Genomic DNA, 204,297 nt, shown 5'->3' with positions numbered 1-204,297 from the left:
CAGGCGGGCGCCGCGGCCGTGGCCGTGGCGCCCGCCCCATACGAACCCGTCAGTCCCAGCGGCGCCCGTGGCCGTAGCCGTCATTGTGACCATGACGGTGTGCCCATTCGCGCTCGCGCCAGTCGCGGCGGTGGTCTCGATAGCCTTCGCGGTAGCCTTCCCGGTAGTAGCCCCGGTGGTAGTCGCTGCGATAGCCGCGGTCATAGTCATAGCGTACCGGGACCGGTGCCACCACGACGGGGCGCGGTGCCACCACTACCGGGCCGGGCGCATAGGCAACCGGAGCCGGCGCATACACCGGCGCAGGGGCATAGACCGGGGCTGGACGATAGACTGGCGCCGGCTGGGCCACCACCACGCCCGGCACGCCGATGCCGATATCGATATTCACACCGGCGTACGCCCCGGCGCTGGCCACCAGCATTGCACCACCTGCTACCGCCATTGCGATGATTCGTTTCATGGTTGCCTCCCAAGGGGCGTTGGACATGGGCTCACTGTAGGGGGCGGGCCTGTAATATGGGACGCGCGAAGTGTTGCAAGTGTGACGTGGTGTAACCCCGCTGCAGGGCCGGGACGTCCTGGCTACGCCTGTATCATGCAACCCCGTTGCCGAAGCCCTTTCCTTCCCTAGCTGCTCCATGCGCCGTACCGCCTTTGTCCTGCTGGCCCTGGCCGCCTTCACCGCCATCCCCACTGCAGCCACTGCCGCCGATATCCAGGCCGGCAAGGCACTCTTCGCCACGCGCTGCGCCTCGTGCCATCACGTCGGCCGCAACGCGCGCGCAGGCTTTGGCCCGCAGCTGAACGGCATCTTCGGCCGCGCCGCGGGCGGCACCAGCGATTTCCAGTATTCGGAGGCGATGCGCGCTTCAAAGGTGGTGTGGTCGCATGACACGCTGCGTGCCTTCATCCATTCGCCCGGCAAGGTCGTGCCTGGCACCAAGATGCGCTTCTGGGGGCTCAGTGACGACAAGCAGATCAGCGATCTGCTGGCTTACCTGCAGACATTGCAGTAGGCGGGAAATGCGGCCCCGGCCCTTCCCCGGCCAGCGCGTCATGCGGGTTCCGCAACGGGCACGCCTTCAACGACAGACACCCGCACCCGATACACCCATCCAGCTGGTCACGCAATTGCGTGAGCGTCCGGATCCGTTCATCCAGGTCATCGCGCCAGCTCGCCGACAGCCGGCGCCAGTCGGCCGCGGTGGGCGCACGCCCGTCCGGCAGCTTCTGCATGGCATCGGCGATCACCGCCAGTGGCAACCCCATGCGCTGCGCCACGCGGATCACGGCCAGGCGCCGCAGCACGGCACGCGCATAGCGGCGCTGGTTGCCGCCGCTGCGGGTGCTGGCGATCAGGCCACGCGATTCATAGAAATGCAGGGCGGATACGGCAATGCCCGTGCGCGCGGCGACTTCGCCGACGGAGAGTAGTTCTTCGGAAGGCGCGGCACGGCGCCGGCGCGGTGAGGGGGGCTTGTTCGCGGAGGCCATCGGCAGTGGAAGACACCAGTGGAACGGAGGAATGCCCATGCTAACACCAAGGCTGCGCTTGACCTCAATCTAGGTTGAGGTTTGATACTTGCGACTCCATTGTTCGCCACGCCTCAAATACAGAGCTGATGACCATGTTCCCGTTCTCGCCCTCATCCTTGCGTTCTCCTTCTATGCCCGCGCTGCCTTCAATGCCCACCATGCCGGTTGCCCGCCCCAATCCCTCGCTGAGCCTCATCAATCCCGAGGGCCTGTACGACCCGCGGCCCAACGGCTATTCGCATGTGGCCATGGTGGAAGGCCCGGCCCGCATCGTCTATATCGCGGGGCAGGGCGGTGAGGACGCGGCCGGCTGCCTGCCGCTCGATTTCCCGCGCCAGGTGGCACGCGCCATGCAGAACCTGCGCATCGCGCTGCAAGCGGCAGGCGCCGACGTGGGCGATGTGGCCAAGCTCACGGTGCTGGTGGTCGACCACTCGCACGACCGCCTGCGCACCTTCGGTGCGGCGCTGCGCGAGATGTGGGGCGACAAGCCAACGCCGGCCTGCACGCTGATCCCGGTGCCGCGGCTGGCGCTGGACAACATGCTGTTCGAGATCGAAGCGACGGCGGTGCTGCCGGGCTGAACGCAACTCAACGACTGCGTGATCGCCGAAGTGGCGCGCGTGGTCGGGCGCGAGCGGATGAAGGGCAGGATTGCCTGCTGCCGCAAAGCAGGGCCTGGGCTGCACCGCTGCGGCGCTTTGCCGCAGCGGCTGTCCCATCTTCAGCGCGGTGCGGCGCTGAAAGTCTTGTTGACGATCTTCCAGACGCCGTCGATCTCCAGCAGCGTCATGTAGTCGGTGAAGGTCACGCCCGGGTATTCCAGCACCACCTTGGCCACACCGGCATTGCCCACCACATCGAACTGCGTGATAAAACGCTTGCGCTGCGCCTCGTCCGCCGCGGGATGGCCGGGGCAGCGCGCCGAGGCGAATTCCTCGACCGTCAGCGAATGCAGCTTGCCATCACGGAACGAGACGATGCGCGCGTCGGCGGCAAACGCCTTGTACATGAACTCGGCCTTGCCGGTGATATGGCCCTGCAGGTAATCCTCGATCGGCGCGAGCGCGGCCACGTGGCGGGAAGTCAGGCCCGTTTCTGAATACGTCATGGTCTCCTCCAAAACTGGTGGCGGCATCGGGTGCCACCCCATGCCGCAGCGTTGAAAGCGCTGATTGTATTCCAGTTTTGTATGCAAACGTGCGAGGCAGCGCCGCTCAGACCGATGTGACGATGAGTTCACGCAGCCAACTATGCGCCGGATCGCGATGCACGCGCTCTGGCCACAACATCGACATCTCATAGCCCGGCACTTCGACTGGTGGTTCCACCACCTTCAGTCCCGGCACGCCGCGCACCAGCCGCTCGGGCAGCATCGCCACCAGATCGGTGCTGGCAACGGCCGACGTGACAAACAGGAAGTGGGGCACTGACAGCACCACACGCCGCTGCATGCCGGCCAGTACCAGCGCCTCGTCGGTGACGCCGTAGAAGCCGCCACCGTCCGGCGACACAATCACATGGTCGAGCGCGCAGAACTGCGCCAGCGTGGGCCGCCGCTTCAGCCGCGGATGGCCGGCGCGGCCCACCAGCACATAGCGCTCGGTAAACAGCGCACGCCGGTGCAGGCCCGGCGGCGAGCCATCGGTGGTATGGAAGGCCAGGTCCAGTTCGGCACGCTCGGCCTGCCGGGCGATGCGCGGCGGCACCATCTCGACCACGGCCAGGCGCGCGCCGGGCGCCGCCATGCGCAGCGCCTGCAGCGCCGGCAGCACGATGGTCGATTCGCCGTAGTCGGTCGCAGCCACGCGCCAGGTGTGGGTCGAGGCGGCGGGATCGAACGGCGTATCGGACGAGACCGCATGCTCCAGCGCGGCCAGCGCTTCGCGCAACGGTTCGCGCAGCGATTCCGCCTTGGCGGTGGGACGCATGCCGCGCGGGCCCGGCAACAGCAGCGGGTCACCGAAGTAATCGCGCAGCCTCGACAAGTGGACGCTGACCGAAGGCTGCGACAGGTGCAGCCGCTGCGCCGCGCGGGTCACGTTGTGCTCGGACAGCAGCACATCCAGCGTCACCAGCAGGTTCAGGTCCAGCCGTCTGAGATTATTCATGACAATACCTGGGATATTGGATATTCATTTCTAATATAGCTGACGACGGCCTATGCTGGGTTCACTCAATCATTGGAAGCCGCTGTCATGAACGTATTGCTTGTGTATGCCCACCCGGAACCGAGGTCGCTTAACGGCGCGATCCGCGACTTTGCCGTGCAGCGCTTGCGCGATGCCGGGCACCAGGTCCAGGTCTCGGACCTGTATGCGATGCAGTGGAAGGCCCAGCTCGACGGCGCCGATACCAAGGCGCGGCCGGGCGATGCGCCCTTCCACCCGTCACTGGATTCCAAGCACGCGTTCGAAAACGGGCTGCAGAGCGATGACATTGCGCATGAGCAGGAAAAGCTGCGCTGGGCCGACACGGTTATCCTGCAGTTCCCGCTGTGGTGGTTCTCGATGCCGGCCATCCTGAAAGGCTGGGTCGAGCGCGTCTACGCCTATGGTTTTGCCTACGGCGTCGGCGAGCACTCTGACGAACGCTGGGGCGACCGCTATGGCGAGGGCAGCCTCGCCGGCAAGCGTGCCATGCTGGTCGTTACCACCGGCGGCTGGGAATCGCACTACAGCCCGCGCGGGATCAATGGCCCGATCGACGACATCTTGTTCCCGATCCACCACGGCATCCTGTACTACCCCGGGTTTGACGTGCTGCCGCCGTACCTGGTGTATCGGACCAGCAAGGTTGATGAGGCGCGCTTTGCTCGGATTCGCGAGGAGTTGGGCGAGCGGCTGGATGCGCTGGGGACGACCGCTCCGATTCCGTTCCGGCGGCAGAACGCGGGGGACTACCGGATTCCGCAGCTGACGCTTCGCGAGGAGGTTGCGCCGGGAACGGTGGGGTTCGCGGCGCATGTGGAATAGGGACGGCAACCGACGGCCGCCCTGGTGGACTTACTCCGCCCGAATATCCGCCCGCGCCGCCACCGCCCGCATCTCCGGCAATTCCTTCTCCACCCGCGCCTTCACCGCCGCGCCATTGCCATAAGCCGGCGTCAGCGCCAGTTCGACCATGCGTGCCTTGGTAGCCGGCGAGTTGGCGACGTCTGCCAGGGCCTTCTCCAGTTTCTGCTGTACTGGCGCGGGCAGGCCCGCGGGTGCCAGCAGCGCGAACCACGTGCCCATCTGGAAGCCGGGATACCCGCTCTCCGCGACAGTCGGCACTTGCGGCAACGCCGGCAGTCGCTGCGGCGACAGCACCGCCACCGGCCGGATCTTGCCGCCCTTGATCAGCGGCAGGGTGGCCACGACGGTATCGACGGCGACCTGTACCTGGCCGCCGGCCAGCGCGGTCAGGCTGGGGGCGCTGCCGTTGAAGGGCACGTGGACCATGCGGATGCCGGTGGCGGACTTGAGCATCTCCGCGCCGAAATGCACCGAGGAGCCGGCGCCGAACGAGCCGTAGGAGAACTTGTCGGGGTGGGCCTTGGCCTGCGTCACCAGATCCTTGAGCGTGGTGATCTGCGTGTCCGGGTTGGCTACCAGCACCAGGCTCATGTCGGCGACCAGGCCCAGCGGGGTGAAGCTCTTGATGGGGTCGTAGCCCAGGTGTTGGCGGATGGCCGGGTTCAGCGTCAGCGTGGTGCTGGCCGCCAGCAGCAGCGTGTAGCCGTCGGGCGCGGCCTTGGATACCTGGGTGGCGCCGATCACGGTGCTGGCGCCGGGCTTGTTCTCGACCACTACCGACTGGCCGAGCTTTTCGCCGAGGCCGACTGCCAGCAGGCGGCCCAGCACGTCAGTGGCGCCGCCCGCGGCGAAGGGCACCACCAGCCGGATCGGTCGGTCCGGCCAGGATTGGGCCTGCGCGGCGGCGGGCGTTGCGGACAGCACCGCGGTCAGGGCGGCGGCGCAGGCGAGAAACGGCTTCGGGGGCATTGCGGTCATCGTTGGCACTCCTGCCGGCAGTTGTAGGAATAGAAGGCAATTGGAAGCAATACGAAGCGGGGCCGGGACCAGCCGAAGGCTCAATCGAGCCAGGGGCTGCGCACGCGCGAGAAGCCGCCGGCCTGGTCATAGGCATGGCCGAGCTGCAGCACGGCGGCGTCGGCCTGCGCGGGGCCGATGATCTGGATGCCGGCCGGCAGGCCCTGGCGGCCGAAGCCGGCGGGTGCGGCCAGGGCGGGCAGCCCGGCCATGGTGGCCGGCACCACGACCTGCATCCAGCGGTGGTAGGTGTCCATGTCGCGGCCGTCGATGGTGTGCGGCCAGTCCCAGTCGGCATCGAACGGAAACACCTGCGCGGCCGGCAGCACCAGGTAGTCGAAGCGCTCGAACAGCGAGCGCAGTGCCTGGTACCACGCGCTGCGCTCGCACAGGGCTTCGTACACGCGCGTGCCCGGCAGGGCCAGCCCGCGCTCGATCTCCCATGCGGCCTCGGGCTTGAGCAGCGCGCGCCTGGCCGGGTCGTGGTACAGCGCCGCGTTGGCGCCAGCCACCGAGAAGCTGCGCAGGTCGATCCACGCGTGCCACAGCCGCTCCAGGTCGAACTCGGGCAGCGCGGTGTCCACAGTGCAGCCGAGCGTGCGCAGGTGCGTGAGCGCCTGCTCGCAAGTATCTAGCACGCCGGCTTCGGTCGGCAGGTGGCCGCCCAGGTTGCCCAGCCAGCCGATGCGCACGCCGGCCCAGTCGCGTTCGGGCGGCAGCGTGAAGGTGCCGGGCGCTTCGGCGCGGTGCGTCAGCGGCAGACGCGTGTCGAAGCCGGCCTGCACCGACAGCAGCAGGGCCAGGTCCGGCACGTTGCGCGCCATCGGGCCGGCCACGCTGAACTGCTGGAAGAAGACCTCGTCGCCCGGGCCGTGCGGCACGCAGCCGACCGAGGTGCGCAGGCCATACACGTGGTTGAACGCCGCGGGCGTGCGCAGCGACCCCATCATGTCAGAGCCATCCGCCACCGGCAGCATGTGCAGCGCCACGGCCACCGCGGCGCCGCCGCTGCTGCCGCCGGCGGAACGCGCCGGGTCGAAGGCGTTGCGGGTGGTGCCGTAGACCGGGTTGTAGGTATGGCCGCCCAGGCCGAACTCCGGCGAGTTGGTGCGCCCGACGAAGACCGCGCCGCCGGCGCGCATGCGCTCGAAGATCACGGCGTCGTACTCGCTGACCTGCCCGGCGAAGATCGGCGAGCCCTTGGTGGTGACCATGCCCGCGGCCGGGCTGATGTCCTTGGGCGCCTGCGGGAAGCCGTGCAGCGGGCCGCGGCTGGCGCCGCGTGCCAGTTCGGCGTCGAGCCCGGCGGCCTGCGCGCGCAGGGTGTCGCGCTCCACCGGAGCCACGATGGCATTGACGCGCGGGTTGTGGCGGTCGATCTGGCCAAGGAAGGCATCGAGCACTTCCACGCACGAGACCTCGCGCGCATGGATGGCGCGCGACAGGGCGACGGCATCGAGTTCGGTGATGGGATCGGGGGTCCGGGTGGGCGCCATGGCTCGGGGGTCTCCTGTGGTGTCGGGAAAAAGCATACGGGCGGCGCACGGTTTCCCGCAATCGATGATTTTTTCAAATATCCTTGCGTAAAACGCAAACCAGCCCCCGGAGCCGCCCATGCTGTCGCATCGCCTGCAGGAAACCTCGCTGCGCTATTTCCTGGAGGTGATACGCAGCGGCTCGCTGACCGAGGCGGCGCAGCGGCTGAATGTCACCGTGTCGGCCGTGAGCCGCCAGGTCGGCGCGCTCGAAGCGTTGCTCGGCGTGCCGCTGTTCGACCGCCGGCCGCGTGGTATGGTGGCGAGTGCCGCCGGGGAGTTGCTGGCAGCTTATGCGCTGCGCGGCGCGCTGGAAGCCGATCGGGTGGTGTCAGAGATTGCCGCGCTGCAGGGCCTGCGCCGGGGCCGGGTGCGGGTGGCCAGCTCGGCGGGGTTTGCGATCGAGTTCCTGCCGCGCATCATTGCCGAATTCCGCCAGCGCTATCCGGGCCTGCAGTTCCATGTGCGCGTGGCGTCGCCGGCCGAGGTCACCGGCATCGTGCTGCATGGCGATGCGGACATCGGCATCACCTACAGCCGCGCCGCGGAGCAGGGCATCCGCGTGGAGCACCGGCAGCCCGCGCCGGTGATCGCCATCATGCGGCCGGACCATCCGCTGGCGCGCTTTCGCAGCGTCACGCTGGCGCAGATGCAGCCTTATCCCCTGGCGCTGCCGGAGGGCGACAACACCGTGCGCCAGCTGTTCGACATCGCTTGCGGCGAACGCGGGGTGGTGTTCGAGCCGGTGCTGGTGACCAACCACTTCGAGACCCTGACCAGCTTCGTGCTGCACGGTGGCGGGCTGTCGATCTCCGGCGCCGTCACCGTGGGCGACAGGTTGCGCCGCGGTGAACTGCACGCCGCCTCGATCCGGGAGCGCGGCATGCGCAGCCGCGCGGTCGAACTGCAGACGCTGGCCGGCCGCACATTGCCTGAGGGTGTGCGTGCGTTCCTGGGGTTTATCCGCGAACGGCTGGCGGCGGAGGTTGGCGTGGCGGGCGCCTAGGCCGCTCTCGGCCTGGAGCGCCCGCCACCGTTGGCGTTATCCGCGCCAGGTGCTGCCGGTCACATCGCTGGTGCTGCGGGCTTCGGGGGCCTCGCGGCGCACGCGGATGTCGTTGTTGACTTCCTTGACGCCGTAGGTGCCGTCGGCCAGGTCTTCGATATAGAACTTCTGGCCGCGGTCGCGCACGGTGCCGGTCAATGACACCACGCCTTCGCTGACGTCGACGCTGACGTCGCTGACGTCAACGCCGCGCGCGTAGCTGAGCTGCTCGCAGATCTGGTCGCGGATGCGCTCGTCGCTGCGCTGGTAGCCGCGCGGGCCGGTGCGGCGTTCGGAGCTGCCGAACCAGTCGCCCACGGCTTCGCCGATGCGGCGGCCCAGGTTGTAGAGCACGCCATGCGAGCCTTCGCGCTCGTTATCGGGGCTGTCGGTTTCCCAGCCGCGGCGCTGCGCATATTCCCGGTAGCCCGGGCTGTGGCGCCGGATTTCATAGCGCTGCTTCTCTTCCCAGTCCTCGTGCGGGTCGACCCAGTAGCGGGTGTCACTGCGCAGGTCGCCGAAGTGGGTGTCATGGCCGCGCGTGCGCGGCGATTCACGCGGATCCCGTGCGCGTTCGGCGCTGCGGCGCCACTGGCGCTCGGCGTTGTCGTCGTCGCGTTGCCACGCCTGCGGGTCGCGCCATTCGCTGGCACGCTCCCAGCCATAGCCGCCGTTCAGGCCGTAGCGCAGGTTGCTGCCGTAACGCTCGCCGGACGGGTGTGCCGGGTACCTGCGGGCGCCGTACGCTTCGTTGAAATCCCGGTCCGGGCGGGCGGGGCCGCCGTAGCTGGTCTGTCCCGGGGCCATTTGCTGGCGCCGACGCCGCGCTTGCCAGCGCTCCTGTTCGGATTCAGGTTGCCAGTCATCGTCCTGCCATGCCTGGCGGCGTTGGCGCGCGTTGCGCTCATCGTAGTAGTAGCCCATGCTGTTTTCCTGACAGTGTGCGTGTGGCGCCATGTGCGGGCGCACATGCCGTGCGCGAACCGCTGGCGGGTAATCAGGAAGGGGCAAGATTCGTACCGTGTGGAGGGGGGTGCCCCGCGGACGGGGATTTGCGGCACTTTGGCGTGCGCTACCGTGCAACGGTTTCAGAGCTTGTAAGGGATGCAGGGCCGGACGGGCGTGCCGTGCCGCAGGATCCACATGGTGCGAGGCAGGGACGCCAGACGCGCAGCCTGGGGCGAGGCGGCCATACTGCCGCCCGTCGCCGCCTTTGGCTGGTTTACTTCGTGCTGCTGGTCTTGGTCGACTTTGTCGATTTGGTCGACTTGGTGGTCGTGGCTGCCTTGGCGGGAGCGGCCGCGCTGCCGGCAGCTGCCGTGGTATTGGCCGCTGATTCGATCTTCGACTTGCTGAACGCGAAATAGCATTCGGTATTGCTGCTGTTGGCCATTTCCGAATCGCGCGTCGCCAGCACGCCGGTGACGTTGACCTTGTCCCCGGTCTGCAGGTTGCTGATCTTCTTCTGGTTGACCATCAGCGCGTCGCGCATCAGCGCCTTGCCGGTGCACTGCGGATTGACCGAGTCCTTGAAGTAGACGGCGATGGTGTCGTCCGACTTGCCCAGGCCATCCACCTTGGTGATGCGGGAGACCGTACCCGATACCAGGATTGCCTGCGAATCCCACTTCTTCTTCGCGGTGATTTCGTTCTTCTTCCAGTCCGACCAGATATCGCCCAGCGAAGCCGGCTTCGGATCCGCCAGCATGCGGAAGTCGCCGCTCAGCACGTCGCCGGTGCCGTCGAGCACGCCGCTGATGGAGGACATTGCGCCGTCCATCGATTCACAGCCCGCCAGCAACCCGGCCAGCGCCAGCCCTACCACCAGTTTTCCCGTCTTCATTCTGTTTTTCTCCAGATCCGCCAGCCCCGTCGGCTGACGACGAGGCATTGTAGCGTACAGGTTGCAAAATTCGACAGAACTGGCAAAAGCGCTCTAATTTCGTGGAAAAGTGGGAAATATCCCCCAAACGGGGGCTGTGCTACTGGCCGAACGGCAGGGCCAGCAGTTCGGTGCGCAGGACCGCGTTGGCGCGCTCGCGCCCGGACTCGACCGGCTCGGCCGGCCAGGGCGAGGGATTGGCCACGCCGCCATGCTCGGCATCGAAGGCGGAATATTCACGGCCCCAGGCCAGCGAGCATTCGCCATGGCGGCTTTGCAGCAGGGCAGAGCGCGGCTTGCCGCCGCCGCCAGGGGTGAACTGCACGGCCGGCGATGCCAGCGGCGCAGCCAGGCCTTGCAGGTAGACGATTTTGGGCAGCGATGCCCAGTAGCGGGTATCGGCCTCGGCATTGGCCGCCCTGGACATCGCCCCCGCGGCAAGGCTGATCAGCGAGCCGGCAGCCCCGGCTGCGCCCAGTCCCTGCGCCAGGCCGGCATTGCCACTGTTGGCTCCCGACAACGCAGCATTCACCAGGCCCGAGGACAGCGCTCCCGCGGCATCGGCAATGGTCGCGGTGTTTTCCTTGAAGACGGCTTTGCCATCCAGGATGCCCTGGATTGGCCGCCCGCCCCGGGTCAGCGCGACGCGGTCGAGGTCGGCGGCAGTGCCTGAGGCCATCGGCTTCACCGCCGATGCATAGGCGATGCGCGGCGTGCTTCCTGCCGCGCCTTGCGGCAGGAAGCCGAGGATGCTCCTGGTGTCGCCCAGCGTGACTTTCTCCGGGCCGATGCCAAGCTCGAACACGCTCAGGTGCCGCGGCAGCGTGCCGCGCGGCTGGGCGTAGAACGGCTCCGGTGCGTGCCTGGCCGCGCGCGCCGCCAGCTCAGCCGCGCGCGCGCTGTCGCCGGCGCATTGCGAGGCCCAGGCCGCCAGCCAGGCCATCAGCGCAAAGCCGCCCTGATCACCGTCATAGCGCTCGTATTGCCCGAACGCGTTCTGGATGTCGGCCTGCAGGAAGGCTGCGCGGGCGTTCTGGTAGTCGCCGGCGCTGGCATAGAGCAGGCCGCGGTAGTAGAAGGTCATGGCCCGTTCGTACGGTTCGCCCTTCCAGTCCTTGACGCTTTCGGCGGACCACAGCGACTTGGCTTGCTGTGCGTTGGGGTCGTCGGCATAGATGCGCAGGATGCGCGCCGCGGCCATGTCGAAGGCGTGCCCGGCCAGGCGCGGCTGGCCGGCCTCGATCGCGGCCAGGCCCAGCAGGTTCAAGTTGAGCACGGCATTCCACTCGCCTTCCATGTACAGCGTATGCAGGATGCGCTGGAGTTCGGCGGCTTTGTCGGCAACGAAGCGGTCGGCTTCGGCCGCCAGCCGCTTCTCTTCGCCGTCGAACCAGGCTGCCGCCCCCGGCAGGGGCGCGGCCAGCGCCAGCGCGGCCAGTGCGGCGGCGGTGCGCCGCATCCCCCGGGCAGTCTTGCGGATCCGCATTGCCGGCCTCAGCGGTGCTGTGCCAGCGGCGCGGCGGTTTCACGCAGATCGGCCAGCTCCTGTTCGCCGGGCAGTTGGTAGCGCACGTTCATGGTGAAGCCGATCGCCTGGCCCGGCTCCAGCACCACCCGCTGGAACGTGAACTTCTGCACCTGGTCCAGCCGCTCGTGCCGCATCGCCACCTGCTCATCGGATTTCGAATAGTTGTCCATCGCCAGCGTCACCAGCGACAGGAACGGCAGCCCGCTCAGTACGCCCTTGACCATGGTCTGGTCGGTGTACTTGTTGGCGCTGCCCAGCTTGACCAGTTCCAGCTCGGCGGGCAGCAGGTCATAGACCGTCAGGTCGCCGCGGAAGGCCTTGTCGCCGCGGTTGAAGGCCAGGAAGTGGATGGTGCGGTTGAACTCGTCGGGGTCCTTGCTGTGCAGGTCCAGCAGGATCTCGCGGCGGATGAAGTCGCCGCGGTGCAGTTCGCCCTTGATGAATTCGATCCTGGGCACGTCCTTGCGGTTGACCGCCAGCTGCCGCTTGACTTCGGCCTGGGTCACCATGCCGTCTTCATACAGGGTGTAGACCAGCGGGGTCGAGGCCACCACGACCTTGCTGTTGCCGGGGGACACGGCCACGGTATCGCCCACGTTCAGGCTGGACAGGTCGGCCTTGCCGGCCATATCGGCGCGCACCTGGGGCGAGCTGTCGCCGCCGGTGCGGGTGGATTTCAGCGCCATCTGCGGGGCGGCGCAGCCGGCAAGGAGGACGGCGGCGAGGGTGGCCGCCAGCAAGGAAGGACGTGGCATGGAACAAGCTCCGGTCATGGCTGCAGAACGGGATGGATGTCAGGGGTGCCGGCAGGACCGGGCATAACGCATCGTCATGGGCGTGCTGGCCCGGGCAGCGCGGGGTAGAGCTGGCCCGGGCGGTAGGGCTGCTGCGCCCGCTGCGCGTCCAGGATTTCGAGCGCACCCGGCAATGAGCCGGCCATGACGGCGTGCTCGGCGTAGTCGAGCTGCGTGCGCGGCGGCAGCACCAGCGTGCGCCAGGCGCTGGGCGGCTCGGGGGCGGTGCCGCCTTGCTGCGGGCGGAAGCGGGTGCGTACCAGCAGCGCGACGTCGAATTCGGCGCAGTTGTAGAGGCCCGCACTGACGGAGCCAAGCCCGCTGGCGGTGCGTGCGATGCCAAGCTCGCGCACGCCGACCATGTCGGCCAGCTCCGGCGAGAGGAACGAGACGGGCAGGGCGGGGCGCTCATGCTGCTGCCGCCACGGCGTGCAGCCGCGATGGGCGGGGGGCGTGGTGGAGCAGCCAGCCAGCGCCAGCAGGCAGGCCGCCAGCGCGCCGGCGCGCCTACCGATAGACCACATCGTCGGCCGCGGCGCGCTGGAATTCATAGATGTTGCTCCAGACCAGCTCGCCCGATTCGACCTCGACCAGCTCGAAGGAGATCTGCATGTAGCGCTGCACCATGCCGGTGGCGGCGCTGCGGCTGTCGAGCGAGCCGATGCGCCCGGACAGGCTGTAGTCGGCACCGATGCGCGCGCGGGTCAGGCCCAGCGTGCCGGCATCGGTGGCGCCGCTGCGCTTGGCCTGGCGCTCGCGTTCGACCAGGGCAGTCTGCGCGCTGACGAACTGGATGCGGGATTGCGCGGCGCGGTTCAGGCTGACCCGCAGCCGGTCCACGATCAGTTGCCGGTCCAGCGGCTGTGAGCTGTCGTTGATGAAGTTGGCGCTGTCCAGGGCGATGCGCGGGCGCTTGCCATCCTTGCCCGGCGCAAAACGCGGCTGCGCCAGGATGTCGCGCATCATCTGGTCAGCCATGGCCACGATGTCGTGACCGTCCAGGCCGACGCCGGACACCGGGCCCTTGCGGCTGACGTCCAGCTCCATGGCGGCCACGCCGGCCGTGTTCGGTGCGGTGGCCAGGCAACCGGCCAGCAACGCCGCCAGCCCGCACGCGGCCATCCCGGCAGCCAGCCGCACCGCGGCCGTTGCCGGGATGGTGCCTGCGGGCTCCCCCCTTGCATGCCCGATTTCCCGTGCGGCCGGTGTGCCGGCTGTCTTATGTGTCACGGTGGTCTTCCCCGTATTCCCGCTTGTTTGCCTGTCTTGTTGCCCGCACTGCCGGCTGCGGCCGATTGGGCTGTTTTGCCGGATCATAGGGGCAGGTGGATTCAGGCGCCTCCCCAGAATATGGGATGGGAAACCGCGGCAGACTGTGCGATGGGTGGGGGCGGCGGCGTTTACCCTGAGGGAGGCCGCGCGGCCGTCCCTGGTGCGGACGGATATGTCAGAATCCGCCGTCGTGCCCGGCGCAACGGGCGGCACAACGGCATGGCTCGGGAAGAGACAGGCATGGCAAGCACAACTAGTGTCCTGATCGTGGAGGATGACCCGGCGGCGCTGAGCCGCCTGGTGCAGGCCGTCGAGATGCATGCGCCGGCCACCGTGGTGGCAGGCTGCACCGCCAGCGCGGCGGAGGCCCTGGCCTGGCTGGCGCAGCACCAGCCCGACGTGCTGCTGTGCGACCTCGGCCTGCCGGACGGCAGCGGCATCGACGTGATCCGCGCCGCGCGCGAACGTTATCCCGCCTGCGACTGCATGGTGGTCACGGTGTTCGGCGACGACCAGCACGTGCTGGCCAGCATCGAGGCGGGCGCCATCGGCTACCTGCTCAAGGACGAAACCACGGACCGCATCGCCGCCTCCATCGGCGAACTGCGCGCGGGCGGCTCGCCGATGAGCCCGCTGATCGCGCGGCAGGTGGTGAACCGGCTGCGCGGCGCGCCGGCAGAGGCGGTTGCGCGCGATGCCGCGGCCACCGGCGCCGTGGTGCTGTCGGTGCGCGAGAACGAGATCCTGGACCTGATCTCGCGCGGCTATACCTATGCCGAGACTGCCCGCTATCTGGGGCTGAGCGTGCATACCGTGCAATCGCACATCAAGAACATCTACGGCAAGCTGGCAGTGCGCTCGCGCGGCGAGGCCGTGTTCGAGGCGGCCAAGCTGGGCCTGCTCAAGTCCTTGTGACCCCACCCCATGCTGCATCGGCCGCGCCACCTCCGGATCGTGCTTGCCGTGCTGCTGGCATGGGCCTGCCTGATGCTGTCCGGCGTGGCGGCAGCCGCGGGCACGATGGAACTGGCCGCGGCCACGCGCTCGGCCACGCTGACCGACGGCACGGTGCTGCCGGCGCGCCCGCTGACGCTGCCTGACTACTGGGACCGGGAGCAGCCGGGCAAGTCCGGCACGCTGGCCTACGAACTGCGCTTTGACCGCAACTGGCCCGCGGCTGACCCCGGGGGGCTGTTCGTGCCATGGGCCGGCGGCAGCTACGAGGTACGCGTCAATGGCGTGCTGATCGCCGCCGGCGGGCGCCTGGACGCACCCTCGTCGGCGCTGGCCAAGCGCCCCTACTACGTGGCCGTGCCGCCCGAGCTGGCGCGCGCGCACGGCAACCTGCTGCGCATCACCGTGGCGGCGCGCGCCTATGCGCGCTCGGGCCTGCTGCCGGTGACGGTGGGTCCGGCCGCTGAAGTGCGCGCGCAGTTCGAGCAGGCCTTCCGCCTGCGCGTGGTCGGCCCGCTGATTGCGGCGGTGCTCAGTGTCGTGCTGGGCGGCCTCGCGCTGCTGATCTGGTGGCGCCAGCGCGATCCGCTGTTCGGCCTGTACGGGCTGGCCGAGGTCGCCTGGAGCGTGCGCCTGCTCGACTACTTTGTCGATGACCTGGCGATTCCCGCGGAGCTGCGCAGCTATATCGTCGCCGCCGCGCGCGAGGTATTCCTGGGCGCCATCGCCCGCTTCTGCCTGCTGGTGATCCGCGTGCCGTGGCGCTGGCTGCACCGCACCCTCAACGCCTACCTGTGGCTGGCGCTGCCGGTGGTCGCGCCGCTGGCCGCGATGTCGAGCCACCCGATGGTCTTTCCGCTGAGCTGGCTGGTCAAGGTGGGCATCATCCTGACCGTGGCCGGCGCGATGGTATGGGGCGCATTGCGCCGGCCCAGCCGCGAGGCGACGCTGCTGGCCGCCACCGTGGGCGTGTCGGCGCTGCTGTTCCTGGCGGACTGGATCAAGGTCTGGCTGACCGGCGACTACTACTGGGTCCATTCCATGACCCGCTATGTGTCGGTGCCGTTCAGCGTGGTGATGGCGTGGATGCTGGTGGAGCGCTACACCAGCGCGGTGCAGAGCCTGCAGGACGCCAACCAGGTGCTGACCGAGCGCGTCGCGCAGCGCGAGGCGCAGCTGCGCGCGGCCTTCGCGCGCACGCAGAAGATCGCCGCCGAGGAGACCGCGCTGCGCGAGCGCGGCCGCATCCTGCGCGACATGCACGATGGCCTGGGCAGCCAGCTTGTCACCACGATCTCGATGCTGGAATCCGGCAAGGCCAGCTCCCCGGAAATCGCCGTGCAGGTCCGGCACGCCCTGGATTCGCTGAAGCTTTCCATCGACGCCATGCAGGACACCGGCGGCGACCTGGCGGCAGTGCTGGGCAACCTGCGCTACCGCCTGGGTCCGCGCATCGCCGATGGGGGTCTCGACATCCACTGGGAGGTCGAGCGCCTGCCCGCGCTGGCGCATTTCACCGCGCGCAAGGTGCAGGAGCTGCAATACCTGCTGCTCGAAGGCATCACCAACGTGCTGCAGCACGCGCGGGCAACCGCCCTTACCGTGACCGCCCACGCGGACATGGACGCGCAGGTGATCCGGATCACGCTGGCCGACAACGGCCGCGGCTTCGACACCGGGGCCACGCGCGGCGGGCGCGGGCTGCGCAACATGCGGGTGCGCGCGGCGGCCATCGGCGGGCGCTTGCAGATCCGGTCGGCGCCGGGCAGTACGGCGCTGACGGTGGAGGTTCCGCTGGCGCCGGGAGACGGCGAGGAGGCCGGCACGGACGGGGAGGGGCTCGCGCCCGTCGCGTAGAGGTCCGGGCGGCCTGGGCGCGAAGGCTCTGCATGCCAGGCCGGGAGCTGGCGCTCAGCGCGCGCCACGCCGCGGCGTCAGCCGCACGGCCAGCGCAGCCAGCGCGGCGGCGCTCGCCAGCGCGGCCACGCCGGTCCAGCCGAAACGCGCCAGTGCCAGGCTGCCGAGCGCGGCGCCGACGGCCATGCCGGTGAACATGCAGACGAACAGCACGGCATTCAGGCGGCTGCGCGCGCCCGGATCGATGCCATAGACGATGGTCTGGTGCGCGACCAGGGCGATCTGGACACCGAGGTCGAACCCGATGGCGCTGGCGCCGATCAGCCACAACTGCGCATGCGGCGATACCAGCGGGGTCAGCAGCATGGCGGCAAACGACAGCGCCGCCAGTGCCGCGCCCAGCCGGGTCACCCGCTCCGGCCCGCGGCGGTCGGCAAGGCGCCCGGCAAGCGGCGCGCCCAGCGCGCCGGCGGCGCCGGCCAGGCCGAACGCCCCCGCGGCCTCGCTGCCGAGATGGAATGGTGCGCCATGCAGCATCACTGCCAGCGTGGACCAGAACGCGCTGAAGCCCACCGACAGCAGCCCCTGCGCCAGGGCCGCGCGGCGCAAGGCGCCATGCTCGCGCCACAGGGCCGCCAGCGAGGCCAGCAGCGCACCATACGGCAGCATCGTGGTGGGCGTGAAGCGCGGCAACTGGCGCCGGGCAACCAGCGCGACCGCCGCGATGCTGGCCGCCGCAATCATGAACATGGTGCGCCAGCCGAAGTGCGCGGCGACGAAGCCGCTCACCACCCGCGACAGCAGGATGCCCAGCAGCAATCCGGTCATGACTGTCCCGACCACCTTGCCGCGCTGCGCCGCGGGCGCCAGCGCCGCTGCAGCGGGCACGATGTCCTGGGCCATGGTGGCGGCCAGGCCCACCACCAGGCTGGATACCAGCAAGGCGCCAATGCCGGGCGCCAGGCCCGCCAGCAGCAAGGCGCCGACCAGCGCCACTGCCTTGGCCACGATGATGCGGCGGCGGTCATAGCGGTCGCCCAGCGGCGCCAGCAGCAGGATGCCCAGCGCATAGCCGAGCTGCGTCAGGGTCGGGATGGCGCCGGTTGCCGAATCGGAGGCATGCAGGTCGGGTGCCATCACCCCGAGCATGGGCTGGCTGTAGTACAGCGAGGCGACTGACAGGCCCGCGCCGACGGCAAGCAGCAGCACCAGGCGTCCCGGCAGGGGCGGGCTGGCAATGGTGGCGGCGGATGGGGTGGCGGGAACAGAGGACATATCGAGGTTGCGAGATCCGCAGGCAGGTTTGGATGGCTCGAAGTGTTGTCCACGCGGGCCGATTCTGGTAGACGTGCGGGATGAACAATGGTTATACGAGATGCGTATGAAACGCCAGCCAGCATCGCAGCGAACCACCGCCATGCAGGGCAGGGCAGCCGCCCGCGGCGCCACCAGCGCCGACCGCATCGAGCTGTTGCAGACCTTTGAGCGCATCGTCGAGGCCGGCAGCCTTTCGATGGCGGCAGCGCAGCTGCAGACGACCCAGCCCACCGTCAGCCGGCGCCTGCAGACGCTGGAGCGGCTGCTCGGCGTGCGCCTGCTGCAGCGCTCCACGCATGCGATGAAGCTGACCGAGGACGGCGAGCGCTGCTATGAGCGTGCCAAGGAACTGGTGGCCGACTGGACCATGTTCGAGGCCGACGTGCGCGGGGTCGGGCATGCGCCGGCCGGCACGTTGCGCGTGGTGGTGCCGCACGCTTTCGGGCAGGAGCTGCTGGTCGGCCCGCTGGCCGGCTACCTGCAGCAGTACCCCGAAGTCTCGGTGGAATGGCTGCTGCATGACCGCACCCCGGATTTCATCGCCGAGGCCATCGATTGCGCGATCCATGTGGGCGAAGTGCATGAACCCGGCGTGGTGGCGGTGCGGCTCGCCGACGTGCCGCGCGCGGTCATTGCCGCACCGTCGCTGTTTGAGGGTAAGCCGCTGCCACGCCGGCCGGAAGACCTGGAGGACCTGCCATGGCTGGCGCTGCGCACCTTCTATCGCAATGAGGTCGTGCTGCAGAACACGCAGACGCTGGCGCGACAAGGCATCGCATTCCAGCCGCGCATGAGCACGGACAGCCTCTATGCGCTGCATTCGGCGACCCGGCTGGGGCTGGGCGTTGCCGTCGGCTCGGCCTGGATCTTTGCTGACGACATTGCCAGCGGCAGGCTGCTGCACCTGCTGCCGCAGTGGCAGGCCGATCCCTTGCCGATCTACCTGGTCTACCCCCATGCGCGCTTCTATCCGGCGAAGCTCAGGTTGTTTGTCGAAGCCATGCGGCAAGCCATTCCCACGCCGGGCATGGTCGGGAGCCCGGGCCCGCGCCGGCGCGAGCGCGGCGAGCGGACCCGTCGCGCATGAGCTTGCTCAGGGAGGCGCCGAAGACGACGCCGTCAAGGGCACAAGGCCGGACAGGCCGCCGTCACCCCTTGCCCGATGCCCCACACGTCTTCGGTGCACGCGGGCAGGCAGCGGTGCCGACGCTGCCCGCAACCCGTGCTTTATGCCCCACTTCAGCGCGTTTTCTGCACTGGATTTGCGCATCATCAAGACCTTCGAAATTCGTGCTTCAGGCCTGCAAATCAAGGCCGATAGGAGGAAAACCAAGCCAAGTTCCGCGACCGCCATGACTCCTATTTTCCTTCCCGCCGAGCGCCTGATGGCGCGCCTGAATATCAACCGCAAGCTCGCGCTGATCGCCGTGCTGTTCCTGGTGCCGCTATGCGGCGCGATGTATGTGGTGCTGAGCGATGCGGCGCGATCGATCCGCACCACCGGCGATGAAGTGCGGGGGCTCACCGTGGTCGGGCATGCGCTCGACTTCATGCGCGAGACCCAGGTCCGGCGCGGCGCCGCCAATGCGGTGTTGTCGGGCAATGCGGCCTTTCGCGCCACCTTCGATGGGGCCGACAACAAGGCCGCGGCCAGCCTGGCGGGGCTGACGCGCAGCATCGCGGAGAATCCTGCTTTCGAACTCGGGGCCGGGGCGCGCAAGCTGGAGCAGGACTGGCAGCATCTGCGCGGGCTTGGCCTGGACACCATGGCCGGGCCGCTGTTCGAGCGCCACAGCGCACTGGTGCGGCAGACGCAGGCGTTTATCGGCGACGTGGCTGAGCGCTCGCAACTGGCGCTGGACAGCGAAGCGGGCTCCTACTACCTGATCAACCTGCTGGTGGGCCCGATGCCGCGCCTGGCCGAACTGAGCGCGCTGGCGCGCGGCCGCGGTGCTGGCATCATCGCGCAGGGCGGCTATGCCGATGCCGCGCAGCAGGCGGGTCTGGGCGCGCTCGCCGAGCAGATCCACGAGGGGCTGGAAACGGTGCGGCGCGACATCGCGCGCGTCGGGAACGCGGCACCGGCGTACCGGCCGCGCATCGGCGCCGCGCTGGCGCGACTCGCCGCGATGGACAATTTCCATCGCACGCTCAAGGTCCGGATGCTGGGCGCGACCGGCATCGACATCGATGCCAAGGCTTACTTCGACGAGGCCACCGCCGCCATCGAAGGCGTGGCGGCCGCCAACAAGGCGTTTGCCGAGGTCGCGGGCGCCATGCTGGCACAGCGTGTGGCGAAGCAGGAAAGGCAGTTCGTGTTACTGGCGGGCATTGCGCTGGTGACCGTGGCCGCCGCGTTCTACCTGTTCATCGGCTTCAGCCGCGGCACGCGCGGCGACGTGCGGCAGGTGGCGGAGATGGTCGAACGCATCAACGCGGGCGACCTGACCCTGCGCATCGCGGTGCGCGGGCGCGATGAACTGAGCGAGATCAAGCGGCACCTGCTGTCGCTGGTGGACAGCTGGCGCGCGCTGATCGGCGACACCAAGGCCGGCGCACACAACGTGCTGGCGGCGGCGGGCGATATCGCGCAGGGCAATATCGACCTGTCGCAGCGCACCGAGGAGCAGGCCTCGTCGCTGGAGCAGACCGCGGCCAGCATGGAGCAGCTGACGGCCACCGTGCAGCAGAACGCCAGCAATGCCGGCCAGGCCAGCGAGCTGGCGCGCGAGGCGTCTGACGTGGCGCGCGCCGGCGGCGACGCGGTCGGGCGCATGCAGCAGACCATGCAGGAGATCGAGGCCGATTCGCGGCGCATCGTCGACATCATCGCGGTGATCGACGGCATTGCCTTCCAGACCAATATCCTGGCGCTGAATGCGGCGGTGGAGGCCGCGCGCGCGGGCGAGGCCGGCCGCGGCTTTGCGGTGGTGGCGACCGAAGTGCGCGGGCTGGCGCAGCGCGCCGGCAGCTCGGCCAAGGAGATCCGCACGCTGATCTCGCAATCGGCGCAGCGCGTGGCGTCGGGCAACACGCTGGCGCTGGACGTTGCCGCGACCATGGAGAACACCGTTGCCGCCATCGGCCGCGTGACGGCGATGATGGATGAGATCAGCCATGCCTCGCGCGAGCAGAGCAGCGGCATCGCCCAGGTCAACCAGGCGGTGACGCAGATGGACCAGGTCACGCAGCAGAACGCCGCGCTGGTGGAGGAGGCCGCCGCGGCGGCGCAGTCGCTGCAGGAGCAGGCGCTGCATATGCAGCGGGCGGTGGCGGTGTTCCGGACCGAGGCGCAAGCCTAGTCCGCCTGCCAGTGCTCAGCGCCGGAAGATCCAGATCACGACCGACACCAGCACCGACACCAGGATGCAGGTCGTGATCGGAAAGTAGAAGCTGAACCCGTCCCGGACGATATGGATATCGCCGGGCAGCCGCCCGAGTGGCAGCTTCGACAGCCAGGGCCAGGCAGCGGCGGCTGCGATCAGCAGGCAGCCAAGGATGAGAAGCAGGCGTTGCATGATCGGATGGATTTGTTCGGGCCGGCGAATTGTGGCGCCGCGTGTCCTGAGACATTGGACAGGCACGGCACCGCAGGATTGCATCGGCTCGGCGCACCGGGGCCAAGGACTATAGGTCGCGGGTTTCGGAATGTAAATTGAGAGTTGGCGCTGTTTGCATGAAATTTGGTTATACCGCCGAAATACCGCAAGGCTAGTCTGATAGTAGATTTCACGAACAGTTGGTTTTCTGATAGAAAGCACTGTTCCCTGATCCAGATGTTCAATCTGGTTCCAAAAAAATGGCGCGTTCCGGTGAAATCCACATGCTGGACGGCCAATTTCCCGCCGGGTTAACGCTAATTCTGAGTCGCAATGCCCGTTGCCTAAGATTCCGTTCAATTGGAGAACAGCAGTTCGCCATTAGAACAAAATCGCATGTCCGGCCTGCAGGATGGCTAGTGCGATTTCCAGGAAAACGGAGACAGCAGTGCAACATCCCACCCAAACGAAGGGCGGCGTCACGGACGTCCAGGCCCTGATCGACGGACAGCGATTCACTGGGTACCAGTGGCTCATTCTTGTGCTGTGCTTCCTGATCGTTGCCATTGACGGTTTCGATACCGCCGCAATCGGATATATCGCGCCGGCGCTGGTGCAGGACTGGGGGATCGAGAAAGCCGCCCTCGGGCCCGTCATGAGCGCGGCCCTGTTCGGTCTTGCTTTCGGTGCGATCTTCGCCGGTCCGCTGGCTGATCGGGTCGGCCGCAAGAAGGTGCTGGTGCTGTCCGTCTTCTTCTTTGGCGCCTGCAGTCTCGCCACCGCGTTTGCGCCCACGCTGGGCTGGCTCACGGTCTGGCGCTTCCTGACCGGCCTTGGCCTGGGCGCCGCCATGCCCAATGCCGTGACGCTGACATCAGAGTTCGCGCCGCAACGCCGCCGTGCCGTGCTCGTGAACACCATGTTCTGCGGCTTTCCGCTTGGTTCCGCGGCTGGCGGCTTTGTCGCCGCCGCGATGATCCCGCACTTCGGCTGGCACAGCGTGCTGCTGCTTGGCGGCATCGTGCCGCTTGCGATCGCGCTGTTGCTGGTGGCGCTGCTGCCGGAGTCGGTGCGCTACATGGTCCTGCGCAACTATCCTGCCACCCAGATCCGCAACGTGCTGCGACGCGTGACTGGCGCAGACCTGTCCAGGGCCAACAACTTCATCATCGGCGAGCAGGCCCCTGCGACCCGATCCGCCATCGGCACCGTGCTGGCGCCCGGCTATCGCCTGGGCTCGGCGATGCTATGGTCCACCTACTTCATGGGCCTCGTCATCTTCTACCTGCTGACGAGCTGGATGCCGACGCTGATGAAGGACGCCGGTTTCTCGATCCAGCACGCGTCATTCCTGACGGCGCTGTTTCCGCTCGGTGGCGGCATCGGCACCATCGCGGCCGGCTGGTTCATGGACCGCTTCAATCCGAACAAGGTCATCGCCATCACCTATGCTGCAACCGGCGTACTGATCTACGCAGTGGGCCACGGCACCGGCAGCCAGGTGCTGCTGGGCGTACTGATCTTCCTCGCCGGTACGGCCATGAACGGCGCCCAGTCTTCGATGCCTTCGCTGGCCGCGGCCTTTTACCCGACGCAGGGCCGTGCTACCGGCGTTGCCTGGATGCTTGGCATCGGCCGCTTCGGCGGCATCACCGGCGCGCTGCTCGGTGCTGAACTGCTGCGCCTGCACCTGGGCTTCGACACGATTTTTACGCTGCTTACCGTGCCGGCATTCCTTGCCGCCGGTGCACTGCTGGTGAAGCATTTCAGCAGCCGGCCTGCGGGTGCCGCCGACTCAGTCAATGGCGGCGCAAGCGTCGCAAGTCACTGAGCGGAAGCAGGCTGGGCCGCGGCGCGAATGCAGTTTGCCAACGCCTCGGCCATCGGCGTGAGCGTGCGGTCGCCGTGCCGCAGCAGGCCGATCGGTTCCTCGGTGCCCTGCGTATCGATTGGCAGGAGTACCAGATCTCCCTCGGACACCGCGCGCCTGGTTGCGGAGAGCGGCGCTGCCCACACGCTGTCACTCTGCCGGGCCAGCAGGCGTCCGAGATAGGCATCCGAGGTTTCCACGCATCCGCCCGGCAGGGGCAGGCCGTGCCGGGCGAGCAGGCTTTCCGTGTTGTGGCGGGGAATCGAGCCCGCGGCCGGAATCACCAGCGGCCATGCCAGCGCGTCCACCAGCGTTGGCCGCGATACGGCGGCGAGGGGATGCCCGGGGCGAACCGCCAGAGCCAGCGAGTCCTGGCCCAGGGACTCGAACCACAGGCTCTCCATGGCCACCGGGTCATCCATGCGGCCAATGACCAGGTCGAGCACATCCGCCTTGAGTTGATCGATGAGGTTGCGGTTCATGCCGGTCTGCACGGCAAGGCCGACCTCGGGATGCGCGGCGCGGAAACGCAGCAGGGCGTCGGTCAGCACGGCCGGCACCACGCTCGGCAGCGCACCCAGCCGGATGCGCTCCTGCGGCAGCGCATCCGCGCCGGCCATGCTGTCCGCCGCGGCATCGATATCCGCGAGGATGCGCAGGGCGTGGCGCAGGAAGCGCGTGCCGGCGGTGGTCAGTTCGGTGCCGGCCCGCTGCCGCACCAGCAGGCGGGTGCCGGCCAGTTCCTCGAGCTCGCTCAGTGTCTTGGAGACGGCCGGCTGGGTCAGGCCCAGGCGTTCGGCCGCACGGCCCAGGTGCTGGGTCTGCGACACCGCCACGAAACAATAGAGGTGCCGCAGCCGCACGCGATTGCGGAAGATTTCGAGTGCGGGAGAAGCTTGGGTTTTCATGCAGAAAAGTTATCGTATTTCTCCGTAATCTTAATTTACATGACTTTATGTGTTCTTTAAAGTCAAGCCATTCCAACGACAAGGAGACTGCCCGATGACCCGTCTTGCCCAGTACCGCCGTCCCTACTGGGACACCCAGCCCGAATACCGCTTCGACCCCTATGCCTCGACGCAGAAGCGCTCGCCGGGCGAGCCGCTGATTGCGCTGCCGCAGTCGCTGTCTGAAGTGACCGGTCCCACCTTTGGCGCCGAGTTCGTCCGCGAAGGCGATAACGACCTCACCGTCGGCAACGGCGGCGAGCCCATCGGCGAGCGCATCCTCGTGACCGGCCGTGTGCTGGACGAGAATGGCAGGCCGGTGCCGAACGCGCTGATCGAGGTGTGGCAGGCCAATGCGGCCGGCCGCTACGTGCACAAGCGCGACCAGCATGATGCGCCGCTCGACCCGCATTTCTCGGGCGAGGGCCGCACCGTCACCGATGCCAGCGGGCGCTACCAGTTCAAGACCATCAAGCCCGGCGCCTATCCCTGGCGCAACCACCACAATGCCTGGCGGCCGCAGCATATCCACTTCTCGCTGTTCGGCAACGCCTACGCCACGCGGCTGGTGACGCAGATGTATTTCCCCGGCGATCCGCTGTTGCCGTTCGATCCGATTTTCAACTGCGTGCCGGACGAAAAGGCGCGCGACCGGCTTGTGGCCAGCCTCGACTGGGAGACGACCCAGCCCGAATACGCGCTCGGCTACCATTTCGATATCGTGCTGCGTGGCCGCGATGCCACGCCGATGGAGTAAGACCATGCTCTACGCCACCGCATCCCAGACCGTCGGCCCTTATCTCCATATCGGCCTGAGCGGCCTGAACTGCGCCGACCTGACCGCCAGCGCGCCGGAACTGGCTGGCCAGCGCATCGTGATCGAAGGCCGCGTGACCGACGCCGACGGCGAGCCCGTGCCGGACGGCATGGTCGAGATCTGGCAGGCCAACCCCGCCGGCCGCTACCGCCACCCCGACGATGCGCGCGAGCTGCCGCTGGTGCCCGGCTTTACCGGCTTCGGCCGCGTGCCGACCGAGGCCGACGGCTCGTTCCGCTTTGTCACCGTCAAGCCCGGCACCGTGCCCGGCCCGGACGGCCGGCCGCAGGCGCCGCACATCATGGTGTCGGTGTTCATGCGCGGGCTGGTCAAGCATGTCGCCACGCGCATGTACTTCCCGGACGAAGCGGCCGCCAATGCCGCCGATGCCGTGCTGGCGCTGATCCCCGCCGAGCGCCGCGGCACGCTGATTGCCAGCGATGCCGGCAACGGCACGCTGCGCTGGGATGTGGCGCTGCAGGGGCAGGGCGAGACGGTGTTCTTCGATATCTGAGGCACTCGCTGCCGGCAACAGACGCATAATCGGGTGGCCGTCGATGTCACGGCCACTCACGCTGCCCATCGCCCCCAATGCCAACCGCTACGCGTCTTACCGATCCCATGTCCGGCAGCCCGGCCGTGCTGGACATTTTCTCCGACGCCGGCACGGTGCAGCGCATGCTTGCCGTGGAGGCCGCGCTCGCGCGCGCCGAAGCGGACAGCGGCGTGATCCCTGCCGCGGCCGCGGCCGTGATCTCCGACGTCTGCCGCGATCCCGGCATCATTGACCGCGACGCGCTTGCGCAAGCCGCAGTCGCTGCCGGCAATCTCGCGATTCCCTTCGTCAGGCAACTGACCGCCGCCGTGGCCGCGCGCGATGCCGAGGCGGCGCGCTTTGTCCACTGGGGCGCCACCAGCCAGGACATCATCGACACCGCACTGGTGCTCCAGGCCGGCGACGCGCTGCGCGCGCTGGATGCCGACCTGGTGCGCCTGGGCGAAGCCTGCGCCGCGCTGGCTTCGGCGCATCGGGCCACGCCGATGGTCGCCCGCACCTGGCTTCAGCATGCACTGCCAGCCAGCTTCGGCCTCAAGGCCGCGGGCTGGCTTGATGCGCTGCGCCGCGATCTCGGCCGTCTCGATGCTACCCGCGCCCAGGCCCGCGCGCTGCAGTTCGGCGGCGCCGCCGGCACGCTCGCCAGCCTTGGCCAGGCCGCGCCCGCGGTGACCGCCGCGCTGGCCCGCGAACTGGACCTGGCCGCGCCCGTGCTGCCGTGGCACGCGCATCGCGACCGCATGGCCGAGGTTGCCACCACGCTGGGCATGCTGACCGGCACGCTCGGCAAGATGGCGCGCGATATCTCGCTGATGATGCAGACCGAGGTGGCGGAAGTGGCCGAGCCGTCTGGCCCCGGCCGCGGCGGCTCCAGCACCATGCCGCACAAGCGCAACCCGGTCGGCTGCGCGGCGGTGCTGACGGCCGCGGTGCGCGTGCCCCCGCTGGTGGCGACGATGCTGGCGGGCATGGTGCAGGAACATGAACGCGCCCTGGGCGGCTGGCAGGCAGAGTGGGACACGCTGCCGCAGATCGTGACGCTGGCCGCCGGCGCGCTGCGCCAGATGGGCGAGGTCGTGGCGGGGCTGCAGGTCGATGCGGCGCGCATGCGTGCCAACCTCGGCCTGACCCATGGCCTGATCCTCGGCGAGGCGGCGATGCTTGAACTTGGCAGCAGGATCGGCAGGCTGCCGGCGCACCATCTGGTGGAACGCGCCTCGCAGCGTGCCGTCGCCGACGGCACCAGCCTGCGTGACGCGCTGGCCCGCACGCTGCAATCCGATCCGGCGCATGCCCGCCTGCTCGATGACGCCGCGCTGGATCGCCTTGCCGACCCCGCCAACTACGCGGGCCAGTCAGCGGCCTTTGCGGACGCTGCCGTGCAGGCCTGGCAATCCGCACTGGTGGCGCGCCAGTCCTGAGACTGCCCTGAGCCCGGAACTACCGCGATGCGCCGGCCACGCCGCCGGCCGCGCACCCAAGGAGACTGCATTGCCCTACCTCGACCACGCCGGCGCCCGGCTCTTCTACACCGTTGACGGCCCCGAGTCCGCGCCGGCCATCCTCTTCTCGAACTCGCTCGGCACCGACCACACCATGTGGGAGCCGCAGGCTGCCGCGCTGGCCGGTCGCTATCGCGTGGTGCGCTACGACACCCGCGGCCACGGCCGCTCGACCGCGCCGGGCGATGCCTTTACCGTGGCGCAGCTCGGGCAGGACGTCATCGCCATCCTGGATGCGCTGGGGATCGGGCAGGCGGTGTTCTGTGGCCTGTCGATGGGCGGGCTCACCGGGATGTGGCTGGGCATCCATGCGCCGCAGCGGTTCTCGCATATCGTGCTGGCCAATACCGCCGCGAAGATCGGCAATGCCGACGGCTGGAATACCCGCATCGAGACCGTACGGCGCGAAGGCATGGCCGTGATGGTCGCGCCTTCGGTCGAGCGCTGGTTCACGCCGGAGTTTGCCGCCACGGCCGAGCGCGCGCTGGACGGCCTGCGCGATGTGCTGGCCGGGCTCGCTCCGCGCGGCTATGCGGCCAGTTGCGCGGCCGTGCGCGACGCCGATTTCCGCGAGTCGGTCGCATCGATCCAGGTGCCGGTGCTGGTCATCGCCGGCAGCCAGGACCCGTCGACCCCTGCGCAGGAAGGCCGCGCGCTGGCCGACGCGATTCCCGGCGCCCGCTTTGTCGAACTGCCCGCCGCGCATATTTCCAGCTTCGAGCAGCCCGGCCGCTTCACGGCGGCGCTGCTCGATTTCGTGCGCGGCCGGCTGCCGGTGACCGACGACCATGGGCGCTACGACGCCGGCCTTGCCGTGCGGCGCGAGGTGCTGGGCAGCGCGCACGTGGACCGTTCGCTCGCGCGGCTGACCCCGCTCAACGAGGAATTCCAGCACCTCATCACGCGCTATGCCTGGGGTGAGATCTGGACGCGCGAAGGCCTGCCGCGGCATACGCGCAGCCTGCTGACGATCGCCATGATGGTGGCGCTGAACCGCGCCGAGGAGCTGAAGCTCCATCTGCGCGCCGCCGCCAACAACGGCGTGACGCGCGACGAGATCAAGGAGGTCTTGCTGCAGGCCGCGATCTATTGCGGCGTGCCGGCGGCGAACTCGGCATTTCATCTGGCCGAGGAGGTGTTAGCCGAAATCGACCAGGCAGGCTGAGCGGTCAGCCCGCCGCATCCGCGGGCGGTGGCATCGCAAATGCCGGCAGCCGCGCACGCCCCGACTGCCGGAACTCAGTCGGCGCCTGTCCTACCAGCCGTGCAAAGAAGCGCGAGAAGTAGGCCGCGTCAGCGAACCCGAGCGACAGGGCGATGTGCTTGACCTCCAGGTCGCTGAACAGCAGGTCGCGCTGCGCCTCGGCCAGTACGCGCGCGTGGATCATCTGCAGGGCCGACTGCCCGCAAGCCTGGCGGCACACGCGGTTGAGCTGCGTGGGTGTGATGCCGATGGCGCCTGCATAGTGCGTGATGTCCTTGTGCTCACGATAGTCGGATTCGAGCAACTGCTGGAATAGCCGGAAATGGCGCGCGGGCCGGCTGTCGCTGCGCGCCGCGGCCGGCGCGGCGGCATTGGCCAGCCGCGCGATGCCGATCAGCAGCAGCGTCAGCAATGCCGACAGCGACGCTCCGCGCCAGGCGGACACGGTTTCCATCTCGCCGCGAACCAGTGCCAGCGTATCGGCCAGCGCGTGGCCCCGGCGCACGCGGTCGTGGCGCGGATCGGCGAACAGCGGTAGCGCATCCGGCACACCTGCCAGCAGTGTGCGCAGGTGGCTGTCGGTCATGGTCACGACCATGCCGTCGGTGTCCGGCGTGAAGACAAAGCCGTGGATGTGCCGTGGCGGCATCGTCACCAGCGAGCCGCTGCGCAGCCGTTCGCGCCGCTCCTCCAGCAGGGCTTCGCCGGCGCCTGAGTGAATGTACAGAATTTGCAGGAAACGATCATGCCGATGGGGCTTGATCTCCCATCCGTGCAGGCGGCTGCGTGCGGCAATGGATTCGAAATGGAGCTGGTTTTCCAGCAGTTCCGAGGGATTGATGCCATACAGCGAGTACGTCGGGACAGGTTTCACGGTGGCTTAGGTGTTTACCATCGATGTTCCGATTGTCCTGCCATTGGTTCGATCTGTCCATTCCTTGGCGGGTCTGCGCCGACTATCTTTAGCGGCAGAAGACCGATACCCACAAGGAGACAAGACATGCGCACCCAGGTTGCCATCATCGGCGCCGGCCCGGCCGGCCTGCTGCTCGGCCAGTTGCTGACACGCGCCGGCATCGACAACATCATCATCGAACAACGCAGCCCCGAATACGTGCTTGGCCGCATCCGCGCGGGCATCCTGGAGAGCGTCACCGTCGACGCGCTGGAACGCGCCGGCGTGGCCGGGCGGCTGCATGCGGAAGGCCTGGTCCACCACGGCATCGCCCTGTCGTACGGCGGGCAGCGTCACCATATCGACCTGCATGCGCTGATCGGGCGCAGCGTCACGGTGTACGGGCAGACCGAGGTCACGCGCGACCTGATGGATGCGCGCCGCGCCGATGACACCCCCACCGTCTATGAAGCGCAGGAGGTGAGCGTGCACGGTTTCGACGGCAGCACGCCGTCCGTGCGCTATCGCAAGGATGGGGCCATGCACGAGGTGGCCTGCGACTACATCGCCGGCTGCGACGGTTTTCACGGCATCTGCCGCGAGAGCGTGCCGGCCGCGGCGCGGCAGGTGTTCGAGCGGGTCTATCCGTTCGGCTGGCTGGGGCTGTTGTCGGAGACGCCCCCCGTTGCCGATGAGCTGGTCTATGCCAGCCATGAGCGCGGCTTCGCGCTGTGCAGCATGCGTTCGCGCCACCGCAGCCGCTTTTACGTGCAGGTGGCGGCTAGCGAGCGCGTGGAAGACTGGTCAGACGAGCGCTTCTGGCAGGAGCTGCGCAGCCGGCTCGATCCGCAGACGGCAAGCGCGCTGGTGACCGGGCCCAGCATCGAGAAGAGCATTGCGCCGCTGCGCAGCTTTGTGTCCGAGCCGATGCGTTTTGGCCGGCTGTTCCTGGCGGGCGACGCGGCGCATATCGTGCCGCCTACCGGGGCCAAGGGGTTGAACCTGGCGGCCAGTGATGTGCTGGCGTTGTCCGAAGGCTTTGAAGCCCGTTACCGCCGTGCCGATGCCAGCGGCCTCGATGGCTATTCCGCGCGTTGCCTGCAGCGCGTGTGGAAGGCCGAGCGCTTCTCGTGGTGGATGACTTCGCTGTTGCACCGGTTCCCGGATGCGGATGCGTTCTCGTTGCGGATGCAGCGGGCGGAGCTGGATTATGTGGTGGGGTCGGAGGCTGCGTCGCGGGTGCTGGCGGAGAATTATGTGGGGTTGCCGTATTGAGGTGAGTGCACTGCGCGATTGCTGACGGCATCCGCATGCTGCGGGTTTGCTCCCCCTCCCGCAAGCGGGAGAGGGAGCACACAATCGGGTCGCCGGAACTCGGTAGAACTTGCTGGCAGCCGACGCTATGCGGCCAGCGAGCCAGCGTCCGGCACGATCGCGTGCACCGCTTGCAGCGTGTCTGCAACCACCCCACCCACCAGCATCACGGCCGGGCTGGCCAGCCCCGCCGCGAGCGCTTCGGCGAGCGTGCCGAGCGTGCCGGTCCAGCTGCGTGCCTGCTCGCTGCCGGCATGCATCACCACCGCCGCCGGCATGTCGCTGCGCATGCCCGCCGCCAGCAAGCCGTCGCGGATCGCCGCGAGCCGGCTCATGCCCATATAGATCACGAGCGTGGTGCCGCCACGCACCAGCGCCTGCCAGTCGGGCGAGCCGTGCGCGCTGGTATGGCCGGTTACGAAGGTCACGCCGTGGCAGTGCGCGCGGTGCGTCAGCGCAATCCCCAGTGCCTGCGCGGCGGCGATGCCGCTGCTGATGCCATTGACGATCTCGACGGCCACGCCGTGGCCGCGCAGGAAGGCGGCTTCTTCGCCGCCGCGCCCGAACAGCAGCGGATCGCCACCCTTGACGCGCGCCACGCTGCGGCCGGCCAGCGCGTGCTGCAGCGTCAACTTCTGGATGCGTTCCTGGCTGACCGAGCAGCGCCCGCCGCGCTTGCCGACCCACTCAACATGGGTGCCGGGGCTGGCATAGCAGGACATCTCCGGCGCGATCAGGTCATCGACCAGCCAGACCTCGGCCGCGGCCAGCGCGCGCATGGCGCGTACCGTGACCAGGTCCGGGCTGCCCGGGCCGACGCCGACCAGCCAGACCTTGCCGGATTTCAGGGGTGGATTCATCTCGGGCTCCTGCGATCGGGCATCACCACGCCGGCTCAGTGGCTGGTGCCGGCCGAGCGCGTGGTCTTGTTGAAGACGTTGTACTTGCCGATGGGCTTGTCCATCGGCAGGCGCCTGACCTCCTGCAAGGTGGCCGCGTCGTACACCACGATGGCGCCGTCGCGCTCCATCAGGCTGACCAGCGCGTAGCGCCCGTCGCGCGTGAATTCGACGTGGGCAGCGGTGCGCTCCGCGCTCGGCGTAACGCTGCCGACCACCCGCAGGCTTTGCTTGTCGATCACCTGCAGCGTGTCGCGCCTCGGGCTCATCATGGCGTCGGCCCAGGCGTAGGGGGTGTTTTCATGGCTGCGCAGGAAGAAGCCCGGACCGTTGGTCGGTATGGTGGAGACCGTGTGCCAGTCCTGCATGTCGATCACCGTGATGCGCCCTTGGCCGAGGTCGGGCGAGGCCATCACTTCACGTCCGTCGCGCTGCCAGGTGATGCCGCTGCCCAGGTGCGGCATGCCGCCAAGCGATAGCGCCGCGACCTTTCGACCCTGCTGCAGGTCGATCACCTGGCCGCCACCCTTGCGCGAGGCGCCCAGGATATGGCGATAGGGTTGGTCGAAGAAGAAGTCGTCGAGCACATCGTCCAGCACCACCACGCGAGGTGCCAGCGCCGGCAGCGGCGCACCGGCCGCATCGGCGTACGGAATCTCCCAGACCTCGGCGATATCCTTCAGCGCGGCAATAAAGCTGTGGCGCGGCGCGGCGTCGTAGACGGCGGAGACGCGCGAGGCCTCGTCATTGCGCCCCTTCACGTCGATCACCCGCGCCAGCGACAGGTCTTCGGCATTGAGCAGCACCAGCGTGCGCGGCAGCGTATTGCCGGCCAGCACCCAGCGGCCATCATCGCTGACGGCGATGTTGCGCGTGTTCACGCCGACCCGGATCTCCGCCACATAGGCCAGGTTCCACAGGTCGTACTTGCTGACCCAGCCATCGCGGCTGGCCAGGTAGACATAGCGGCCGTCGCGGCTGAACTTGGGGCCGCCGTGCAGCGCAAAACGGGTGGCAAAGCGATGGACCGGTGCCAGCCGGTCCCCGTCGAGCACGGTCATATGATGGCTGCCGGCCTCCACCACCACGAACAGGTTCTGCGGATCGGCGCCGAACAGCGGCCGCGCCGGCAGGCTGCCGGGGGCGTGGTGGACGATATGGCTGGCGCGGATGGCCTGCGCGTTCCATTGCGGCGTGGCTGCGGGTGCCGTGCGCAGCCAGCGCGCCAGGGCCTGCAAGTCGGGCTCGGCCAGCGTGCCGGCGAATGCCGGCATCTGCGTGGCGGCGCGGCCAGCGTGCAGCACCTGGTCAAGTTCGCTGGCGCGCAGGCGTTCCAGGCTTTCCGGCAGCAGCGCGGGGCCCATGGCGCCGAGGCGGTCCGCGCCATGGCAGGCGGCGCAGTGCTGGCTGTAGAGCGCCGCGGGGTCGGCGGCCATGGCGGCTTGCGTGGCGCAGGCAAAGGCCAGGCCGACCAGCCATCGGAGTACGGTCTTCATGCCGCCACCTCCGTGCCCGGCGCATGCGCGATCTCGGCATCGCTCAGGTAGCAGCCCGGGTCTTCCGCCCAGGCGTTGCCTGTCAGCGCAAAGGCGCGCACCCGGGTATTGCCGTTGCAGATGGCGCGATATGCGCAGCCTGCGCAACGCCCCTGCAGCGGACGCGGCGTGCTGGCCAGGCCCGCCATCAGCGGATCGGCGCGGCTGGCCCAGATCTCGCCGAACGGCCGCTCGCGCACATTGCCCACGGTCACGTGCCACCACATCGTGTCGGGATGGACATTGCCGAGGTTGTCGATATTGGCCACGCCGACCCCGGTGGCGTTGCCGCCCCAGTGTTCCAGTCGCTGGCGCATATCCACCAGGCGATGCGGCAAGCGCCTGGCGATCCAGTACAGCAGGTACACGCCATCCGCATCGTTGTTGCCGGTGACGAAGTCGCCCGCATGGCCCTGCTGCGTGCGCTGCCAGACGTGGTCGAACAGCCAGTCGAGCGCGGCGCGGGTGCGCGCATGGTGCGCGTCTTCGGCGCGATGGCTGCGTGCACGGCCAGCATAGTTGAAGTGCGACAGGTAGAACTTGTCGATGCCCTCATGCTCGGTCAGCGCCACCAGGTCGGGCAGTTGCGCCGCGTTGGCTTCGGTCAGCGTCATGCGCACGCCCACGCGCAGGCCGGCCGCACGCGCGGCGCGCAGGCCCGCCAGCGCCTGCGCAAAGGCGCCGTCGCTGCGGCGGAAGCGGTCGTGCGTGGCGGGCAGGCCGTCCAGGCTGACGCCGACGTAGTCGAAGCCCGCTGCCGCTAGCCGCGCGGCATGCCCCGCATCGAGCAGCGTGCCGTTGGACGACAGCGACAGGTGGAAGCCGAGTGCGCGCGCCCGTGCGGCAATCTCGTAGAGGTCCGGCCGCAGCAGCGGTTCGCCCCCGGACAGGATCAGCGCGGGCACGCGCGCATCGCGCAACTGGTCGAGCACGCGCAGCGCCTCGGCGGTATCCAGCTCGCCCTTGAAGTCCGTGTCGGCGGAGGTGGCATAGCAGTGCCGGCAGTTGAGGTTGCAGCGGCGGATCAGGTTCCAGATCACCACCGGGCCGGCGGGCTTGCGCGGCGGCGGCACCGGGCCGGCATCGCGCAGGGCTTCCATGAAGCGGGACAGGCGGAACATGGGCGGGGTTTCCTATTGGTCTGGGCCGGGCGGCGGCAGGCGCAGCCCGGTTTTCTTGAGGATGCGGGTGGACCACAGCACGTCGTGCGCGCGGCAGGCGTCGCCAAGCAGTGCCGCGATCGCGGCAACCTGCGGCGCGGCGTCCTGGCGGGAGCGCGCATGGACCATCGCGAACAGGTTGTAGGGCCAATGCGGCAAGTGGCGCGGACGGCGATAGCAATGGCTGACGAAGGGCAGGGCGCCGATGCGCTCGCCGAGCATGTCGATGAACGCATCGTCCACGTCCCACACGGTCATGCCGTTGGCGCGCCAGCCCAGCCGGTAGTGGTTGGGAACGGCGCCGATACGGCGCAGCACGCCGCGCGCATGCATCGCGGCGAGCCGCGCCATCACTTCCTGTTCGGTCAGGCCGAGTGCGCCGGCCACTGCCGCGTAGGGCGCCGGCACCAGCGGCAGTCCTGCTTGCGTGGCGCGGATCAGCGCCAGGTCGACGGGATCGACAGGCTCGGGCATCAGGCGGGCAGGTAGAGGTTGACGAAGAACTCGCGTTCCTTCGGGAACGGCAGGATCTCGACGCCGGCCGCCGCCGCAATGCGCGCGAGTACCGGCGCGACATCTTCCTGCCTCGCCACCGCCAGCACGAACCACAGATTCAGGTGATGCGTGCGCGCGTAGTGGTGGGCGACCTCGGGGTGCGCGTTGATGGCAGCGATCACGGCGTCCATCCGCTCGGCGGGTGCATGGCAGGCGCACAGCACGAAGCTGCCGCCCGCGCGCTCGATCTGGTACAGCGGGCCGAAGCGTGTCAGCACGCCTGCGGCAAGCAGTGCGCGCAGCCGCTCCAGCAGTTCGGCCTCGGTGATGCCGAGCGCCGCCGCCGCTTCGGCATACGGATGCGGCACCAGGGGCAGGCCGCGCTGCAGCGCGTTGATGATGCGGCGGTCGAGCGGGTCGAGTGCGGCGATGGCACGGGTCATGCCGACACCTGCATGGCATAGCGTGTGCCGCGCTGCTTGTAGCAGCGCGTGCCGACCAGCACGGTCCCGGGCGCATGTTCCAGCCCGGCGGTGGCATGGATGCGCGCCAGCGCGGGCAGCAAGTCTTGCGCATTGCGCGCATGGACCATCGCAAACAGGTTGTAGGGCCAGTCGGGCAGCCGGCGCGCGCGGCGGTAGCACAGGGTCACGCGCGCCTGCCGCGCCAGCCGCATGCCGATGGCGTCCACGTGCGCGTCGGGCACATCCCACACGCACATGGCGTTGTGGCCGAAGCCGAAGCGCCCATGCTGCAGCACCACGCCCAGGCGCCGGATCACGCCCTGCGCGGACCAGCGCGTCAGCCGCTCCAGGACCTGAGGCATCGCCATCCGCGCTTGCGCTGCCAGTGCGTGGAACGGGCGTGGCGTCAGCGGCAGGCCGGCTTCCAGTGCGGCCACCAGGCGCCAGTCGTCATCGTCCAGGGCGACAGGCGCGGCGGGAGCGGCCGCGCTGGCAGCGCGGCGGGCGCGTGCGCTGCCCGGGCGCGCGAGCGGGAAGCCGAGGTCGATGTGATACTCGCGGGCCATGGGCAGGTCCAGCGGCGCCAGGCCGGTCATTTCCCCGATCGACGCCAGCGTGACATCGAGCATGCGGCGCTCGCGCGCGCCCGCGACGAACCACAGGTTGTACGGATGGCCGCTGCGCGCATAGTTGTGGCTGACCGCCGCGCAGGCACTGACGCGCGCCGCCACGCGGTCCAGCTGGGCCGGCGGCACGGACAGCGCCGCCAGCGTGCTGACGCCGATCACGTTGGGCGCGAACACCGCGCCGACGCGGCTGATGCGCCCGTTGCCCAGGTCGCGCGCCAGCAGGCTCAGCAGCGTGTGCTCACACAGGCCGAGCTTGCCGGCCAGCGCCTGGTAGGGCCGCGGCTGCAGCGGGAAATCGCGCTGCAGGGTGTCGTAGACGCTCAGTTCATCGTACATGGTGTCCCTTTACATGCCGAACCGTTGCGCGCGCACGGTGAAGAAGATGCCGCTGGGGCTGTCGGCGGGCAGCGTGGCAATTCGCGCCAGGCTGGCGGTGTCGTAGATCTCGACACGGTTGTCGTCGCGGCAGGACAGCCACAGGGACTCGCCCTTGGGCGTGAACTCCATGTGCAGCACGCCGCGGCAGGGATGCAGCGTGCGCACCACCTGGCGCGTGGCGGTGTCGATCACCTGCACCGTGTCGTTGTGGGGGAAGGCGAAGTTGACCCAGACCTGGCGCCCGTCGGGGCGTGCCATCACAAAGACCGGCTGGCCGGCCAGCGCCACGCGCGCGGCCTGCTGCCAGCCGTTGGCGGGATCGGCCACCAGCACCTCATGACGGCCGATCGCCGGCAGCCAGGCCAAGCCCTGGGCCATGGCCCAGCCGCGCAGGTGCGGCATCTTGTAGACCGGCAGCGGCGCGCTGCCGCGGCCGTAGCCGGACAGCACGCGGCGCGACTGCAGCGGCGCCTGCCACAGGTCGACCAGCGCCAGGCCGTCCTCACCGAACAGGCCGGCCAGGTACCAGCGGCCATCGGGCGTGACCAGTCCGTCGTACGGCTCGCGGCCGGCGGGCAGGCGTGTCACCTGCGGCTGACGCGGATCGCCGGCATCGATGATCCAGATTTCGCCGGATTCGAACAGGCTGGCGGCAAAGCGGCGGCCGGGCAGGTCGGCCAGGCCCACCACCTTGGAGCGGCGGCCGTCATTGCCGATGGCCGGCAGGTCAGCCAGCGGCTCAAGCGTCTGGGCATCGAACAGGCGGATGCCGCCGGGCGCGTAGTTCTGCGTGGCCACCACGCGGCCGTCCTGCGAGATCGCGCCGCCGATGCTGTTGCCCGCCTGCAGCACGCGGTGGGTGATGCGGGCGCTGAGCAGGTCCACGCGCGTCAGGCCGCCGTCGCGGCCGAAGACATAGGCGTAGCGTGTGTTGCGCGAGAACACCACGCTGGCATGGGACAAATCACCGAGTCCTTCCACGGTTGCCAGCCGGGTCATGCCGGTGGTCTCGACGATCTGCAGCCGTCCGGCGGCGCGCTCCACCACCACGCCCAGGTCGCCGGTGCCGCGCGCGGCGCTGGCACAACCGGCCACCAGCGCGGCGGCAACGGTGGCGCACAAGGCCGCGGCCAGGCCGCGGATCAGTTGCCTTGCGGCGAGGCGGCCGGTGGCTTGCCGGCCTGCAGTCGATCGATCAGCCATTGGGCTTCATCCTGCGTCATGAAGGGTTGCCAGGGCGGCATCGCGGTGCCGGGGCGGCCGTACAGCACGGTGGCGACCAGGCCCTCGGGCGGCTTGCCGGACAGTGCCTCGCGCGTCAGCGGCGGGCCCAGCCCGCCGCCAAGCGTCATGCCGTGGCAGGCGCCGCAGTCATCGCGCAGCCAGTGCGCAAGCTGCGCCTGCCGGGCAGCGGTGGGCTGGGCCGCCGCGCCGGGCGCTGCGCCCAGCAAGGCCGCTGCCAGCCCCGCCAGCGCAGCGCGCCGCCAGGCGATGTGATTACGCATGGTGGCGCCGGCTCAGTACACGTCGTGCTGCGTGTTATAGGCGTTGAACTTGCCGGTCGGGGTGATCAGGCGCTTGTCCTTGATCACGGTCTCGAGCGTGCGGGTCTTGTCGTCGACCACCACCAGCGCGGACTCGCCGTCCTTGGTGCCCCAGACCGAGAACCAGACCTCGTCGCCGGCCTTGTTGTACTCGGCCTGCACCACGCGCCTGGCGCCCGCGCCCTTCAGGCCGGCCCAGTCGGCGATCGGCAGCACCTTGTAGCCGGCTTCCAGGTTGCGCGTGTCGAACACCGCCACCGACTGGTTGAGCTTGGCGTCAGGGTTCAGCGGCGTGTCGACCCACAGGTTGGACGACTTCGGGTGGGTCTTGATGAAGAGTGAGCCGCCGCCCTGGCCCTTGATGGTCTGCACCACCTTCCACGCCTGCGCCGGGTGTCCGGCCGGGTCGGTGCCGATCAGGCTGATGGTCTCGTCGCCAAGGTGGCTGGTGGCCCAGACCGGGCCCAACTTCGGATGCATGAAGTTGGCGCCGCGCCCCGGATGCGGGGTCTTGCCCACGTCGATCAGCGCGGCCAGCTTGTCTTCCTTGGTGTCGACCACGGCAATCTTGTCGGACGCATTGGCGGCCACCAGGAAGTAGCGGCCGGTGGCGTCGAAGCCGCCGTCATGCAGGAACTTGGCCGAATCGATGGTGGTGGTCTTCAGGTTGGACAAGTCCGAGTAGTTGACCATCAGGATCTTGCCGGTCTCCTTGGCGTTGATCACGAACTCCGGATGGAAATGGCTGGCGACGATGGCCGCCACGCGCGGCTCGGGGTGGTATTCGTTGTCCACGGTCATGCCGCGCGTGGAGACCACCTTGAGCGGCTTGAGCGTGTCGCCTTCCATGATCACGTACTGCGGCGGCCAGTAGGAGCCGGCCACGGCGTACTTGTCTTCATAGCCCTTGTACTTGGAGGTCTCGACCGAGCGCGCCTCCATGCCGACCTTCACTTCCGCGACGATATCGGGCTTGGGCAGCCACAGGTCGATCAGGTCCAGCCGCGCGTCGCGGCCGATCACGTACAGGTAGCGCCCGGACGCCGACATGCGCGAGATATGCACCGCGTAGCCGGTCTTGACGATATTGATGATCTGCTTGCTGTCGCCGTCGATCAGCGCGACCTCGCCGGCATCGCGCAGCGTCACCGAGAAGAGGTTGTCCAGGTTGTACTGGTTCATCTTCTTTGTCGGACGCTGGGCCACCGGCAGGATGTCCTTGCGGCTTTTCTCGATATCGGCCAGCGAGTATTCGGGCGGGGTCGGCGGGTCGAGCTGGATATAGCGCGCCATCAGGTCGACTTCCGGGTCAGTAAGATCGCCCGAGGTGCCCCAGTTCGGCATGCCGGCGGGGCTGCCGTACTTGATGAAGGTCTTCAGGTACTCGGTGCCGCGTGCGCGGGTGATGTCCGGCGTCAGCGCCTTGCCGGTCGCGCCCTTGCGCAGCACGCCGTGACAGCCGGCGCAGCGCTCGAAGTAGATCTGCCGGGCGTGGTCGAACTCAGCGGCAGTGAGGGTGGGGATGGCGGCTTTCGGTTCCGCCTTCGGTTCTGCCTTGGTGGCTGCATGTGGCAGCCCGAGCCAGAGTGAGAGCGGCAATGCCGCGATTGCCGGGTACAGCCAGTTTTTTGCTTTCATGGGTGCCGTGGATCAGCGGTGAGGAAAGCTGTTTCGCGGTGCCCATGCCTGCGTGGCGGGCACCTGTCGTCGTGTGGAAATCATGCGGACACACTGACGACATGGAATTGACTGGCATCAAACGGTGGCGGCGGTGCGGGAACGAAGTGTGGGGTGGTGTTGATCCTTGTCGTTTGCAGCGGGGCAAGCGCGCCGCGGAGGCGACGCGCTTGCAGGGCAGGCTTCAGGTCGCGCTCAGGCGGTCGCGCGTGCGCCTGGCCACGTTCGTTGTCCACGGGAACGCGCTCCGGTATTGCTGGATGAACTGCTCGATCTCGCCGCGCTGCCGCAGCGACAGGCCGATCATGTCCAGCCCTTCGATAAACATGCGGCGGTGCCGTGCCGACAGCTCGAAGGCGTAGTCGCCGGAGGGCGTGCGCACGCGCATCGCCTCGACATCGATGCTGATGGTGTTGGCCGCGTCCGCATCCACGTCGTTCATCAACGGCCCGATCACCTCGCGTGGCAGCATCACCAGCAGCAGCCGGTTGTTCATCGCGTTCGAATAGAAGATCTCGCCGAAGCTCGGCGCAATCACGGCGCGGATGCCGAATTGCTGCAGGCCCCAGACGGCGTGCTCGCGGCTGGAGCCGCAGCCGAAGTTGGCGCCGCTCACCAGGATGCTGGCGCCGGCGTACTCGGGCCGGTTCAGCACGAAGCCAGGGCGCGGCGCGCCGCTGGCGTCGAAGCGGTGGTCGTAGAGAATGCCCTCGGCCAGCCCCGACTTGTCGATCCCGCGCAGGAACTGCTTGGGGATGATCTGGTCGGTATCGAGGTTCTCGAAGCGGATGGCGGCGCCTTTGCCGGCGATGCAGGTGGGTTCAGGCATGGGTGATCTCCAGCTTGCGGACGTCGGTGATGACGCCGGTGACGGCGGCCGCAGCGGCCATGGCCGGGCTCATCAGGTGGGTGATGGCACCGCGCCCCTGCCGGCCCTCGAAATTGCGGTTGGTGGTGGAAGCGCAGCGCACGCCGTCGGCGAGCACGTCGTCGTTCATGGCCAGGCACATCGAGCAGCCCGGTTGTCGCCATTCAAAGCCGGCGGCGGTGAGGACTTCGGCCAGGCCCTCGCGCTCGGCCTGGGCCTTGACCGCGCCCGACCCGGGCACCACCATGGCCCTGACCCCCGCGGCCACCTTGCGGCCGCGCACCACGCTGGCCACCGCGCGCAGGTCCTCGATGCGGCCGTTGGTGCAGGAGCCGATGAAGACGTGCTGGATCGGCGTGCCTGCCAGCGCGGCGCCCGGTTGCAGGTGCGTGTACGCCAGCGCGCGCTCGACCGAGCGCTGCTCGGCCTCGTCGAGCTGGTCTTCCGGGAACGGGATCTGGCCGGAAACCGGCAGTACCTGGTCCGGGCTGGTGCCCCAGGTGACGTAGGGCTCGATCTCGCTTGCGTCGAACACGAAGTCCATGTCGAACACGGCGTCCGCATCGCTTTGGAGAGTCGCCCAGTAGCTGAGCGCGGCGTCGCGCTGCGGGCCTTCGATATCCACGGCGCGGCGCAGCACATAGTCCGTGGCGACCGCGTCCGGCGCGATCAGCGCGCCGCGCGCCGCGGCCTCCACAGTCATATTGCACAGCGTGAAGCGGGCCTCGATGCTCAGGTCGCGGATCGCCGATCCGCAGTACTCCACCACATAGCCGCGTGCACCTTGCGCGCCGATCGCGCCGATGATCCTGAGGATCAGGTCCTTGGCGGTGGTCCCGGCGGGCAGCTTGCCGTCCACGCGGATGCGCATGGTCCTGGCCATCCGGTAGACCAGCGTCTGGGTGGCCAGCACATGCTCGACCTCGGAGGTGCCGATGCCGAAGCCGAGCGCGCCGAGCGCACCGTAGGTGGTGGTATGGCTGTCGCCGCAGATCACCACCATGCCCGGCCGGATCATGCCGTGCTCGGGCGCGATCACATGCTCGATGCCCTGCAGCGTGTCGTTGGTGTCGAACAGCGGGATCGCGTGCCGCTCGCAGTTGGCACGCAGGTTGGTGGCCTGCAGCGCCGAGGCCGGATCCGCGATCACGCGGATCGCGGTGGGGTGCGTCGGGATGATATGGCTGACCACCGAGACGTTCTGTCCGGGCACCAGCACGCCGCGGTCCTGTTCATGCAGCCCGGCGAAGGCCTGCGGGCTGGTGTACTCGTTCATCAGGTGCAGGTCGCAGTACAACAGCACATTGTCGTCGTCGAGCCTGGCCACGGTATGGGAGTCGACCAGCTTCTGGTATAGCGTCTTGGGGGTCATGGCAACTGCCTTGTCTGTCGTTATTCCGCGGTGATGCCGCGCTGCCTGATCAGGTTGGCCCACACGAGCATCTCCTTTTCCAGGCGCTGGCGCGCGGCCTCGGGCGTGGTCGGGGTGGGCTCGAAGCCTTCCTTGAGCATGCGCTCACGGGTTGCCTGCGCGGCCAGCGCGGTGTTCAGCGCCGCGTTCAGCTTGTCGATCACGGGCCTGGGCGTGCCGGCCGGGGCAAACACCATGAACCAGGTCTCGAAGGCATAGCCGGGCAGGCCCGCCTCGGCCGCGGTCGGCACATTGGGCAACTGCGGCGCGCGCTTGCTGCCGGTGACGGCGAGCGCCTTGAGCTTGCCGCCCTGCACATGCTGCTGCGCGGCCGAGATCACCGGGAAGCTCATGTCGACCTGGCCCGCGATGGTGTCGACCAGGGCCGGGCCGCCGCCGCGGTACGGCACGTGGACGATGGAGACGTTGGCCACCGACTTGAACAGCTCGGCCGACATATGGAAGGTGCTGCCGTTGCCCGCGGACCCGTAGGTCAGCTTGCCCGGCGTGGCCCTGGCAGCGGCGATCAGTTCCTGCAGGTTCCTGGCGGGCACGTTGTTGTTGACCACCAGCACGTGCTGCGAACTGGCGACCATGCCGATCGGGGCCAGGTCCTTCAGCGTGTCATACGGCATGCGCGGGAACAGACCCGGGTTGATGGCCAGGGACACCGTCTGCAGGCCGATGGTGTAGCCGTCGGCGGCGGCCTTGGCCACGGCATCGACGCCGATATTGCCGCCGGCGCCGGCACGGTTCTCGACCACGATGGTGCCGCCCAGGCTCTTCGACCAGGCATCCGAGACCAGGCGGGCGGCGATGTCGGCACTGCCGCCCGGGGCGTACGGCACGACCAGACGCACCGGGCGCTGGGGATAGGACTGCGCCGCGGCCGTGCCGATCGACGCGGCACACAGCAGCAAGGCCGTGAGGTGGGCAACTTTCATGGGTGTCTCCTGGTTTAGGAATCGTTATGGAAACCATCGTATCATTCACCTATGGGCACATAATTCAAACTCAGTTACTTCTTTGTTTCCTGGTATTCACCAATGGATAACCTCTCGGACGTCGCGTTCTTTGCGTGCATCAACAAGCAGGGCAGCCTGACCGGCGCCGCGCAGGAGCTTGGCGTGACGCCGCCCGCCGTCAGCAAGCGGCTGGCGGGGCTGGAGGCACGGCTGCGCGTCCGGTTGCTGCACCGGACCACGCGCCGCATCAGCCTGACGCCGGAAGGGGAGAGCTATCTGGTGGAGGGAGCGCGGATCCTCGCGGAGATGGAGGCGCTGGAGCGATCGATCGCGGGCACCGGCAGCACCCCGCACGGCTTGCTGAAGATCGGCGCCACGCTCGGCTTCGGACGGCGGCATATCGCGCCGGCGCTGTCGGGGTTCTCGCGCCGCTGTCCGAATATCGAGGTCCAGCTCTACCTGACCGACCGGCCCCTGAACCTGGTCGAGCAGGGCCTGGACGCCATGATCCACTTTGGCGAGATGCCGGACGTGCGCCTGACGGCGCGCCTGCTGGCCAACAACCGCCGCCTGCTCTGTGCCGCGCCGTCCTACCTGGAAGCGCGGGGCGAGCCATCGAGCCCGCGCGAGCTGGCGCGGCACAACTGCATCTTCATCCGCGAAGCCGACGAGACCTTCGGCACCTGGCACCTGCGCCATGGCGCGCAGCAGGAGACCATCAAGGTCCGCGGCACCATGAGCACCAATGACGGGGAATCGGCGCTGGCCTGGGCGCTCGATGGCCAGGGCCTGATCGTGCGCTCCGAGTGGGATGTTGCGGAGCCCCTGCGCAGCGGCGCCCTGCGCCGGGTGCTGCCCCAATGGCAGTTCGCGCCCGCGGATATCCACCTGGTGTTCCCGGCGCGCAACCATCGCCCGGACAAGGTGCGGGCGCTGGTGGACTTCCTGCTGGAACACTTTGCCAGCCACCGTGCCTCCGGCGCGGGCAGCTCGGACAGCAGCTGGTAGCCATCTGGCGGCGATCCTGCGCGGCACCGGAGCCGCGCCACCCGATACTGGGGGGCGATTCCGGCGCCGCTAGCGTCCATCATGACCGGCAATACCAGAAGCCCGACGGAAACACGCATGGAAACAGCCCCCACGCCCCAACCCGGACGCACGCTGCGTCACACCCGCCAGATCGAATGCCGCGGCTATCTGCGCGACGATGGCCTCTATGACATCGAGGTCGATATGGATGATATTTCCGCCGACGCCACCGAACTGCCCTTTGTCAGCGTGCCCGACGGGGGCTTCATTCACCAGATGCGCCTGTGCATGACGATCGGCGCGGACCTGGTGATCCGGCGCTTCGAGGCCCGCACCGAGACCGGACCGACGCCATACTGCGCGGAGATCAACGCCGCCTATCGGCAGCTCGAGGGCCTGCGCATCGGCGGCGGCTTCCGGCAGCAGGCCAGGGCGCGCCTGGGGGGCGCCAAGGGCTGTACCCACCTGACCGAGCTGCTGGGGCCGCTGGCCACCACCGCGATGCAGACCATCATGTCGGTCCAGCGCGAACAGTCGCCGTGGCATGCCAAGCTGGCGGGAGACGAGCCCGTACCCCGGCCCTGGATACTGGACACCTGCCACGCCTACCGCAACGATGGCGAGGCCGTGAACGTCATCTGGCCGTTGCACCGTCGCGCGAGCGACTGAACGCGGCGGCCGCGCTCGCCGCCCCCGCCTCGTCCTTCATGGCGAGGATGAAGCCCCCCACCTGTGCAATGTCGTCAAGGGCCATGCAAGGCAGCACCGTATCCATGCGCGCGTCGGTGGCCAGTGCGACGATCGAAGGGTCGCCCGGGTAGTAGGGCGCGCGCCCGTGCGCCGGCCGGTAGACCTCGATGCGCGGAATCGCCTCGCGCCGGAAGCCTTCCACCAGCGTGATATCGGCCGGCCGCAGGCGCGCCACCTGCTCGGCCAGCGTCGGCTCGGCCTCGTCGGCCAGTTCGCGCACGATGGCGAAGCGATAGGGCGATGCCACCATCACCTCGGCCGCGCCGGCGCCGCGAAAGCGCGCGCTGTCCTTGCCCGGCGGCTCCAGTTCGAGCGGATGATGGCTGTGCTTGATCACGTTGACGGTCAGGCCCTGTGCGCGGAACCACGGCAGCAGTGCCGTGATCAGCGTGGTCTTGCCGCTGCCGGAGGTGCCGGTAATGCCAAGGATGAAGGGATGCATGGGGTCAGGGTTCGCAGGGTTCGCGGAGTTCAGTTTGGGCGGGCAGCGGGCACACCAGCGGCAGGAAGCTGTCGGCACGCTGCGAATAGGCCAGCAGCGCGCCGGCCTGCAGGTCGAAATACCAGCCGTGCAGCGTCAGCGTGCCGGCCTCCAGTGCGCGCCGCACGAACGGGAAAGTCTGCAGGTTGCGCAGCGACACCAGGATCGCCGCCTGTTCGCAGGCGCGCTGGCGCTCGGCGGCGCTGGCCGCGGCCAGGGCTTCCTCCACCTGCCTGCGCGCCGGTGCCGCGATGCGCACCCAGGCGCCGATGTAGTCGGGGTCTTCGCTTTCGTCGGGCGCATGGTCGCCGGCGTCGGCCGGCTGCGCCAGCAAGGCGCGGATGCCGCCGCAGCCGCCGTGGCCCATCACGATGATGCGGGCCACGCGCAGCTGCTGCACGGCAAACTGGATCGCCGCGCATACGCCGTGCAGGCTGCCTTCATGGCGGCCGGTGCACGGTGGCACCAGGTTGCCGATATTGCGCACGGTAAAGAGCTCGCCCGGATCGCAGCCCAGCAGCAGGCCAGGATCGACGCGTGAATCGCTGCAGCCGATCAGCAGCGTGGGCGGGCGCTGGCCGGTGCGCAGCGTGTCGAACAGCCCGGGCTCGTCGTCGAAATAGCGTTGCTGGAAGCGTTCGAAACCTTTGAGCAGTTGTTCGATGTGATGCATGGCGGCATCCAGGCGCTACTGCACCAGCGGGCTGTCGGCGCCCTCCAGCTCGATGCCTTCGATGCGCGCGCGCCCGATCAGCAGGCTGGCGTACTGCTTCCAGGCTCGGTCGCGCGCGGCACTGGCCAGGGCGCGGGCAATGTCGCCGCGTACCGCATCGAAGGGCAGGCGCGTGCCGGGGCAGCGTTCCAGTACGCGCACGATATGCAGGCCATAACGGGTTTCAAGCAAATGCGGCAGCACGCCGTCCTGCTGCGCCGCGAACAGCGCGCGCTCGAATTCCGGCGCGGTCTCGCCGCGGAACACGCGGCCAAGGCGGCCGCCGTTGGCGCCGCTCGGGCAGTTGGACAGCGCGCGGGCGTGCTCGGGAAAGGTGGAAGGATCGCCGCGCACCAGTGCCAGCGTCTGCGCGGCGATCTCGCGCAGCGCGTCCAGCGGCACGCGCGGCGTGACCTGGAACAGGATATGGTCGGCCTCGACCCATTCGCCGTCGCGAAAGCGCTCGGGGCGGCTGTCGTAGTGGCGGCGGCAGCTGGCTTCGTCGGGCTCGGGGATGCCGGCCTCGCGTTCCAGCAGGGCCAGCGCCAGGGCGTCGTCGTCCAGTCCTTCGGCGGCAAGGCCGATGCGGTCGGCTTCGGTGCGCACCAGTTGGCGCAGGATGGCCGAGATGGTGGCCAGCCGCGCCGGGTTGGCGGCATCGTGATGGTGGTCCAGCTCGCGTTCGATATCGGCGTCGCGCAGTTCCACGCCGTTGACGGTGACAGGCATGCTGTTTCTCCTTGTCGGGTGGCGGCGCTCAGCGGCTGCGCACCAGTTGCCAGGCGCGGCCGAGATAGCCGACCGAGGCGAAGCCGCTCCACACATGTACCAGCCGCGTGAACGGGAAGATCGCGAACAGCGTGATGCCCATGAACAGGTGCGCCTTGAACAGCAGCGGCGCATCGGCGATATAGCTGGCGGCGTCGCCGCGCAGCGTGACGAGGTGCTGGGCCCAGGTCATCAGTTGCACCATCATGTGGCCGTCCATGTGGCTGGCGGATTCGAAGATGGTGGACAGGCCCAGCAGCAGCGTCACCAGCAGCCACAGCAGCAGCACCTTGTCGCCGGTGCGGGTCACGGCCGACACGCGAGCGTTGGTCAGGCGGCGGTGCAGCAGGATCAGCAGTCCGGCCAGGCACATGGTGCCCATCACGCCGCCCGCGGCCATTGCCACGGCCTGCTTGAAGCCGTGCGCGACACCCAGCGCATCCCACACCGCCACCGGCGTCAGCAGGCCGACCAGGTGGCCGAAGAACAGGCCGAGGATGCCGACGTGGAACAGGATGTTGCCGGTGCGCAGGTTGCCGCGGTACAGCACCTGCGAGCTGTCGGTCTTCCAGGTGTATTGCTCGCGCTCGAAGCGGGCCAGGCTGCCGAACAGGAAGATGGCGGCAGCGATGTACGGATAGATGCCGTAGAGGAATTGGTGGAGGGTTGCCATGGTGTTTGTTCTGTAGCTGCCTTTGAGGCAGGTTCGGTCGTCTCAATTGCCAACTGTGTTCCCCTCTCCCCTCAGCGGGAGAGGGGTAGGGGAGAGGGGTGGTTTAAGCACCGGCGCTTCGTGGAAGCTCCTGCCCTCTCCCCCGCCCCTCTCCCGCAAGGGGGAGAGGGGAGAACACCGCGGGTCCGCATGAGGAGTCAGCAGGCAGCCGGCATAGGCGCCCTGACACGCGGATCGCGCGGATAGAACTTCACCGCCTGCGGCCCGCCTTGCGGCGCCAGCAACGGCTCCACGCCATCAGCCCCCGGCCCGAAGGTCTCCAGCGCTTCATCCATATCCCGCACCGGCGGCTCCTGCTGCGGTTGCGGCTGCACGTCGGTCAGCGTGCGCAGCACCGCGAACACGCCGGCGTACGGGCTTCCGTTGCGCGCCAGGCGCTCGCCGATCGCGGCCAGCACGTGGATCGCGTCGCCCAGCAATTGCTCGGCGCGAGCTTCCTTGCCGTCGGCCACCAGCGCGCCGAGGAACTCCAGGAACAGCGGCACGTAGTCGGGCAGCTCGGACGCGGCGGGTTCAAAGCCTTCGCGCCGGTATTCGTCGATCAGGTCGACCATGGCCTGGCCGCGGTCGCGGCTTTCGCCGTGCACGTGCTCGAACAGGTGCAGCGAGTGCGCCGGGTTGCGGTCGAAGGTGGCGACGTAGTTCTCCTGCAGCGCGATCAGCGACTCGCTGTGCAGCAGGCCGCTCACGGGGGCCAGCAGCGCGCGCGCCTGCGGCCATTCGGCCAGCGCGGCGTCGATCTCGGGCAGGGCGTCGAGCAGTTCCTGCTCGGGATAGCCGAGCAGGGCGCTGAGGATGGGATAGAGGGGCATGTTGTTCTCCGTGCGGTTCGTGGCAGGCATCAGCTCATCACTGCCTTCTTGCGCGACTTGGGCATGTCGGCGAAGTGGACGCTGCCCTGTGGCTTCTTGCCGAACAGCGAGCCGTCCGAGGCGCCGCCCGAGCAGCCGTTGCCGAAGGTGAAGCCGCAGCTGGCCTTGTCGTTGAAGCTGTCCTCGACCATCTCCTTGTGCGAGGACGGGATCACGAAGCGGTCCTCATAGTTGGCGATGGCCATGGTCTGGTACATGTCCTCGACCTGCGCGGGCGTCAGGCCCACCTGCTCCAGCACGCCCAGGTCCTGCACGCCGTCCACCACCTGCGAGCGCTTGTAGGCGCGCATCGCCAGCATGCGGTCCAGCGCGGACAGTACCGGCATCACGTCGCCCGCGGTCAGCAGGTTGGCCAGGTACTTCACCGGGATGCGCAGGCTCTTCACGTCCGGGATCACGCCGTTCATGCCCATGTGGCCGGCCTCGGCCGCGGACTGGATCGGCGACAGCGGCGGGACATACCAGACCATCGGCAGGGTGCGGTACTCCGGGTGCAGCGGGAAGGCGATCTTCCACTCGCATGCCATCTTGTAGACCGGCGACTTGCGCGCGGCATCGAGCCAGGTTTGCGGGATGCCCTGGCGCAGCGCCTCGGCCTGCACCGCCGGGTCGTGCGGATCGAGGAAGACGTCGAGCTGCGACTGGTACAGGTCGCGCTCATCGGCCACCGACGCCGCCTGCTCGATGCGGTCGGCGTCGTACAGCATCACGCCGAGGTAGCGGATGCGGCCGACGCAGGTCTCGGAGCAGACCGTGGGCTGGCCGGCCTCGATGCGCGGATAGCAGAACAGGCACTTCTCGGCCTTGCCGCTCTGCCAGTTGAAGTAGATCTTCTTGTACGGGCAGCCCGAGATGCACATGCGCCAGCCGCGGCACTTGTCCTGGTCGACCAGCACGATGCCGTCGTCCTCGCGCTTGTAGATCGAGCCCGACGGGCACGAGGCCACGCAGGCCGGGTTCAGGCAGTGCTCGCACAGGCGCGGCAGGTACATCATGAAGGTGTTCTCGAAGGTCGAGTACATCTCCTTCTGCACGTCGTCGAAGAGCTTGTCGCGACCGCGCGAGCTGAACTCGCCGCCGAGGTCGTCTTCCCAGTTCGGGCCCCACTCGATCTTCTCCATCTTGCGGCCCGTCAGCACCGAGACCGGGCGCGCGGTGGGCGGGGTCTGCACCAGCGGCGCCTTCTGCAGGTGCTCGTAGTCGTAGGTGAAGGGCTCGTAGTACTCGTCGATCTGCGGCAGGTTGGGGTTGGCGAACAGGTTCGCCAGGATCTTCAGCTTGCCGCCCTGGCGCGGCTCCAGCGTGCCGTCGGCGTTGCGCTTCCAGCCACCCTGCCACTTGTCCTGGTTCTCCCATTCCTTGGGGTAGCCGATGCCGGGCTTGGTCTCGACGTTGTTGAACCACGCGTACTCGACACCGTCGCGGCTGGTCCAGACGTTCTTGCAGGTCACGGAGCAGGTATGGCAGCCGATGCACTTGTCGAGGTTCAGCACCATGGCCACCTGGGCACGGATCTTCATTGCGAGGCTCCTTCCTTAGTCTTTTCCACGAGCGGCCCTTCCAGCCAGTCGACCCTCTTCATCTTGCGCAGGATCACGAACTCGTCGCGGTTGCTGCCCACGGTGCCGTAGTAGTTGAAGCCGTAGGCCAGCTGCGCGTAGCCGCCGATCATGTGAGTGGGCTTGGTCACGGCGCGCGTGACCGAGTTATGGATGCCGCCGCGCATGCCGCTGGTCTCGGCGCCGGGCACGTTCACGATTTTTTCCTGGGCGTGGTACATCAGACACATGCCCTTGGGCACGCGCTGCGACACCACCACGCGGGCGGTCAGCGTGCCGTTGACGTTGAACACTTCCACCCAATCGTTGTCGCGGATGCCGTTTGCCTTGGCCTCGGTTTCCGAGATCCACACGTGCGGGCCGCCGCGCGACAGCGTCAGCATGCGCAGGTTGTCCGAGTAGGTGGAGTGGATGCCCCACTTCTGGTGCGGCGTGATCCAGTTCAGCACCAGCTCCGGGTTGCCGTTGGGCTTCTTGCCCAGCATCGGCGCCACCGTCTTGGTGTCGATGGCCGGCTTGTACACGCACGCGCCTTCGCCGAAGTCCAGCATCCAGCGGTGGTCCTGCCAGAACTGCTGGCGGCCGGTCAGCGTGCGCCAGGGGATCAGCTCGTGCACGTTGGTGTAGCCGGCGTTGTAGCTGACCTCTTCCGATTCCAGGCCCGACCAGGTCGGCGCGGAGATGATCTTGCGCGGCTGCGCCTGCACGTCGCGGAAGCGGATCTTGTCGTGCTCGCGGCCTTCGGCCAGGTGGGTGTGGTCGCGGCCGGTGATCTTCGACAGCGCCTCCCATGCCTTGACGGCGACATGGCCGTTGGTCTCGGGCGCGAAGGTCAGGATCATCTCGGCGGCATCGATCGCGCTCTCCAGCCGCGGGCGGCCCTGGCTGACGCCGGGCTCCTTGACGGTGTGGCTGAGCTGGCCGATCTCCTTGACTTCATGCTGGGTGTTCCAGTTGATGCCCTTGCCGCCATTGCCGAGCTTGTCCAGCAGCGGCCCGATCGAGGTGAATTTCTTGTAGATGTCGGCGTAGTTGCGTTCGACCACGGTCATCGACGGCGCGGTCTTGCCGGGGACCAGGTCGCACTCGCCGGCCTTCCAGTCCTTCGGTTCGAACGGCTGGCCGAGTTCGCCCGGGGTGTCGTGCAGCAGCGGCGTGCACACCAGGTCCTTGCGCGTGCCGAGATAGGGCCCGGCGATCTCGCTGAATTTCTTCGCGATGGCCTTGTAGATCTCCCAGTCGGTCTTGCTTTCCCACAGCGGCTGCACGGCTTCGGACAGCGGGTGGATGAACGGGTGCATGTCGGAGGTGTTGAGGTCGTCCTTCTCGTACCAGGTGGCGGTGGGCAGCACGATGTCGCCGTACAGGCAGGTGGTGCTCATGCGGAAATCCAGCACGGTCAGCAGGTCCAGCTTGCCTTCGGCGGCCGGGCGCACGTTGACTTCGCTTGGCTTGATCGCGTCGTTCTCGTCGCCGAACACGGCGTTCTGCGTGCCCAGCAGGTACTTCAGGAAGTACTCATGCCCCTTGCCCGAGCTGCCCAGGATGTTGGAGCGCCACACGAACATATTGCGCGGGAAGTTGGCCGGGTTGTCGGGATCGTCGCAGGCGAACTGCAGCTTGCCGGACTTCAGTTGCTCGACCGTGTAGGCGACCGGGTCCTGTCCGGCGCGCTCGGCCGCATCGACCACGTCGAGCGGATTGGTGCCCAGTTGCGGGGCCGACGGCAGCCAGCCCATCCGTTCGGACTTCGCGTTCAGGTCCAGCAGCGACAGGCCGTCATAGCGCTTGCGGTCGGCAGTCGGCGACAGGATCTCGTCGACGGCCAGCTTCTCGTGGCGCCACTGGCTGGTGTGGTTGTAGAAGAACGAAGTACCGTTCATCTGGCGCGGCGGGCGCGACCAGTCCAGGCCGAAGGCGAGCGGGGCCCAGCCGAACTGCGGGCGCAGCTTTTCCTGGCCGACGTAGTGGGCCCAGCCGCCGCCGCTCTTGCCGATGCAGCCGCACATCATCAGCAGGTTGATGATGCCGCGGTAGATCATGTCGTTGTGGTACCAGTGGTTGAGCGCGGCACCAACGATGACCATGCTCTTGCCTTGCGTGCGGTCGGCGTTGTCGGCGAATTCGCGCGCAACCTGCGTCACCAGGCGGGCCGGGACGGAGGTGTGCTTTTCCTGCCAGGCGGGGGTGTAGGGCACGTCATCGTCGTACGAGGCGGCGACGTTCGGCCCGCCGAGTCCCTGATCCACGCCGTAGTTGGCCATCTGCAGGTCATACACGGTCGCCACCAGCGCAGTGCTGCCATCGGCCAGCGTCAGCCGGCGTGCCGGCACGCGGCGGCGCAGCAGTTCATCGCGTTCGCCGCCGAAGTAGGGGAAGCCCACTTCCACCACCTCGTCTTCCTTGCCGAGCAGCGACAGGCGCGGCTCGACCGGGCGGCCGCTGCCGCCGTCCTTCATCTCCAGGTTCCAGCGGCCGACCTTCTCGCCGCCGTTGTGGGCGCCTTCGCCCCAGCGGAAGCCGATCGAGCCGTTGGGCGCGACGATCTCGCCGGTGGCGTCGTCGACCAGCAGGGTCTTCCACTCGGGATGGTTGGCTTCGCCGAGGTTATCGGCCAGGTGCGAGGCGCGCAGGAAGTGGTCGGGCACCAGCGTGCCCTGGTTGTCACGCAGCAGCACCAGCATCGGCATGTCGGTGTACTGCTTCACGTAATCGCGGAAGTAGGCGGACTTGCCGCTGGCGTGGAATTCCTTCAGCACGACGTGGCCCATGGCCATCGCCAGTGCGGCGTCGGTGCCTTGCTTCGGCGCCAGCCAGATGTCGCCGAACTTGACCATCTCGCCGAAGTCGGATGACACCGCCACGGTCTTGGTGCCCTTGTAGCGGACCTCGGTGTAGAAGTGCGCGTCGGGCGTGCGGGTCTGCGGCACGTTCGAGCCCCACACCATCAGGTAGGTGGAGTTGTACCAGTCGGCCGATTCCGGCACGTCGGTCTGCTCCCCCCACACTTGCGGGCTGGCCGGCGGCAGGTCGCAGTACCAGTCGTAGAACGACAGGCAGGCGCCGCCGAGCAGGCTCAGGTAGCGTGCGCCGGCGGCATACGACACCATCGACATGGCCGGGATCGGCGAGAAGCCGATCACGCGGTCCGGGCCGAATTTCTTCACGGTAAAGGCGTTGGCCGCGGCGATGATCTCGGTGGCGGTGTTCCAGTCGGCGCGCACGAAGCCGCCCTGGCCGCGCACGCTCTTGTAGCGCGCGGCCTTCTTCGGATCCTGGCTGATCGATTCCCACGCGGCGATCGGGTCCATGGTCTTGCGGGCCTCGCGCCACATCTCCATCAGGCGGCCGCGGATCATCGGGTACTTGACGCGCTGCGCGGAGTAGACGTACCAGCTGTACGAGGCCCCGCGCGGGCAGCCGCGCGGCTCATGGTTGGGCAGGTCCGGGCGCGTGCGCGGGTAGTCGGTCTGCTGGGTTTCCCACGTGATCAGGCCATTCTTCACGTAGACCTTCCACGAGCAGGAGCCGGTGCAGTTCACGCCGTGGGTCGAGCGCACGATCTTGTCGTGCTGCCAGCGGCTGCGATAGCCGTCTTCCCACTTGCGGTCTTCGTTCACCACCGCGCCGTGGCCATCCGCATAGGTGGACTTGACGCGCGACATGAACTTCAGTCGATCCAGGAAATGACTCATTGCTTTGTTCTCCGCGAGTGCTTTGCTGCGGGCGCTCCGGTGGTTTCAGGAGCTTTGCAGGGACACTCTCAGCTTATGGGGGAGGCGGGCGGCAGCCAATTCGCTGGTGGAACAGCCGCCGCATGGCGATCGGGCTAGGCGCCGGGCACGGGACTAGTTCGGAAGAACTAGCCCGGCCGGCGGGACTGGTGACAGGGTCAGCAGGGCATGGGCGCGTTGCGGCGCGCGTAGTGCCACCAAGTCACCAGCACGCAGCTGAGGTAGAAGGCGATAAAGCAATACAGCGCGGCGTCGGCGGCGCCGGTCAACTCCAGCGAGGTGCCGAAGCTCTTGGGGATAAAGAAGCCGCCGTAGGCGCCGATCGCACCGGAGAAGCCCAGCACCGCGGCGGATTCCTTGCCGGCGTCCTGCAATGCCTGCTTCTGTGCCGCGTCGCCCTTGCCCGCGGCAGCGCGCTGGCGCTCGGTCAGGAAGATCACCGGAATCATGCGGAAGGTCGAACCGTTGCCGATGCCGGTCAGCGCGAACAACGCGATAAAGGCGGCCAGGAAGAATGTGAAGTTGCCGCCGGCGCCGTCATGCGGCAGCGCCGCCAGCACCGCGAACACCGCGGCGATCATGCCGACGAAGGTCCACAGCGTGACCCGCGCGCCGCCCAGCTTGTCGGAGATCCAGCCACCCACGGGACGCGTCAGCGCGCCTACCAGCGGCCCCAGGAAGGCATAAGCGGTGGGATTGACGCCGGGGAACTGCGACTTGGTCAGCAGCGCCAGCCCCGCCGAGAAGCCGATGAACGAACCGAAGGTGCCCACGTACAGCCAGCACATCAGCCAGTTGTGCTTGCGCTTGAAGATCACCGCCTGCTCGGCAAACGATGCCTTGGCATCCGCGATGTCATGCATGCCGAACCACGCCGCCAGTGCCGACACGATGATGAACGGCACCCAGACAAAGCCCGCGTTCTGCAGCCACAGGTCATGCGTGGCGCCGTTGGCCGTGTACTGCTGCGGCTCGCCGCCGAGCGCGCCGAACACTGCGATCGACACCACCAGCGGCGTGACGAACTGCACCACCGACACGCCGAGGTTGCCGATGCCCGCGTTCAGCCCGGTGGCCAGCCCCTTCTTCGCCTTGGGGAAGAAGAAGCTGATATTGGCCATTGAGGAGCTGAAGTTGGCGCCGCCCAGCCCGCACAGCAGCGCCAGCACCAGCAACGTCGGATAGCCGGTGGACGGGTCGCGCAGCGCGAAGCCCATGCCCAGCGCCGGGATCAGCAGCAGTGCGGTGGAGATCGCGGTGAAGCGCCGCCCGCCGAACACCGGCACCAGGAACGAATAGAAGATGCGCAGCGTGGCGCCGGACAGCGCCGGCAGCGCGGTCAGCCAGAACAGCTGGTTCTTGGTGAACTGGAAGCCGGCGCGGTCGAGGTTGACCGCGACCACGCTCCACAGCATCCAGACCACGAAGGCCAGCATCAGCGCCGGGATCGAGATCCACAGGTTGCGGTAGGCGATGCGCTCGCCCTGGCTTTTCCAGAAGACCTTATTCTCGGGCTCCCAGCGGGTCAGTACGGAAGAGGACATGACAGTGTGCCTTGGTTGTTGTGCGTAACAGGGGCCGTCGCTCAGGCGGCCTGCGTGAGGCCGACGGCCTGTGCCTTGCGCTGGCGTTCAGCGCGCTGGCTGTAGTGCATCCACACCAGGCTCACGCACACGGTGCCGTACATCAGCATGAAGCAGCTGCTGCGCACGCCGGTCAGGTCGGCCAGCATGCCGAACAGCACCGGCAGCACGAAGCCGCCCAGCCCGCCAGCCAGGCCGACCACACCGGAAACCGCGCCGATGTTGTGCGTGAAGTCGTTGGAGATGAACTTAAATACCGAGGCCTTGCCGATGGCAAAGGCGATGCCGACCACGAACAGCAGGAAGGTGAAGACCGTGGGCGTCAGCGCGATGCGAAAACCCTGCGGGCCGCTGGTGGTCTGGACGATGAAATCGGTCTGCGGGTAGCTCAGCAGGAAGAAGCCGACCCAGCTCACCCACATCACCCACCAGGTGGTGCGGTGCGCGCCGTAGCGGTCGGAGATCCAGCCGCCGATGGCGCGCAGCACGCCGCCGGGCAGCGAGAAGCACGCGGCCAGGAAGGCGGCGGTCTTGATGTCGAAGCCGTATTCGCCGATGTAGTACTTGGTCATCCACAGCGACAGGCCGACATAGCCGCCGAACACCACCGAGTAGTACTGCGAGTAGCGCCACACGCGCGGGTCGCGCATCACGGCGAGCTGCTCGCGCCAGCCGACGCTGGACTTGACCAGGTGCGCCGGGTTGCTGCGCGAGAACACCCAGAACAGCAGCGCTGTGACCAGCATCGCCACCGAATACACGCGCGGCACCACGGTCCAGGTGCCGGCGGCCAGGATCATCGCCGGCGCGACGAACTTGGTCAGCGCCGCGCCCGAGTTGCCGGCGCCGAAGATGCCCATCGCCAGGCCCTGGCGCGAGCGCGGGAACCAGCGCGCCACATACGGCGTGCCGACCGAGAACGAGCCGCCCGCCAGGCCGACGAACAAGCCCAGCACCAGCAGCTGCCACAGCGTGTGCGCATACGAGATCAGCCAGATCGGGATCACGGTGGCCAGCATCAGCACGAAGAAGACGATGCGCCCGCCGTAGCGGTCGGTCCAGATGCCCAGCGGCACCCGGATCAGCGAGCCGCTGAGGACCGGCGTGGCGGCCAGCAGGCCGAATTCAGTGTCGCTCAGGCCAAGCTCCTGCTTGAGCGGGATGCCGAGGACCGCGAACAGCATCCAGACGGCAAAGCAGATGGTGAAGGCGAAAGTGCTGGACGCCAGCGTGATTGCGGCGCCGGGCGCAATGGGCTCCGGCGCGCGTGGGTGGGTGGCCATGGCCATGCTCCTGTGTCAACTTTGGCGGGGGTGATGCCAGAGTAGGGGCCGCCACTGGTGCTGCCTATTCGCCGGCCGTACAGCGCACGCGGGCGCGCAGCCTGCCTTTGGAGGTAGTTCTACCGGCGGAGGTCGCCGGCGCGGCGGCGGTGCTATCGTGCAGTCAGCGTGAATGGCATCCGTTTGCGCACCTGCGGCAGACCGTGCGCCGGATCAAGAAGCCGGCGCGCGCCGCACCACCCGATTCCCGTAGCCAGCCATGGACACCATTCCCATTCTTCCCGCGCGGCGCTCGCCACCGCCTGGCAAGGCGCCCGCCGGACCGCCGCCGCGCGGCTTTGCCTTGTTTGCACTGGGCTTCCGGCCGTTCTACCTGGGCGGGGCGGTGTTCGCCGCGCTGGCCATCGCGGCGTGGTCGGCGATGCTGGCGGGCGCCGCCGCAGTCGGCCCGGCGCCGGTGATGCCGGCGATGTTCTGGCACGCGCACGAGATGGTGTTCGGCTTTGCCGCGGCCATCGTGGTGGGCTTCCTGTTCACCGCGGGGCGGGCCTGGACCGGCCAGCCGACGCCCACTGGCGCCGCGCTTGCCGCGCTGTTCCTGCTGTGGCTGGCCGGGCGCGTGGGCATGTGGGTGGCGCCGGGAACGGCGGCCTTCGTGATCGAGGGCGCGTTCCTGCCGCTGGCCGCGCTGGCCTTCACGCGCACGCTGGCCCGCGCCGGCAACCGCCGCAACTATCCGCTGGCCCTGGCGCTGTGGCTGCTGGGCGCGGCCGATGTCGCCAGCCTGTGGCTGCAGGCGCGCGGCCATGACGCCGGTGCGATGCTGGCCTGCCGCGCTGGCGTGGCGCTGGTCACGCTGTTCGTGGTGGTGATCGGCGGGCGCGTCATCCCGATGTTCACGACCAACGCGATCCCGGGGTTCCGCCTGCGGCAATACCGGCAGGTGGAGCGCATGGTGGTGCCGGCCGCGGTGCTGGGACTGGCTGCGGGGGTGCTGCCCTTGCCGGTCTGGCTGGCGGCGGCGCTGTCATTGCTGGCCGCGGCGGTGCTGGCCGTGCGCGTGGCTGGCTGGCGCAGCCATGCGGTAGGCAACCGGCCGATCCTGTGGGTGCTGCACCTGGCCTATGCGTGGCTGCCGGTGGCGCTGCTGCTGCAGGCGCTGGGTGCGCTGGGGCTGGTGATGGCGGGGCTGGCGACGCATGCCTTCACTGTCGGCGTGCTTGGCGTGGCGATCATCGCCATGATCACGCGCACCGCACTGGGTCACACCGGCCGCATGCTGGTGGCCGGCCGTGCGGAAACCGCGGCGTACTGGCTGGTGGCCACGGCGGCGGTGTTGCGGGTGTTCGGGCCGATGGCCTGGCCGGGTGGCTACCTGCACTGGGTGTGGGGAGCCGGGGCGTGCTGGGTGACCGGGTTCGGCCTCTATGCGCTGGCGTATGCGCCGCGCCTGATTCGGCGGCGGGTCGATGGCAAGCCTGGCTGAGTGAGTGGAGTAGTCTGATTTCTGCGTCTTGCCCTACAGGCCGCTGTGGCGCCATGAAAGAATGGCCGCCATGTCGAAACGTCTCGCATCGCAGCGCAATGCCATGCCCGGCGCTGCCGAATATGCTGCTTGGCTGGGCCGTCTCAAGGAAGAAGTCCACCGTACTCGCCTTGCCGCGTCGCTTTCAGTAAACCGCGAACTGATCCTGCTCTACTGGAGGCTTGGGCGTTCGATTCTCCCGCAGCAGACAGCAGCAGGCTGGGGGACAAAGGTGATCGACAGGCTTGCGGGCGATTTGCGTCAATCGTTCCCCGAGATGGCTGGTTTTTCATCGCGAAGCCTGAAATACATTCGGACGTTCGCTGCAGCTTGGCCAGACGAGGCAATAGTGCAACAGGTTGTTGCACTATTGCCACGACTACATTGTGCGAATGACGGAAACGCTGCCCGAAGATTTGCACGGGGCGCTGCCAACGTTAGAACAGCTGGAATCCTCGCCGGAGGATGAATGAGCATTACCGCGCGGGCGCCAACCAACGGGCCGATGACATGACGCTGCGACTTGTGGTCTAAGTTCCGCGAAACGTCAAATCGATTCCGGAATCGGCGTTACTTTCGCTGACCCCAGTTCCAGCCGCACACTGAATAGCGCCACCCCCAGCGCAGCCATCGGCGCCAGTGCCGCAACCCACGGCAATGCCGCCAGACCCGGTCCGTGATCGACCACCACGCCGCCCATCCACGCACCCAGGCCGTTGCCCAGGTTGAATGCCGCGATATTGAAGCTCGAGGCCAGGTTCTGTCCCGCGCCCTGGGCGTGGCGCAGCACGCGCAGCTGCAGCGGCGAGACCGTGGCAAAGGCTGCGATGCCAAGGATGCCGACGAAGGCCACCACCAGCACCTGGCTGTGGATGGCCAGCGTCATCGCCGCCAGCACCAGCGTCAGCGTGGTCAGCGTGGCCAGCACCGCGCGCGTCGGGGTGCGGTCGGCAAAGCGGCCGCCGAGCACGTTGCCAAGGATCATGCCGGCGCCGAACAGCAGCAGGATCGGTGACACCGCCGCCTCGCCAAAGCCGGACACGCGCGTCAGCAGCGGCTGCACGTAGGTGATCACGGCAAAGATGCCCATCGACTGCAGCACCGTCATCAACAGGCCCAGCAGCACCTGCGGGCGGCCGATGGTGGCCAGTTCGTCGCGCAGGGCCACGGGGGCGCCGTGGTCCTGGCTCTTCTGCACCAGCAGCGCGATCACCGCCAGCGACAGCAGCCCGATCACGGTCATCGCCCAGAAGGTCGAGCGCCAGCCCAGGTGCAGGCCCAGCCAGGCGCCGGCGGGCATGCCCAGCAGCGTGGCCAGCGTCAGGCCGGAGAACATCACCGAGATCGCGGAGGCGCGGCGGTCCTCCGGCACCAGCCCGGTGGCCACCACCGCGCCGACGCCGAAGAAGGTGCCATGCGTGAGCGAGGTCAGCACGCGCGCGATCATCAGCGTGGTGTAGTCGGGCGCCAGCGCGCAGGCGGCATTGCCGACGGTGTAGATCACCATCAGCGCCAGCAGCACGGCCTTGCGCGGCATGCGCCGCGTCAGCAGGGTCAGCACCGGCGCGCCGGCGAAGACGCCCAGCGCGTAGCCGGACACCAGCATGCCGGCGGCGGCGATGGTCACCCGCAGGTCGGCGGCAACCTGAAGCAGCAGGCCCATGATCACGAATTCGGCGCAGCCGATGCCGAAGGAACCGGCGGTGAGCGCGTAGAGCGCAACCGGCAGCCGGCCGCGGGCGGATGCAGCGCCGGGTGTGGAGTTGGTGGAGACTGGGGGGGCCATGTTCGGGGGATGCGTCGGCAAAAGGAAGGAAGCCCGCAGTCTGTGCCTTTCCGTCTTCAGTAAAAACCGGCATGATCCATAATCAGTTTCAATGGAATCTTGAAAATCATGGACCGGATCGGCGATATCGGCCTGTTCCTGCGCGTGCTCGACCTGGGTTCGATCAGCGCCGCGGCACGCAGCCTGGACCTGTCGGTGGCGGTGGCCAGCCAGCGGCTGCAGCGGCTGGAGCGTGAACTGGGCGTGCGCCTGCTGCATCGCACCACGCGGCGGCTGCACGCCACCCCGGAAGGCGTGGTGCTGGCCGAGCAGGGGCGTGCGCTGGTGGACGACCTGGAAGCGCTGGGCACCTCGTTGCGGCAGGCCGGCACCGGGGTATCGGGCACGCTGCGGGTGACCACGTCGTCCTCGTTCGGGCGGCTCTATATCTCGCCGCTGTTGCCGGAATTCCTGGCGCTGCATCCCGGCCTGACGCTCAGCGTCAACCTGACCGACAACGTGCTGGACCTGGTCAGCGCGGGTTTCGACCTGGCCATCCGCATCGGTGCGCTGGACGATTCGACGCTGGTCGCGCGGCGGCTGGCCAATAACCGGCGGCTGCTGTGTGCCGCGCCGGACTACCTGCGCCGGCGCGGCACGCCGCGCACCCCGCAGGACCTGGCGCGGCACGATTGCCTGGTGCTGGTGGGCAGCCAGGGCCGGCAGGATGTCTGGCGCCTGGGCGATGGCGCCGGCGGGGAGATTGCCGTGCGCGTGCGCGGCCGGATCGAGGCCAATACCGGCGAGCTGTTGTCCGATGCGGCGCTGGCGGGCTTTGGCATCGCCCTGCATTCCACCTGGCATGTCTGCGCCGACCTGCGCGCCGGGCGGCTGGTGCAGGTGCTGCCCGATTACCCGCTCGCCGACACCGGCATCTACGCCGTGATGCCGCAGCGGCGGCTGGTGCCCCCGCGCGTGCGCGCCTTTGTCGATTTCCTGGCCGGGCGCTTCGGCGACACCCCGCCGTGGGAGCAACCCCACGGCGGGTGAGCCGGCCTGCCCTACGCGGGTGGAGGCGCCGCCGCGCGCCGGTAGTCGCCCGGGGTCATGCCGGTCCAGCGGCGGAAGGCGCGGAAGAACGAGTTGGCATCGTCAAAGCCGAGCCGGAACGCGATTTCTCCGAGCGACATCGCGCCTCCGGCCAGGTAGCCGCCAGCCAGCTCGCGGCGCGCCTCTTCACACAGCGTGCGGAAACTCGTGCCCGCCGCCATCAGCCGGCGCTGCAGCGTGCGCTCGCTGATGTCCAGGTGGCGTGCCACCGCGGCCAGGCTGAGGGCGCGGTCGCCGGCCAGCGCCTGCAGGGCCGCGCGCACGTCGTCCAGCGACGCGGACGCCGGCCGCGCTTCGCGCGCGGCATGGCCCGCGCCCGCGCCGGCCGGTCCGCTGCGCACGCGGGCAGCCAGGCGCAAGGCCAGGTCGCGGCGGCCGAACACGATGGCGTCTTCGGGCTCGCCAAAGCGCACCGGGCAGTCGAATGCCTCGGTATAGCGCAGGTGCCAGTCCGGCTGGCCGATGCGCAGCGACACCCGCAGCGGATGCAGCGGCTTGCGCGTGAACTGGCGCCCGAAGGCCAGCAGCGAGCACAGCTCCATGTCGATGCGCGGTCGGGTGTCGGGCGCCTCGGGATCGCTCGGGCGGATACAGACCCAGGCTTCGTCGCCCTGGCGGCGCAGTTCGATGCGGTCGCCGGCGAGCAGCTTCTGGTAGCGCGCGATGCGCCGCAGCGCGGTGCCCAGCGACGGCCCGGCCATGGCCGTCAGGCCCGCCAGCCCGAGCAGGTCGGTCTGCATCCGGCTGCCCAGCCACAGGCCGATGGTTGGATCGCCGGTGGCACGGTAGACCGCGCAGAGCACGTGGCAGGCCTGTTGCGGGCCGGCCGCCGGCATGGCGGGCCTGAGGTCGCTGGGGTCGGAGTCGGTATCGGATTCCGGGGCAGGCGCGAGTCCCGATACGTCGTAGCCGCCGTCACGCAGTGCGTGCAGCAGGTCACGAGGCAACGGCCCGGCCTGGATAGGCTCTTGTTGTGTCATTGTCATTATCTGGCTGGCAAGTTGGCGCAAGTGCGCCAGTGCAGCCCCCGGTAACACTGAGATTACGCGGTGCCGGTGCCCCCTTCAAGGGAGTGCGGGGGGATGAAGTGTGGCCTGGGCAGCGCAACGGCGTGCTGGCGGCGGGGGTGCCGCACCGTTGCCGGGTTCCGGGGCGCCTGCAACCCGTTGCCTAAAATTTGGGCGCTCCGGTGGGTTGCCGCACAGACCGGGGCTTTCGGGGAATGTAGGGCCAGGATATCCACAGATTCTGTGGATATCACACGCAGGTTTTCAACATGGGTTTATGCGGCTGCCGCCAAGCGCCGGATGCAGGTATGCTGGTTGGTTTGAGGGCGCGGCGTGTTGCCTGGCCGCGCCGTCATCGTGTGGCATCCCTGTCGGATTTGCCGCCATCGTGCCGCCAACGTCCGCTGTTGGCCTAATCGTTCTACCTGCCCGCCGCCATGCGCCATGACCGGTCGTCCGCAGTCCTGCCTCGTCTTGCCTTGTTGCCGATGCTTGCCGCCGCCGTGGCGCTGTCCGGCTGCGTGGCGCAATACCGGGTGCCTGCCGGCGCCCCGGCCGCCAGCGTGCGGCTGCTGACCAGCACCGACGACAACACTTCGTTCACCGTGGTCGATCCGGCCAAATGCCCGGTGCCCGCGCGGCCGCTGGTGCTGGCGGGAACCGGCAGGCAGTTGTCTGCGATGGGACGGGACCGGAGCCTGGACATGGCCGGGCGCTCGCCCGAGCCGCCGGCGCGCACGCGCGAGCGGCTGGTGGAGGCGGGCCGGCGCATCTACGTGGCGGTGACCTCGGCCGCGGCGCCGCCGCTGCCCGAGCTGCGTTGCGCGGCGGGCGTGTCATTCGTGCCGGTTGCCGGCGGCCAGTATGAGATCCGCTACCAGCGGGACGAAACCGCGAGCCAGTGCTCGGCGCAGGTATTGCGCATGCAGCCGCTGGCCGGTGGCGGCGCGCGCCTGACGGCGGAGCCGACCCAGCAGGGCTTCAGGGCGCTGCGCAAGGAGTATGTCTGCCAGGCGCAGTGACGCGCCCGGCAGGCCGATGGCACCATCGATTGAAGCGGGCGCGTGAGACAGGCGCGCGCTGGCCGCGCTGGCGGCTTACTGCTCGATCAGGAAACGCTCCGGGCGCTTGCCCAGCCATGCCGGCGCGCGGCCGCGGCCCGACCAGGTCTTGCCGGTCTTGGGGTCCATGTACTTCGGCGGCAAGGCGGATGCGGGCTTCTTGGCACTCGAACCAGCCGGGCGGCCACGCTTGCGGCGCGGCAGGATGTCTTCGGCGGTCAGGCCGTATTCAGTCATCAGGTCCCGGATTTTGTCGATCACGCCGGCGACTTCCGTCGCACGCACTTCATTCAGCTTGGCTTCCAGCGCTTCCTTCTCAGCCAGGAGTTGCTTGTATGTCGCCATTTATATCCCCTTTCTGCAAATAGGCCGCTGCATGGTACTAGAAGTGTGGTGTCGGTTCACCTAAAAAAATTTTACAAAAAATAACGGAGATTGCACGGACTGATTGTTTGCCGGCCTGAATTGACGGTCGCACAGCCCACGATGCAGCCGGCATTGGGCTGGGCATCGCCCGTTTTGCCCGCATTTAAGGACAATGAAAATACGCACGCCCCAGGCCTTTAGCGCCTAGACTGCTTGTCTGCGCCCGGCGCAGCCCCCTCTGACACGACTACCGGAGCCCCTGATGAGCCAGCAGATTTTTGTCAATTTGCCCGTCCGTGACCTGCAAAAGTCGATTGCCTTCTTTACGCAGTTGGGTTTTTCCTTCAATCCGCAATTTACCGACGACACTGCCACCTGCATGATCGTCGGCGAAAACATTTTCGTGATGCTGCTGACCGAAGCCAAGTTCCGCAGCTTCTCGCCCAATGAAATCTGCGATGCACGGAAATCGACTGAGGTGCTGGTTTGCCTGTCGATGGAAACCCGCGCGCGCGTGGATGAAATGGTCAATGCCGCGGTCGCGGCGGGTGGCAATACCTACAAGCCGCCGATGGATTTGGGATTCATGTACGGGCATGGATTCCAGGATCCCGATGGCCATGTCTGGGAACTGGTGTACATGGATGTGGCGGCAATGCAGGCCGGGCAATGAAGGCGATTTAGCGAAACGCCATTCGCCAAGCGCGGGACCTTTCAGGCAAGCCACCAAAAAAACAGCCCGGGAAAGCAGGAAGCCCGGGCTTGAAATCCACCTGGATCACGGTGGAGGAGACATCTGGTTGTCAGCGTCCCGGGCGTGGCGCCCGGGACGCGGCAGTAGCTTTCGGCAGGATCAGATGGCCCAGCCCCCGGCATAGAACGCAGCCAGCACGACCGCGATGGCCACCGTGCCGACATTGAGCTTGCGCCATTCGCCAGCCACCACGCGGCCCACCACCAGGGTGCAGAAGCCCAGCATGATGCCGGTCACGATATTGCAGGTCAGCACGATGAACACGGCGCAGACCAGGCCAGCCATCGCGTCGACCATGTCGTCCATGTGCAGGCGGCTCACGCTCGACAGCATCAGCAGGCCCACGTACATCAGCGCGGGCGCGGTGGCGTACGACGGCACCAGCCCGGCCAGCGGCGAGAAGAACATCACCGCAACGAACAGCAGGCCCACCACCACGGCGGTCAGGCCGGTCTTGGCGCCGGCCGCAACGCCGACGGTCGACTCGATGTAGGCTGCAGCCGGAGCGCCGCCGAACATCCCCGAGAAGATCGAGCTGACCGAATCCGCGGTCAGCGCGCGCCCGCCATTGTGGATATGGCCGGCAGCGTTGAGCTGGCCGGCTTGTCCGGCGACCGCGCGGATCGTGCCGGTGGCATCGAACACCGCGGTCATCACCAGGGCCAGCACGCTCGGCAGCACTGCTGCCGTCAGCGCGCCGCGCACGTCCATGGCGCCGATCAGCGATTCATGGCCGGGTGCGCTCAGCGACGGCAGCGCGAACACGCCGGTGAACTTCACCGCCGGGTCGAAGGCCAGGCCCAGCGCGGAGATCGCGATGATCACCAGCAGGATGCCGCCCGGCACCTTGCGGCGCTCCAGGCCGAAGATCGCGGCCAGGCCCAGCACCGACATCACCACCGGGAACGAGGTGATCTTGCCCAGTGACACCGGCAGGCCGGGGTGAGCGTTCTTGACCACCAGGCCGACTTCATTCGAGGCGATCAACAGCAGGAACAGGCCGATGCCGATGCCGGTGCCGTGCGCCACGCCGGCGGGCAGGTTGCGCAGGATCCAGGAGCGCACGCCGGTGACGGAGATCGCGGTGAAGATCACGCCCATCAGGAACACGGCGCCGAGCGCGACCGCCGGCGACAGGCCCTGCCCCAGCACCAGCCCGAAGGCCATGAATGCGGTCAGCGAGATGGCGCAGCCGATGGCGATCGGCAGCTTGGCCCACAGGCCCATCAGCAGGGAGCCGAAGGCGGTGGTCAGGCACACCGCGACAAAGACCGCGCTGGTGTCGAAGCCGGCCTTGCCCAGCATGCCGGGAACGACAAAGACGGCGTAGACCATCGCCATGAAGGTGGTCACCCCGGCGACCACTTCCTTGCGCTGGGTGCTGCCGCGCGCGGTGATCTCGAAAAACGCGTCGATCCGGCTCCGGACTTCGGGGACTTGGGGGCGTGCAGCATCGGCTTCCGTCGCGGACGACGGATAGGGCTGTTCGATCATGATGAGCTGTCTCCTTGCGGGCGCTGCAACGTCCGTCGTACGGACTGTCGTCAGGCGTGTCTCACGTGGTTCTGGTCTGGGCTGGAGGCGCAAACCTGGCCAACCCGCTGTTATCGGTGTGCCGCTTGTCGGTGCCTCTGCGGGCGCGATCCGGGCAAGGCTGAAGGCTAGGTGACCACGCGCCATGCATCATCACCGGCAGGCAATGCGCGGCATGTGCATCGAGGAATATCGAATGTGACGGTTGGGCACCTTGGATTGCCGGATTGGCATCAGGTGGCGCGTGCGGCAGGCGGCCATTATCACGCACCCCATATACGGCCTATAGGTACAGACCCGGATGATTCAGGCGCAACTTCTCTATACTAGGGATAACCCTGAGCTGCCTCCCGATCCGGGCCGAACCACGGCTGGATGTGCTTCGTGAGGCGCACCAACTTCCATCCAACCGGAAAGGATATTCGCCATGCAAGTACTCGCCGACACCCTCTATCGCCAGCCCGCCCAAGCCAAGGCATCGAAGCCCGCCGCCCAGCCGGCACGCGATGTTGCCTACTACGCCCGCGTGGGCGGCGGCCAATCGCTGGCCGCGCGGGTGCGCGCCTACTTTGCCCAGGGCTGGACCCTGTACGTAGCCAACGCACGCGAGGCCGCGCCGATCCGCTGGCTGTAAGCGGGCGCGCTGCCTCAGTACATGCCGGTGCGGGCCATGAACGTGTCCAGGGTCCAGCCGCGCCCGAGCAGCAGCATGCGCGTATGCAGGCCCTCACGCACTGGCGCGTCGACGGCCTGGCCCAGCCAGGTCAGCGTCTTGTGGCGCAAGTCCACATAGCCCATCGGGTAATCGGCGGCCAGCACCTGCCATAGGGCGTTGGCGCCGGCCGACTGGCGCGCCCCGCTCAGCAGGCACAGCCCGCCATCCAGCGCCCAGCGGTACAGCGCCCGAGCCAGGCCGCGGCGCTGGTAAGCGGGCGCAAACTTTGTGTGCGGCGCCCGTACCCATGGGTCGGCCCGGCGGCCGACCTCGATCAGCCGGTTGAAGACGGTATAACCGGCCAGCCGGCGCTGCATCACATCTTCCACATACACGTAGTACTCGCCGTCGGCCTCGCGATAGCGCAGGCGCAGGCCTGGCGCGCCCGCGGGCAGCGCCGGCATCGCATGCAGGCAGTCGCCGGGTTGGCCGATGCGGTCGTGCAGGGCACCCAGCTCGCGCTCGATATCGCCCGGCGCGAGCTCAACGTCGATGCGCAGTTCGAGCGCGCGCGGCAGGCCGGCGCCGGCAGGCGCAGGGCATGGAAATTCACCATGGCAAGACTCCACTGGGGCTCAGGGATTGAGGATCAGGTAGAGGGCGGCAAGCGCCACCATGGCGCAGAAGGTATGGCGGTAGAGCGGGGACATGTCTGGCTTTCTCCTGGCTGCATGATCAAGCGGGTGCCGGATGGCATCCGCGACATGGGCCGTGCGGGAAAGCTCAGGACTGGAGGGTGGCGCCCCGAGCTGCCCGCACGGCCAGGAAAAGCACGGCACGGCGGACCTGGGCGTACGCGTGGAAGCGGTCGGCCAGGTCGATGGCGGCGCCCGGGCGCTGCGCGGCGCGCACGCCTGCCGCCGGCAGGGCCGGGCGGTTCAGGGTGGCGAAGCGGACAGTGCGAAGCATGGGTGTCGGGGCGCGAAAGCATCGGGGGAACATTGCTTATGCCACACTTCGCGCGCAATGTCGAGGCAAGTTGCGGGCTTCCGCTTTTAACTCCGTGCTACTTCGTAATCATGGTGGCTATGGCCGGCCTGCCGGCCACAGCTCCGCCATCTTTAATTGTGAACACTGTCTACATGTACTAGACTCAGAAAGCATCGTTCACCGGCCTTCTTGCAGGAGCCAAGATGACGACTTCCCCCACACCCGAAACCGACACCGGCCCCGTCAGGCTGCTGGTGGCCACCACCAAGGGCGCCTGGTTCCTGACCAGCGACGCCGCGCGCCGCAGCTGGCAGATCGAGGGCCCGACGTTCCTCGGCCATACCATCCACCATATCGTGCAGGACCCGCGCGACCCGTCGCGCATGCTGATGGCGGCGCGCACCGGCCACCTGGGCCCGACCGTGTTCCGCTCCACCGACGGCGGCCGCAACTGGACCGAAGCCGCGCGCCCGCCCGCCTTCGACAAGGCCCCGGAGGGCGAGACCGGCCGCGTCGTCGACCACGTGTTCTGGCTCACGCCCGGCCATGCCAGCGAGCCCGGCACCTGGTATGCCGGCACCTCGCCGCAGGGCCTGTTCCGCAGCGCCGACCACGGCGTGACCTGGGAGCCGGTATCAGGCTTCAACGACCACCCGAACTGGCGCACCTGGACCGGCGGCGAGCAGGACGGCACGCCCGACGGCCCCAAGATGCATTCCGTGCTGGTCGATCCGCGCGACGCGCGCCACCTGTATATCGGCATGTCCAGCGGCGGCGTGTTCGAGAGCACCGACGGCGGCGCGGACTGGAAGCCGCTGAACCGCGGCAGCCTCGCCACCTTCCTGCCCGATCCCAATCCCGAGTACGGCCAGGATCCGCACTGCATGCTGCAGCATCCCGCCGACCCGGACATCCTGTACCAGCAGAACCATTGTGGCATCTACCGCATGGACCGCCGCGAAGGCGTGTGGAAACGCATCGGCGAAGCCATGCCGGCGGAAGTGGGCGATATCGGCTTCCCCATCGTCGCCCACCGCCGCGATCCGCGCACGGTCTGGGTGTTCCCGATGGATGGCAGCGACGTCTGGCCGCGCGTCAGCCCGGGCGGCCGCCCGGCAGCGTATGTCACGCGCGATGCCGGCGAAACCTGGCAGCGCCAGGACCGCGGCCTGCCCGCCGAACAAGGCTGGTTCACGGTCAAGCGCCAGGCCATGGCCACCGACGGCCACGCGCCGGTGGGCGTGTACTTCGGCACCACCGGCGGCGAGATCTGGGCCAGTGCCGATGAAGGCGAGGGCTGGCAATGCATCGCCCGCAACCTGCCGCAGGTCTACGCGGTTACCGTGGCGCGCCCTGCCTGAATGCCATCAGCCGACCGGAGAACTTCCATGCAGGTCCGTATCGCGACGCCGCTCTTCTCCTATACCGGACAGCGCGAATACGTCGAGGCCCGTGGCGCCAGCATCGCCGAGCTGCTCGACGACCTTGACCGCCAGTTCCCCGGCATGCGCTTTCGCATCGTCGATGAGCAGGGCAAGCTGCGGCCGTATATCCGCGTCTTCGTCAACCGCACGCAGCTGATGCGGCTGGACGCGCCATTGAAGGAAACCGACGAGGTGCATATCCTGCAGGCGCTGGCGGGCGGGTAAGCGCCCGGCTACAGCGCCTGCAGGTACGGCCACGGGTAGATGCCGCGGTCGTGCCCGTCGCTGAACACGATCTGCACACCATAGCCCATTTCGCCGAGGGCGACGATTTGCGTGTCGCCCGGCCCGGCCTCCGAGGGCTTGCCGCGGCAGGCGGCGCAACGGCAGGCTGCGCGCAAGCGGCCCGGGTCCAGCGACTGGCACTGGCCGTCTGGCCAGTAGACGCGCAGCGCGCCGTTGGCGCGGGAGAGCTCCAGGCGCGTGGGTACGACCATGCCGCCGCTCATGCATGAGCCTCCGGCGCGCCGATCTGCGCCAGCGCAATGCGTACGGCCTTGCGTACCTCCGGATCGGCATCGTCGGCGGCCGAGGCAAGGGCCGGCACGGCTGCCGCATCCCGCAGGCTCCCCAGCGACAGCGCGGCCTCTTTGCGCAGGTTGCTGATGGCGTGGGCCAGCTGCATCGTCAGCGGCACCAGCGCCGCGCGGTCACGCAGCTTGCCGAGAGCCCTGGCGGCCTGCAGGCGGACCTGCCAGTAGCGGTCTTCCAGCGCGTCGATCAACGGGCCCACGGCTTCAGGGAATTTCAGTTTTCCCAGCGTCTGCGCGGCTTCTTCCCGCACCTGCCAGGCGCCGTCGCGCAGGGCCGCCAGCAACGCATCGCGCGCCGACGGGTCGGCAGCCAGGCCGAGCGCGCCGGCGGCGGCGCGCCTGACGTCGGTATCGGCATCGCTGGTCGCAGCTTGTGCCAGCGCGGGCAGGGCTTCGCTGCGCCTGAGCCAGCCCAGCACGGCCACGGCTTCGCGGCGCACCGGGGCGGCCGCGTCGGACAGGGCCGCCATGGCCGCATCGAAGCCGGCCGCATAGCGCAGCTCGCGCAGGCCGCGCCACGCGGCCGCCCGGACAAAGGGATCGCCGTGCGTGACCCACGGCAGCAAGGCGGCACCGGAGGCGGGCGCCTTCAGTTCCGACAATCCCTGTGCTGCCGCTTCGGCCACTTCGCGGCTGGGGTCGGCCAGTGCCGCGGCCAGCGCCGGGACGACCGCTTCCTGCTCCCAGCTGGCCAGCGTGCGCGCGGCTTCCGCGCGGACGGATTCGGCAGGGTCCGATTGCAGGCGCTGCAGCAGCAGCGGCACGCCGTCTTCATCCTCCAGGTCGGCAAGTTGCAGCACGGCCACGCGTCGCACCGCGGGGTCGGGGTCGGCCAGGCGCAGCGTCAGCGCGCCGATGGAGGGATCGAGATCAAACAGGGATTCGTCAGGCAGGGTGGAAGCTTGCGGCATGGATGGCAGTCAGGTCGATAGCGGTCAGGCGGCGGTCGCGAGCGCGCTGGCCTGGGTGTGGTCGTGCAGCAGGTCGCGGCAGCGGCGCTTGAGCCGGATGAAATCGTCATCGGTCATCAACTCGGCGCGGCGGGGCCGCTCGAAGGGGATAGCGATATCTTCAAGGATGCGTCCGGGCCGTGGCGACATCACCAGCACGCGGTCGGCCAGGAACAGCGCCTCGTCGATGTCATGGGTGACGAAGACCACGGTGGTGCGCATCCGCGCCCAGACCTCGAGCAGCAGGGCTTGCATATGGGCGCGGGTCTGCGCGTCGAGCGCACCGAAGGGCTCGTCCATCAGCAGCACGCGCGGCCGGTTGATCAGCACGCGCGCAATCTCCGCGCGCTGCTGCATGCCGCCGGAAAGCTGGGCGGGGTAGCGCTGCGCGAAGCCGCCCAGGCCGACCAGGTCCAGCAGGGCCTGCGCCTCGCGCTTGCGCTCGGCGGTGGGCACGCCCTGCATCTTCAGGCCGAAGGCGACGTTGTCGAGCACGCGCTTCCACGGGAACAGCGAGTGCTGCTGGAACACCAGCCCGCGCACCGGCGCGGGGCCGCGCACCGGCGCCCCGTCGAGCAGGATCTCGCCCGCCGCCGCCGGCAGGTGTCCGGCGATGGCGCCCAGCAGCGTGGACTTGCCGCAGCCCGACGGCCCCAGGATGCAGACGAACTGCCCGGCGGGAATGTCGATGGATAGCTGGTGCACGGCGGTGAAGGCGGCATCGCCCTGGCCCAGCGCCACATCCAGGCCGCGCACCTGCAGGTGGCCCGCGCGGATCGGTTGGCTCGTCATGCGCGCACCTGCTGCAGGCGGGTCCACGGCATCAGCCACGCGCCGAGGCGCTTGATCAGCGCGCTGCTGCCCATGCCGAAGGCACCGATCAGGAGCATGCCGACGACGATGTCTGCATAGTTCTGCAGGTTGTAGGCCTCCCACGTGTAGTAGCCGATGCCGTACTGGCCGGCGATCATCTCGGCGGTGACCAGGCAGAACCAGGACGTGCCCATGCCGATCGCCAGCCCGGTGACGATACTCGGCAGCGCCGCGGGCAGCAGCACCTCGGGGAACACGGTCCAGCGGCGCGCGCCCAGGCTGCGCGCCGTGGCGACCAGGCGCGGGTCGGTGCGCTCCACGCCGTGGATGGTGTTGAGCAGGATCGGGAACAGCGCCCCGATGAAGGTGATGAAGATCATGCTCAGCTCCGAAGACGGGAACATCAGGATTGCCAGCGGAATCCACGCCACGCCGGGGATCGGGCGCAGCACCTCCAGCGGTGGCAGCAGCAGGTCTTCCAGCCAGCGCGAGCGGCCGATCGCCATGCCGAGCACGATGCCAGCCACGGCCGCCGCGCCAAAGCCGGCAAACACGCGGTACAGGCTGTTGCTCAGGTGCAGCACCAGCTTGGGTGACTGCAGCAGTTGCCAGGCCGCCGGAACCACGTCGCTGGGCGCGGGCACGTTGGCGAAGGTGACGAGGCCGAGGTGGGCCCGGTGGGACGAGGCCAGCTGCCACAGCACGATGCAGCTGGCCAGCGCGGCCAGGCGCACCAGCCAGCGTGCCAGCCGCACGCGTGCCGCGCCCGGCGCGGCCGGTGCCACCGGGGGCGCCCCCGCTTCAAGGCTGATCGAGGTCATGGGCGCGCTCCGCGTCAGTTGCTGGCCACGGCGACCGCGGCGCCGCTGACTGCGGCAAAGTCCCGCACATTGCCACCATTGGCCTTTGCCCAGCCATCCGCTGAGCCCTTGAGCAGGAAGGCGCTCGCCTGCCCCTTGCCGTCCTGCACGTACCACGCCTTGCTGGCCAGCAGCTTCAGGCCGGTATTGCGGTCATGCACATACAGCACGCGCGCCTGCTTGCCCTCTTTTGCAGCCTGCCTGAGCGCGGCGAATGCTGCAGCCGGCGAGGCATAGGCGCGCACCCTGGACTCGCCCCGCAGCCACAGCTGCGCGGCCAGCTTCGGCTCGGCGATGGGTTTGCCGCTGCCCGCGTCCTTCGCCGCGAGGGGCTGTTTGTCGTAGGACTTCAGGCGCGCTTCATAGTCCAGCCCCTCCAGCCTGAAGGCTTCGCGGATGTAGCGCTCGTCGATCACGGTGTCGGCGCTGAGGTCGGCATCGGTGCGCTTGAGCAGCTTCAGCGTCTCGATCGAGGTCTGCAGCGCCTGGCGGTACTCCGGCTTCCAGGTGTAGTCGCGGTTCTGCAGGCCGAGCGGGCCATGGAACAGGTAGTCCACCTCGGCGTCGATGCCGGTCACCCGGGCAATCAGCTCGCTGTATTTCTCGGGCTCCGCCGCCATCAGGCGGTCGGCCTCGATCGCGGCGCGCAGGTAGGCCACCACGATCTCCGGGTACTTCTGCGCGTATTCCGCGTTCACCAGCGCGCCGTGGAAGGTGGGGGCCTCGGCCTGGGCGCCGTCATAGATCTTGCGGGCAAAGCCGCGGAAGACAAAGAGCTCGGGGAAGGGCACGAAGTTGGCATGGCCGTCCACCTTGTGTGCCTGCAGCGCCGAGCCGCCGACCTCGGGCGACTGCGACACCAGGGTCACGTCCTTGTCCGGGTCCCAGCCCTGGCGCTTGATCGCGCGCAGCAGCATGCCGTGCGCGGTGGAGCCGAACGGCACCGAGATGGTCTTGCCCCTGAGCTCCGCCAGCGACTGGACCGGCGAATCCGCCGGCACCACGATGCCGTTGCCGGTGCCGATCGCGTTGCCCGACAGCGGCGCGATGAACAGGCTCTTCTTGCCGGCCTTCTGGAAGGCAGCGGCATTGAGCGAGCCGGGGAAATCCGCCATGGCGCCGATATCCAGCTTGTCGGCCACCATCTCGTTGGTCAGCGGCGGGCCGGAGGTGAAGTTCTTCCATTGCACGTCGTAGGTGACGTCCTTGTACTTGCCGGTGCGGGGCAGGTACTTGTCGAGCAGCTTCAGTTCGCGGATCAGCAGGCCGCCGGTGGCGCAGTTGATGGTGGTGTCCTGCGTGCCGATGGCAACGCGGATGGTTTCGGCACTGGCCGTGCCGGCCAGGCTGGCGGCGGCCAGTGCCAGCAGCAGGTGGATGCTGGTGGAGGCTTTCATGGGGTTATCTCTGTGGTGCTGTTGTCATGAAGCGGGGCAATCAACGCAGCAGGTACGGGATCTCGACCCTGACCGCGCCCGTCGGGCAATCCTTCTCGCAGGGCATGCAGTACCAGCACTCGTCGAACTGCATGAATGCCTTGCCTTTGGTCAGGTCGATGGCCAGCAGGTCCATCGGGCAGACATCGACGCAGACCGTGCAGCCCTTGTCGGCAATGCACTTGTCTTCATCGATGGTGACCGGCGCGCTGCTGCGCTGGGCGATCTCATGCGGGGTGTAGGCCATGGCGTGGGTTCCTTCAGGCGGCAGCCAGGGTGGCGGGTTCGGCAGTGGCGGCCGTGGCGGCGGCCTGGCCGCGGCTGACGCGCAGCCGCTGGTAGGCGGTGGCGTCGTCGCCTGCCACCGGGACGATATACGGCTCGATCGCGCGCTTGTGGCTGACCATGCGCCCGGCTTCATCCTTGCTCAGGTGCGTATGGCAGAACCAGTCCGCATCATTGCGCTGCGGATAGTCGACGCGATGGTGGTAGAGACCCCAGCGGCTCTCGGTGCGGAACAGGGAGGCGCGTGCCGCCATCTCGGCGCAGTCGCGGATCGCCATCACCTCGACCGCGCGCATCAGCTCGTGCGGATTGGCGGCGCGGATCTGGCCGATGTCCTCGGCGATGGCGTCAAAACGCTGCAGGCCGATTTCCATCTTGCGCGTGACCTTGGGCGGCTGCAGGTAGTCGTTGACCATGCGGCGCAGCTTGTATTCCACCTGGGCGGGCGGCAGCCCACTCTCGCGCGCCAGCGGTGCGAACACGCGCGCGCGCTCCGCCTCGACCTGGGCCGCATCGGCTTCAGGCAGGCCGCGGCCGGCGACGTAGTCGGCCGCGTTGTGCCCGGCAAACCAGCCATAGGTGAAGGCGCCCAGCATGTAGTTGTGCGGCACGGCGGCCATGTCTCCGGCCGCGTACAGGCCCGGCACGGTAGTCTCGGCGCGCTCGTTCACATGCACGCCGGAAGCGCTGTGGCCGCTGCAGAAGCCGATCTCCGAGATATGCATCTCCACCATCTGCCTGCGGTAGTCGGTGCCGCGCCCGGCGTGGAACTGGCCGCGGCTGGGCCGTTCGTTGGTGTGCAGGATCGTCTCGATGGTCTGGATGGTTTCTTCCGCCAGGTGGTCAAGCTTCAGGAACACCGGGCCGTTGCCGCCCTGGAGCTCCTGGTAGAACTCCCACATCATCTGGCCGCTCCAGTAGTCGCATTCGATAAAGCGCTCGCCCTTGCCGTTGGCGGTATAGCCGCCCAGCGGGCCGGTCACGTAGGCGCAGGCCGGGCCGTTGTAGTCCTTGATCAGCGGATTGATCTGGAAGCACTCCAGGTTGGCCAGCGCGGCGCCGGCGTGATAGGCCATGGCATAGCCGTCGCCGGCATTGGTCGGGTTCTCGTAGGTGCCCATCAGGTAGCCGGAAGCGGGCAGGCCCAGGCGGCCGGCCGCGCCGCAGCACAGGATCACGGCGCGCGCGCGGATCACGTGGAAGTCCGCGCTGCGGCAGTCGAAGCCCATCACGCCGCCGGCGGCGCCGCTGGCGTCGGTCAGCACGCGCGTGGCGACGATGCGGTTGGTGATCTCTACCCGCGCGCGCTTGAGCTGGCGGTACAGCACCTTCTTGACGTTGTGTCCTTCCGGCATCGGCAGCACATAGGAGCCCATGTGATGGACCTTCTTCACTGCGTAGTCGCCGGTCTCGTCCTTCTCGAACCTGACGCCCCAGCGATCCAGCTGCTCGATGGTGGCAAAGCTGTGGCGCGCGTAGGCATAAACGGTGGACTGGTCGACGATGCCGTCGTTGGCCACGGTGATCTCGCGGGTGTACTGCTCGGGCGTGGCGTGGCCGGGGATCACGGCATTGTTCAGCCCGTCCATGCCCATCGAGATGGCGCCGCTGCGCTTGACGTGCGCCTTGTCGAGCAGCAGCACGCGCAGCGCGGGGTTGCGTTCCTTGGCCTTGATCGCGGCCATCGGGCCGGCGGTGCCGCCGCCGACGACAACGATGTCGTATTCGTGAGTCAGGGTATTCATGCGGAGGGCTTCCCCTTGCTGGCTGGTTTGCGGGGCCGTGCATGGCCGGCTGGGCTGGTGACGCTGGCGGCTGGCGCGGTCTTGTGCCGGTCTGCGCGCAGCCGGTACTGGAACGCGTCGCCGCGGAAGTAGAGGAACTCGTAATCGATAGGCGTGCCTTGCGCGTCATGGGTCAGGCGTTCGATGCGCAGCACCGGCGCGCCTTCCTCGATGCGCAGGGCCTGGGTCAGCTCGTCGTCGGCGAGGATGGCGTCGACACTCAGGTCGGCATGGCCGAGCTTCACGCCACAGTCGTTTTCCAGGATCAGGAAGATGTCGCGCGTGGCCAGGTCGGCAGTGAGCAGGCGGCGGCCGACGGCCTCGGACACCCAGGTCAGCTCCAGCGACACCGGCTCGCGGTTGAGCAGGCGCACGCGCCGGATCTCCACCACCGGATCGCCTTCGCGCAGCCGCAGTTGCGTGGCAACGTGACGGCTGGCAGGTACGCATTTGCAGTTGCGTATCTGGTTCAGGATCTCGTAGCCCATGCTCGACATGGCCTCGGCAAAGCCTTGCAGCGAAGTCACGTTCTGGAAGGCGCGGGGCTTGGAGACGAAGGTGCCCTTGCCATGGATCTTGAAGATCAGCCCCTCCTTCTGCAGGTCGCCCAGCGCCTGGCGCACGGTGATGCGGCTGGCGCGAAAGCGCTCGCCCAGCTCGCTTTCCGACGGCATCTGGTGGTGCGGCGGATAGGTGCCGTCCAGGATGCTGGCGCGCAAGGCGTCCTTGATTTGCGTATAGAGCGGCAGCGGGATCGGTGCCGGCATGGCTGCGGCGGCGGGGACGGGTACCACGTTGGTCCGGGTCGTCATGGGGATCGACATAGCGTGTTATGACAAGTTGGGAACCACTATATGGACGACGCTGCGCCGGAGGAACGAAGCAATCCGGATATGCAAGGATGAAATCCGAACACGCGCTGCGTGCGCCTCTCAACTCCCGTTGCCCCGCGCCGATATCCAGTCATGAACCCTGCCGTCCGCCATCCGCCGCGGCCGCAGGCTGATGACAACGACGGCGGCAAAAACCACACGCACGGCACGGGAGCGCAGCATGAGCAGTTCCATGAGGGACATCGACGAACGGACCAACCTGACCAACAACAACCAGTTCGAGCTGCTGCTGTTCCGGCTTGGCGAAGCCGAGCATTCCGGCCAGACGGAGCTGTTCGGGATCAATGTCTTCAAGGTGCGCGAGATCCTGGTGATGCCGCACGTGACGACCGTGGTGGGGGCCGACCCGTCGATCCTGGGCATGGCGGATATCCGCGGCCAGGTGATCCCGGTGATCGACCTGCCCCGGCTGGTGGGCTGCAAGCCGCGCAGCGGCCTGGGCATCCTGCTGGTGACGGAATATGCACGTTCGACGCAGGGCTTCGCGGTGGAGGCAGTGGAGGAAATTGTGCGCCTGGAGTGGAACCAGGTGCATTCGGCCGAGGCCAGCGTGCGGACCGGCCACGTCACCAGCATCGCCAAGCTGGACGGGGACACCGCCGGGGGCGCGGGCCCGTCGCGGCTGGTGCAGGTGCTGGACGTCGAGCAGATCCTGCGCGATGTGCTGCCGACGCGGCAGCCAGACGTGGACCCGGGCACGGTCGGCCCGCAGTTGAGCCTGCGCCCCGGCGCCAAGGTCATTGCCGCCGACGATTCGGCACTGGCGCGCGGCCTGATCGAGCAGGGGCTGAAGGCGCTGGGCGCGCCGGTGGTGATGACCAAGTCCGGCAAGGAGGCGTGGGAGCTGCTCGACCGCATCGCCGGCGAGGCGGCCAGCCATGGCAGGTCAGTGCAGGACGAGGTGGCGCTGGTGCTGACCGACCTGGAGATGCCGGAGATGGACGGTTTCACCCTGACCCGCAAGATCAAGGCGGACAGCCGGCTGAAGTCGCTGCCGGTGGTGATTCACTCGTCACTGTCGGGAGAGGCCAGCGAGGAGCATGTGCGCAAGGTGGGCGCGGACGCTTATGTAGCGAAATTCGTGGCCAAGGAACTGGCCGACACCATCCGCGAGGTGCTGACGCGCTGAGCGCCCGGTGGCGGAAGAATCGCAACAGGCACAAAATTCGAACGCCCGCAACCATTCCCGTAGCCCGGAGGGTTGCCTATAAAACGGGCACTCCAGTGAATTCCAGCACCGGCGCGCCCTTTGCGGTTGTCAAGAGGGGGGATATCCACTGAAGCTGTGGATAGTTACTGTGGACAAGTCGGGCCTCCCGGCCGTGACTGCCCGGGAGGCCCGGCGGCGGCCGGCGTGACCCCCACGCCCGGCCGCACTCCCTGGTGCTGGCGCTTCTCGCTCCCCTTACTTGGGCTGCTCCACCGTGCGCAGGTAGGGCTTCAGGGTCTTGAAGCCCTGCGGGTACTTCTTCTTGGCCTCCTCGTCCGAGACCGATGTCGGGATGATGACGTCCTCGCCCGGCTTCCAGTTCACCGGCGTGGCCACGGTGTGCTTGGCATTGAGCTGCAGCGAATCCAGCAGGCGCAGCACCTCGTCGAAATTGCGCCCGGCGCTCATCGGGTACACCAGCATGGCCTTGACCTTCTTGTCCGGGCCGATGATGAACACCGAGCGGATGGTGGCGTTGTCTACCGCCGTGCGCGGGCCGCTGCCGCTGGCCTCGGGGTGGATCATGTCGTAGAGCTTGGCCACCTTCAGGTCTGCGTCGCCGATCATCGGATAGTTGATGGTGCAGTTCTGCGTTTCCTCGATGTCCTTGACCCAGCGCTGGTGGTCGCCGACCGGGTCGATGCTCAGGCCGATGATCTTGGTGTTGCGCTTGTCGAATTCGGGCTTGAGCCGGGCCATATAGCCCAGTTCGGTGGTGCACACCGGCGTGAAGTCCTTGGGATGCGAGAACAGGATGGCCCAGTTGTCGCCGATCCACTCATGGAAGCTGATCTTGCCTTCCGTGGTGTCGGCGGTGAAATCAGGGGCTTGCTCGCCCAGTCGAATCGCCATGGTTGCGCTCCTTGCAGTTGGCGTGGTTTGGAAACGCGCGTCGCCGCGCGCTGTTGCCCGCTATCGCGCTGTCTCGTTGTTCGCCCGGCCGCCTAGCGGAAGACCAGCACCGGGATCGTGCTGTGGGTCAGGACCTTGTGGGTTTCGCTGCCGATCAGCAGCGCCTGCAGCCCGCGCTTGCCATGCGACGACATCACGATCAGGTCGCAGTCGCGCTGCTGCGCGCACTGGATGATGGCCTGCCAGGGATGGTCGTCGGTGGCCGTAACGGTCTCGCAGGCCACGCCGGCCTGCGCCGCGGTGTGGCTGAGCGCGGCGAGGAAGGTATCCGCGTGGCGCGCTGCTTCTGCGGCAAAGGTGTCCTTGGTGTCCTGCAGGCTGGTCAGCCGGTAGGGCAGTACGTGGTACTCGGGAATCACATGCAGCCCGGTCACGCGGGCGCCGATGCGGCTGGCAAAGGCCATGGCGCGGGCCGCCATCGCGTCGGCGCGTGCGGAGCCGTCGGTAGGCACAAGGAGGTGCTTGAACATGATGGGCCTCCGATTGCAGAAGATTGCCGCGTCCGCCCTGGCCCATACCCCGTACGCCCGGGCGAGCCAATCCAGTATAGGAATTGAGTGGCATAAGCGACAGTGCAGGCGTGGCGAATATCACGGCGCGAGCCGCAAGCCGGCGGGCATTAACATGCTGTTATCATCCAATGCACCATCATCATCCTGCACGAACCCGAGGGATTGACGCATGATCGCGCTGCGCGAAGCTTGGCTGGCCGGACTGTTCCGACGCGGCAACTGGCTGCCGAACATCGTGTCGGGCGTGATCGTCGGGGTGGTGGCGCTGCCGCTGGCCACGGCGTTTGCGATCGCGTCAGGCGCCAAGCCGGAGCAGGGCCTGTACACGGCCATCGTCGCCGGGCTGGCGGTGTCGCTGTTCGGCGGCAGCCGGCTGCAAATCGCGGGGCCCACCGGCGCGTTTATCGTGGTGCTGTCCGCCGTGACCGCGCGCCATGGCATCGACGGCCTGCAGATCGCCACCCTGATGGCGGGGCTGATCCTGCTGGCGATGGGGCTGACGCGGCTGGGCAGCGTGATCCGGTTCGTTCCCGCGCCGGTGATCGTCGGCTTCACGGCTGGCATCGGCGTGATCATCTTTGTCGGCCAGTGGCGCGATTTCTTCGGTCTGCCGCCGGTCGCCGGCGAGCATTTCCACGAAAAACTCTGGCACCTGCTGCAGGCGCTGCCGCAATGGCACCCGGCCACCACCGCGCTGGCGCTGGGCAGCCTGGCGCTGGTAGTGGGCGCGCCGCGCGTGCGCTGGCTGCGGCGCATCCCCGGGCCGCTGGTGGCGCTGCTGGTTGCCACCGCGGTGCAGGCGCTGTTCCGCTTTGACGGCGTCGCCACCATCGGCACCGCCTTTGGCGGCCTGCCGCGCGGGCTGCCCGTGCCCGCGCTGCCGGACATCACGCTGGCACGCGTGCTGGAGCTGGCCGGGCCGGCCTTCACCATCGCCATGCTGGGCGCGATCGAGTCATTGCTGTCCGCGGTGGTGACCGACGGCATGGCGGGCACGCGGCACGATTCCAACCAGGAGCTGGTCGGCCAGGGCATCGCCAATATCCTGGCGCCGCTGTTCGGCGGGTTTGCCGCCACCGGCGCCATCGCCCGCACCGCCACCAATATCCGCAATGGCGGCAACAGCCCGCTGGCCGGCGTGGTGCATGCGCTCACGCTGGTGATGGTGCTGCTGTTCCTGGCGCCGCTCGCGGCCAGCGTGCCGCTGGCGACGCTGGCCGCGATCCTGTTCCTGGTGGCCTACAACATGAGCGAGGGGCGCCAGTTCGCGCGCATGGTCCGCCGCGCGCCGCGCGCCGACGTGGCCATCCTGCTGATCACCTTCACCCTGACCGTGCTGACCGACCTGGTGGTGGCGGTCAATATCGGGGTGATCCTGGCCATGCTGCAGTTCCTGCGGCGCATGTCGGCGTCAGTGGAGGTGGCGCGCCAGGATGTCGTGGACGTAGAGCGCGAACTGGGCGATACCGGCGCCGGCCTGCCCGCGCGGATGCCGCCGGGCGTGCTGGTCTATGCCATCGACGGACCGTTCTTCTTCGGTGCCGTGGAAGCGTGCGAGCGCGCACTGGTGCAGACCCATACCGAGCCGCGCGTGCTGCTGATCCGCCTGGGCCGCGTGCCCTTCATGGACATGACCGGACTGCAGACGCTGGAGGCCGTGATCGTGACGCTGCAGAAACGCGGCGTGGCGGTGGTGCTGGCTGAAGCCAACGAGCGGGTCAGGGAAAAGCTGGCGCGCGCGGGCGTGCTGGCGGCGCTGGGGGAGGGCAACTACGTGGATTCGCTGGCGCAGGTGGTGCAGCGCTGCGGCGAGCTGGCAAGCGAAGATGCAGGCGAGGGCGACGCCCCGCGCTGAGTCACTTCTTCTGCCGGGTGCTGCCCGCGGGCTTGGGCTTGGTGGCGTATTCCACGCCATGCTGGGCCAGGTATTCGCGGATCAGCTGGCGCACGACCTGCGACGGTGTCAGGTCCTGTGAGGCGCACAGGGTTTCAAAGGCCTTTTTCTTGACCGGATCGATCAGGATGGTAAGGCGGGCGGTCTTGGATTCCATGAGGGGTGTCCGGCTGTCCGGATAGGTCCGGCTTGACGGCAGCGGCGATCGGAAACGCATTATATACAGGGCCACCGCAGCGCCCGATTCCCGATCGGTGCCAGCACACCGGCGGTTTGCTCCCCTCTTCCGCTTGCGGGAGAGGGGAGCGTACACGAGGGGCGGCAGTATTCTCCGAGGCTATTTGCTCGTCGGCTCCCTGTTGTCTTCGACCGCTACACCGCCATCTCCAGATCCGCAATCACCGCCGCCAGAAACCGCGCCGCCTCCCCACCCGTCACCACGCGATGGTCAAAGGTCAGGCTCAGCGGCATCACCCGGTGCACCGCCGGCACGCCGCCGGCTGCTACCACTTCCTCGCGCACGCGCCCCGCACCCAGGATTGCCACGGTCGGCGGCACCACGATTGGCGCGGCATAGCGCCCCGCGATCATGCCGAAGTTGGACAGCGTGATGGTGTTGCCGCGCATCTCCTCCGGCGCGATGGTGCGCGCGCGGATGTCGGCGCGCATGCGGTCCAGGCCGTGGCGCAGGTCTGCGGCATCGCGGTTGCCGACGTCGCGCAGCACCGGCACGAACAGGCCTTCGGGCAGGTCGGCCGCGATGCCGACGTCGATCTTCTTCAGTACGTGGCGGCGGGCGGTCTGGCCTTCGTACCAGGCATTGAGGCCGGGTTCGGCGCGGCAGCCGGCCACCAGGGCGCGCACCAGCCGGATGGTGACATCGGCGCCGGGCTGCCAGGCGTGGATGTCGGCGTCGTCCATCACGGTGGCGGCGGCCACTTCGGCTTGTGCACGCGCCATGTTCTGCGCCATCGCCCGGCGCACGCCGCGCAGCTGTTCCGGCGCGCCCAGTTCGGCCAGCGTGCTGGCTACCCGCTCCACGTCGGCGGCGGTGACGACGCCCTCGGGGCCCGATGCCGTGGCCATTGCCAGGTCCACCCCGAGCCGGCGCGCCAGCGCGCGCACCGCCGGCGTGGCCTTGACGCGGGCGGCCATGGCCGCGGCGGGTGCCGCGGAGCCCGCGGGCGCGGCTTCATTGACCACGTGCGTGCCGACCTGGACCGAGCCCACCACGGTGCCGGCGTCGGCATCCTCGCCCGCACCCTCGACGCCGACCAGCGGCGCGCCCAGGTGGACGATATCGCCGGGCTGCGCAAACAGCTTGGCGATGGTGCCTGCATAGGGCGACGGGATTTCCACGATGGCCTTGGCCGTCTCCACCGACAGCAGCGGCTGGTCAGCGGCCACGGTGTCGCCGGTCTTGACGTGCCAGGTCACGATCTCGGCCTCCTGCAGGCCTTCGCCCAGGTCGGGCAGCTTGAAGACTCTCATCGGCACTCCTTGCCTATCGTCGGCAACTCTCGCATTACGCTGCCATCGCCTTGCGCGCCGCGTCGACGATGCGGGCGACGCCAGGCAGGTAGGTGTATTCCAGCCGCGCCAGCGGCACCACGGTGTCGAAGCCGGTCACGCGCTGCACCGGCGCGGCCAGTGAGTAGAGGCCCGCGTCGGCCAGCTGCGCCGCGATCTCGGCGCCGAAGCCGGCGGTGCGCGGGGCCTCGTGCACGATCACGCAGCGGCCCGTGCGCGTCACCGATTCCAGGATGGTCTGCATGTCCAGCGGCTTGAGCGTGGCCACGTCGATGACCGTGGCCGTCACGCCTTCGCCTGCCAGTGCGTCCGCGGCGGCGAGCGTCTCCTGCACCATCGCGCCCCAGCTCACCAGCGTGATGTCGCTGCCTTCGCGCAGCGTGAAGCAGGTGTCCAGCGGCAGCGCGGCGCCGTCGTCGGCCACTTCCTGGCGGAACAGGCGGTACAGCCGCGTGGGTTCGAGGAAGATGACCGGGTCCGGATCGGCGATGGCCGCCAGCAGCAGCCCGTACGCGCGCGCGGGCGATGAAGGCACCACCACGCGGATGCCGGGCATATGCGCGAACATCGCCTCCGGGCTTTCGGAATGATGCTCGGGTGCATGGATGCCGGCACCGCACGGCGAGCGCACCACCATCGGACATGACAAGCGCCCGCGCGTGCGATGCCGCATGCGTGCGGCGTGGTTGATGATGTGGTCGACCGCGGGGTAGATAAAGCCGGTGAACTGGATCTCGGCCACCGGCTTGAGCCCCATTGCCGCCATGCCGATCGCCGCGCCGACGATGCCGCCTTCGGCCAGCGGCGTATCCATGACGCGCGCCGCGCCAAAGCGCGCCTGCAGGCCCGCGGTGGCGCGGAACACGCCGCCATTGACGCCGATATCCTCGCCCAGCAGCAGCACATCGGGATCGTGCTCGAGCGCATGGGCCAGCGCCAGGTTGACTGCTTCGACCAGATTGATTTCCGCCATGGTTCGCTCGCTGTGGTCGCCAGGTGAAGGCGCAGGGTTTGCTGGTTATCCGTGCGGCGCCAGGAAGCGCCGGGCAATCTCCAGCTGCGCCTGCAATTCGGCCGGCATGGTTGCGTACAGGCAGTCGAACATCGCGGCCGGGTCCGGCTGCGGCACGGCCAGGTAGGTCTCCACGGCCTGCGCCACCTGCTGTGAGCAGGCCTTGACCAGCGCTTCCTCGCGCGCCGCGTCCCACGCGTGCAGCGCCAGCAGGTGCGTGCGCAGCCGCAGCAGCGGCTCTTCCTGCCAGTGCGCCTTGACGCTGGCCTCGTCGCGGTAGCGCGAGGCGTCGTCGGCGGTGGTGTGGTCGCCCAGGCGATAGGTGATGGCCTCGATCAGCGCCGGGCCGCCGCCGTCGCGCGCGCGCGCGATGGCCTCGCCGACGCGGTGCCGCACCGCGACCACATCGTTGCCGTCGACTTGCTCACCGGGGATGCCGGCGGCAATGGCCTTCTGCGCCAGCGTCTGCGCCGCGGTCTGGCCGCTGCGCGGCATCGAGATTGCCCACTGGTTGTTGTTGATCACGATCACCAGCGGAGCGTGCCACGCGCCGGCCATGTTCATGCCCTCATAGAAATCGCCCTTGGAGGTGCCGCCGTCGCCCAGCAGGCAGACCGCCACGCGCGGCTCGCCGCGCAGCTGGAACGCATAGGCGGCGCCGGCCGCGTGGCAGACCTGGGTGCCGATCGGCACGCAGTTGGCAAAGTCATGCGGCGCCGCCGCAAAGCCGCTGCCGCGTTCGTCGCCGCCCCAGTAGAGCAGGCTCTCGGCCATCGTGACGCCCCGCACAAACTGCGCCGCGTGGTCGCGGTACGAGGGCACCAGCACGTCTTCGGGCCGCATCGCAAAGGCCACGCCCACGCCGATGGCTTCCTGGCCGAGGGCCGAGGCAAAGGTGCCGATCTTGCCGGTGCGCTGCAGCGCAATCGCTTTCAGGTCGAACTGGCGCGTCAGCACCATCGCCTGGTACAGCGGCAGCAGCGCGTCGGGGTTGCTGGCAAGGGGTGGGGGAGGAGAAGTGGGGGAGGAGGTGTCGCCCGGCGGGGCAAGGTAGCGGGTGTAGCCGATCTCAAAGCGCGCAACCGTGGACATGGCAGGTCTCTCGATGCGGTTGTCTCGACAGGATCCGCTGGGACGGCCGCGAGGATCTTCGCAGCTATCCGCAGCAATGATCGCGTTGTGATCCCTGCCGTGCTTTTTGGGCGCGGGGGACTTGAGCTTGAGTGTAGGGCATTTGCGCGGCGCGCGCGGCGCAAAATTGTCTTGCTGCGCACAATGCGCGCGACAGCTGTCCCAAATGCAAGAAAGCGCCTGGCGGCGCTTTCTTGCTGGCGAGAGCGCGGTGGCTCAGCGCTGGTACGGCGGCTGCACGAAGCCCGCAAAGCGCTGCTGCGTCACGGCCTTGAACTCCGCCGACTCGTAGGCCTCTCGGATGTCCTTGACGAAGGGCTTGTTCAGGTCCGCCGTCTTCACCGCGACCAGGTTCATGTAATAGTCGGGAATCTTCTCCAGCGCCAGCGCCGAGGTCAGCTTCAGGCCGGAGGCCAGCGCATAGTTGCCGTTGACGAAGGCATAGTCCACGTCGTCGAGCGAGCGCGGCAGCTGGGCGGCTTCCAGCTGGATCAGCTTGAGCTTGTGCGGGTTGGCGTCGATGTCGCGCTCGCTGGCGCGGATCGGGTCGGTGCCCGGCTTGAGCGTGACCCAGCCGATCTGCTGCAGGATGGCGATGGCGCGCGCCAGGTTGGTGGGATCGTTCGGCAGCGACACGGTATTGCCGGGCTTCACCTCGGCCAGGCCCTTGTGCTTGCGGCTGTAGATGCCGATCGGCGCGGTCGGCACCTGGATCACGTCGGTCAGCGCCAGCTTGCGGTCGGCCGAGAACTTCTTCAGGTAGGCCACGTGCTGGAACGCATTGGCGTCGATGGCGCCGTCGGCCAGCGCCAGGTTGGGCTGCACGTAGTCGCTGAACTCAATGATGGTGACCTTGTAGCCGCGCTTTTCCAGCACCGGCTTCACGCCATAGCGGATCTGGTCGGCGTAGGGGCCGGCGGTGGCGCCGAAGCGGATTTCCTTCTTGTCCGGATCGGCCGCGCCGGCACCCTGCATCACGCCCAGTGCCAGCACCGCTGCCGCCAGCCGTGCGACGAAGCCGAATTTCCCGTATTGCATCTGATGCTCCCCGTTATGTTGTTGGAGGCCGGCAGCGTCCCGCCGCGGCGTCGCCTCATTGTATGGAAAGGCAGGCAATAGGCGAACGAGTTATTACGCATGGTCATATGCCGCTGGTGAATAAGGGCGCCGGCGCCTGGCTGCACTACGCTGAAGGACAGCGTCACCCGTATGGAGGCCGCCATGCCCGAACAACTTACCCGGCATCCCGAAGTCACGATCCAGGTCTTGCGCAGCGCCGGGGCCAGCTGCGGCGAGGGCGCTCCGCAGGCCATCCTCAAGGCCTGCCCGCGCGAGCGCTTCTGCAAGCTGCCGGGCGGGGAGATCTGCGTGTATGGCCTGGACGGGGCGCAGGCGATGACGCAGTTCACGGCTGCCGACTGGCAGTCGCTCGCGCCCCTTGCGCGGGGCCGTGCAGAGGTTGCGGCCGCGGCGGGCTGGGAGGGGACCACTGCCGCGGTGTTCATTGCCGGGCTTGCCGCTGGTGCGCTGGCGGCCGCAGCCCTGGCGCGCTGGCGGCGCAGCCGTGGCCGTGGTTGACGTGCCCGTGCTGGCACGGTGTTTGCGGCTTTCTCAGGTCATGACACCGATGCAGTCCGCCTCCAATCGTTTCCGCCGGCCAGGGCATGGCGCAGAGCGGCGCCTGTCGTGCGGGGCCGGCGCCATCCCGCGCGCGCGCGAAAGCGCACTGGCGGAAACTTTTATCCTGTTTGAAGCCGAGGCAGGCCAGAAATTGCATGCCGGGCTGGCGCGCGCAGGCTTGCATTCCTGCACATTCCTGACGCCGGTTTTGCGGTGCGCGGCGACGAGGGGAGGCGCGCAATGATGGGCGCGACGACCTTCTCGGCCATCCGCCAGCACGCGCACTGGCCCGCGTGGCGCCGTGCCATCGGCATCCTGTTCATTGCCGCGGTGCTGGCGCTGATCGCGCGCAAGCTGGGCACCATCGACTGGGACGCGGTGCTGGCCGCGCTGCGCGGCTTCAACGCCCGCACGCTGGCGCCGGCGGCGGCCTTCGTTGCGCTGAGCGGCTTGTTGTACAGCCAGTTCGACCGCCTCGGCTGCCACTATGCCGGACACCCGTTGCCGGCGCGGCGGGTGATGGCGATCTCTTATGTCAGCTACACGCTCAGCCTCAACCTCGGGGCCACGCTGGGCGGCGCGGGCGTGCGCTATCGCCTGTACACGCGCGCCGGGCTGACCCTGCCGCAGATCTGGAGCCTGTTCGTGGTGGTGGTGAGCAGCAACTGGCTCGGCTATGCCTTGCTGGCGGGGGGCATCCTGGTGGCGCAGCTGGTGGTGCTGCCGCCCGAGTGGGGCGTTCCCGCCGCGCTGACACGGGTGCTGGGCGCGCTGATGCTGGCGGTGCCGGCTGCCTACCTGGCTGCCTGTGCCACCTGGCACGGCCGGCACCGGACCGTGCGCGACCACGATATCTACGTTCCGTCGGTCGGCTTCGCGGCGCTGCAAATCCTCTTGTCGGCGGCGCACTGGATGGCAATGGCGGCAATCCTGTTTTCGCTACTGCATACGCATGCGGGGTACTTCACGGTGCTTGGGGTATTGCTCGCGTCGGGGCTGGCGGGCGTGGTGGTGCGGATCCCCGGGGGCCTCGGCGTGATCGAGACCGTGTTCCTGACGATGCTGGGCGGCCAGGTGCCGCACGGGCTGCTGCTGGCGGCGCTGATTGCGTATCGCGCGATGTATTACCTGATTCCGCTGATGATCGGGGCGATCGGCTACTTTGTGCTGGAGGCGCACGGCAAGCGTGGTGGGGGGTAGGTTGTGCTGGCGGTATGCGACCGCCTGCCCTCACCCCCTGCCCCTCTCCCGCGAGCGGGAGAGGGGAGCAAACCAGCGGGTCGCTCTGACGTCGGTAGCCTGCGGTCAGGCCGCCGCCAGCGCGCGATCCAGGTCCTCGATCAGGTCATCGATATGCTCGATGCCGACCGACAGCCGCACCATGTCCTCACTGACGCCCGCTGCCTTCAGTTCCTCCGCATTGAGTTGCCGATGCGTGGTCGACGCCGGATGCGTGGCCAGCGACTTGGCATCGCCGATGTTGACCAGCCGCGTGAACAGCTGCAGCGCGTCCAGGAAGCGCGCACCGCCTTCACGGCCGCCTTGCTTCAGGCCGAACGACAGAATGCCGGGACCGCGCCCACCCAGGTACTTCTGCACCAGCGCGTGGTCGGCATGGTCGGGCAGGCCGGCAAAGTTGACCCAGTCCACCTTGGCATGCTGCTGCAGGTGGCGGGCAATCGCCAGCGCGTTCTCGGTGATGCGGTCCAGCCGCAGCGCCAGGGTTTCGATGCCTTGCAGGATCAGGAAGGCATTGAACGGCGACAGCGCCGCGCCGGTATTGCGCAGCGGCACCACGCGCGCGCGGCCGATATAGGCGGCCGGGCCCAGCGCCTCGGTGTAGACCACGCCGTGATAGGAGACGTCGGGCTCGTTCAGGCGCTTGAAGCGTTCCTTGTGCTGGGCCCAGGGGAACTTGCCGCTGTCGATGATGGCGCCGCCGACGCTGTTGCCGTGGCCGCCCAGGTACTTGGTCAGCGAATGCACCACGATATCCGCGCCATGCTCGAACGGACGGCACAGGTAGGGCGACGGCACCGTGTTGTCGACGATCAGCGGCACGCCATGGTTGTGCGCCACGCGCGCGATGGCTTCGATATCGACCACGTTGCCGAGCGGGTTGCCCACCGACTCCACGAAGATCGCCTTGGTGCGCGCGTCGATCAGGTCGCCGAAGCTGGCCGGGTTGCGGCCATCGGCAAAGCGGGTCTCGATGCCGGACTGCGGCAGCGTGTGCGCCAGCAGGTTGTAGGTGCCGCCATAGAGCTGGCTCGACGAGACGATGTTGTCGCCGGCCTCGGCAATGGTCTGGATCGCATACGTGATTGCCGCCATGCCGGACGCCAGCGCCAGCGCGCCCACGCCGCCCTCGAGCGCGGCCAGGCGCTGCTCGAGCACGTCGTTGGTCGGGTTCATGATGCGGCTGTAGATATTGCCGGCCACCTTCAGGTCGAACAGGTCGGCGCCGTGCTGGGCGCTGTCGAAGGCGTAGGCCACCGTCTGGTAGATGGGCACGGCCACCGCGCGCGTGGTGGGATCGGGCGAATAGCCGCCATGGACGGCCAGGGTTTCGAGTCTCATCTTCTTCTCTCTTCGTCTCGCTGTTGGGTGCCGGACCGGCGCGACGGGGCAGTGCCTGCCATGGCGCCGGGCATGCCGAGCGGTGCGCCGCGCGGGCGCACCAGGCCGTGCGATGGTACCAGCCGGCCCGCGCACGCCCCTGCGGCGTGGCCGCTATGGTTGCCGACGGCGCTCGCGCGAGGCAAGGAAGCTTATTGCATTTGGATATGCGCGGCGCCGCAGCGCAGCGGTCATGCCCCGACCGCGAGCGGCGGTTCGACCTGCCGCCAGCGCTGGTTCTCGGGCCGGCGCAGCCCCAGGTGCTCGCGCAGCGTGGTGCCCGTATAGCGCTCGCGAAAGAGCCCGCGCCGGCGCAGTTCCGGCAGCACCAGTTCGATGAAGTCATCGAGCCCGCCCGGCAGCCAGGGCGGCATCACGTTGAAGCCGTCGGCGGCCTCACCCTCGAACCACGCCTGCAGCTGGTCGGCGATGGACTGCGGCGTGCCGTGGATCGACCAATGGCCGCGCGCGGTGGCCACGCGCAGGCACAGCTGGCGGATGGTGAGCCCGTCGCGACGGGCCAGGCCGGTAACCAGCTGGAAGCGGCTCTTGGCGCCGTTCGGTTCGGCCAGGTTGTCGGGCAGCGGGCCGTCCAGCGGATAGCCGCTCAGGTCGATCCCGCCCAGGTGCTGCGACAGCAGGGCCAGCCCCACCGATGGATGGATCAGGCTTTGCAGCGCTTCGAACTTCTCCTGCGCCTCGGCCTCGCTGCGGCCCACCACCGGGAACACGCCAGGCAGGATCTTGAGTTGATCAAACGTGCGGCCATAGCGCGCGAGCCGCGCTTTCAGGCCACGATAGAAGGCCTGCGCATCGGCCAGCGACTGCTGCGCGGTGAAGATGACCTCGGCGGTGCGGGCCGCCAGTTCCTGCCCGGCCTCCGACGAGCCAGCCTGCACGATCACCGGATGGCCCTGCGGCGGGCGCGCGACGTTGAGCGGTCCGCGCACCTGGAAGTGCGCGCCGCGATGGTCGAGCGTGTGCAGCTTGTCCGCATCGAAATGCCGGCCGCTGTCCTTGTCATACAGGAAGGCATGGTCCTCCCAGGTGTCCCACAGCCCGGTGACCACGTCGACAAACTCTTCGGCGCGGGCGTAGCGATCCGCGTGCGCGGGATGACGTTCGAGGCTGAAGTTGCGCGCTTCGGCATCCGACCACGACGTCACCACGTTCCAGCCCGCGCGGCCGCCGCTGAGGTGGTCGAGCGAGGCGAACTTTCGCGCCACATGAAAGGGCTCGTTGTAGGTGGTGGAGACGGTCGCCACCAGGCCGATGCGCTGCGTCACTGCCGCCAGTGCCGACAGCAGTGTCAGCGGCTCGAAGGTGGCGGCGCGCGCGGTGCGCGGCAGGGTGGCATCATCCATGCCGCGGATGGCAACGCCGTCCGCCAGGAACAGCGCATCGAACCCCGCGGCCTCGGCGCGCTGCGCCAGCGCGATGTAGTGCGCCAGGTTGCGCCCGGCATCGGCCTGCGCGCCCGGATGGCGCCACCCGGCGACATGGTGCCCGGTGGCCTGGAGAAAGGCGCCCAGATGCAGCTGGCGCGCCGGCTTTTGCTGTGACATGGATCGTGCTCCCCGGAAGCAACTGGCCAAATCAGGCCGCTTGCCGTTGCGCGGCACCGGCGGACTGGTTGGCCGGCGCCGCGCCTTCGTTGCGCACGCCCGCCTTCACCGCCTTGCTGCGGCGGCCATCCACGCCGACCGGGATGTCGCCGGCCACGGTGGCCCGGCGTACCACGCGGTGCGCGTCGCCATAGTCGTTGATGGCGTAGTGCTGGGTGGCGCGGTTGTCCCAGATGGCGACGTCGCCCGCGCGCCAGCGCCAGCGCACGGTGTTCTCCAGCCGGTGCACATGGCCCTGCAGCACGGCAATCAGGTGCGCCGAATCGGCCGACGAGTAGTCCAGCAGCTTCTTGACGAAGTGGCCCAGCACCAGCGTGCGTTCACCGGTTTCCGGATGCACGCGCACCACCGGGTGCTCGGTCTCGTAGAGCGCCGAGGTAAATAGCTCGCGGTAGCGCTTCAACCCTTCGTCGCTCGGATTGACGCGCGTGGCCGTGTAGTCGTAGTCGTTGGTGTGCAGTGCCCACAGCTTGTCGGCCAGTTCGCGCAGCGGCTCGGGCAGGTCCTGGTACGCGGCAGCGGTGTTGGCCCACACCGTGTCGCCGCCGGCGGCGGGAACGGTCACGGCGCGCAGCACCGAGACCGCGGGGTAGGCCAGGTCGAAGGTCACGTCGGTATGCCAGGAATTGGCGCGGCCGCCGTGCTGCGAGTCGAGCTCAAGCAGTTGCGTGCCGTCGCGCGAGGGCACGGTCGGGTGCGGCACGGTGTCGCCGAACAGGCGCGCAAAGCCCTGCTGCGCGGCATCGTCCAGATGGACCTGGTCGCGGAAGAACAGCACCTTGTGCCTGAGCAAGGCTGCGCGGATGGCGGCGAAGGTGGCGGGCGGCAGGTCGCCGTGCAGCGCGACGCCGCGGATCTCGGCGCCGATGCGGCCGGCAACCGGGTGGATGTCGAGCTGGACGGTCTGGTCTTGCGTGGCGTTGGCTTGGGTCATCACGAAGCTCCGGGGATGTAAGAGGGTTGGGTCAGGCGAGTTCAGGTTCGGGGGTCCGCTGCACGACAGGCTCCTGCCCGGCGAATTCGCGCAGCACGGCATCGCGCACGCGCGCGAAGGGAAGTCCGGCGCGTTCGCGCGGATGCGGCAGGTCCACCGGCAGGATGCGGCGGATGCGGCCGGGCCGGGGTTCCATCACCACCACGCGGTCGCCCAGGAAGACGGCTTCCTCGACGTCGTGGGTGACCAGGATCATGGTGATGCCCTCGGCCTGCCAGATGCGCTGCAGTTCCTGCTGCAGGTAGGCCCGCGTCATCGCGTCGAGCGCGCCGAAGGGCTCGTCGAGCAGCAGGATCTCGGGGCGCGTCACCAGTGCCCGCGCAATCGCCACGCGCTGCGACATGCCGCCAGAGAGCTGGTGCGGATAGGCCTGCTCGAAGCCGCGCAGGCCAACCAGCGCGATATGCTCGGCAACGTTGCGGTCTTTTTCCGCGTCGCTGCCCGGCGTGTTGAGCAGCGCCAGCCGGATGTTCTGTTCCACCGACAGCCATGGGAACAGGCGATGCTCCTGGAACACGATGCCGCGCTGCAGGCTGGTGCCCGATACGCGCTTGCCGTCCAGCAGGATCTTGCCGCGGTAGTCCTCTTCCAGGCCCACCACCAGCCGCAGCAGGGTGGACTTGCCGCAGCCGCTGGCGCCGACGATGCTGACGAACTCTCCCGGGGCGATGGTCAGGGTGATGTCCTCGAGCACGGGCAGCGCCCGGCCCTCGACTTCGTACTGCTTGTGCAGGTGCGCGATGCTTAGCGTGCCGGCATGTGGCATTTGCGGTCTCCGTTCAATAAGGTGCAGCGTGGCTCAGCCCGCTGCCACCGAGCGCCCGCGCCAGGCGAGCAGGCGCGATTCGATGCGGCTGGCAATCCAGTTCAGCGTGAAGCCGACCAGGCCGACCACGATCACGCCGAAGATCACCAGGTCCATCCAGAAGTTCTCGCGGCCGTCGGTCATGGTGTTGCCGATGCCCTTGCCGGATACCAGCAGGTACTCGGCGCCGAGCGTGGCCAGCCACGCATAGATCAGCCCCAGGTGGATGCCGGCGAAGATCGACGGCGCCGCCGACGGCAGCACCACGCGCCACAGCACCTGGGTGCGGTTGAATCGCAGGACGCGCGCAACCTCGAGCAGGTCCGCCGGCACGGCGCGGATGCCTTCGAAGGTGTTCAGCACCACCGGGAAGAATGCGGCCAGCGACAGGAACACCACCTTAGCGGCATCGCCCAGCCCGAACCAGACCGAGATCAGCGGGATCCATGCAAACAGCGAGATCTGCTTGACCGTGTGAAAGCTCGGACCGACCATGCGTTCGAACAGGCGCGACAGGCCCAGCGCCGTGCCGAACACCAGCCCGGCGCTGGCGCCGATGGCAAAGCCGGCCAGGTCGCGCCACAGGCTGGCGGCCAATGCCGTGGCCAGCGCGCCGCTCTGCACCTGGCGCACCGCGGTGTCCCAGACGCTGGATACCGGCACCAGCAGCGGCGAAGTGGTCCAGCCAAAGCGCACGGCGGCCCACCACAGCGCGAGCAGCGCGAGCGGCAGCACCCAGCCGCGCAAGGCGCGGTGCAGGCGAATACGGGGGCGGATAGCGGACGTGGTCATCGCGGCCTCGCCTCAGAAGCCCGGCTTGCGCCAGCGCAGCACCGCGCCTTCGGCCAGCGCCAGCGTCTTGTCCAGCGCAAAGCCCACCACGCCCACCACCACCACGGCGGCCAGCACCATGTCGAGCTGGAACAGCTGGCGCCCGTAGACGATCATGTAGCCCAGCCCCTCGGACGAGGCCAGCAGCTCCACCACCACCAGCGCCAGCCACGCGTGCGTGAGGCCGTAGCGCACGCCGTTCCACACCGGCGCGGCCGCGGCGGGCAGCACCACGCGCGACAGCGTCTGCCAGCGCGTGAGCTGCAGCACCCGCGCCACTTCCAGGTAGCGGGTCGGCACGCTGCCGATGCCCTTGTACGTGTTCAGCGCCACCGGCACGAAGGCGGCCTTGGCGATCAGGATCACCTTGAGCGCTTCGTCGATGCCGACCAGCAGCATCAGCAGCGGCAGCCAGCCCAGCACCGGCACCTGGCTGAACGCCTTGAAGGTCGGGTAGACGTAGTCGCGCAACGTCGGCGACAGGCCCATGGCCGCGCCCAGCGCCAGGCCGCCGGCCAGCCCCACGGCGAAGCCGCCGGCCACGCGCAGCGCGCTGATGGCCAGGTTGGCCTGCAGTTCCCCGCTTTGCCAGAGGTCGGCCAGCGTGCGTGCGACGTCTTCGGGTGCGGGCAGCACCTGCGGCGGAATCCAGGCATTGCGGGCGGCCACGTACCAGACCAGCAGCAGCGCCAGCGGCACCGGCCAGGCCAGCAGCCAGCGTGTGGCATCCTGCCAGCGCAGTGGCTTGCGTGAGGAAGGCGCGCGCGGTGCTGCTGCGGCGGGCAGTGAAAGCGATTCGGCGACGGACATGGTGTCAGGCTCCCAGGATCTTGCCGTTGGGCTGGTAGACGGGCCAGTAGCTCTGCAGGCTCAGGTCGTTGAGTGCGGCCTTCAGGAAGCGCTGGTCGATCCACTGGTCCACGTCAAAGCGCCTACGGCTCAGTTTGAAGCGATAGGCCTGCTCGACCGCATCCTTGTAGCGGCTGACCAGGAAGGGATCGAAATTCGGGTTCAGCCGCACCCGCAGCGGCTCGCCGTCGAAGTCCTCCTTCCAGTGGTCATAAGGCGTACCCGCGCGCGCCCAGGTGCGCAGCACCTCCTCGCGATGGCTCTCGTCCGAGGCCCACCGCGCCGCCTCGACCGCGGCCTTCACCAGGTGCTGCGTGGCTTCCGGATAGCGCCCGGCGAAATCGTCGCTCACCAGTACGTGGCTTTGCCGTGTGTAGATCGGCGACTGGTTCTTGCTGGAGTACAGGATGCGCACCGCGCCCTTGTCGCGCAGGCGCAGGATGTCCATGGCGCCGATGGCGGCGTCGATGTCGCGCGTGGACAGCGCTGCCAGGTAGCCGGCCGTGTCCAGGTTGAGCAGGCGCAGGTCCTTGTCCGACAGCCCGTTCGCTTCCAGCAGGCGCAGCGCCGGCAGATGCATGTTGGTGCCCTTGAACAGCGACACGCGCTTGCCGCGCAGGTCGCTGACCGTCTTCAGCGGCGAATCGGGCGGCACCCCCACGTAGATGTTGGCGCGCACTCCAGTGGCCAGCACCAGCCGCGTCTTCAGGCCCGCGGAGCGCGCCACGATGGACGGCAGGTCGCCCTGCAGCGCGAAGTCGAGCTGGCGGTTGGCCAGCGCCTCGTTGACGGCGGGGCCGGCGCCCTTGAAGAAGAACCACTCCACGCGCGTGCCGGTCGGCTTGAACGATTCCTCGAGCCAGCCGCGCGCATGGGCAATCGCCAGCGAACTGCCGGCAAAGCCGGGCGGGGTGCCGGTGGCGGGCTGGGCCACGCCGACGCGGATCACGTCGGGCCGCGCGGCCGGGCTGGCGCTGAACGCGGACAGCGGCGACAGCGACGCGGCCATGCCCAGCCCGGACCAGGCCGCGCAGCGCAGCAGCTCGCGGCGGGTCAGCGTGGGTGCAGCGGTGGCATCGGGGCGCGGGGTCATCATCATGCAGACCTTCTTGAAGTGGAGGACGGCTCCACGATAAGCGGCGCTGCGCGCGGACCTGAACGAATGATTCCGGCTTTGGTTATCGGCCCCGCGCATATGGCGCGCAGCGCGGCGTTGGCATATCGGCATGCATTCTTCTTCGTTGGCCGAGTGCCGGTGCTGTCCTACAGTCTGCGCATTTTGATCGCTACCAGACTGACCACGCCCTCACGATGAGCAATGACCTGACTTCCGGCCGCCGGCGCTTCCTGCAGCGCGGGGCGGTGCTGGGCGCCGCCGCGGCCGGCGCCGCCACTGCGGCGCGCGCTGAGCCCCTGACGGTTGCGCCGTGGACGCGCACGCCGGGCGAGCCCGTGCTGTGGCATGCCTACGGCCAGCCGTCCCCGTTCGAGAAAGACGTGGTGCGGCGCAGCCGCAGCGCGGCGCCGCTTCCCGGCGCCAACTCGTCGATGACGCCGCTGCAGGATCTGCGCGGCATCATCACGCCGACCGGGCTGGTGTTCGAGCGCCATCACGCCGGCATCCCGCTGATCGACCCGGCGCAGCACCGGCTGGCGGTGCACGGGCTGGTGGCGCGCCCGCGCATCTTCACCATGGACGACCTGGTGCGCCTGCCGTCGGTATCGCGCATCCATTTCCTGGAGTGCTCGGGCAACACCGGACGCGAGTGGAAGGCGCCCGGCGCCAAGTCCGTGCAGATCAGCCACGGTCTGCTGTCTTGCTGTGAGTGGACCGGCGTGCCGTTGTCCGTGGTGCTCGATGAAGTTGGCGTGGCGCCGGATGCGACCTGGGTGCTGGCCGAAGGCGCCGATGGCGCAGCCATGACGCGCAGCGTGCCGCTGGCCAAGGCGCTGGAAGATGCAATGCTGGTCTATGCGCAGAACGGCGAGATGCTGCGGCCCGAGCATGGCTATCCGCTGCGGCTGTTCCTGCCGGGCTATGAGGGCAACATGTCCATCAAGTGGCTGCGGCGCCTGAAGCTGGGGCGCGCGCCGTTCATGTCGCGCGAAGAGACGTCGAAGTACACGGACTCCTTGCCCGACGGCAGCGCGCGGCAGTTCACCTTCCTGATGGACGTGAAGTCCGTGATCACCTTCCCCGCGCCGGATCACAGACTGCGTGAGCGCGGGTTCTATGAGATCTCGGGCCTGGCGTGGTCGGGCCATGGGCGCATCCGCCGCGTCGAGGTGTCGGTCGACGGTGGCCGCAGCTGGCGCGAGGCGCAGTTGCAGGAGCCGGTGCTGGACCGCGCGCTGGTGCGCTTCCGCCTGCCGTGGCGCTGGGATGGCGGGCCAGCTTCGCTGGAGAGCCGCGCCATCGACGAAGCCGGCAACGTCCAGCCCACGCCGGACCAGCTGGTGGCCGCGCGCGGCGTGGCTTCCACCTATCACTACAACGCGATCCAGCGCTGGCGCGTGGCCGCGGACGGGAGTATTGCCAATGCGCGCGCTTGAACGAATCAGTGACGCCGCCGCCGTGCTGGCGCTGGCTTGCGCGGCCCAAACGGTCCTTGCGCAGACCTACGGCATAGGCCGCCCCGCCAGCGAGCGCGACCTTGCCGCGTGGAATATCGACGTGACCCCGGACGGCACGGGCCTGCCGCCGGGCAGCGGCACGGTCGCGCGTGGCCAGCAGGTCTATGCGCAGCACTGTGCCGCATGTCACGGCGTCAATGGCGAAGGCAAGCCGGCCGATGCGCTGGTGGGCGGGCAGGGCACGCTGAAGGACGCCGCCAGGGGCAAGGACCCGGTCAAGACCATCGGCAGCTTCTGGCCTTATGCGACCACGGTATTCGACTTCATCAACCGTGCCATGCCCTACAACGCGCCGCAGAGCCTGGCACCGGACGAGGTCTATGCCGTCACCGCGTGGCTGCTGCACAAGAACGGCATCCTGCCCGCGGATGCGGTGCTGGACGCGCGCACGCTGCCGCAGGTGAAGATGCCGAACCGCGATGGCTTTGTCGCCGACGCGCGCCCGGATACGGCCAACGTGCCGTGCCGCAGCGCTTGCCCCGGCAAGCCCTGATGGCTGGCAAATGTCGAGACATGGATATGCGATAAGCGGATAAGGGCCAGCAATATGATTCGTTGACGGTGCAATGGCCGGCTCTCTACAGTGCAAGCTTGTACGCGGCATCCCGGATGCCGCATCGGTTTCCCCCGTGCCAGAGCTTGCCATGACGACCGCAACCGCCCACGCCAGTGTTTCGCGCCAGCAGAGCGCGCCGCTTTCCACCGCATTGTCAGCAGACGCGGGCAACTTCGAGATCCGTCCGCTGGACGCGCCGCTGGGCGCGGAAGTGATCGGGCTCGACTTGTCGCAGCCGCTGTCCGACGCGGATGTTGTCCGCATCCATCGCGCCCACCTCGACTACCACGTGGTGGTGTTCCGCGACCAGCAGATCACGCCCGCGCAGCAGATCGATTTCAGCCGCCGCTTCGGGCCGTTGCAGATCCACGTGCTGCACCAGTTCCAGCTGCCGGGCCATGCGGAAGTGCTGGTGGTGTCCAACGTGGTCGAGAACGGCAAGCCGATCGGGCTCGGCGATGCCGGCCACTTCTGGCATTCGGACCTGTCGTACAAGGAAAAGCCCAGCCTCGGTTCGCTGCTGCATGCGCGCGAGCTGCCCGCCGAAGGCGGCGACACGCTGTTCGCCAACATGCATCTGGCCTGGGACACGCTGCCGTCGGCGCTGCAACGCGCCGTCGATGGCCTGCACGCCGAGCACACCTACCTGGCGCGCTATGCCGAGCTGCAGCAGCGCAGCCCGTGGCGGCCCGACCTGACGCCGGAGCAGATCGCGCAGGTCAGGCCGGTGCTGCAGCCGGTGGTGCGCACCCATCCGGAGACGGGGCGCAAGGCGCTCTTTGTCAGCGAGCACTTCACCACCCGCATCGTCGGCCTGCCCGAGCAGGAAAGCCGCGACCTGCTGGACCAGTTGTTCGCGCACAGCGTCAAGCCCGCCCACATCTACCGCCACCAGTGGCAGCCACATGACCTGGTGTTCTGGGACAACCGCTCGCTGCTGCATCTTGCCGCGGGCTGTCCGCCGGAACAGCGGCGCGTGATGTACCGCACCACCATCGAAGGCGACGTGCCGCGCTGAAGGCGGAAACGGTGTCGCAAGTCATCCCAGGGCGCTCGCAGCGGCGAGCGCCAATCCACTGTATTCCCCGGAGTTCTGTCATGTTTTCTCGTTTTTCCCGCAAGCTCGGCCTGCTGGCGCTGAGCGCCGGCCTGGCCATCACCGGCAACGCGCACGCCGAAGGCAAGCTGCGCATCGCCGAGCAGTTTGGCGTGGTCTACCTGCTGCTCAACGTGGCGCGCGACCAGCAATTGATCGAGAAGCACGGCAAGCAGCAGGGTGTCGACATCAAGGTCGAATGGACGCAACTGTCGGGCGGCGCCGCGGTCAATGACGCGCTGCTGTCCGGTGCCATCGATATCGCCGGCGCCGGCGTGGGCCCGCTGCTGACGCTGTGGGACCGCACCCACGGCAAGCAGAACGTGCGGGGCGTGGCATCGCTGGGCAACTTCCCGTACTACCTGGTCAGCAACAACCCCAAGGTGAAGTCGATTGCCGACTTCACCGAGAAGGACCGCATCGCGCTGCCGGCGGTGGGCGTTTCGGTCCAGTCGCGCGTGCTGCAACTGGCTGCGGCCAGGCAATGGGGCGACAAGGAATACAACCGCCTCGACAAGTGGACCGTGGCGGTGCCGCACCCGGATGCCGCCGCGGCGATCATTTCCGGCGGCACCGAGATCACCGGCCACTTCGGCAATCCGCCGTTCCAGGAGCAGGAACTGGCGGGCAACCCCAACGCGCGTATCGTGCTGAATTCGTATGACGTGCTGGGCGGTCCGAGTTCTTCCACGGTGCTGTACGCGACCGAGAAGTTCCGCAGCGACAACCCCAAGACCTATCGCGCCTTCGTCGATGCGCTGGCCGAGGCCGCGGCCTTTGCCACCGCCAATCCGGAAGCGGCCGCCGACATCTACCTGCGGCAGAGCAAGGCCAAAACCGACCGCGCGCTGCTGCTGCGCGTGCTGAAGAATCCGCAGGTGCAGTTCCGCGTGGCGCCGCAGAACACCTTTGCGCTGGCCGCTTTCATGCACCGCGTTGGCGCGATCCGCAACCAGCCCAAGTCCTGGCAGGACTACTTCTTCCAGGACCCGGTCACCGCGCAGGGGAGCTGAGCATGGCCATCCATAACCTGCGCGTGGTGTCGGAGCGCGCCACGCCGTTGCTGCAGGTCGATGGCGTGTCGCTGGAATACCGGACGCCCGAGCGCATCGTGCGCGCCACCCATCGTGTCAGCTTCGACGTGCATGCCGGCGACCGCTTCGTGCTGCTGGGCCCGTCCGGCTGCGGCAAGTCCACGCTGCTGAAGGCGGTTGCCGGGTTCGTTCCGCCCAGCGAGGGCGAGATCCGGCTTGAAGGCCGGCGTGTGCTGCAGCCCGGCCCGGACCGCATCGTGGTGTTCCAGGAGTTCGACCAGCTGCCGCCGTGGCAGACGGTGGCGCAGAACGTGATGTTCCCGCTGCGGCAGGCGCGCAAGCTGTCGCGGGCGGAGGCGCGCGAGCTGGCGCTGGACAGCCTGCACAAGGTCGGGCTGGCCGGTTTTGCCGATGCCTATCCGCATACGCTGTCGGGCGGCATGAAGCAGCGCGTGGCGATCGCGCGCGCGCTGGCGATGCGCCCCAAGGTGCTGCTGATGGACGAGCCCTTTGCCGCGCTGGACGCGCTCACGCGCCGGCGCATGCAGGAAGAGCTGCTGGCGCTGTGGGACGACGCGGCCTTCACGCTGCTGTTTGTCACGCATTCGATCGAAGAGGCGCTGGTGGTGGGCAGCCGCATCCTGCTGCTGTCGCCGCACCCGGGCCGCGTGCGCGCGGAACTCAACAGCCACCAGTTCAGCCTGGCCAGCCAGGGCGGCGCCGAATTCCAGGCCGCCGCGCAACGCATCCATACCTTGCTGTTCGACGAACCCGCCGCCGAGGCCGCGCCGCGTGCGCGCAGCGCGGCGGGCCGCTGAACCGGGACATCGCATCATGACGCAACCGACACTGACATTGGCCGACACGCTTCGGCCCGAATACGAACGCGAGCCTGAACCCTTCACCGAAGCGCCGCTTGCGCGCGCGCTGCCGTGGCACCAGCGCCTGTGGCAACACGGCTGGCTGCGCAAGGCGGTGATCCTGCTGGCGCTGGGGCTGATCTGGGAGCTGGTGGCGCGCGTGCAGGACAACGACCTGCTGCTGCCGTCATGCCTGGCCACGATGCGCGCCTTCGGCGACGCGGTGGCCAGCGGCGAGCTGCCGGGCAAGGCGGCGATTTCGCTGTCGGTGCTGCTGCGCGGCTATGCGGCCGGGATCGTGCTGGCGTTCGTGCTGACCTCGCTGGCGGTGTCCACGCGCTTCGGGCGCGATGTGCTGGACACGCTCACCGCCATGTTCAATCCGCTGCCGGCGATCGCGCTGTTGCCGCTGGCGCTGCTGTGGTTCGGGCTGGGCACCAAAAGCTTGGTCTTCGTGCTGGTCCATTCGGTGCTGTGGCCGCTGGCGCTGAACATGTACGCGGGCTTCCGGGCGGTGCCGCCGACGCTGCGCATGGCGGGCCGCAACTACGGCCTGCGCGGGCTGCGCCATGTCGCGCTGGTGCTGGTGCCGGCGGCGCTGCCGGCGATCCTGTCGGGCCTGAAGATCGGCTGGGCCTTTGCGTGGCGCACGCTGATCGCGGCCGAGCTGGTGTTCGGCGCGTCGTCGGGGCAGGGCGGGCTGGGCTGGTTTATCTTCCAGAACCGCAATGAGCTCTACACCGACCGCGTTTTTGCAGGGCTGGCCGCGGTGATCCTGATCGGGCTGCTGGTGGAGGGACTGGTGTTCACCACGCTGGAACGGCTGACGGTGCGCCGCTGGGGCATGCAGCACTAGCCGCCCGCTTGCCCCGTGCCGGCATGGGGCGTAGGCTACGCCTCCGGTACGCAACCGGAGCTCGCCCATGACCGCCATCCACCAGGCCGCCGCACAGGGATTCGCCAGCCAGGCCGATACCTACGCGCGCGGACGCCCCGAATATCCCGCTGAAATCGACGCCTGGCTGCGCGGCACGCTGGGCCTGCGCGCCGGCCGCACCGTGCTGGACCTGGGCGCTGGCACCGGCAAGTTCACGCGCCGGCTGGCGGAGACCGGCACGACGGTGATCGCAGTCGAACCGGTGGCGCAGATGCGCGCTCAGCTGGCCGTGGCGCTGCCGTCGGTACAGGCGCTGGAAGGCAGTGCCGAGGCCATTCCGCTGGCCGATGCCAGCGTCGATGCCGTGGTCTGCGCGCAGGCCTTCCACTGGTTTGCCAATGCGGGCGCGATGGCGGAAATCGGCCGCGTGCTGCGCCCTGGCGGCCGGCTCGGGTTGGTATGGAACGTGCGCGATGAAAGCGTGGACTGGGTGGCGCAGCTGACAGCCATCATGACGCCGTATGAAGGCGACGCGCCGCGTTTCTACAGGGGTGACTGGAAGCGGGTCTTTCCCGCCGAGGGCTTTGGGCCGCTGGCGCTGCAGTGCCAGCCCTACACGCATGTGGGGGCGCCGCAGCAGGTGATCGTGGACCGGGTGATGTCGGTGAGCTTCATTGCCGCGCTGCCGGCAGCGGAGCAGGCCCGCGTGCGCGCACGGCTGCAGGCGGTCATCGACGGGCATCCCGCGCTGGCGGGCCGTGCCGAGGTTGCCTTCCCTTATCGCACCGAGGCCTATTGCTGCGAACGGCTGGCCTGACGCTACATCGTCGCCTGCCGCACCCAGAATGCGGCGCCGTAGCGCGCAATGGCGCCGGGCTCGGCTTCCCGGGCCGCCGCGGCAGGCTGGCTGGCACGGATGCCGGCCTCGATCTGATCCCAGATGGCCAGCATGGCGACGACCTTGGGCAGTGCGGTCACGCCCGTGGATGTCGGCAGCCAGTCCGGGCTGCAAGTGCTGAACAGCGGCTTGCCGAGCGCGGCCTCGAGGCCGCGGATGTGGTAGTACAGCCGTTGCGGATGGATGCGCAGCGCTTGCGCGGCGCGGACGGCATCACGGTGCTGCATCACTGCGACATAGGCGCGCAACGACAGGAAGCTGACGCGCCGGTTGCTGGATGGGTAAGCCATGGCTGGGCCGTGGCCGGGGCATGCTTGGCAGTTGACTGAAAGCACGGTGCCCGGCGAATCGAAAGGAAATCGATCGTAGCGGGACGCAGGCAGGCTGGAGGGTGCGGTTTTCCGAAATGATCCGGGGAAATTTCTGCAATGTGGGGTGGCGTGCGCCGGGCTCAGTGCATTGGCAAATGGCCGATCGCGGTCAGTGCCTGCACCACCTCGGGCGACAGGCGGCGTTCCCTGCATGGCACGCCCGCGGTCTCGAGCGTGGTCCACAGGTCTGCGTCGCCGGTGACGATACGCTGCCGCAGGTGGGCCAGGTATGTGTACTCCGCGGAAGTCAGCGGGCGCGGGGCACTACGCAGGTCATCCAGGATGGCGCCAAGCGAGAGAGCGGGAACGGTCATACCAGGGTCGGGAAAAGCACGGCGGTGAGACATTGCAGCGAGGGTACGGAAAGCAGCGCAGGGATTGCGCGAAGGTCAGCAACACATGATTTTATCCACCCCGTGCAGCGGCTGCTGAATCAAAAGCAGGTAACTTTCCCTCTAATTCCGCTTGCAAAGCCGGGAGTGGCGAGTACGCGCAAGCAATGTGGCGCATGCGGTAGCCGAGGGGGCGGCGAAGACGCTTTGGCAGCGGCCCGGGCGGCGGCAGAGGCCGGCCACGGTGTTGCAGAAAAACGCCAGCGCGCCGGGCGGATACGTGGACGCATGCGGCATCTGTTGCGCGAGCTCGCCGCACGTGTGCCGGGTCATCGACACGGAGCAGGGCGGATTGACAAGCCGGGGTGCGTTCTATACGTTGGCGCATCGTTCCGTCATCCGGTCCAGCCAGGATCGCCGCCGTCCGCCATGCCACGCAAAGCCGCACAGGTTTCAGAAGCCGACAAGCACGCCGCCGCGGGCGGCGCCATCGCCGTGGACCGGGCGCTGTTCGTGCTGTCGGTGTTCCGTCTCGGCGATACCGCGCTGGGGCTGGCCGAGCTGGCGCAACGCAGCGGCCTGTACAAGAGCACGCTGCTGCGCTTGCTGGCCTCGCTTGAGCACGCCGGGCTGGTGCGGCGCCAATCCGACGGGCGCTATGGCCTGGGCCCCGAGGTGGCGCGGCTCAATGCCGTCTACGCCGCGTCGTTCTCATTGGAGGCGGTGGTGATGCCGGCGCTGCGCGAGCTGGTGCGCATCACGCGTGAAAGCGCGGCCTTCCATGTCGAGCAGGGCGAGCACCGGCTGTGCCTGTACCGCGTCGATTCGCCGCAGCCGGTGCGAGACCATGTCCGCGCCGGCGAACTGCTGCCGCGCGACCGGGGCGCCGGCGCGCGCGTGCTGCGCGCCTTTGCCGGCGAGTCCGGCACGCTCTACGAGCGCATCCGGCACGAGGGCGTGGCGGCACTGGTGGGCGACCGCAGCCCCGATCTTGCCGGGGTGTCGGCGCCGGTATTCGGTCCCGGCGATGTGCTGTGCGGCGCGCTGACGCTGACCTGCCCGGCCTCGCGCTACCGTGAAGACTTCCGCGTCGATGTGCTGCATGCGGCGCGCGCGCTGACCCAGGCGCTGGGCGGCACCTTTCCGGACAGCATTACGGACAATGCCTCCGCGGGCTGAGCCGCCGGGCTTGCGTGTGCAGCCGGCCCGACCCGGCTTGTCGGGGGTGCCACGCGCCTGCATGCGCGGGCTATCATGCGGCTGGCATTGAAAACAACGCATGTCACGTTTTGTGAAAACAAGTGCGAGAGATGCCTGCGTCGCGCCCCTGTGGCCTGATGCCCGCCGCTCGATATGACGGCGCGGCAGACGGCATCCTTGAGGAAATCCCCGTGCACTTGGACCAGCAGACCATTGCGGTGGTGATGATGGTGTTTTTTTGCAGCACGCTGATTATTGCGGCGGGGCTGGTGTTCGCGCTGCGCGCGAGCGAGGCGGGGCGGCTGTGGGCGTTCGGGCACGTACTGGTGTCGGCCGCGGGCCTGGCGCTGGCCATCAGCGCGGCCAGCGGCACCGGCCAGCTGGGCACGCTGGGAGCGTTGGCGTTCGTGGCTGGCTGGTTGCTGATCTACCGCGGCGTGCGGGTCTATTACGGCGTGCCGGCCCATCCCGCGGCGCTGGCCGCCGCGGGCGTGATCGGGCTTGGCCTGACCGCGGCCACCAGCGGCATGCCCGACGGGCAGCAGGTGGTGCTGCGCATCGTCTACGGCCTGCTGGCGCTGGTCTCGCTGGCCACCTTTGCCACGCTGGCGCGTGCCGGGCGCGGGCGCCGCAGCATCGGCGCGCCGCTGGTGCTGGTGGCCAGCCTGGTGCATCTGGCCACGCAGCTGGCCGGCTTCAGCCATGCCATGAACCTGCCCGTGGCGGGCGGTGCGGGCGCCGCGCCGCTGACGCTGTTCTTTGCCGGCCCGGTCGGCTCGGCCTGGCTGCTGGCGCCGCTGATGGCCACGCTGCTGGGCCTGTTCGGCTTCACCGTGATGGCGATGGAGCAGATCGTCGCGCACAACGAAAGCGGCGCGCGCGTGGATGCCCTGACCGGGCTGCTCAACCGCGGGGCGCTGGAGATGTCGGCACTGTCGCTGGTGGCGCGCTGGCAGCGCGACGGGCAGGCGCTGTCCTGCCTGGTGATCGACATCGATTATTTCAAGCAGGTCAACGATACCTTCGGCCATCACGCTGGCGATGCCGTGCTGCGCGAAGTCGCGCATGCGCTGGACAACTCGCGCCGCGCCTCGGACGTGGCCGGGCGCTACGGTGGCGAAGAGTTCTGCATCCTGTGCCCGCATACCGACGAGCAGCAGGCCTCGGCGCTGGCCAACCGTATCCTGCGCAAGGTGCGCGCGATTGAACTGCCCGCCGGGCGCGGCCATGCCAGCGTCAGCATTGGCGTGGCGCAGCTGCGCGGCGGCCCGGGCAGCAAGGAAGCGCTGTGGCGCCTGTTGTTTGCCGATGCCGACCGCGCCCTCTACCACGCCAAGGAACATGGGCGCGACCGCTATGTGCTGGCCTCGTCCATGGCGGCGCCGGCGGCCGCGAGCGCATCGCCCGCGCCGCTGCTGGAGCCAGAGCCCGACCTGGCCGGCTGACCCGGTTATGCCTGCCGGCCAGGCTCCGGCACGTCGCGCTGCGGCGTACCGTCATAGGTCCACAGGAACTGGCGCGGCATCGGGCCCTTGTTGCGCCCGCCCTCGCAGGTCTGCTCCCAGGCATGCGCCAGGATGCCGACCGAGCGCGACAGGCAGAACAGCCCCCGCGCCAGCGGTGCGGCAAAGCCCAGCTCGGCATAGATCACCGCGGTGGCGCCATCGATATTCATCGGGATGGGCTTGCCGCGGCCGGCACCCAGCGCCGCCTCGACCGCGCGCGCGATCCCCGCGTAGCGCCCGCTGACCACGCCATCGGCCGCGGCCTGGTCGACCAGCGCCAGCAGCCGTGGCGCACGCGGGTCGACCGGGTGGAAACGGTGGCCAAAGCCGGCAATGAACTTGCCGTGCAGGTCGCGGTAGTGCCGCAGCGCGGCGGTGACGGCGTCGTCCATGGCGCCGCCCGCATCCAGCCGCTGCGCCACGTCCTGGTACAGCGCCACCGCCTGTTCGCCGGCGCCGCCATGCACGTCGCCCAGCACGTTGACGGCGGAAGCCATGGCGTTGTTCAGCCCCACGCCGCAGGTGGCCGCCATGCGCGCGATGGCAATGCTGGGCGCCTGCGGGCCGTGGTCGACCGCGGCCATCAGCGCCGCGTCCAGCAGCTCGCCCTGCCCGGGGCCGGGCAACTCGCCGCGCAGCATCAGCCAGATCATCTGCGCAAACGAGACCCGGCCGATCAGTTGTTCGATCGGGTAGCCGCGGTAGCGGATCTCGCCCGGGCGCATGTCGATGATGCCGGTGCGCCACCAGTCCTGCGACAGGCGCTGGCCCGGGTCCATGGCGTCATCCCGGGGCTGGCCGCTGGTTTCGATGCCGCTCATATCGCGCGCTCCTCGCTCAGTTGGTCGATGTCCGCATCGCTGTAGCCCAGGCTGGCCAGCACCTGCCGCGTATGCTGGCCCAGCTCCGGCGGCGGCGTGTCCACGGCCGGGGCCTCGCGGTTGAGCTTGAAGCCGGTGCGCACCACGCGGATATCGCGGCCCACGCCGGGCGCATCGGCAAACTCGCCGATCATGCCGCGCTCGCGCACCTGCGGATGCGCCAGCGTCTGCGGCACGTCCAGCACCGGGCCGGCGGGCACGCCGGCCTCGGTCAGCAGCGGCCACCATTCGGTGGCCGGCTTCTTCGCCAGCTCTGCTTCCAGCGCCTGTGTCAGTTCGCCCCGGTTGGCCAGGCGCGCCTGGCGCTGCGCGAAGCGCGGATCGGCGGCCAGCTCGGGGCGGCCCAGCACGCGGCACACGGCTTCAAACTGTTCCTGCTTGTTGGCGGCGATATTGAGCAGCCCGTCCGCGGTGCGGAAAGTGCCGGAAGGGCTGGCGGTCATGTTCTCGTTGCCCATCGGCGCCGGCACCTTGCCGGCGATCAGGTGGTTGGATACCACCCAGCCCATGGTGGCCAGCGTGGCTTCCAGCATCGATACGTCGACGAAATAGCCTTCGGTGCGCTGGTGGTCCGCCAGCGCCGCCGATACCGCCAGCGCCGCGGTCAGCCCGCCGATGGTGTCCGAGACCGGATAGCCGACCCGCAACGGTGCGCTCTGCGCATCGCCGGTAATGCTCATCACGCCGGCCATGCCCTGGATGATCTGGTCATAGGCCGGCAGCCCGGCCAGCGGCCCGTCCTGGCCAAAGCCCGAGATCGCGCAGTAGATCAGGCGCGGGTTGTCCTGCTTCAGGGTCTCGTAGCCCAGCCCGAGCCGGTCCATCACGCCGGGGCGGAAGTTCTCCACCAGCACGTCGGCGCTTTGCACCAGCTTGCGGAACACCTCCTTGCCGCGCGCGTGCTTCAGGTTGAGCGTGACCGACTGCTTGCCTGGGTTCTGGGCCAGGAACGACACGCCCATCAGGCGCTGGTTCAGCTCGGCATCGGCGCCCAGCTGCCGGGCCAGGTCGCCGGTGCCGGGGGTTTCCACCTTGATGACTTCGGCGCCCAGGTGGGCAAGCTGGTGGCAGCAGAACGGCCCGGCCAGCACATTGGTCAGGTCGAGCACGCGGATATGGCGCAGTGGCTTTTTCATGTTCTGTACAACAGAATGACGATCTTTAACAGAGAACATGCGGAGGATAGGAGTCGCGTTTGGGCGTGTCAAGCCGGGCGCCTGGCCGGCACCTGCCATACAATGGCGCCCCGTCCGCGCGGCCCGCTGGCGCGCGGGCCTTTTTTAGTGGTGTCTTGCAGGAAACGGAATCAATGATGTCAAACGCATGCGGCCTGGACTTCGGCACGTCCAACTCAACGGTCGGCTGGAGCCATCCGGCGCGGCCGGCGGCGCTGCTGCCGCTGGAGGACGGCAAGGTGACGTTGCCCTCGGTGATCTTCTTCCACGCGGAGGATCCGCTGGTCAGCTATGGCCGCGCCGCGCTGGGCGATTACCTGGCCGGCTATGAAGGCCGGCTGATGCGTTCGCTCAAGAGCCTGCTGGGCACCTCGATGATGGACGACAGCACCGAGGTGATGGGCCAGGCGATGCCGTTCCGCAAGCTGCTGGCGCACTTCATCCGCGAGCTGAAGACGCGTGCCGAGCAGGCCGCCGGCGCGGAATTCTCGCGTGCGGTGCTGGGCCGCCCGGTGTTCTTCATCGACGAGAACCCGGCCGCCGACCAGCTCGCCGAAGACACCCTGGCCGAGATCGCGCGCGACGCGGGTTTCGGCGAGATCGCGTTCCAGTACGAGCCGATCGCCGCGGCCTTCGACTATGAGGCCCGGATCACGCGTGAGGAACTGGTGCTGGTGGCCGACATCGGCGGCGGCACCTCGGACTTCTCGCTGGTGCGCCTGTCGCCCGAGCGCGCCGCGCGCAGCGACCGGCGCGACGACATCCTGGCCAATGGCGGCGTGCATATCGGCGGCACTGATTTCGACCGCGCGCTCAGCCTGGCGCGTGCAATGCCGCTGCTGGGCCTGGGCAGCGCGCTGCGCAACGGCAAGGCGATGCCGTCCAGCCAGTATTTCGACCTGGCCAGCTGGCACACCATCAACCTGGTCTATACGCGCAAGGCGTGGTCGATGGTGATGGACAACTACCGCGACGCGGCCGATACGGTGAAGCTCGACCGCCTGGTGCGGCTGATCCGCGAGCGCGCCGGGCACTGGCTGGCGATCCAGGTGGAAGCCGCCAAGATCGCCTTGTCCGACGCCGGCAGCACCGACGTGGACCTGCACCGGCTGGAGCAGGGGCTGACGCTGACCATCACGCGCGACGAGTTCGATGCGTCGATCGACAAGCTGGTGGTGAAGACCGAGCAGACCGTGCAGAAGCTGCTGATGGATGCCGGCGTCGATGGCGCCGCGGTCGATACCATCTTTTTCACCGGCGGCTCCAGCAGCGTGCCGCTGCTGCGGCAGCGGCTGGCGGCGCTGTTGCCGCAAGCGCGTTGCGTGGAAGGGGACCGGTTCGGCAGCATCGGCAGCGGGCTGGCGCTGGATGCGGTGAGGAAGTTTGGGTGAGGGGCAGGCTGGCGTCTGAGCAGCCCAGCGGCCAGCTCAGACGTCAGCCGGCCTGCGTCCGCATATCGCGCAAGCCGTATTCGTCCCCCAGCGCCAGCCGTGCCGCCCGCAGCGCGCCGCGCGCGGCCGCCGCATCGCGCGCCAGCCGCATCAGCGCCGGCAGTTCCCACGGCGCGCGCAAGAGCCCGCCCAGCACCGCGCCGACATCCGTCTTGCCGTCTTCACCCATGCCTGCCGCCGCGGCAGCCGGAACCGCGCGGCTGGCCGGGTCGATCACCACGCGGCAGGCCGCGAACGGCAGCCGGCAAGCCGCCGCCATGCGCGCGGCGAGGTGCGATTCCATGTCGACGCAGAGCGCCCCCGTGGCCCGGTGCAGCATCTGCTTGGCGGCAACCGAAAGCACCGGCTGGTCCGCGCCGGCAAGTATCCCGACCCTGGCATGCGGCAGCGCCGCGTGCATCGCCCGGGTCCAGGTCATGTCGGTGTCGTAGCGTTCGCCGGCCGCGCATACCGAGTCCGCCAGCACGAGGGCGCCCGGCGCCAGCGCGGGATCCAGCCCGCCCGCCACGCCAAAGCTGAGGATGCCCATGCAATGCCGGCTTGCCATCGCGGAAACGCCTTGTTCCAGTGCAAGTCCGCGCAGGCCGTGCACCACGCGGCAATGCGGACCGGCGGCGGTGCGCGCCTCGAACGCCATGCCGGTGACGACCAGCACGAACGGTGCCGTCACAGCCCCCACGACACCTGGTGCGCGCCGCCGCGCTGCAGGTTGCGGTAGCGCGCCAGCGCCCACAGCGGGAAGTAGCGTGCATAGCCGTGATAGCGCAGGTAGAACACGCGCGGAAAGCCCACGGCGGTGAAGCGCGGCTCATGCCACAGGCCGCCGGATTGCTGCGTGCGCAGCAGGTAGTCGATGCCGCGCGCCACCGCGGCATGCTGCGCGGCGCCGGCTGCCATCAGCGCCAGCAGCGCCCACGCGGTCTGCGAGGCCACGCTCGGCGCGGGCTCGTAGCCGCGGTAGTCGAGCCGGTAGCTGCTGCCGTCCTCGCCCCAGCCGCCGTCGGCGTTCTGGATCTGCTCGAGCCACGCCACGGCGCGGCGCATCTCGGGGGCTTCCGGTGTCAGGCCCGTTGCGTTCAGCGCGCACAGCGCGCTCCAGGTGCCATAGATATAGTTGGTGCCCCAGCGGCCAAACCAGCTGCCGTCGGGCATCTGCTCGGCCAGCAGGTAGCGCAGGGCGCGCGCGGCGGGCTCGCTCTTGCCCGGCGTGGCGCCGATCTGGCACAGCATCGACAGGCAGCGCGCGGATACGTCCGCGGTGGGCGGGTCCAGCAGCGCGCCATGGTCGGCAAAGGGGATGTTGTTCAGGTAGAGATGCGTGTTCTCGGGCTCGAACGCGCCCCAGCCGCCGTCGCCGCCCTGCATGCCGACGATCCACTCGGCGGCGCGCGCCACGGCTTCGTCATAGCGGCCCGGCACATCGTGCGCGCGCATGTAGCGGTTCATCGCGGCGGCCACCACGGCGGTGTCGTCCACGTCCGGGTAATAGGCATTGGCGTACTGGAAGGCCCAGCCGCCGGGGCGCACCAGGGGGCGGCGCACGGCCCAGTCGCCGCGCACGTCCAGCACTTGCAGCGGCCTGAGCCAGTCCAGGCCGCGCCCGGCCGCGGCCGTCGCGCGCGCCTCGCCGGCTTCCAGCAGCGCGTGCGCGGCCAGCGCGGTATCCCACACCGGCGACAGGCAGGGCTGGCAATAGGCTTCGTCGCCGTGCTCGACCAGCAGCCGCTCGACGGATTGCCGCGCCAGCGCGCGTGCCGGATCGTCGGGCGGCACGCCCAGCACGTCGAACATCATCACGCTGTTGGCCATTGCCGGGAAGATGGCGCCCAGGCCGTCCTCGCCGTTGAGCCGCTCGCGCACGAAGGCCTGCGCCGCGGCAATGGCGCGCCGGCGCAGCGTGCGCGGGACGAGCGGCTCGGCCACGCGCAGCAGCGCGTCCAGGCCGCGGAACACCGTGTACCAGCCGGCGTGCTGGTGCGCCGCGCGCGGCGGCAGCCCCACCGTATGGCAGTTGCCGACGAACAGCTCATTGATGCCGACCCCGCGCGGGTTGCGCGCCTGCGGGCGCAGGCTGTTCAGCACCAGCAGCGGCACGATCACCGTGCGCGCCCAGTACGAGACCTTGGACAGGTGGAACGGAAACCACTGCGGCAGCAGCATGATCTCGACCGGCATCATCGGCACCGCCGACCATGGCATCACGCCGTACAGGGCCAGCAGCGTGCGCGTGAATACATTGCTGGCCTCGGCGCCGCCCAGCGCGTGGACGGCCCGGCGCGCGCGCTGCATATGCGCGGCCTGGGGGTCGTCGCCGGCCATCTTCAGCGCGAAATAGGCCTTTACGCTGGCGCTGACGTCGGAGCGGCCTTCATGGAACAGCGGCCAGCCGCCATCGGGATTCTGGATGCGGCGCAGGTAGCGGGCCAGGCGGGCTTCAAGCTCCAGGTCCGGGGCTTCGCCGAGGTAGTGCACCATCAGCACGTATTCGGCGGGAATGGTGGCGTCGGCTTCCAGTTCGTAGACCCAGTGGCCGTCGGGGCGCTGCTGGTGCAGCAGCGCGTCGATCGCACGGCCGATGCCCTGGTCCAATGCCTGCGCGGCGTCGCGCGGCGCGGGGCTGTCCCCCGCGCTGGCCGGCGCGATCCGTGGCACTGCCGTGGCAAAGGCGGTCTCGTTCATCGACATGCAGACTCCTTGTGCCGGCGCACGGCGCGGCCGCGCCCGGCATGCATCGGGGGCAGCGCTCAGCCAATGGCGTGGCGCAGCAAGATCCAGAGCAATTGGGCGCGCGGCAGGCGCACGCGCTGGCGCGGCGCGCGCCAGCCCTGCGTGCGCAGCCGCGCCAGGATGCGGTGGTAGACCTCGGCCATGATGCGCGGCGAGCGCACCTGCCGCGACGGGCAGCGCGCCATGATGGCGTAGGCCTGGTCGTAGTGCGCCTGGGCCTCGCGCGCCACGGCCGCGCAGGCCTGGCCGACGGCGGGGTGGGCCACCACGGCCTGGGGCGTGTCCGCGCCGATGCCGGCCGCGGCCAGCGCTTCCGCCGGCAGGTAGAGCCGGCCAATGGCAGCGTCTTCGTCGATATCGCGCAGGATATTGGTCAGCTGCAGTGCGCGGCCCAGGTGGTGCGCGAGCGCGATGCCGCACGCTTCTTCCAGGCCGAACACGCGCACCGCCAGCCGGCCGACAGCGCTGGCGACGCGATCGCAATACAGGTCGAGGGTGGCCGCGTCGGGGGCGCGGATGTCCTGCACCACGTCCATGGTCATGCCGTCGATCACGGCGAGGAAATCCTGCTGCTGCAGGTCGAAGGCGCGGATCTGCGCGCTCAGCGGCTGCAGGGCGCGAGGCGGGTTGCCGGTGTAGCAGGCGGCGATGTCGTGGCGCCAGGCATCGAGTGCGGCAAGGCGCTCGGCGTGCGGTGCGTTGCCGTCGGCGATGTCGTCGACCGCGCGGCAGAACGCATAGATCTCGAACATGGCCTGGCGCTGCGCTGGCGGCAGGATGCGCAGCGCGGCATGGAAGGAACTGCCGGCCGAGGCCGCCGGGCCCGCCTGGCTGCCATGGTCGGCGGCGACAGGGGTGTCTTGCGTTGCGATTTGAGTACCGGCCACGTAACTCCTCGACACGCTGCATACCGTCCCGCACTGATCGCGCAGCATCCGTGCGCGCCCACTGGCGGGAGGGCGGTTGTGGGTCGGCCGATTATAGCAATTTCACTCGTCGCAAGACTGCCGCAGCGGCGGCCCCGGTGCCGGCGCGCCAATAAAAAAAGCCCCGCGCCGAAGCTGCGGGGCTTTCCTTCCGGCCGGTCCGCTGGACCGGCCCGGAATCCACCGGTATCAGAGGGCCTGAATCTTGGTGGCTTGCTCGCCCTTCTGGCCCATGGCCTTGACGTAGCGTACCTTCTGGCCTTCCTTCAACGACTTGAAGCCATTGCCTTCGATTGCGGAGAAGTGCGCGAACAGATCGTTGCCGCCTTCATCCGGCGTGATGAAGCCGAAGCCCTTGGCGTCGTTGAACCACTTAACGGTACCGGTTTCCATATCTATCTCAACCTTGAATTTCAAAATGAGCGAAAACGCTCGTTATACACCGTGTGCAACGCACCCAGCGGATCCTTTTTATGTTCCCCGCCAGCGCATTCCATATGACTTCGATATGTCGCTGTCGTGACAACCGAAAACGTCACGGAACGACAACACCAAAAGACACACCGCATGGGCGCTGCACAAGTGGGAATCATTCTGCCGAATTTTCCCGGCGTGTCAATCAGGCTAAGCGCCTAATCATGATGAGAGGTTCCGATAGGAGATATTAGCGTTTTCTACTTCAGCTTCAGTTCAGTGAATTCCCTGATTTTTTTATCGCGGGTTTGGTTGTGCGTGCACCGCCAGCGAGCGCGATGCCACACCGCCGTGCATAATGGCTGTCGTCCGGTGCATGGGCGTGCCATCTTTTTTACAAATTCTTACGGCACCCAATCCCTACCGCGTTCGGGGGAAGCCGGCGCGGCCCGGATATATCATTATGCTGACAATAAAGGCCAGGCCGGTGGCCGCGCTCGCGTCGTGCACAGACATACATGAGCGCGCCCACTGTATGCGGGCCCATACATAAAAGCTCGGAACGGGGAATCCATCATGGCGTTTCAAACCTAGCTGTCCGGAATTTCGGTTGCGGACAGCCCCACCACCCGTCGCGCACGGGACCTGGACTGTTTTCGTTGTCTGCATTTGAGCCGAGCCGCGCCCGCCGTACGCCCGTACCGCAAGCGCGGCTGACGTGCGCCCGCAGCACGGTGGCGCGCGTTAACGCGCGAGCCGGCTCAATGTCTCAGTGTTGGGACAATTGTTGACAATGTGATCCATGCGTCTGTCCTAGCATTCGTTTCCGGATACCATCAGATTTTTCCGATTTTGAGATCCACAGTCGGACACAAGGCGGCAGCGACCGCCTCAGGGAATGTCGTGCGTGAGGCACTTGCCGGCGTGCGCAGACGAGAGGAAGTAAAAGCCTGTGAAGCAGCTGGAGGAAGCACAAGGGAACCGGGGCGGCCGCATGCCGTTCCGATCGGGGTGGGTAGGGATGCGCATGGCGCAGCGGGTGCAAGGCATCGCGCTGGCGCTGGCCCTCGGGGCGGCGACGGCTGCGGCCGCGCCGGCGCCCGCGGCGCAGGCGCCATCCATGCCGTCGATCGCCTTGCACTACGGCGCCAAGCCGCCGGTTGACGCTCTGCAAGCCTTCGACATCGCCGTGGTCGAGCCCGACAGCGGCTTCGACCCGCGCCAGGCGGCGACGCCGGCCACGGCCTGGTTTGCCTATGTCAGCGTGGGCGAGGTGCTGGAGAGCCGCGCCTACTTCAAGGACATCCCCAAGGCCTGGTTCGTCGGGCGCAATGACGCCTGGAACGCGCCGGTCATCGACCAGGCAGCCGACGGCTGGCCCGCCTTCTATGTCGACAAGGTGATCGCGCCGCTGTGGCAGCGCGGCTTCCGTGGCTTTTTCCTCGATACCCTCGATTCCTACCAGCTTGCCGCCAGGACCGACGCCGAGCGCGCACGGCAGGAAGCGGGGCTGGTGCGCGTGATCCGCGCGATCAAGGCGCGCTACCCCGAGGCGCGCCTGGTCTTCAACCGCGGCTTCGAGATCCTGCCGCAGGTGCATGACCTGGCCTATGCCGTTGCCTTCGAGTCGCTGTTCCGCGGCTGGAACCAGGCCCAGGGCCGCTATGTCGACGTTGCGCAGGCTGACCGCGACTGGCTGCTGGCGCAGGCGCGCACCATCCGCGAGCAATACCGCCTGCCGGTGATCTCGATCGATTATTGTCCGCCGGCGGACCGCCGCTGCGCACGCGAAACCGCGCAGCGCATCCGCGCGCTGGGGATCACGCCCTATGTGGCCGATCCCGGGCTGCAGACGGTCGGCATCGGCAAGGTCGAGGTGCTGCCCCGGCGCGTGCTGGTAGTGCAGGAGCGCCGCCCCGGGGTGTCGATCGATGATTCCGAGGGTGTGCGCTTTGTCTCGATGCCGCTCAACTACCTTGGCTATCGCGTGGATTTCGCCGAGACCAGCGAGGACCTGCCCGAGATCGGGCCGGACCGCTACGCCGGCGTGGTGGTGTACCTGTCAGGCAATGTCACGGCGCAGCCGGGACGCTTCCATGCCTGGGTGCAGGCGCGCATGGCGCAGGGCATGCCGGTGGTGTTCCTCAACGACTTCGGCACCAGCATGAGCGGCACGGTGGCGCGCAGCTTCGGGCTGAAGGCAGTCAAGGGCCGCGTGTCGGGCCCGGTCGAGGTGCTGGCCAAGGACCGGATGATGGGCTTCGAGATGCCGGTGGCCCCCGACCGCACCCAGGCCGAAGCGATCCAGGTGCCGGACGGCGCCGGCTACCGTTCGCTGCTGCGCCTGCGTTCGGGCACGCTGACCTATGACGCCGCCGCGATCACGCCGTGGGGCGGCTATGTGCTGGGGCCGTATGCGGTGCGCCAGAGCGGCAACGGCAACGGCCAGAGCCGCTGGGTGGTGCAGCCGCTGGACTTCCTGCGCGAGGCGCTGCGCCTGCCCGCCATGCCCGTGCCCGATGTCACCACCGAGAACGGCCGGCGCCTGCTGACCATCCATATCGACGGCGACGGCTTTGCCTCGCGCGCTGAGATTCCCGGCGGCGGCTTCTCCGGCGAGGTGCTGTTCCGCGAGATCTTCGACCGCTACCGGCTGCCGATGACGATGTCGGTGATCCAGGGCGAAGTCAGCAAGGACGGCATGTACCCCAGGCTCAGCGCCGAGCTTGAGCCGGTCGCGCGCAAGATCTTCGCGCAGCCCTATGTCGAGGTGGCCAGCCATACCTTCTCGCATCCGTTCGAGTGGTCGCGCACCGTGCCGGCCCAGCCAGGGCAGCCAACGCAATCCAGCGGCGCCGCGGTGGTCGAGGGCGACGAGGCCTTCCACCTGAGCATCCCCGGCTACAGCATGGACCTGAACCGCGAGATCGGCGGCTCCATCGACTACATCAACCGCACGCTGGCGCCGGCCGGCAAGCCGGTCAGCATGCTGCTGTGGTCGGGCGACTGCCAGCCGCCGGCCGAGGCGCTGCGGCTCACCGAGAAGGCGCGCGTGCTCAACATGAACGGCGGCGATACGCTGATCACGCGCAGCAACCCGAGCTGGACCGCGATCGCGCCGCTAGGCATCAACAAGCCCGGCGGCACCTTCCAGGTGTTTGCGCCCAACCAGAACGAGAACGTCTACACCAACCTCTGGCACGGCCCGTTCTACGGCTTCGAGCGCGTGATCGAGACCTACGAGCTGACCGACAAGCCTTATCGCTTCAAGCCGGTCAATATCTACTACCACAGCTATTCGGGCACCAAGGCCGCGTCGCTGAAGGCGCTGCGCAAGGTCTATGACTATGTGCTGGCGCAGCCGCTGCTGCCGCTGCACTCCACCGACTACGTGCGCAAGGTGCTCGACTGGCAGGACATGGCCGTGGCGCGGGATGTGGGCGACGGCCAGCCGGGCGGCACCGGTGCTGAATGGATCGTGCGCGGCGACGGCAACCTGCGCAACCTGCGCTGGAGCGGCGCGGGCATGCCCGACGTAGGCGCGGCGCACGGCGTGACCGGCACCTCGCCGGCACCGGGCGGCGGCGTCTACCTGCACCTGGATGGCGGCGATGCGCGCTTCGCCGTGCGCGACACAGTCACCGCCCCAGCCGCGCCGCAGCTGGCCGAAGCCAACGGCATCGTGCGCGACTGGTCGCAGCGCGATGGCGTCACGCGCTTCGCCTTCAGCGGCTACTTCAAGCCATTCTTCCGTCTTGCCAACGCCGGCAACTGCCGTGTGAGCGTCGATGGCAAGCCCGTACAGGCCGTCCGCGAGCGCAACACGCTGCGCGTGGATACCGCACCCGTCACCGATCCGAACCATGCCAGGCAACAAGTCGAAGTCCGCTGCGCCGGTTGAGCGCGAGCGGCTGCTGCCGCCGGCGCTGGTGCTGACTTTCACTGCGATGGTGGGGATCGGCCTGGCGCTGATGTTCCCGCGCGAGACTCTGCGCGAGCGCCTGCTGGGCCAGGGCCGCACCATCGACGGGCTGACCATGGCCTACCTGGAAGCCTGGTGGAAGGTCACGCCCGACGACCCCGGTTTCATGGGCGTGCTGGCCGAACAATACGCGCGCACCGGCCGGCTGGAAGAGGCGCAGGCCATGCTGGCGCGCATGCAGGCGGTGCAGGGCACCGACCTGTCGGGCCAGATCCTGCGCACGCGCATCGAGATCGCGCAGCAGCGCGCCTGGGCCGCGCTGCCGGATACGCCTGAGCGCGAACAGAACCTGGTGCAGCTGCGCAGCCTGCTGGACCAGGCTGCCGGGCGCAGCTGGGGGCTGGCCGACCTGCAAACGCTGGCCACGCAGTCGCGCCAGGCCGGCGCCCAGGACGCGATGCGCAAGTTCTATGCGGCGCTGGCCAGCCAGGACCGCAACAACGCGGCCTTCTGGAACCGCCAGCTGGCCGACATGGCGATCGCGGGCGGCGACTATCGCAACGCCGCCAACGCCTTGTTCGCGCAGCAGGCGGCCGCCACCACGCTGGCCGAGCGGCGCGCGCTGTTCCTGAAGGCGGTGCAGACGCTGCAGTCAGGCAACCTGCTGGACGAAGCGCTGGCGCAGGCCGAGCGCCACGGCGGCAAGCTGCTGGACGATCCGGAGGTGCTGCGCTACCTGACGAAGCTGGCGCTGGCGGCCAACAAGCCGGAGCAGGCCAGCCGCTATGTCGAGCGGCTGCTGAAGGTTTCGGCGCGCACGCGCGATGCCGGCCCGGCGGCGCTGGCCGCACGCCAGGCCGAGGCGCGGCGCATCGCCGCCAGCCAGCCGTGGGCCGAGCGCGGCCTGGTCTTCCTTGACGGGCCGCGCGGCCTGGCCTTGCGTGAAGCGCTGGCCGCCTCCGGCCAGCTGGGTACGCGCAAGATTGCGGCGCAAGCTGCTGCGCCCGCGCAGGCGCCGGCGGAGCCAGCCGACAAGCCGTTCAACGCCGACGACTACGAACTCGCCTATCGCGTGTTCCTGTCGGCCGGCAAGCTCGACCAGGCGCAGCGCGTGGCCGAGACCGCGGTGCGCCGGCTGCCGGGCGAGGCGATCTGGCGCGAACGGCTGGCGCAGGTGGCCGAATGGAACCGCCAGCCGGCCGTGGCCCTGAAGAGCTGGCTCGACTATGCCCGCGCCACCAACGACGAGCGCGCGTGGGATGCAGTGATGCGGCTCGCCCCGGGCCTGTCCGACGATCGCGCCTACCTGGCCGCGCTGCGCCACCGCGCGGGCGGCTCGGACCTGAAGACCGTGGACGAGGTGGTGGCTGCCTACGAACGCCTGGGCGAGCCGGAAGAGGCCATGCGCTTCCTCGAAGGCCTGAGCCACGGCCCCAGGGCTCGCGACATCATGGAACGCCACGCCGCGCTGGCCGAGCGCGCCGGCAAGGACGAGCGCGCGTTCCAGATCTATACGCAGATGCAGCAGCGCTTCGGCCCGCGCCCCGCCTATGCGCTGAAGCTCGCCAACCTGCTCTATGTGCGCGGCAAGCTGGCGCAGGCGCTGGACGCCATGCTGCCGGCGCGTGCCACGGCCGGGAAGGATGACATCCTCTACTGGCGCACCTTTACCGAGCTGGCGCGGCTGAACCAGCGCGACGACCTGCTCAAGGACGGCTATCGCCAGCTGATGCTGGCGGCGGCGCAGACGCAGGACGAGCACTGCATGGAGAGGCCGGCGGGCCCGGCGCGCAACGACTGCCTGGACGAGGTCCGCGACACGCAGGAGGCGGATTTCTCCAACCTGATCGCCTACTACGACAAGACCCCGATCGACGCCGGGCGCATCGCCGAGGCCGACTGGCGCCGCGGCGGCAAGCCGGAATCGCTGGAACTGGCGCTGTACTACTACACGCGTGCCCACGCCTACCGGCGTATCGGGCGCCTGTTGCAGGACATGACGCCCGAGCAGCGCCAGGCGGCAGCGCAGTCGAGCCGCTTCCTGATGCGGCGCGCGGAGTACTACCGCGTGACCGGCCAGCGCGACCACGCCCTGGCCGACCTGCGCCGCGCCGCGGGCCTGCGCGATGCCGACAGCGAAACGCTGGCGGCGCTGCTGTGGACGCTGGTCGACCAGGGCAGCGATACCGAAGTGCGCGCGGTGATGCGCCGCGTCAAGGACGACGCGGAAGACAACCCCGACCTGTGGGGCGCCTTCGCCGCGGGCCATATGCGTTTCCAGGACGGGCGCGCGGCCATGCACTACCTGCGCAAGCTCAACGACGGCAAGAGCGCCGATCCGCTCTGGCTCAGCCTGATGGCCGATGCTTATGAAGCCATCGGCCAGACCGACATGGCCTGGCGCGTGCGCCGCCAGGCCTGGATCGACCTGCACCATGGCTGGTCCCAGGGCGGGGTGCGCTATGCCCGGCTGCGGCCCGACAACACCGACGGCGACGAAGAGTACGAGAACGAGTCCGGCGCGCCTTCGCGCGCGGACCTGCGCCGCCAGACCGTGGCGCTGGGGCAGATCTTTGCCTCGGGCGATGTCTCGCGCGCGCTGGTGATCCAGATGCTGCGCGCGGACCGCGCTTCCACGGCGGCGCGCGAACTGGTGCCGCCGATGGCGGGCGCGCCGTCGCAGCTGGGCGAGGTGGCCGGGCTGCCGCCGCTGCATGAGGCGGCAATCGCGCCCGCGTCCGCGGAGGTCGCGCGCAATGCGGCCCGCCGCGATGCCGCGCTGTCCGCTGCCGGGCGCGATGCCGCGCTGGCATGGGCGATGTCCGCGGAATCCAATGAACTGGCGCGAAGCTGGCTGGCCCGCCAGTACGTCAACCGGCTGCAGCGACCGGCCTATGCCGAGGTGGCGATCGCGCTGGACCGGCAGGACATGAACAGCCTTGACCGTATCCTGGAGCGCCAGGCCGGCCGCGTGCCGGTGGCCAACCAGATCGAGGCCAACCAGCAACTGAACCGCATCAGCGCCGCGCAGACGCTGGCCTTCGAGACCCAGGAGCGGGCCCGTTCCGATGACACGCTGCAGGACACCTTGCAGGAGACGCTGCTCTACAACGCCCAGGCGATCGAGCCGCGCGTGAGCTTCATGCACCAGAAGCCGCTGGAATATACCGAAGGCAGCCTCGCGGGTGGCGTGCGCCTGTGGGACGGATATGACCTGAACCTGCGCGGCACCTGGCGCGACCAGCGCAGCACCGACCCCCAGCAGCTGGTGAACGTGCCGTCGTCCGACCGGCGCGCCGACCTGTCGCTGGGTTATCGCGACAACAGCAAGCGCTGGCGTGCCACGGCAGGTTACCGCGAGGGACTGGACACGATGGCGACCGCGCGCTTCTTCGGCGAGTGGAACCAGCAGGGCCGGCTGCAGTTCAGCACGCTGGCCGGGCTGAACCAGCCGGCCGACGAATCGGCGCCGCTGCGCGTGGGCGGGGCCAAGGACGTCGTGGGGCTGGGCGCAACCTGGCGCCTCGGCCTGCGCGAGTTCGTCGGCGCGCGCATCGAGTACAGCAGCTTCCGCGGGCAGGACCGCAGCGCGCTGGGGCATGGCATGGTCTATGACGTCGAGGCCGGCTACAGGATCCGCACCTCGTATCCGGACTACACCGTGCGCGTGGTCGGCACGCATGCCAACTACAGTGCCAATGGCGGCAGCCTGACGCCGCGCATGGCGTCGCTGGTGCCGGTCGGCGACGAAGCCACGCCGGCGTTCTACATGCCGCAGGGCTTCACGCAGGCCGGCGTGCTGTTCGGCTTCGGCACTGAGCTGCTGGACGAATACACACGCAAGTGGCGGCCGTTCGGTGAAGTGGGGCTGCTGCGCGACACGCGCGCACGGCAGAACTTCCGCGTGCAGGGCGGGGTGGCCGGATCGGTATTCGGCAACGACCACCTGGCGCTGTATATCTCGCATGAGACCGCGGCGCGCAACGGTGGCAGGCCGCTGACGGAACTGGGAATGCGCTATCGCTGGCTGTACTGAGCCGGCGGCAGCGGATGGCAGGGATCGGGTAACAACAGGACATGGAAAAGGGGATGAAGATGAACAAGCAAACCACGGCAATGACGGGCAAGACAGTGGCCAGGCGGCTGGCGGCATGGTGCGGCGCGCTGGGCGCGGCCCTGTGGCTGGCAGGCTGTGCGGTGACGGATGTCGGCCGCGCGCCGGCGCTGGCCCGCGGCGAGACCATCGCGGTGCTGCCGATCGTGAACTACACCGAGACGCCGCAGGCCGGCCTGCGCGCCGAGGCGATTGCCGAGAGCCTGCTGAAGACCGGCGGCGTGGCCAGCCTGAAGCGTTATCCGGCCAGCCTGAACCCGGAAACGCTGTTCGAGCCGGCCGAGCGCGAAGCCGTGGGCAAGGCGCTGGAATGGGCGCGTGCCGAGAAGGCCCGCTACGCGCTGACCGGCGCGGTGCAGGAATGGCGCTACAAGGTGGGCGTGGACGGCGAGCCCGCGGTCGGCATCTCGCTGCAGCTGCTGGACGTGAGCAGCGGTGAAGTGGTGTGGTCGGCCACCGGCAGCGACAGCGGCTGGAGCCGCGCCTCGCTGTCGGGCACCGCGCAGAAGCTGCTGCGTCGCCTGCTGGCGCCGCTGATGCAAGGCTGAGGCGGCGGCAAGCCACCAGGAAGAGGCTGCACACCGATGCGGCGATGCAATGGTTGAAGCAAGGGGATGAGCGTGGCCAATACGGCTGACAAGACATATCGCGCGCGGCAAGGACAGGGCATCGGCCTGGGTGGGCGCTATGCGCGCCTGCTGGCGCCGGCGGTCAGCGGGCGCGCGGCCGTGGTGGAACTGGTGGTGGCCATGCTGGCCGCAATGGGGCTGGCGTGGCTGGTGCTGCCGCAGAATCCGCTGCTGCTCGGCATGGGCTTTCCGTGGGCCTGGCTGCTGCCGGTGATCCTGGCGCTGCGCTATGGCACGCTGATCGGCGTGGGCAGCGTGCTGATGCTGCTGGGCGGCTGGTACTTCTACCAGCAGACCGGCGTGATGGCAGGGCCCTTCCCGCGCCTGTTCTTCCTCGGCGGGCTGCTGCTGGTGCTGGTGGCCGGACAGTTCGGCGATATCTGGGGCACGCGCCTGGCGCGCGCCCGCGCCGTGAACCGCTACCTGGACGAACGCCTGGCGGCGCTGACCAAGAACCACTACCTGCTGCGCATCTCGCATGAGCGGCTGGAAAACGACCTGCTGGCGCGGCCCACCACGCTGCGCGACACGCTGTCGCAGCTGCGCAGCGTGGCGCTGGACGAGGCCGCGCGCACCGGCCAGGTGCTGGCCGGTGCGCAGCCGATGCTGCAGGTGGTGGCGCAGGCCTGCCAGCTTGAGGCAGCCGCGCTCCATGCCTGCGATGGCGAGCACGTGGATGGCGTCCCGGTCGCCAGCATCGGCCCGGAATTCACGCTCGACACCACCGACCCGCTGGTGCGCCACTGCCTGGACACGCGCCAGCTGGCGCACCTGAGCGCCGACGGCCTGCAGCATGGCGCGCAGACGCGCTACGTGGCGGTGGCGCCGGTGCTGGCCGGCTCCGACCACCTGATCGGCCTGCTGGTGGTCGAGCGCATGCCGTTCCTGTCGCTGACCTACGAGAACCTGCAGATGCTGATGGTGCTGCTGGGCTACTACGCCGACGGCGTGGAGCACGCCGGCGCCACCCGCACCATCCAGGCGGCGCTGCCGGCCTGCCCATACCCGTTTGCGCTGGACTATGCGCGGCTGTCGCGGCTGCGGCGCGAGACCGGCATCGAAAGCTCGGTTGTGGCGCTGGTGTTCGACGCGGATCCGGAGCGCGATGCGCTGTTCGAGCAGGTGGTGCGCAGCCGGCGCGCGCTGGATGTGGCGTGGCCGGTGGTCAACGCCCATCACCGCGCGATGCTGACGCTGATGCCGCTGTCCGATGCGCAGGCGGTGGCGGCCTACCTGGTGCGCATCGAAGACATGCTGCGCGCGCAGTTCGGCACCGACTTCACCAGTGCGGGCATCGGCGTCTATACGCTGGCGGTGCCCGGCGCCGGCTCGGAAGACGCGCTGGTCAAGCTGCTGCGCCGGGCCCAGGTGGATGGCGCGATCGCGCCGGCCACGCTGCCGGCCGGGGAAGCGCCCCATGTTTAAGCTCGGCGCCAGCGGGCTCGTCGCCCAGATCGCCGCGCTGGCGCTGCTGGCGCGCGCCGGCAACAGCACCGCGCTGCTGCTGGCCTTCTTCGGCATGCAGGCGGTGGCCGCCGCGCTGACGGCGCTGCTGCTGTGGCGCCTGCTGCCGCGGCGCTTTCGCGTGCCGTTCGGATGGAGCTATGGCTTTCTCGCGCTGTTCTGCTTCTTCGTGCCGCTGGGCGGCGCGCTGGTGTGCCTGGGCAGCTACCTGTTCTCGAAGCTGTTCCCGCGGCGCGTGGACACCAGCGGCATCGGCACCGTGGGCTTGCCCGAGTTCGTCACGCACCTGATGTCGCGCGTCACCCACGGCGGCGGCGCGCGCCTGCGTGCGCAGCTGGGCAATGCGCGCGCGCCCCTGCCCGAGCGCATGACCGCGCTGGTGGCGATGCAGTCGATGCCGGCGCGCACCGCCAGCCCGGTGCTGCGCGAACTGCTGGCCGACAGCGTCGACGACGTGCGGCTGCTGGCCTACGGCATGCTGGACGGCGCCGAGAAGCAGCTGACCCAGCAGATCCTGGCCGAGCTGCCGCGGCTGGAGAGCGCCAACAGCGCCAGCGAGCGCGCCGAGATCAGCAAGCGGCTGGCAGACCTGTACTGGGAACTGATCTACCAGAACCTGGTGCAGGGCGACGTCTACCGCTACACCGCCAGCCAGGTCGAGCGCTACGCCAGCGCGGCGCTGCAGTACGACGACAGCAATGCCTCGCTGTGGTACATGCGCGGACGCCTGGCGCTGGCGCGCAATGCCCCGCGCGAGGCGCGTGAATGGCTGCAGCGCGCCGAATCCCTCGGCTTCGCGCGCGAACGCGTGCTGCCGCACCTGGCCGAGGCCGCCTACCTGGAACGCGACTATGCCGCGGTGCGCCAGCTGATGGCATCGTTTGACAGCCCCTCGCCGCTCCCGCTGGTGCGCCCCCTGCTGCGGTACTGGCAATCATGAGCAAGATCCTGGTAAAAGCGACGTCGGCCGACGTCATGTTGCTGCTCGAAGGCACCTTCCCGTATGTGAGCGGAGGGGTGTCGAGCTGGGTCAACCAGATGATCCGCGCGTTCCCGGACCTGCGCTTCGGCATCGTCTTTATCGGCAGCCGGCGCGAGGACTATGGCGACATGGCCTACCAGCTGCCGCCCAACGTGGTACACCTGGAAACGCACTACCTGTACGACTTCCCGCCGCCGCCGCTGGTCCAGGGCAGCACCGGCGATGCCAAGGCGTTCGACGCCTCGGACCGCCTGCACGAGCTGCTGCGCGACCCGGGCCGCGAGGCCGAGGCCGGCGCCATGATGCGCGAGCTGATGCCGGCGCTGCGCGAGGGTGGGGCGCTGGGCGAGGACGCCTTCCTGTACAGCCGCCGCGCCTGGCAGACCATCACCGAGCAATACCGGCGCTTCTGCACGGACCCGTCGTTCACGGACTATTTCTGGACCGTGCGCATCATGCACAAGCCGCTGTGGCAGCTGGTGCGCATTGCCGACAACCTGATCCCGGCGCGCGTCTACCACACGGTTTCCACCGGCTATGCGGGCTTTCTCGGGGCGCTGCTGCGCCACCGCAACCAGCGCCCGCTGCTGGTGTCGGAGCACGGCATCTACACCAAGGAACGCAAGATCGACCTGTTCCAGAGCCAGTGGATCCGCGACAACCGCAATGTGTTCGAGCGCGACATCTCCCAGATCAGCTACTTCCGCGAACTGTGGGTGCGCTTCTTCGAGACCATCGGCCGGGTCTGCTACGACGCCGGCGACGACATCGTCGCGCTGTATGAGGGCAATCGCCGCCGCCAGGTGCAGGACGGCGCGCCTGAGGTGCGCACGCGCAGCATCCCCAATGGCATCGACCTGCCGCGCCTGGCGCCGCTGCGCGCCCGCCGCAAGCCGGGCGTGCCGCCGGTGCTGTGCCTGATTGGCCGGGTGGTGCCGATCAAGGACGTCAAGACCTTTATCCGCGCCATGCTGACGGTGGTGCGCGAGTACCCCGACGCCGAAGGCTGGATCGCCGGCCCCGAGGACGAGGATCCCGACTACGCGCGTGAATGCCGCAGCCTGGCCGAGAGCCTGGGCTTGGGCCAGAAGGTCAAGTTCCTGGGCTTCCAGCGCATCGACGCGCTGCTGCCGCAGGTGGGCGTGCTGGTGCTGAGCTCGATCAGCGAGGCGCTGCCGCTGGTGGTGCTGGAAGGCTTTGCCGCCGGCGTGCCGTGCGTGACCACCGACGTGGGCTCGTGCCGCGAGCTGCTGTTCGGCCTGCCCGGCGACGACGCCGCGCTGGGCTCGGCCGGCGAGGTGGTGCGCATTGCCGACCCCGCGGCCCTGGCCGCGGCGGCGCTCGGGCTGCTGCAGGACCCGGCGCGCTGGCAGGCGGCCCAGGCCGCCGGCGTGGCGCGCGTGGAGCGCTACTACACCCAGGACCGCATGGTGGGCAGCTACCGCGAACTGTATCAACGGCTGATGGCGCAGGCAGACGGCGCCGGGCATGGCGGACCTGAGCGGCAGGGCGGCGGCAACCCCGCGCGCTGCCCGGTCCACGGAGGAGCCTGAGCATGGCTGGCATTGGATTCGAGCTGCGCAAGATGCTGCGGCGGGACAACCTGTCGGGCATGCTGAGCGCCTACGCGTATGCCGGCATCATCAGCTCCGGGCCATGGATCCTGTCGATCGTCGGCATCCTGCTGATCGGCATGCTGAGCCTGCCCTTCGTGGTGCCGGGCTCGCTGATCACGCAGTTCCAGGTGTCGGTGACCTACCTGATCGCCGGCAGCCTGATCCTGACCGGGCCGATGCAGCTGGCGTTCACGCGCTTCACCTCGGACCGGTTGTTCGAGAAGCGCGACCACCTGGTCCTGAGCAACTACCACGCGGTGGCGCTGCTGGCGACGGTGCTGTCGGGCGGCATCGGCGTGGCGTGCGCGGTATTCAGCTTCGGCGAGCAGTCGGTGCTGTACCGGCTGCTGATGGTGGCGGGCTTCGTGGTGCTGAGCAATATCTGGATTGCCGCGATCTTCCTGTCGAGCATGAAGCAGTACAAGGCCATCGTGTGGACCTTCCTGCTGGGCTACGCGATCTCGGTCGGCGCCGCGCTGGTGCTGCGCGGCCACGGGCTGGAAGGGCTGCTGGGCGGTTTCGCCGCCGGCCAGCTGTGCCTGCTGACCGGCATGGTGACGCTGATCTACCGCAACTACACCAGCCGCCAGTTCATGTCGTTCGAGGTGTTCCAGCGCCGCCATGCCTACCCCAGCCTGGTGGCGATCGGCCTGCTCTACAACCTGGGCATCTGGATCGACAAGTTCATGTTCTGGTACGCGCCCTCCACCGGGCAGCAGGTGATCGGGCCGCTGCATGCGTCGATCATCTACGACATCCCGGTGTTCCTGGCCTACCTGGCAATCATCCCGGGCATGGCGGTGTTCCTGGTGCGCATCGAGACCGATTTCGTCGAGTACTACGACGCGTTCTACAACGCGGTGCGCGGCGGCAGCTCGCTCGAGCATATCGAGGACATGCGCAACACCATGGTCCAGACCATCCGGCTGGGTTTGTACGAGATCGTCAAGGTGCAGGCCATCGCCGCGCTGCTGCTGTTCGCGGTGGGCGTGTGGGTGCTGCGGCTGCTGGGCATTTCCGAGCTGTACCTGCCGCTGCTGTACGTGGACGTGATCGGCGCCAGCCTGCAGGTGGTGCTGCTGGGGGTGCTCAACATCTACTTCTACCTGGACCGCCGCCGCGAGGTGCTGCTGCTGACCGCGACCTTCGTGGTGCTGAACTTCGCGCTGACGCTGCTGACGCTGCACCTGGGGCCGGCCTGGTACGGCTACGGCTTTGCGGTGTCGCTGCTGGTGGTGGTGGCGCTGGCGCTGTACCTGCTGGACCGCAAGCTGGACCGGCTGGAGTACGAGACCTACATGCTGCAATAGGCCCTGCCGGGGCCGCGCCGGCCGGCTCCCCGGGCGGCGCGATGGCGGCAAGGATGATGCAGATCGAAAGACGATCGCGGAGGGATCGGCGCAGTTGCCGCCGCCACCCCTCGTCGGGGCATCTCGACGGAAGGGCCTGCGATTGGGTAACATGGCGGCAGCCGGCGGGCTTCGGCCTGGCCCGTCGGATCAGATCGACGGCCGCGCCCCCTGGGGGTGAATATGAGGAATGACTTGCCGGCCGAGCCGTCGACATGCCGTGGCAGAGACCGCAGTTGCAGTCGGAAGCTGGCAGAAGGATGTAGAGGTATGCGAATTGCCTCCGTGGAGGATGATCCGGATCAGGCCGAACTGATCCGGCAGATATTGAGCGAAGCCGGCTTCGAGTGCGAGTCCTACGCCAACGGCGCGGACTTTCTGCGCGCGCTGCGCGAGCGCGCCTATGACCTGTTGCTGGTCGACTGGCAGTTGCCGGGCACCAGCGGCTATGAGCTGGTCAGCTGGGTGCGGCAGAAGTCCGGCAATATGCCGCCGATCCTGTTCGTCACCAGCCGCACCGCCGAATCCGACATCGTCGACGGCCTCACCGTGGGCGCCGACGACTACATGCTCAAGCCCATCCGCGCCGGCGAGCTGATCGCCCGCGTGCGTTCGCTGCTGCGCCGCGCCTACCCCGAGGCGGCGCAGGAAGTGGAGCTGATCCGGCGCGGCAACTACATCGTCGATACCCACGCGCGCACCATCACCGTCGGCGGCGAGCCGGCGCTGCTGTCCCCGCGAGAATATGAGCTGGCCCTGTTCCTGTTCCGCAATACCGGGCGCCTGCTGGCGCGCGAGGTGATGGAGCAGGCCGTCTGGGGCCGCGCCATGGGCGCGGGCTCGCGCACGCTGGATACGCATATCTCGCGGCTGCGCCTCAAGCTGGCGCTGCGCCCCGAGAACGGCGTGCGGCTGACCTCCGTGTACTCGCACGGCTATCGCTTTGAAGAGGCTTCCGCGGCAGATGTGGAGGCGGATGAGGCCGGGGCGGATGCGTAAGGTGATCGGTGGTGCCGCGCTGGCCCTGCTGGCCGGCATGGCGGTTCCGGCGCACGCCGGGCCCGCGGGCGCGGAAGGCGCCGATTTTATCTACCTGGTGGAGCCGGGCGATACGCTGATCGGCCTGGCCTCGCGCTACATGGCGTCCGAGCAGGGGTGGCGCACGCTGCAGCGCCTGAACGGCGTGGCCGATCCGTACCGGCTGGTGCCCGGCTCGCGCCTGCGCATCCCGCTCAGCCAGATTCCCGAGCAGGCCGCGTCGGCGCGTGTGGTCCATGTGGCCGGCGCGGTCCGCGCCAATGGCCGGCCGGTGCAGGCCGGCATGACGCTGGACGAAACCACGCGCATCGAGACCCCCGCGGGCGGCTCGGTCACGCTGGAGTTGCCGGACCGCAGCCGCGTCACGGTGCCGCCGGCCACCACGCTCTCGGTCAGCCGGCTGCGCATGTTCGCGCGCAGCGGCCTGACCGACACCGTGATCCGCATCGAGAAGGGTGCCGCCGATACGCGCGTGGCACCGCAGGGCGGCGGCGTCGGGCGCTTCGAGCTGCATACGCCGATGATGGTGACCGGCGTGCGCGGCACCCGCTACCGGGTCTCGGCCGACACGGCAGGAAGCCGCAGCGAGGTGCTGGAAGGGCGCGTCGGCGTCAGTGCGGCGCGGGGTGCCCGCGCCAGGCCGGCAGCAGAGCGTGCCATGACCGCGGCGGCTTCGGTCGGTGCCGGCTATGGCATCGGCGTGTCGGCCGGCGGCAAGCTGTCGCAGCCGGTGGCGCTGCTGCCGGCGCCGGCCCTGCTGCCCCCGGCCGATACCGTGCTGGGCCCGTCCTTCGAGGCCGCCTGGCAGCCGGTGCCGGGCGCCACCGCCTACCGCGTGCTGGTGGCGCGCGATGCGGCGCTGAGCGAACTGGTCTGGACCGGCACCGCCAGTGGCGCCACTGCCACGACCGCGCGCGTCGACGGCCTGCCCGAGGGCACGCTGTACCTGAGCGTCAGTGCCATCGACAAGCACCAGCTGACCGGCCATGACGCCCAGGCACCGGTGTCGGTGCGGCTGAACCCGCCGGCGCCGTTCACGCAGCAGCCTGCCGCCGATGCGGTGCGCTATGCCGAAGCCGTCGCCTTCGAATGGGCCACCGTGCCGAGCGCGGCGCGCTACGAACTGGCGCTGGCCGCCGATTCGGCCTTTACGCGCGATGCCGTGGTGCAGGCGGCCTCCGAGCCCGCCGCCACGCAAGCGCTGGTGCCGGGCCGCTGGTGGTGGCGCGTGCGCAGCGTCGATGCGGCGGGCCGGCCGGGCCCGTGGTCGGACACGGTCCCGTTCAGCGTCGAACCCAAGCCGCCCGTGCCGACCCTGCAGGACGACGGCGGCGCGCTGCATATCGGCTGGCCCGAGGGCAGCGGCGCCGGCGCGGGCTACCGGGTCCAGGTGTCGGCCGATGCCGGCTTTGCCACGCTGCTGGCCGACGAGCACACCACCACCAATGCCATTGACCTGCCGCGCCCCGCGCCCGGCGTCTATTTCATCCGCGTGGCACGTGCGGCGCCGGGGGTGACACCTGACCCGGCGGCGTTCTCCGCGCCGCAGCGCATTGAAGTCAATGCCCTCCTGCGCGACTCGCAGGGCGGCGCAATCGGGTCGGGCGACCGGCCAGACGGTGGTGGCCGCATCCGGCTCAACTGACGCGCCAGGCCCGGCACCGGCCGCGCCCGGGCACGCTTTCGGGCAGCGCACGCTGATCGAATGGTGCCTGCTGCTTGCTGCCGTGCTGGCCCTGGTGGTGCTGGCCGCGCGCCAGGGCTGGGCCGAGCGCGCCGACCTGGCCGCCTACGACATCGCCATCAGCGCCCAGCACCATCCGGCCCGCGACGACATCGTCATCGTCGGCATCGATGACGCCAGCATCACCGCCATCGGCCGCTGGCCGTGGCGCCGCGCGGTGCTGGCGCAGCTGGTCGAGCGCATCGCCGCCGGCCGGCCGCGCGTGATCGGCGTGGACGTGATCCTGTCCGAGCGCGACACCCGCTATCCGCAAGACGACGCCGTGCTGGCCCGCAGCCTGGCCCGGGCCGGCAACGTGGTGCTGCCGGTGGTGGCCGAATCCGGCCCCGCCGGCATGCTGGTGCGCTACCCGCTGGCCGGGCTGGGCGCCGCGGTGGGCCATATCAACATGGTGGTCGATACCGATGGCGTGGCGCGCCAGGTCTATCTGAGCGAAGGGCCCCATCCGGTGGCCGCCGCCGGCGTGCCGCACCTGGCCGCGGTGATGGCGGCGTTCGGTCGCGCCGCCGAGCCGCCCGGCATCGCGCGCCAGGAGCCGGCCCGGATCACCGAAGCCAACGGCTGGGAGCGCAGCGGCCGCCTGCGTATCCCGTATGCCGGCCCGCCCGGCACCTTTGCCCGCGTGTCGGCGCGCGACGTGCTGGATGGCCGCGCCAACCCCGCCATCTTTGCCGGCAAGGCCGTGCTGATCGGCGCGCTCGCCACCGGCATGGGCGACGTGCTGCCGACGCCGGTGTCGCGCGATGGCCGCGGCATGAGCGGGGTGGAGATCCTGGCCAATACCGTGCAGGCGCTGACCGACGGCGATGCCATTGTGGCGGTGCCGCGCGCGTGGCAGGTCGGCGGCACGCTGCTGGCGGTGCTGCTGGCCGCACTGGCCGCGCTGCGCCTGCCCCCGCGCGGCGCGCTGGTGGCCACCGGGCTGCTGCTGGCGGCCCTGCTGGGCGGCTCGCTGTTGCTGCTGGCGCTGGCGCGGCTATGGTTTGCACCCGCCGCCGCGGCGCTGGGCTGCGTGCTGTTCTACCCGCTGTGGAGCTGGTTGCGCCAGGAGGCGGCCCTGCGCTTCCTTACCGACGAACTGGCGCGGCTGGAACGCGAACCCGGCCTGATTGCCGCGCCGCGCCATACCGGCGCCACGCTCGACAGCCGCATGCGCGCCGTCTACAGCATGAGCGCGCAACTGCGCGGCACGCGCCGCTTCCTGTCCGATGGCCTGGAAAGCCTGCCCGATGCCACCGCGATCTGCGACCTGGATGGCGGCGTGATGCTGGCCAACCGGCGCTGCGTGGCGCTGGCGCCCGCGGTGCTGGACGGCGAGCCCGCTCATGCGCCGGGCGCGGCCGGGCCGCCGCGGGCCGCCATCCGCGCGCTGATCGAGGCAATCTTTCCCGTGCCGGCACCGGCCCTGGCGTACTGGCAGTCGCTGCACGACCGCCACGCCGGCGCCCGCATCGCTCCGGTCCCGGTTCCCGACGGCGGCATCGAGGTGGCCGGGCGCGGCGACCGCCGCTACCTGCTGCATGGCGCGCCGCTGCACGCCGAGGCCGGCGCCGTGGCCGGCCTGATCGTCAGCGTGATCGACATCACCGCGATCCGCATTGCCGAGCGCCAGCGCGAGCAGATGCTGCGCTTCCTGTCGCACGACATGCGCTCGCCGCAGGCATCGATCCTGGCCTTGATCGAGCTGCATGAGCGCCGCGCGCGGCGCGATGGGGCAGCCGCCGGCGACGTCGCCACGGACAGCGGCGTGCTGGCACGCATCGCCGCCCATGCACGCCGCACGATGACGCTGGCCGACGACTTTATCAGCGTGGCGCGCGCGGAGTCGAAGACCCTGGCGTTCATGGAAGTGGAATTGGGTGGCCTGGTGCTGGATGCGACGGACCAGCTCTGGGCGCTGGCCAATGCCCGCGACGTGACGCTGCAGATCGACCTGCCTGACGAGCCCGCGGTGCTGCAGGGTGAACCGACGCTGCTGGCGCGCGCCATCGCCAACCTGGTCAGCAATGCGATCAAGTTCAGCCCGCAAGCGGGGACCGTGACGGTCTCGCTCACGCGTGAGCCGGGCAGCTTTGTCGTTGCCGTGCAGGACCATGGGCCGGGGATTGCCGAGGCCGACCAGGCACGATTGTTCGAACCGTTCGCGCGCTTGCATGAGGGGCAGCAGGGCGCGCCGGAAGGCACGGGTCTGGGGCTGGTGCTGGTGCGTGCCGTGGCCGAGCGGCATGGTGGCAAGGCCAGCGTGCGCAGTGCGGCTGGGGCGGGGGCGGTGTTCCGCATCGAATTGCCTGTGGCCTGAGCGGCACAGCAATGGCCGCAAGCCACGTTACGGCCGCCGACACAATTGTTGGCAGTCGCCACAGGCGGATTTGCGTAGCATCGTATCGCCGCTGGAGCCGCATCCGGCGGTCTTCGCGCCCACGCCAGCTCCCCCAATGGCCGTAACTGGCGTGGGCGGCTTTTTTGGGTGCCACTTGAACTCAGTACCCACCTTGCCCGGGCACCCACGCGGTCCCGGCAAGCGGCACCTGTGTCATCGCCGCCGCCTCGATGGTCAGTGCAACGAGGTCTTCGGGCTCCAGGTTATGCAGGTGCGACTTGCCGCAGGCACGCGCGATGATCTGCGCTTCCATCGTCATGACCGACAAGTAGTTTGCCAGGCGCCGCCCGGCCTGTACCGGATCCAGGCGAGAAGCCAGTTCCGGATCCTGCGTGGTAATGCCTGCGGGATCCTTGCCCTCATGCCAGTCGTCGTAAGCGCCCGGAACGGTCCCGAGCTTGTGGTACTCGCCGGCATGGCGCGGGTCGTTGTCCCCCAGCGCGACCAGTGCAGCCGTGCCGATGGCAACGGCATCTGCTCCAAGGGCGAGGGCCTTGGCGACGTCCGCGCCGTTGCGAATGCCGCCCGAGACAATCAGCTGAACCTTGCGATGCATGCCCAGGTCCTGAAGCGCCTTCACCGCGGGCCGGATGGCCGCGAGGATGGGGATGCCCACGTGCTCGATGAACACTTCCTGCGTCGCGGCGGTGCCACCCTGCATGCCATCGAGCACCACCACATCGGCGCCGGCTTTGACCGCCAGGGCCACGTCATAGTAGGGGCGGGTGGCGCCAACCTTGACGTAGATGGGTTTCTCCCAGTCGGTAATTTCCCGCAGTTCGAGGATCTTGATCTCGAGGTCGTCGGGGCCGGTCCAGTCCGGATGCCGGCATGCCGAGCGTTGATCGATGCCTTCGGGAAGGCATCGCATCCTTGCCACGCGCGCGCTGATCTTCTGTCCCAGCAGCATGCCGCCGCCACCGGGTTTCGCGCCCTGTCCGATCACGACTTCGATGGCGTCAGCCTTGCGCAGGTCGTCGGGGTTCATGCCGTAGCGTGAGGGCAGGTACTGGTACACCAGCGTCTGCGACTGGCCGCGCTCCTCCGGTGTCATGCCTCCGTCGCCCGTGGTCGTGCTCGTGCCGGCGATGGTGGCGCCGCGTCCCAGTGCCTCCTTGGCCTGGGCGGACAGCGCGCCGAAGCTCATGCCGGCAATGGTGACCGGCGTCTTCAGGTGAATCGGCTTTTTGGCGTAGCGCGTTCCCAGGACGACGTCGGTTCCGCACTTCTCCCGGTAGCCTTCCAGCGGATAGCGGCTGACCGAGGCGCCCAGGAACAGCAAGTCATCGAAATGCGGCAGCTTGCGCTTGGCGCCGCCGCCACGGATATCGTAGATGCCGGTGGCCGCGGCGCGCCGGATTTCGGCCAGGGTAGCCGGGTCGAACGTCGCGGAATAGCGCGGTGGAGTCTGGGTGGAACTTGATGCCAGGTCCTGCAGTTGGGTCGGGGCATTCATATCAATAGGCTCCTGCGTTATCGACATGGAAGTTGTAGAGCGTGCGGGCAGACCCGTACAGCTTGAACGACGACGGGTCGACATCCACATGGCCGGCGCGGTGGAGCAGGCCGGCCAGCACCACGCGTTCGCGCGGGCCCATGGTCTTCTCTTCGCAATCGGCGCCCAGGCTCTTCACCTTGCCACGCACATAGATGGCGGCTTCGTAGAGCGAGTCGCCCAGCGCTTCGCCGGCGTCGCCGAGCACCACCAGGTTGCCCGCTTGCGCCATGAACGCCGAGAAGCTGCCGACGGAACCGCCGACGACGATATCGGCGCCCTTCAGCGAAATCGCGCAACGCAGGCCGGCATCGCCGTCGATCACCAGCAGCCCGCCGTGGGCAGTGGCGCCTGCGGCGTTGGAGGCGAAGCCCTTGACGTGGACCTTGCCGCTCATCATGTTCTCGGCGACGCCGGTTCCGGCGCTGCCGTTGATGGTCACGGTGGCGCCTTGATTCATCCCGGCGGCGTAGTAGCCGGCATGGCCTTCGATGACCACGTCGACAGGCGCATTCAATCCGGCGGCGATCGCGTGCGCGCCGTTCGGGTTGTCGATCTGCACGCGCAAGCCGCCTTGCGCAGGCACGTCCTTGTGCAGGTACTGGTTGACTTCGCGCAGCGGCGTGACCGCGAGGTCAAATTTCACGCTTTCCATACGTACATCTCCTCGGGTGCTGGTTCGAAAACATGGGCGTGCCTGACGCCGGGCAGGTGGGCCAGCGAGCGGAATTCCGACGCGATCGCGACGTAGTCGTCGGTTTCGGCCACTACCGCGGGCTTGCAGGCGAAGGGGTCGCGGATCAGCGCCAGTTCCGTGGGCGTTCCCATCAGGAAGGTGTAGAAGCCATCCAGGACATCAAAGCCTGCCTGCAGCGCCTGCTCTAGCGTGTCGCCTTCGCGCAGCCGCCATTCCAGGAAACGCGTTGCCGCCTCGGTGTCGTTGTCGGTGTCGAAGTGGATGCCATGGGGCGCCAGCATGCGCCGGATGCCGTTGGGATTCGACAGGGAGCCGTTATGCACCAGGCAAAAGTCCTCGCCGGCGGTGAACGGGTGTGCGCGATCGGGCGTGACGGCAGATTCGGTGGCCATGCGGGTATGGCCGACGAGGTGGCTGCCCTGGAGTTCGGCGAAGCGGTAACGGGCTGCCACTTCAGCCGGGGTGCCGATGTCCTTGTAGAGGTCGATGCTGCGGCCCGTCGAGAACACATGCAGCTTGGGGTCGTTCGCGGCGATCCAGTCCTTGACGCGCTCTGGCCCGCCGCGGAAAGTCACGATGCCATGGTTTCCCTGTGCCTGCACGGTTGCGTGCACGTCGAGGGCCGCATTCAATGCGTCGGCCAGGCGATTCCAGTCATAGCGTTCGCCGTCATCGGTGTAGCCGGCATAGACGCTGATCTTCCTGTGGCGTTCTTCCACAGGCGCCGAGAACACCGCCAATCCCGCTGAATCCGGGCCGCGCTCGGTCATGCCGATCAGCATGGGCACCATCAGCTCGCCAAGCTTTTCCCGCAGCGAAGATGTCTTGACTAACAATGCAACAATTCCGCACATAGCGTGATTCCTTCTTCAAAAGAATTCCAGGTACTGCTTCACTTCCCAGTCCGAGACATGCCGTTGATATTCGAGCCACTCCATGCGCTTGAGCTTCAGGAACTCTTGCGCAACGGGTCCCAGTGCCTCGGTTATCAGCGCATCGGCTTCGAGGGCATCCAGCGCGCTGCCAAGGTTCTGGGGTAGCAGGCCGATGCCGGCTTCGGCCAGCTGCGCCTCGCTCCACTCATAGAGATTGGTGTTGCGCGGTGCGCCGGGATCGAGCTTCCGGTCGATGCCGTCAAGCCCCGCCGCAATCACGGCCGCTGTGGCGAGATACGGGTTGGCGGCGCCATCGGGCAGCCGCAGTTCCAGCCGGCCCTTGGGGATGCGGATCATGCTCGAGCGATTGTTGTCGCCATAGCTGATATACGCGGGAGCCCAGGTGGCGCCGGTGAGGGAACGGCCCACCACGAGCCGCTTGTAGGAATTGACGGTGGGCGCGCAAAGCGCCGTGAGCGCCGGCGCATGGGCCAGCAGCCCGCCAAGGAAGTGATAGGCCAGCTGGGACAGGTCCAGCCCGCGCGGGTCGCTCTTGTCAGCAAACAGGTTGCGCTGGCCATCGCCGATCGACATGTGCATATGCATGCCGTTGCCGGGGCGGTTTGCAAACGGCTTCGGCATGAAGGAGCACACCAGGCCCAGCTCGTTGGCGATTTCCGATGCCGCCATCTTGAAGAAGATGAAATGGTCGCAAGACGTCAGGCAGTCGGTGAAGGTGTAATTCAGTTCGAATTGCCCGTTGGCGTCTTCATGGTCGATCTGGTAGACATCGATTCCCGCGGCGCGCAGTCCGTTGGACAGACGCTCCAGGAAAGTACGCGTGCGCGACAGCCCCTTGTAGTCGTAGCAAGGCTTGGCCAGCGTATCGCTCGGGTCGCACGGACCGATGCCGCCTTTGTCGTCACGGCGCAGCAGCGAAAACTCAGGCTCGAGGCCGGTATAAAGCGTGTAGCCACCTTGCGAGAGCCTGGCGATCTGCCGCTTCAGGACGACCCGGCTGTCGTACTGCCATGGCGCACCATCGACATGCCCTTCGCATACGATCCGGGCCAGGCCCGGCTGCCATGGCACCAGCCCGATGGTGTCGAGATCCCCGCGAGCCATGAAGTCCGGGCCATGCGGTTCAATGCCGACGCCCCAGATGGCAAAGCCGGCAAAGCCCGCACCCTCTGCCAGGACCGAGCCAAGATGCGCCACTGGCACCGATTTGGCCTTGGCGACGCCGTGGATATCGACGAACTGCGCGAGGACGTAGCTGACGCCGCGCGCCAGCAGATAGTCTTGAGCGTCTTCGACGGTGTTGAACCGCGGAGCCGGGGTCAGCGCCCCGGCTGGCGCCGCAAGATGCGCACTCAACTCTGACTTCATGGATCGGCTCCTTCCGACTTTGGAATGCGCCTCGCAGCGCCAGGCGCATGATTTGCTCACTGGGACGCAAATCTGCGATGATTCCTGTGGAGCAACAAATGTGCCCATAAGGAATCATCCTCCTGGTGCGTCAATGACTGAGAGACCCACATGAAGACCCATGCCGAGCCCCCTTTTGAAGCCCACGTGCCCCACATTGAGGAATCGGTGGGCATGGTCATTCGCGAACTGCGGCTGCGGGAAAGGCTGACGATTGCCCAGGTCGCGGAACAGGCAGGCCTGAGCCGCGGGATGCTGTCGAAGATCGAGACCGGCAGCACCATGGCCGGCATGGATACGCTTGCCCGTATCGCCCGCGCGCTGGGCGTGCCAATGGCGGTGCTGTTCAGCAAGTACGATGGCGCGTCGGCTGCCGCGCAGCATGTCAGGCATGGAGCGGGGATGGAGGTGGTGCGGCGCGGCACCAGGAGCGGTCATACCTATCATCTGCTGGCCTATGACCAGGGCCCCGTGAAAGCCTTTGAGCCGTTCCTGATCACGATCGAGGACGACACCGAGCGCTACCCGACCTTCCAGCACCCCGGCACCGAATTCCTGTACATGCTGGAGGGCGTGGTCGAGTATCGCTGCGGACAGCAAACCTATACGCTCGAACCCGGCGATGCCCTGACCTTCGCCGGCGCGATACCGCATGGCCCGGTAGGCCTGACCAGGTGTCCGATCAGGTTCCTGTCCATCACCATCTATCCGCGACAAGGGGAGTGATGGTGCCCTGCGACCCGGATCGGCAGCACTGCAAACGCGGGGCTCAGGACACCGCGCCGAGACCGTACTTGCCAGTCAGCAGCGCACCATTGCGGAAGCGCTCCAGGGAATAGGGGGCGATGTCAATCTCGGTCTCGATGCCCAGCGCTGCCTGGGCCAGCACGCGTCCGACCGCGGGAGCCAGCTTGAAGCCGTGGCCCGAGAAGCCGTAACCCACCACGAGACCCGGTACCTCGGGCAGACACCCGAGCACCGGGTTCCAGTCGGGCGTCACGTCGTAGACGCCGGTCCAGGACGAAGCAATCCCGGCGTCCGCATAGGTGGGGAAGCGCTCGGCGACTTGCGCGCCGACTTCGACCATGTAATTCATGCTGATGTCGCCTTGCTCGTTGTCCGGCGACGACAGCGTCTCACCGACGGTGCCCTCGCTGACCAGCATCTGCCTGCCGCCGTAACTGCGGCAATACAGCATGCCGGGAGAGCCGAGGTCCTTGTACACCGGCATCTGGAACGTATAGGGCGATGCCGCTTCCAGTGCCAGCACGGCATGGCGCTCGGGGACGACCGGGCTGGCGATGCCGGTCCAGCGCTCGATTTCGGTCGCCCAGATATTCTGGGTGCTGATGACGGTGCCGGCGAGGAAGGTCCCTCGCGAGGTTTCAACGCCGGCGACTTTGCCGCCGTCGAGCAACAACCGTTCGACTCCGACGCCTTCGAGGATCCTGACCCCGAGGCGGCGTGCCGCCCGCGCAAAGCCGGTGGCGACCAGGTAAGCGTCGGCAAAGCCGGCTTCCGGCTCGTAGCCGATCAGCGCAGCGTCGTCGAAGCGGGCAATCGGAAGCAGGCTTTGCGCTTCCGTTGCATCGAGCAACCGCACTTCGATCCCCTGTGCCTGCTGGGCTTCCAGCGAGGCACGCAGCGGGGACAGCCTGGGACCATCCGGCGCGGCGATCAGGTAGCCGCACTTGACCATGCCCGCGGAGGCCTCTTCGTCGCCCAGGTAAGCGGCAAAGTCGTTGAACACCTGCCACGACGCTTGCGCCAGCCGGACGTTCTCGATGACCGAGTAGTGCGTCCGCAGAATGCCGCTGGATTGGGAGGTGGTTCCTGTACCGATCTGCATGCGCTCGAGCACGAGCACGTTAGTGCAGCCCTGGCGGGCGAGATGGCAGGCGACAGAACTGCCGATCACGCCGGCTCCGATAACGATCGCGTCGTAGCTTTGCATGGAGATTTCCTGGTGGGATCAGAACTGGATGCAAGCCTAGGAGCGACGGCAGCCCCGGAGCCTTAGTTGAAGAGATATTTATAGAAAAATTTAGATTTGCTTAAGTTATAGTGGCCGACACCGCTCCCTGTTGCAGGCAAGCCCATGGCCAAGTCCGCTCCCATGCCCTCCGCGATTTCCCCGACCCGGCGCCGCACGCGCGTGCCCGACCTGCACGCGCTACAGGTCTTTATGGCTGTCTGTGAATCCGGTTCCATGGCCCTTGCCGCACAAGGGCTCGGCGTCAGCCAAAGCGCGGTCAGCCAGATGATCCGCTCACTCGAAGTCGAATACGGGATCCAGCTGTTCGACAGGGAAGTGCGGCCTGCCAGGCCCACGCGCGCAGGGAACATCCTGCTGGAGATGGCGGACCGCCTGCTGGCCGAGGCCCGGCATGTGGATGAGGAGTTGCGCAAGCGCGTGCGGCTGGACCACGCCCAGATACGGCTCGGTTGTGTGGACTCCTTTGCGGCGACGTTGGGGCCGGCGTTGATTCGCGGGCTGTCAGGGTCTGCCAGGCAAATGCAGCTATGGTCTGGCCTGACCCCGGGCCTGAATGCCCAGCTGCTGGGCCGGGAGCTGGACCTGGCGATCTGCACCGAAGTGCCGGTAGCCGAAGCACGCATTGCCCAGCGACTTCTGTTTTCCGAAAGCTGGGTGGCCGTATTTCCCAAAGGCAGCCATGTACTGCCGTTGTCCAAGGCGCAAGACCTCGCCGACCGTGTCGGCGATCTGCCGCTGATCCGGTACACGCAGCGCTCGGTCATCGGCCAGCAAGTCGAGCGATACCTGCGCCATATCGGCGTGGAAGCGGCACGTCGATTCGAGTTCGATGCGACCGATCCGCTGCTGAGCCTGGTGGCTGCGGGACTTGGGTGGGCCGTCAGCACGCCCCTTTGCCTCTGGCAATCGCGGGTGTGGCTGGATCAGGTCGAGCTGGTGCCGATCCCGCCATCGCGGCTGGGCCAGCGCGATTTTTACCTGCTTTGCCGAATGGCGGAATGGTCCGACCTCGCCGAAGACATTGCCCGGATCACGCGGACGGTGCTCACGCGGGAGCTCATCCCCGCGATACGCGCCATGCTGCCTGGGTTGCCGGCGGATGCGATCAGCGCTGGCACGGCGCAGTCTCCCTCACTTCCTATGCCCTGAACGTCAGGACAAAGCGCGTCCGCCCCCCCTCCGACTCCACTCCAATGCCCCCGCCATGCGCAGCCACAATCGCCTGCGTGATCGCCAGCCCCAGCCCCAGCCCCGCACCATCGGACTCGGGCCGCGCCCGCGACTTGTCCGCGCGGAAGAACCGGTCAAACAGCGAGGGCAGCAGTTCAGGTCGGATGGTCTCGCCTTCGTTCTCGACGACCACCGTCACCCCTTCGGCAGCGGGCAAGATCTCCACCACAATGCCCTTGCCCGCCGGCGTATGCCGCAGCGCATTCGACAGCAGGTTGCTCAGCGCCCGCCGCAGCATCAGCCGGTCTCCGGTGATGCGGCCACTGCCGCGAACGGCCATGCGCACACCCTTGTCCTCAGCCAACGCATCGTAGAAATCGAACAGCGCAGCGACCTCATCAGCGACCTCGATCGGCTCGGCGTTCGGCAGGGTGATGCCGTGCTCCATCTTCGCCAGGTAGAGCATGTCCGACACCATGCGCGACAGCCGCTGCAGCTCTTCCACGTTGGACGCCAGCACGTCGCGGTACTTGTCCGCATCGCGCGGCTGCGACAGTACCACCTGGGTTTGCGTCATCAGGTTGGTGATCGGCGTGCGCAGCTCGTGCGCCAGGTCCGATGAGAACTCCGACAGGCGCGCGAAATCGCGCTGCAGGCGTTCCAGCATGGCGTTGAGCGTCGCGGCCAGGTCGGCCATTTCCACCGGCACGGCATCGACCGGCATGCGCTCGTCGAGCTTGTGCGCGGTGACGGCGCGCGCGCGCGAGGCCATGGTGCGCAATGGCGAGAGCCCGCGGCGCGCGGCCCACCAGCCCAGCAGCCCGCTCGCCAGCGCGGCCAGCGCGGCGTAGAAGGCCAGCGACTGGCGGAAGGCGTGCATGAAGTGGGCATGCAGTGCCGTGTCCATGCCGACCACGACCTGCAGCGGCCCCGGCTGTCCGGGCGGCACCTGCGCCAGCGCACGCATGCCGCGGTAGGTCTGGCCACCCTGTTCCCAAGTGAAGGCATGCCGCTGCGCCGGCAGTTGCGCGGCGGCGGCCAGGGCCATGCCGAAGTCGAAGTCCTGCGTGGCATACAGGCGCTTGCCGTCCGCGGCGCGCACCTCGGCGACGAAGCCGGCATGGTGTTCCAGCACCGGGCCCAGGCGTTGCGCCAGCGACGCCGCCGGGCCTTCGCCCGCGATCTTCTGGATCAGCCGCACGTTGTCGCCCAGCACGGCGTAGTCCTCGTCGGCGAAATGGTTGTCGATTGCCAGCCAGATCAGCACGCCCAGCCCCAGCAGCACCGCGGCCGACGACAGCGAGAACAGGATGGTGAGCCGTGCCGTCAGCGACATCCGGCCCTTCATTCAGCGTTCTCCGCTGCCTCGGGGGCTTCCAGCACATAGCCCATGCCGCGCACGGTCTGGATCAGCTTGGGCTCGAACTCATCGTCGATCTTCGCGCGCAGGCGCCGGATGGCGACGTCGATGACATTGCTGTCGCTGTCGAAGTTCATGTCCCACACCTGCGAGGCGATCAAGGAGCGCGGCAGCACTTCGCCGCGGCGGCGCGCCAGCAGTTCCAGCAAGGCGAACTCCTTGCTGGTCAGCGTGATGCGGCGCCCGGCGCGCGTGGCCCGGCGGCGGCCCAGGTCCAGCACCAGGTCGGCCACCTGGATGCGGTCCAGCGCCATCTGCGCCGTGCCCCGGCGCAGCAGCGTGCGCACCCGCGCGAGCAGCTCGGAAAAGGCGAAGGGCTTGACCAGGTAGTCGTCCGCACCCAGCTCCAGCCCCTTGACGCGGTCGGCCACGCTGTCGCGCGCGGTCAGGAACAGCACCGGCACGGCGATCTCCGCCGCGCGCAGCGCCTGCACGATGCGCCAGCCATCTACGTCCGGCAGCATCACGTCCAGGATGACCAGGTCATAGGGCTCGGTCATCGCCAGATGCTGGCCGTCCAGCCCGTTTGCCACCAGGTCGACGACAAAGCCCGCCTCGGTCAGCCCCTGGCGCAGGTATTCGCCGGTCTTGGACTCGTCCTCCACCACTAGCAGTTTCACAGCACTTTCCTTGATCGATCGGCCCTTTGGGCAGGGTCCGGCAACTCTACGCCGGCAACGCGGGCGCCAACATGACCGGAAGATTACCGCAATGTCATGTTCCGGTCAGACGTGCGTAGGGTGGCCTTGGCTACGCTTGGCATGCTTTCTACCAGGACTGATGACATGCGACGCCACCCCAGTACCGGCCTTGTGCTGCCCGATTTACCCCGCCGCCGCTTCGTGCAAGGGCTGGTTGCCGGCGGCGTGGTGGCCAGCCTTGCTGGCGTCGGCGGCAGCGCGTGGGCGCAGCATGCGGGCCAGCGCGCCGGGCAGGCTGCCCCGGCCGGCTCCGGCTCGGCGCCGGTCCTGCGCGGCACCGAGTTCGACCTGGTGATCGGCGAGTCGCTGGTCAACTTTACCGGCAAGCCGGCCATTGCCACCACCATCAACGGCATGCTGCCCGGCCCGACGCTGCGCTGGCGCGAGGGCGACACGGTCACCATCCGCGTGACCAACCGCCTGCGCGAGGCCACTTCGATCCACTGGCACGGCATCATCCTGCCGTTTGAGATGGACGGCGTGCCGGGCATCAGCTTTGCCGGCATCCCGCCCGGCCAGACCTTCACCTACCGCTTCAAGGTCGCGCAGACCGGCAGCTACTGGTACCACTCGCATTCGGGCTTCCAGGAAATGACCGGTGTGTACGGCGGCATCGTCATCGATCCGGCCACGGGCCAGGAAAGTGTGCGGGCCGACCGCGACCACACCGTGCTGCTGTCGGACTGGACCGACGAAGATCCGATGCGGGTGCTGACCAAGCTCAAGGTCCAGGGCGACTACTACAACTACAACCAGCCGACCGTGGTCGACTTCTTCCGCGACGTCTCGCGCGACGGGCTGAAGCAGGCGCTGGACAAGCGCAGCATGTGGAACCAGATGCGGATGAGCCCGACCGACCTGGCCGACCTGTCCAGCGCCACGCTCACGCACCTGGCCAACGGCGTCACGCCGGCCGGCAACTGGACTGGGCTGTTCCGGCGCGGCGAGACCGTGCGCCTGCGCTTTATCAACGGCTCGGGCAACACCTTCTATGACGTGCGCATCCCCGGGCTGAAGCTGCGGGTGGTGCAGGTCGACGGCCAGGATATCGAACCGGTCACGGTCGATGAATTCCGCTTCGGCCCCGGCGAGACCTGCGATGCGATTGTCGAACCGCGCGACGACGCTTACACGCTGTTCGCGCAATCGATGGACCGTACCGGCTATGCGCGCGGCACGCTGGCGGTCAGGGAAGGGCTGGCGGCGCCGGTGCCCGCGCTAGACCGGGCCGAATGGCTGACCATGACCGACATGATGGGCGCGATGACGGGCCACGGCGGGCATGGCGGTCATGCGGGACACGGCGGCATGCAGCACGGCGCCACGCCGATGCAGGGCATGGACCACGCCGGCATGGACCACAGCCAGCACGCCATGGCCGCCGCCGACCCGCTCAAGGTCCCCAGCAAGACCGCCCGCCACGCCCGCACCGAATACGGTCCGGGCACCGACATGCGCGTCGACATGGCCCGCACCAACCTGGACGATCCCGGCATCGGCCTGCGCAACAACGGCAGGCGCGTGCTGACCCTGGCCGACCAGCACACCATCGGCGGCGCCATGGATGCGCGCGGCCCCGGGCGCGAGGTCGAGCTGCACCTGACCGGCAATATGGAGCGCTACACCTGGTCCTTCGACGGCGTCGAGTTCGGCAAGTCGACGCCGATCCACTTCAAGCACGGCGAACGGCTGCGCGTGATCCTGCACAACGACACCATGATGACCCACCCCATGCACCTGCATGGCATGTGGAGCGAGCTGGAAACGCCGGACGGCAGCTTCCAGGCGCGGCGCCACACCATCCCGGTGCAGCCGGCGCAGCGCATCAGCTTCCTGGTCACCGCCGATGCGCTGGGACGCTGGGCCTGGCATTGCCACCTGATGCTGCATATGGATGCGGGCATGTTCCGCGAAGTGGTGGTGGCGTGATGGTTCAACCTGAATTCGCAATCTCCATGCACAGGCACAAGAAGACGATACTGGCCGTGGCGCTGGCCTTGACCGCAATCGGCGCAGCCCAGGCGCAGGACCCGCATGCCGGCCATGCGCACCAGCACGATGCCCCGGCCGCCATGCAGGGCATGGACCATGGGCAGATGCAGGGCATGGAGCAGGACGGGATCCAGACCATGGACGGTGGCGGTGCGCCGACGCCGGACACGCAGGGCATGGCCGCCCCTGCCATGGACCACGGCGACATGAAGATGCAGGGCGGCAGCGCGCCGCCCGACGCCCGCGATCCGCATGCCTATTCCGGCGGCTACCAGCTGGGCGTCGGCAAGTACGCGCTGGGCGACAAACGCCAGCTGGTGATGGCCGACGAGCACCTGTTCGCCTCAGTGCTGGTCGACCGCCTGGAGTGGGCCCACGCCAATGGCAGCAATGCCGCCGCCTATGAAGCGCAGGCGTGGTTCGGCAACAGCTACGACAAGCTGGTGCTCAAGGCCGAGGGCGAAGCGTCGAAGGGCAAGCTGCACGAGGCCCGCACCGAGCTGCTGTGGGGACACGCCGTGGCCAGCTACTGGGATACACAACTGGGCCTGCGCAACGACACCGGCAGCGGGCGCCCGGCGCGCAACTGGCTGGCGTTCGGGGTGCAGGGGCTGGCGCCGTACTGGTTCGAGGTCGATGCCACTGCCTATGTCGGCACCAGCGGCCGCACCGCGCTGCGGCTGTCCGCCGAATACGAATTGCTGCTGACGCAGCGCCTGATCCTGCAACCACGCATCGAAGCCAACCTCTATGGCAAGAACGACCCGGAGGTGGGCATCGGCAGCGGCTTGTCCAACGGCACCGTGGGGCTGCGGCTGCGCTATGAGTTCAGCCGGCAGTTCGCGCCGTATATCGGCGTGGAGCGCTACCAGACCTTCGGCAATACCGCCGACATGATCCGGACCTCTGGCGGCAAGGCGGGCGAAACGCGTTTCGTCGCCGGTGTCCGGGTCTGGTTCTGACACCACAACTTCATCATCCCCAAGCGGAGACAACCATGCATGCCAATCGCCCCCTGATCCAGACCCTGCTTGCCGCAACCGCCGCGCTGGCCAGCAGCATCGCCTTCGCGCACCCGAAGCTGGTGTCGTCCACGCCGGCGGACAAGGCCGAGGTGGCCGCGCCGCAGAAGATCGAACTGCAGTTCTCCGAGAGCCTGGTCACCCAGTTTTCCGGTGCCAACCTGGTGATGACCGGCATGCCGGGCATGGCTGACCATGCGCCGATGAAAATGGCCGTGAAAGTCTCCGGCAGCGACGACCCCAAGACCATGGTGATCACGCCCACGCAGCCGCTGCCGCCGGGCAGCTATCGGGTGGACTGGCGGGCGGTGTCGTCCGATACCCATCCCGTCAACGGCAAGATTGCCTTCACGGTGAAGTGATTGCAGCAGCCGGACTGGGTGGCCGCCGGGCTGCGCCTGGCGCTCTATTTCGACCTGGCCTTGCTGTTCGGGCTGCCGCTGTTCTGCACCTATGCGCTGCATCGGGGGGAACGGGCCTCACGCTTTGCAAAGCGTTGCCAGGCGCTTGCGCTGGGCTGCGCCATCGCCGGCATCGGGCTTTCGCTGGCTGCCCTTGTGGTGATGGCGCTGGCCATGACAGGGGAGTCCGACTACGCCGCGTTGCAGGCCCACGTCTTCGCCATGATCGTCACAGGGACGGATTTCGGGCTGGCGTGGTCGGTGCGCCTGGCGGCCCTGCTGCTGTTCGTGCTGGCCTGCGTGTCCTGGCGCAGGCGGCCGGGCGCGCGCTTCACTGCGCTGGCCGGGTTCGGCGGGATTGCGCTGGCGACGCTGGCCTGGGGCGGCCACGGCGCGATGCATGAGGGCGCCTTGCGCTATCTCCACCTGAGCGCCGACGTGGCGCACCTGCTGGCCGCCGGCGCCTGGGTCGGCGCGTTGGCCGCGTTCGTGCTGCTGTCGCTGGCGCGGCCGGTATCGGACCGGGCGGCGGTGGTGCTGCTGAGCCGCACCTCGAACGGGTTTGCCCGTATCGGCACCATCATTGTTGCCACGCTGCTGCTGACCGGCGCGCTCAACTACTGGTTCATCGTGGGCCCGGCGCTGCCGGATCTTGCGCCGATGTCCTATGGCGGGCTGCTTGTCGCAAAACTCGCGCTGTTCGTGGCGATGCTTGGCCTGGCTGCCGCGAACCGCTTCCGCCTGAGCCCGCGGCTGGCGTTGGCGGTGCAGGCCGGGGAGCATCGGGCGGCGACGCTGGCGTTGCGGCGCAGCCTGCTGCTGGAGGCGTGTGCCGCCGCGCTGGTGATGGCCCTGGTAGCCATGCTGGGGATGCTGTCTCCGGCGCCGCCGTGAGTCCCGCGGCCATCAGACATAAGCAATCAGACGCCCGGCGCAGATCACCAGCGACCACGTCACCATCGAGACAATGGCGCTGACGCGCGCGCCGGCCGGCGGCGCGACGCCGCTGTCCCAGCCCGGTTGCCCGGCATGCAGGCTGCGATAGGGACCGAAGTGGAACCACAGCACATTGGCCAGCGCCAGTGCAATCAGGCACAGCTTGGCCAGGAACGCGGGATTGGCGGCCAGCTCATCGGCATGGGCCAGGAACAGCAGCACGCCGCTGGCCGCGACCGCAATGAAGGCGCCGACGGTGAAGGGCAGCGCATGGCGCAACAGCAGGCTCACCGGCAGCCGCCGGCCGAGCCCGGCCAGGCGCATGTCGACCACGAAGATGGAGCCGAACAGCAGCGCCATGCCGGCCAGGTGGACGATCTCTACCGCGGGATAGGCCCAGGCCGAACTGCGCAGGGCCATCGGGAACGGCAGCCGCGCCAGCGCGCCGGCCCATTCCGTCCATTGCGCGAACAGCACCGACATGCGGCGCGCGCCCGCTCAGCGCAACTCGACGGTCTTGCCGTCCACGGTGATGCGCTCGGCGCGCAGCTCGTCGGCCTTTTCCTTGCTGGCGTAGCCGACCAGCGTGACCTCGCGCCCCACGGCCACCTTGTCGGCGGTGGCGCCGCGCGCCTCCATCCGCGACACGGGTGCCAGCACGGCCAGCCAGCGCTTGCCGCCGGCATCGATGCGGATATGCGCGTGGGGGTTCTCGTATTGGCTCTCGACGATCTTGCCGGTCAGCGTCAGCGGCTTGGTCTCGTCGTAGGTGGACCAGCCGTGATGGGCAATGGCCGGCACGGCCGCCAGCGCCAGCGCGGCGCTGGCGGCAAAGAGGGCGGGGCGGAACAGGGCGCGGAAGCTGGGCATGGGTGGTCTCCGGTCAGGACAGGTGCAGTATAGGCGCCGATCCCGGCCGCGGCAGGGAGACTTATGCGCGGCACGAGTCGGCGCGCTGCACCAGCCGGTGCAGGCTAGGACTCATGGGCTTGAGCGCGGCGCGTTCGGCCGTGAGCGCGATCGCCAGGTTGCTGCGGCGGCCGCGCAGCGCCGCCTCGAGCAGGGTCAGGCTGACGATGTCGCGCTGTGCATGGCTGCCGCCGAAGCGGTGGGCGATCAGGCGCACCGGCATCAACAGGTCGATGGCGGTGCTGTAATCGCCCTGGTCGAACGCGATCAGGGCATCGGCCACCGGCAGCCCCACATCGCGCGACATCATGGCATTGGTGCCGTTGCCCAGGGCGGCGCGCTCCAGCGCGGCGCGGACCTGGTCGGCGGCAGCGGGCCGGTGCGCGCCCAGGCTGGCCATCACGGCATGGACATCGTTGAAGGCGTAGTAGCCGGCCGCGCCGCGGCCGAGCCAGTCGTCCGCCACCGGCTGCCAGCGCCGGCCCACGTCCACGCCGCGCAGGTGCAGCCGCCACAGCAGCGCGGAGGCATCCACCAGGTCCAGCGCGATCGCCGGCGCGGGGCGCTTGATATAGCGGTCGTACAGCGCCAGCACCTCGTCGGTCCTGCCCGCTTCCAGCTGGAACAATGCCAGGTGCCACCAGTTGTGCACGGCCAGCATATTGTCGTCGGACCAGTCGTCGCGGCGCCCGTCCAGCCAGGCGATACCGTCGTCCAGCCGGCCCTGCATCTCCATCACGTGCGCCACCGCGTGCACGGCCCACGGGTCGCGCGGATTGAGCTCGAGCGCGCGCCGGCCGCTTTCCTCGGCGCGCTCGTAGAGTTGGGTTTCTTCCAGGCCGAAGGCATGCATGCCGAGCAGGTAGCCGTAGCCCGGCATGCCGGCATCCCAGTGCGGCAGCGCCTGCGCCACGCGGTCGCGCAGCATCGATGACTGCCCCAGCAGGAAGTCGCCGAGATGCGCGGTCTGGATCGCCAGCAGGTCGCGTGGATAGTCGATCACGATATCGCCGTAGAGCCGGACCGAGCGCTCGAACTCGCCGTCCAGCCATGCCCGTGCCGCGGCGATGTGGCGGCGCTCGCGGTCGTTGGCGCGGGCGTGCCGGGCTTCGCCGGCTTCGACGCTCTGGCGCAGCATGGGCTCGGCCGTGCCGTCGCCAGAGGTGACCATCAGCGCGGCGCGCAGCGCGTGGCCCATGGCGAAGTCGGGGTCGGCGGCCAGCGCCGTGTCGATGGCGGCGAGCGGGTCGCCGTAGTAGCCGTTCAGCAGTTGCAGGGCGGTCTCATACTGCTCGACCGAGCGGGCGTTCTGGGTCGAGACCGGAAGGTCCCGTGAATCCGTGAGTGCCATGGCAATCTCCGTGCGCCCGCGGCAGCGGGGCTGTCACGAACCATCGTAGACGGCAAAACGCCCCGTGTAACGGATGCGGCGGGGTGCGCCGCACCATGCCTGCCGCAAGGCGCACGGCCGGGGTGCGTTGTGCGCTATATGCCGCTGCCGCCATATCGTTGCCGTGTGTCGGTTAAACTGCCGCAACCCCAATCACGACCTCACGACCAGGTTTCCCATGAAAACACTTGCGCTTTTCCTCGGCACCCTGACCTTGGCCTGCGCCGCCTCCGCTGCCGCCCCGGCCGCCTCGGCCCCGGCCGCACCCGCTGCGGCGCCGCAGACGCTGGCGTCGGGCATGACCATCCAGCACCTGATCAAGGGCAATGGCGCCTCGCCCAAGGCCACCGACTCGGTGCAGGTCCACTACCGCGGCACGCTGGCCGACGGCACCGAGTTTGACAGCTCGTACAAGCGCGGCCAGCCGATCTCGTTCCCGCTCAACCGCGTGATCCCGTGCTGGACCGAAGGGGTGCAGGCGATGCAGGTGGGCGGCAAGGCCAAGCTGACCTGCCCGCCGGCCACGGCCTACGGCGCGCGCGGCGTGCCGGGCACGATTCCGCCGAACGCCACGCTTACCTTCGAAGTGGTGCTGCTGGGGATCGGCGGCTAAGACCCCGCGTCAGCGCGGCGCCTGCGGCTGCGCGGGCGCAGGCGTGCCCGCCGGCGCCTCCGCGGCGGGTGCTGCGGCCGTGCCGCCGTCGTCGTCTTCGTCGTAGTCCGGCAGCGACGTGTTCTCTCCCAGCAGGTAGCGGCGCCGCTGCAGGTAGGCATCGCGCACAAAGGCGTACTTGTCCAGCGCCGCCAGCTTCAGCAGGTCGGTGGCGCCCAGCAGGTTGGTGCGCACGTCCACCACGTTCATCCCGAACAGCGAATTGCGCACCGCCGGCTCGGCATAGGTGGTCGGGTCGAACTGGAAATTCACATACAGGCCCACGCCGTCGCGGAATGAGCTGGGGCCGAACAGCGGCAGCACCAGGTAGGGTCCCGACGGCACGCCCCACGTGCCCAGCGTCAGGCCGAAATCCTGCGAATGCTTCTGCAGCCCGGCGGGCGTGGCGATGTCGATCAGTCCGCCGATACCCAGCACGGAATTGATCGCGACCCGCATGAAGCTCTCCGCTGCCTCAACGCCCTTGCCCTGCAGCAGGTTGTTGGCAAAGTTGCCGATGTCCGCAATGTTCGAATAGAAATTGGTGACCGCGGTGCGCACCGGCTCCGGCGTGACCGCCTTGTAGCCCTTGGCCACCGGCACGGCCACGTACTGGTCGAGCTTGTCGTTGACGGTGAAGACCGCGCGGTTCATCGGCTCGAGCGGATCGTCGGGACTGGCTTGCGGGCCGGTGGCGCAGCCGGCGAGCAGGGCGGCGGCAATGGCGGTGGTGGCAACGGATGTAGCGCGCTGGCGTAAAGGCATTGTACGAAGGGGGTCGGGGTCGGCCGCATCGGGTTTGTGATTATGACCGGGCGGCCTTGTCATGTTTGTGATGGGCGCCTTCGCGCGGGCGGCCCATCAGGATCGGCTGGAAGAACACCGCGCCGACCAGCGTGCACGCCAGTGCCAGCGCCAGCAGCTTGCCCATGCTGGCGGTGCCGGGATGCTGCGACAGCCACAGGCTGCCGAAAGCGGTGGCGGTGGTGGCCGCGCTGTACAGCACGGCGTGCGTCAGGCTGGACTGCAGCAGCTGGGTCTTGCCGTGCCGCCAGGCAATCACGTAGTAGATCTTGAACGCGACGCCCACGCCCAGCAGCAGCGGCAGCGCGATCACGTTGGCAAAGTTCAGCGCAATGCCGAACAGCACGCACAATTCCAGCGTGACGATGGCCGAAACCAGCAGCGGTATCAGCGTGCGCAGCACATCGCCGAAGCGGCGCAGCGTGATCCATAGCAGGATGGTGATCGACACCACCGCCCAGATGCCGGCCTGCGCAAAGGCGGCCATGATGGTATCGGCCGAGCCGCGGATCGCGATCGGCCCGCCGGTGGCGGTCGGCTCCACGCGCTGCACCGCGGTGATGAAGCGGTCCAGCGCGGCCTCGCGCTGTGCGCTGGCGGGCGGCGGCAGCTTCGGGCTGACGTTGACCAGCGCGCGCCCGTCCGGCGTGATCCAGTCGCGCACCAGTTCGGGCGGCAGCGTCTGCTCGCTGATGGGTTGCGGGCCCAGCGCCAGCTTCAGCCGTGCCAGCGCCAGCTGCAGCGGCACGGCGATGGCGCGCTCGGCGCGGTCGCGCGTGGCGGCGTCGGCGGCCGCCAGCTGCTTCAGCGTGGCGGACAAGTGCGCGGCTTCGGCCGCGCCCGGACCGGGATGCTCGTCGGCGGCGATGGCCAGCTGCCGCGCGGCATTGCGCAGCGCACTGACGCGCGCGCTGTCGGTGGCGGGCGTGGCGGTGGGCTGCGTCAGCGCCGGCATCAGCGCGGCCGAGGCCTGGCCGATGGCCTGCAGCTTGGGCGGCTGGTCTGCGGGGATGAAAGTCTGCAGCGTGACCGCGCGCGCCACCTCGGGCAGCGCCGCCAGCTTGCCGGCCAGATCGCGCGCGGCCGGCAGCGAAGGCGCCAGCACGCTGACATCGTCGGTGCCGGCCTGCGGCGCGTCCTTGAGCGCCAGCAGCGTGGCCATCGATTCGGACCTGGGGTCCTTCAGGTGCAGCGGGTCGAAGTCAAAGCGCAGGTGCGGCAGCAGCGGCGCGCCTGCCAGGATCGCGAGCAGGGTGACCAGCAGCACCGGCTTGCGATAGCGGTCGAAGAACCGGTCCGCGGGCGCCAGCCACGCGAAGCCCGGCGCCTCGGGCTCGCCGCCGGGCTTGAGCACGCAGATCAGCGCCGGCAGCAGCGTGAAGGTGGTGGCGAATGCCACCATCATGCCCACGCCGGCGATCAGCCCCAGCTCGGCCACGCCGCGGTAGTCGGTGGGCAGGAAGCAGAAGAACGCCGCCGCCGTGGCCGCGGCCGCCAGCGCCAGCGGAGCGCCCACCGCGCGCGCGGCCAGCCCCAGCGCTTCGACGATATGGTCGCGGTCATGGCGCTCGGCGCGGTAGCGCACGCCGAACTGGATGCCGAAGTCCACCCCCAGCCCGACGAACAGCACCGCGAACGCCACCGAGATCATGTTCAGCGCGCCAACCATGGCCAGCCCCAGCGCGGCGGTGATGAGCAGCCCGGCAAACAGGCTGGCCAGCACCGCAACGATCAGCCGCGCCGAGCGCAAGGCCAGCCACAGGATCAGCACTACCACCAGCACCGTCAGCACGCCGTTGAGCACGGCGCCGTCGCTGACCGAGGCGAATTCATCGTCGGCCAGCGCCTGCGGGCCGGTCAGCCGCACCGTGGCCTGGTAGCGCTGCGCCAGCTGCAGCTCGGCCGCCGCCTGCCGGATCGCGCGCGAGGCGGCGGCCCCGGCCTGCAGGTCGCTGTAGTCCAGCACGGGGCTGAGCGCGATGTAGCTGTAGACCTGGCCATCGGGCCCGGGCTTGAGGCTGTCGTCGAGCAGCCCTGCCCAGGACAGCGCGACGGGCTTGCCGGCCAGCACCTGGTCTAGTGTCCGTGCACTGCTGCCCAGCAGCCTGGCCATGTCGCCCAGCTTTACCTGCCCCATCTGCAGCGGCAGCGCCAGCGTGGTGGCGAGGAGATCGGACAGGCCGCGCAGGGTCGGGTCATGCGCGAGTGCGTTGACGAGCGGGCGCGCCTGCATCAGCTGTTGCGTGAGCTGGCGCACTTCATCGGTGCTGGCGAACAGCAATCCGTTGCGCGCGAAGAACGCACCGCCGCCGGGCTGGCTGACCGCGGTGAAGCGTGCCGGCTGGCGGCGCAGCGCCTCGGCCAGCGCGTCGGCGGCGGCATCGGCCAGCTCGGTCGCGGGCGCCTGCACCACCGCCAGGATCAACTGGTTACGCTGGGGAAAGGCGTCGCCGATGGCGGCATCGCGCACCGCCCAGGGGGCGTCGGATTCCAGCAGGCGGCCGATGTCGGTGTTGATCGCAAAGTTGCGGGCCACGTAGACGCCGCTGACGGCGGTCAGCAATGCCGCCAGGATGATGACGCGCCACGGCCAGGCAGTGGCAAGCCGGACAATGCGTGTCAGCAGCGAAGTCAGCATGGGCGGATCCGGAAGGAGCACGAACCGCGAGTATATCGGCTGGCAGCGTGGCGCATGCGGCATGCGCGGCCCGGGCATCCGCGATTCAGGCCGATCCGCTATAAACTGTCAGCCTGGCATCGGCGCTGCAGCGCCGGCGCCGCTTCACCGTCCTTCCTGGTTCTCATATCGATGACGATTCACGGTTTGCTTCCCCTGGCGCCGCTTGCGGCGGTGGCCATGGTTTCCGTAGCGCACGCCCAGGCAGTCCAGCCCGGCGACCTGCGCGCCAGCCCCGAGCGGCTGGTGCAGGCCGCGGTGGAGGGCGTGATCGGCACCATCCAGTCCAATCCCGACACCCGCGCCGGCGACCTCGCCAAGATTACCGCGGTGGTGCAGAAGCAGTTCCTGCCCTACACGGATTTCCAGCGCACCACGCGGCTGGCGCTGGGCAGTGCCTGGCGCACGGCCACGCCGGAGCAGCAGCAACAGCTCCATGAGCAGTTCCAGATGCTGCTCGTGCGCAGCTATGCAGTGTCGCTGGCGCAACTGCGCGAGCAGAGCGTCAAGTTCCGCTACCAGCCGGTCAAGTCCGGCAGCGGCGCCACCGATGTGGTGGTGCAGACGCGTGTGATCAACAATGCCGACGAGATGCAGATCGATTACCGGCTGCAGCGCACAGCCAACGGCTGGAAGATCTATGACATCAATATGATGGGGGCGTGGCTGATCGAGGTGTATCGCAAGCAGTTTGCGGACATCGTCGCGCGCAGCGGGGTCGACGGGCTGGTGAAGTACCTGACCACCCATAACGCGCGCCAGGCGTCTGACGCCTGAGCGCCGCACGCCATCAGGGCGAGGCGTGGCCCGTGTGCCGGCTGCGCCGCCAGTGGCGCAGCTCCACCCATTGCCATGACAGCAGCGCGGGCACGCCGAACAGGATCTCGCGCGCGCGCTTGACCAGCGCCAGCGCCAGCGAGACCTGCGCATCCATCCCCAGCACCTGCCCCAGCAGCATCACCACCGCTTCCTGCACGCCCAGCCCGGCCGGCACAAAGAAGGCCACGTGGCGCGCGGCCTGGGTCAGCGATTCGATCGCCAGCGCCTGCCAGACCGGCACCGGATGGCCCAGCAGCATCAGCGCCAGCCAGATCTCCAGCGTGCCGCTGACCAGCCCTGCCAGTTGCCAGCCCAGTGCCGCCAGCAGCTCGCGCCGGCGCCGGTTGAGCGCGCGGATATGGGCATCGAGCCGCGCACCGTCGATCAAGGCGACGATGCGGTGATCTTCGCCAAACAGCTTGCGCGCCGCGCCTTCCAGTTTCTCGAAGATCGCGGTGTGCCGCAGCGACAGCGCGAACAGCACCGGCACCGGCAATGACAGCAGCAGCCCGGCCAGGATGATCCAGGCCCCGCCGCTGTCCTGCAGCGCGGCCACCAGCAGCAGCACCCCCATGGCCGAGAACAGGTACTGCGAGAACAGTGTCAGCATCACTTCAACCACGATGCTGGCGGTGACGGCGGTGGTGTCGCGGATGCGCAGCCGCGTCAGGCGGATGCCGACCAGTTCACCGCCGACCCCCACCGTCGGCAGCAGGCGGTTGACCGCTTCGCGCACCGTGGCGACCCACCACAGGAAACCGAGCCCCGCCTTCTCCTCGGGGTCGGCCGAGGTCAGCAGGACGCGCCAGCCTTGCGCATCGAGCAGCAGCGGCAGTGCATGCAGGGGCACCAGCAACAGCAGCAGCCAGCCGCCCTGCGCCACGATGGCGGCGATGTCGCTGGCGCCTTGGTGGATCACCAGCGCGGTGAGCGCCAGCAGCCCGATCAGGCCGGTCAGGTAAGCAATGCGTTTCATCTTGAACAATCAGGGCACCAGCACGTCGGCAAAGCCGCCGCGCCGGTTGGCCGCGCGCTCCAGCGCGGCGCGCACGCGCGGCGACAGCAGCGCGGCCAGCTCGTCGGCGTGGCGGTAGCCGCGCATCGATGCGGTAATGGCCTCGCCAGAGACCACGGCCGGATGCAGGTAGATCTCGCCCACGCCCGCGGGCAACTGCGCCAGCGCCTGCAGCAGGGCTGCCTCGTCCATCTGCCCGCTGCGCGCGATGCCGACCACGTAGTCATTGTGCGCGATGCCGGCGCGGTCCAGGCGCCGGCGCAGCAGCGCCAGCCAGGGGCGCAGCGGCAACGGCGCGCCCTGCTCGCGCGGCAGGCGCATCGCGCGCAGGCCGTAGTCGCGCCCGATCGACAGGATCAGCGACAGCACCGTGGGGTGCAGGTGGAAATGCTTGTGCGTGTTGACGTGGTCAAGCGGCAGGCCGGTGGCGGCAAAGGCTTCGAACTGCGCGCGGATCTCCGCCGCCAGCTGGCGGCGCACGCGCGGCAGGAAGAAGAAGCGGCAGCCGTCCAGGGCCATGGCCGAGCCGAAGCGGGCTTCGGCGTCGACCAGGTCGGGGATCCGCGCGCGCGGCAGCGTGGCCGGGCCGTCGGCCAGCACCACGTGCAGCCCCACGCGCAACGACGGCAGCCGGCGCGCGCGCTCGACCGCATCCGCCACGGCGGGCGCGCCCACCATCAGGCTGGCGGCATTGAGCACGCCGTCGCGGTGGGCCAGCTCCACCGCCTCATTGACGGCGGGGTGCAGGCCGAAGTCGTCGGCGGTGACGATCAGCGCGCGTTGCGAGGCACAGGAAAGCGCGTGGGCCAGGATCAGGCCTCGTGCGAGCGCAGGAAGCGGAAGAACTCCACGCCTTCGCGCAGGCGCCGCTTCATCATGTCCCAGCTGCCCAGCATCTCGCGCACGATTTCCCAGATCTTGCCGGGGCGGAAGTAGAAGCGCTTATAGAAGGTCTCCACGCCGTGGTAGATGTCTTCCCTGGACAGGTGCGGATAGCTGATCGCGGCCAGCTGCACGCCCTGGTCGTTGACCAGGTTGATGACCTTGTTTTCCTCGAGCCAGCCGTTCTCCACCGCCTGCCGGTACAGCGTGGTCCCGGGGTAGGGCGCGGCCAGCGACACCTGGATGGTGTGCGGGTTGATTTCCTTGGCGTACTCGATGGTCTTCTCGATGGTCTCGCGCGTCTCGCCCGGCAGGCCCAGGATAAAGGTGCCGTGGATCTGGATGCCCAGCTTGCGGCAGTCCTCGGTGAAGCGGCGCGCGATGTCCGTGCGCAGGCCCTTCTTGATGTTCAGCAGGATCTGGTCGTCGCCGGACTCATAGCCCACCAGCAGCAGGCGCAGGCCGTTCTCCTTCATGATCTTGAGCGTGCTGTACGGCACGTTGGCCTTGGCATTGCAGGACCACGTGACCCCCAGCTGGCCCAGCCCGCGCGCGATCTCTTCCACGCGCGGCTTGAAGTCGGTGAAGGTGTCGTCGTCGAACATGATCTCCTTGACCTCGGGCATGTTCTCCTTGATCCATTTGACCTCGGCGATTACGCTCTCGGCCGAGCGCGTGCGGTAGCGGTGCCCGCCCACGGTCTGCGGCCACAGGCAGAAGGTGCAGCGCGAACGGCAGCCGCGGCCGGTGTAGATCGACACATAGGGGTGCTTCAGGTAGCCGATGAAGTAGTTGTCGATCTTCAGGTCGCGCTGGTAGACCGGCGCCACGAAGGGCAGCTCGTCCATGTTCTCGATCATCGGGCGCTGCCCGTTGTGTTCGAGCGAGCCGTCCGGCAAGCGATAGGACAGGCCCAGGATGTCCTGGAGCGGCTTGCCCGCGGCCACGTCCTGGCAGGTGTAGTCGAACTCCTCGCGGCAGACGAAGTCGATGGCCTCGCTGGCACCCAGCGTGCCGCCCGGATCGACTGCGGGCTTGGCGCCGACCATGCCGATCATCACGTCCGGCTTGCGCTGCTTCAGTTCCTCGGCGAACTTGGCGTCGGTGGGGAACGAGGGCGTGCTGGTGTGGATGATGACCAGTTCATAGTCCGCGGCGATATCCAGCGTCTGCTGCACGGTCAGGCCGTCGGCCGGTGCGTCGAGCACGCGGCTGCCCGGCACCAGTGCGGCGGGCTGCGCCAGCCAGGTCGGGTACCAGAACGACTTGATCTCGCGCTTGGCCTGGTAGCGCGAGCCCGCGCCGCCGTCGAAGCCGTCGAAGGAAGGGGCCTGGAGGAACAGGGTTTTTTTCATTGCGGCCTCTGGGGATGGATGCCGGTGAAGGGTGGGGTTGGGGGTGGGGACTTCGTGGATACGCCGGCTCTCTCCCCCGGCCCCTCTCCCGCAGGCGGGAGAGGGGAGCGAACCGCCGCTGCGTTCAACGTCGTCACATCAACGGACGCTGCCGCAGGACGGCGTGCGGAATAACGCGATGGCGGCTCCCCGTCCGCCTGTTTTCTCCCCTCGCCCGCTTGCGGGAGAGGGGCGGGGGAGAGGGCAGGCGCTCGCCCGGAGTGCTGCCCATCATGTACCGGCAGCACCTGCTCGCGCCACCGCACGCGCTTGCCCGTCAGCGCAACGGCCCAGCCGGCCAGCAGCATCGCATCGCGCAACGGCGCGCGCAACGCAGCGGCCACGCTGCCCGCCATCATGCTGCGCGCGATCACGCCGAGGGTCGCCAGGGCAAGAACAGCAGGGAGCGGCGCCAGCAATACGCCCAGCACCAGCATCGGCCAGGTGAAGGTAATAAAGGTGAAGGCAAAACCCAGCGGATTGAGCGACCTTATCGTGCGCAGCCAGCGCACCTCATGCCGCCAAAGGTCGGCAAAGTGTTCCTCGGTGACATCGGTGCTGACCACCACGTCTGACAGCACCGTGCGCAACCCTTGTCGCCGCGTCAGCTCGCCCAGCCAGAAGTCATCCGCCAGCCGGTCCGCCAATACCTCGAACCCGCCGACCGAAACCAGCGCATCCCGCCGCAGCGCAATCGTCGCGCCAAAGGCAAAGCGTTGCGAGCCGCCCGCGTGGGCGATGCGCACCGACGGCGCGAACCAGTCGTTGATGAACTGCGCGCCGATGCGCGACCACCGCCCGCCAGTCGGATTGCCGCGGTAGAGGCAGGTGACCACGCCCACGCCGGCGTCGGCCAGCGGCGCGGTCACGCGCGCCAGGTAGTCGGGCGGCACGGCGATATCGCTGTCGGCGATCACCAGCACATCGTGCTTCGCTTGTGCGAACAGGTTGACCAGGTTGCTGACTTTCAGGTTGGTGCCGTGCACTTGCGGATCGACCACCAGCGCGATGTCGCACGCCGGGAAGTCGCGGCGCAGCCGTTCGACCACGGCGATGGCGGGATCGTCCGCGGCATGCACGCCGAATACCAGCTGGAACGACGGATGCCGCTGCCGGCACAGCGTGGCCAGGTTCTCGTGCAGCCGGGGCTCGGCGCCGCACAGCGGCTTGAGCACGCTGACCGGCGTCGTCGCGGTGCCGCCGCTTGCCGCCGGCGCGCGATGCGACAGCCAGGCCGCGGCCAGCGCATAGGCCGCCGACACGCAGGTCAGCGCAGCGCCTGGGAGGGGGGCGGCAAGTTCCGCGGCCATCGGCAGTGCAGTCAGTGCGTGGCCGCGGCGTTGGCCTCGGCCGGCCGCGGCCGGTTGGCGCGCGGTTTCGCGCGCTGGATTTCCTCGAGCTTGATCTCGACGTGGCGCGAGAACACGTATTCCGCCGGCCGCTGCCGGTCCAGCGCAATATCGGGCGCCATCGGCCCGCTGGTGCGCACGCCGCGCAGGCTCACGCCCAGCGCCTTGAGCGGATGGGCAAAGGTGTCGGCCACGGCGGTGGCCTCATAGCCGCTGTGCACCATGCAGTCGGCGCACTTCTCGTAGTTGCCGGTGCCGTAGGCGTCCCAGTCGGTTTCTTCCATCAGCTCGCGGAAGGTGGCGGCATAGCCCTCGCCCACCAGGTAGCACGGACGCTGCCAGCCGAATACGGTGCGCGCCGGGTTGCCCCACGGGGTGCAGTGGTAGGTCTGGTTGCCGGCCAGGAAGTCCAGGAACAGCGTCGACTGGCTGAAGGCCCAGTTCTTGCCGGCGCGGCCGCGGCTGAGGATGTCGCGAAACAGCTGGCGGGTCTTGCCGCGGTTCAGGAAGTGCTGCTGGTCCGGCGCGCGTTCATAGGCATAGCCAGGCGACACGGTGATGCCGTCCACGCCCAGCGCCTTGACCGAGTCGAAGAACTTCGCCACGCGCTCGGGCTGGGCATCGTTGAACAGCGTGCAGTTGATATTTACGCGGAAACCCCGTTGCTTGGCCAGCCGGATTGCCTCGACGCAGCGGTCGTACACGCCTTCCTGGCACACCGAGCGGTCATGCATCTCGCGGTCGCCGTCCAGGTGCACCGACCAGATGAAATACGGGCTGGGCTGGTACTGGTCCAGCTTCTTTTCCATCAGCAGCGCATTGGTGCACAGGTAGACGAACTTGCGCCGCGCGATGATGCCTTGCACGATCTGCGGCATGTCCTTGTGCAGCAGCGGCTCGCCGCCGGCGATGGACACCACCGGGGCACCGCATTCATCCACCGCCTCCAGGCATTCCTGCACCGACAGGCGCTGGTTCAGGATGGGATCCGGATAATCGATCTTGCCGCAGCCTGAGCACGCCAGGTTGCAGCGGAACAGCGGTTCCAGCATCAGGGCAAGCGGATAGCGCTTCTGTCGCGACAGATGCTTGCCGACGATGTAGGCGCCCACGCGGGCGACCTGCAGTAGCGGAATAGCCAAGGCAGCTTCCTCTGGTTGGGTTCAGCCGGCGATATTCTCGTTGGCGGTGGCCGGTGCGGCCGCGACTGCGGCGGGTTCCTTGCCGGCCTTGCGCGGGGCCGATTGCGGCTTTACGTCGGCCAGTTCGGGCGGCAGCCGGAACTCGGCATGTTCCTCGCGCCCGGCCATGGTGGTGACATCCACCGGGCCCAGCCGGCGCAGCGCGTTGATCACGTCCTCGACCATTTCCTCGGGGGCGGAGGCGCCGGCGGTGATGCCCACCACGTTGGCGTCGCGCACCCAGGCGGGGTCCAGCTCGGCGCCTTCGGCGATCAGGTAGCTGGGCACGCCGCTTTCAGTGCCGATCTCGCGCAGGCGGTTGGAGTTGGAGCTGTTCGTCGCGCCGATCACCAGGATCACGTCGGCCAGCTTGCACAGGTCGCGCACCGCGCTCTGGCGGTTCTGCGTGGCGTAGCAGATATCGCGCGTATCGGGACCGACCAGGTTGCTGAAGCGGCGCCCGAGCGCGGCGATGATATTGCGGGTGTCGTCCACGCTCAGCGTGGTCTGCGTGACATAGGCGACCGGGGTGTCGGCGGGCAGGTCCAGCTGCGCGACCTCGGCCTCGTTCTGCACCAGGATCACCTTGCCCGGGATCTGGCCCATGGTGCCTTCCACTTCCGGGTGGCCGGCATGGCCGATCAGGATCACGGTGCGGCCGCTGGCCGCGTACTGGCGGCCCTGGGTATGGACCTTGATCACCAGCGGGCAGGTGGCGTCGATGGCATGCAACTGGCGCTGGCTGGCATCGGCGATGACCTCGCGCGAGACCCCGTGCGCGCTGAAGATCGTCACGGCGCCGGTCGGGACTTCGTCCAGTTCTTCGACGAAGCGCGCCCCCTTGTCCTTCAGTCCCTCTACGACGTGCTTGTTGTGCACGATCTCATGCCGCACGAACACCGGGGCGCCATGCTTGACGAGGGCGCGGTCGACGATCTCGATCGCGCGCACCACGCCAGCGCAGAAGCCCCGGGGCTGAGCAAGAATCACCTGCATAGAGTAAGCCCCCCGACCCTTTGCAACGGGTTTCAGTGTTTGGGATGGCGGGACAGGAAATGCACCGGCATCCACCGGAGATCCACCGCAGATCACATTTCCGTCGCACGGTGGTTACTATATACCCGACACGCCGGCTTTGTCTGGAGTCGCCTTGGCCAGCGCGAGGCTGGCCCGGAGCGACTCCGCCTCACGGGAAAACGGGTTTATGACGAAAAACGATGACGTGCTGGTGACAGGCGCCTCGGGCTTTCTGGGCTCGGCGGTGGCGCGCAGGGCGCTGGCACGCGGCTTCCGGGTGCGCGTGCTGGTGCGCCCGCAAAGCCCGCGCGCCAACTTGGCCGGGCTGCCGGTGAGCGTGGCGGAAGGCGACATGCGCGACGCCGGCGCGGTGGCTGCCGCGCTGCAGGGCGTGCGCTACCTGTTCCATGTGGCCGCCGACTACCGGCTGTGGGCGCCGGACCCCGAGGAGATCGTGCGCACTAACGTCGACGGCACCCTGGCCGTGATGGAGGCCGCGCAGCAGGCCGGCGTCGAGCGGGTGGTCTATACCAGCAGCGTGGCGACGCTGCGCGTGGCCGGCGCGCGGGCGCCGGTGGACGAGACCGCGGCGCTGCGCCCGCACGAGGCCATCGGCGCCTACAAGCGCAGCAAGGTGCTGGCCGAGCGCGTGGTCGAAAAACTGGTGGCCGAGCGCGGCCTGCCGGCGGTCATCGTCAACCCGTCCACTCCGATCGGCCCGCGCGACGTGCGGCCGACGCCGACCGGGCGCATCATCGTCGAGGCGGCCACGGGCAAGATCCCCGCCTTTGTCGATACCGGCCTGAACCTGGCGCATGTGGATGACGTGGCCGAAGGGCATTTCCTGGCGCTGGAACGCGGCCAGGCCGGCGAGCGCTACATCCTGGGCGGCCAGGACGTGATGCTGCAGCAGATGCTGCGTGACATCGCGCAGCTGTGCGGCCGGCGCCCGCCGACCATGCAGCTGCCGCGCTGGCCGCTATACCCGCTGGCGTACGGGGCGGAGGCGGCGGCACGCTTTACCGGCAAGGAGCCGTTCATCACTGTAGATGGACTCAATATGTCCCGGTACCGGATGTTCTTTACATCAGACAAGGCGCGCAAGGTGCTGGGCTATCAGCCGCGGCCATACCAGGAGGGTTTGCGGGACGCGCTGGAGTGGTTCCGGGCGCAGGGGTATCTCGACAAGCGCTAAGCTGGCAGGGAGCGCTCAGGACCGCACCGGCGCCTGCGCCCGGCCCTTCCACTGCCCGCCGCGCCGCAGCCAGTAGCGCCGTGCCGAGTCGATGGTTGCCCCCAGGTAGAACAGCGCCGTGACCGGCAGCAGCGGCGCCAGCCACGCCGGCTGCCGGTATTCGCGCAGCATCGGCAGGTAGGCCAGGGTCATCGCGCCCCAGGCCAGCCATGCCGGCCACAGCCGCCAGCCGAGCGCCAGCACCGGCGGCACCAGGTAGGTCAGCACCATGCCCGCCACCGCGCCGGCCAGCAGCAGCGGCGAATAGCGCAGCTGGGTGTAGGCGCTGCGCGCGATCATGTCCCACAGGCTGCGCCAGTCGTTGTAGGGCCGCAACGACACGCTGTCGTCGGCCAGGTCCAGCCGGATCGCGCCGCCGGGCTTGATGCGCGCGGCCAGGCTGCAGTCGTCGATCAGCTCGCCGCGGATGGCGGCAAAGCCGCCAATGCGCGCCAGCGCCGCGCGGCTGGCCAGCATGCAGCCCCCGGCCGCGGCCGCCACGCGGCAGCGGGCATCGCGCACGCGGGCGAAGGGGTAGAGCTTGGCGAAGAAGAAGACAAAGGCCGGCACGATCAGCCGTTCCCAGGCGGATTCGCAGCGCAGCCGGACCATCAGCGAGACCAGGTCGCGCCGTTCGTGCTCGGCGCGCGCCACCAGACCGGCCAGCACGCCGGGGCCGTGCCAGATATCGGCATCGGTCAGCCAGACGTAGCGGGCCTGCGGGGCGATGCGGTCGGCCGCGGCCAATCCTTCGGACTGCGCCCAGACCTTGCCGCTCCAGCCGGCCGGCAGCTCGCGAGCGCCGATCACGGTCAGCCCCCGCGGGCGCGCGGTGGCCGCGGCGGCGGCGCGGGCGATATCGGCGGTGCCGTCCTGGCTGTGGTCGTCCACCACCACCAGCGCCAGCCGGCCCCGGTAGCGCTGGCCCAGCACGCCGGCCACGGCGCGGCCGATCACGTCGGCCTCGTTGCGGGCGGGGATGACCGCGACCACCTCCGGCCAGGCTGCGGGATCCGGTGCGGCAGCCGGCTTGCGCACGCGCCAGAAGCCCGCGCGGGCAAAGATCAGCACCAGCCAGACCGCCAGCGACAGCAGCGACAATGCCAACGCAAGGTGCATGGGCCGGCCCTACTTGACGAAGCGCCGCGCCAGCCGGGCCAGCCGCGGCACGGTTTCCGGGCGCAGCAGGCGCGCGTCGTAGCCGGCCATGCGCCGGTCGTTCTCGGCCAGGCACAGGTCGATCATCGCGCCCGGCGTCAGGGCTTCGCCCAGCGCCGCCGAGCCGTTCATGGTGAAGTTGGCGTCCTGGGCCACGCCGTCGGTGTCGATGCCGCGCGCGATGCCGATGCGCTCCCAGACCAGGAAGGCCCACACCCGCGCCACCTTCAGCGCAAACAGCGGACGGCGCCACCACGGCAGGGTGCGCCGGTACCAGGCGGCCCAGTTGACGAAGAACAGGATATGCCGGCCTTCCTCCTGGATCACCGGCTCGAAGGTCTCGACCAGCTCGGCGGGGAAGAAGCCGGAGCGCCTGGCCGCGGCGAACAGGCCGAAGGCGAAGAAGCTGTCGATGCACTCGCTGTAGCCGGTAACCAGCCAGCCCCATTCCGGATCGTCCGGGGGCGGGTAGTCAGGCTCGGGCGCGAGCGCGATGCCGTAGGCCTCGACCAGTTTCGACAGCACCACCTTGTGGCGCGCCTCTTCGCCGCCGTCCATTTCCAGCGCGATGCGCAGCAGCGGATCGCTGACGGTCTGGGCAAAGGTCTTGACTCGGATCGAGGCGCGGCCCTCGGTCTGCACGGCGATATCCCAGATCGGCAGCGAGGTGACGCGGCGCAGGGCCTCCGGCGACAGCTTCGGCCAGTCGATCACGGCGGGTTTGTAGGGGTTGTGGGTCTGCAGCAGCATATTGCAGAACATCTGCAGGTGCTGCGCGGAGCCGATGCGTACCGGCCCCGCGGTGGGGTCGGTCCAGTGGCGCATGGCATGGTCGGCCTGCTCGACGGCAGTGCGCGCGACCGTATCGGCAACCGCGATGGCGCGGGCCTCGGCATCGGCGGCGCTGTTGCGCGGCGGCGCAGCCGCCGCGTTGCCAGCAACCTCAGTGGTCTCGGACATTCGGCCCCCTGGCGTTGGATTGCCCGGGAGCCATTGTAGCGAGGCGCGCCGGCCGGCGCACCCCGCTGGCTACGGCAAGCTCAGGCGCGGTAGCTGACTGGCCCGCGCGAGCGCATGTCCAGCGCGTAGTAGCACACCGTCAGCAGCACCAGCCAGCCCGGGCCCACGTACAGCGCCACGCGGGTCTCCGGGAAGTAGGCCATCAGCGCCACCACCAGCGCCAGGAAGGCCAGCGCGATGTAGGAGCCATAGGGCCAGAACGGCATGCGGAAGGCCAGCGCCTTGCGCTCGGCCGCCGACAGGCTGCGGCGGAACTGGATCTGCGTGACCAGGATGATGGCCCAGGTCCAGACCGCGCCGAAGGTGGAAATCGCCGTCACCCAGACGAAGACCTGCTCGGGCACCAGGTAATTGAGCAGCACGCCGCACAGCAGCGCGGCGATCGACACCAGCAGCGCGCGGCGCGGCACGCCATTGCGGTCGACCTTGGCAAAGGCCTGCGGCGCCTGGCCCTGCTGCGCCAGGTTGTACAGCATGCGCCCGGTGCTGAAGATGCCGCCATTGCACGACGACAGCGCCGCGGTCAGCACCACGAAGTTGATGATGCCGGCGGCGGTCTTGATGCCCAGCCGCTCGAAAGTCAGCACGAACGGGCTGCCCTGGGCGCCGATCTCGTTCCACGGATACAGCGACAGGATCACGAACAGCGCGCCCACATAGAAGATCAGGATGCGCCAGAACACCGAGTTGATCGCGTCCGGGATCGACTTCTTCGGGTTGCGCGCCTCGCCGGCGGTCAGGCCGATCATCTCCACGCCGAGGTAGGCGAACATCACCATCTGCAGCGACATCAGCACGCCGGAGGCGCCGTTGGGCATGAAACCGCCGTGCGCCCACAGGTTCGAGATGCCGGTGGCGATACCGCCGTTGCCAAAGCCGAACACGATCATAGCGCCGCCGCCGATCAGCATCAGCACGATGGTGACGATCTTGATCATGGCGAACCAGAACTCGAACTCGCCATAGGCCTTGACCGCCATCAGGTTGACCGAGCCCATTGCCGCCAGCGCGGCCAGCGCCCAGATCCAGCGCGGCACGTCGGGGAACCACATGCCCATGTAGATGGCCACGGCGGTGATCTCCGCCACGCAGGTCACCAGCCACAGGAACCAGTAGTTCCAGCCGGTCAGGTAGCCGGCCAGCGGGCCCATGTGGTCCTGCGCGTAGCGGCAGAACGAGCCGGCCACCGGGTTGTGCACGGCCATTTCGCCCAGCGCGCGCATGATCAGGAAGATCACCGCGCCGCCGATCAGGTAGCCCAGCATGATGGCGGGGCCGGCCATCTTGATGGCATTGCCGGCGCCCAGGAACAGGCCCACGCCGATGGCCGAACCCAGCGCCATCAGCCGGATATGCCGTTCGCCCAGGCCGCGTTGCAGATGTTCTGCGCTTGCACTCATGTGTCGTTGTCTCCGTGTCATCAGAAAGGCCGCGCCGGCCTTCGTGGGGCCGGCGGGAGCAGCTATTTTCTCGTCCGCGGCGGGCCGTAAACGGAAAATAGCGGGCAGGTTAATCAGATAACCGGGGTATTTGTTGCTGAATTCGTGGTGAAAATCAGGAAAAATTGCTGACGACCTGAGCGGCGACACCCTCGCGCGCAATCGTGTGGCTCGATGGGCTGAGTGCAGCCTTGCTATCCGTGTGCGGACACCCGCCCCGCCCCGGGCGGCTGCCCGAAGCGCCGCGTGAAGCTGCGCGAGGTGGTCTGGCGCAGTTCAGGCTGCGGCGGCGCCGTCGTAGGCGGGATAGTCCGTGTAGCCCTCGGCGCCGCCACCGTAGTGGTGCGCGCGGTCCGACGAGGCCAGCGGCCAGTTGTTCTCAAGCCGGGCAACCAGATCGGGGTTGGCGATGAACGGCTCGCCGAAGGCGGCAATGTCGATCAGGTCATCGGCAATCAGCTGCTCGGCGCGTGCGCGTGTCATGCCACCCGCAAGGATCAGCGCACCCGTGAAGCGACGTCGGAACCTTGCCAGGAAGTCGCCCGGCGTGGCCGAGCTGCCGCGCGTGCTCTGGTCCATGAGGTGGACGTAGGCGATATTCCGCTTCGAGAGCTCGTCGGCCAGATGGAGATAGGTCTGCTCCAGCTCAGGGTACTCGGCCATGTCGCCCAGTCCGCCATAGGGAGACAGGCGGATGGCCGTGCGATGCGCGCCGATCCGGGCTGCCACGGCGTCGATGGCAGCCAGTACAAAGCGGGTACGGCCTTCCAGCGTGTCGCCACGGAATTCGTCGGTGCGGTCGTTCACCGTCGGGTTCAGGAACTGTTCGATCAGGTAGCCATTGGCACCGTGAAGTTCCACGCCGTCGAAGCCGGCGGCGATCGCATTGGCCGCGGCTTCCGCGAAATCGGCGATTACGCCGTAGACCTCACCGCTGGCCAGCGCGCGCGGCGCGGATACATCGACCGCACCGGGCGTGCCGTTGGCGGTATAGCCCCAGGCCTTGGTGTTCTTCGCAACCTGGTCGGTTGCGCTGACCGGCTGGATGCCGCCAGGCTGGATCGAGACGTGGCTCACCCGGCCGACGTGCCAGAGCTGCGTGAAGATCGTTCCGCGCTTCGCATGCACCGCGTCGGTCACCTTGCGCCAGCCTTCAACCTGTTGCGGCGTGTAGAGGCCCGGATTGAACAGGAATCCCTGCGCACTGGGCGAGATCACCGTGCCTTCGGTTACGATCAGGCCGGCGTCGGCACGCTGGCCGTAGTAGAGCGCGTTGAGATCGTTGGGCACCCCGTCCGGGTTGCGCGAACGGGTCAGCGGCGCCATGGCGATCCGGTTGGATAGCGTTTGCTCGGCCATGGCAAAGGGCTTGAAGAGGGGGCTCATTTGTGCTCCAGGGAATGGGTTTCGATGGAGCGCAGTTTGCCCGGTTCATCTTTGCAGATTAAGCCGTGTATCGGTCAAATACTTTTGATCTGGCATCAAATATGAAAACTAGCTCTCGAACGGCTTCTGGCCAAGCACCTTGACCACATACTCGACAAAGCAGGTGATGCGGGACGCCAACGCGGTGTTGCGATAGTAGACCGCGTTGATCGACTGGCGCACATCGAGGGTCTGTTTCGCAAACAGCTGCACCAGCCGCCCGTCTTGCCGATCGTCGCGCGTCATGAAGTCCGACAGGCAGGCAATGCCCTGGCCGTTCAGGGCCAGGCTCCGGAGGGTCTCGCCGCTGGACGAGGCGATGGTTGGCTTGATATGCAGCACGCTGCCGTCGTCGTCGCGCAGCGGCCAGTCGTTCAGCGATTCCGGCTGCGTGAAGCCCAGCAGCGCATGCTGCGCGAGCTGCGCCGGCTTGGTGGGCGTGCCGTGGCGCTTCAGGTAGCCGGGACTGGCCAGGATGCGGATTCGGCTGGTGCCGATGGGGCGCGCATGCAGCGTTGAGTCCTTCAGCTGGCCGATGCGGAACGCCACATCGGTGCGCTTTTCGATCAGGTCGATGATGCCTTCGTTCGAGTTGAGTTCCAGTTCCACTTCCGGGTAGCTGGCGCGAAAGCCCTCCAGCAGCGGCACGATCACATGCAGCATGAACGGCGTTGCCGCATCCACCCGCAAGCGCCCAACCGGCCGCAGGCGGCGCGCCGCGATCTGCTCTTCCGCCTCGTCAACCATCGCCAGGATGGCGCGGGCGTGTTCCAGGAATGCCGCCCCTTCCTCGGTCAGCTCCAGCCGCCGCGTGGTTCGCCGCAGCAGCGTGGTCTGCAGTTTCTCCTCCAGCCGGCCCAGGGTGCGGCTGGCGGCGGAGACCGTCAGCTTGAGCTGCTCGGCGGCCGCCGTGATCGAGCCGGTGTCCACCACGGCGGCAAAGGCCAGCAGTTCGTCGATGGTCGTCTTCATTATTGATTTCAAATCAAATGAATTTCCCTTATACACGGCTTTATCCGCAAAGGTAAGGGCGGCAAACTGCGTGCATTCGAGTTTCCTTCATAGGAGTTGCACCATGAGCGTTCCTTCATTTGGTGTCGGGACTTTCCGCCTGACCGGCCAGGCCGTGATCGATTCGGTGCGCAACGCGCTGGACCTGGGCTATCGCGCCGTCGATACGGCACAGATCTACGGCAACGAGGCCGACGTCGGCCAGGCTATCGCCGAGGCCGGCGTGAAGCGCGATGAACTGTTTGTGACCACCAAGATCTGGACGGCGAACTACGCCGCCGGCAAGCTTGTGCCGAGCCTGCGCGAAAGCCTGGACAAGCTGCGCACCGACTACGTCGACCTGACCCTGATCCACTGGCCGGCGCCGGGCAATGGCGTGGCGCTGCCCGAATACATGGCGGCGCTGGCCGAAGCCAAGGCGCTGGGCCTGACGCGGCAGATCGGTGTTTCCAACTTCAATATCGCACTGACGAAGCAGGCGCTCGATGCGGTTGGCAAGGGCGAAATCGCCACCAACCAGATCGAACTGAGCCCCTATCTGCAGAACCACAAGCTCGCCGCGTTCCTGAAGGAGCAGGGCATCGCCGTGACGTCGTACATGACGCTGGCCTACGGCAAGGTGCTGAAGGACCCGGTGCTGGCGCAGATCGCGAACAAGCACCGCGCCACCGTCGCGCAGGTTGCGCTGGCATGGGCGCTGCAACTCGGCTATGCGGTAATTCCATCGTCGACCAGGCGCGAGAACCTGGCCAGCAACCTGCTGGCGCGCGACCTGAAGCTCGACGCCGACGACATGGCCCAGATCGCCGCGCTGGAGCGCAACGGCCGCGAGGTCAGCCCCGAGGGCCTGGCCCCGGCCTGGGACTGAGGAGGCCATGATGTCCGATACACACGATCCGCTGTTCCAGCCGCATTCGCTGGGTGCCCTCACGCTGCCCAATCGCATCGTGATGCCGCCGATGACGCGTTCGCGCGCAAGCCAGCCCGACGACGTGCCGAACGAACTGATGGCCGAGTACTACGCGCAACGCGCCAGCGCCGGCCTGATCGTCAGCGAAGGCACCTGGATTTCGCCGCTCGGCAAGGGCTATGCGTGGACGCCCGGCATCCACACGCCGGCGCAGGTCGCCGGCTGGCGCAAGGTCACCGCTGCCGTGCATGAAGCGGGCGGGCGCATCTTCGCGCAGCTCTGGCACGTGGGCCGCCTGAGCCATGTCAGTCTGCTCGATGGCCACGCACCGGTGTCGTCGTCCGCCATCCAGGCGCACGGTGTGAACGTGTTCGTCGCCGATCAGGATGGCAAGCCGGGCTTCGTGCAGGCATCCCACCCGCGCGCGCTCAAGGTGGAAGAGATCCACGCCATCGTCGACGAATTCCGCCAGGCCGCGCGCAACGCGATGGCGGCCGGCTTCGACGGTGTGGAACTGCACGCGGCCAACGGCTATCTGGTCAACCAGTTCATCGACTCGGAAGCCAACAACCGTACCGACGAATATGGCGGCTCGCTAGAAAACCGCCTGCGGTTCCTGGGCGAGGTGACGCAGGCGCTGATCGAGGGCACGGGCAGCAAGGACCGGGTCGGTATCCGCCTGGCGCCGCTGACCACGCTCAATGGCTGCGTCGACGCCGATCCGGAAACCACCTATGCGGCCGCGGCAAAGCTGCTCGGCGAGCTGGGCGTGGGCTACATCCATATCGCCGAGGCCGACTGGGACGATGCGCCACATATGCCCGCCGCATTCAAGCAGCGGCTGCGCGAGGTGTATCGGGGCACGCTGATCTACGCCGGCAAGTACACCGCGGAACGTGCGCAGGCCGCGCTGAACGAGGGATGGGCCGATCTGATTGCCTTCGGCCGGCCGTTCGTGGCCAACCCCGACCTGCCGGAGCGCCTGCGCGCTGGCGCGACGCTCAACCCCCATGACCGCGACACGCTGTTTGGTGGTGGTGCACGCGGGCTGACCGACTATCCCGCACTGGCCGCCAGGGCGGCCTGAGTGGAAATCAGGAGATTCAGAATGTAAACACTGGCGCAAATCGCCGCTGGCGGCGAAATCGTCATCAACGGCATGCCGCCACGACGTCGCGCATGTCCGCGCTGTCCAGCCCTTCGGTAAATGCGCCGCGGATCTGGTCCAGCAGTTGCCTGGCCGGCTCGGGCCTGCCCTGGCGTTGCCAGAGCCGTGCAAGGCTCAGTGAGGCCCGCAACTCCAGCGACCTGGCATTCTGCTTGCGGGCTACCGTGATCGCCTGGTGAAAACACGCTTGCGCGTCATCTTCAGACAGAAGGCCATCAGAACGGCAGCCGTGAAGGATCATCTCGCCCTTGACCCGATGCCACTCAGCTTCGCAATAGTGCTCACCGGTCCTTTGCACCGCGTCTTGCGCTTCGGCTAGCGCGTCCAGGGCTGAATCCACCTGTCCCATGCGTGCGTAGATCTGCGCCAACAGTTGCTGGAAGTGCGAATGCCCCAGCGCCGCGCCGGTAGCGTGGTACGCCGCCAGCCCCTGGCGCATCTGCGCGATGCCTTGCTCATGCTGCCCTTGCTCGGCCAGGGCCCAACCGCGCAGGAAGGTCGACCAGGCAAGCCACACGGGGAAGCCCTGCTCGCTTGAGAGCGCGATGGCCGCGTCGGCGCACTCGAGCGTGAGCCTTGGGTCGCAGCGGAACTGGTGCAGCTCGGCCGCCAGGCAGAGGCCATGCGCGAGACTGAAGGGATGGCACAGCTGCCGGGCCAGCGTGAGCGAATTCTGTGCTCGCTTGCAGGCCTGGTCCGGATAGCCGAGATTCCACAGGACCAATGCCGAAAAGGATAGCGCCCGTGACTCCGGGTCGACGCCATGCATATTCACATGGACGTGATCCGGTTTGGCGCCATAGAGGGCGAGCGCATCTCGCAGGTGGCCATCGGAGGCCCTGAACTTCCCGCAGTAATACAAGGTCGTGGCGAGCGAGACATGGGCCTCGCCCAATAGCTCCGGGTCCTGCGTCTTCCTGGCCTGGGCAAGCAGTTGCTTGCCCAGCTTGTAAGCCTTGCGATGCTCGGCGCGCAGGGAGAAATACGTGCGCAGGCCGACCAGCGTGGGAAAGAGCTGCGGGGTCTCCCCGACCTCACCGCACAGCGCCAGGGCACGGCTGTAAGTGGTTTCGACCTCGGACGAGGCAAAGCCCCTGGCGGCGATCAGCGCCGGCCCGATGGCAAGGCGCAGCGTGAGTTCCTGGCGGGCGCGTTCGGGCGAATCGGGCTGGCGCTGGAGCAATTCCAGCGCGGCATTCAGGTGGCGGATCGCTTCGTGGTACGCGGAGCGCTGCACTGCCTGCTGGCCGGTGCACTGCAGGTACTCGACGGCCTTCGGTTCATTGCCGCTCAGGCTGTAGTGCCGGGCCAGCTCGCTGTAGTGATCCTTCAGCTGATGCTGGAACAGGGCTTCGATTGCCTGCGCCGTGCGTTGGTGCAGCGCGGTGCGCTCCTCGGTCAGCAGCGAGCTGCCGGCGACTTCCTGGGTCAGCGCATGCTTGAACATGTACTCCGTATCCGGGAATGCGGGCCGCTCGTAGATGAATTCGCCGGCCTCCAGCCTGGCCAGCAGCGGCTGCAACTGTTCCTCCGGCTGGGAGACCACGCGCTGGATCAGGCTCAGGGAAAACTCCTTGCCGATCACGGCAAGGCTCTGCAGCAAGTCTTTCTCGGGGCGGGGCAGCCGGTCGATGCGGGCGGCCAGTACGCCCTGGACCGTGGTGGGAATATGCAGCGCGATCGGGGTCTGCTCGATCCGGTAGTGGCCAGGTTCGCCGAGCAGGGCCTTCTCCTCGGACAAGGTCTGCACCACTTCCTCCATGAAGAATGGATTGCCCTCGGTCTTGTCCAGGATGAGCCGCTTGAGCGGCATCAGCGCGGGATCGTCGCCAAGCAGCGCGGCGAGCAGTTCCTGGGCCTCGGCCTGGCCCAGCGGATCGAGCCGTAGCTCGGTGTAGCCGTCCGGCTGATGTCGGCCATGCTGGTACTCGGGCCGATAGTTGAGCAGCAGCAGGATCCTGGCACCTGGCAGGTGGCTGGCGAGGACATCCAGGAACGCCTCGGTCTCGCTGTCCAGCCATTGCAGGTCCTCGAAGATCAACTCGAGCGGCTGGTTGTGGCTCTCTCGGACCAGCAGGCGCGTGATTGCGTCGAAGGTGCGCTGGCGCCGGATGCGGGGATCCATGTTCGGCAATGCCGAACCCGGCTCGCTGATACCCAGCAGGAAAAGCAGGTAAGGCAGCAGCTCTTCCAGTGTGCGGTCCAGCATCAGCATCCTGCCGGCGACCTTCTCGCGGCACCTGCGCTCATCATCGAGCGGCTCGATCTGGAAATAATTCTTCACCAGGTCGATCAGCGGCAGGTACGCGAACGACTTGCCGTGCGACACCGAGAAGGTCTCAAGCACCATGCAGCCGCGCTGCGACAGCACCTTGAACTCATGGAACAGCCGTGACTTGCCGACCCCGGCCTCGCCGACCACGCCCACGATCTGCCCGTGTCCCGCCTTGGCCCGCTCCAGCGCGTCACGCAATTGCGCCAGCTCACCCTCGCGGCCTACGAACTGCGCCAGGCCGCGGCGTTGCGCCACCTGCAGGCGCGTGCGCAACACGCCCAGGCGCAGCACTTCATACACGGCAAGCGGCTCCCTAATGCCCTTCACCTGGGTTGCGCCCAGGGCCTTGAAGTCGAAATACCCCTCCGTCAGCCTGCAGGTCGCCTCGCTGACCAGAATGGACGACGGCGTGGCGATGCTTTCCATCCGCGAGGCAATGTTGATCGTGTGTCCTACCGGATCGTAGTCGGTATGCAGGTCGTCGCGGCGGATGGACCGCACCACCACCTCGCCGGTGTGGATGCCCACCCGGATCTGGAGCGGTATGCCTTGCTCCAGGCGGATGCGGTCGCCGTGGCGGCGCATCGCTTCCTGCATCCGCAGCGCCGCATACAGCGCGCGCTGCGGGTGGTCTTCATGCGCGATGGGCGCACCGAACAGGGCCAGTATGCCGTCGCCCAGCGACTTGGCGACATAGCCTTCGTAGTGGTGCACGGCCTCCATCATCAGCGCGATCACGGGATCGATCAGGCGGCGCGCTTCTTCCGGGTCCAGGTCGTGGATCAGCGCCGTGGAACCCGCCATGTCGGCGAACAGCGCCGTGATGGTCTTGCGCTCGCCGGCGGTCGCGCCCCTGGCTTCCATCGCCGCCTGCTGCGCCAGGATGCGTTCGACCAGGTGGCGTGGGGTGTAGTCGATGGGAGCGGGCGCCGCCGTCGGCTGGTTTTCATCGGAAGGGCCGACAGTGGGTAAGGCCAGCGATGCGCCGCATGCGGTACAAAACCTGTCGGCCGAACCCGAGTCGTGGCCACAGTGCGGGCAGCGTCGGCCCAGTCGTGATCCGCAATCCTTGCAGAACCTCGCGTCAGGAGGGTTCTCGGATCCGCAGTTTGTGCAGTGCATACAGACCTCGTCACTTCAGGTCCCTTCTCTTGATGATTAGACGCTTTCTCCACTTTGGGATCAATGGGCGGCTGCTTGGCCGTGTTTTTCAGGTTCGGCTTCAATTCGAACATTTCACGGACCTGGAACCCAAGACCCGCTCAGTATCCTCGCCGAGACGAGGGGCAGGCTTATAGATGGAAGCAGGCGACCTGGAGAACAGGGCCGTCGGGCGGGTGGTTACCACGTCGCCTTCGGTGGGGTGCGTCATGGTCTGGAACAGCCCGGTGCTTTGTACCTGGGGATGGGTCTGGATGGTGTGGATGGAATACATTTCCGCGACCGGGATATCCATCTCGCGGCACACGTCCATCATCTCTTTTGTGGTGTACCGCGCGGTGATGTTGCGCAGCTCCGCATAGATCGCCTGGATGTTCTTGTTGCGCTCGATCCGGCTGCTGATGTTGAACTGTTCGATGAATTCGCCGCGCCCGAAGCGGTGAAAGAAGGCCTTCCAGTGCTGCTCCGTATAGGGCAGCAGGGCGATGTACCCGTCCTTGGTGGGCGAGGGCTTGCGGCCGCCCTTGAGCAGGCGCGCATAGCCGGCGTCGCCAATGGGCGGCTGAAAGCCGTGGCCGCCCAGATGCTCCGTCATCGTGAAGGCGACCATTGTCTCGAACATCGGCACTTCGACGTACTGGCCTTCGCCGGTGCGGACCTTGTGGACGATCGCGCCCAGGATGGCGTTGGCCGTGGCCAGGCCCGCGATCTTGTCGGCCAGCAGGGTGGGCGGGTAGTCTGGGACGCCGCTTTCGTGTCCCACCAGATGGGCCAGGCCGCAGGCGCCCTGGATGATGTCGTCGAATGCGGGCTGGCCGGCAAAGGCGCCGCCCTCGCCAAAGCCGGTGGCGGCGCAGTAGACGATGCCGGGGTTGATCTGCGCCACCGAATCGTAGCCGAACCCCAGCCGCTCGATCGCCTTGATGCGGATGTTGTGCACCAGCACGTCGCAGCGGCCGATCAGCTGGCGTAGCTGTGCCTTGCCTTCTTCCGCCTTGAGGTCGATGCACACCGAACTCTTGTTGCGGTTGATATTCATGAAGGTGGAACTCATGCCGGGCGTGCGGCTCACGCCGTTTGCACGCATCAGGTCGCCCTCGGGCGGTTCTACCTTGATCACCTCGGCGCCATAGTCCGCCAGCACCTGGGTGGCGACGGGACCCAGTACCACCGCGGTCAGATCCAGCACGCGGATACCGGCAAGAGGGCCTCGGGGAGCGGTGGCGTCCGGCTTCTTCTGGTCGTTCGTCATGTCGCTTGCGTTCATGGTTGCCTCGCTTCTCATCGTTATTACCTAGAGCAGATTCGTTGTATCCACTCTATAGTGTTGCTTGTTCGCAAGCAAGTAAGGATAAACATGGATACGTTGCACGTCACGGTCGGGGACCTGCCACCCGAATGCGAGGCGCTCCGGGAGGAGGCAAGAGCCTTTGCCAGGGAGCACATCACAAAGTATTCACGCGTCGAGCGGGCACACAACTGGGCCGGCCGCGACCCGGATTTCTCCAGGAAGATGGGCGAAAAGGGGTGGCTCGGCATGACCTGGCCAACCGACATCGGCGGCGGCGGAAAGAGCATGCTGGAGCGCTATGTGATGCTGGAGGAACTGCTGGCCGTAGGTGCCCCGATGGGCGCGCACTGGGCCGCCGACCGCCAGATGGGGCCGCTGCTCATCCGCTACAGCCGCGACCAGCTTGCTCCCAAAATCATCCCGCAGATCCGCCGGGGCGAGGCGTTCATTTGCATCGGCATGAGCGAGCCGGACTCGGGCTCGGACCTCGCTTCCATCCGGACCCGCGGCACCAAGGTCGAAGGCGGCTGGAAGATCAACGGCCGCAAGGTGTGGACCTCGGGCGCGCACCATGCGCACTACATGGTGGCCCTGGTGCGCACCAGGGAACGTGGCGATGACCGCCACGCCGGCATGAGCCAGATCTTCATCGAGATGGACCGCCCCGGCGTGACGGTGCGGCCCATCGTCTCGCAGCTCGGCACGCGCATCTTCAACGAAGTGATCCTCGACGACGTGTTCGTGCCCGATGACCACCTGGTGGGCGAGGAGGGCAAGGGCTGGAGCCAGGTGATCAATGAACTGAAGTACGAGCGATCGGGCGCGGAGCGCTTCCTGAGCAGCACGCAACTGCTGCTGGAGATGCTCGATGCGGCGCAGGCAGGCAACCGTCAGCAGGCCGTGGCCATCGGCAAGGTGATCGCGCGCTATGCCACCTTGCGCCAGATGTCGCAGGGCATCGCACTGATGATGGCCGAGGGGCAGGACCCGTCGCTGGCCGCCTCCATCGTCAAGGACCAGGGGGCGCTGCTGGAGCAGTCGCTGCCCGACATTGCCTACGAGGTATTCCCCGACAGACTGGGGGATGGAAGCGAGTTCGACCAGGTGCTGAACCTGGTGACGCTGGCGGCGCCATCGTTCTCACTGCGAGGGGGCACGAGAGAGATTTTGCGCGGAATTATTGCGAAAGGACTGGGGCTGCGATGAGCGACAACATGATTGAAGAAACCGTCAAGCGACTGCTGGCCAACGAGGTGAGCCGCGAGCTGCTGACCGCTGTCGAGACCGGTGAATTTGCCGGCGCACTGTGGCAAGCCATCGCCGACGCCGGCATGACCAAGATTCTCTGCCGCGAGGCGCATGGCGGCATCGAGGCCTCGTGGCCGGAAGCGTTGTCCCTGTTCTACCAGGTCGGCTATACCCAGGCGCCGGTGCCGCTGTCGCAGGCGGTGGTGGGGCAGTACCTGGCATCGCGCAGCGGGCTGGACCTGGCGGCCGGCAGCGTGATTGCGCTGGCCGCCGGCGCGCAGACGCGGGCACTGGCACTGACCGGCAATGAGGCGGGGACGCCCGCCACCCTCACCGGCACGATGACAGCGGTGAAGTGGGCGCGCCATGCCCATTGGCTGGTGGTGGAGGCGGCAGGCCACGTCTGCCTGGTGGATGCCAAGGGGACTGGCGTGCGGGTGGAGCCAAAGGCCGATGCCGCATCGCTGCCGGCCGACACGGTGGTGCTTGACCATGCCCCCGTGGCGCATGTGCTGCCTGCTGGCATTTCCGGGCTGAGCCGGCCGCTGGAAGTGTTCTACGCCGCCACCACCGCCGCGCAGCTGACCGGCGCGCTGGATTACGCGCTGGACCTGGCGGTGCAGTATGTGAAGGACCGCGTGCAGTTTGGCAAGCCCATCGGCAAGAACCAGGCTATCCAGCAGCAGATTGCCGTGCTGGCCGGCGAAGTGGCCTGCAGCTACGCGGCTGCGGCCACCGCACTGCGCGATCTGCCCGCCATGCAGGAGGACAGCGCGCCCCAGGCTGAATTCAGCGCCGCGGTCGCCAAGGTGACGGCCAGCGACGCGGTGCGCACGGGTGCCTCGATTGCGCACCAGGTGCATGGCGCCATTGGCTTTACCTACGAATACCCGCTGAACTTTGCCACGCGGCGCCTGTGGGCCTGGCGTGCCGAGGCCGGCAGCAGCACCGAATGGGCAGAGCGCCTCGGCCAGGCGTTCATCCAGGCAGGCTCGGACCAGTTCTGGCCGCACCTGACCGCGCGCACCCTGCCGTCGGCGGATGCCCCGGCAACGCCGGCTGACCACCAAGCCCAACCCACGCATGCAGAAAGGACCGCCACCCATGTCTGAGACGCCGAACCAGGCCATCCTGACCAGCCGCGACGGCCATGTTGCCATCATCGAGCTGAACCGCCCGCCGCACAATTTCTTTGATGTGGAGATGATTGCCCGGATTGCCGACGAGCTGGACCGGCTGCAGGCCGACAAGACCTGCCGTGCGGTGCTGCTGCAGGCGGGCGGCAGCGCGTTCTGCGCGGGGGCGGATTTTTCGCGGCGCAATGGCGCGGAGGGGCGCAGCGCCTCGCGCATTAATCCCATCTATCTGGAGGCACTGCGCATCTTCAGTTTCAGCAAGCCGATTGTGGCCGCCATCGAGGGCGCGGCCGTGGGTGGCGGCCTTGGCCTGGCGCTCGCGGCGGACTTCCGGGTGTCATGCGCAGAGGCCCGGTTTTCGGCCAACTTCAACCGGCTCGGGATTCACCCTGGCTTCGCGCTCTCTTACACCCTGCCGGCGCTGATCGGCAAGCAGATGGCGGCGTGGTTGCTGTACACCGGCGCCCGCGTAGATGGCGCCCGCGCCAGTGAGCTGGGGCTGGTGGACTTCATCGTCCCCGAGGCGGAGGTGCGCACCGCCGCGATGGCACTGGCCCGGGAAATGGCCACTTCATCGCCGCGTGCGTTGCAGTCCACCCGCCAAACCTTGAAGGCGGACTCGCTCAGCCACATCCGCAACGCCATCTCGCGCGAGAGCGCGGAGCAGGCTACCCAGTTTGCGGGGCCGGACATGGCCGAGGGCGTGAAGGCCATGGCCGAAAGGCGGCTGCCGGTCTTTGAAGACTGAATCCGGCCAAGGCCAAACCATTTCGATATACAGGAGACAAGCACCATGCAACGGAGACAATTTGGCGCCACGCTGCTGGCGGGCGCGGCAGCGTTGGGTTTCCCCTACATCGCCCGGGCGCAGGGCAAGGCGATTCGCGTCATCGTGCCCTTCACGGCGGGCAGCGGCTCGGACGAGGGCGCGCGCTTTTACGCGGAGCTGATCGGCAAGGCGCTGGGACGCTCCATCGTGGTCGAGAACAAGCCGGGGGCCAGCGGCCTCATCGCCGTGCGCACTGTGCTGGCGGAGCCGGCGGACGGCAACACCATCCTGCTGGGCAGCAACTCGCTGATCGCGGTGAACCCGGTGATGGTGAAGGACCTGGGCTACGACCCGTTCAAGGACCTGGTGCCGCTGCACGGCCTGGCGATCTCCGCCGCCGCTTTTGTGGCCGGCAACGATTCACCCTACAACAGCATTGCGGATGTGGTGGCCCGCTACAAGGCCACGGGCAACCCGATCTCGATCGGCAATTATTCCGAAGGCTATCGCCTGGTAGGCGAGTGGCTGGCGCAGGTAACGGGTATCAAGACCACGCCCGTGCCGTACAAGGGCGGAGCGCCCATGGTGACGGACCTGATCGGCAACCGGCTGGACATCGCCCTCAACGACATCACCGGCATCGCCCCCATGGAAAAGGCCAAGAAGCTCCGCGTGCTCGCGATTACCGGCGGGGCGCGCGACAAGCTGTTGCCGAATGTCCCGACGATGAAGGAACTGGGCTATGCGGACTTTGAATCCTACGTGTGGTCGTCCTTCTCGATGAAGGCCGGCACCCCGCAGGACAAGCTCAAGGAGCTTGCCGCAGCGATTTCCGCCGCGCAAGGGACCGAGGCGGCAAAGGCATACCAGTCCAAGCGCGCGGGTACCTTTTTGAAGAAGGCGCTCGGCGAATTGGGGGAATTCCAGCGTGCGGAATACCTGCGCTTCAAGGGTGTGGCGGAAAAAGCCAATATCCGGCCGAGTTGAGCGCCTGGCCTTACTGCTGCGCCGGAAACTGCGCACGCAGGGCCTTGTGTCGACGCAGTTCTGAAAAGTGGCCCGTTCGCTTCGGTACAATTTGGGCGCCGTGCAGCTCCGCGTGAACAGACCCATATCCTGTTCAACGCAGCCACAACGGCGCCATGGACCATTACCACTGCTTCGAGACATAGCCGGCCGATCCATGCACCGGTCGGCGCGCCGCAGGCGACATATCGCTCACTACCTATGAAACAGCAAACCAGTCGCACCCAGGAGCAACGGCGTGAGGAGTCTGTCAGCCGTATGGTGCAGGCCGCAATCGAGCTGATTTCTGAAAAAGGCCTCGCCGGGCTGACGATGAATGAAGTCGGCACCAAGGCGGGCTATAGCCGCGGCCTGGCGCACAATCACTTCGGCTCCAAGGAAAAGCTGCTGGAGGAATGTCTGGAACAGCTCTCGCGTGAATTCAATGCCCAGCGCAAGAAGGACGGCAGCGATACCCGCGGCATTCACGGCATCTATTCGCTGGTGGACGCCTACACCCAGCGGCCGGAAAACGCGGTCAACAGTATCCGCGCGATGTTTTTCATCGTGCTTGACTCGTCCGTTGCCGACTCGCCGCTGCATGGCTTTGTCCACGACTACAACGAAAAGAACATGGCCTACGTCGAGTACAAGCTCAACGAGGCGAAGACCCTTGGGCAGATCCGGGCGGACGTGGACACAAAATCCGCGGCCTTCATCCTGATGAGCCTGCTGCGCGGTATCTCCGTGCACCGCCTGAACCGGGCTTCCATGGACCCTGCAGCCGTGAAGGCGGAAATCCTGCGGATGATCGGGGAGTGGTTGCTATAGAAGAACCATCGTCATGGCGATGTTGAGGGGGGGCTGAGGGCACCGGCGCCTCGGTCCGCGACGCCCTGCGCCGGCACTCGAGCGAGACCGGCGAGACGGTGCTGCTGGGCCGCCAGAGCGGCAAATAGGCTGCAATACCTGTCCGTCATTGCTGTTGCCGGATGCCGTTAAAAAGCCCGGGACGGTTTCTGCCAGGGCCAAGACACTCGCCGCAGGCATAAGTTCTGAGCCGAGGCCCGGCAGTGCCGCGAAGCGACCGACGTTCAGTGCATGGACGCGTTCGCTTCACTGTCGATCTGCTTGCGCAAAGTCGCGAAGCGCCTCTCCACATTGGCGCCGAATAGCGGATCGGCACTGGCCGGATCGATGGCGGCGACCTCCGCCCAGTCCGCTTCGGTCAGGAACCGGGCGGCGCGCGGCATGACCTGTTTCTCCTCGGTGGACAGATGGTTGCGGTAGTACACCAGGTACATGGCGGCGGCCGCTTCCAGTGCCGCTCGCGAGGTGACCACCTCGCTCTGGGCTTCACGCAGGCGGTCGAGCAATTCCGCGCCGACTGTGGCGATCACGCGATGTTCCTGCAGTAACCGGCTGATGATGATCCGCGTGCCGGGATCCCGGTCCACGAGCAGCGCGTAGGCAACATCCTCACGGGGGTGGTGCACGCAATCGCCATAGTTGCGCAGGTATTGGATGATCGTGGCCATCAGGCCGTAGTCGGGCTGCTCGCCCTGATGGAAGGTGCTGACCTGCTTTTCCAGCAGGTCGAGCATTGAGGCGAAATGGATATGGTCGGTATGCCAGGCGGCAAGCGGTGTCGGGCCCGGGGTGGAAAGCGCGGCGGAAGGTGAAGTTGGAAGCGAGGTGGCTAGTGGGGTGGCCATGGCGCCCTCCTGGGAAACTGGGCAAGCAGACCGTTGAGTCCGATGCGATATCGGGACTCGCGGGGCCCTATTGACACAATAGCTTCCCTGCATGATCTGAGTCTGACGCAGATCAATGCGGCGCTAAGCGCTCGGATCTCGCAAGGGGCGGAAGCCTTATACGCCGCACGTTCAACCTGCGCCGCCCTCCAACTCGCCTCGACGCGAGAGGGTCACCACGGTTAGTCCGGTGCCAGAATCGACTACCGCGCAGGCAGGCTAGCCGCGTGCGGCCGCCCGCCACGCCCCGGGCGGCTGCCCGAAGCGCCGCGCGAAGCTGCGCGTGAAGGTGGTCTGGTCCGGGTAGCCTGACGCCAGCGCGATCTCGGCCAGCGGCAGCGTGGATTGCGTCAGCAGCTGCAGCGCGCGGTCCAGCCGCAGCCGGGTCTGGTAGCGGTGCGGGGTATCGCCGAAGGCCTCGGCAAACAGGGTCTGGAAGCGCCGCACGCTCCAGCCGAAATGCCCGGCGACTTCCGCCACGAGCAGTGGCGCGGCCAGGTTGGCGCGCAGGTAGGCATCAACGGCCATCAGCGGGAATACCTGCTCGTCGCCGGGCATGCCGAGGCAGTCCGCCAGCGCCGCGGCCAGTGTTGCCGCCAGGTGCCAGTCGGTCTGCGGCCCGCGTGCTGCTGCGGCGGCGCGCCATGCCGCCAGCGCGCGCACGCGGCTGCCGAAGGCGCCGTCCAGCGGGAACGTGCGCGGGCGCGTCATCAGCCGCGCGGGCAGTGCCACCGAGCGCGCCGGGAAGTCCGCCACCAGCTGCAGGTTGCCGTCCAAGCCCAGGAATTCATGATGGCTGCCGGCCGGCACGATCAGGCCGGTGCGGTCGTCCACGCGATAGACGTGGCCGTCGATCTCCAGCTCGGTGGCGCCGGCCAGACCGAACAGCAACTGGTGGTAGCCGTGCTGGTGGCCGTCAGGCTGCGGGCGGTAGCGCCGATGCTCGACCAGCGGCGAGGCTTGGGGTTCAGCGGGCTTCGGCATGCCGCAACCTGCCAGGGGTCTGGCACAGCCAGACGCCCGCGCCGGCCACCGCCATGCCCAGCGCCTGCACCGCATCCAGCCGTTCGCCGAACAGCAGCCAGGCCTGCAGCGCGGCCAGCGGCGGCGCCAGGAACATCAGCGCCGCGGCATTGGCGGCCTGGCCACGCCGCACCAGGCTGACCAGCAGCCAGGTGCCGGCGCCCGACAGGCCGATCGCCGCCCATGCCAGTCCGGCCCACAGCGCCACGCCACCATGCCAGTGCAGCGGCGCGTCGGCGGCCTGGATCGCCACCATCGCGGCGGCTACCAGCATGGCGCCCAGGTTCTGCCAGGCGGAACTGGCGCGCAAGTCACAGGCGGCGATGGCGGGCTTCTGCAAGAGGGTTCCCATGGTGATGGAGACAATGGCCAGCACGCCCAGCAGCACGATCCAGGGCGACAGGGCCGACGCGGCCGGGTGAATGCCGGCCTGCATCGCCGGGGCGACCACCAGCGCGACGCCGAGCGCACCCAGCGCCAGGCCCTGCCACGTCCGCCTGGAAGGTAGCTCCTTCAGTAGGGGGATGGCAAGCAGCGCGGTCAGCAGCGGCTGCAGCGCGCCTAGCAGGGCCATGATCGTCGGCGGCAGGCCCCTGGCCACGGCGCCGTAGCCGGCGCACAGGTAGATGCCCTGCATCAGCGCGCCTGCCAGCAGGTGGCGCGGCGCCTCGCGCAGCGGCGGCCAGGCCGCGCGCGCCGCCAGCGACCAGGCCACGAACATTAGCGCCGCCACGGCAAAGCGGCCCAGCAGGAACAGGCTGGTATCGGCCAGCGGCACGATGGCCTTGCCGACGATAAAGCCGGTGGACCAGATCAGGACAAAACCAACGGTGGGCAGCCAGGCGGCAGCGGACAGGGGGCGCGACATGCAAGCAGGCGTTTCCGCCGGGGGCGGGATCGGAGGGACAGAGCGCAAGGCTAGCCAGGCAGCGCGCCGCTGTCTTGGCAAATCCGGCAATCGGCGTGCTGAAAGCACTGGTAACACTCCGGCGGCGCCTCCGGGTCAACCAATGTGCGCTTGCCACGTAACATAGTGATGTTGATCGAACAGGGCGAGGAGCAAGGCATGAATCCGGCGCAGCATTCGAGACAATCCGGCCGGGGCGCGCTCGCCGCCTGGCGGGCCGCCGCGGCACTGGCACTGGCAGCGTGCCTGGCCGCCTGCGCCCAGGTGCCGGCCGAGGCTGGCGGCAGCACCGCCGCCACCGACCTGCGCTGGCTCAACACTGTCACCTACGGCGCTGACCAGACCACCCTTGGCGACCTGCGCCGGCTGGGCCGCAAGGGCTTCCTCGACCAGCAACTGACGCTGCCGCTGGCCGATCCGCCCGAACTGGCGGCCGTCATCGCAGCCTTGCCCAACCTGCAGGCCGATGCCGCCGCGCAGATCCAGTCCGCACGCGACGCCCGCCAGCGCATCGACGCGCTGCCCGACGACGACAGCAAGCAGCAGGCCCGCCAGGCGCTGAACGCGCAGGGCCGCGAGATCGTGGCCGATGCCGCGCGGCGCCACCTGCTGCGCGCGCTGTATTCTCCGGCGCAGCTGCGCGAGCAAATGACGTGGTTCTGGATGAACCATTTCAACGTCTACTCGGGCAAGGGCCAGGTCCGGCTGCTGCTGGCCGACTACGAAGAGCGCGCCATCCGCCCGCACGCGCTGGGCCGCTTCCGCGACCTGCTGATGGCCAGCGTGACCGCGCCGGCCATGCTGGTCTACCTCGACAACGCCCAGAGCAGCGCCAACCGCATCAACGAGAACTACGCGCGCGAGCTGATGGAGCTGCATACCATGGGCGTATCGGGCGGCCCCAGCGGCTCCCGCTACACCCAGCAGGACGTGCAGGAGCTGGCGCGCGTGCTGACCGGCGTGGGCGTCAACCTGCGCGGCACGCCGCTGCCGCGGCTGCCGCCGGCGCGCGCGGGGCTGTACCGCAGTGAGGGTTTGTTCGAATTCAACCCCGCGCGCCATGACTTCGGTGCGAAGACGCTGCTGGGCCAGCGCATCGAGCCGGCCGGCTTCGACGAAGTGGCGCGAGCGGTGTCGATCCTGGCGCGCGAGCCGGCCACCGCGCGCTTTATCAGCGCCAAGCTGGCCGCCTATTTCATCGCCGACAACCCGCCGCCGGCGCTGGTCGAGCGCATGGCGCAGACCTTCACGTACACCGATGGCGATATCGCCGCGGTGCTGCGCACCTTGTTCCTGGCGCCGGAACTGGACCGGCAACTGGCGGCGCCCACGCGCAAGTTCAAGGATCCGATGGTCTATGTGGTGTCGTCGATGCGGCTCGCCTATGAAGGTCGTCCCGTGACCAACCTGCGCCCGGTGATGAACTGGCTGAACCAGCTCGGCGAGCCGCTCTACGGCCACGTGGCGCCGGACGGCTATCCATCGTCGGAAAGCGCGTGGGCCAGCTCGGGCCAGATGGTGCGGCGCTTCGAGATCGCGCGCGCGATCGGCTCGGGGCCGGCGGGACTGTTTGCAGGCGATGGCGCGAGGCCGCGCGGCGCGCGCTTTCCGATGATCGGCAACAAGCTGTACTTCGACACCATCGAAGCCACCCTTGGCCCCGCCACGCGCGCCGCGCTGGGCCAGGCGGAATCGCAGGCCGAATGGAATACCGTGCTGCTCGGCTCGCCCGAGTGGATGCAGCGCTGACAGGGAGCAGACCATGCAACGCCGACAATGGCTGAAAACGATGGGCGGCGCCACGCTGGGGCTGGCCCTGCCCGCCATCGCCTCGCGTGTCTATGCGCTGCCGGCGCGGGCCGATGCGCGCTTCCTGCTGGTGTTCCTGCGCGGCGGCTATGACGGCACCAGCGCGCTGGTGCCGGCCGGCAGTGATTTCTATTACGCCGCGCGGCCCAATATCGCCATTCGCCGCCCGCCCGCGGCCGGTGCGGACGCTGACCCCAACGCGGCAGTGGCGCTGGCGCCGGCTTTTGCCGCCGACAGCGCCGCGCGCGGCATCGGCGACTGGGCGCTGCACCCGGCATTGGCCGCGACCATGCTGCCGCTATGGCAGCGCGGCCAGTTGGCCTTCGTGCCGTTCGCCGGCACGCACGACCTGTCGCGCAGCCACTTCGAGACCCAGGACGGGATCGAGGCCGGCTTGCCCGGCGAAGGCGAGGACCGCAAGTCCGTGGCCGCGCTGCGCGGCAGCGGCTTCCTGAACCGCCTGGCGCAGGCCATGGGCGGGCAGGCCGCGCCCGTGGCCTTCACCGACGGCCTGCCGATGGTGCTGTCCGGTCCGCGCGACGTGCCCAATGTCTCGCTCAAGGGCAGCGGCCGCACCCCGTTCGATGCGCGCCAGGCGAAGCTGCTGGCGCAGATGTACCGTGGCACGCGTTTCGAATCGCTGATCGATGAAGGCTTCGAGCTGCGCGAAACGGTGGCGCGCCAGGCGCAGCCGCAGCCCGGCATGTCAGGCAACGACGCCGGCACCATGGCAGCGCGCATGCAGGAAATGCAGGCCGCCAACCGCCGCTCGCTCAGCGCGCGCGGATTCGAGGTCGAGGCCCGGCGCATGGCGGGCTTGATGCGCGAGCGCTTCAACCTGGGCTTTATCGACGTGGGTGGCTGGGACACCCACGTCAACCAGGGCGGCGCACAGGGGCAACTGGCCGGCCTGCTCGACAACCTCGGCCGCGGCCTGTCTGCTTTCGCCGCCGAGATGGGTCCTGTGTGGGACAAGACCACCGTGGTGGTGCTGTCCGAGTTCGGCCGCACCTTCCGCGAGAACGGCACGCGCGGCACCGACCATGGCCACGGCACCGTCTACTGGATCGCGGGCGGCACCGTGCGTGGCGGCCGCATCGCTGGTGAGCAGGTAGCGGTGGAACAAGCCACGCTCAACCAGAACCGCGACTGGCCGGTGCGCAATGAGTACCGCGCGGTGCTGGGCGGGGTCTTCCGCAGGCTGTACGGGCTCGATGAGGCGCGGCTGGCGCAGGTGTTTCCGGGGGTGCGGGGGCGGGATATCGGGTTGGTGTAGCCCCCGCGCCGCGCTGTCCGGAGGGGCGTTCAGTTGCTGCCGTTGGCTGGGGTGATGATGGTTGGCGCGAGGGGCGTGATGGGCGCTGGGGGCGCAGGCGGTGCGGGCGGTGCGGGCGGATTTGCGGAAGCCGGGGAGGCAGGGGCGGCGTTAGGCGCTGGTTCGGCCTGAGGGGGTGGCGCAACCGGAGCGCTGCCCGCGCTCATGTCCTGCGGCACCGCAATCACCGTCTCCCCCCGATCCAGCGCCAGGCTGGACTCATCCGGGCCGACATCCACCGCGGCAGACGATGCCGCGCCGGCCGGCGGCGCGACCTCGGCCTCCGGCGTGGGCAGCGCCGGCCGACGCGGTGCCGGGCGCGGCGCCGGGGTCTCGCTGGCCTTGTCGCGCGTGAACAGCTGGCTGAACCAGCCGCGCAGCTGCGTTCCCAGCGATGCGAACAGGCTGGTCTCTTCGTGCTCGGCAAAGCGCGCGCGGCCGTCGACGATGCGCGAGCGCAGCGCGCGCTGGTAGAAGTCGCCCACCATCGGCAGCGCGCTGTGCGCGCCCTGGCCCCAGTAGTCGCTGCGCAGCGTGACGCGGCTGTCGTTGAAGCCGACCCAGGCGCCCGCCACCAGTTCCGGATGCATCAGGATGAACCAGCCGTCGGCATTGTCCTGGGTGGTGCCGGTCTTGCCGGCCACGTCGGCGCGGATGCCGAAGCGCGAGCGGATGCTGGCGCCGGTGCCGCGGTCGATCACGTCGCGCATCACGTCGAGCAGGGTTTGCGTGGTGGCGGCGGGCAGCGCGTGCTCGGCGCGCGCCGGCCGGAACACCTGCAGCACATTGCCCTGGCGGTCTTCAATGCGCGTCACCATGGTGGGCGCGATGTAGTCGCCGGCGTTGGCGATGGTGCCGTAGGCGGCCACCATCTCCTTGAGCGTGACCGGGCTGGTGCCCAGCGCCAGCGACGGCACCACGTCGAGCTGGCTGTCGCGCACGCCCATGTCGCGCGCCAGCCGCGCCACGCGCGTCGGCCCCACTTCGTGCATCAGCTGCGCGGTGATGGTGTTGCGCGAATAGACCAGGCCGTCGCGCAGCGTCATGGCGCGGCCGGTGGGGCGGCCTTCATCGGTGGGGCGCCAGACCTCGCCGCCAGCCAGTTCGATTTCCACCGGCTGGTCCACCAGCGTGTCGTCGGGGGTCTTGCCTTCTTCAAAGGCCGCGCCGTAGACAAAGGGCTTGAAGGTCGAGCCCGGCTGGCGGCGCGCCTGCTGCACGTGGTCGAACGCGTCCTGGGTGTAGTCGCGGCTGCCGACCCAGGCGCGGATCTCGCCGTTGCGCGGATCGATGGCCATGAAGCCCGCCTGGATGCGCGTCTTCTGCTGGTGCAGCGCGCGCATGAAGGCATGGTCGGACATCAGATGGCGCAGCGCCTCTTCCGGCGCGGTGCCGGCGGCGATGGCGGCACGGTACTCCGGGGTTTCGCGCACGAAGGCCTGCACCAGCGGCAGGTTGGCGGCCCAGCCCGCGCGCGGCGCCCAGGCCGCGTTGGCGATGGCCTGCAGCCGGTTGCCCTGCTGCACCACGGCCTGCGTGGCCATGGCCTGCAGGCGGGCGTCGATGGTGGTATGCACCACCAGGCCGTCGGCGTAGATGTCGTAGCCATTGCGGTCGGCCCAGCCGATCAGCCACTTGCGCAGCTGCTGCGCGAAATGTGGCGCGGGGCCTGGCGGCTCGGTCTGGCGCTCGAAGTCGATGCGCAGCGGGCGCTTCTTCAGCTGCTCGTAGCGCGCCGCATCCAGCTTGCCGCGCTTGACCATCTGGCCCAGCACGATATTGCGCCGGTCGAGCGCGCGCTCGGGGTTGAGCACCGGGTTGTAGTAGCTGTTGCCCTTGAGCATGCCGATCAGCGTGGCGCTCTGCAGCATGTCGAGCGAGCGCGCCGGGCGGTCGAAGTAGGTGCGCGCCGCCATCTCGATGCCGAACGCGTTGTACAGGAACGGCACGGTGTTGAGATAGGTCTCGAGGATCTCGTCCTTGGTATAGAGCGCCTCGATCTTCAGGGCGGTGATGGCTTCCTTGAGCTTGCGCGTCAGCGTGGGCGCGCGGCCGATTTCATCGGGATAGAGGTTGCGGGCCAGCTGCTGGGTGATGGTGGACCCGCCCTGGCGGTCGCCGGAGAAGGTATGCACCGCGGCCGAGGCCAGCCTGCGCCAATCCAGCCCGTGGTGCTGGTAGAAGCGGTGGTCTTCGGTGGAGATCAGCGCAGCCACCACATTGGGTGAAATCTGCGACAGCGGCACCCAGTCGCGGTTGGCCCACTTGAACACCGCCAGCTCCTTGCCGTCGGCGGACAGCACCTGGGCCGGCTGCTCGGACTTGGCCTTGCGGATATCGCTGATGCCCGGCGTGAACGGGATCAGGACCAGCACATAGAGCAGGAGGGCCGCCGGGATGGCGGCCAGGCCCACCAGCACGCCGCGCCGCGTGGGGCGCAGCGACCCGGGCCGGGTCAGGCCGGCGCGTGCAAGGCGCGCGGCCATGCCTGACAGGCGTTGCTGGAGGGGGGCAGGCAATGAAGCCTGCAGCGAGGCGAGCAGCGGGGCAAGCCGGGTCTTGATCTCAGCCAGCCTCATGAGGCGAAGCGGTCGAGGCACAGGCACATGGCGGCACGGGGCACTGGCATTACCGTCGTCGGAAAAGCATGCATCGTACCAAAACGTTCCCCTTGGTTACAGGGAAAACCCCCATTTGGGGCTATCCGTCACTTCCTGCTACGAAGCATGGGTCACAAAGGTACATATTGCGCCGCGACAATGCCGAGGCCGCAACTTGTGCGGACGATGCGCCGTTGCCGGGTTGCCCGGCTGGACCTGGTTGGCCTTGCCGACCCGGCCTGGGTCCGGCGCGGTGTCGTGCCTCAAACAGAACACAGAGAAATTACAGTGAAGAAAGCTCTCCTTGCAATGACGGCAGCAGCGGCCGCGTCGGCCGTATCCGGGGTGGCGTCGGCCCAGTCCGCGTCGAACGTGACGCTCTACGGCATCGTCGATGCCGGCGTCGAAGTGATCAGCCACGTGCCGGGCAGCAACGGCGCCCAGGGTACGGCAACGCGCCTGAACTCTGGCAACCTGTCCGGCTCGCGCTGGGGCCTGCGCGGCACCGAAGACCTGGGCGGCGACCTGAAGGGTATCTTCGTGCTGGAGAGCGGGTTCGACATCGATACCGGCACCTCGGGCCAGGGCAACCGCCTGTTCGGCCGCCAGGCCTACGTCGGCCTGCAGGGCGGCTGGGGCGCGGTCACGCTGGGCCGCCAGCAGAACGCGCTGTACGACCTGTTCGGCGCCTTCGACCCGATGGGCGTGGGCCCGCGCTACTCGCTGAACAGCGTTGACTCGGCCTTCAATGGCCGCGCCGACAACGCCATCAAGTACACCGGCAAGTTCGGCGGCCTGACCGCCACCGGCTTCTACAGCTTCGGTCGCGACAACAACGGCGAAGTCCCGGGCGAGCCCAAGGTCGCGCGCAACTTCGGCGGCGGCCTGTCGTACGCCGCGGGCGGCTTCTCGGTCGGCGCTGCCTACGACCAGTACCAGGGCGCCACCGTGGGGTTGCAGGACCGTGCCGCCAAGCGCGCCGCGGTGGGTACGGCCTATGCCTTTGGCGGCGCCAAGGTGTTTGCCGGCTACCGCTGGCTGAAGGACGACGGCGTGTCGAGCGCCAGCGCCATTTCGACCCGCAGCAACGTGTACTGGGCTGGCGCGCAGTACCGCTTCACGCCTGCCTTCCAGCTGACCGGCGCGGCCTACTACAACGACACCCGCAATAGCGATGCGGATCCGTGGATGTTCGTGCTGTCGGCGGACTACTCGCTGTCCAAGCGTACGGATGTGTACCTGAATGTTGGGTACTCGAAGAACAAGTCGGGTTCGGCGCTGGGCCTGAATGGTGTTGGCACGGTGGTGGCTGGTGAGAACCAGACCGGTGCTACCGTTGGCCTGCGTCATCGCTTCTGAGCGTAACTGCCTGATGCCCGCCTGGCAGGTTGTGATGCCTGCATGGGCGGGCGCTTGACTGTCATATCGACACCTGCGGCTGGTATTGCGGGGGGTCGTTGGGCCGGTTGATTTGATCGGCCTCTTTTTCTCTGGTCTTCGCCCTTTGGTTGCGGGGTGTTCTTGTTGTTGCCAAGCGCGACATCGCGATATCCGGCGGCATGGCGATGACTACCGATACCCCGCCGCCCCGATAAACTGCCCAAACCTCTCACACCAAATCACCACCGCCCCATACCGTGCCGGATCCACGCCAGCCGGCAACGCCACGGTGAAGTTGCCAAAGGTCTTCAGCTCACCAACCTGCAGCGACCGGTCCTTGATCCGAAGGAAGGCCTCCTTGTTGTCGACAAACTCCGGCGCCAGGTAGATCCGATAGTCCGGCCCCGGCGCAACGCTGCCTTCAAAGGCAAGCGCCTGCGGCGAAACATGGAGCCGGCCGCTGGCCCAGTGCAGTGCGTCGCTACCCGCCAGGTCCTTGCGAAAGGTGCCGGTATAGCGCGCCTGTTGTGACACAGCCTGCACTTGCTCGGCACTGGCACCGGCCTGCTCCGTCAGGATCGGCAGGACATAGATGCCCGCGGCAAAGCCCACGGCCAGCGCGGCAAGGTGGGTCAGCACAAGGATGGCGGACTTGCGGAGCGGGTTGGGCGGCATGTTTTTCTCCCGAAGGCATGAGGATGCGGGTATGTCGGTGCCGGGGCCGGATCCTGACAGATCTGTGGTGCCTTAGCACATTCGCAACGGTTTCACCAATCCAACACACGGAAGTGGTTATGATTTGGTAGTCGCCTAGTCGAGAAGCTGCCTATGACCCTCCACGTCACGATCCGCACCATCCGTACCGGCACGCTGCAATCCGCCCGCTATCAGGCGCGGGTTTATCTCACCACCGATGCCGAAGCCCTGCCGTTGCTTGCAACGGACTGGAGCGAGCGCGAGGCCGAAGCCTTCCGTACCGCGCAGTTCTGGGCGCAGCGCCACGCCTATGTGGTGTCTAATCCACGCGCCGGGACTTTCTACGGAGTTTCGTGCCGGCGCTGAAGCCGGCCCGCGGTTGGCGCGGTGCCCCCGCGTTGTGGCTGGCGGCCATCCTGGCCCTGGCCGGCTGCACCGCCGAAAGCGTCGTCGGCGTCCTGTCGGGCGGCCGCGATGGCTTGTGGCGCAACGTGCAGCAGCGCTGCCTTGGCAGTACCGCGGCGGCTCATCCCGATTGCGCGCAAGTGGATCGGTCCCAGGGACTGGTGCTCTACAAGGACGCGATCGGCAAGTCGCATTACCTGGTGATCCCGGCACGGACGATGACCGGCATCGACGACGCCAGAGCCTGGGACGGCGCAGGCGCCAACCCCTGGGCCTTCGGCTGGGCCGCGCGCGGCATCGTTGGCCGCTCGCTTGGCAAGGCCGTGCCCGACGACATGCTGGGCCTCGCGATCAATTCCCGCGCCTCGCGCAGCCAGGACCAGCTGCATATCCATCTCGATTGCATCAGCTCGGCCGCGCGCGCCGTGGTCAATGGCGCGGCCGGGCCGATCGGCACCGGCTGGACCACGCTGCGGCTCGAGGACAAGCCGGTGCGCGCGATCTTTGTGCCAGCCAGCGCGCCGGTGCTGGCGGTCGACCCTTTCCAGCTCGTGCGTGACGGCACCAAGGGGGGCGCCGCCGCAGCGCCGCCGGACCGCGGCATCTTTGTCACCTATGTGCGGGAGCGGCAGGGCGGGGCAGGCTTTGTCGTGATCGACCAGCCCGTCGACAGCGCGGCCGGCAGCAACGGCCACGCCAGCGATTTCCTGGACCGGCGCTGCCGGCTGGCTGAAGGCCTGGCGAGCGCGGCGGGCTGATCGGCGGCCCGCCCGCCGGGCCCTACTGCGCACGGGCGCCCGAAGCCGCAGGCGTTGCAACGGGCTTCGCGGGCGTTCCGCCGGGCTTGGCGGGCGGAATGCCGGGTGTCGCCAGCGCGTCCAGCGCCTTGGCCGCCGCCAGATGCTGCGGGATCATCAGCCCTTCACGCGCCGTTGCCACGGCGATCTGCGCGCCCTGGGCGCTGCCGCGGGCGACAAAGTCGCGCCCGTGGCGGTAGACCAGCCGCGTCAGCTCGGCCACTTCGGTATCGGACAGGTCCGGCCCGGTCACCAGGATCGCCGCCGTGGCGATGGTGCGCACCGGCGTGTGCAGGCCGGGATAGGTGCCCGGCGCGATGGTGGCGCGGAAATAGCCCGCCTTCTGCCCGACCATCGCGGTGATGACCCGTTCGTCCAGCGGCAGCAGCCGCAGCGGCATTTCGCCGAGCGCGTCGCGGATGCTGTCGGCCGGCACGCCGATCACCTGGATCACCGCGTCGACCTGCTTCTGGCGCAGCGCCACCAGCCCGGTGCCCAGCCCAACTTCCTCGGCCTTGAAGTCCTTGTCGGTCAGGCCATGCGCAGCCAGCACGCGCAGCGCGGTCACGCGCGAGGCTGAGCCGCGCTCGCCCACGGCGATGCGCTTGCCGCGCAGCTCTGACACCGAGCGGGCGGGATCGGCGTCGCGCACCAGCACGTGCACGGGCTCGGGGTAGAGGCTGCCGATGGCGCGCAGCGAGGCTTGCGGGCCGTCGGCGGCAAACACGCCCTTGCCCTCGTAGGCTTCCAGCGCCGCATCGCCCTGCGCCAGCGCCACCGAGACCTTGCCGGCGCGCAGCAGCCGCAGGTTCTCTTCTCCGCCGTGCGTGACCAGCGGCATCGCGCGCACGCGCGCCCCGTCCACCAGCGCCTTCGCGAAGCGCAGGTACTGGCCGTGTTCGGCGCCGGCGGCAATGGCATAGCCCTCGTTGACCCGTGCCAGCCGCGCGCGGATGTTGGCGTGCGCGGTGGTCAGCTCCTGCTCGATCACGGCGCGCTGCGCCGGCGAGGCATCCTTCTGCACGGACTCGATCACTTTGCGCATCGCGTCCAGGATCGCCGCCGGGCCCCTTTGCGCATCGGTGGCGACGGTCGGGGCTTCAGCGGGGCGGTAGCCGGCCGGCAGCACGCCGACCCAGCGCTCGCCGTCGCGCCGGTACAGCGCCGTGCCATGCGCGCGGATGATGTCGCCGGCCTTGTTGCCGCCGCTGGTGATGCCGGCGATGCCGCGCGGGCCCGCGCCCAGCGCCGACACCAGCCCGGCCACGCCGGGCGAGTCCCAGGCGCCGAAGTCGTAGTCGCGCAGCAGTTTCAGTTCCGCATCGAAGTACACCACGCGGCGGGTTTCACCGGCCGGGGCCTTGGTGTCTGCCTGCGAGCCGCGCCGGTCCAGGCCGGCCAGTTCCACCGTGCCCGGCGGCAGCGCCTGCGCCAGCCGCTCGTTGATGCCGGCGCGGATGCCGTCGGCGGGCGGGCCGCCGCCGCAGCCTGCCAGCCAGGCGCTGGCCACCAAGGCAATGAGGAGGGTGAAGAGGGCGCGGCGCATGTCAGCCTCCGATCAGCGGCAACGCCAGCAGCATGGTCAGCACGAAGGCGTTCATCAGGTCGACGAAGAACGCGCCGGCCAGCGGCGTGATCAAATAGCTGGTGGGTGCCGGCCCGTAGCGGGACGTGATGGCGCGCATATTGGCCATGGCGGTGGCGGTCGACCCCATGTTGAAGCCGATAAAGGCGGCCGAGGTGACCGCAGCCTCGTAGTCGCCCCCCATGAAGCGGAAGCACACCAGCACCACATACAGGATGATGAAGACCACCTGCATGGCGATGATCAGCAGGAAGGGGCCGGCGGACAGCGCCACCTCGGCCAGGTCCAGCGCCATCATGGTCATCACCAGGAACAGCGACAGGCAGATATTGGTGATCAGGTCGGTGGCGCGGTCGTCAAAGCGCACGCCGGCAAAGGGCAGCAGGTTGCGGATGGCGATGCCGAGCATCATGCACCACAGGAAGCCGGGGATGGTGATGGCGCCGGTGGGCATCTGCGCGGCGATCCAGCGCCCGCCGATCACCGCGGCCAGGATGCCGGCCAGCGAGGCTAGCGCGCCCACGGTGGTGATGGGGGAAACCGCGGCGGCTTCTTCCTCGGTGTCGCCGGCCTCGCGCGCGGTCGAGCGCAGCTTGTAGCGCGAGATCAGGTACTGCGCCACCGGGCCGCCGATGATGCCGCCCACAATCAGGCCGATGGTGGCCACTGTCATCGACAGGTCCATCACCGCCTGCAGGTTGTTGACCTCGGCAAAGCGCTCGGCATAGGCGGCGCCGGTGCCGTGGCCGCCCACCAGCGTGATCGAGCCGCTCACCAGCCCGAAGATGGGATGCAGGTCCAGCGTCCTGGCCATGGCCACGCCCACCACGTTCTGCACCAGGATGTAGGGCAGCAGGATGATGAGGAAGATCACCAGCGCCTTGCCGCCGCGCCTGAGCATGCGCAGGTCGGCGCAGAGCCCGACGCCGCCGAAGAACATCAGCAGCAGCACCGGCTTCATGCCGGGATCGATCACCACGCGGAAGTTCGCTGCCGCCAGCGCCACCGAGGCGATGATCGCGAACAGCAGGCCGCCGGTGACAGGGTCGGGAATGTTGTAGCGCGACAGCACGCCGACGCTGCGGTTGACCAGCGTGCCGATCAGCAGCACCACGACGGCAGTCAGCAGCGAGCCCAGCAGGTCGAGGTTCATCGGGGGCGTCCTGGCGGAGAGGGTTGCGGGGGTACCTTGCCATCGGGCGCCGCTGGCCGTGCCGGGGGTGCACTGGCCGCCGGCAATGCCTGACGGGGAGCATGCATCACTACGGGTTGTAGACGCGCGGGTGGAATAAGGCAAGGAAAGGTTGGGGGTGGGGCGCAGCGACTACCGGGCCGTGAATGCCGATGCCGTGCTCCCTCTCCCGCTTGCGGGAGAGGGGAGCGAACCCTCGCTCAGCGCGCCCGCAACGCGTCCACGATATTCATTCGCGCCGCCCGCACCGCCGGCAGGAATCCGCCCGCCAGCCCCATCACCATCGAGAACGCCAGCGTCTGCAGCGCGATAGCCGGGGTCAGGATGAAGCGGAACGAGAGGTCCGCGAAGGTCTGGAAGTTGGTGGTCGAGAACGACGCGAACTGCATCAGCGTGGCGCACGCAAGGCCCGCGATGCCGCCCACCAGCCCCAGCAGCGCGGCTTCGATCAGGAAGGCGGTCAGCACGTTGACGCGCTTGAAACCCAGCGCGCGCAGCGTGCCGATCTCCGCCACGCGGTTGGCCACCGAGGCGTACATGGTGATCATGGCGCCGATCATCGCCGCGACCGAAAAGATGGTGGACAGCGTGAAGCCGAGGATCTTGATAAAGCTGGACAGCGCCTTGGACTGGTCGCTGTAGAAGGCCTGCTCGCGCTTGGCCTCGTCGGCCAGCCGCGGGTCGACGTCGATATCGGCGCGAAAGCGGTCGAACAGCGCCGAATCCGCCAGCCGCACCACCATCGACGAATACGCATTGCGCCGGAACGACTGCATCAGCTGGTCCACGTCGCCCCAGATCTCGGAGTCGAAGCCGCTGCCGCCGGCGTCGAAGTGGCCGACCACGGTCCAGTCGCGCTGGGCAAAGCGCAGGTGCTCGCCGATCTGCACCCCGGCAAAGCCGCCGGCGATGCTGCTGCCGACGATGATCTCGGACGAGCCCGGCCGGAACATGCGTCCGGTCACCAGCCGCACCTGCGGGCGCAGGTCCATGCCCGGCGGCGAGATGCCGCGGATCACCACGTTGGACGGCTGCCCGGTGCTGGTCTTGGTAAGCGAGATCAGCACCACCGCCTCGCGCGAGGCCAGCGGCCGGCCAGCGCCGCTCATGGCCACGGCCGGGTGCATCTCCATGATGCTGGCTTGGTCGCGGTTGACCGAGCTCTGGATCTCGGTCTCGGCGCCCTTGCGGATCAGCACCACGTTGTTCTGCTCGCCGGTGGTGACCAGGGTCTTCTTCAGGCCAGCGTCCAGCATCAGCATGGTGGCAAAGACGAACACCACCAGCGCCAGCCCGCCCGCGGTCAGCGCGGTGGTCAGGCGCCTGGCCCACAGGTTGCGCGCGATATAGGTCAGCGGGATCGCCACATCAGCCTCCGCGCGCTAGCCGATGGCCCGCAGGCCCTCGACGATGCGCACGCGCGCAGCCTGCACCGCCGGCACGATGCCGGCAAAGACGCCCACCGCCAGCGCGCAGGCCGCCTGCAGCTGCATGGTCTGGGGCGACACGGTGAAGACCGGGAACACGCCGCCAACGGCCTGCTTGAAGACGCTTGCCACCGGCGGCGTCGCCAGCATGCCGAGCGCGCCGCCGGCCACGCAGATCGCCAGCGACTCGCCGAACACCAGCAGCGCCAGGAAGCCGGGGCCGAAGCCCAGCGCCTTGAGCGTGGCGTATTCCACGGTGCGCTCGCGTGCGCTCATCGCCATGGCATTGGCCATCACCGCCATGATGATCACGATCACCACGTAGGACACCACGCGGATCGCCGCGATGATCTGGTTGGACATGGCGACAAAGCCCAGCTGGAAGGCCTGCTCGGTCTCGGTCAGCGTCTCCGCCAGTGAATTGCGGAACACCGCATCGACATTGCGCGAGATCGCGGCGGTGTTGTCGGGGTTGTCCACGCCCAGCACAAAGACGCCGACCTGGTCGGCCTGGCGCGGGGTGCGCTTGCGCACGGTCTCGTTCAGGTATTCCCAGTGGAACACCATCTGGCGCGTGATGGTGCTCTCGTCGCGCCCCTCCATGATGCCGCGCACCACGAACTCCCAGGTGCCGGGGTAGATGGTGCCCTTGATCGGGACCACGTCGCCAAGCTTGAAGCCGAACTGGTCGGCCAGCTGGCGCCCGACCAGCGCGCCCTTGCGGTCGCGCTGGTAGTCGGCGCGCTGCTGGTCGGGCACGATGAATTCCGGATAGAGGTCGAGGTAGTTATCGGATACCGCGAACTGCGCGAAGAAGTTCTTGGGATCGCGGTAGACGCCGCCGAACCAGTTGGAGCGCGCCACCGAGGTCACGCCGTCGACGCCCCTGATGCGGCTTTCGTAGCTCAGCGGCAGCGGAAACACCAGCGAGATCGCATTGCGCGTGACCAGCCGCGCGCTGGATGCTGCAGACGCGCCCGCATACCAGGCATCGATCACCGTCTGCAGCAGCCCGAACGCCAGTACCGCGATCACCAGCCCGAACACCGTCAGCGTGGTGCGCAGCTTGTGCCGCAGCGCGTTGCGGGTGATCAGCTTGAGTGCGTACATGACGACTTAGGCAATCTCGCCACGGATCAACTCTCCCTTCTCCAGGTGCACCAGCGACCCGGCCGCGGCCGCGGCGTGGGCATCGTGCGTGACCATGATGATGGTCTTGCCGGCATCGGCATTGAGCCGCTGCATCATCGCCAGGATCTCGGCGGCGGAGGTGCGGTCGAGGTCGCCGGTGGGCTCGTCGGCGACGATCAGCGCGGGGTCGGTGATCAGCGCGCGCGCAATCGCCACGCGCTGCTGCTGGCCGCCCGACAGCTCCGACGGGTAGTGGCTCATGCGGTCGGCCAGGTTGACCATGTCCAGCACCAGTTCCACGCGCGCACGACGCTCCGCACGTGGCAGGCTGGTCAGCATCAGCGGCAGCTCCACGTTCTCGAACGCGGTCAGCACCGGCATCAGGTTATAGAACTGGAAGATAAAGCCGACATTGGCGGCGCGCCAGTCGGCCAGCTCGGCCTCCGGCAGCCGCGTGATGTCCAGCCCCGCCACTTGCAGCGTGCCGCTGTCGGGCCGGTCGATGCCGGCGATCAGGTTCAGCAGCGTGCTCTTGCCCGAGCCCGACGGTCCCATCAGAGCAACAAATTCGCCTTCGCCGATATCGAGCGAAATATCGGTCAGCACCGGCACGGTCTGCACGCCGCGCCGGTAGGATTTGGCGACGTGGCTGATCTGCACCAGCGGTGCTGCGCTCATGTGGTCCTCTCTACGGCTTGGCCACGGTGATGCGGTCGCCGTCGCCGAGATTGTCGGCCGGCGACAGCACCAGCACGTCGCCGGGCTTGACGCCCTGCACGGCCACCAGTTCGCCCAGCTTGTCGCCGGTCTTGACCTGCACCTCATGCGCACGGCCGTCCTTCACCACATAGGCCAGCTCCCGGCCCTGGCGCGTGACCACGGCGGCGGGCTGCACCGCCACCACTGGCTGGCGGTCCTGCGCCGAGGCGGTGCGCGACAGGAAGGCGATCTTGGCGCTCATGTCCGGCAGCACGCGCGCATCGCGGTCGACAAAGCGCACCTTGACCAGCACGGTGGCCTTGGAGCGGTCCACCGTCGGCACGATGCGCGACACTTGCCCCGCCAGCCGCAATCCCGGCAGCGCATCCAGCAGCAGCTCGCACGGCTGGTTGGCGCGGATCTTGCCGATATTGGATTCGGCGACATCGGCTTCCACCTCCAGCGTCTCCATGTCGGCGATGGTCACGATCGCGCCCTTGGTGTCGGCGGCGGCAGAGAAGGGCGTGATGTTGTCGCCCACGTTGGCATGCTTGACCAGCACCACGCCATCGAAGGGCGCGCGCACCACGGTCTGCTCCACCGCGACCTCGGCCGCGCGGGCATTGGCCTGGGCCGAGGCGATCGCCGCGCGCGAACTGTTGACCGAGGCCCGCGCCTTGTCAAAGCGCGCCACGTCGGCGTCGTACTGGGTGCGCGAGATGGCGTTCGGCACGATCAGGATCTTCGAGCGGCGCAGGTTCACCTCGGCGTCCTTCAGCTCGGCCTGCTGCAGCGCCAGGTTGGCCTGCGCCACCTGGACCTGTGCCTGGGCCTGGGCGAACGAGGCGGCGACGTCCTTGCTCTCCAGCCGCGCGATGATCTCGTCCTTCTTCACGCGCGAGCCTTCCAGCACGCCCAGCCATTCCAGCCGGCCCTGCGCCTTGGACGCGACCGCCGCCTTGCGCTGCGGCACGACATAGCCGGTGGCATTGAGCACGGTGAAATTCTGCGTGGGATAGGCGGAGGTGACGGTGGCGGTCTGCACCGCCTGCGGCCCGGCCAGCTTCATGGCGATGCCGGCCAGGGCCAGCACGGCCAGCGCGATCACTGCATAGCGCAGCCACCTGCGCCGGGGGCGGATGCCGGCGCCGGCCGCGGCGGCGCTCCGGTCGATTTTCAGCCTGGACAGGTCGTGGTCAGCCACTGCGCGCTTCCTCTCGCTGTGATGGGCGGGGCTCCCAGTATAGCGGCGAGTGAAAGGGTGTCCATTGCTTGCGAGAGGGGAGCAAACCGCTGGCGTGCGGGGGGAGGTCAATGCTCGGCTTCCACCGCCAGCTTCAGCTTTGCCAGCGCAAAATCCCATTGCCGCCCGATCGCTTCCAGCGACCGGCGCGCGGCTTCGACCTGGCCGGGCTCGAACTGCCACAGGCGCTCGCGGCCGGCGCGGCTGTCGCGCACCAGCCCGGCCTGCGCCAGCACCTGCAGGTGCTTGGTGACCGCCTGGCGCGTCATGGCGCTGCCCGCGGTCAGCTGCGCGATCGACAGCGCGCCGCCCGCGCACAGCGCTGCCACCAGCCGCAGCCGGGTTTCGTCGCCAAGCGCGGCGAAGACGGTCGCCGCATCGCGCAGTTCGAGCGCGGGCGGGGTTTCAGGCTGCGCTGCTGACATGCTTGCGGATGTTTTCCATCTGCCCGTCCCAGCCGCCGCTGTTCATGCGGAAGGCTTCCATGCGGCGTTCGGGCGGGATCTGGTCGAAGCCGGATTCGACCACGGTCAGCAGCGTGCCGCCTTCGGCTTCCTTCAACTCGAACACCACCAGCGTGGGCGGTTCGGCCGAATAGTCGCGGCCGCGCTCCATTGGCGCCGGATGCCAGCGCCAGGACAGCAGCCTCGGTGGTTCCATGCGCTCGACCTCTACGTCGAACTTCAGGTATTCATAACCGGGATAGGTGATGCTGCCCACGGCACGCTGGCCTGGGGCGAAGGTCACGCCGTCGAATTTCACGCCAAACCAGCTGCCGAAGGTGTCGGCGTCGGCCAGTGCATGCCAGACGCGTTCGATGGGGGCGGCCAGCAGGATGCTGCGCTCGATGCGGTCGGTGGATGAAGCCATGTCCGGTCTCCTTGTTCAGGCATGAATGGGCAACGTTGTGGTTGCATGTTAGGAGACCGGACGGGGAAGCGCAACCGAAAGGTTGCGAATTGGCCTCAGTATGGTCAGAGATCCAGCACCAGCCGCTGGCCCTTGCAGCGCGACACGCACAGCATCATCGTCTTCTGCGCAGCCTTTTCGGCATCCGACAGGTACTGGTCGCGGTGATCGGCCTGCCCTTCCAGGATGGTGGTCTCGCAGGAGCCGCAGATGCCTTCGCGGCACATGCAGTCCACCTTGATGCCCGCCTTCTCGATGGCGCGCAGCAGCGGCTCGTCGGCGCCGACCTGCAGCGTCAGCCCGCTTTTCTGCAGCACGGCCTCGAAGGCGCCGCCGGTGGCGTCGACCTCGTTGCGGAACTGCTCGAAGTGGATGCGGCCCGCGTCCCAGCCCGCGGCGCGCGCGGCGTTGACCACGGCGTCGTTCAGCGGCGCCGGGCCGCAGACATAGACGTGCGTGTCGGCAGGCTGCGCGGCGATCAGCGCGGCGAGGTCGAGCATGGTGCCGCTGTCGCTCTCGTACAGGTGAAGCTGGCCGGGCTGCAGCGTGGCGGGCAGCACGTCCAGGAAGGCGGTGGAACGGGCGTTGCGGAAGCAGTAGTGCAGTTCGAACGCCGCGCCGCGCGCGGCCAGCGCCTGGATATGCGTCATGAACGGCGTGATGCCGATGCCGCCGGCGATCAGCAGGTGGCGGCCGGCGCCGTGGTCCAGGCTGAACAGGTTGCCGGGCGCGCCGATATGCAGTTCGTCGCCTTCGCCGACCTGCTCGTGCATATAGCGCGAGCCGCCGCGCGAAGCCTCTTCCAGCCGCACTGCGATCTGGTAGTGGCCGGGCTCGCCCAGCGTGCTGGTCAGCGAATAGGCGTTGCGCAGCCGGCCGCCGTCCATATGGACGACCACGTGGCTGCCGCTGTCGAAGGCGGGCAGCGCGCCGCCGTCGCAGGGTTGCAGGGTGAAGCGCTTGATGCCGGCGGCCAGCGGCTCGACGCGGCCGACGCGCACGCGGAGCGTGTCAGTCATGGCGGTACCTCGGAATTCAGGGAAAGCAGGGAAATCGGGAAGGGGGGCAGGCCGGCACCGGGCCGGCCTGCCGGAGCCGTCAGGTGATCACCGTCAGCCTGGCAGCGATCCACACCACCAGCCCGCCGACGACCAGCGCCACGTAGGGCAGCACGCCGGCGCGCGCATTGGGCAGCTCCATGTCGCGGCGCATCGACTCGGGGAAGCGGCCCTTGTCCTGGATGTAGTGGCGGTACACGAACACCGGCACGATCAGCAGCGCGGCGATCAGGCCGTTGCGCAGCGTGTGCTCGCCCTGGAAGTTGGCGCCGGCGCCGACGAAGGCCAGGTCGAAGAAGCCGAAGAACGCGCCCAGTGCCAGCAGCCAGTTCTTGCACTTGTACGGGCGGGCCCAGTCCGGGCGGTCCATGCGGTGGATCCAGCCCGACTGCAGGTTCAGGAACACGAAGATCATGTAGCAGACGTTGCTGATCGACAGCACTGCCATGTAGTTCGACATCAGCAGCAGGAACAGGTTGAACACCAGGTCCGTCCACATCGCGCGCGTGGGCGAGCCGTGCTCGTTCACGTGCGAGAGGTAGCGCGGCAGCCAGCCGTCGACCGAGGCCTGGTACAGCGTGCGCGACGAACCCATCATCGAGGTCATCACGATCAGCAGGATCGCCAGCACCAGCATCACCACGATCACGTTGAACACCACCGCGCCGCCGCCGACGAACTTGGCCATGGCCGCGCCCACGCCGGAGCCGTCGACGATGGCCGGTTCCAGCATGCCCGACAGGCCCAGCGAGCCCTGGAAGGCGATCGGCACCGCGATGAACATGAACAGGCACAGCACGCCGGACCAGAAGATCGCCTTGAAGGTGTCCTTCTGCGGATCCTTGAACTCGCGGGTGTAGCAGACCGCGGTCTCGAAGCCGAAGGTCGACCAGCACGCCAGGAACATCGCGCCCATGGCGGTGCTGATGCCGGCGGCGTTCCAGCCGCCCAGCACCGGGGCGCCGGCGCCGTCATGGGTCAGCGGCAGCAGCGGCAGGAAGTTGGTGGACGGCATGTCGCCGGTGAACATCGGCACCAGCGCGATCAGCACCAGCGGCGTCAGCGAGGCAATGCCCAGGATGCGCTGCGTGGTGGCCGCGGCCGAGGCGCCGCTGTGCTGCAGCTTGAAGGTGACCAGCAGGAAGGCGGTGGCCAGGATGAAGGTGGAGTTCACCCGCAGCGTCAGGCCTTTGCTGACAAAGCCCAGGTCCACCAGTGTCAGTTGCCAGGTGTTGATGACCGAATCGGGCGGGAACAGCGCGCTCAGCATGTAGCCGGCGGCGAGGCTGGTGCCCAGCGCCAGCATCGGCGACCAGGCCACCCAGTTGCACCACACCGAGACCGGTGCGACAAACTTGCTGTAGCGCACCCAGCCGAGCGCGCCATACACCGAGGCGCCGCCGGATTTGTGCGGATACAGGCCCGAGATCTCGGCATAGACGAAGCACTGCGCAAAGCCGACCAGGATGGCGAGGATCCAGATCACCCAGGCCGGGTTGCCGATGGTGGCGGACACGCCGCCGATGGTGAAGAGCACGCCCGCGGGCACGCCGCTGGTGACCCAGAAGGCATCCTTCCAGGTCAGGGTGCGCTGCAGTTCATGCGATTGGGTTTGCTGCTGCGGTTGGGCGGGGGCGATCGGCGCCTGCGCGCCGATCGACAGCACGTCTTTCTGTGAATACACGATGTCTCCTTGCTTCCCGGGTTGCCGTTTATCTGGAGCTGCGCTCCGTCACGGTCTGCCGTCTGCGGTCTGGGTGGGTACGTTGCGGTACTGCCTGCCGGGGGTTACGACGGTCGGGAATGGCTGGCGGGGATTCTGGGGGCGTTTCTCATCCTTGTCTCCTGTTGTCATCCCGGGGTTGCCATGCGGCCCGTTACGGGTCTCAGGCTTTCGGGTTTCTTGTCGATTCACTGTAGGTTAATTAGATTACCAATAGTGTTTCGGGGTGAGTATAGAAACGGCTGGGAGCCAAGGCAACGGAAGATTTGTATCGTCGTTGCCAAGCGTCCTGGCCGTCTCTTCGTTACTGCTGCACGGGCTGTCCCGGGCGCGGTCCGCCCAGCGTTTCCACCACCGCATGCCCCGCCCGCCGGTTGCGCCACCAGCCCAGCAGCGTCAGCCCCAGCCAGAAGCACTGGGTCAGGAACGACGCCAGGTTGAAGGCGCCGGTCAGCGAGATCAGGATGCAGCTCGGCCCGATCACGTTGAGGACGACGGCCAGCCTGCCGGTCGGGGATTTGTGCAGGACCTGCACGGCAAAATGCGCGGCAACGTAGGCGGCAACGCCGACAAGTCCGGTCGCGTCGGTAAGACCCAGGGAGGCCATGGTGGTAGGAAGCGGTAAAACAGCGGTTGAAGATTGCCGTCAGAACGTCTTGGTCACCGAGACCAGGAACGTGCTTTTCAGCGGGTTGGAAACGGACGGGTTGCCGGACGAATCCAGCGCCCCGGTGGTGTACTTGTCGTAGACGTCGGTACGCCCCCAGCCGCGGGTATAGGCGCCGGTCACGGTCCAGCTGCCCTCGAAGGCCTTGGACAGCGCCACGCGCACGTCGCGGAAGTTGTAGGCGGCAAAGTTGCGCACGCGCTCCTGGCCGTAGTGCAGCAGCAGCGTGACGCCGTGGCCCAGGTCGAAGGTCCCGTTGATATCCAGGTAGCCGGAGCCGCGGCTGTGCAGGTCATTGCCGGCGAGCAGCGAGGCGCTGTTGTAGCCGAAGTAGTCGGGCGTATAGGTCAGCCAGTACTTGACGTTGAACCACTTGTACGTCAGCGACGCGACGGCTTCGCCGTAGTTGTACTTGGTCTGCGCGTACTGCAGTTTCGCGCCCGGGTACAGGTAGTAGTAGACCTGCCCGGCATAGGTGAAGTCGCCAATGGTGCCGGTGTAGCCGGCATACAGATCCCATTCGACGGTGCCGCCCTCGATGAACTTGTCGCTGATGCTCGACATCCACGTGCCCGCGGAAAAGCCGCTCGGGTGGGCGTAGTCGATGCCGCCCTGCACCGCAGGCCTGCCCCAGGTCTGGCGGAAGCCGCGCGATACGTATTGCGATGTCAGGGTCAGGTTGGCGCTCAGCGGCGCTGGCGATGCGGCCTCGGCCGGCGGCACGGTCGCCGTGACCTGCGGCACCGGCGCCACGGCCAGCCTGGTTTCGGCCTCGGCACTGGTCTGCGCCTGCGCGCTCAGCGCCTGGCACAGCAGCAGGGGCAGGGCGCCTTGCAGGGCCCGTCTTGAATCAAAGTATTTGCGCAGCATGGAAGTCTCCTCCTTGCAGCCGGTCTGGGTTTGTTCTGGGTAGCCGGCTTTGTGGTGTGGGTGCGCGGCGCGCCGACCGGACGCACGCTGCCCGCCGGGGACCGAAGTCCCGGCAGCACATGCGTCGGTCAGGGGTTCTGGCGGGAAGCCCGCGCGCCGCGCCGCCTGGTCAGGCGGGCATCGGCATCGGCATTCGCGCAGTGGCTGGCGGATGCCGCTCCGCGTCTGCCTGCGCCCCGCCGCGCGCGGTGGCGGCCTTGTAGTAAGGCGCCGTCGAGCGTTGCAGCGGTGCGCGGCCGCGGATCACGTCGGCCAGCTTCTCGGCCATCATGATGGTGGGCGCGTTCAGGTTGCCGGTGATGATCTTCGGCATGATCGAGGCATCGACCACGCGCAGGCCAGACAGCCCGTGCACGCGGCCCTGGTTGTCGACCACCGCCATCGGGTCGGAAGCGTCGCCCATCTTGCAGGTGCAGGACGGGTGCAGCGCGGTCTCGGCATGCTCGCGCACGAAGGCGTCGATCTCGGCATCGCTCTGGATCATCATGCCGGGCTTGATCTCGCGGCCGCGGAACTGGTCCATCGCCTGCTGGCCGATGATCTCGCGCGTCAGGCGCACCGCGGCGCGGAACTCGCGCCAGTCGACGTCGTGCGCCATGTAGTTGAACAGCAGGCGCGGCTTCACGCGCGGGTCGCGGCTGGCCAGCTTGACAAAGCCGGTGCTGGGCGAGCGCATCGAGCCCACGTGGCACTGGAAGCCATGCGACTGCACCGGGTTGCTGCCGTCGTAGTTCATCGCCAGCGGGATGAAGTGGTACTGCAGGTTGGGCCAGGCAAAGTCATCGCTGCTGCGGATAAAGCCGCCCGCCTCGAAGTGGTTGGAGGCCGCGGTGCCGGTGCCGCGCAGGTACCATTCGACGCCAATCGCGGGCTTGTTCCACCACTTCAGCGCCGGGTACAGCGATACGGGCTTGGTGCATTCGTACTGCAGGTACATCTCGAGGTGGTCCTGCAGGTTCTCGCCGACGCCCTTCAGGTCTGCCACCGACTCGATGCCAAATGCGCGCAGCTCGTCCGCATTGCCCACGCCCGAGCGCAGCAGCAGTTGCGGCGAGGCGATCGCGCCGTTGCTGACGATCACTTCCCGGCGCGCACGCGCTTCGCGCACATGGTCGCCCTGGA

At 68.3% G+C, this 204,297-nt stretch carries 185 protein-coding genes and 1 pseudogene (1 of these 186 cut by a window edge); 70 read left to right on the top strand and 116 right to left on the bottom strand.

What is annotated here, in order from left to right:
* Positions 1-49 precede the first annotated feature (49 nt).
* The gene (locus C265_RS19385) at positions 50-463 is read right to left on the bottom strand and encodes a hypothetical protein (RefSeq protein WP_037024710.1); all 414 of its coding nucleotides are present in this window, start codon (positions 461-463) and stop codon (positions 50-52) included.
* A gap of 178 nt (positions 464-641) precedes the next feature.
* On the opposite strand from C265_RS19385, the gene C265_RS19380 reads away from it, so the two are divergent.
* Positions 642-1,019, top strand: a complete 378-nt coding sequence (locus tag C265_RS19380; protein WP_010810822.1) for a cytochrome c family protein — start codon at positions 642-644, stop codon at positions 1,017-1,019.
* Here C265_RS19380 and soxR read toward each other — a convergent pair.
* Complete coding sequence (gene soxR, locus C265_RS19375; RefSeq protein WP_010810823.1) at positions 982-1,497, bottom strand: redox-sensitive transcriptional activator SoxR; 516 nt, start codon at positions 1,495-1,497, stop codon at positions 982-984. The two genes, C265_RS19380 and soxR, sit on opposite strands and share 38 nt — an antisense overlap.
* A gap of 200 nt (positions 1,498-1,697) precedes the next feature.
* Between soxR and C265_RS19370 the strand changes: the two genes are divergently transcribed.
* The gene (locus tag C265_RS19370; RefSeq protein ID WP_018315435.1) at positions 1,698-2,123 is read left to right on the top strand and encodes a RidA family protein; all 426 of its coding nucleotides are present in this window, start codon (positions 1,698-1,700) and stop codon (positions 2,121-2,123) included.
* A 140-nt stretch (positions 2,124-2,263) separates the two neighbouring features.
* Here C265_RS19370 and C265_RS19365 read toward each other — a convergent pair whose 3' ends face one another.
* Both C265_RS19365 and C265_RS19360 read right to left on the bottom strand, forming a co-directional pair.
* Entirely contained in the window at positions 2,264-2,650 is a 387-nt protein-coding gene (locus C265_RS19365) for a nuclear transport factor 2 family protein (protein WP_010810825.1), read from the bottom strand.
* A gap of 106 nt (positions 2,651-2,756) precedes the next feature.
* The gene (locus C265_RS19360) at positions 2,757-3,650 is read right to left on the bottom strand and encodes a LysR family transcriptional regulator (RefSeq protein WP_010810826.1); all 894 of its coding nucleotides are present in this window, start codon (positions 3,648-3,650) and stop codon (positions 2,757-2,759) included.
* 87 nt (positions 3,651-3,737) lie between these two features.
* Here C265_RS19360 and C265_RS19355 point away from each other — a divergent pair, with 87 nt between their 5' ends.
* Entirely contained in the window at positions 3,738-4,514 is a 777-nt protein-coding gene (locus tag C265_RS19355; RefSeq protein ID WP_010810827.1) for an NAD(P)H-dependent oxidoreductase, read from the top strand.
* A 30-nt stretch (positions 4,515-4,544) separates the two neighbouring features.
* On the opposite strand, the gene C265_RS19350 is transcribed toward C265_RS19355, so the two are convergent.
* Both C265_RS19350 and C265_RS19345 read right to left on the bottom strand, forming a co-directional pair.
* Entirely contained in the window at positions 4,545-5,534 is a 990-nt protein-coding gene (locus tag C265_RS19350) for a tripartite tricarboxylate transporter substrate binding protein (protein WP_010810828.1), read from the bottom strand.
* A gap of 80 nt (positions 5,535-5,614) precedes the next feature.
* On the bottom strand, positions 5,615-7,069 hold the full coding sequence (locus C265_RS19345) for an amidase (protein ID WP_010810829.1): 1,455 nt from the start codon (positions 7,067-7,069) through the stop codon (positions 5,615-5,617).
* 118 nt (positions 7,070-7,187) lie between these two features.
* Here C265_RS19345 and C265_RS19340 point away from each other — a divergent pair, with 118 nt between their 5' ends.
* Positions 7,188-8,114, top strand: a complete 927-nt coding sequence (locus tag C265_RS19340) for a LysR substrate-binding domain-containing protein (RefSeq protein ID WP_010810830.1) — start codon at positions 7,188-7,190, stop codon at positions 8,112-8,114.
* A 36-nt stretch (positions 8,115-8,150) separates the two neighbouring features.
* Here C265_RS19340 and C265_RS19335 read toward each other — a convergent pair whose 3' ends face one another.
* From C265_RS19335 to C265_RS19310, 6 genes are all read right to left on the bottom strand, one after another.
* A complete protein-coding gene (locus C265_RS19335) occupies positions 8,151-9,077 on the bottom strand; it encodes a BON domain-containing protein (protein WP_010810831.1) in 927 nt (308 codons plus the stop codon).
* A gap of 298 nt (positions 9,078-9,375) precedes the next feature.
* A complete protein-coding gene (locus C265_RS19330) occupies positions 9,376-9,996 on the bottom strand; it encodes a hypothetical protein (protein WP_010810832.1) in 621 nt (206 codons plus the stop codon).
* A gap of 139 nt (positions 9,997-10,135) precedes the next feature.
* Positions 10,136-11,521: a hypothetical protein gene (locus C265_RS31035; protein ID WP_052181650.1), complete on the bottom strand. Its 1,386-nt coding sequence runs from the start codon at positions 11,519-11,521 to the stop codon at positions 10,136-10,138.
* Between the two features lie 8 nt (positions 11,522-11,529).
* Entirely contained in the window at positions 11,530-12,318 is a 789-nt protein-coding gene (locus C265_RS19320; protein WP_010810834.1) for a hypothetical protein, read from the bottom strand.
* Positions 12,319-12,392: 74 nt separating this feature from the next.
* Complete coding sequence (locus C265_RS19315) at positions 12,393-12,881, bottom strand: hypothetical protein (protein ID WP_010810835.1); 489 nt, start codon at positions 12,879-12,881, stop codon at positions 12,393-12,395.
* Entirely contained in the window at positions 12,865-13,587 is a 723-nt protein-coding gene (locus tag C265_RS19310; RefSeq protein ID WP_246840229.1) for a penicillin-binding protein activator LpoB, read from the bottom strand. The genes C265_RS19315 and C265_RS19310 overlap by 17 nt, the downstream gene beginning before the upstream one ends.
* A 282-nt stretch (positions 13,588-13,869) precedes the next feature.
* On the opposite strand from C265_RS19310, the gene C265_RS19305 reads away from it, so the two are divergent.
* On the top strand, positions 13,870-14,544 hold the full coding sequence (locus C265_RS19305; protein WP_010810837.1) for a response regulator transcription factor: 675 nt from the start codon (positions 13,870-13,872) through the stop codon (positions 14,542-14,544).
* A gap of 9 nt (positions 14,545-14,553) precedes the next feature.
* A complete protein-coding gene (locus C265_RS19300; RefSeq protein ID WP_010810838.1) occupies positions 14,554-16,440 on the top strand; it encodes an ATP-binding protein in 1,887 nt (628 codons plus the stop codon).
* Positions 16,441-16,494: 54 nt separating this feature from the next.
* Here the strand turns inward: C265_RS19300 and C265_RS19295 are convergent, their stop codons facing one another.
* Positions 16,495-17,715 carry an MFS transporter gene (locus C265_RS19295; protein WP_010810839.1) on the bottom strand — a complete coding sequence of 407 codons (1,221 nt, stop codon included), beginning with the start codon at positions 17,713-17,715 and terminating at the stop codon, positions 16,495-16,497.
* Positions 17,716-17,821: 106 nt separating this feature from the next.
* On the opposite strand from C265_RS19295, the gene C265_RS19290 reads away from it, so the two are divergent.
* Together C265_RS19290 and C265_RS19285 are read left to right on the top strand one after the other, a co-directional pair.
* Positions 17,822-18,844, top strand: a complete 1,023-nt coding sequence (locus tag C265_RS19290) for a LysR family transcriptional regulator (RefSeq protein ID WP_010810840.1) — start codon at positions 17,822-17,824, stop codon at positions 18,842-18,844.
* A gap of 265 nt (positions 18,845-19,109) precedes the next feature.
* Positions 19,110-21,059, top strand: coding sequence for a methyl-accepting chemotaxis protein (locus tag C265_RS19285; protein WP_037024705.1), 1,950 nt, complete (start codon positions 19,110-19,112; stop codon positions 21,057-21,059).
* A gap of 15 nt (positions 21,060-21,074) precedes the next feature.
* Here the strand turns inward: C265_RS19285 and C265_RS19280 are convergent, their stop codons facing one another.
* Positions 21,075-21,275: a DUF2905 domain-containing protein gene (locus C265_RS19280; RefSeq protein WP_010810842.1), complete on the bottom strand. Its 201-nt coding sequence runs from the start codon at positions 21,273-21,275 to the stop codon at positions 21,075-21,077.
* Between the two features lie 469 nt (positions 21,276-21,744).
* Here C265_RS19280 and C265_RS19275 point away from each other — a divergent pair, with 469 nt between their 5' ends.
* Entirely contained in the window at positions 21,745-23,127 is a 1,383-nt protein-coding gene (locus tag C265_RS19275; RefSeq protein ID WP_010810843.1) for an aromatic acid/H+ symport family MFS transporter, read from the top strand.
* Here the strand turns inward: C265_RS19275 and C265_RS19270 are convergent.
* Positions 23,121-24,074, bottom strand: coding sequence for a LysR substrate-binding domain-containing protein (locus C265_RS19270; RefSeq protein WP_010810844.1), 954 nt, complete (start codon positions 24,072-24,074; stop codon positions 23,121-23,123). The two genes, C265_RS19275 and C265_RS19270, sit on opposite strands and share 7 nt — an antisense overlap.
* A 94-nt stretch (positions 24,075-24,168) precedes the next feature.
* Here C265_RS19270 and pcaH point away from each other — a divergent pair, with 94 nt between their 5' ends.
* From pcaH to pcaD, 4 genes are all read left to right on the top strand, one after another.
* On the top strand, positions 24,169-24,870 hold the full coding sequence (pcaH, locus tag C265_RS19265) for a protocatechuate 3,4-dioxygenase subunit beta (protein ID WP_010810845.1): 702 nt from the start codon (positions 24,169-24,171) through the stop codon (positions 24,868-24,870).
* Between the two features lie 4 nt (positions 24,871-24,874).
* Positions 24,875-25,444 (top strand): protocatechuate 3,4-dioxygenase subunit alpha, encoded by a 570-nt coding sequence (pcaG, locus tag C265_RS19260; RefSeq protein ID WP_010810846.1) that lies wholly within the window; start codon positions 24,875-24,877, stop codon positions 25,442-25,444.
* A gap of 77 nt (positions 25,445-25,521) precedes the next feature.
* Positions 25,522-26,907: a 3-carboxy-cis,cis-muconate cycloisomerase gene (locus C265_RS19255; RefSeq protein ID WP_081050203.1), complete on the top strand. Its 1,386-nt coding sequence runs from the start codon at positions 25,522-25,524 to the stop codon at positions 26,905-26,907.
* A 70-nt stretch (positions 26,908-26,977) separates the two neighbouring features.
* Positions 26,978-28,153 carry a 3-oxoadipate enol-lactonase gene (gene pcaD, locus C265_RS19250; protein WP_010810848.1) on the top strand — a complete coding sequence of 392 codons (1,176 nt, stop codon included), beginning with the start codon at positions 26,978-26,980 and terminating at the stop codon, positions 28,151-28,153.
* Positions 28,154-28,157: 4 nt separating this feature from the next.
* Here pcaD and C265_RS19245 read toward each other — a convergent pair whose 3' ends face one another.
* On the bottom strand, positions 28,158-29,066 hold the full coding sequence (locus C265_RS19245; RefSeq protein WP_010810849.1) for a helix-turn-helix domain-containing protein: 909 nt from the start codon (positions 29,064-29,066) through the stop codon (positions 28,158-28,160).
* 126 nt (positions 29,067-29,192) lie between these two features.
* On the opposite strand from C265_RS19245, the gene pobA reads away from it, so the two are divergent.
* The gene (pobA, locus tag C265_RS19240) at positions 29,193-30,362 is read left to right on the top strand and encodes a 4-hydroxybenzoate 3-monooxygenase (RefSeq protein ID WP_010810850.1); all 1,170 of its coding nucleotides are present in this window, start codon (positions 29,193-29,195) and stop codon (positions 30,360-30,362) included.
* 125 nt (positions 30,363-30,487) lie between these two features.
* On the opposite strand, the gene cobA is transcribed toward pobA, so the two are convergent.
* From cobA to C265_RS19180, 12 genes are all read right to left on the bottom strand, one after another.
* Complete coding sequence (gene cobA / locus C265_RS19235; RefSeq protein WP_010810851.1) at positions 30,488-31,261, bottom strand: uroporphyrinogen-III C-methyltransferase; 774 nt, start codon at positions 31,259-31,261, stop codon at positions 30,488-30,490.
* Between the two features lie 35 nt (positions 31,262-31,296).
* Entirely contained in the window at positions 31,297-32,796 is a 1,500-nt protein-coding gene (locus C265_RS19230; protein ID WP_010810852.1) for a cytochrome D1 domain-containing protein, read from the bottom strand.
* The gene (gene nirJ, locus C265_RS19225; protein WP_010810853.1) at positions 32,793-33,956 is read right to left on the bottom strand and encodes a heme d1 biosynthesis radical SAM protein NirJ; all 1,164 of its coding nucleotides are present in this window, start codon (positions 33,954-33,956) and stop codon (positions 32,793-32,795) included. Before nirJ ends, C265_RS19230 begins: the two co-directional genes overlap by 4 nt.
* Before the next feature lie 12 nt (positions 33,957-33,968).
* Entirely contained in the window at positions 33,969-34,469 is a 501-nt protein-coding gene (locus tag C265_RS32265; protein ID WP_010810854.1) for an AsnC family transcriptional regulator, read from the bottom strand.
* Positions 34,469-34,933, bottom strand: coding sequence for an Lrp/AsnC family transcriptional regulator (locus C265_RS32260; RefSeq protein ID WP_010810855.1), 465 nt, complete (start codon positions 34,931-34,933; stop codon positions 34,469-34,471). The genes C265_RS32265 and C265_RS32260 overlap by 1 nt, the downstream gene beginning before the upstream one ends.
* Complete coding sequence (locus C265_RS19210) at positions 34,930-35,919, bottom strand: Lrp/AsnC family transcriptional regulator (protein WP_010810856.1); 990 nt, start codon at positions 35,917-35,919, stop codon at positions 34,930-34,932. The genes C265_RS32260 and C265_RS19210 overlap by 4 nt, the downstream gene beginning before the upstream one ends.
* 9 nt (positions 35,920-35,928) lie before the next feature.
* Complete coding sequence (locus C265_RS19205) at positions 35,929-37,164, bottom strand: cytochrome D1 domain-containing protein (RefSeq protein ID WP_010810857.1); 1,236 nt, start codon at positions 37,162-37,164, stop codon at positions 35,929-35,931.
* Positions 37,104-37,466 (bottom strand): cytochrome c, encoded by a 363-nt coding sequence (locus tag C265_RS19200; RefSeq protein WP_010810858.1) that lies wholly within the window; start codon positions 37,464-37,466, stop codon positions 37,104-37,106. Before C265_RS19200 ends, C265_RS19205 begins: the two co-directional genes overlap by 61 nt.
* Positions 37,467-37,478: 12 nt before the next feature.
* Positions 37,479-39,143 (bottom strand): nitrite reductase, encoded by a 1,665-nt coding sequence (locus C265_RS19195; RefSeq protein ID WP_010810859.1) that lies wholly within the window; start codon positions 39,141-39,143, stop codon positions 37,479-37,481.
* Between the two features lie 223 nt (positions 39,144-39,366).
* Entirely contained in the window at positions 39,367-40,011 is a 645-nt protein-coding gene (leuD, locus tag C265_RS19190) for a 3-isopropylmalate dehydratase small subunit (protein WP_010810860.1), read from the bottom strand.
* A complete protein-coding gene (gene leuC, locus C265_RS19185) occupies positions 40,004-41,422 on the bottom strand; it encodes a 3-isopropylmalate dehydratase large subunit (RefSeq protein WP_010810861.1) in 1,419 nt (472 codons plus the stop codon). The genes leuD and leuC overlap by 8 nt, the downstream gene beginning before the upstream one ends.
* Before the next feature lie 20 nt (positions 41,423-41,442).
* The gene (locus tag C265_RS19180; protein WP_010810862.1) at positions 41,443-42,405 is read right to left on the bottom strand and encodes a tripartite tricarboxylate transporter substrate binding protein; all 963 of its coding nucleotides are present in this window, start codon (positions 42,403-42,405) and stop codon (positions 41,443-41,445) included.
* Positions 42,406-42,507: 102 nt separating this feature from the next.
* Here C265_RS19180 and C265_RS19175 point away from each other — a divergent pair, with 102 nt between their 5' ends.
* Positions 42,508-43,434: a LysR family transcriptional regulator gene (locus C265_RS19175; protein ID WP_010810863.1), complete on the top strand. Its 927-nt coding sequence runs from the start codon at positions 42,508-42,510 to the stop codon at positions 43,432-43,434.
* Between the two features lie 117 nt (positions 43,435-43,551).
* Complete coding sequence (locus tag C265_RS19170; RefSeq protein ID WP_010810864.1) at positions 43,552-44,124, top strand: DUF2889 domain-containing protein; 573 nt, start codon at positions 43,552-43,554, stop codon at positions 44,122-44,124.
* Here the strand turns inward: C265_RS19170 and mobB are convergent.
* The 9 genes from mobB to C265_RS19125 all read right to left on the bottom strand — a co-directional run bounded on the left by mobB (position 44,090) and on the right by C265_RS19125 (position 55,930).
* Positions 44,090-44,647: a molybdopterin-guanine dinucleotide biosynthesis protein B gene (gene mobB / locus C265_RS19165; protein WP_010810865.1), complete on the bottom strand. Its 558-nt coding sequence runs from the start codon at positions 44,645-44,647 to the stop codon at positions 44,090-44,092. The two genes, C265_RS19170 and mobB, sit on opposite strands and share 35 nt — an antisense overlap.
* 4 nt (positions 44,648-44,651) lie before the next feature.
* Complete coding sequence (locus tag C265_RS19160; RefSeq protein WP_010810866.1) at positions 44,652-45,359, bottom strand: carbonic anhydrase; 708 nt, start codon at positions 45,357-45,359, stop codon at positions 44,652-44,654.
* 15 nt (positions 45,360-45,374) lie between these two features.
* On the bottom strand, positions 45,375-46,127 hold the full coding sequence (locus C265_RS19155) for a peptidylprolyl isomerase (protein WP_010810867.1): 753 nt from the start codon (positions 46,125-46,127) through the stop codon (positions 45,375-45,377).
* 28 nt (positions 46,128-46,155) lie between these two features.
* Positions 46,156-46,839: a respiratory nitrate reductase subunit gamma gene (gene narI / locus C265_RS19150; RefSeq protein ID WP_010810868.1), complete on the bottom strand. Its 684-nt coding sequence runs from the start codon at positions 46,837-46,839 to the stop codon at positions 46,156-46,158.
* Between the two features lie 197 nt (positions 46,840-47,036).
* The gene (gene narJ, locus C265_RS19145) at positions 47,037-47,711 is read right to left on the bottom strand and encodes a nitrate reductase molybdenum cofactor assembly chaperone (protein WP_010810869.1); all 675 of its coding nucleotides are present in this window, start codon (positions 47,709-47,711) and stop codon (positions 47,037-47,039) included.
* A gap of 29 nt (positions 47,712-47,740) precedes the next feature.
* Positions 47,741-49,291, bottom strand: a complete 1,551-nt coding sequence (gene narH / locus C265_RS19140) for a nitrate reductase subunit beta (RefSeq protein ID WP_010810870.1) — start codon at positions 49,289-49,291, stop codon at positions 47,741-47,743.
* Positions 49,288-53,025 carry a nitrate reductase subunit alpha gene (locus C265_RS19135; RefSeq protein WP_010810871.1) on the bottom strand — a complete coding sequence of 1,246 codons (3,738 nt, stop codon included), beginning with the start codon at positions 53,023-53,025 and terminating at the stop codon, positions 49,288-49,290. The genes narH and C265_RS19135 overlap by 4 nt, the downstream gene beginning before the upstream one ends.
* A gap of 197 nt (positions 53,026-53,222) precedes the next feature.
* Positions 53,223-54,608, bottom strand: a complete 1,386-nt coding sequence (locus C265_RS19130) for a NarK family nitrate/nitrite MFS transporter (protein WP_010810872.1) — start codon at positions 54,606-54,608, stop codon at positions 53,223-53,225.
* Positions 54,609-54,649: 41 nt separating this feature from the next.
* The gene (locus C265_RS19125; protein ID WP_010810873.1) at positions 54,650-55,930 is read right to left on the bottom strand and encodes a nitrate/nitrite transporter; all 1,281 of its coding nucleotides are present in this window, start codon (positions 55,928-55,930) and stop codon (positions 54,650-54,652) included.
* A 259-nt stretch (positions 55,931-56,189) separates the two neighbouring features.
* On the opposite strand from C265_RS19125, the gene C265_RS19120 reads away from it, so the two are divergent.
* Both C265_RS19120 and C265_RS31655 read left to right on the top strand, forming a co-directional pair.
* Positions 56,190-57,416, top strand: coding sequence for an NnrS family protein (locus tag C265_RS19120; RefSeq protein ID WP_010810874.1), 1,227 nt, complete (start codon positions 56,190-56,192; stop codon positions 57,414-57,416).
* 70 nt (positions 57,417-57,486) lie between these two features.
* Positions 57,487-57,924 carry a DUF1016 N-terminal domain-containing protein gene (locus C265_RS31655; protein ID WP_010810875.1) on the top strand — a complete coding sequence of 146 codons (438 nt, stop codon included), beginning with the start codon at positions 57,487-57,489 and terminating at the stop codon, positions 57,922-57,924.
* 78 nt (positions 57,925-58,002) lie between these two features.
* On the opposite strand, the gene C265_RS19115 is transcribed toward C265_RS31655, so the two are convergent.
* Positions 58,003-59,241 carry an MFS transporter gene (locus C265_RS19115; protein WP_010810876.1) on the bottom strand — a complete coding sequence of 413 codons (1,239 nt, stop codon included), beginning with the start codon at positions 59,239-59,241 and terminating at the stop codon, positions 58,003-58,005.
* Positions 59,242-59,349: 108 nt separating this feature from the next.
* Between C265_RS19115 and C265_RS19110 the strand changes: the two genes are divergently transcribed.
* Entirely contained in the window at positions 59,350-60,270 is a 921-nt protein-coding gene (locus C265_RS19110) for a LysR family transcriptional regulator (protein WP_010810877.1), read from the top strand.
* Positions 60,271-60,281: 11 nt separating this feature from the next.
* On the opposite strand, the gene C265_RS19105 is transcribed toward C265_RS19110, so the two are convergent.
* Positions 60,282-61,310, bottom strand: coding sequence for an AraC family transcriptional regulator (locus tag C265_RS19105; protein ID WP_231881463.1), 1,029 nt, complete (start codon positions 61,308-61,310; stop codon positions 60,282-60,284).
* Positions 61,311-61,825: 515 nt separating this feature from the next.
* Here C265_RS19105 and C265_RS19100 point away from each other — a divergent pair.
* A complete protein-coding gene (locus tag C265_RS19100) occupies positions 61,826-62,359 on the top strand; it encodes a hypothetical protein (protein WP_010810879.1) in 534 nt (177 codons plus the stop codon).
* 75 nt (positions 62,360-62,434) lie between these two features.
* On the opposite strand, the gene C265_RS19095 is transcribed toward C265_RS19100, so the two are convergent.
* Positions 62,435-62,743, bottom strand: coding sequence for an H-NS histone family protein (locus tag C265_RS19095; RefSeq protein WP_010810880.1), 309 nt, complete (start codon positions 62,741-62,743; stop codon positions 62,435-62,437).
* A gap of 283 nt (positions 62,744-63,026) precedes the next feature.
* Here C265_RS19095 and C265_RS19090 point away from each other — a divergent pair, with 283 nt between their 5' ends.
* Positions 63,027-63,437, top strand: a complete 411-nt coding sequence (locus tag C265_RS19090) for a VOC family protein (RefSeq protein WP_010810881.1) — start codon at positions 63,027-63,029, stop codon at positions 63,435-63,437.
* 180 nt (positions 63,438-63,617) lie between these two features.
* Here the strand turns inward: C265_RS19090 and C265_RS19085 are convergent, their stop codons facing one another.
* Positions 63,618-65,012, bottom strand: coding sequence for an NCS2 family permease (locus C265_RS19085; protein WP_010810882.1), 1,395 nt, complete (start codon positions 65,010-65,012; stop codon positions 63,618-63,620).
* A gap of 466 nt (positions 65,013-65,478) precedes the next feature.
* On the opposite strand from C265_RS19085, the gene C265_RS19080 reads away from it, so the two are divergent.
* Positions 65,479-65,685, top strand: a complete 207-nt coding sequence (locus C265_RS19080) for a hypothetical protein (RefSeq protein WP_010810883.1) — start codon at positions 65,479-65,481, stop codon at positions 65,683-65,685.
* Positions 65,686-65,699: 14 nt separating this feature from the next.
* Here C265_RS19080 and C265_RS19075 read toward each other — a convergent pair whose 3' ends face one another.
* Entirely contained in the window at positions 65,700-66,335 is a 636-nt protein-coding gene (locus C265_RS19075; protein WP_010810884.1) for a hypothetical protein, read from the bottom strand.
* A gap of 154 nt (positions 66,336-66,489) precedes the next feature.
* A complete protein-coding gene (locus tag C265_RS19070; RefSeq protein ID WP_010810885.1) occupies positions 66,490-66,675 on the bottom strand; it encodes a hypothetical protein in 186 nt (61 codons plus the stop codon).
* 224 nt (positions 66,676-66,899) lie between these two features.
* Between C265_RS19070 and C265_RS19065 the strand changes: the two genes are divergently transcribed.
* A complete protein-coding gene (locus tag C265_RS19065) occupies positions 66,900-68,057 on the top strand; it encodes a sialidase family protein (protein ID WP_010810886.1) in 1,158 nt (385 codons plus the stop codon).
* A 27-nt stretch (positions 68,058-68,084) separates the two neighbouring features.
* Positions 68,085-68,345 (top strand): MoaD/ThiS family protein, encoded by a 261-nt coding sequence (locus C265_RS19060; RefSeq protein WP_010810887.1) that lies wholly within the window; start codon positions 68,085-68,087, stop codon positions 68,343-68,345.
* Positions 68,346-68,353: 8 nt separating this feature from the next.
* On the opposite strand, the gene C265_RS19055 is transcribed toward C265_RS19060, so the two are convergent.
* The 8 genes from C265_RS19055 to C265_RS19020 are packed head-to-tail and all read right to left on the bottom strand — an operon-like array spanning position 68,354 to position 75,653.
* On the bottom strand, positions 68,354-68,617 hold the full coding sequence (locus tag C265_RS19055) for a gamma-butyrobetaine hydroxylase-like domain-containing protein (protein WP_035823310.1): 264 nt from the start codon (positions 68,615-68,617) through the stop codon (positions 68,354-68,356).
* An 8-nt stretch (positions 68,618-68,625) separates the two neighbouring features.
* Entirely contained in the window at positions 68,626-69,624 is a 999-nt protein-coding gene (locus C265_RS19050) for a HEAT repeat domain-containing protein (RefSeq protein ID WP_010810889.1), read from the bottom strand.
* 24 nt (positions 69,625-69,648) lie between these two features.
* Positions 69,649-70,455, bottom strand: coding sequence for an ABC transporter ATP-binding protein (locus C265_RS19045; RefSeq protein ID WP_010810890.1), 807 nt, complete (start codon positions 70,453-70,455; stop codon positions 69,649-69,651).
* A complete protein-coding gene (locus C265_RS19040; protein WP_010810891.1) occupies positions 70,452-71,297 on the bottom strand; it encodes an ABC transporter permease in 846 nt (281 codons plus the stop codon). The genes C265_RS19045 and C265_RS19040 overlap by 4 nt, the downstream gene beginning before the upstream one ends.
* Positions 71,298-71,311: 14 nt before the next feature.
* Positions 71,312-72,733: an ABC transporter substrate-binding protein gene (locus tag C265_RS19035; protein ID WP_010810892.1), complete on the bottom strand. Its 1,422-nt coding sequence runs from the start codon at positions 72,731-72,733 to the stop codon at positions 71,312-71,314.
* Positions 72,734-72,773: 40 nt separating this feature from the next.
* Complete coding sequence (locus C265_RS19030; RefSeq protein WP_010810893.1) at positions 72,774-73,019, bottom strand: ferredoxin family protein; 246 nt, start codon at positions 73,017-73,019, stop codon at positions 72,774-72,776.
* 13 nt (positions 73,020-73,032) lie between these two features.
* Complete coding sequence (locus C265_RS19025; protein WP_010810894.1) at positions 73,033-74,802, bottom strand: fumarate reductase/succinate dehydrogenase flavoprotein subunit; 1,770 nt, start codon at positions 74,800-74,802, stop codon at positions 73,033-73,035.
* Entirely contained in the window at positions 74,799-75,653 is an 855-nt protein-coding gene (locus C265_RS19020; protein WP_371258364.1) for a GntR family transcriptional regulator, read from the bottom strand. Before C265_RS19020 ends, C265_RS19025 begins: the two co-directional genes overlap by 4 nt.
* Positions 75,654-75,894: 241 nt before the next feature.
* On the opposite strand from C265_RS19020, the gene C265_RS19015 reads away from it, so the two are divergent.
* Entirely contained in the window at positions 75,895-76,863 is a 969-nt protein-coding gene (locus C265_RS19015) for a chemotaxis protein (protein ID WP_010810896.1), read from the top strand.
* A 276-nt stretch (positions 76,864-77,139) separates the two neighbouring features.
* On the opposite strand, the gene C265_RS19010 is transcribed toward C265_RS19015, so the two are convergent.
* Positions 77,140-77,796 (bottom strand): peroxiredoxin, encoded by a 657-nt coding sequence (locus tag C265_RS19010; protein WP_010810897.1) that lies wholly within the window; start codon positions 77,794-77,796, stop codon positions 77,140-77,142.
* A gap of 92 nt (positions 77,797-77,888) precedes the next feature.
* On the bottom strand, positions 77,889-78,326 hold the full coding sequence (locus C265_RS19005) for a universal stress protein (protein ID WP_010810898.1): 438 nt from the start codon (positions 78,324-78,326) through the stop codon (positions 77,889-77,891).
* 211 nt (positions 78,327-78,537) lie between these two features.
* On the opposite strand from C265_RS19005, the gene C265_RS19000 reads away from it, so the two are divergent.
* Positions 78,538-80,223: a SulP family inorganic anion transporter gene (locus tag C265_RS19000; RefSeq protein ID WP_010810899.1), complete on the top strand. Its 1,686-nt coding sequence runs from the start codon at positions 78,538-78,540 to the stop codon at positions 80,221-80,223.
* A 1-nt stretch (position 80,224) separates the two neighbouring features.
* Here C265_RS19000 and C265_RS18995 read toward each other — a convergent pair whose 3' ends face one another.
* The 5 genes from C265_RS18995 to C265_RS18975 all read right to left on the bottom strand — a co-directional run bounded on the left by C265_RS18995 (position 80,225) and on the right by C265_RS18975 (position 84,973).
* Entirely contained in the window at positions 80,225-80,419 is a 195-nt protein-coding gene (locus C265_RS18995) for a ribbon-helix-helix domain-containing protein (protein WP_010810900.1), read from the bottom strand.
* Between the two features lie 215 nt (positions 80,420-80,634).
* Positions 80,635-81,753, bottom strand: coding sequence for a dihydrolipoamide acetyltransferase family protein (locus C265_RS18990; RefSeq protein ID WP_010810901.1), 1,119 nt, complete (start codon positions 81,751-81,753; stop codon positions 80,635-80,637).
* A gap of 34 nt (positions 81,754-81,787) precedes the next feature.
* Entirely contained in the window at positions 81,788-82,765 is a 978-nt protein-coding gene (locus C265_RS18985; RefSeq protein WP_010810902.1) for an alpha-ketoacid dehydrogenase subunit beta, read from the bottom strand.
* Between the two features lie 45 nt (positions 82,766-82,810).
* Complete coding sequence (gene pdhA / locus C265_RS18980; protein ID WP_010810903.1) at positions 82,811-83,896, bottom strand: pyruvate dehydrogenase (acetyl-transferring) E1 component subunit alpha; 1,086 nt, start codon at positions 83,894-83,896, stop codon at positions 82,811-82,813.
* Positions 83,897-84,151: 255 nt separating this feature from the next.
* Positions 84,152-84,973 (bottom strand): MetQ/NlpA family ABC transporter substrate-binding protein, encoded by an 822-nt coding sequence (locus C265_RS18975; protein WP_010810904.1) that lies wholly within the window; start codon positions 84,971-84,973, stop codon positions 84,152-84,154.
* A 183-nt stretch (positions 84,974-85,156) separates the two neighbouring features.
* Between C265_RS18975 and C265_RS18970 the strand changes: the two genes are divergently transcribed.
* From C265_RS18970 to C265_RS18965, 3 genes are read left to right on the top strand one after another with little or no spacing between them, the layout of a single operon-like run.
* Positions 85,157-85,513, top strand: a complete 357-nt coding sequence (locus tag C265_RS18970) for a hypothetical protein (protein ID WP_037024789.1) — start codon at positions 85,157-85,159, stop codon at positions 85,511-85,513.
* A complete protein-coding gene (locus tag C265_RS32255) occupies positions 85,500-85,799 on the top strand; it encodes a hypothetical protein (RefSeq protein ID WP_144062260.1) in 300 nt (99 codons plus the stop codon). The genes C265_RS18970 and C265_RS32255 overlap by 14 nt, the downstream gene beginning before the upstream one ends.
* Positions 85,796-86,755 (top strand): lysylphosphatidylglycerol synthase domain-containing protein, encoded by a 960-nt coding sequence (locus tag C265_RS18965; protein WP_010810906.1) that lies wholly within the window; start codon positions 85,796-85,798, stop codon positions 86,753-86,755. Before C265_RS32255 ends, C265_RS18965 begins: the two co-directional genes overlap by 4 nt.
* Positions 86,756-86,860: 105 nt before the next feature.
* Here the strand turns inward: C265_RS18965 and C265_RS18960 are convergent, their stop codons facing one another.
* The 7 genes from C265_RS18960 to C265_RS18930 all read right to left on the bottom strand — a co-directional run bounded on the left by C265_RS18960 (position 86,861) and on the right by C265_RS18930 (position 94,374).
* Positions 86,861-88,135: an O-acetylhomoserine aminocarboxypropyltransferase/cysteine synthase family protein gene (locus C265_RS18960; protein ID WP_010810907.1), complete on the bottom strand. Its 1,275-nt coding sequence runs from the start codon at positions 88,133-88,135 to the stop codon at positions 86,861-86,863.
* A 230-nt stretch (positions 88,136-88,365) separates the two neighbouring features.
* Positions 88,366-89,739 carry an LLM class flavin-dependent oxidoreductase gene (locus C265_RS18955; RefSeq protein ID WP_010810908.1) on the bottom strand — a complete coding sequence of 458 codons (1,374 nt, stop codon included), beginning with the start codon at positions 89,737-89,739 and terminating at the stop codon, positions 88,366-88,368.
* A 31-nt stretch (positions 89,740-89,770) separates the two neighbouring features.
* A complete protein-coding gene (locus C265_RS18950) occupies positions 89,771-90,733 on the bottom strand; it encodes a TauD/TfdA family dioxygenase (protein ID WP_010810909.1) in 963 nt (320 codons plus the stop codon).
* A 31-nt stretch (positions 90,734-90,764) separates the two neighbouring features.
* Complete coding sequence (locus C265_RS18945) at positions 90,765-91,559, bottom strand: ABC transporter ATP-binding protein (protein ID WP_010810910.1); 795 nt, start codon at positions 91,557-91,559, stop codon at positions 90,765-90,767.
* 33 nt (positions 91,560-91,592) lie between these two features.
* Positions 91,593-92,390, bottom strand: coding sequence for an ABC transporter permease (locus C265_RS18940; protein WP_010810911.1), 798 nt, complete (start codon positions 92,388-92,390; stop codon positions 91,593-91,595).
* A gap of 12 nt (positions 92,391-92,402) precedes the next feature.
* A complete protein-coding gene (locus C265_RS18935; RefSeq protein ID WP_010810912.1) occupies positions 92,403-93,239 on the bottom strand; it encodes an ABC transporter permease in 837 nt (278 codons plus the stop codon).
* 4 nt (positions 93,240-93,243) lie between these two features.
* Complete coding sequence (locus tag C265_RS18930; RefSeq protein WP_052181654.1) at positions 93,244-94,374, bottom strand: ABC transporter substrate-binding protein; 1,131 nt, start codon at positions 94,372-94,374, stop codon at positions 93,244-93,246.
* A gap of 215 nt (positions 94,375-94,589) precedes the next feature.
* On the opposite strand from C265_RS18930, the gene soxC reads away from it, so the two are divergent.
* The 7 genes from soxC to C265_RS18895 all read left to right on the top strand — a co-directional run bounded on the left by soxC (position 94,590) and on the right by C265_RS18895 (position 101,152).
* Positions 94,590-95,831 (top strand): sulfite dehydrogenase, encoded by a 1,242-nt coding sequence (soxC, locus tag C265_RS18925; RefSeq protein ID WP_010810914.1) that lies wholly within the window; start codon positions 94,590-94,592, stop codon positions 95,829-95,831.
* Positions 95,818-96,405, top strand: a complete 588-nt coding sequence (locus C265_RS18920) for a c-type cytochrome (protein WP_010810915.1) — start codon at positions 95,818-95,820, stop codon at positions 96,403-96,405. Before soxC ends, C265_RS18920 begins: the two co-directional genes overlap by 14 nt.
* A gap of 151 nt (positions 96,406-96,556) precedes the next feature.
* Complete coding sequence (locus C265_RS18915) at positions 96,557-97,486, top strand: TauD/TfdA family dioxygenase (protein ID WP_010810916.1); 930 nt, start codon at positions 96,557-96,559, stop codon at positions 97,484-97,486.
* 80 nt (positions 97,487-97,566) lie between these two features.
* On the top strand, positions 97,567-98,577 hold the full coding sequence (locus C265_RS18910) for an ABC transporter substrate-binding protein (RefSeq protein WP_010810917.1): 1,011 nt from the start codon (positions 97,567-97,569) through the stop codon (positions 98,575-98,577).
* 2 nt (positions 98,578-98,579) lie between these two features.
* On the top strand, positions 98,580-99,416 hold the full coding sequence (locus tag C265_RS18905; RefSeq protein WP_010810918.1) for an ABC transporter ATP-binding protein: 837 nt from the start codon (positions 98,580-98,582) through the stop codon (positions 99,414-99,416).
* Positions 99,417-99,432: 16 nt separating this feature from the next.
* A complete protein-coding gene (locus tag C265_RS18900; RefSeq protein ID WP_010810919.1) occupies positions 99,433-100,314 on the top strand; it encodes an ABC transporter permease in 882 nt (293 codons plus the stop codon).
* 67 nt (positions 100,315-100,381) lie between these two features.
* The gene (locus C265_RS18895) at positions 100,382-101,152 is read left to right on the top strand and encodes a class I SAM-dependent methyltransferase (RefSeq protein WP_010810920.1); all 771 of its coding nucleotides are present in this window, start codon (positions 100,382-100,384) and stop codon (positions 101,150-101,152) included.
* Positions 101,153-101,154: 2 nt separating this feature from the next.
* Here C265_RS18895 and C265_RS18890 read toward each other — a convergent pair whose 3' ends face one another.
* Positions 101,155-101,523, bottom strand: a complete 369-nt coding sequence (locus C265_RS18890; RefSeq protein WP_010810921.1) for a LysR family transcriptional regulator — start codon at positions 101,521-101,523, stop codon at positions 101,155-101,157.
* 161 nt (positions 101,524-101,684) lie between these two features.
* Positions 101,685-101,918: a hypothetical protein gene (locus tag C265_RS18885; RefSeq protein WP_010810922.1), complete on the bottom strand. Its 234-nt coding sequence runs from the start codon at positions 101,916-101,918 to the stop codon at positions 101,685-101,687.
* Between the two features lie 447 nt (positions 101,919-102,365).
* On the opposite strand from C265_RS18885, the gene C265_RS18880 reads away from it, so the two are divergent.
* Together C265_RS18880 and C265_RS18875 are read left to right on the top strand one after the other, a co-directional pair.
* Positions 102,366-103,115: an IclR family transcriptional regulator gene (locus C265_RS18880; RefSeq protein WP_010810923.1), complete on the top strand. Its 750-nt coding sequence runs from the start codon at positions 102,366-102,368 to the stop codon at positions 103,113-103,115.
* Positions 103,116-103,327: 212 nt separating this feature from the next.
* The gene (locus C265_RS18875) at positions 103,328-104,581 is read left to right on the top strand and encodes a diguanylate cyclase (RefSeq protein ID WP_010810924.1); all 1,254 of its coding nucleotides are present in this window, start codon (positions 103,328-103,330) and stop codon (positions 104,579-104,581) included.
* A gap of 5 nt (positions 104,582-104,586) precedes the next feature.
* Here the strand turns inward: C265_RS18875 and C265_RS18870 are convergent, their stop codons facing one another.
* Together C265_RS18870 and C265_RS18865 are read right to left on the bottom strand one after the other, a co-directional pair.
* Entirely contained in the window at positions 104,587-105,462 is an 876-nt protein-coding gene (locus tag C265_RS18870; protein WP_010810925.1) for a citryl-CoA lyase, read from the bottom strand.
* Positions 105,459-106,658, bottom strand: a complete 1,200-nt coding sequence (locus tag C265_RS18865; RefSeq protein ID WP_010810926.1) for a CaiB/BaiF CoA-transferase family protein — start codon at positions 106,656-106,658, stop codon at positions 105,459-105,461. The genes C265_RS18870 and C265_RS18865 overlap by 4 nt, the downstream gene beginning before the upstream one ends.
* A 173-nt stretch (positions 106,659-106,831) precedes the next feature.
* On the opposite strand from C265_RS18865, the gene C265_RS18860 reads away from it, so the two are divergent.
* Positions 106,832-108,088 carry an Hsp70 family protein gene (locus tag C265_RS18860; RefSeq protein ID WP_010810927.1) on the top strand — a complete coding sequence of 419 codons (1,257 nt, stop codon included), beginning with the start codon at positions 106,832-106,834 and terminating at the stop codon, positions 108,086-108,088.
* 43 nt (positions 108,089-108,131) lie between these two features.
* On the opposite strand, the gene C265_RS18855 is transcribed toward C265_RS18860, so the two are convergent.
* The 4 genes from C265_RS18855 to C265_RS18840 form a co-directional block, all read right to left on the bottom strand.
* A complete protein-coding gene (locus tag C265_RS18855) occupies positions 108,132-108,818 on the bottom strand; it encodes a phosphorylase (RefSeq protein ID WP_010810928.1) in 687 nt (228 codons plus the stop codon).
* The gene (gene shc, locus C265_RS18850) at positions 108,815-110,833 is read right to left on the bottom strand and encodes a squalene--hopene cyclase (protein ID WP_010810929.1); all 2,019 of its coding nucleotides are present in this window, start codon (positions 110,831-110,833) and stop codon (positions 108,815-108,817) included. The genes C265_RS18855 and shc overlap by 4 nt, the downstream gene beginning before the upstream one ends.
* A gap of 59 nt (positions 110,834-110,892) precedes the next feature.
* Positions 110,893-111,762 (bottom strand): presqualene diphosphate synthase HpnD, encoded by an 870-nt coding sequence (gene hpnD, locus C265_RS18845; protein ID WP_010810930.1) that lies wholly within the window; start codon positions 111,760-111,762, stop codon positions 110,893-110,895.
* A gap of 228 nt (positions 111,763-111,990) precedes the next feature.
* Complete coding sequence (locus C265_RS18840; RefSeq protein ID WP_010810931.1) at positions 111,991-112,194, bottom strand: cold-shock protein; 204 nt, start codon at positions 112,192-112,194, stop codon at positions 111,991-111,993.
* A gap of 1,015 nt (positions 112,195-113,209) precedes the next feature.
* Here C265_RS18840 and C265_RS18835 point away from each other — a divergent pair.
* From C265_RS18835 to C265_RS18790, 10 genes are all read left to right on the top strand, one after another.
* Positions 113,210-116,116 (top strand): bifunctional glycoside hydrolase 114/ polysaccharide deacetylase family protein, encoded by a 2,907-nt coding sequence (locus C265_RS18835; protein ID WP_246840228.1) that lies wholly within the window; start codon positions 113,210-113,212, stop codon positions 116,114-116,116.
* On the top strand, positions 116,079-120,173 hold the full coding sequence (locus C265_RS18830; protein WP_010810933.1) for a tetratricopeptide repeat protein: 4,095 nt from the start codon (positions 116,079-116,081) through the stop codon (positions 120,171-120,173). The genes C265_RS18835 and C265_RS18830 overlap by 38 nt, the downstream gene beginning before the upstream one ends.
* A gap of 59 nt (positions 120,174-120,232) precedes the next feature.
* Positions 120,233-120,799, top strand: a complete 567-nt coding sequence (locus C265_RS18825) for a transporter (RefSeq protein WP_037024784.1) — start codon at positions 120,233-120,235, stop codon at positions 120,797-120,799.
* Between the two features lie 66 nt (positions 120,800-120,865).
* Complete coding sequence (locus C265_RS18820) at positions 120,866-122,305, top strand: PelD GGDEF domain-containing protein (RefSeq protein ID WP_010810935.1); 1,440 nt, start codon at positions 120,866-120,868, stop codon at positions 122,303-122,305.
* Complete coding sequence (locus C265_RS18815; RefSeq protein WP_010810936.1) at positions 122,298-123,284, top strand: lipopolysaccharide assembly protein LapB; 987 nt, start codon at positions 122,298-122,300, stop codon at positions 123,282-123,284. Before C265_RS18820 ends, C265_RS18815 begins: the two co-directional genes overlap by 8 nt.
* Positions 123,281-124,879 carry a GT4 family glycosyltransferase PelF gene (pelF, locus tag C265_RS18810; protein WP_010810937.1) on the top strand — a complete coding sequence of 533 codons (1,599 nt, stop codon included), beginning with the start codon at positions 123,281-123,283 and terminating at the stop codon, positions 124,877-124,879. Before C265_RS18815 ends, pelF begins: the two co-directional genes overlap by 4 nt.
* A 2-nt stretch (positions 124,880-124,881) precedes the next feature.
* Complete coding sequence (gene pelG, locus C265_RS18805; RefSeq protein ID WP_010810938.1) at positions 124,882-126,252, top strand: exopolysaccharide Pel transporter PelG; 1,371 nt, start codon at positions 124,882-124,884, stop codon at positions 126,250-126,252.
* Between the two features lie 309 nt (positions 126,253-126,561).
* Entirely contained in the window at positions 126,562-127,290 is a 729-nt protein-coding gene (locus C265_RS18800) for a response regulator transcription factor (protein ID WP_010810939.1), read from the top strand.
* Complete coding sequence (locus tag C265_RS18795) at positions 127,283-128,974, top strand: FecR domain-containing protein (protein WP_010810940.1); 1,692 nt, start codon at positions 127,283-127,285, stop codon at positions 128,972-128,974. Before C265_RS18800 ends, C265_RS18795 begins: the two co-directional genes overlap by 8 nt.
* The gene (locus tag C265_RS18790; RefSeq protein ID WP_010810941.1) at positions 128,949-131,372 is read left to right on the top strand and encodes a CHASE2 domain-containing protein; all 2,424 of its coding nucleotides are present in this window, start codon (positions 128,949-128,951) and stop codon (positions 131,370-131,372) included. Before C265_RS18795 ends, C265_RS18790 begins: the two co-directional genes overlap by 26 nt.
* A gap of 181 nt (positions 131,373-131,553) precedes the next feature.
* Here the strand turns inward: C265_RS18790 and C265_RS18785 are convergent, their stop codons facing one another.
* Genes C265_RS18785 through glnT form a run of 4 tightly spaced genes read right to left on the bottom strand, consistent with a single transcriptional unit; the run spans position 131,554 to position 135,909 of the window.
* Positions 131,554-132,909, bottom strand: a complete 1,356-nt coding sequence (locus tag C265_RS18785) for an FMN-binding glutamate synthase family protein (protein WP_010810942.1) — start codon at positions 132,907-132,909, stop codon at positions 131,554-131,556.
* 1 nt (position 132,910) lies between these two features.
* Positions 132,911-133,603, bottom strand: coding sequence for a glutamine amidotransferase (locus C265_RS18780; RefSeq protein ID WP_010810943.1), 693 nt, complete (start codon positions 133,601-133,603; stop codon positions 132,911-132,913).
* On the bottom strand, positions 133,591-134,499 hold the full coding sequence (locus C265_RS18775; RefSeq protein WP_010810944.1) for a glutamine amidotransferase: 909 nt from the start codon (positions 134,497-134,499) through the stop codon (positions 133,591-133,593). Before C265_RS18775 ends, C265_RS18780 begins: the two co-directional genes overlap by 13 nt.
* Positions 134,500-134,514: 15 nt before the next feature.
* Positions 134,515-135,909 carry a type III glutamate--ammonia ligase gene (gene glnT / locus C265_RS18770; RefSeq protein WP_010810945.1) on the bottom strand — a complete coding sequence of 465 codons (1,395 nt, stop codon included), beginning with the start codon at positions 135,907-135,909 and terminating at the stop codon, positions 134,515-134,517.
* Positions 135,910-136,059: 150 nt separating this feature from the next.
* On the opposite strand from glnT, the gene C265_RS18765 reads away from it, so the two are divergent.
* The gene (locus tag C265_RS18765; protein WP_010810946.1) at positions 136,060-136,674 is read left to right on the top strand and encodes a helix-turn-helix domain-containing protein; all 615 of its coding nucleotides are present in this window, start codon (positions 136,060-136,062) and stop codon (positions 136,672-136,674) included.
* Between the two features lie 43 nt (positions 136,675-136,717).
* Here the strand turns inward: C265_RS18765 and C265_RS18760 are convergent, their stop codons facing one another.
* The gene (locus C265_RS18760; protein ID WP_010810947.1) at positions 136,718-137,902 is read right to left on the bottom strand and encodes an FAD-binding oxidoreductase; all 1,185 of its coding nucleotides are present in this window, start codon (positions 137,900-137,902) and stop codon (positions 136,718-136,720) included.
* A 144-nt stretch (positions 137,903-138,046) separates the two neighbouring features.
* Here C265_RS18760 and C265_RS18755 point away from each other — a divergent pair, with 144 nt between their 5' ends.
* Positions 138,047-139,093, top strand: coding sequence for a LysR family transcriptional regulator (locus C265_RS18755; protein ID WP_010810948.1), 1,047 nt, complete (start codon positions 138,047-138,049; stop codon positions 139,091-139,093).
* Here the strand turns inward: C265_RS18755 and C265_RS18750 are convergent.
* Both C265_RS18750 and C265_RS18745 read right to left on the bottom strand, forming a co-directional pair.
* Positions 139,083-140,462 (bottom strand): heavy metal sensor histidine kinase, encoded by a 1,380-nt coding sequence (locus C265_RS18750; RefSeq protein ID WP_010810949.1) that lies wholly within the window; start codon positions 140,460-140,462, stop codon positions 139,083-139,085. The genes C265_RS18755 and C265_RS18750 overlap by 11 nt on opposite strands.
* Positions 140,459-141,154: a heavy metal response regulator transcription factor gene (locus tag C265_RS18745; RefSeq protein ID WP_010810950.1), complete on the bottom strand. Its 696-nt coding sequence runs from the start codon at positions 141,152-141,154 to the stop codon at positions 140,459-140,461. Before C265_RS18745 ends, C265_RS18750 begins: the two co-directional genes overlap by 4 nt.
* A gap of 165 nt (positions 141,155-141,319) precedes the next feature.
* Here C265_RS18745 and C265_RS18740 point away from each other — a divergent pair, with 165 nt between their 5' ends.
* The 4 genes from C265_RS18740 to copD are packed head-to-tail and all read left to right on the top strand — an operon-like array spanning position 141,320 to position 145,544.
* Positions 141,320-143,164, top strand: coding sequence for a copper resistance system multicopper oxidase (locus C265_RS18740; protein WP_010810951.1), 1,845 nt, complete (start codon positions 141,320-141,322; stop codon positions 143,162-143,164).
* Positions 143,165-143,190: 26 nt separating this feature from the next.
* Positions 143,191-144,189 carry a copper resistance protein B gene (locus tag C265_RS18735; RefSeq protein WP_010810952.1) on the top strand — a complete coding sequence of 333 codons (999 nt, stop codon included), beginning with the start codon at positions 143,191-143,193 and terminating at the stop codon, positions 144,187-144,189.
* A gap of 35 nt (positions 144,190-144,224) precedes the next feature.
* Positions 144,225-144,611 carry a copper homeostasis periplasmic binding protein CopC gene (gene copC / locus C265_RS18730; protein WP_010810953.1) on the top strand — a complete coding sequence of 129 codons (387 nt, stop codon included), beginning with the start codon at positions 144,225-144,227 and terminating at the stop codon, positions 144,609-144,611.
* Positions 144,612-145,544 (top strand): copper homeostasis membrane protein CopD, encoded by a 933-nt coding sequence (copD, locus tag C265_RS18725; RefSeq protein ID WP_010810954.1) that lies wholly within the window; start codon positions 144,612-144,614, stop codon positions 145,542-145,544.
* A gap of 12 nt (positions 145,545-145,556) precedes the next feature.
* Here the strand turns inward: copD and C265_RS18720 are convergent, their stop codons facing one another.
* From C265_RS18720 to C265_RS18710, 3 genes are all read right to left on the bottom strand, one after another.
* On the bottom strand, positions 145,557-146,069 hold the full coding sequence (locus tag C265_RS18720) for a DUF6644 family protein (protein ID WP_010810955.1): 513 nt from the start codon (positions 146,067-146,069) through the stop codon (positions 145,557-145,559).
* A gap of 15 nt (positions 146,070-146,084) precedes the next feature.
* Positions 146,085-146,456 carry a DUF6152 family protein gene (locus tag C265_RS18715; protein ID WP_010810956.1) on the bottom strand — a complete coding sequence of 124 codons (372 nt, stop codon included), beginning with the start codon at positions 146,454-146,456 and terminating at the stop codon, positions 146,085-146,087.
* Positions 146,457-146,517: 61 nt separating this feature from the next.
* Positions 146,518-147,846 (bottom strand): tetratricopeptide repeat protein, encoded by a 1,329-nt coding sequence (locus C265_RS18710; RefSeq protein WP_010810957.1) that lies wholly within the window; start codon positions 147,844-147,846, stop codon positions 146,518-146,520.
* Between the two features lie 217 nt (positions 147,847-148,063).
* On the opposite strand from C265_RS18710, the gene C265_RS18705 reads away from it, so the two are divergent.
* Positions 148,064-148,498 (top strand): FKBP-type peptidyl-prolyl cis-trans isomerase, encoded by a 435-nt coding sequence (locus C265_RS18705; protein WP_010810958.1) that lies wholly within the window; start codon positions 148,064-148,066, stop codon positions 148,496-148,498.
* A gap of 9 nt (positions 148,499-148,507) precedes the next feature.
* Here the strand turns inward: C265_RS18705 and C265_RS18700 are convergent, their stop codons facing one another.
* On the bottom strand, positions 148,508-149,302 hold the full coding sequence (locus tag C265_RS18700) for a VacJ family lipoprotein (protein WP_010810959.1): 795 nt from the start codon (positions 149,300-149,302) through the stop codon (positions 148,508-148,510).
* Positions 149,303-149,342: 40 nt separating this feature from the next.
* A complete protein-coding gene (locus C265_RS18695; protein WP_037024771.1) occupies positions 149,343-151,979 on the bottom strand; it encodes an MMPL family transporter in 2,637 nt (878 codons plus the stop codon).
* A gap of 171 nt (positions 151,980-152,150) precedes the next feature.
* Between C265_RS18695 and C265_RS18690 the strand changes: the two genes are divergently transcribed.
* Positions 152,151-152,795 carry a phospholipid-binding protein MlaC gene (locus C265_RS18690; protein ID WP_011617691.1) on the top strand — a complete coding sequence of 215 codons (645 nt, stop codon included), beginning with the start codon at positions 152,151-152,153 and terminating at the stop codon, positions 152,793-152,795.
* Between the two features lie 13 nt (positions 152,796-152,808).
* On the opposite strand, the gene C265_RS18685 is transcribed toward C265_RS18690, so the two are convergent.
* The 6 genes and pseudogenes from C265_RS18685 to ispH all read right to left on the bottom strand — a co-directional run bounded on the left by C265_RS18685 (position 152,809) and on the right by ispH (position 159,654).
* Positions 152,809-153,813, bottom strand: coding sequence for a lysylphosphatidylglycerol synthase domain-containing protein (locus tag C265_RS18685; RefSeq protein WP_037024770.1), 1,005 nt, complete (start codon positions 153,811-153,813; stop codon positions 152,809-152,811).
* Positions 153,814-153,822: 9 nt separating this feature from the next.
* Entirely contained in the window at positions 153,823-154,626 is an 804-nt protein-coding gene (hpnK, locus tag C265_RS18680) for a hopanoid biosynthesis-associated protein HpnK (RefSeq protein WP_081050141.1), read from the bottom strand.
* 38 nt (positions 154,627-154,664) lie between these two features.
* Positions 154,665-156,089 (bottom strand): hopanoid biosynthesis associated radical SAM protein HpnJ, encoded by a 1,425-nt coding sequence (hpnJ, locus tag C265_RS18675; protein ID WP_010810964.1) that lies wholly within the window; start codon positions 156,087-156,089, stop codon positions 154,665-154,667.
* Positions 156,090-156,292: 203 nt separating this feature from the next.
* Positions 156,293-157,438, bottom strand: a pseudogene (gene hpnI, locus C265_RS18670) (bacteriohopanetetrol glucosamine biosynthesis glycosyltransferase HpnI); the annotation flags it as partial.
* Between the two features lie 11 nt (positions 157,439-157,449).
* On the bottom strand, positions 157,450-158,619 hold the full coding sequence (gene hpnH / locus C265_RS18665; protein ID WP_010810966.1) for an adenosyl-hopene transferase HpnH: 1,170 nt from the start codon (positions 158,617-158,619) through the stop codon (positions 157,450-157,452).
* A gap of 21 nt (positions 158,620-158,640) precedes the next feature.
* Positions 158,641-159,654 carry a 4-hydroxy-3-methylbut-2-enyl diphosphate reductase gene (ispH, locus tag C265_RS18660; protein ID WP_010810967.1) on the bottom strand — a complete coding sequence of 338 codons (1,014 nt, stop codon included), beginning with the start codon at positions 159,652-159,654 and terminating at the stop codon, positions 158,641-158,643.
* A gap of 208 nt (positions 159,655-159,862) precedes the next feature.
* On the opposite strand from ispH, the gene hpnA reads away from it, so the two are divergent.
* Positions 159,863-160,870, top strand: coding sequence for a hopanoid-associated sugar epimerase (gene hpnA / locus C265_RS18655; protein ID WP_010810968.1), 1,008 nt, complete (start codon positions 159,863-159,865; stop codon positions 160,868-160,870).
* Between the two features lie 15 nt (positions 160,871-160,885).
* On the opposite strand, the gene C265_RS18650 is transcribed toward hpnA, so the two are convergent.
* The 5 genes from C265_RS18650 to C265_RS18630 form a co-directional block, all read right to left on the bottom strand.
* Complete coding sequence (locus C265_RS18650) at positions 160,886-162,028, bottom strand: glycosyltransferase (protein WP_010810969.1); 1,143 nt, start codon at positions 162,026-162,028, stop codon at positions 160,886-160,888.
* A gap of 9 nt (positions 162,029-162,037) precedes the next feature.
* Positions 162,038-163,027, bottom strand: a complete 990-nt coding sequence (locus C265_RS18645) for a hypothetical protein (RefSeq protein WP_010810970.1) — start codon at positions 163,025-163,027, stop codon at positions 162,038-162,040.
* Between the two features lie 80 nt (positions 163,028-163,107).
* Entirely contained in the window at positions 163,108-164,487 is a 1,380-nt protein-coding gene (locus tag C265_RS18640) for an amino acid permease (protein WP_010810971.1), read from the bottom strand.
* 315 nt (positions 164,488-164,802) lie between these two features.
* Entirely contained in the window at positions 164,803-165,912 is a 1,110-nt protein-coding gene (locus C265_RS18635; protein WP_010810972.1) for an alkene reductase, read from the bottom strand.
* Positions 165,913-166,020: 108 nt separating this feature from the next.
* Positions 166,021-166,923 (bottom strand): LysR family transcriptional regulator, encoded by a 903-nt coding sequence (locus tag C265_RS18630; RefSeq protein WP_010810973.1) that lies wholly within the window; start codon positions 166,921-166,923, stop codon positions 166,021-166,023.
* Between the two features lie 103 nt (positions 166,924-167,026).
* Between C265_RS18630 and dkgB the strand changes: the two genes are divergently transcribed.
* Positions 167,027-167,830 carry a 2,5-didehydrogluconate reductase DkgB gene (gene dkgB, locus C265_RS18625; protein WP_010810974.1) on the top strand — a complete coding sequence of 268 codons (804 nt, stop codon included), beginning with the start codon at positions 167,027-167,029 and terminating at the stop codon, positions 167,828-167,830.
* A gap of 7 nt (positions 167,831-167,837) precedes the next feature.
* Complete coding sequence (locus tag C265_RS18620) at positions 167,838-168,959, top strand: alkene reductase (RefSeq protein WP_010810975.1); 1,122 nt, start codon at positions 167,838-167,840, stop codon at positions 168,957-168,959.
* A gap of 64 nt (positions 168,960-169,023) precedes the next feature.
* On the opposite strand, the gene C265_RS18615 is transcribed toward C265_RS18620, so the two are convergent.
* Entirely contained in the window at positions 169,024-172,437 is a 3,414-nt protein-coding gene (locus tag C265_RS18615; RefSeq protein ID WP_037024683.1) for an adenylate/guanylate cyclase domain-containing protein, read from the bottom strand.
* A gap of 100 nt (positions 172,438-172,537) precedes the next feature.
* Positions 172,538-173,743 carry a CaiB/BaiF CoA-transferase family protein gene (locus C265_RS18610; protein ID WP_010810977.1) on the bottom strand — a complete coding sequence of 402 codons (1,206 nt, stop codon included), beginning with the start codon at positions 173,741-173,743 and terminating at the stop codon, positions 172,538-172,540.
* Positions 173,744-173,833: 90 nt separating this feature from the next.
* Here C265_RS18610 and C265_RS18605 point away from each other — a divergent pair, with 90 nt between their 5' ends.
* The 5 genes from C265_RS18605 (at position 173,834) to C265_RS18585 (ending at position 178,756) form a co-directional block, all read left to right on the top strand.
* A complete protein-coding gene (locus C265_RS18605; protein WP_052181649.1) occupies positions 173,834-174,973 on the top strand; it encodes an acyl-CoA dehydrogenase family protein in 1,140 nt (379 codons plus the stop codon).
* Positions 174,974-174,981: 8 nt separating this feature from the next.
* A complete protein-coding gene (locus tag C265_RS18600; protein WP_231881461.1) occupies positions 174,982-176,127 on the top strand; it encodes an acyl-CoA dehydrogenase family protein in 1,146 nt (381 codons plus the stop codon).
* Positions 176,099-176,899, top strand: a complete 801-nt coding sequence (locus C265_RS18595; RefSeq protein ID WP_234788085.1) for an enoyl-CoA hydratase/isomerase family protein — start codon at positions 176,099-176,101, stop codon at positions 176,897-176,899. Before C265_RS18600 ends, C265_RS18595 begins: the two co-directional genes overlap by 29 nt.
* A 45-nt stretch (positions 176,900-176,944) precedes the next feature.
* Positions 176,945-177,907, top strand: coding sequence for a tripartite tricarboxylate transporter substrate binding protein (locus tag C265_RS18590; RefSeq protein ID WP_010810981.1), 963 nt, complete (start codon positions 176,945-176,947; stop codon positions 177,905-177,907).
* Between the two features lie 240 nt (positions 177,908-178,147).
* Positions 178,148-178,756 (top strand): TetR/AcrR family transcriptional regulator, encoded by a 609-nt coding sequence (locus tag C265_RS18585; RefSeq protein WP_231881459.1) that lies wholly within the window; start codon positions 178,148-178,150, stop codon positions 178,754-178,756.
* Positions 178,757-179,019: 263 nt separating this feature from the next.
* On the opposite strand, the gene C265_RS18580 is transcribed toward C265_RS18585, so the two are convergent.
* The 3 genes from C265_RS18580 to C265_RS18570 form a co-directional block, all read right to left on the bottom strand.
* On the bottom strand, positions 179,020-179,640 hold the full coding sequence (locus C265_RS18580; protein WP_011617678.1) for a hemerythrin domain-containing protein: 621 nt from the start codon (positions 179,638-179,640) through the stop codon (positions 179,020-179,022).
* Between the two features lie 258 nt (positions 179,641-179,898).
* Complete coding sequence (locus tag C265_RS18575) at positions 179,899-180,663, bottom strand: AraC family transcriptional regulator (protein WP_010810984.1); 765 nt, start codon at positions 180,661-180,663, stop codon at positions 179,899-179,901.
* Positions 180,647-181,570, bottom strand: coding sequence for a DMT family transporter (locus tag C265_RS18570; RefSeq protein WP_010810985.1), 924 nt, complete (start codon positions 181,568-181,570; stop codon positions 180,647-180,649). The genes C265_RS18575 and C265_RS18570 overlap by 17 nt, the downstream gene beginning before the upstream one ends.
* Positions 181,571-181,768: 198 nt before the next feature.
* Between C265_RS18570 and C265_RS18565 the strand changes: the two genes are divergently transcribed.
* Together C265_RS18565 and C265_RS18560 are read left to right on the top strand one after the other, a co-directional pair.
* Positions 181,769-183,358 (top strand): DUF1800 domain-containing protein, encoded by a 1,590-nt coding sequence (locus tag C265_RS18565; protein WP_037024764.1) that lies wholly within the window; start codon positions 181,769-181,771, stop codon positions 183,356-183,358.
* 13 nt (positions 183,359-183,371) lie between these two features.
* Positions 183,372-184,694: a DUF1501 domain-containing protein gene (locus C265_RS18560; protein ID WP_010810987.1), complete on the top strand. Its 1,323-nt coding sequence runs from the start codon at positions 183,372-183,374 to the stop codon at positions 184,692-184,694.
* A gap of 29 nt (positions 184,695-184,723) precedes the next feature.
* On the opposite strand, the gene C265_RS18555 is transcribed toward C265_RS18560, so the two are convergent.
* The gene (locus tag C265_RS18555) at positions 184,724-187,312 is read right to left on the bottom strand and encodes a penicillin-binding protein 1A (RefSeq protein ID WP_037024680.1); all 2,589 of its coding nucleotides are present in this window, start codon (positions 187,310-187,312) and stop codon (positions 184,724-184,726) included.
* A 309-nt stretch (positions 187,313-187,621) separates the two neighbouring features.
* Between C265_RS18555 and C265_RS18550 the strand changes: the two genes are divergently transcribed.
* The gene (locus C265_RS18550) at positions 187,622-188,692 is read left to right on the top strand and encodes a porin (protein WP_037024678.1); all 1,071 of its coding nucleotides are present in this window, start codon (positions 187,622-187,624) and stop codon (positions 188,690-188,692) included.
* A 210-nt stretch (positions 188,693-188,902) separates the two neighbouring features.
* On the opposite strand, the gene C265_RS18545 is transcribed toward C265_RS18550, so the two are convergent.
* Positions 188,903-189,388: a DM13 domain-containing protein gene (locus C265_RS18545; RefSeq protein WP_010810990.1), complete on the bottom strand. Its 486-nt coding sequence runs from the start codon at positions 189,386-189,388 to the stop codon at positions 188,903-188,905.
* A gap of 153 nt (positions 189,389-189,541) precedes the next feature.
* Here C265_RS18545 and C265_RS18540 point away from each other — a divergent pair, with 153 nt between their 5' ends.
* Positions 189,542-189,775 (top strand): hypothetical protein, encoded by a 234-nt coding sequence (locus C265_RS18540; RefSeq protein ID WP_010810991.1) that lies wholly within the window; start codon positions 189,542-189,544, stop codon positions 189,773-189,775.
* Entirely contained in the window at positions 189,763-190,572 is an 810-nt protein-coding gene (locus C265_RS18535) for a CDP-diacylglycerol diphosphatase (RefSeq protein WP_010810992.1), read from the top strand. The genes C265_RS18540 and C265_RS18535 overlap by 13 nt, the downstream gene beginning before the upstream one ends.
* A 22-nt stretch (positions 190,573-190,594) precedes the next feature.
* Here C265_RS18535 and C265_RS18530 read toward each other — a convergent pair whose 3' ends face one another.
* The 13 genes from C265_RS18530 to betA form a co-directional block, all read right to left on the bottom strand.
* Entirely contained in the window at positions 190,595-192,157 is a 1,563-nt protein-coding gene (locus tag C265_RS18530) for a TAXI family TRAP transporter solute-binding subunit (protein ID WP_010810993.1), read from the bottom strand.
* A gap of 1 nt (position 192,158) precedes the next feature.
* Entirely contained in the window at positions 192,159-193,349 is a 1,191-nt protein-coding gene (gene gltS, locus C265_RS18525) for a sodium/glutamate symporter (protein WP_010810994.1), read from the bottom strand.
* Positions 193,350-193,588: 239 nt separating this feature from the next.
* A complete protein-coding gene (locus tag C265_RS18520; RefSeq protein WP_010810995.1) occupies positions 193,589-194,755 on the bottom strand; it encodes an ABC transporter permease in 1,167 nt (388 codons plus the stop codon).
* Between the two features lie 15 nt (positions 194,756-194,770).
* Positions 194,771-195,925 carry an ABC transporter permease gene (locus C265_RS18515; RefSeq protein WP_010810996.1) on the bottom strand — a complete coding sequence of 385 codons (1,155 nt, stop codon included), beginning with the start codon at positions 195,923-195,925 and terminating at the stop codon, positions 194,771-194,773.
* Between the two features lie 6 nt (positions 195,926-195,931).
* Positions 195,932-196,624 carry an ABC transporter ATP-binding protein gene (locus tag C265_RS18510; RefSeq protein WP_010810997.1) on the bottom strand — a complete coding sequence of 231 codons (693 nt, stop codon included), beginning with the start codon at positions 196,622-196,624 and terminating at the stop codon, positions 195,932-195,934.
* Between the two features lie 10 nt (positions 196,625-196,634).
* Entirely contained in the window at positions 196,635-197,849 is a 1,215-nt protein-coding gene (locus tag C265_RS18505; RefSeq protein ID WP_010810998.1) for an efflux RND transporter periplasmic adaptor subunit, read from the bottom strand.
* A 107-nt stretch (positions 197,850-197,956) separates the two neighbouring features.
* Positions 197,957-198,313, bottom strand: coding sequence for a helix-turn-helix transcriptional regulator (locus tag C265_RS18500; RefSeq protein ID WP_010810999.1), 357 nt, complete (start codon positions 198,311-198,313; stop codon positions 197,957-197,959).
* The gene (locus C265_RS18495) at positions 198,294-198,758 is read right to left on the bottom strand and encodes an SRPBCC family protein (protein ID WP_010811000.1); all 465 of its coding nucleotides are present in this window, start codon (positions 198,756-198,758) and stop codon (positions 198,294-198,296) included. The genes C265_RS18500 and C265_RS18495 overlap by 20 nt, the downstream gene beginning before the upstream one ends.
* 104 nt (positions 198,759-198,862) lie before the next feature.
* Positions 198,863-199,816 carry a PDR/VanB family oxidoreductase gene (locus C265_RS18490; protein ID WP_010811001.1) on the bottom strand — a complete coding sequence of 318 codons (954 nt, stop codon included), beginning with the start codon at positions 199,814-199,816 and terminating at the stop codon, positions 198,863-198,865.
* 79 nt (positions 199,817-199,895) lie between these two features.
* Positions 199,896-201,518, bottom strand: coding sequence for an APC family permease (locus C265_RS18485; protein WP_062804628.1), 1,623 nt, complete (start codon positions 201,516-201,518; stop codon positions 199,896-199,898).
* Between the two features lie 364 nt (positions 201,519-201,882).
* Complete coding sequence (locus C265_RS18480; RefSeq protein WP_010811003.1) at positions 201,883-202,185, bottom strand: hypothetical protein; 303 nt, start codon at positions 202,183-202,185, stop codon at positions 201,883-201,885.
* A gap of 39 nt (positions 202,186-202,224) precedes the next feature.
* On the bottom strand, positions 202,225-203,115 hold the full coding sequence (locus C265_RS18475; protein ID WP_010811004.1) for a TorF family putative porin: 891 nt from the start codon (positions 203,113-203,115) through the stop codon (positions 202,225-202,227).
* Between the two features lie 169 nt (positions 203,116-203,284).
* A protein-coding gene (gene betA / locus C265_RS18470; RefSeq protein ID WP_010811005.1) for a choline dehydrogenase crosses the window boundary here: on the bottom strand, positions 203,285-204,297 show its 3' portion. The gene runs 724 nt beyond the window's last position; 1,013 of the gene's 1,737 nt are visible here — the last part of the coding sequence; its start codon lies off the right edge, out of view; its stop codon occupies positions 203,285-203,287.

Source organism: Cupriavidus sp. GA3-3, from assembly GCF_000389805.1.
Classification (GTDB): domain Bacteria; phylum Pseudomonadota; class Gammaproteobacteria; order Burkholderiales; family Burkholderiaceae; genus Cupriavidus; species Cupriavidus necator_D.
Note: the sequence above shows the minus strand (reverse complement) of the source record. Positions and strands in the feature narration are given on the sequence as shown.

Excerpts from the sequence above, each read along its gene's own strand:
- C265_RS19385 (WP_037024710.1), bottom strand. The coding sequence starts at position 463 with ATGAAACGAATCATCGCAATGGCGGTAGCAGGTGGTGCAATGCTGGTG.
- C265_RS19380 (WP_010810822.1), top strand. The coding sequence starts at position 642 with ATGCGCCGTACCGCCTTTGTCCTGCTGGCCCTGGCCGCCTTCACCGCC.
- soxR (WP_010810823.1), bottom strand. The coding sequence starts at position 1,497 with ATGGCCTCCGCGAACAAGCCCCCCTCACCGCGCCGGCGCCGTGCCGCG.
- C265_RS19370 (WP_018315435.1), top strand. The coding sequence starts at position 1,698 with ATGCCGGTTGCCCGCCCCAATCCCTCGCTGAGCCTCATCAATCCCGAG.
- C265_RS19365 (WP_010810825.1), bottom strand. The coding sequence starts at position 2,650 with ATGACGTATTCAGAAACGGGCCTGACTTCCCGCCACGTGGCCGCGCTC.
- C265_RS19360 (WP_010810826.1), bottom strand. The coding sequence starts at position 3,650 with ATGAATAATCTCAGACGGCTGGACCTGAACCTGCTGGTGACGCTGGAT.
- C265_RS19355 (WP_010810827.1), top strand. The coding sequence starts at position 3,738 with ATGAACGTATTGCTTGTGTATGCCCACCCGGAACCGAGGTCGCTTAAC.
- C265_RS19350 (WP_010810828.1), bottom strand. The coding sequence starts at position 5,534 with ATGACCGCAATGCCCCCGAAGCCGTTTCTCGCCTGCGCCGCCGCCCTG.
- C265_RS19345 (WP_010810829.1), bottom strand. The coding sequence starts at position 7,069 with ATGGCGCCCACCCGGACCCCCGATCCCATCACCGAACTCGATGCCGTC.
- C265_RS19340 (WP_010810830.1), top strand. The coding sequence starts at position 7,188 with ATGCTGTCGCATCGCCTGCAGGAAACCTCGCTGCGCTATTTCCTGGAG.
- C265_RS19335 (WP_010810831.1), bottom strand. The coding sequence starts at position 9,077 with ATGGGCTACTACTACGATGAGCGCAACGCGCGCCAACGCCGCCAGGCA.
- C265_RS19330 (WP_010810832.1), bottom strand. The coding sequence starts at position 9,996 with ATGAAGACGGGAAAACTGGTGGTAGGGCTGGCGCTGGCCGGGTTGCTG.
- C265_RS31035 (WP_052181650.1), bottom strand. The coding sequence starts at position 11,521 with ATGCGGATCCGCAAGACTGCCCGGGGGATGCGGCGCACCGCCGCCGCA.
- C265_RS19320 (WP_010810834.1), bottom strand. The coding sequence starts at position 12,318 with ATGCCACGTCCTTCCTTGCTGGCGGCCACCCTCGCCGCCGTCCTCCTT.
- C265_RS19315 (WP_010810835.1), bottom strand. The coding sequence starts at position 12,881 with ATGTGGTCTATCGGTAGGCGCGCCGGCGCGCTGGCGGCCTGCCTGCTG.
- C265_RS19305 (WP_010810837.1), top strand. The coding sequence starts at position 13,870 with ATGGCAAGCACAACTAGTGTCCTGATCGTGGAGGATGACCCGGCGGCG.
- C265_RS19300 (WP_010810838.1), top strand. The coding sequence starts at position 14,554 with ATGCTGCATCGGCCGCGCCACCTCCGGATCGTGCTTGCCGTGCTGCTG.
- C265_RS19295 (WP_010810839.1), bottom strand. The coding sequence starts at position 17,715 with ATGTCCTCTGTTCCCGCCACCCCATCCGCCGCCACCATTGCCAGCCCG.
- C265_RS19290 (WP_010810840.1), top strand. The coding sequence starts at position 17,822 with ATGAAACGCCAGCCAGCATCGCAGCGAACCACCGCCATGCAGGGCAGG.
- C265_RS19285 (WP_037024705.1), top strand. The coding sequence starts at position 19,110 with ATGACTCCTATTTTCCTTCCCGCCGAGCGCCTGATGGCGCGCCTGAAT.
- C265_RS19280 (WP_010810842.1), bottom strand. The coding sequence starts at position 21,275 with ATGCAACGCCTGCTTCTCATCCTTGGCTGCCTGCTGATCGCAGCCGCC.
- C265_RS19270 (WP_010810844.1), bottom strand. The coding sequence starts at position 24,074 with ATGAAAACCCAAGCTTCTCCCGCACTCGAAATCTTCCGCAATCGCGTG.
- pcaH (WP_010810845.1), top strand. The coding sequence starts at position 24,169 with ATGACCCGTCTTGCCCAGTACCGCCGTCCCTACTGGGACACCCAGCCC.
- pcaG (WP_010810846.1), top strand. The coding sequence starts at position 24,875 with ATGCTCTACGCCACCGCATCCCAGACCGTCGGCCCTTATCTCCATATC.
- C265_RS19255 (WP_081050203.1), top strand. The coding sequence starts at position 25,522 with ATGCCAACCGCTACGCGTCTTACCGATCCCATGTCCGGCAGCCCGGCC.
- pobA (WP_010810850.1), top strand. The coding sequence starts at position 29,193 with ATGCGCACCCAGGTTGCCATCATCGGCGCCGGCCCGGCCGGCCTGCTG.
- cobA (WP_010810851.1), bottom strand. The coding sequence starts at position 31,261 with ATGAATCCACCCCTGAAATCCGGCAAGGTCTGGCTGGTCGGCGTCGGC.
- C265_RS19230 (WP_010810852.1), bottom strand. The coding sequence starts at position 32,796 with ATGAAGACCGTACTCCGATGGCTGGTCGGCCTGGCCTTTGCCTGCGCC.
- nirJ (WP_010810853.1), bottom strand. The coding sequence starts at position 33,956 with ATGTTCCGCCTGTCCCGCTTCATGGAAGCCCTGCGCGATGCCGGCCCG.
- C265_RS32265 (WP_010810854.1), bottom strand. The coding sequence starts at position 34,469 with ATGCCCGAGCCTGTCGATCCCGTCGACCTGGCGCTGATCCGCGCCACG.
- C265_RS32260 (WP_010810855.1), bottom strand. The coding sequence starts at position 34,933 with ATGACCCGTGCCATCGCCGCACTCGACCCGCTCGACCGCCGCATCATC.
- C265_RS19210 (WP_010810856.1), bottom strand. The coding sequence starts at position 35,919 with ATGTACGATGAACTGAGCGTCTACGACACCCTGCAGCGCGATTTCCCG.
- C265_RS19205 (WP_010810857.1), bottom strand. The coding sequence starts at position 37,164 with ATGGCTGATCGATCGACTGCAGGCCGGCAAGCCACCGGCCGCCTCGCC.
- C265_RS19200 (WP_010810858.1), bottom strand. The coding sequence starts at position 37,466 with ATGCGTAATCACATCGCCTGGCGGCGCGCTGCGCTGGCGGGGCTGGCA.
- C265_RS19195 (WP_010810859.1), bottom strand. The coding sequence starts at position 39,143 with ATGAAAGCAAAAAACTGGCTGTACCCGGCAATCGCGGCATTGCCGCTC.
- leuD (WP_010810860.1), bottom strand. The coding sequence starts at position 40,011 with ATGCCTGAACCCACCTGCATCGCCGGCAAAGGCGCCGCCATCCGCTTC.
- leuC (WP_010810861.1), bottom strand. The coding sequence starts at position 41,422 with ATGACCCCCAAGACGCTATACCAGAAGCTGGTCGACTCCCATACCGTG.
- C265_RS19180 (WP_010810862.1), bottom strand. The coding sequence starts at position 42,405 with ATGAAAGTTGCCCACCTCACGGCCTTGCTGCTGTGTGCCGCGTCGATC.
- C265_RS19175 (WP_010810863.1), top strand. The coding sequence starts at position 42,508 with ATGGATAACCTCTCGGACGTCGCGTTCTTTGCGTGCATCAACAAGCAG.
- C265_RS19170 (WP_010810864.1), top strand. The coding sequence starts at position 43,552 with ATGGAAACAGCCCCCACGCCCCAACCCGGACGCACGCTGCGTCACACC.
- mobB (WP_010810865.1), bottom strand. The coding sequence starts at position 44,647 with ATGCATCCCTTCATCCTTGGCATTACCGGCACCTCCGGCAGCGGCAAG.
- C265_RS19160 (WP_010810866.1), bottom strand. The coding sequence starts at position 45,359 with ATGCATCACATCGAACAACTGCTCAAAGGTTTCGAACGCTTCCAGCAA.
- C265_RS19155 (WP_010810867.1), bottom strand. The coding sequence starts at position 46,127 with ATGCCTGTCACCGTCAACGGCGTGGAACTGCGCGACGCCGATATCGAA.
- narI (WP_010810868.1), bottom strand. The coding sequence starts at position 46,839 with ATGGCAACCCTCCACCAATTCCTCTACGGCATCTATCCGTACATCGCT.
- narJ (WP_010810869.1), bottom strand. The coding sequence starts at position 47,711 with ATGCCCCTCTATCCCATCCTCAGCGCCCTGCTCGGCTATCCCGAGCAG.
- narH (WP_010810870.1), bottom strand. The coding sequence starts at position 49,291 with ATGAAGATCCGTGCCCAGGTGGCCATGGTGCTGAACCTCGACAAGTGC.
- C265_RS19135 (WP_010810871.1), bottom strand. The coding sequence starts at position 53,025 with ATGAGTCATTTCCTGGATCGACTGAAGTTCATGTCGCGCGTCAAGTCC.
- C265_RS19130 (WP_010810872.1), bottom strand. The coding sequence starts at position 54,608 with ATGTCCTCTTCCGTACTGACCCGCTGGGAGCCCGAGAATAAGGTCTTC.
- C265_RS19125 (WP_010810873.1), bottom strand. The coding sequence starts at position 55,930 with ATGGCCACCCACCCACGCGCGCCGGAGCCCATTGCGCCCGGCGCCGCA.
- C265_RS19120 (WP_010810874.1), top strand. The coding sequence starts at position 56,190 with ATGGACACCATTCCCATTCTTCCCGCGCGGCGCTCGCCACCGCCTGGC.
- C265_RS31655 (WP_010810875.1), top strand. The coding sequence starts at position 57,487 with ATGTCGAAACGTCTCGCATCGCAGCGCAATGCCATGCCCGGCGCTGCC.
- C265_RS19115 (WP_010810876.1), bottom strand. The coding sequence starts at position 59,241 with ATGGCCCCCCCAGTCTCCACCAACTCCACACCCGGCGCTGCATCCGCC.
- C265_RS19110 (WP_010810877.1), top strand. The coding sequence starts at position 59,350 with ATGGACCGGATCGGCGATATCGGCCTGTTCCTGCGCGTGCTCGACCTG.
- C265_RS19105 (WP_231881463.1), bottom strand. The coding sequence starts at position 61,310 with ATGACACAACAAGAGCCTATCCAGGCCGGGCCGTTGCCTCGTGACCTG.
- C265_RS19100 (WP_010810879.1), top strand. The coding sequence starts at position 61,826 with ATGCTTGCCGCCGCCGTGGCGCTGTCCGGCTGCGTGGCGCAATACCGG.
- C265_RS19095 (WP_010810880.1), bottom strand. The coding sequence starts at position 62,743 with ATGGCGACATACAAGCAACTCCTGGCTGAGAAGGAAGCGCTGGAAGCC.
- C265_RS19090 (WP_010810881.1), top strand. The coding sequence starts at position 63,027 with ATGAGCCAGCAGATTTTTGTCAATTTGCCCGTCCGTGACCTGCAAAAG.
- C265_RS19085 (WP_010810882.1), bottom strand. The coding sequence starts at position 65,012 with ATGATCGAACAGCCCTATCCGTCGTCCGCGACGGAAGCCGATGCTGCA.
- C265_RS19080 (WP_010810883.1), top strand. The coding sequence starts at position 65,479 with ATGCAAGTACTCGCCGACACCCTCTATCGCCAGCCCGCCCAAGCCAAG.
- C265_RS19070 (WP_010810885.1), bottom strand. The coding sequence starts at position 66,675 with ATGCTTCGCACTGTCCGCTTCGCCACCCTGAACCGCCCGGCCCTGCCG.
- C265_RS19065 (WP_010810886.1), top strand. The coding sequence starts at position 66,900 with ATGACGACTTCCCCCACACCCGAAACCGACACCGGCCCCGTCAGGCTG.
- C265_RS19060 (WP_010810887.1), top strand. The coding sequence starts at position 68,085 with ATGCAGGTCCGTATCGCGACGCCGCTCTTCTCCTATACCGGACAGCGC.
- C265_RS19055 (WP_035823310.1), bottom strand. The coding sequence starts at position 68,617 with ATGGTCGTACCCACGCGCCTGGAGCTCTCCCGCGCCAACGGCGCGCTG.
- C265_RS19050 (WP_010810889.1), bottom strand. The coding sequence starts at position 69,624 with ATGCCGCAAGCTTCCACCCTGCCTGACGAATCCCTGTTTGATCTCGAT.
- C265_RS19045 (WP_010810890.1), bottom strand. The coding sequence starts at position 70,455 with ATGACGAGCCAACCGATCCGCGCGGGCCACCTGCAGGTGCGCGGCCTG.
- C265_RS19040 (WP_010810891.1), bottom strand. The coding sequence starts at position 71,297 with ATGACCTCGATCAGCCTTGAAGCGGGGGCGCCCCCGGTGGCACCGGCC.
- C265_RS19035 (WP_010810892.1), bottom strand. The coding sequence starts at position 72,733 with ATGAAAGCCTCCACCAGCATCCACCTGCTGCTGGCACTGGCCGCCGCC.
- C265_RS19030 (WP_010810893.1), bottom strand. The coding sequence starts at position 73,019 with ATGGCCTACACCCCGCATGAGATCGCCCAGCGCAGCAGCGCGCCGGTC.
- C265_RS19025 (WP_010810894.1), bottom strand. The coding sequence starts at position 74,802 with ATGAATACCCTGACTCACGAATACGACATCGTTGTCGTCGGCGGCGGC.
- C265_RS19020 (WP_371258364.1), bottom strand. The coding sequence starts at position 75,653 with ATGACGACCCGGACCAACGTGGTACCCGTCCCCGCCGCCGCAGCCATG.
- C265_RS19015 (WP_010810896.1), top strand. The coding sequence starts at position 75,895 with ATGAGCAGTTCCATGAGGGACATCGACGAACGGACCAACCTGACCAAC.
- C265_RS19010 (WP_010810897.1), bottom strand. The coding sequence starts at position 77,796 with ATGGCGATTCGACTGGGCGAGCAAGCCCCTGATTTCACCGCCGACACC.
- C265_RS19005 (WP_010810898.1), bottom strand. The coding sequence starts at position 78,326 with ATGTTCAAGCACCTCCTTGTGCCTACCGACGGCTCCGCACGCGCCGAC.
- C265_RS19000 (WP_010810899.1), top strand. The coding sequence starts at position 78,538 with ATGATCGCGCTGCGCGAAGCTTGGCTGGCCGGACTGTTCCGACGCGGC.
- C265_RS18995 (WP_010810900.1), bottom strand. The coding sequence starts at position 80,419 with ATGGAATCCAAGACCGCCCGCCTTACCATCCTGATCGATCCGGTCAAG.
- C265_RS18990 (WP_010810901.1), bottom strand. The coding sequence starts at position 81,753 with ATGAGAGTCTTCAAGCTGCCCGACCTGGGCGAAGGCCTGCAGGAGGCC.
- C265_RS18985 (WP_010810902.1), bottom strand. The coding sequence starts at position 82,765 with ATGGCGGAAATCAATCTGGTCGAAGCAGTCAACCTGGCGCTGGCCCAT.
- pdhA (WP_010810903.1), bottom strand. The coding sequence starts at position 83,896 with ATGTCCACGGTTGCGCGCTTTGAGATCGGCTACACCCGCTACCTTGCC.
- C265_RS18975 (WP_010810904.1), bottom strand. The coding sequence starts at position 84,973 with ATGCAATACGGGAAATTCGGCTTCGTCGCACGGCTGGCGGCAGCGGTG.
- C265_RS18970 (WP_037024789.1), top strand. The coding sequence starts at position 85,157 with ATGCCCGAACAACTTACCCGGCATCCCGAAGTCACGATCCAGGTCTTG.
- C265_RS18965 (WP_010810906.1), top strand. The coding sequence starts at position 85,796 with ATGATGGGCGCGACGACCTTCTCGGCCATCCGCCAGCACGCGCACTGG.
- C265_RS18960 (WP_010810907.1), bottom strand. The coding sequence starts at position 88,135 with ATGAGACTCGAAACCCTGGCCGTCCATGGCGGCTATTCGCCCGATCCC.
- C265_RS18955 (WP_010810908.1), bottom strand. The coding sequence starts at position 89,739 with ATGTCACAGCAAAAGCCGGCGCGCCAGCTGCATCTGGGCGCCTTTCTC.
- C265_RS18950 (WP_010810909.1), bottom strand. The coding sequence starts at position 90,733 with ATGACCCAAGCCAACGCCACGCAAGACCAGACCGTCCAGCTCGACATC.
- C265_RS18945 (WP_010810910.1), bottom strand. The coding sequence starts at position 91,559 with ATGCCACATGCCGGCACGCTAAGCATCGCGCACCTGCACAAGCAGTAC.
- C265_RS18940 (WP_010810911.1), bottom strand. The coding sequence starts at position 92,390 with ATGACCACGTCCGCTATCCGCCCCCGTATTCGCCTGCACCGCGCCTTG.
- C265_RS18935 (WP_010810912.1), bottom strand. The coding sequence starts at position 93,239 with ATGTCCGTCGCCGAATCGCTTTCACTGCCCGCCGCAGCAGCACCGCGC.
- C265_RS18930 (WP_052181654.1), bottom strand. The coding sequence starts at position 94,374 with ATGATGACCCCGCGCCCCGATGCCACCGCTGCACCCACGCTGACCCGC.
- soxC (WP_010810914.1), top strand. The coding sequence starts at position 94,590 with ATGAGCAATGACCTGACTTCCGGCCGCCGGCGCTTCCTGCAGCGCGGG.
- C265_RS18920 (WP_010810915.1), top strand. The coding sequence starts at position 95,818 with ATGCGCGCGCTTGAACGAATCAGTGACGCCGCCGCCGTGCTGGCGCTG.
- C265_RS18915 (WP_010810916.1), top strand. The coding sequence starts at position 96,557 with ATGACGACCGCAACCGCCCACGCCAGTGTTTCGCGCCAGCAGAGCGCG.
- C265_RS18910 (WP_010810917.1), top strand. The coding sequence starts at position 97,567 with ATGTTTTCTCGTTTTTCCCGCAAGCTCGGCCTGCTGGCGCTGAGCGCC.
- C265_RS18905 (WP_010810918.1), top strand. The coding sequence starts at position 98,580 with ATGGCCATCCATAACCTGCGCGTGGTGTCGGAGCGCGCCACGCCGTTG.
- C265_RS18900 (WP_010810919.1), top strand. The coding sequence starts at position 99,433 with ATGACGCAACCGACACTGACATTGGCCGACACGCTTCGGCCCGAATAC.
- C265_RS18895 (WP_010810920.1), top strand. The coding sequence starts at position 100,382 with ATGACCGCCATCCACCAGGCCGCCGCACAGGGATTCGCCAGCCAGGCC.
- C265_RS18890 (WP_010810921.1), bottom strand. The coding sequence starts at position 101,523 with ATGGCTTACCCATCCAGCAACCGGCGCGTCAGCTTCCTGTCGTTGCGC.
- C265_RS18885 (WP_010810922.1), bottom strand. The coding sequence starts at position 101,918 with ATGACCGTTCCCGCTCTCTCGCTTGGCGCCATCCTGGATGACCTGCGT.
- C265_RS18880 (WP_010810923.1), top strand. The coding sequence starts at position 102,366 with ATGCCACGCAAAGCCGCACAGGTTTCAGAAGCCGACAAGCACGCCGCC.
- C265_RS18870 (WP_010810925.1), bottom strand. The coding sequence starts at position 105,462 with ATGAGCGGCATCGAAACCAGCGGCCAGCCCCGGGATGACGCCATGGAC.
- C265_RS18865 (WP_010810926.1), bottom strand. The coding sequence starts at position 106,658 with ATGAAAAAGCCACTGCGCCATATCCGCGTGCTCGACCTGACCAATGTG.
- C265_RS18860 (WP_010810927.1), top strand. The coding sequence starts at position 106,832 with ATGATGTCAAACGCATGCGGCCTGGACTTCGGCACGTCCAACTCAACG.
- shc (WP_010810929.1), bottom strand. The coding sequence starts at position 110,833 with ATGTCGATGAACGAGACCGCCTTTGCCACGGCAGTGCCACGGATCGCG.
- C265_RS18840 (WP_010810931.1), bottom strand. The coding sequence starts at position 112,194 with ATGGAAACCGGTACCGTTAAGTGGTTCAACGACGCCAAGGGCTTCGGC.
- C265_RS18835 (WP_246840228.1), top strand. The coding sequence starts at position 113,210 with ATGCCGTTCCGATCGGGGTGGGTAGGGATGCGCATGGCGCAGCGGGTG.
- C265_RS18830 (WP_010810933.1), top strand. The coding sequence starts at position 116,079 with ATGCCAGGCAACAAGTCGAAGTCCGCTGCGCCGGTTGAGCGCGAGCGG.
- C265_RS18825 (WP_037024784.1), top strand. The coding sequence starts at position 120,233 with ATGAACAAGCAAACCACGGCAATGACGGGCAAGACAGTGGCCAGGCGG.
- C265_RS18820 (WP_010810935.1), top strand. The coding sequence starts at position 120,866 with ATGAGCGTGGCCAATACGGCTGACAAGACATATCGCGCGCGGCAAGGA.
- C265_RS18815 (WP_010810936.1), top strand. The coding sequence starts at position 122,298 with ATGTTTAAGCTCGGCGCCAGCGGGCTCGTCGCCCAGATCGCCGCGCTG.
- pelF (WP_010810937.1), top strand. The coding sequence starts at position 123,281 with ATGAGCAAGATCCTGGTAAAAGCGACGTCGGCCGACGTCATGTTGCTG.
- pelG (WP_010810938.1), top strand. The coding sequence starts at position 124,882 with ATGGCTGGCATTGGATTCGAGCTGCGCAAGATGCTGCGGCGGGACAAC.
- C265_RS18800 (WP_010810939.1), top strand. The coding sequence starts at position 126,562 with ATGCGAATTGCCTCCGTGGAGGATGATCCGGATCAGGCCGAACTGATC.
- C265_RS18795 (WP_010810940.1), top strand. The coding sequence starts at position 127,283 with ATGCGTAAGGTGATCGGTGGTGCCGCGCTGGCCCTGCTGGCCGGCATG.
- C265_RS18785 (WP_010810942.1), bottom strand. The coding sequence starts at position 132,909 with ATGAATGCCCCGACCCAACTGCAGGACCTGGCATCAAGTTCCACCCAG.
- C265_RS18780 (WP_010810943.1), bottom strand. The coding sequence starts at position 133,603 with ATGGAAAGCGTGAAATTTGACCTCGCGGTCACGCCGCTGCGCGAAGTC.
- C265_RS18775 (WP_010810944.1), bottom strand. The coding sequence starts at position 134,499 with ATGTGCGGAATTGTTGCATTGTTAGTCAAGACATCTTCGCTGCGGGAA.
- glnT (WP_010810945.1), bottom strand. The coding sequence starts at position 135,909 with ATGAAGTCAGAGTTGAGTGCGCATCTTGCGGCGCCAGCCGGGGCGCTG.
- C265_RS18765 (WP_010810946.1), top strand. The coding sequence starts at position 136,060 with ATGAAGACCCATGCCGAGCCCCCTTTTGAAGCCCACGTGCCCCACATT.
- C265_RS18760 (WP_010810947.1), bottom strand. The coding sequence starts at position 137,902 with ATGCAAAGCTACGACGCGATCGTTATCGGAGCCGGCGTGATCGGCAGT.
- C265_RS18755 (WP_010810948.1), top strand. The coding sequence starts at position 138,047 with ATGGCCAAGTCCGCTCCCATGCCCTCCGCGATTTCCCCGACCCGGCGC.
- C265_RS18750 (WP_010810949.1), bottom strand. The coding sequence starts at position 140,462 with ATGAAGGGCCGGATGTCGCTGACGGCACGGCTCACCATCCTGTTCTCG.
- C265_RS18740 (WP_010810951.1), top strand. The coding sequence starts at position 141,320 with ATGCGACGCCACCCCAGTACCGGCCTTGTGCTGCCCGATTTACCCCGC.
- C265_RS18735 (WP_010810952.1), top strand. The coding sequence starts at position 143,191 with ATGCACAGGCACAAGAAGACGATACTGGCCGTGGCGCTGGCCTTGACC.
- copC (WP_010810953.1), top strand. The coding sequence starts at position 144,225 with ATGCATGCCAATCGCCCCCTGATCCAGACCCTGCTTGCCGCAACCGCC.
- C265_RS18720 (WP_010810955.1), bottom strand. The coding sequence starts at position 146,069 with ATGTCGGTGCTGTTCGCGCAATGGACGGAATGGGCCGGCGCGCTGGCG.
- C265_RS18715 (WP_010810956.1), bottom strand. The coding sequence starts at position 146,456 with ATGCCCAGCTTCCGCGCCCTGTTCCGCCCCGCCCTCTTTGCCGCCAGC.
- C265_RS18710 (WP_010810957.1), bottom strand. The coding sequence starts at position 147,846 with ATGGCACTCACGGATTCACGGGACCTTCCGGTCTCGACCCAGAACGCC.
- C265_RS18705 (WP_010810958.1), top strand. The coding sequence starts at position 148,064 with ATGAAAACACTTGCGCTTTTCCTCGGCACCCTGACCTTGGCCTGCGCC.
- C265_RS18700 (WP_010810959.1), bottom strand. The coding sequence starts at position 149,302 with ATGCCTTTACGCCAGCGCGCTACATCCGTTGCCACCACCGCCATTGCC.
- C265_RS18695 (WP_037024771.1), bottom strand. The coding sequence starts at position 151,979 with ATGCTGACTTCGCTGCTGACACGCATTGTCCGGCTTGCCACTGCCTGG.
- C265_RS18690 (WP_011617691.1), top strand. The coding sequence starts at position 152,151 with ATGACGATTCACGGTTTGCTTCCCCTGGCGCCGCTTGCGGCGGTGGCC.
- C265_RS18685 (WP_037024770.1), bottom strand. The coding sequence starts at position 153,813 with ATGAAACGCATTGCTTACCTGACCGGCCTGATCGGGCTGCTGGCGCTC.
- hpnJ (WP_010810964.1), bottom strand. The coding sequence starts at position 156,089 with ATGAAAAAAACCCTGTTCCTCCAGGCCCCTTCCTTCGACGGCTTCGAC.
- ispH (WP_010810967.1), bottom strand. The coding sequence starts at position 159,654 with ATGCAGGTGATTCTTGCTCAGCCCCGGGGCTTCTGCGCTGGCGTGGTG.
- hpnA (WP_010810968.1), top strand. The coding sequence starts at position 159,863 with ATGACGAAAAACGATGACGTGCTGGTGACAGGCGCCTCGGGCTTTCTG.
- C265_RS18650 (WP_010810969.1), bottom strand. The coding sequence starts at position 162,028 with ATGCACCTTGCGTTGGCATTGTCGCTGCTGTCGCTGGCGGTCTGGCTG.
- C265_RS18645 (WP_010810970.1), bottom strand. The coding sequence starts at position 163,027 with ATGTCCGAGACCACTGAGGTTGCTGGCAACGCGGCGGCTGCGCCGCCG.
- C265_RS18640 (WP_010810971.1), bottom strand. The coding sequence starts at position 164,487 with ATGAGTGCAAGCGCAGAACATCTGCAACGCGGCCTGGGCGAACGGCAT.
- C265_RS18635 (WP_010810972.1), bottom strand. The coding sequence starts at position 165,912 with ATGAGCCCCCTCTTCAAGCCCTTTGCCATGGCCGAGCAAACGCTATCC.
- C265_RS18630 (WP_010810973.1), bottom strand. The coding sequence starts at position 166,923 with ATGAAGACGACCATCGACGAACTGCTGGCCTTTGCCGCCGTGGTGGAC.
- dkgB (WP_010810974.1), top strand. The coding sequence starts at position 167,027 with ATGAGCGTTCCTTCATTTGGTGTCGGGACTTTCCGCCTGACCGGCCAG.
- C265_RS18620 (WP_010810975.1), top strand. The coding sequence starts at position 167,838 with ATGATGTCCGATACACACGATCCGCTGTTCCAGCCGCATTCGCTGGGT.
- C265_RS18615 (WP_037024683.1), bottom strand. The coding sequence starts at position 172,437 with ATGCACTGCACAAACTGCGGATCCGAGAACCCTCCTGACGCGAGGTTC.
- C265_RS18610 (WP_010810977.1), bottom strand. The coding sequence starts at position 173,743 with ATGAACGCAAGCGACATGACGAACGACCAGAAGAAGCCGGACGCCACC.
- C265_RS18605 (WP_052181649.1), top strand. The coding sequence starts at position 173,834 with ATGGATACGTTGCACGTCACGGTCGGGGACCTGCCACCCGAATGCGAG.
- C265_RS18600 (WP_231881461.1), top strand. The coding sequence starts at position 174,982 with ATGATTGAAGAAACCGTCAAGCGACTGCTGGCCAACGAGGTGAGCCGC.
- C265_RS18595 (WP_234788085.1), top strand. The coding sequence starts at position 176,099 with ATGCAGAAAGGACCGCCACCCATGTCTGAGACGCCGAACCAGGCCATC.
- C265_RS18590 (WP_010810981.1), top strand. The coding sequence starts at position 176,945 with ATGCAACGGAGACAATTTGGCGCCACGCTGCTGGCGGGCGCGGCAGCG.
- C265_RS18585 (WP_231881459.1), top strand. The coding sequence starts at position 178,148 with ATGAAACAGCAAACCAGTCGCACCCAGGAGCAACGGCGTGAGGAGTCT.
- C265_RS18580 (WP_011617678.1), bottom strand. The coding sequence starts at position 179,640 with ATGGCCACCCCACTAGCCACCTCGCTTCCAACTTCACCTTCCGCCGCG.
- C265_RS18575 (WP_010810984.1), bottom strand. The coding sequence starts at position 180,663 with ATGCCGAAGCCCGCTGAACCCCAAGCCTCGCCGCTGGTCGAGCATCGG.
- C265_RS18570 (WP_010810985.1), bottom strand. The coding sequence starts at position 181,570 with ATGTCGCGCCCCCTGTCCGCTGCCGCCTGGCTGCCCACCGTTGGTTTT.
- C265_RS18565 (WP_037024764.1), top strand. The coding sequence starts at position 181,769 with ATGAATCCGGCGCAGCATTCGAGACAATCCGGCCGGGGCGCGCTCGCC.
- C265_RS18560 (WP_010810987.1), top strand. The coding sequence starts at position 183,372 with ATGCAACGCCGACAATGGCTGAAAACGATGGGCGGCGCCACGCTGGGG.
- C265_RS18555 (WP_037024680.1), bottom strand. The coding sequence starts at position 187,312 with ATGAGGCTGGCTGAGATCAAGACCCGGCTTGCCCCGCTGCTCGCCTCG.
- C265_RS18545 (WP_010810990.1), bottom strand. The coding sequence starts at position 189,388 with ATGCCGCCCAACCCGCTCCGCAAGTCCGCCATCCTTGTGCTGACCCAC.
- C265_RS18540 (WP_010810991.1), top strand. The coding sequence starts at position 189,542 with ATGACCCTCCACGTCACGATCCGCACCATCCGTACCGGCACGCTGCAA.
- C265_RS18530 (WP_010810993.1), bottom strand. The coding sequence starts at position 192,157 with ATGCGCCGCGCCCTCTTCACCCTCCTCATTGCCTTGGTGGCCAGCGCC.
- gltS (WP_010810994.1), bottom strand. The coding sequence starts at position 193,349 with ATGAACCTCGACCTGCTGGGCTCGCTGCTGACTGCCGTCGTGGTGCTG.
- C265_RS18515 (WP_010810996.1), bottom strand. The coding sequence starts at position 195,925 with ATGTACGCACTCAAGCTGATCACCCGCAACGCGCTGCGGCACAAGCTG.
- C265_RS18510 (WP_010810997.1), bottom strand. The coding sequence starts at position 196,624 with ATGAGCGCAGCACCGCTGGTGCAGATCAGCCACGTCGCCAAATCCTAC.
- C265_RS18500 (WP_010810999.1), bottom strand. The coding sequence starts at position 198,313 with ATGTCAGCAGCGCAGCCTGAAACCCCGCCCGCGCTCGAACTGCGCGAT.
- C265_RS18495 (WP_010811000.1), bottom strand. The coding sequence starts at position 198,758 with ATGGCTTCATCCACCGACCGCATCGAGCGCAGCATCCTGCTGGCCGCC.
- C265_RS18490 (WP_010811001.1), bottom strand. The coding sequence starts at position 199,816 with ATGACTGACACGCTCCGCGTGCGCGTCGGCCGCGTCGAGCCGCTGGCC.
- C265_RS18480 (WP_010811003.1), bottom strand. The coding sequence starts at position 202,185 with ATGGCCTCCCTGGGTCTTACCGACGCGACCGGACTTGTCGGCGTTGCC.
- C265_RS18475 (WP_010811004.1), bottom strand. The coding sequence starts at position 203,115 with ATGCTGCGCAAATACTTTGATTCAAGACGGGCCCTGCAAGGCGCCCTG.